The organism is Agrobacterium sp. LAD9, assembly GCF_003031125.1.
In the GTDB taxonomy this organism is placed as follows: Bacteria; Pseudomonadota; Alphaproteobacteria; order Rhizobiales; family Rhizobiaceae; genus Agrobacterium; species Agrobacterium radiobacter.
Map to the genome: position 1 here is coordinate 1 of NZ_PHGS01000029.1, position 230,686 is coordinate 230,686.

General features: G+C 60.1%; 205 protein-coding genes, 2 tRNA genes and 2 pseudogenes (1 of these 209 cut by a window edge). 114 read left to right on the forward strand and 95 right to left on the reverse strand.

All coding sequences use genetic code 11. The features are described 5' to 3' along the window. Positions 1-185 precede the first annotated feature (185 nt). A complete protein-coding gene (locus tag DA915_RS29055; protein WP_162692208.1) occupies positions 186-401 on the reverse strand; it encodes a hypothetical protein in 216 nt (71 codons plus the stop codon). Positions 402-535: 134 nt separating this feature from the next. Between DA915_RS29055 and DA915_RS25810 the strand changes: the two genes are divergently transcribed. Beyond that, complete coding sequence (locus DA915_RS25810; protein ID WP_107677717.1) at positions 536-2,482, forward strand: M23 family metallopeptidase; 1,947 nt, start codon at positions 536-538, stop codon at positions 2,480-2,482. A gap of 68 nt (positions 2,483-2,550) precedes the next feature. On the opposite strand, the gene clpB is transcribed toward DA915_RS25810, so the two are convergent. The 6 genes from clpB to DA915_RS25845 all read right to left on the reverse strand — a co-directional run bounded on the left by clpB (position 2,551) and on the right by DA915_RS25845 (position 12,425). Then, a complete protein-coding gene (gene clpB / locus DA915_RS25815) occupies positions 2,551-5,175 on the reverse strand; it encodes an ATP-dependent chaperone ClpB (protein WP_107677718.1) in 2,625 nt (874 codons plus the stop codon). A 367-nt stretch (positions 5,176-5,542) separates the two neighbouring features. Continuing rightward, positions 5,543-6,334: a DUF4167 domain-containing protein gene (locus tag DA915_RS25825; protein ID WP_031234089.1), complete on the reverse strand. Its 792-nt coding sequence runs from the start codon at positions 6,332-6,334 to the stop codon at positions 5,543-5,545. Positions 6,335-6,729: 395 nt separating this feature from the next. After that, positions 6,730-7,599: a peptide chain release factor N(5)-glutamine methyltransferase gene (gene prmC, locus DA915_RS25830; RefSeq protein ID WP_107677719.1), complete on the reverse strand. Its 870-nt coding sequence runs from the start codon at positions 7,597-7,599 to the stop codon at positions 6,730-6,732. Next, complete coding sequence (gene prfA / locus DA915_RS25835; RefSeq protein ID WP_107677720.1) at positions 7,596-8,675, reverse strand: peptide chain release factor 1; 1,080 nt, start codon at positions 8,673-8,675, stop codon at positions 7,596-7,598. Before prfA ends, prmC begins: the two co-directional genes overlap by 4 nt. Before the next feature lie 29 nt (positions 8,676-8,704). After that, complete coding sequence (gene ptsP, locus DA915_RS25840; RefSeq protein ID WP_003508762.1) at positions 8,705-10,972, reverse strand: phosphoenolpyruvate--protein phosphotransferase; 2,268 nt, start codon at positions 10,970-10,972, stop codon at positions 8,705-8,707. A gap of 175 nt (positions 10,973-11,147) precedes the next feature. Beyond that, positions 11,148-12,425 (reverse strand): aspartate kinase, encoded by a 1,278-nt coding sequence (locus DA915_RS25845; RefSeq protein WP_003508761.1) that lies wholly within the window; start codon positions 12,423-12,425, stop codon positions 11,148-11,150. A gap of 390 nt (positions 12,426-12,815) precedes the next feature. Here DA915_RS25845 and DA915_RS25855 point away from each other — a divergent pair, with 390 nt between their 5' ends. After that, positions 12,816-14,663 carry a DEAD/DEAH box helicase gene (locus DA915_RS25855; RefSeq protein ID WP_107677721.1) on the forward strand — a complete coding sequence of 616 codons (1,848 nt, stop codon included), beginning with the start codon at positions 12,816-12,818 and terminating at the stop codon, positions 14,661-14,663. Positions 14,664-14,949: 286 nt separating this feature from the next. Here the strand turns inward: DA915_RS25855 and DA915_RS25860 are convergent, their stop codons facing one another. After that, the gene (locus tag DA915_RS25860) at positions 14,950-16,188 is read right to left on the reverse strand and encodes a saccharopine dehydrogenase family protein (RefSeq protein ID WP_003508758.1); all 1,239 of its coding nucleotides are present in this window, start codon (positions 16,186-16,188) and stop codon (positions 14,950-14,952) included. 59 nt (positions 16,189-16,247) lie between these two features. Beyond that, positions 16,248-17,345, reverse strand: a complete 1,098-nt coding sequence (nspC, locus tag DA915_RS25865; RefSeq protein WP_060723391.1) for a carboxynorspermidine decarboxylase — start codon at positions 17,343-17,345, stop codon at positions 16,248-16,250. Positions 17,346-17,627: 282 nt separating this feature from the next. On the opposite strand from nspC, the gene DA915_RS25870 reads away from it, so the two are divergent. The 3 genes from DA915_RS25870 (at position 17,628) to galE (ending at position 19,575) form a co-directional block, all read left to right on the forward strand. Then, entirely contained in the window at positions 17,628-17,972 is a 345-nt protein-coding gene (locus tag DA915_RS25870) for a YqjD family protein (RefSeq protein ID WP_003508755.1), read from the forward strand. A 10-nt stretch (positions 17,973-17,982) separates the two neighbouring features. Continuing rightward, complete coding sequence (locus tag DA915_RS25875; RefSeq protein ID WP_003508754.1) at positions 17,983-18,420, forward strand: hypothetical protein; 438 nt, start codon at positions 17,983-17,985, stop codon at positions 18,418-18,420. A 171-nt stretch (positions 18,421-18,591) separates the two neighbouring features. Next, positions 18,592-19,575 carry a UDP-glucose 4-epimerase GalE gene (gene galE / locus DA915_RS25880; RefSeq protein WP_107677722.1) on the forward strand — a complete coding sequence of 328 codons (984 nt, stop codon included), beginning with the start codon at positions 18,592-18,594 and terminating at the stop codon, positions 19,573-19,575. 104 nt (positions 19,576-19,679) lie between these two features. Here the strand turns inward: galE and DA915_RS25885 are convergent, their stop codons facing one another. Continuing rightward, complete coding sequence (locus DA915_RS25885; protein WP_107677823.1) at positions 19,680-20,252, reverse strand: PRC-barrel domain-containing protein; 573 nt, start codon at positions 20,250-20,252, stop codon at positions 19,680-19,682. Between the two features lie 238 nt (positions 20,253-20,490). Between DA915_RS25885 and DA915_RS25890 the strand changes: the two genes are divergently transcribed. Further along, positions 20,491-22,215 (forward strand): sensor histidine kinase, encoded by a 1,725-nt coding sequence (locus DA915_RS25890; protein ID WP_192886666.1) that lies wholly within the window; start codon positions 20,491-20,493, stop codon positions 22,213-22,215. 297 nt (positions 22,216-22,512) lie between these two features. On the opposite strand, the gene DA915_RS25895 is transcribed toward DA915_RS25890, so the two are convergent. Together DA915_RS25895 and DA915_RS25900 are read right to left on the reverse strand one after the other, a co-directional pair. Continuing rightward, on the reverse strand, positions 22,513-23,502 hold the full coding sequence (locus DA915_RS25895) for a sensor histidine kinase (RefSeq protein ID WP_035213313.1): 990 nt from the start codon (positions 23,500-23,502) through the stop codon (positions 22,513-22,515). A gap of 95 nt (positions 23,503-23,597) precedes the next feature. Next, the gene (locus DA915_RS25900; RefSeq protein ID WP_003508747.1) at positions 23,598-24,392 is read right to left on the reverse strand and encodes a response regulator; all 795 of its coding nucleotides are present in this window, start codon (positions 24,390-24,392) and stop codon (positions 23,598-23,600) included. 138 nt (positions 24,393-24,530) lie between these two features. On the opposite strand from DA915_RS25900, the gene DA915_RS25905 reads away from it, so the two are divergent. After that, positions 24,531-24,737, forward strand: a complete 207-nt coding sequence (locus tag DA915_RS25905; protein ID WP_003508746.1) for a NepR family anti-sigma factor — start codon at positions 24,531-24,533, stop codon at positions 24,735-24,737. Continuing rightward, positions 24,737-25,303 (forward strand): RNA polymerase sigma factor, encoded by a 567-nt coding sequence (locus DA915_RS25910; RefSeq protein ID WP_003508744.1) that lies wholly within the window; start codon positions 24,737-24,739, stop codon positions 25,301-25,303. The genes DA915_RS25905 and DA915_RS25910 overlap by 1 nt, the downstream gene beginning before the upstream one ends. Before the next feature lie 59 nt (positions 25,304-25,362). Here DA915_RS25910 and DA915_RS25915 read toward each other — a convergent pair whose 3' ends face one another. Then, positions 25,363-25,833 (reverse strand): Lrp/AsnC ligand binding domain-containing protein, encoded by a 471-nt coding sequence (locus DA915_RS25915; protein ID WP_107677723.1) that lies wholly within the window; start codon positions 25,831-25,833, stop codon positions 25,363-25,365. Positions 25,834-26,008: 175 nt separating this feature from the next. On the opposite strand from DA915_RS25915, the gene putA reads away from it, so the two are divergent. Then, positions 26,009-29,683 carry a trifunctional transcriptional regulator/proline dehydrogenase/L-glutamate gamma-semialdehyde dehydrogenase gene (gene putA, locus DA915_RS25925; protein ID WP_107677724.1) on the forward strand — a complete coding sequence of 1,225 codons (3,675 nt, stop codon included), beginning with the start codon at positions 26,009-26,011 and terminating at the stop codon, positions 29,681-29,683. Between the two features lie 45 nt (positions 29,684-29,728). On the opposite strand, the gene DA915_RS25930 is transcribed toward putA, so the two are convergent. The 4 genes from DA915_RS25930 to DA915_RS25945 form a co-directional block, all read right to left on the reverse strand. Beyond that, entirely contained in the window at positions 29,729-30,553 is an 825-nt protein-coding gene (locus DA915_RS25930) for an ABC transporter ATP-binding protein (RefSeq protein WP_020009952.1), read from the reverse strand. Between the two features lie 8 nt (positions 30,554-30,561). Further along, positions 30,562-31,341, reverse strand: a complete 780-nt coding sequence (locus tag DA915_RS25935) for an ABC transporter permease subunit (RefSeq protein ID WP_003508735.1) — start codon at positions 31,339-31,341, stop codon at positions 30,562-30,564. Positions 31,342-31,356: 15 nt separating this feature from the next. Then, positions 31,357-32,310, reverse strand: a complete 954-nt coding sequence (locus tag DA915_RS25940; protein WP_080867112.1) for a sulfonate ABC transporter substrate-binding protein — start codon at positions 32,308-32,310, stop codon at positions 31,357-31,359. A gap of 242 nt (positions 32,311-32,552) precedes the next feature. Then, positions 32,553-34,082, reverse strand: coding sequence for an aldehyde dehydrogenase family protein (locus DA915_RS25945; protein ID WP_003508731.1), 1,530 nt, complete (start codon positions 34,080-34,082; stop codon positions 32,553-32,555). Between the two features lie 201 nt (positions 34,083-34,283). On the opposite strand from DA915_RS25945, the gene DA915_RS25950 reads away from it, so the two are divergent. After that, positions 34,284-35,186, forward strand: a complete 903-nt coding sequence (locus DA915_RS25950; protein ID WP_107677725.1) for a LysR family transcriptional regulator — start codon at positions 34,284-34,286, stop codon at positions 35,184-35,186. A 17-nt stretch (positions 35,187-35,203) separates the two neighbouring features. Here DA915_RS25950 and DA915_RS25955 read toward each other — a convergent pair whose 3' ends face one another. From DA915_RS25955 to DA915_RS29060, 3 genes are all read right to left on the reverse strand, one after another. Continuing rightward, positions 35,204-36,172, reverse strand: coding sequence for a glutathione S-transferase family protein (locus DA915_RS25955; RefSeq protein ID WP_107677726.1), 969 nt, complete (start codon positions 36,170-36,172; stop codon positions 35,204-35,206). 105 nt (positions 36,173-36,277) lie between these two features. Further along, entirely contained in the window at positions 36,278-37,165 is an 888-nt protein-coding gene (locus DA915_RS25960; RefSeq protein ID WP_107677727.1) for a DMT family transporter, read from the reverse strand. A 167-nt stretch (positions 37,166-37,332) separates the two neighbouring features. After that, positions 37,333-37,482 carry a hypothetical protein gene (locus tag DA915_RS29060; RefSeq protein ID WP_003508724.1) on the reverse strand — a complete coding sequence of 50 codons (150 nt, stop codon included), beginning with the start codon at positions 37,480-37,482 and terminating at the stop codon, positions 37,333-37,335. 63 nt (positions 37,483-37,545) lie between these two features. On the opposite strand from DA915_RS29060, the gene DA915_RS25965 reads away from it, so the two are divergent. Then, entirely contained in the window at positions 37,546-38,862 is a 1,317-nt protein-coding gene (locus tag DA915_RS25965) for a UDP-glucose/GDP-mannose dehydrogenase family protein (protein ID WP_003508722.1), read from the forward strand. Between the two features lie 86 nt (positions 38,863-38,948). Further along, entirely contained in the window at positions 38,949-39,971 is a 1,023-nt protein-coding gene (locus DA915_RS25970) for an NAD-dependent epimerase (protein WP_107677728.1), read from the forward strand. Positions 39,972-39,973: 2 nt separating this feature from the next. Here the strand turns inward: DA915_RS25970 and DA915_RS25975 are convergent, their stop codons facing one another. From DA915_RS25975 to DA915_RS25985, 3 genes are read right to left on the reverse strand one after another with little or no spacing between them, the layout of a single operon-like run. Continuing rightward, positions 39,974-41,020 (reverse strand): glutathione synthase, encoded by a 1,047-nt coding sequence (locus DA915_RS25975; protein WP_107677729.1) that lies wholly within the window; start codon positions 41,018-41,020, stop codon positions 39,974-39,976. A 10-nt stretch (positions 41,021-41,030) separates the two neighbouring features. Continuing rightward, entirely contained in the window at positions 41,031-42,908 is a 1,878-nt protein-coding gene (locus DA915_RS25980; protein ID WP_107677825.1) for a flavohemoglobin expression-modulating QEGLA motif protein, read from the reverse strand. Next, positions 42,905-43,735, reverse strand: a complete 831-nt coding sequence (locus DA915_RS25985; RefSeq protein WP_107677730.1) for an N-formylglutamate amidohydrolase — start codon at positions 43,733-43,735, stop codon at positions 42,905-42,907. Before DA915_RS25985 ends, DA915_RS25980 begins: the two co-directional genes overlap by 4 nt. A 291-nt stretch (positions 43,736-44,026) precedes the next feature. Here DA915_RS25985 and DA915_RS25995 point away from each other — a divergent pair, with 291 nt between their 5' ends. The 6 genes from DA915_RS25995 (at position 44,027) to DA915_RS26020 (ending at position 47,907) form a co-directional block, all read left to right on the forward strand. Further along, positions 44,027-44,248 (forward strand): hypothetical protein, encoded by a 222-nt coding sequence (locus DA915_RS25995; RefSeq protein ID WP_020009963.1) that lies wholly within the window; start codon positions 44,027-44,029, stop codon positions 44,246-44,248. Positions 44,249-44,266: 18 nt separating this feature from the next. Next, a complete protein-coding gene (locus DA915_RS26000; RefSeq protein WP_060727503.1) occupies positions 44,267-44,827 on the forward strand; it encodes a type 1 glutamine amidotransferase domain-containing protein in 561 nt (186 codons plus the stop codon). A gap of 61 nt (positions 44,828-44,888) precedes the next feature. Further along, the gene (locus tag DA915_RS26005; protein ID WP_020009965.1) at positions 44,889-45,329 is read left to right on the forward strand and encodes a PPC domain-containing DNA-binding protein; all 441 of its coding nucleotides are present in this window, start codon (positions 44,889-44,891) and stop codon (positions 45,327-45,329) included. A gap of 54 nt (positions 45,330-45,383) precedes the next feature. Beyond that, the gene (locus tag DA915_RS26010; protein ID WP_020009966.1) at positions 45,384-46,244 is read left to right on the forward strand and encodes a TIGR02587 family membrane protein; all 861 of its coding nucleotides are present in this window, start codon (positions 45,384-45,386) and stop codon (positions 46,242-46,244) included. A gap of 7 nt (positions 46,245-46,251) precedes the next feature. Continuing rightward, positions 46,252-46,662: a TIGR02588 family protein gene (locus DA915_RS26015; RefSeq protein ID WP_107677731.1), complete on the forward strand. Its 411-nt coding sequence runs from the start codon at positions 46,252-46,254 to the stop codon at positions 46,660-46,662. Positions 46,663-46,680: 18 nt separating this feature from the next. Further along, a complete protein-coding gene (locus DA915_RS26020; protein WP_107677732.1) occupies positions 46,681-47,907 on the forward strand; it encodes an FAD-binding oxidoreductase in 1,227 nt (408 codons plus the stop codon). Positions 47,908-47,913: 6 nt separating this feature from the next. On the opposite strand, the gene DA915_RS26025 is transcribed toward DA915_RS26020, so the two are convergent. Further along, positions 47,914-48,399, reverse strand: coding sequence for an MgtC/SapB family protein (locus DA915_RS26025; RefSeq protein ID WP_003508703.1), 486 nt, complete (start codon positions 48,397-48,399; stop codon positions 47,914-47,916). Between the two features lie 172 nt (positions 48,400-48,571). Here DA915_RS26025 and DA915_RS26030 point away from each other — a divergent pair, with 172 nt between their 5' ends. Then, a complete protein-coding gene (locus tag DA915_RS26030) occupies positions 48,572-49,072 on the forward strand; it encodes a ferritin-like domain-containing protein (RefSeq protein WP_020009970.1) in 501 nt (166 codons plus the stop codon). A gap of 70 nt (positions 49,073-49,142) precedes the next feature. On the opposite strand, the gene DA915_RS26035 is transcribed toward DA915_RS26030, so the two are convergent. From DA915_RS26035 to DA915_RS26095, 12 genes are all read right to left on the reverse strand, one after another. Continuing rightward, positions 49,143-51,479 (reverse strand): glucose/quinate/shikimate family membrane-bound PQQ-dependent dehydrogenase, encoded by a 2,337-nt coding sequence (locus DA915_RS26035; protein ID WP_107677733.1) that lies wholly within the window; start codon positions 51,477-51,479, stop codon positions 49,143-49,145. Between the two features lie 103 nt (positions 51,480-51,582). Beyond that, the gene (locus DA915_RS26040) at positions 51,583-51,924 is read right to left on the reverse strand and encodes a hypothetical protein (protein ID WP_107677734.1); all 342 of its coding nucleotides are present in this window, start codon (positions 51,922-51,924) and stop codon (positions 51,583-51,585) included. 494 nt (positions 51,925-52,418) lie between these two features. After that, the gene (locus DA915_RS26050; protein WP_060727509.1) at positions 52,419-53,462 is read right to left on the reverse strand and encodes a helix-turn-helix domain-containing protein; all 1,044 of its coding nucleotides are present in this window, start codon (positions 53,460-53,462) and stop codon (positions 52,419-52,421) included. Between the two features lie 118 nt (positions 53,463-53,580). Continuing rightward, complete coding sequence (locus DA915_RS26055) at positions 53,581-54,366, reverse strand: 3-hydroxybutyrate dehydrogenase (RefSeq protein ID WP_107677735.1); 786 nt, start codon at positions 54,364-54,366, stop codon at positions 53,581-53,583. A 4-nt stretch (positions 54,367-54,370) separates the two neighbouring features. Next, a complete protein-coding gene (locus DA915_RS26060; protein WP_107677736.1) occupies positions 54,371-56,326 on the reverse strand; it encodes an acetoacetate--CoA ligase in 1,956 nt (651 codons plus the stop codon). Continuing rightward, on the reverse strand, positions 56,323-57,207 hold the full coding sequence (gene mmsB / locus DA915_RS26065) for a 3-hydroxyisobutyrate dehydrogenase (RefSeq protein WP_107677737.1): 885 nt from the start codon (positions 57,205-57,207) through the stop codon (positions 56,323-56,325). Before mmsB ends, DA915_RS26060 begins: the two co-directional genes overlap by 4 nt. 13 nt (positions 57,208-57,220) lie before the next feature. Beyond that, entirely contained in the window at positions 57,221-58,816 is a 1,596-nt protein-coding gene (locus tag DA915_RS26070) for a GMC family oxidoreductase (RefSeq protein ID WP_080867100.1), read from the reverse strand. A 74-nt stretch (positions 58,817-58,890) separates the two neighbouring features. Beyond that, positions 58,891-59,898, reverse strand: coding sequence for a branched-chain amino acid ABC transporter permease (locus DA915_RS26075; protein WP_003508689.1), 1,008 nt, complete (start codon positions 59,896-59,898; stop codon positions 58,891-58,893). A 1-nt stretch (position 59,899) separates the two neighbouring features. After that, positions 59,900-60,787: a branched-chain amino acid ABC transporter permease gene (locus tag DA915_RS26080; protein WP_026363562.1), complete on the reverse strand. Its 888-nt coding sequence runs from the start codon at positions 60,785-60,787 to the stop codon at positions 59,900-59,902. Positions 60,788-60,789: 2 nt separating this feature from the next. Beyond that, the gene (locus DA915_RS26085; protein ID WP_020009981.1) at positions 60,790-61,491 is read right to left on the reverse strand and encodes an ABC transporter ATP-binding protein; all 702 of its coding nucleotides are present in this window, start codon (positions 61,489-61,491) and stop codon (positions 60,790-60,792) included. A gap of 1 nt (position 61,492) precedes the next feature. Next, complete coding sequence (locus DA915_RS26090; RefSeq protein ID WP_003508686.1) at positions 61,493-62,278, reverse strand: ABC transporter ATP-binding protein; 786 nt, start codon at positions 62,276-62,278, stop codon at positions 61,493-61,495. A gap of 29 nt (positions 62,279-62,307) precedes the next feature. Beyond that, entirely contained in the window at positions 62,308-63,516 is a 1,209-nt protein-coding gene (locus tag DA915_RS26095) for an ABC transporter substrate-binding protein (RefSeq protein WP_107677738.1), read from the reverse strand. A 232-nt stretch (positions 63,517-63,748) separates the two neighbouring features. Here DA915_RS26095 and DA915_RS26100 point away from each other — a divergent pair, with 232 nt between their 5' ends. Beyond that, a complete protein-coding gene (locus DA915_RS26100; protein ID WP_031234580.1) occupies positions 63,749-64,666 on the forward strand; it encodes a LysR family transcriptional regulator in 918 nt (305 codons plus the stop codon). A gap of 136 nt (positions 64,667-64,802) precedes the next feature. Continuing rightward, positions 64,803-65,825, forward strand: a complete 1,023-nt coding sequence (locus tag DA915_RS26105) for an LLM class flavin-dependent oxidoreductase (protein WP_107677739.1) — start codon at positions 64,803-64,805, stop codon at positions 65,823-65,825. 187 nt (positions 65,826-66,012) lie between these two features. Here DA915_RS26105 and DA915_RS26110 read toward each other — a convergent pair whose 3' ends face one another. Continuing rightward, positions 66,013-67,131, reverse strand: coding sequence for a mandelate racemase/muconate lactonizing enzyme family protein (locus DA915_RS26110; RefSeq protein WP_107677740.1), 1,119 nt, complete (start codon positions 67,129-67,131; stop codon positions 66,013-66,015). 229 nt (positions 67,132-67,360) lie between these two features. Between DA915_RS26110 and DA915_RS26115 the strand changes: the two genes are divergently transcribed. Both DA915_RS26115 and DA915_RS26120 read left to right on the forward strand, forming a co-directional pair. Then, positions 67,361-68,035 (forward strand): GntR family transcriptional regulator, encoded by a 675-nt coding sequence (locus DA915_RS26115; RefSeq protein WP_107677741.1) that lies wholly within the window; start codon positions 67,361-67,363, stop codon positions 68,033-68,035. 107 nt (positions 68,036-68,142) lie between these two features. After that, positions 68,143-69,612: a mannitol dehydrogenase family protein gene (locus DA915_RS26120; RefSeq protein ID WP_107677742.1), complete on the forward strand. Its 1,470-nt coding sequence runs from the start codon at positions 68,143-68,145 to the stop codon at positions 69,610-69,612. A gap of 51 nt (positions 69,613-69,663) precedes the next feature. Here the strand turns inward: DA915_RS26120 and DA915_RS26125 are convergent, their stop codons facing one another. The 8 genes and pseudogenes from DA915_RS26125 to DA915_RS26165 all read right to left on the reverse strand — a co-directional run bounded on the left by DA915_RS26125 (position 69,664) and on the right by DA915_RS26165 (position 78,150). Further along, complete coding sequence (locus tag DA915_RS26125; RefSeq protein WP_107677743.1) at positions 69,664-70,509, reverse strand: ATP-binding cassette domain-containing protein; 846 nt, start codon at positions 70,507-70,509, stop codon at positions 69,664-69,666. Further along, complete coding sequence (locus DA915_RS26130; RefSeq protein WP_020813549.1) at positions 70,506-71,345, reverse strand: ABC transporter ATP-binding protein; 840 nt, start codon at positions 71,343-71,345, stop codon at positions 70,506-70,508. The genes DA915_RS26125 and DA915_RS26130 overlap by 4 nt, the downstream gene beginning before the upstream one ends. A gap of 3 nt (positions 71,346-71,348) precedes the next feature. Next, positions 71,349-72,263, reverse strand: coding sequence for an ABC transporter permease subunit (locus DA915_RS26135; protein ID WP_003508674.1), 915 nt, complete (start codon positions 72,261-72,263; stop codon positions 71,349-71,351). Continuing rightward, a complete protein-coding gene (locus DA915_RS26140; protein ID WP_107677744.1) occupies positions 72,260-73,267 on the reverse strand; it encodes an ABC transporter permease subunit in 1,008 nt (335 codons plus the stop codon). Before DA915_RS26140 ends, DA915_RS26135 begins: the two co-directional genes overlap by 4 nt. Before the next feature lie 61 nt (positions 73,268-73,328). Next, positions 73,329-74,890: pseudogene (locus DA915_RS26145) on the reverse strand (ABC transporter substrate-binding protein). A gap of 160 nt (positions 74,891-75,050) precedes the next feature. Continuing rightward, complete coding sequence (locus DA915_RS26150; RefSeq protein ID WP_107677745.1) at positions 75,051-76,238, reverse strand: Xaa-Pro peptidase family protein; 1,188 nt, start codon at positions 76,236-76,238, stop codon at positions 75,051-75,053. Between the two features lie 551 nt (positions 76,239-76,789). Then, complete coding sequence (locus DA915_RS26160; protein WP_003508670.1) at positions 76,790-77,539, reverse strand: SDR family oxidoreductase; 750 nt, start codon at positions 77,537-77,539, stop codon at positions 76,790-76,792. Next, positions 77,536-78,150 (reverse strand): nucleoside 2-deoxyribosyltransferase, encoded by a 615-nt coding sequence (locus tag DA915_RS26165; protein ID WP_162687296.1) that lies wholly within the window; start codon positions 78,148-78,150, stop codon positions 77,536-77,538. The genes DA915_RS26160 and DA915_RS26165 overlap by 4 nt, the downstream gene beginning before the upstream one ends. Before the next feature lie 163 nt (positions 78,151-78,313). Here DA915_RS26165 and DA915_RS26170 point away from each other — a divergent pair, with 163 nt between their 5' ends. The 4 genes from DA915_RS26170 to DA915_RS26185 all read left to right on the forward strand — a co-directional run bounded on the left by DA915_RS26170 (position 78,314) and on the right by DA915_RS26185 (position 82,422). Further along, a complete protein-coding gene (locus tag DA915_RS26170) occupies positions 78,314-78,940 on the forward strand; it encodes a ribonuclease D (protein ID WP_107677747.1) in 627 nt (208 codons plus the stop codon). Between the two features lie 83 nt (positions 78,941-79,023). Beyond that, positions 79,024-80,253, forward strand: coding sequence for a hypothetical protein (locus DA915_RS26175; RefSeq protein WP_107677748.1), 1,230 nt, complete (start codon positions 79,024-79,026; stop codon positions 80,251-80,253). 48 nt (positions 80,254-80,301) lie between these two features. Beyond that, a complete protein-coding gene (locus DA915_RS26180) occupies positions 80,302-80,610 on the forward strand; it encodes a hypothetical protein (RefSeq protein WP_003508655.1) in 309 nt (102 codons plus the stop codon). Positions 80,611-80,871: 261 nt separating this feature from the next. Then, complete coding sequence (locus DA915_RS26185) at positions 80,872-82,422, forward strand: hypothetical protein (RefSeq protein ID WP_107677749.1); 1,551 nt, start codon at positions 80,872-80,874, stop codon at positions 82,420-82,422. 96 nt (positions 82,423-82,518) lie between these two features. Here the strand turns inward: DA915_RS26185 and rpsA are convergent, their stop codons facing one another. Both rpsA and cmk read right to left on the reverse strand, forming a co-directional pair. Beyond that, positions 82,519-84,219 carry a 30S ribosomal protein S1 gene (gene rpsA / locus DA915_RS26190; protein ID WP_020009998.1) on the reverse strand — a complete coding sequence of 567 codons (1,701 nt, stop codon included), beginning with the start codon at positions 84,217-84,219 and terminating at the stop codon, positions 82,519-82,521. Between the two features lie 151 nt (positions 84,220-84,370). Beyond that, positions 84,371-85,051 (reverse strand): (d)CMP kinase, encoded by a 681-nt coding sequence (gene cmk, locus DA915_RS26195; RefSeq protein WP_003508652.1) that lies wholly within the window; start codon positions 85,049-85,051, stop codon positions 84,371-84,373. A 199-nt stretch (positions 85,052-85,250) separates the two neighbouring features. Between cmk and DA915_RS26200 the strand changes: the two genes are divergently transcribed. From DA915_RS26200 to DA915_RS26215, 4 genes are all read left to right on the forward strand, one after another. Continuing rightward, positions 85,251-85,637: a TIGR02300 family protein gene (locus tag DA915_RS26200; RefSeq protein WP_003508651.1), complete on the forward strand. Its 387-nt coding sequence runs from the start codon at positions 85,251-85,253 to the stop codon at positions 85,635-85,637. Between the two features lie 152 nt (positions 85,638-85,789). Then, positions 85,790-85,865, forward strand: a tRNA-Ala gene (locus DA915_RS26205). A gap of 194 nt (positions 85,866-86,059) precedes the next feature. After that, the gene (locus tag DA915_RS26210; protein WP_080867092.1) at positions 86,060-86,608 is read left to right on the forward strand and encodes a Panacea domain-containing protein; all 549 of its coding nucleotides are present in this window, start codon (positions 86,060-86,062) and stop codon (positions 86,606-86,608) included. Then, entirely contained in the window at positions 86,586-87,299 is a 714-nt protein-coding gene (locus DA915_RS26215) for a hypothetical protein (protein ID WP_080867091.1), read from the forward strand. Before DA915_RS26210 ends, DA915_RS26215 begins: the two co-directional genes overlap by 23 nt. A gap of 239 nt (positions 87,300-87,538) precedes the next feature. On the opposite strand, the gene DA915_RS26220 is transcribed toward DA915_RS26215, so the two are convergent. Beyond that, the gene (locus tag DA915_RS26220) at positions 87,539-88,039 is read right to left on the reverse strand and encodes a hypothetical protein (protein WP_107677750.1); all 501 of its coding nucleotides are present in this window, start codon (positions 88,037-88,039) and stop codon (positions 87,539-87,541) included. A 72-nt stretch (positions 88,040-88,111) separates the two neighbouring features. After that, positions 88,112-88,486, reverse strand: a complete 375-nt coding sequence (locus tag DA915_RS26225; RefSeq protein ID WP_003508649.1) for a PAS domain-containing protein — start codon at positions 88,484-88,486, stop codon at positions 88,112-88,114. 207 nt (positions 88,487-88,693) lie between these two features. Between DA915_RS26225 and DA915_RS26230 the strand changes: the two genes are divergently transcribed. The 7 genes from DA915_RS26230 (at position 88,694) to DA915_RS26260 (ending at position 94,100) form a co-directional block, all read left to right on the forward strand. After that, on the forward strand, positions 88,694-89,596 hold the full coding sequence (locus tag DA915_RS26230) for a hypothetical protein (RefSeq protein ID WP_087746389.1): 903 nt from the start codon (positions 88,694-88,696) through the stop codon (positions 89,594-89,596). A gap of 69 nt (positions 89,597-89,665) precedes the next feature. Beyond that, the gene (gene nadA / locus DA915_RS26235; RefSeq protein WP_003508608.1) at positions 89,666-90,637 is read left to right on the forward strand and encodes a quinolinate synthase NadA; all 972 of its coding nucleotides are present in this window, start codon (positions 89,666-89,668) and stop codon (positions 90,635-90,637) included. Continuing rightward, entirely contained in the window at positions 90,634-92,205 is a 1,572-nt protein-coding gene (locus DA915_RS26240; RefSeq protein ID WP_107677751.1) for an L-aspartate oxidase, read from the forward strand. The genes nadA and DA915_RS26240 overlap by 4 nt, the downstream gene beginning before the upstream one ends. Position 92,206: 1 nt before the next feature. After that, positions 92,207-93,064: a carboxylating nicotinate-nucleotide diphosphorylase gene (nadC, locus tag DA915_RS26245; RefSeq protein WP_107677752.1), complete on the forward strand. Its 858-nt coding sequence runs from the start codon at positions 92,207-92,209 to the stop codon at positions 93,062-93,064. Between the two features lie 144 nt (positions 93,065-93,208). After that, positions 93,209-93,460, forward strand: a complete 252-nt coding sequence (locus tag DA915_RS26250; protein WP_003508605.1) for a GlsB/YeaQ/YmgE family stress response membrane protein — start codon at positions 93,209-93,211, stop codon at positions 93,458-93,460. 12 nt (positions 93,461-93,472) lie between these two features. Beyond that, positions 93,473-93,889 carry a DUF3597 domain-containing protein gene (locus DA915_RS26255; protein ID WP_060723431.1) on the forward strand — a complete coding sequence of 139 codons (417 nt, stop codon included), beginning with the start codon at positions 93,473-93,475 and terminating at the stop codon, positions 93,887-93,889. 22 nt (positions 93,890-93,911) lie between these two features. After that, positions 93,912-94,100, forward strand: a complete 189-nt coding sequence (locus DA915_RS26260) for a hypothetical protein (RefSeq protein ID WP_003508603.1) — start codon at positions 93,912-93,914, stop codon at positions 94,098-94,100. 233 nt (positions 94,101-94,333) lie between these two features. Here DA915_RS26260 and cydX read toward each other — a convergent pair whose 3' ends face one another. From cydX to DA915_RS26295, 7 genes are all read right to left on the reverse strand, one after another. Next, entirely contained in the window at positions 94,334-94,456 is a 123-nt protein-coding gene (gene cydX, locus DA915_RS26265) for a cytochrome bd-I oxidase subunit CydX (protein WP_107677753.1), read from the reverse strand. Positions 94,457-94,478: 22 nt separating this feature from the next. Further along, positions 94,479-95,636 carry a cytochrome d ubiquinol oxidase subunit II gene (gene cydB / locus DA915_RS26270; RefSeq protein WP_060723432.1) on the reverse strand — a complete coding sequence of 386 codons (1,158 nt, stop codon included), beginning with the start codon at positions 95,634-95,636 and terminating at the stop codon, positions 94,479-94,481. A gap of 6 nt (positions 95,637-95,642) precedes the next feature. Beyond that, positions 95,643-97,220: a cytochrome ubiquinol oxidase subunit I gene (locus DA915_RS26275; protein WP_003508599.1), complete on the reverse strand. Its 1,578-nt coding sequence runs from the start codon at positions 97,218-97,220 to the stop codon at positions 95,643-95,645. 67 nt (positions 97,221-97,287) lie between these two features. Then, positions 97,288-98,979: a thiol reductant ABC exporter subunit CydC gene (gene cydC / locus DA915_RS26280; protein ID WP_107677754.1), complete on the reverse strand. Its 1,692-nt coding sequence runs from the start codon at positions 98,977-98,979 to the stop codon at positions 97,288-97,290. Next, positions 98,976-100,763, reverse strand: coding sequence for a thiol reductant ABC exporter subunit CydD (gene cydD, locus DA915_RS26285; protein WP_107677755.1), 1,788 nt, complete (start codon positions 100,761-100,763; stop codon positions 98,976-98,978). The genes cydC and cydD overlap by 4 nt, the downstream gene beginning before the upstream one ends. Before the next feature lie 17 nt (positions 100,764-100,780). Then, positions 100,781-101,359 (reverse strand): GbsR/MarR family transcriptional regulator, encoded by a 579-nt coding sequence (locus DA915_RS26290; RefSeq protein ID WP_003508593.1) that lies wholly within the window; start codon positions 101,357-101,359, stop codon positions 100,781-100,783. A 380-nt stretch (positions 101,360-101,739) separates the two neighbouring features. After that, positions 101,740-102,771, reverse strand: coding sequence for an L-idonate 5-dehydrogenase (locus DA915_RS26295; RefSeq protein WP_003508592.1), 1,032 nt, complete (start codon positions 102,769-102,771; stop codon positions 101,740-101,742). A 219-nt stretch (positions 102,772-102,990) separates the two neighbouring features. On the opposite strand from DA915_RS26295, the gene DA915_RS26300 reads away from it, so the two are divergent. From DA915_RS26300 to DA915_RS26310, 3 genes are all read left to right on the forward strand, one after another. Then, positions 102,991-103,746 carry an SDR family oxidoreductase gene (locus DA915_RS26300; RefSeq protein WP_107677826.1) on the forward strand — a complete coding sequence of 252 codons (756 nt, stop codon included), beginning with the start codon at positions 102,991-102,993 and terminating at the stop codon, positions 103,744-103,746. A gap of 88 nt (positions 103,747-103,834) precedes the next feature. Beyond that, positions 103,835-104,728 carry an NAD(P)-dependent oxidoreductase gene (locus DA915_RS26305; protein ID WP_035213322.1) on the forward strand — a complete coding sequence of 298 codons (894 nt, stop codon included), beginning with the start codon at positions 103,835-103,837 and terminating at the stop codon, positions 104,726-104,728. Positions 104,729-104,877: 149 nt separating this feature from the next. Next, on the forward strand, positions 104,878-105,861 hold the full coding sequence (locus DA915_RS26310; RefSeq protein ID WP_035213320.1) for an aldose 1-epimerase: 984 nt from the start codon (positions 104,878-104,880) through the stop codon (positions 105,859-105,861). A 17-nt stretch (positions 105,862-105,878) separates the two neighbouring features. Here DA915_RS26310 and DA915_RS26315 read toward each other — a convergent pair whose 3' ends face one another. Then, on the reverse strand, positions 105,879-106,340 hold the full coding sequence (locus tag DA915_RS26315) for an Lrp/AsnC family transcriptional regulator (protein ID WP_003508584.1): 462 nt from the start codon (positions 106,338-106,340) through the stop codon (positions 105,879-105,881). A 167-nt stretch (positions 106,341-106,507) separates the two neighbouring features. Here DA915_RS26315 and DA915_RS26320 point away from each other — a divergent pair, with 167 nt between their 5' ends. Further along, on the forward strand, positions 106,508-107,221 hold the full coding sequence (locus tag DA915_RS26320; RefSeq protein ID WP_003508582.1) for an aspartate/glutamate racemase family protein: 714 nt from the start codon (positions 106,508-106,510) through the stop codon (positions 107,219-107,221). Next, positions 107,222-107,992 (forward strand): class II glutamine amidotransferase, encoded by a 771-nt coding sequence (locus DA915_RS26325; RefSeq protein WP_107677756.1) that lies wholly within the window; start codon positions 107,222-107,224, stop codon positions 107,990-107,992. A 123-nt stretch (positions 107,993-108,115) separates the two neighbouring features. Here the strand turns inward: DA915_RS26325 and DA915_RS26330 are convergent, their stop codons facing one another. Then, positions 108,116-108,448 (reverse strand): hypothetical protein, encoded by a 333-nt coding sequence (locus tag DA915_RS26330; RefSeq protein WP_244600790.1) that lies wholly within the window; start codon positions 108,446-108,448, stop codon positions 108,116-108,118. 36 nt (positions 108,449-108,484) lie between these two features. Here DA915_RS26330 and DA915_RS26335 point away from each other — a divergent pair, with 36 nt between their 5' ends. The 10 genes from DA915_RS26335 to DA915_RS26375 all read left to right on the forward strand — a co-directional run bounded on the left by DA915_RS26335 (position 108,485) and on the right by DA915_RS26375 (position 122,583). Continuing rightward, positions 108,485-110,947: a glycogen/starch/alpha-glucan phosphorylase gene (locus DA915_RS26335; RefSeq protein WP_003508578.1), complete on the forward strand. Its 2,463-nt coding sequence runs from the start codon at positions 108,485-108,487 to the stop codon at positions 110,945-110,947. Further along, positions 110,947-113,154, forward strand: coding sequence for a 1,4-alpha-glucan branching protein GlgB (gene glgB, locus DA915_RS26340; RefSeq protein WP_003508576.1), 2,208 nt, complete (start codon positions 110,947-110,949; stop codon positions 113,152-113,154). The genes DA915_RS26335 and glgB overlap by 1 nt, the downstream gene beginning before the upstream one ends. A 21-nt stretch (positions 113,155-113,175) precedes the next feature. Continuing rightward, positions 113,176-114,438 (forward strand): glucose-1-phosphate adenylyltransferase, encoded by a 1,263-nt coding sequence (gene glgC, locus DA915_RS26345; protein ID WP_003508574.1) that lies wholly within the window; start codon positions 113,176-113,178, stop codon positions 114,436-114,438. A 5-nt stretch (positions 114,439-114,443) separates the two neighbouring features. Continuing rightward, complete coding sequence (glgA, locus tag DA915_RS26350; protein ID WP_080867082.1) at positions 114,444-115,886, forward strand: glycogen synthase GlgA; 1,443 nt, start codon at positions 114,444-114,446, stop codon at positions 115,884-115,886. A gap of 4 nt (positions 115,887-115,890) precedes the next feature. Further along, positions 115,891-117,519: an alpha-D-glucose phosphate-specific phosphoglucomutase gene (locus DA915_RS26355; protein ID WP_003508565.1), complete on the forward strand. Its 1,629-nt coding sequence runs from the start codon at positions 115,891-115,893 to the stop codon at positions 117,517-117,519. Positions 117,520-117,625: 106 nt separating this feature from the next. Beyond that, positions 117,626-119,581, forward strand: coding sequence for a glycogen debranching protein GlgX (gene glgX / locus DA915_RS26360; protein WP_107677757.1), 1,956 nt, complete (start codon positions 117,626-117,628; stop codon positions 119,579-119,581). A 54-nt stretch (positions 119,582-119,635) separates the two neighbouring features. After that, positions 119,636-120,124: a MaoC family dehydratase gene (locus DA915_RS26365; RefSeq protein ID WP_020010027.1), complete on the forward strand. Its 489-nt coding sequence runs from the start codon at positions 119,636-119,638 to the stop codon at positions 120,122-120,124. A gap of 23 nt (positions 120,125-120,147) precedes the next feature. Further along, the gene (locus tag DA915_RS26370) at positions 120,148-121,185 is read left to right on the forward strand and encodes a DUF2332 domain-containing protein (RefSeq protein WP_107677758.1); all 1,038 of its coding nucleotides are present in this window, start codon (positions 120,148-120,150) and stop codon (positions 121,183-121,185) included. 107 nt (positions 121,186-121,292) lie between these two features. Further along, on the forward strand, positions 121,293-121,832 hold the full coding sequence (locus DA915_RS29065; RefSeq protein WP_162690784.1) for a hypothetical protein: 540 nt from the start codon (positions 121,293-121,295) through the stop codon (positions 121,830-121,832). Between the two features lie 142 nt (positions 121,833-121,974). Beyond that, positions 121,975-122,583 carry a hypothetical protein gene (locus tag DA915_RS26375; RefSeq protein ID WP_003508557.1) on the forward strand — a complete coding sequence of 203 codons (609 nt, stop codon included), beginning with the start codon at positions 121,975-121,977 and terminating at the stop codon, positions 122,581-122,583. A gap of 87 nt (positions 122,584-122,670) precedes the next feature. Here DA915_RS26375 and DA915_RS26380 read toward each other — a convergent pair whose 3' ends face one another. Genes DA915_RS26380 through DA915_RS26400 form a run of 5 tightly spaced genes read right to left on the reverse strand, consistent with a single transcriptional unit; the run spans position 122,671 to position 128,167 of the window. Continuing rightward, complete coding sequence (locus DA915_RS26380) at positions 122,671-123,225, reverse strand: sarcosine oxidase subunit gamma (protein WP_107677759.1); 555 nt, start codon at positions 123,223-123,225, stop codon at positions 122,671-122,673. After that, on the reverse strand, positions 123,218-126,178 hold the full coding sequence (locus DA915_RS26385) for a sarcosine oxidase subunit alpha (protein WP_107677760.1): 2,961 nt from the start codon (positions 126,176-126,178) through the stop codon (positions 123,218-123,220). The genes DA915_RS26380 and DA915_RS26385 overlap by 8 nt, the downstream gene beginning before the upstream one ends. Further along, positions 126,175-126,489 (reverse strand): sarcosine oxidase subunit delta, encoded by a 315-nt coding sequence (locus DA915_RS26390; RefSeq protein ID WP_020809520.1) that lies wholly within the window; start codon positions 126,487-126,489, stop codon positions 126,175-126,177. Before DA915_RS26390 ends, DA915_RS26385 begins: the two co-directional genes overlap by 4 nt. An 11-nt stretch (positions 126,490-126,500) precedes the next feature. Further along, positions 126,501-126,911: a hypothetical protein gene (locus DA915_RS26395; RefSeq protein WP_035213317.1), complete on the reverse strand. Its 411-nt coding sequence runs from the start codon at positions 126,909-126,911 to the stop codon at positions 126,501-126,503. Between the two features lie 2 nt (positions 126,912-126,913). Beyond that, positions 126,914-128,167, reverse strand: coding sequence for a sarcosine oxidase subunit beta family protein (locus tag DA915_RS26400; protein WP_003508543.1), 1,254 nt, complete (start codon positions 128,165-128,167; stop codon positions 126,914-126,916). 317 nt (positions 128,168-128,484) lie between these two features. On the opposite strand from DA915_RS26400, the gene rpsU reads away from it, so the two are divergent. Together rpsU and DA915_RS26415 are read left to right on the forward strand one after the other, a co-directional pair. Continuing rightward, complete coding sequence (gene rpsU, locus DA915_RS26410; protein ID WP_003508541.1) at positions 128,485-128,712, forward strand: 30S ribosomal protein S21; 228 nt, start codon at positions 128,485-128,487, stop codon at positions 128,710-128,712. 133 nt (positions 128,713-128,845) lie between these two features. Further along, complete coding sequence (locus tag DA915_RS26415) at positions 128,846-129,742, forward strand: tetratricopeptide repeat protein (protein WP_020010033.1); 897 nt, start codon at positions 128,846-128,848, stop codon at positions 129,740-129,742. A 72-nt stretch (positions 129,743-129,814) separates the two neighbouring features. Here DA915_RS26415 and DA915_RS26420 read toward each other — a convergent pair whose 3' ends face one another. Next, entirely contained in the window at positions 129,815-130,081 is a 267-nt protein-coding gene (locus tag DA915_RS26420; RefSeq protein WP_020812422.1) for a DUF6074 family protein, read from the reverse strand. Between the two features lie 340 nt (positions 130,082-130,421). Between DA915_RS26420 and DA915_RS26425 the strand changes: the two genes are divergently transcribed. Further along, positions 130,422-130,700, forward strand: coding sequence for an exopolysaccharide production repressor protein (locus tag DA915_RS26425; protein WP_107677761.1), 279 nt, complete (start codon positions 130,422-130,424; stop codon positions 130,698-130,700). A 110-nt stretch (positions 130,701-130,810) separates the two neighbouring features. Continuing rightward, positions 130,811-131,800 (forward strand): glycosyltransferase family 2 protein, encoded by a 990-nt coding sequence (locus DA915_RS26430; RefSeq protein ID WP_107677762.1) that lies wholly within the window; start codon positions 130,811-130,813, stop codon positions 131,798-131,800. 256 nt (positions 131,801-132,056) lie between these two features. Here DA915_RS26430 and DA915_RS26435 read toward each other — a convergent pair whose 3' ends face one another. Together DA915_RS26435 and DA915_RS26440 are read right to left on the reverse strand one after the other, a co-directional pair. Further along, a complete protein-coding gene (locus DA915_RS26435) occupies positions 132,057-133,025 on the reverse strand; it encodes a polysaccharide pyruvyl transferase family protein (protein ID WP_099086343.1) in 969 nt (322 codons plus the stop codon). A gap of 52 nt (positions 133,026-133,077) precedes the next feature. Continuing rightward, positions 133,078-134,043, reverse strand: a complete 966-nt coding sequence (locus DA915_RS26440; RefSeq protein ID WP_107677763.1) for a glycosyltransferase family A protein — start codon at positions 134,041-134,043, stop codon at positions 133,078-133,080. Positions 134,044-134,160: 117 nt separating this feature from the next. Between DA915_RS26440 and DA915_RS26445 the strand changes: the two genes are divergently transcribed. The 10 genes from DA915_RS26445 to DA915_RS26490 all read left to right on the forward strand — a co-directional run bounded on the left by DA915_RS26445 (position 134,161) and on the right by DA915_RS26490 (position 146,675). Next, positions 134,161-135,639, forward strand: coding sequence for a lipopolysaccharide biosynthesis protein (locus tag DA915_RS26445; RefSeq protein WP_107677764.1), 1,479 nt, complete (start codon positions 134,161-134,163; stop codon positions 135,637-135,639). A 371-nt stretch (positions 135,640-136,010) separates the two neighbouring features. After that, complete coding sequence (locus DA915_RS26450; RefSeq protein ID WP_077998598.1) at positions 136,011-137,159, forward strand: acyltransferase; 1,149 nt, start codon at positions 136,011-136,013, stop codon at positions 137,157-137,159. Between the two features lie 4 nt (positions 137,160-137,163). Next, positions 137,164-137,955: a glycoside hydrolase family 16 protein gene (locus DA915_RS26455; protein WP_003508517.1), complete on the forward strand. Its 792-nt coding sequence runs from the start codon at positions 137,164-137,166 to the stop codon at positions 137,953-137,955. 83 nt (positions 137,956-138,038) lie between these two features. Then, positions 138,039-139,220 carry a glycosyl transferase family 1 gene (locus DA915_RS26460; RefSeq protein ID WP_065695332.1) on the forward strand — a complete coding sequence of 394 codons (1,182 nt, stop codon included), beginning with the start codon at positions 138,039-138,041 and terminating at the stop codon, positions 139,218-139,220. A 17-nt stretch (positions 139,221-139,237) separates the two neighbouring features. Further along, the gene (locus DA915_RS26465; RefSeq protein WP_060723808.1) at positions 139,238-140,236 is read left to right on the forward strand and encodes a glycosyltransferase family 2 protein; all 999 of its coding nucleotides are present in this window, start codon (positions 139,238-139,240) and stop codon (positions 140,234-140,236) included. Next, entirely contained in the window at positions 140,233-141,177 is a 945-nt protein-coding gene (locus DA915_RS26470) for a glycosyltransferase family 2 protein (RefSeq protein WP_060723807.1), read from the forward strand. Before DA915_RS26465 ends, DA915_RS26470 begins: the two co-directional genes overlap by 4 nt. After that, a complete protein-coding gene (locus DA915_RS26475; protein ID WP_107677765.1) occupies positions 141,177-142,172 on the forward strand; it encodes a glycosyltransferase family 2 protein in 996 nt (331 codons plus the stop codon). The genes DA915_RS26470 and DA915_RS26475 overlap by 1 nt, the downstream gene beginning before the upstream one ends. Before the next feature lie 67 nt (positions 142,173-142,239). Further along, complete coding sequence (locus DA915_RS26480; RefSeq protein ID WP_003508507.1) at positions 142,240-143,145, forward strand: UTP--glucose-1-phosphate uridylyltransferase; 906 nt, start codon at positions 142,240-142,242, stop codon at positions 143,143-143,145. A gap of 107 nt (positions 143,146-143,252) precedes the next feature. Further along, on the forward strand, positions 143,253-145,601 hold the full coding sequence (locus tag DA915_RS26485) for a polysaccharide biosynthesis tyrosine autokinase (RefSeq protein WP_003508505.1): 2,349 nt from the start codon (positions 143,253-143,255) through the stop codon (positions 145,599-145,601). A gap of 129 nt (positions 145,602-145,730) precedes the next feature. After that, positions 145,731-146,675: a glyoxylate/hydroxypyruvate reductase A gene (locus DA915_RS26490; protein ID WP_107677766.1), complete on the forward strand. Its 945-nt coding sequence runs from the start codon at positions 145,731-145,733 to the stop codon at positions 146,673-146,675. Positions 146,676-146,699: 24 nt separating this feature from the next. Here the strand turns inward: DA915_RS26490 and DA915_RS26495 are convergent, their stop codons facing one another. Continuing rightward, complete coding sequence (locus tag DA915_RS26495) at positions 146,700-149,675, reverse strand: PAS domain-containing protein (RefSeq protein WP_107677767.1); 2,976 nt, start codon at positions 149,673-149,675, stop codon at positions 146,700-146,702. Positions 149,676-149,776: 101 nt separating this feature from the next. Continuing rightward, positions 149,777-150,064 carry a hypothetical protein gene (locus DA915_RS28745; RefSeq protein ID WP_128286937.1) on the reverse strand — a complete coding sequence of 96 codons (288 nt, stop codon included), beginning with the start codon at positions 150,062-150,064 and terminating at the stop codon, positions 149,777-149,779. Here DA915_RS28745 and DA915_RS26500 point away from each other — a divergent pair. The 3 genes from DA915_RS26500 (at position 150,042) to DA915_RS26510 (ending at position 153,200) form a co-directional block, all read left to right on the forward strand. Then, positions 150,042-151,040: an ABC transporter substrate-binding protein gene (locus DA915_RS26500; RefSeq protein ID WP_060723803.1), complete on the forward strand. Its 999-nt coding sequence runs from the start codon at positions 150,042-150,044 to the stop codon at positions 151,038-151,040. The two genes, DA915_RS28745 and DA915_RS26500, sit on opposite strands and share 23 nt — an antisense overlap. A gap of 218 nt (positions 151,041-151,258) precedes the next feature. Next, positions 151,259-152,146 (forward strand): proline/glycine betaine ABC transporter permease, encoded by an 888-nt coding sequence (locus DA915_RS26505; protein WP_060723802.1) that lies wholly within the window; start codon positions 151,259-151,261, stop codon positions 152,144-152,146. After that, entirely contained in the window at positions 152,139-153,200 is a 1,062-nt protein-coding gene (locus tag DA915_RS26510; protein ID WP_003508494.1) for a glycine betaine/L-proline ABC transporter ATP-binding protein, read from the forward strand. Before DA915_RS26505 ends, DA915_RS26510 begins: the two co-directional genes overlap by 8 nt. On the opposite strand, the gene DA915_RS26515 is transcribed toward DA915_RS26510, so the two are convergent. Then, a complete protein-coding gene (locus tag DA915_RS26515) occupies positions 153,192-154,436 on the reverse strand; it encodes a TIGR03862 family flavoprotein (RefSeq protein WP_107677768.1) in 1,245 nt (414 codons plus the stop codon). The genes DA915_RS26510 and DA915_RS26515 overlap by 9 nt on opposite strands. A 53-nt stretch (positions 154,437-154,489) precedes the next feature. On the opposite strand from DA915_RS26515, the gene DA915_RS26520 reads away from it, so the two are divergent. Genes DA915_RS26520 through DA915_RS26530 form a run of 3 tightly spaced genes read left to right on the forward strand, consistent with a single transcriptional unit; the run spans position 154,490 to position 156,421 of the window. Further along, the gene (locus tag DA915_RS26520; protein WP_003508491.1) at positions 154,490-155,077 is read left to right on the forward strand and encodes a YigZ family protein; all 588 of its coding nucleotides are present in this window, start codon (positions 154,490-154,492) and stop codon (positions 155,075-155,077) included. A 40-nt stretch (positions 155,078-155,117) separates the two neighbouring features. Beyond that, the gene (locus DA915_RS26525) at positions 155,118-155,786 is read left to right on the forward strand and encodes a pseudouridine synthase (RefSeq protein ID WP_107677769.1); all 669 of its coding nucleotides are present in this window, start codon (positions 155,118-155,120) and stop codon (positions 155,784-155,786) included. Between the two features lie 8 nt (positions 155,787-155,794). Next, positions 155,795-156,421, forward strand: coding sequence for a class I SAM-dependent methyltransferase (locus DA915_RS26530; RefSeq protein WP_020812968.1), 627 nt, complete (start codon positions 155,795-155,797; stop codon positions 156,419-156,421). On the opposite strand, the gene DA915_RS26535 is transcribed toward DA915_RS26530, so the two are convergent. Next, the gene (locus tag DA915_RS26535; protein WP_003508485.1) at positions 156,422-156,607 is read right to left on the reverse strand and encodes a hypothetical protein; all 186 of its coding nucleotides are present in this window, start codon (positions 156,605-156,607) and stop codon (positions 156,422-156,424) included. A gap of 183 nt (positions 156,608-156,790) precedes the next feature. On the opposite strand from DA915_RS26535, the gene DA915_RS26540 reads away from it, so the two are divergent. Both DA915_RS26540 and DA915_RS26545 read left to right on the forward strand, forming a co-directional pair. Further along, positions 156,791-158,020 (forward strand): PQQ-dependent sugar dehydrogenase, encoded by a 1,230-nt coding sequence (locus tag DA915_RS26540; protein ID WP_107677770.1) that lies wholly within the window; start codon positions 156,791-156,793, stop codon positions 158,018-158,020. A gap of 87 nt (positions 158,021-158,107) precedes the next feature. Beyond that, entirely contained in the window at positions 158,108-159,124 is a 1,017-nt protein-coding gene (locus DA915_RS26545) for a DNA topoisomerase IB (RefSeq protein WP_107677771.1), read from the forward strand. A 4-nt stretch (positions 159,125-159,128) separates the two neighbouring features. Here the strand turns inward: DA915_RS26545 and DA915_RS26550 are convergent, their stop codons facing one another. After that, on the reverse strand, positions 159,129-159,851 hold the full coding sequence (locus DA915_RS26550; protein ID WP_003508480.1) for a response regulator transcription factor: 723 nt from the start codon (positions 159,849-159,851) through the stop codon (positions 159,129-159,131). Position 159,852: 1 nt separating this feature from the next. Beyond that, positions 159,853-161,088, reverse strand: a complete 1,236-nt coding sequence (locus DA915_RS26555; RefSeq protein WP_003508478.1) for a GAF domain-containing sensor histidine kinase — start codon at positions 161,086-161,088, stop codon at positions 159,853-159,855. Between the two features lie 304 nt (positions 161,089-161,392). Here DA915_RS26555 and DA915_RS26565 point away from each other — a divergent pair, with 304 nt between their 5' ends. The 6 genes from DA915_RS26565 (at position 161,393) to recX (ending at position 167,471) form a co-directional block, all read left to right on the forward strand. Beyond that, the gene (locus tag DA915_RS26565; protein ID WP_107677772.1) at positions 161,393-162,409 is read left to right on the forward strand and encodes an ABC transporter substrate-binding protein; all 1,017 of its coding nucleotides are present in this window, start codon (positions 161,393-161,395) and stop codon (positions 162,407-162,409) included. Positions 162,410-162,506: 97 nt separating this feature from the next. Beyond that, positions 162,507-163,970, forward strand: a complete 1,464-nt coding sequence (locus tag DA915_RS26570; RefSeq protein ID WP_107677773.1) for an ATP-binding cassette domain-containing protein — start codon at positions 162,507-162,509, stop codon at positions 163,968-163,970. Continuing rightward, entirely contained in the window at positions 163,967-164,908 is a 942-nt protein-coding gene (locus DA915_RS26575; protein ID WP_107677774.1) for an ABC transporter permease, read from the forward strand. The genes DA915_RS26570 and DA915_RS26575 overlap by 4 nt, the downstream gene beginning before the upstream one ends. Beyond that, complete coding sequence (locus tag DA915_RS26580; RefSeq protein ID WP_003508471.1) at positions 164,905-165,852, forward strand: ABC transporter permease; 948 nt, start codon at positions 164,905-164,907, stop codon at positions 165,850-165,852. The genes DA915_RS26575 and DA915_RS26580 overlap by 4 nt, the downstream gene beginning before the upstream one ends. A gap of 35 nt (positions 165,853-165,887) precedes the next feature. Beyond that, entirely contained in the window at positions 165,888-166,808 is a 921-nt protein-coding gene (locus tag DA915_RS26585; protein ID WP_107677775.1) for an SMP-30/gluconolactonase/LRE family protein, read from the forward strand. 72 nt (positions 166,809-166,880) lie between these two features. Further along, a complete protein-coding gene (gene recX, locus DA915_RS26590) occupies positions 166,881-167,471 on the forward strand; it encodes a recombination regulator RecX (protein WP_107677776.1) in 591 nt (196 codons plus the stop codon). Positions 167,472-167,474: 3 nt separating this feature from the next. Here recX and DA915_RS26595 read toward each other — a convergent pair whose 3' ends face one another. The 6 genes from DA915_RS26595 to DA915_RS26620 all read right to left on the reverse strand — a co-directional run bounded on the left by DA915_RS26595 (position 167,475) and on the right by DA915_RS26620 (position 174,643). After that, positions 167,475-167,873, reverse strand: a complete 399-nt coding sequence (locus DA915_RS26595; protein WP_003508465.1) for a cytochrome c family protein — start codon at positions 167,871-167,873, stop codon at positions 167,475-167,477. Between the two features lie 97 nt (positions 167,874-167,970). Beyond that, positions 167,971-168,498 carry a DUF992 domain-containing protein gene (locus tag DA915_RS26600; RefSeq protein ID WP_107677777.1) on the reverse strand — a complete coding sequence of 176 codons (528 nt, stop codon included), beginning with the start codon at positions 168,496-168,498 and terminating at the stop codon, positions 167,971-167,973. 247 nt (positions 168,499-168,745) lie between these two features. Then, positions 168,746-169,555, reverse strand: coding sequence for an ATP-binding cassette domain-containing protein (locus tag DA915_RS26605; RefSeq protein ID WP_099086332.1), 810 nt, complete (start codon positions 169,553-169,555; stop codon positions 168,746-168,748). A gap of 30 nt (positions 169,556-169,585) precedes the next feature. After that, the gene (gene fhuB, locus DA915_RS26610) at positions 169,586-171,553 is read right to left on the reverse strand and encodes a Fe(3+)-hydroxamate ABC transporter permease FhuB (protein WP_107677778.1); all 1,968 of its coding nucleotides are present in this window, start codon (positions 171,551-171,553) and stop codon (positions 169,586-169,588) included. Next, entirely contained in the window at positions 171,550-172,452 is a 903-nt protein-coding gene (locus DA915_RS26615) for an iron-siderophore ABC transporter substrate-binding protein (RefSeq protein ID WP_162724084.1), read from the reverse strand. Before DA915_RS26615 ends, fhuB begins: the two co-directional genes overlap by 4 nt. 28 nt (positions 172,453-172,480) lie before the next feature. Further along, a complete protein-coding gene (locus DA915_RS26620; protein ID WP_192886668.1) occupies positions 172,481-174,643 on the reverse strand; it encodes a TonB-dependent siderophore receptor in 2,163 nt (720 codons plus the stop codon). Positions 174,644-174,799: 156 nt separating this feature from the next. Between DA915_RS26620 and DA915_RS26625 the strand changes: the two genes are divergently transcribed. The 5 genes from DA915_RS26625 (at position 174,800) to DA915_RS26645 (ending at position 180,146) form a co-directional block, all read left to right on the forward strand. Further along, complete coding sequence (locus DA915_RS26625; protein WP_162722711.1) at positions 174,800-175,714, forward strand: LysR family transcriptional regulator; 915 nt, start codon at positions 174,800-174,802, stop codon at positions 175,712-175,714. Positions 175,715-175,940: 226 nt separating this feature from the next. Beyond that, the gene (locus DA915_RS26630; protein WP_107677779.1) at positions 175,941-176,204 is read left to right on the forward strand and encodes a hypothetical protein; all 264 of its coding nucleotides are present in this window, start codon (positions 175,941-175,943) and stop codon (positions 176,202-176,204) included. Between the two features lie 198 nt (positions 176,205-176,402). Further along, the gene (locus DA915_RS26635) at positions 176,403-178,070 is read left to right on the forward strand and encodes a phosphoethanolamine transferase (RefSeq protein WP_107677780.1); all 1,668 of its coding nucleotides are present in this window, start codon (positions 176,403-176,405) and stop codon (positions 178,068-178,070) included. 65 nt (positions 178,071-178,135) lie between these two features. Next, on the forward strand, positions 178,136-178,789 hold the full coding sequence (locus DA915_RS26640) for a response regulator transcription factor (protein ID WP_003508448.1): 654 nt from the start codon (positions 178,136-178,138) through the stop codon (positions 178,787-178,789). A 19-nt stretch (positions 178,790-178,808) separates the two neighbouring features. Beyond that, positions 178,809-180,146, forward strand: a complete 1,338-nt coding sequence (locus tag DA915_RS26645) for a HAMP domain-containing sensor histidine kinase (protein WP_107677781.1) — start codon at positions 178,809-178,811, stop codon at positions 180,144-180,146. A 67-nt stretch (positions 180,147-180,213) separates the two neighbouring features. Here the strand turns inward: DA915_RS26645 and DA915_RS26650 are convergent, their stop codons facing one another. Continuing rightward, a complete protein-coding gene (locus DA915_RS26650; protein WP_065695327.1) occupies positions 180,214-181,518 on the reverse strand; it encodes an MFS transporter in 1,305 nt (434 codons plus the stop codon). A gap of 292 nt (positions 181,519-181,810) precedes the next feature. Here DA915_RS26650 and DA915_RS26655 point away from each other — a divergent pair, with 292 nt between their 5' ends. From DA915_RS26655 to DA915_RS26685, 5 genes are all read left to right on the forward strand, one after another. Then, entirely contained in the window at positions 181,811-182,917 is a 1,107-nt protein-coding gene (locus tag DA915_RS26655) for an RHE_PE00001 family protein (protein WP_107677782.1), read from the forward strand. Positions 182,918-183,166: 249 nt separating this feature from the next. Beyond that, on the forward strand, positions 183,167-183,397 hold the full coding sequence (locus DA915_RS26660) for a helix-turn-helix domain-containing protein (RefSeq protein WP_020809209.1): 231 nt from the start codon (positions 183,167-183,169) through the stop codon (positions 183,395-183,397). A 230-nt stretch (positions 183,398-183,627) separates the two neighbouring features. Next, positions 183,628-184,872, forward strand: a complete 1,245-nt coding sequence (locus DA915_RS26665) for an adenylate/guanylate cyclase domain-containing protein (protein WP_107677783.1) — start codon at positions 183,628-183,630, stop codon at positions 184,870-184,872. A gap of 238 nt (positions 184,873-185,110) precedes the next feature. After that, positions 185,111-186,103, forward strand: a complete 993-nt coding sequence (iolG, locus tag DA915_RS26675; RefSeq protein WP_026363582.1) for an inositol 2-dehydrogenase — start codon at positions 185,111-185,113, stop codon at positions 186,101-186,103. Positions 186,104-186,580: 477 nt separating this feature from the next. Beyond that, entirely contained in the window at positions 186,581-187,462 is an 882-nt protein-coding gene (locus tag DA915_RS26685) for a DMT family transporter (protein ID WP_107677785.1), read from the forward strand. A gap of 22 nt (positions 187,463-187,484) precedes the next feature. Here DA915_RS26685 and DA915_RS26690 read toward each other — a convergent pair whose 3' ends face one another. After that, positions 187,485-188,540, reverse strand: a complete 1,056-nt coding sequence (locus DA915_RS26690) for an ornithine cyclodeaminase (protein ID WP_087746335.1) — start codon at positions 188,538-188,540, stop codon at positions 187,485-187,487. Positions 188,541-188,553: 13 nt separating this feature from the next. Then, a complete protein-coding gene (rocF, locus tag DA915_RS26695; protein ID WP_107677786.1) occupies positions 188,554-189,474 on the reverse strand; it encodes an arginase in 921 nt (306 codons plus the stop codon). Positions 189,475-189,603: 129 nt separating this feature from the next. Here rocF and DA915_RS26700 point away from each other — a divergent pair, with 129 nt between their 5' ends. After that, on the forward strand, positions 189,604-190,041 hold the full coding sequence (locus DA915_RS26700) for an Lrp/AsnC family transcriptional regulator (RefSeq protein WP_003508428.1): 438 nt from the start codon (positions 189,604-189,606) through the stop codon (positions 190,039-190,041). Between the two features lie 123 nt (positions 190,042-190,164). After that, positions 190,165-190,238: transfer RNA gene (locus tag DA915_RS26705), tRNA-Gln, on the forward strand. 63 nt (positions 190,239-190,301) lie between these two features. Here the strand turns inward: DA915_RS26705 and DA915_RS26710 are convergent. Genes DA915_RS26710 through bioB form a run of 5 tightly spaced genes read right to left on the reverse strand, consistent with a single transcriptional unit; the run spans position 190,302 to position 195,448 of the window. Beyond that, positions 190,302-191,288 (reverse strand): beta-ketoacyl-ACP synthase III, encoded by a 987-nt coding sequence (locus DA915_RS26710; RefSeq protein ID WP_107677787.1) that lies wholly within the window; start codon positions 191,286-191,288, stop codon positions 190,302-190,304. 56 nt (positions 191,289-191,344) lie between these two features. Further along, positions 191,345-192,640, reverse strand: coding sequence for an adenosylmethionine--8-amino-7-oxononanoate transaminase (locus DA915_RS26715; protein WP_107677788.1), 1,296 nt, complete (start codon positions 192,638-192,640; stop codon positions 191,345-191,347). Then, positions 192,637-193,275, reverse strand: a complete 639-nt coding sequence (gene bioD / locus DA915_RS26720) for a dethiobiotin synthase (protein ID WP_107677789.1) — start codon at positions 193,273-193,275, stop codon at positions 192,637-192,639. The genes DA915_RS26715 and bioD overlap by 4 nt, the downstream gene beginning before the upstream one ends. After that, positions 193,272-194,417: an 8-amino-7-oxononanoate synthase gene (locus DA915_RS26725; protein ID WP_107677830.1), complete on the reverse strand. Its 1,146-nt coding sequence runs from the start codon at positions 194,415-194,417 to the stop codon at positions 193,272-193,274. The genes bioD and DA915_RS26725 overlap by 4 nt, the downstream gene beginning before the upstream one ends. Then, on the reverse strand, positions 194,414-195,448 hold the full coding sequence (bioB, locus tag DA915_RS26730) for a biotin synthase BioB (RefSeq protein ID WP_107677790.1): 1,035 nt from the start codon (positions 195,446-195,448) through the stop codon (positions 194,414-194,416). The genes DA915_RS26725 and bioB overlap by 4 nt, the downstream gene beginning before the upstream one ends. A gap of 233 nt (positions 195,449-195,681) precedes the next feature. On the opposite strand from bioB, the gene DA915_RS26740 reads away from it, so the two are divergent. From DA915_RS26740 to DA915_RS26780, 9 genes are all read left to right on the forward strand, one after another. Continuing rightward, a complete protein-coding gene (locus DA915_RS26740; RefSeq protein ID WP_020810257.1) occupies positions 195,682-196,128 on the forward strand; it encodes an acetyltransferase in 447 nt (148 codons plus the stop codon). Positions 196,129-196,227: 99 nt separating this feature from the next. Next, a complete protein-coding gene (locus DA915_RS26745) occupies positions 196,228-197,127 on the forward strand; it encodes a helix-turn-helix transcriptional regulator (RefSeq protein ID WP_192886673.1) in 900 nt (299 codons plus the stop codon). 84 nt (positions 197,128-197,211) lie between these two features. Continuing rightward, positions 197,212-198,144 (forward strand): hypothetical protein, encoded by a 933-nt coding sequence (locus DA915_RS26750; protein WP_107677792.1) that lies wholly within the window; start codon positions 197,212-197,214, stop codon positions 198,142-198,144. 135 nt (positions 198,145-198,279) lie between these two features. After that, a complete protein-coding gene (locus DA915_RS26755; RefSeq protein ID WP_107677793.1) occupies positions 198,280-198,693 on the forward strand; it encodes a hypothetical protein in 414 nt (137 codons plus the stop codon). 87 nt (positions 198,694-198,780) lie between these two features. Further along, the gene (locus DA915_RS26760; protein WP_003508366.1) at positions 198,781-199,011 is read left to right on the forward strand and encodes a hypothetical protein; all 231 of its coding nucleotides are present in this window, start codon (positions 198,781-198,783) and stop codon (positions 199,009-199,011) included. Next, positions 199,008-200,483: a TolC family protein gene (locus DA915_RS26765; protein ID WP_107677794.1), complete on the forward strand. Its 1,476-nt coding sequence runs from the start codon at positions 199,008-199,010 to the stop codon at positions 200,481-200,483. The genes DA915_RS26760 and DA915_RS26765 overlap by 4 nt, the downstream gene beginning before the upstream one ends. Positions 200,484-200,497: 14 nt before the next feature. Then, positions 200,498-201,847, forward strand: coding sequence for a multicopper oxidase family protein (locus tag DA915_RS26770; protein WP_107677795.1), 1,350 nt, complete (start codon positions 200,498-200,500; stop codon positions 201,845-201,847). Between the two features lie 43 nt (positions 201,848-201,890). Continuing rightward, complete coding sequence (locus DA915_RS26775) at positions 201,891-202,367, forward strand: plastocyanin/azurin family copper-binding protein (protein ID WP_107677796.1); 477 nt, start codon at positions 201,891-201,893, stop codon at positions 202,365-202,367. A 23-nt stretch (positions 202,368-202,390) separates the two neighbouring features. Next, positions 202,391-202,675: a copper-binding protein gene (locus DA915_RS26780; protein ID WP_080867454.1), complete on the forward strand. Its 285-nt coding sequence runs from the start codon at positions 202,391-202,393 to the stop codon at positions 202,673-202,675. Positions 202,676-202,762: 87 nt separating this feature from the next. Here DA915_RS26780 and DA915_RS29345 read toward each other — a convergent pair whose 3' ends face one another. Then, positions 202,763-203,290: a phosphatase PAP2 family protein gene (locus DA915_RS29345; protein WP_244600792.1), complete on the reverse strand. Its 528-nt coding sequence runs from the start codon at positions 203,288-203,290 to the stop codon at positions 202,763-202,765. A 483-nt stretch (positions 203,291-203,773) separates the two neighbouring features. Between DA915_RS29345 and DA915_RS26790 the strand changes: the two genes are divergently transcribed. The 3 genes from DA915_RS26790 (at position 203,774) to DA915_RS26800 (ending at position 206,731) form a co-directional block, all read left to right on the forward strand. Then, a complete protein-coding gene (locus tag DA915_RS26790; RefSeq protein ID WP_107677798.1) occupies positions 203,774-204,472 on the forward strand; it encodes a response regulator in 699 nt (232 codons plus the stop codon). Then, positions 204,469-205,626, forward strand: coding sequence for an ATP-binding protein (locus DA915_RS26795; protein WP_107677799.1), 1,158 nt, complete (start codon positions 204,469-204,471; stop codon positions 205,624-205,626). Before DA915_RS26790 ends, DA915_RS26795 begins: the two co-directional genes overlap by 4 nt. A gap of 151 nt (positions 205,627-205,777) precedes the next feature. Beyond that, a complete protein-coding gene (locus DA915_RS26800) occupies positions 205,778-206,731 on the forward strand; it encodes a DUF535 family protein (protein WP_107677800.1) in 954 nt (317 codons plus the stop codon). Between the two features lie 30 nt (positions 206,732-206,761). Here DA915_RS26800 and DA915_RS26805 read toward each other — a convergent pair whose 3' ends face one another. Next, on the reverse strand, positions 206,762-208,279 hold the full coding sequence (locus tag DA915_RS26805) for an MFS transporter (RefSeq protein WP_080864637.1): 1,518 nt from the start codon (positions 208,277-208,279) through the stop codon (positions 206,762-206,764). Between the two features lie 130 nt (positions 208,280-208,409). Between DA915_RS26805 and DA915_RS26810 the strand changes: the two genes are divergently transcribed. Continuing rightward, positions 208,410-209,264: a LysR family transcriptional regulator gene (locus DA915_RS26810; protein WP_003522061.1), complete on the forward strand. Its 855-nt coding sequence runs from the start codon at positions 208,410-208,412 to the stop codon at positions 209,262-209,264. A gap of 20 nt (positions 209,265-209,284) precedes the next feature. Here the strand turns inward: DA915_RS26810 and DA915_RS26815 are convergent, their stop codons facing one another. Further along, positions 209,285-209,896 (reverse strand): 3'-5' exonuclease, encoded by a 612-nt coding sequence (locus tag DA915_RS26815; RefSeq protein ID WP_107677801.1) that lies wholly within the window; start codon positions 209,894-209,896, stop codon positions 209,285-209,287. Positions 209,897-210,138: 242 nt separating this feature from the next. Here DA915_RS26815 and DA915_RS26820 point away from each other — a divergent pair, with 242 nt between their 5' ends. Beyond that, positions 210,139-210,921, forward strand: coding sequence for a pyrroline-5-carboxylate reductase (locus DA915_RS26820; RefSeq protein WP_060723765.1), 783 nt, complete (start codon positions 210,139-210,141; stop codon positions 210,919-210,921). Between the two features lie 54 nt (positions 210,922-210,975). Here the strand turns inward: DA915_RS26820 and DA915_RS26825 are convergent, their stop codons facing one another. The 6 genes from DA915_RS26825 to DA915_RS26850 form a co-directional block, all read right to left on the reverse strand. Continuing rightward, positions 210,976-212,574: an MFS transporter gene (locus tag DA915_RS26825; RefSeq protein ID WP_107677802.1), complete on the reverse strand. Its 1,599-nt coding sequence runs from the start codon at positions 212,572-212,574 to the stop codon at positions 210,976-210,978. Beyond that, the gene (locus tag DA915_RS26830) at positions 212,571-213,011 is read right to left on the reverse strand and encodes a DoxX family protein (protein WP_020813628.1); all 441 of its coding nucleotides are present in this window, start codon (positions 213,009-213,011) and stop codon (positions 212,571-212,573) included. Before DA915_RS26830 ends, DA915_RS26825 begins: the two co-directional genes overlap by 4 nt. A 208-nt stretch (positions 213,012-213,219) precedes the next feature. Then, positions 213,220-215,202 (reverse strand): amidohydrolase, encoded by a 1,983-nt coding sequence (locus DA915_RS26835; RefSeq protein WP_107677803.1) that lies wholly within the window; start codon positions 215,200-215,202, stop codon positions 213,220-213,222. Continuing rightward, complete coding sequence (locus DA915_RS26840; protein WP_020813626.1) at positions 215,202-215,492, reverse strand: XapX domain-containing protein; 291 nt, start codon at positions 215,490-215,492, stop codon at positions 215,202-215,204. The genes DA915_RS26835 and DA915_RS26840 overlap by 1 nt, the downstream gene beginning before the upstream one ends. A gap of 72 nt (positions 215,493-215,564) precedes the next feature. Continuing rightward, on the reverse strand, positions 215,565-216,257 hold the full coding sequence (locus DA915_RS26845) for a hydrolase (RefSeq protein WP_107677804.1): 693 nt from the start codon (positions 216,255-216,257) through the stop codon (positions 215,565-215,567). Between the two features lie 143 nt (positions 216,258-216,400). After that, on the reverse strand, positions 216,401-217,333 hold the full coding sequence (locus tag DA915_RS26850) for a VOC family protein (protein WP_020813625.1): 933 nt from the start codon (positions 217,331-217,333) through the stop codon (positions 216,401-216,403). A gap of 119 nt (positions 217,334-217,452) precedes the next feature. On the opposite strand from DA915_RS26850, the gene DA915_RS26855 reads away from it, so the two are divergent. The 7 genes and pseudogenes from DA915_RS26855 to DA915_RS26885 form a co-directional block, all read left to right on the forward strand. Next, on the forward strand, positions 217,453-218,352 hold the full coding sequence (locus DA915_RS26855) for a LysR family transcriptional regulator (protein ID WP_107677805.1): 900 nt from the start codon (positions 217,453-217,455) through the stop codon (positions 218,350-218,352). A 29-nt stretch (positions 218,353-218,381) separates the two neighbouring features. Beyond that, a pseudogene (locus tag DA915_RS29350) lies at positions 218,382-218,486 on the forward strand (LysR family transcriptional regulator); the annotation flags it as partial. A gap of 709 nt (positions 218,487-219,195) precedes the next feature. Then, entirely contained in the window at positions 219,196-222,138 is a 2,943-nt protein-coding gene (locus DA915_RS26865) for an S-layer family protein (protein WP_107677832.1), read from the forward strand. 93 nt (positions 222,139-222,231) lie between these two features. Beyond that, a complete protein-coding gene (locus DA915_RS26870; RefSeq protein WP_107677806.1) occupies positions 222,232-223,197 on the forward strand; it encodes a glycosyltransferase family 2 protein in 966 nt (321 codons plus the stop codon). Positions 223,198-223,500: 303 nt separating this feature from the next. Continuing rightward, on the forward strand, positions 223,501-225,462 hold the full coding sequence (locus DA915_RS26875; protein ID WP_244600794.1) for a tetratricopeptide repeat protein: 1,962 nt from the start codon (positions 223,501-223,503) through the stop codon (positions 225,460-225,462). A 102-nt stretch (positions 225,463-225,564) separates the two neighbouring features. Further along, complete coding sequence (gene glf, locus DA915_RS26880; protein WP_107677808.1) at positions 225,565-226,722, forward strand: UDP-galactopyranose mutase; 1,158 nt, start codon at positions 225,565-225,567, stop codon at positions 226,720-226,722. Positions 226,723-227,034: 312 nt separating this feature from the next. Beyond that, positions 227,035-230,686, forward strand: the 5' portion of a protein-coding gene (locus DA915_RS26885) for an S-layer family protein (RefSeq protein ID WP_107677809.1). 1,541 nt of this gene lie beyond the right edge of the window; the window shows 3,652 of its 5,193 coding nt (coding positions 1-3,652); it begins with the start codon at positions 227,035-227,037; its stop codon lies beyond the right edge, outside the window.

Here is a 230,686-nt window from a genome sequence, read left to right on the forward strand (position 1 = left end):
TTCAATTGTCAAAAAACAGACCGTATCAAACAGTCACAAAATCATTCCCCCAAAGCCTAAACCCCGGGAAACAAACAAGCTATCAGCCCATCCGCTTGATTTCTTTAGAACGAAAGTCGTCGTCGCCAGCAGCGCCGCCGCCCTCGTTCAGTGAGCGGACTTATAAATCCACCCCACCAAACAAGTCAACACAGCAATATCAAAAAAATCAAGAAATGTGACAGATCGCTGATTTTAAAAGGGAATTTCGTTTTCATCAGCCGATCGGCATAAAACCACCCCGCCGTGCCTGTGGTTTTGCACAGGAGAACAGCCCAACGGGCGGCAAGGCGGGTCTCGCGCCTTCTTTTAGCCCCCTTCCTCGCTAATTGCTTTGCCAACGAAGCGTTAATACGAGACATGCCTGCGCGTGTCCTTATATGGGCTGTTGCGGCATGTCCGCCGGTGCGTCGACCGATTTGACTCACGGCTTTGAAAGTTGCACACCTTCGCCTGAAGTTTCTGGAGAGCGCATGACCGACGGGGCACAGCTGGTATGACTGCGGATCGCAATGTGATCCGGTCGCTAGGCACAGAACCGCCAATTCTGGCGGAAGGACGCCGTGCACCCGATCGCCGCGAAATTTCGCTCAGATGGCTTTCCGGCACGTTCCTTACCGGCATTACCTCTTCCATATTGATGGGCGTGGCGCTGTTTGCCGCTCTCGACGGCCGCCAGCAGCTTGCCATTCCCGCCGAAGCCTTCGCCAAGGCGGATATGGGCAACAACGCTACGGAAGCCGCCCGTCGGGGCACACGCCTCGTCGCACCGAATATCGCGGCCCGGCCATCCGACCGGTCGATCATGGAAGTCTCCACCGTTATCAATGAAGGCGACAAGGAAGTGGTCCGCAAGGTTCCCTTCTCCCACGTCAAGATCCCGCTGGCGGCAAATTACGCCAAGCAGGACGACTATCCCGCCTTCGATCCCCTGAATATTTTCGCGAGCAACGAGGACAAGGACGCATCGGCGCCCGCACCAAGCCGGACTGGAACGATCTACGGCTCCGAGGTGGAATCCGAAGTCAGCCTGAAGACCGTCGCCTTTCCCGTTCAGCACTCCAAATATCCCTTCGCCGGCTCCCTGAGTTTCGACGAGGTTGAGGAGGCGGTACGTTCGAACGGCTCGATCCTGACGGATGGCAACGAACAGCTTGCCGCGCTTTATTACATCGACCCCCGCCGTTTCGATAATGATGAAGGCGATGTCGATATCACCGCCGGCCTCGCGGCCCGCGTCGTTGAACAGAACATGTCGGTTTCGACCCCGCAGTCAGCCTCGGTGCCCGTCAAGGAATATGCCGACGACGTGATCCCTGCCCGCCAGACCGAGACCATCGAGGCCGCCCTCTTTGGCGCCGGCTATTCGAAGGCGCAGTCGTCGGAAATTGCAGGCCTGCTGTCGCCGCAACTCCAGTCGAACAATGTCGAAAGCGGCGACGTGCTGCGCGTCGGCATTATTCAGGAAGACGACAAGAGCGACATCGTGCGCGTGAGCCTTTACCGCAAGGGCCGCCACGTGGTCACCATGGCCATTGATGACCGCAAGCGTTTCATCAAGGCCAGCGAACCGCCGAAGCTCGACGCGGTGGCGACCGCCTTCGACAGCACCCCGGCACCTGCCGCCGGTCGCGATCTGCCGAGCGTTTATGACGGTGTCTACCGTGCGGCCCTGGCTTACGGCATGAACCAGAGCATGGTTTCCCAACTCATCAAGCTTCTCGCCAGCAGCGTCGATTTTCAGGCGCAGCTCAAGCCGGCGGATACGCTGGAAGCCTTCTTCTCCGTGGAAGACGCGGATGGCAAGGCGACGGACAAGTCGGAACTGCTCTACGTCAACGCCAAGTTCGGCGACAACGAGACACGTTTTTATCGCTTCCAGAATCCGGACGATAACAGCATCGATTATTTCGACGAGAACGGCAAAAGCATCCGGCAGTTCCTGTTACGCAACCCCGTTCCGAACGGTCGCATGACGTCGGGTTTCGGCATGCGCCGCCACCCGGTTTTGAAATTCAGCCGCATGCATACCGGCACCGACTGGGCCGCGGCACGCGGCACGCCGATCATCGCGACGGGCAACGGCACCGTCGAGAAGGCCGGATGGGCCTCGGGTTACGGTAACCAGACGCTGATCCGCCATGCCAATGGCTATGTCTCTTCCTATAACCACCAGAGCGCCATCGCCAAGGGTGTCACCGAAGGCTCCAAGGTCCGGCAGGGTCAGGTCATCGGTTATGTGGGATCGACCGGCCTTTCGACCGGCGCGCATCTGCATTACGAGCTGATCGTCAACGGCACCAAGGTGGACGCGATGAAGGTGCGCCTGCCGGGTGGCAAGTCGCTTTCCGGCGATGCGCTCGCGCGGTTCTCCGATGAGAGAAAACGTATCGACAATCTGCTGAATATTGACGAAAAGCCCAATCAGGTGGCGAGCCGCTAATTCGCCGGACCTTTACCGCCCGAAAAGCTGCCAAATGAAAAGGGCTCCGTTTCCGGAGCCCTTTCGTTTTATGCCGCATCGGCCGTTTCGGCTTCGGCCTCGCCCTTTGCGGGCTTGACCTTGAACAGCAGCCGGTCGGTGCCCGAGGTCACCTTGACCCGCGAACCGTCAGGAACTTCGCCGCCGAGGATCATTTCGGCAAGCCTGTCCTGAACCGCCTTCTGGATCACCCGCTTCAGCGGACGCGCGCCGTAAGCCGGATCGTAACCCTTGTTGGCAAGCCAGCTGCGGGCATCCTCATCCAGTTCGAGCGAAATCTTGCGATCGCCGAGCAGCGAGATGAGACGCTTCAGCTGGATTTCGACAATTGCACCCATCTCATCGCGCCGCAGGCGGTGGAAGAGGATGATATCGTCGATACGGTTGAGGAATTCCGGCCGGAAATGCGACCGGACCCGCTCCATCACCAGATCACGAACCGAATCCACATCGTCATTGTCGCCCATCTGCGTCATGAATTCCGAGCCGAGGTTCGAGGTCATGATGATGATGGTGTTCTTGAAATCGACGGTGCGGCCCTGGCCGTCCGTCAGACGGCCATCATCCAGCACCTGCAGCAGGACGTTAAAGACGTCAGGATGCGCTTTTTCAATCTCGTCGAACAGCACGACCTGATAGGGCCGGCGGCGAACCGCTTCCGTCAGGGCACCGCCCTCTTCGTAGCCGACATAGCCGGGAGGTGCGCCGATCAGCCGGGCAACGGAGTGTTTCTCCATATATTCCGACATGTCGAGGCGAACCATCGCGGTTTCGTCGTCGAACAGGAAGCGGGCCAAGGACTTGGTCAGCTCGGTCTTGCCCACGCCCGTCGGGCCGAGGAAGATGAACGAACCGATCGGCCGGTTGGGATCCTGCAGGCCGGCGCGCGAACGGCGCACCGCTTTCGACACCGCCTGAACGGCCTCGCCCTGCCCGACAACGGACTTGGCAAGCTCGTCTTCCATGCGCAGCAGCTTTTCGCGCTGACCTTCCAGCATCTTGTCGACCGGAATGCCCGTCCAGCGGGAAACGACATGGGCGATATTGTCGGCTGTCACCACTTCCTGCACCATCGAACCGGCACCGCTGCTGTCGCGGGCTTCCGCCGCAGCCAGTTCCTTTTCGAGGCCCGGAATGATGCCATAGGTCAGCTCGCCAGCGCGCTGGAACTGGCCGTTGCGCTGGGCAATCGCCAGTTCGTTGCGGGCTTCGTCCAGCCGCTTCTTCAAGTCTGCGGCGTGGCCGAGCTTCTGCTTTTCCGCCTGCCAGCGGGCCGTCAGCGCATCTGCCTTTTCTTCCGTATCGGCCAACTCGTCCTCGAGCTTCTTGAGGCGGTCGGCGGAGGACTGGTCCGTCTCCTGCTTCAAGGCTTCGCGTTCGATCTTCAGCTGAATGATGCGGCGGTCCAACTCGTCCAGTTCTTCCGGCTTGGAATCCACCTGCATGCGAAGACGCGAAGCGGCCTCGTCCATCAGATCGATTGCCTTATCAGGCAGGAACCGGTCGGTGATGTAGCGGTTGGAAAGCGTCGCAGCTGCAACAAGGGCGGAATCCGAGATACGAACCTTGTGGTGCTGTTCGTATTTTTCCTTCAACCCGCGCAGGATCGAGATCGTGTCCTCAACGGTCGGCTCATCCACCAGCACAGGCTGGAAACGGCGGGCAAGGGCCGGATCCTTTTCCACATGCTTGCGATATTCATCGAGCGTGGTGGCGCCGACGCAGTGCAACTCACCGCGGGCAAGGGCGGGCTTCAGGAGGTTGGACGCATCCATCGCGCCATCGGCCTTGCCGGCGCCGACCAGCGTGTGCATCTCGTCGATGAACAGGATGATGCCGCCGGTTTCGGCCTGCACCTCGTTCAGCACAGCCTTCAGACGCTCTTCAAACTCACCGCGATATTTCGCACCGGCAATCAGCGCGCCCATATCGAGCGCCATCAGCTTCTTGTCCTTCAGGCTTTCGGGCACATCACCATTGACGATGCGCAGCGCAAGACCTTCGGCAATCGCCGTTTTACCGACGCCGGGTTCACCGATCAGCACGGGATTATTCTTGGTGCGGCGCGACAGGACCTGAATAGTGCGGCGAATTTCGTCGTCGCGACCGATCACCGGATCGAGCTTGCCTTCGCGGGCTTCCTCCGTCAGATCGCGCGCGAACTTCTTCAGCGCGTCAAAGCCCTGTTCGGCGTTGGCGCTGTCAGCCGTGCGGCCCTTGCGGATGTCGTTGATGACCTGATTGAGCGCCTGCGCCGTTGCACCCGCCTTCTTCAGGGAAGCCGAGGTGGAAGCGGAGCTTTCAATGGCAAGCGCCTGCAGAAGACGCTCGACGGTGACAAAACTGTCCCCGGCCTTCTTGGCAAGATCTTCCGCGGTCGAGAACACTTTGGCGAGCGGCGCGGTGAGCGAAAGGCCACCATTTCCACCGGAAACCTTGGGCAATTTCGCAAGTGCCGCATCATTGGCAAGACGCGCTTCCTTGGCGCTGCCGCCGGCGCGCTCGATCAGCGATGCCGCCATGCCCTGCTCGTCATCGAGCAGAACCTTCAGAACGTGTTCGGGCGAAAACTGCTGATGGTTTTCGGCAAGCGCAAAGGTCTGCGCCGATTGCAGAAAACCACGAACGCGCTCGGAGTATTTTTCAATATTCATAGTCGAACCTCCATAGACCGGCCCGCCCGCTTTCGGCACGGCTCCGGGTGTTAGGGTTGAGGCTCCCTCAAAAGGCAAGCCCCGCTACGACAGCCGTGTTCAAAGGATTTCACGATCGCCGCCTCTTGAAGGTCGGTTGCCGGCGAATGCGGCTTCCGTCCTTCCTGCACGAATATGGGAGGCATTTTCATCGGTTTAAAGGGGAGAAAATCCACCATCCGGGAAATTTTCATACGAACTGACAGGCGTCAATTCGCCGCGCGAAATCCACGCTGACGGCCAGCGGAATGTTCATAGCCAATCGCAAAAAACAAAAAACTCCGGCAAGCCGGAGTTTTTCGATCGCAGAGTGGTTTGCAGAAGCTGCTTATTCGGCAGCGTTCTCAAGCGTGGCAGGTGCAGCGTCGTCACCGGCCGGCGCATCTTCGCCTTCGGCGCCTTCCGCAGCGGCGGTGCGGCGCGGGCGGCGCGGGCGCGGCCCTGTTGCACGGCGTGTCTTCGGTGCACGTTCAGCCGCCGGAGCTTCCGCCTGCTGCTGCTCTTCCTCAACGGCCACTTCCATGGGAGTGCCTTCGATGACCGGCTGCGGCGCCTGGCTGGCGTCGTAAACCGGCGGCTGCTGTTCGGCGGCCACCTGCGGCTGGCGTGGCTGACGTTCCTGCCGCTCGCGGCGGTCCGGACGCTCACGACGCTCCTGGCGCGGTTCGTTCCGCTCAGTACGCTCCTGGCGTTCGGGCTGCTGCGCGCGCTCGACCTGTTCGGCCTGCTGCTGCGGTGCAACGACGCCTTCATCGCCGTCATTCACATCCATATCGTCGCCATCGGCACCGCTATATTCGCCGCGATCGTCGCGCTGGAAGCGTTCCTGCATCTGGGCCTGAGCCGAAGCGATGATGCGGTTATAATGTTCAGCGTGCTGCAGATAGTTCTCGGCGATCACGCGGTCGCCGGAACTCTGCGCGTCGCGCGCCAGAGCCGCGTATTTTTCCGCTATGTGCTGGGCTGTGCCACGGATTTTAACATCGGGGCCGGAGCTGTCATAAGTCCTGGTGAGCGGGTTGCCGCCCTTGCGGTTGAAGTTGTTGTTGTTACCGCCACCATTGTTATTGTTGTTGCTTCCACGCCCCCGGCCGCGCTTGTTTTGCTGTCCTGGCCTCATCAATTGCTCACCTGAATTCTGTTTTGCTGACAATCTGGTTGTTTTCATGCAATTCCGGGCGGAAAACCGCTGGAAATTTTTCCTGAAATTGCTCCATCACGCGCCTTGCCGAAGATAACCCCGGGACAAGACCTCGCGTATGACGACCGGCTGCGCAAATGCTGCACCGAGCCGCCTGCGAACAAAGTTTACTGATTCACATGCCGGAAACGCCCAGCCTTTCAGGGCTCTCAAAAGAACCCGCTTCGGGACTGACCCATACCCTGACGAATCTGTGTTCGTCCTCAGCCACCCAGCATGTGGCCGCAAACTATCCCGCTTCATGCGGAAATCCAAGCCTTTTCTTTTGCTGTGCAAAATATCCTTGCAAAAATCCGCAGACATATCGCGAACAACTATCTCCGGAAGGTCAAAACTCTGTCGTTACCGCCATAATCCTTCACGGCGTCCAGAAGAGAGAAGCCGTGGGAAGCAAATATAGCGGAAACATCAAGCCTTTGATCGAAACCGATCTCCACACCGACAATCCCGTTTTCCACAAGAAAGCGGCCTGCATCGGCAGCGATGAGGCGGTACGGTGCAAGGCCGTCCTGACCTCCGTCCAGCGCCGCCATCGGATCGTGGTTACGAACCTCTTGGTCAAGCGTTGCGACGATATCAGTCCTTATATAAGGCGGATTCGACACAATTATGTCAAAGCTGCCAGAGATTTTTTCAAACCAGTCGCTGCGTATGGTCTCAAAGCGCGCGCCAAGATCATTTCGGGCCGCATTCCTGGCCGCCGTTTCCAGCGCATCGGCGGAAATATCGCTGCCGATGCCGGTGGCATCGGGGCATTCTTTCAACAGCGCCAGACCGATCGCGCCCGTGCCGGTGCCCATGTCGAGAATGCGGGCGCTGCCCTTGGTGGAGATGGCTTTTTTCAGCTCCGGCAACAGCGTGTCGACCAGAACTTCCGTATCCGGCCGGGGCTCGAGCGTCTCCTTTGACAGAAGAAGATCGAGGCCATGAAATTCCCGGTGGCCGAGAATGCGGTGAACGGGTTCGCCATTCGCCCGCCTGTCGATCATGGTGGCGATACGGGCGCTTTCTTCCGGCGTAACGACACGATCAGGCTTCATCACGAAATCGGTCAATGAAAAATCGATGACCTCCGCAATCAGGAGCCGTGCATCGAGAAGCGGATCATCGATCCCTGCCGCCTGCAGCCTTTTGCGGGCGGCGGCAAGCGCGCTCGCGACACTCGCTTCGCCCGCCGTACTCAAAGCTGCTCGCCGAGCTGGGCAAGCTGACCGGCCTGATAATCGGCGATCAGCGCATCCACGAGTTCATCGATTTCGCCCTCGATCATCCGGTCGAGCTTGTAGAGCGTGAGGTTGATGCGGTGATCGGTGACGCGGCCCTGCGGGAAATTATAGGTGCGAATGCGCTCGGAGCGGTCGCCGGAGCCCACCTGGCTCTTGCGGTCGGCCGAACGTTCGCTCTCCACTTTCTGGCGTTCGATATCGTAAAGCCGCGAGCGCAGAACCTGCATGGCCTTGGCGCGGTTCTGATGCTGCGATTTTTCCGAACTGGTGACGATCAGACCCGTCGGAAGATGGGTGATACGGACCGCCGAGTCGGTGGTGTTGACGTGCTGGCCGCCCGCACCGGAAGCACGCATCGTATCGATGCGAATGTCTTCCGGGCGAATTTCGACGTCGATGTCTTCCGCTTCCGGCAGCACGGCAACCGTGGCGGCCGAGGTGTGGATGCGGCCGCTCGCTTCCGTTTCCGGCACGCGCTGCACCCGGTGTACGCCGGATTCGAACTTCAGCTTGGAAAATACCCCTCGCCCGCTGATCGTGGCGATGATTTCTTTGTAACCGCCCGCTTCACCCTCGCTGGCGGAAAGAACTTCGACTTTCCACCCCTTGGTCGATGCAAAACGCTCATACATGCGGAAGAGATCGCCGGCAAAAAGTGCCGCCTCGGAGCCGCCGGTGCCGGCGCGGATTTCAAGGATCGCGCTTTTTTCGTCCGCCGCATCCTTCGGCAGCAACAGGACCTGCATGTCCTTTTCAAGCTCGCCGATACGGCTCTCGATTTCCGGCAGCTCCATTTCCGCCAGGTCGCGCATATCCCTGTCGGTCGTCTTGTCAGCAAGCAACGCCTCGAGATCGGCCGCTTCGGAGACCGCCTTCTCGTATTCGCGGATTTTCTTCACTACCGGCTCGAGTTCGGAATATTCCGAAGCCAGCTTCACATAAACATCCGCTGCAGGCCCGGCCGACATACGCGCTTCGATCTCGCCGAAACGTCTTTCCAACTCGCGCATTTTTTCGACGGGAAGCTTCGCCACCAGTCACTCCAATATTGAAACAGGTCTTTTTAAATGGGAATGGAATGCGTCGCCGCAAAGCGTAACAACACCTCGCGCGCGCTTTCCAGCGAATTATGGTCGTCCAGCGCCGCGTTCAGCTCATCGGCAAGGCGTGCGGCATCAAGCCCGAGCAGCATGGCCTTCACGGGGCCGATCGCTGTCGGCGACATCGAAACCGAACGAAAACCGAGGCCAATCAAAGCCATGGCCGACAGCGGCTTGCTCGCCATTTCACCGCACAGCGTCACCGAAGTGTGGTGCCTTTCGCCGGCGCGCACGATATCGCGCAGAATGCGCAGGAACGGCTTGCCCAAATTATCGAAACGATCCGAAACACGAGCATTACCGCGATCCACCGCCATCGAGAACTGGAACAGGTCATTCGAGCCGACGGAGACGAAATCCACCTCCTGCATCAGCTCATCGAGCTGCCACATCAGCGAAGGCACTTCCAGCATCGCGCCGAATTGCAGCTTTTTCGGCAGCGCGTGGCTGAATTTCGAGAGATGCTGCACTTCCTTCTGGAGAAGGTCGCGCGCGGCGCGGATTTCGGACACTTCCGTCACCATCGGCAGCATCATGCGCAATTCAGCACCGGAGGCGGCGCGCAGCAGCGCGCGCATCTGCGTGCGCATCAGGCCCGGACGGTCGAGCGACAGGCGGATCGCCCGCCAGCCAAGCGCCGGGTTTTCCTCTTCCTGGCCGCGCATATAGGACACAACCTTGTCGCCGCCGATATCCAGCGTGCGGAAGGTGACGCTTTTTCCCTTCGCCTGCCGCAGAACGGACCGGTAGAAAGCCTCCTGCTCCTCGCCCTTCGGCATGTTGGAGGCAATCATGAATTGCAGCTCGGTGCGGAAAAGGCCGATGCCGTCAGCGCCGGATTCCTCCAGCTGCGGCAGGTCCACGAGAAGGCCTGCATTCATTTTCAAGTTGACCTTCTGGCCATCCTTGGTGATCGGCTCAACATTACGAAGCGCGCGGAACTGCTCCTGCCGCTTGGCGCGCAGGCGAACTTTTTCCTCATAGGCGCGCTGCAGATCCGACATCGGACGCAGATGCACCTGACCGTCATCACCATCGATGATGATGGGATCGTTATTTTCAGCAAGTGCGACGATGCCCGTCGCCTGCCCGATGATCGGAATGCCCATGGCGCGCGCCACGATGACGACATGGCTCGTCACCGCGCCGTCCTCAAGCACAAGACCGCGCAGTTTTTCGCGCGGATAATCCAAGAGTTCGGCGGCACCCATGGCGCGAGCCAGAACGATGGCGTCGAGCGGGAAATCCTGCTCGGGACCACGCCCGCCGAAACCGATGAGCTGGCGCAGCAGCCGGTTGGCGAGATCGTCGAAATCATGCATGCGTTCGCGCAGGTAAGGATCGGTCAGGCGCATCATGCGCGCCTTGGTGTCGCTCTGCACCTTTTCGACAGCCGCTTCCGCCGTCAGGCCGTTGCGGATCGCCTCTTCCATGCGGCGTACCCAGCCCTGATCGTGGGCAAACATGCGATAGGTTTCGAGAACTTCGCGATGTTCTCCCTCTGTCGGCACGTCACGGCGCTGCAACATGTCGTCGATCGACAGGCGTAGCGACCCAATGGCATCGGCAAGACGCCGGATTTCCGTATCCGCATCTTCATTGAGGAGATTGGTGACGACAATGCGGGGATCATGCAGCACGACGTGACCAAGACCGATGCCTTCGCCATAGGCGTCGCCATCGATGGAAACGGCACGCGTCAGATCAAGCTCCACACCGGGGCGGGTGATCTTTTTCAACTCGCCGCTCGCCACTATTTCAGCGATAAGCATCGCGGTTGTCTCGAGCGCTTCAATTTCATCCTCCCGGTATGTTCGGCTGGCCTTGTTCTGGACCACAAGAACGCCAAGAGTGCGACCGGAGCGCAAAATCGGCACGCCGAGGAAGGAATGATAAATTTCCTCACCGGTTTCAGGAAGATAGCGGAAAGCCGGATGCGCCTGCGCATCGGAAAGATTGAGCGGCTGGGCCGAAGCGGCAATCGTGCCGACAAGACCCTGCCCCATTTTCAGCTGTGCGAGATGCACGGCATCCTTGTTGAGACCTTCGGTGGCGTAAAGTTCCAGCACGCTGTCGGAGCGCAGCACGTAGACCGAGCAAACCTCCGCCACCATGTTGCTGGCAATCTGACGGACGATCTGGTCCAGACGGTCCTGCGGTTCAAGGTGCTCCGCCATCATTTCGCGCAGCCGCTTGAGCAGGACGCGCGGACCTGCGGAAAGGTCTCTCATCGCGTTTGCTCCCCGACGCTTCCGATCCGAATGTCATAATATTCGAGAATCAAAACGTCATTTAAAAATTTATAGCGCGAGAAGCGCGTCCCGCAAGGGACACGCTTTCATGAAACGCCACATCGGAAGAACGCAACTCCGAAGAATCGGAGCATCGGGAACCGATGTCTCGGCTTCAAGCCTTATCGAGGCCGTAGGCGGAATGCAAAGTGCGGACCGCAAGTTCGGCATAGGCGCCGTCGATCAGGATCGAAATCTTGATCTCGGACGTGGTGATGGCCTTGATGTTGATATTCTTCTCGGCAAGCGCCTTGAACGCGCTGGCGGCAACGCCGGCGTGGCTGCGCATGCCGATGCCGATGACGGACACCTTAGCAAGGCCGGTTTCGTTCTGTGCGACGTCGAAGCCGATCTGGGCCTTGTTGTCATCCAGAACCTTCAGAGCCTTGGCAACATCGCCCGAGGGAACGGTGAAGGTCATGTCGGTGCGCGAACCATCTTCGGAGATGTTCTGCACGATCATGTCGACATTGATATGCGCTTCCGCGAGCGGCCCGAAGATCGCGGCGGAGACGCCCGGACGGTCGGCCACGCGGCGCAGCGAGATCTGTGCTTCATCCTTGGCATAGGCGATGCCGGTTACGACTTCCTGTTCCACGATTTCATCCTCGTCACAAATCAAAGTACCGGGCGGGTTGATGAGGTCGCCCATGCCCGGCGCATCGGGATCCTCGAAACTGGAGCGAACGAAGGTGCGCACCTTGTGTACCATGGCAAGCTCGACGGAGCGAACCTGCAGAACCTTCGCGCCGAGAGACGCCATTTCGAGCATTTCCTCGAAGGCGATCTTCTTCATGCGGCGAGCCTTGGGCTCGATGCGCGGATCGGTGGTGTAGACGCCATCGACGTCAGTGTAAATGTCGCAGCGATCCGCCTTGACGGCGGCAGCGATGGCGACAGCGGACGTATCCGAGCCACCGCGACCGAGCGTCGCGATGCGATTATCCGGGCCGATGCCCTGGAAACCGGCAACGACGGCTACCTGGCCTTCGCCCATGCGGTGGACGATATCCGAACCGTCGATCTCGAGAATGCGGGCGGCGCCATGCGCATTGTCGGTGCGGATCGGAATCTGCCAGCCCTGCCAGGAGCGCGCATTGATGCCCATGGATTGCAGCGTGATCGCCAGAAGACCCGATGTCACCTGTTCGCCTGATGCGACAACCGCGTCATATTCGCGCGCGTCGAAGAACGAAGCGGCGTTGGCGCCGGCAACCTTCGCGGCGTTCTGCACCCAGTCCACCAGCTCATTGGTTTTGCCGGACATGGCGGAAACGACCACGGCCACTTCATGGCCGGCATCCACTTCGCGTTTCACATGCCGTGCGACATTGTGAATGCGTTCGAGGTTCGCGACGGACGTGCCGCCGAATTTCATGACAATGCGAGCCATAGCCTTGACCAGTACCATCCCATTTTCCCGCCGGCTCCCTCTGGAAACGGACGGACAAGAACAAACCCAGTCGGCCCTTCCTGACAAAGAGCCTCAAGTTGCGGGTCTCTTAGCGAAAAGGCGGGGGGCACGCAATGCCGTTTATGAACCATGCGGTACGCCTTTTTCGGGAGCCTGAGCATGGAACAATGGCGCAATGAAGCGCCGGCGGGATAAAGCACACGCAAAAGAGCGTACCGCAGTGCACTGTACAAACGGGCCCATTCGCAGTATGAGCGCGGCAATGCAACCGGCCAGATGGCCGAAATGGCCTGTATCGGCTGCCCCGGAGACTTTAGGACCTATTGGTTTCGGGCGGATGCGGGCAGCTTCATATCCGAAAGACGGTAGATGACAGACACCCAGGGTATCGCCCCGGCGATCGCGCAGGCGTTGGAAAAACGCGGCTACAAAGATTTGACCCCCGTGCAGCAGGCCATGCTTGCGCCGGAACTCGCCGACAAGGACGCGCTGGTTTCCGCGCAGACCGGTTCCGGCAAGACGGTCGCCTTCGGCATCGCGCTTGCGACCACGCTGCTGCGCGACGACAACCGCTTCGGACAGGCTTCCGCGCCGCTGGCGCTTGCCATTGCGCCAACCCGCGAACTGGCCATGCAGGTCAAGCGCGAACTGGAATGGCTTTATGAGTTTGCCGGTGTTTCCATTGCCTCCTGCGTTGGCGGCATGGACATCCGCAATGAGCGGCGGGCGCTGGAGCGCGGCGCGCACATCGTCGTCGGCACGCCCGGTCGTCTCTGCGACCACATCAAGCGCAATGCACTTGATCTGTCCTCCATCCGTGCGGTTGTGCTTGACGAAGCCGACGAGATGCTCGACCTCGGTTTCCGCGAAGATCTGGAATTCATTCTGGAAGAATCGCCCGACGATCGCCGCACGTTGATGTTCTCGGCCACCGTGCCGCGCAGCATCGCCAAGCTTGCCGAAAGCTACCAGAAGAATGCCGTGCGCATCGCCACTGCTTCCGAACAGAAGCAGCATGTGGATATCGAATATCGCGCCATGCTGGTGTCCCCGGCAGACCGCGAAAACGCCATCATCAATGCGCTGCGCTTTTATGAAGCCCGCAACGCCATCGTTTTCTGCTCCACCCGTGCGGCCGTCAACCATCTGACAGCGCGACTGAATAATCGCGGCTTTGCCGTCGTGGCGCTGTCGGGCGAATTGACCCAGAACGAGCGCACCCATGCGCTGCAGGCCATGCGCGATGGCCGCGCCCGCGTCTGCGTTGCGACCGACGTTGCCGCGCGCGGCATCGACCTGCCGGGTCTCGAACTCGTCATACACGCCGACCTGCCGACCAATTCCGAAACGCTTCTGCACCGCTCCGGCCGTACCGGCCGCGCCGGTCAGAAGGGCGTCAGCGCCATCGTGGTGCCGGTCAACCAGCGCCGCAAGGCAGAACGCCTGCTTGAGGGCGCCAAGGTCAGCCCCGCATGGGTTCGTCCGCCTTCCGCCGAAGAGATCGTCGAGCGCGACGGCGCCCGGCTTCTGGCCGATCCGTCGCTGACCGAAGCTGTAGCCGACGACGAACGCGATTTCGTCACCAAGCTCCTGGAACAGCATGGCGCGGAAAAGGTCGCCGCCGCTTTCGTGCGTCTTTACCACGCCGGACGGTCTGCACCTGAAGACATCACGGAAGTCTCGCTGGACAACAGCCGCAAGCCGCGCCGCGACAGTTTCGAGACGGTCGAAAACGATGCCCCGCGCCGCGAACGCTCCGATTTCGCCGATAGCGCGTGGTTTTCGCTGTCCGTCGGCCGCAAGCAGAGCGCCGAGCCGCGCTGGCTCATCCCCATGCTCTGCCGCTTCGGCAAGATCACCCGCCAGGATATCGGCGCGATCCGCATGCAGCAGACGGAGACCTTCGTGGAACTGGCGGCCGATGCCGTCGACCGTTTCACCTCCGCCATCGGCAAGGACATGATGCTCGAAAAAGGCATCCGTCTGAAGGCGCTGGAAGGCAAGCCGGAAATAACCGGCGGCTTCCGCGAAGATACGCGTCCGGCCAAGGCCCAGCGCAAGTTCAGCAAATCGGACAATGCGGCCGCTCCCCGCGACGACCGCAAGACTGACGACAAGCCCTGGAAAAAGAAAAAGCCCTTCGGCGACAAGCCGAAATACGAGGGCAAGAAGGACAAGCCCTTCGAAAAGCGTGGACCGAAGCCGACAAAGGGCTGAGGTCGACCCTTCGCAAGCCTCAGAAATTTCGGATCCCGTTCATTCGGGGCCTGAGGCCGGCGGCAAGGTTTCTGCCGTCATGCCGGCCTTGAGCCGGCATCCAGCCACGGCGCGTCTGCGCCGTGAGAAGACTCTCCCGCGATCAAGGACTTGATCGCGCTGGACCCCGGACTAAATCCGGGTGACGGTGGGGTGCTACGAATTCGCCAAACTATTTGGGTCGCCTCCAACAAAAAGCCCCGCTTTCGCGGGGCTTTTTTATTTCCATCAATCAAAACGCCGGCAATCAGAACTCCAGCGCGCGGTCGCCGTTTTCGTCCTTGATGCGGTTCGGAAGACCGATCTTGTTCAGAATGTTCAGGAACGGCTTCGGCGGCAGTTCTTCAACGTTCGCCATCTGCTTCACGTCCCATTCGCCTGTCGCAATCAGCATGGCGGCGGCGACCGGGGGAACGCCGGCGGTGTAGGAAATGCCCTGCGAGCCGACTTCCTCATAGGCTTCCTTGTGGTCAGCCACGTTATAGATGAAGACTTCGCGTTCCTTGCCGTCCTTGATACCCTTGACGATATCGCCAATGCAGGTCTTGCCGACATAATCGGGCGCCAGAGAAGACGGATCGGGCAGCACGGCCTTCACCACCTTGAGCGGCACGACTTCAAGGCCTTCAGCCGTCTTGACCGGCTTCTCCGACAGGAGGCCGAGGTTCTTCAGCACGGTGAAGACATTGATGTAGTGATCGCCGAAACCCATCCAGAAGCGCACATCGGCGCCGTCCATGTTCTTGGACAGCGAATGCACTTCGTCGTGGCCCGTCATGTAGGCCTTCTGCTTGCCGACGACAGGCAGGTCGAATTCCTGGCCGACTTCGAACATCTGGTTCGTCTGCCACTCACCCTTCTGCCAGGAATAAACAACACCGGTGAATTCGCGGAAGTTGATTTCCGGATCGAAGTTGGTGGAGAACCAGCGGCCGTGGCTGCCGGCATTGATATCGACGATATCGACCGAGGTGACCTTGTCGAAATAGTCATCCTTGGCAAGACGCGCATAGGCGTTCACCACACCCGGATCGAAACCGACGCCGAGAATGGCGGTAATGCCCTTTTCCTTGCACTCTTCCGCGCGCTTCCACTCGTAGTTTCCGTACCACGGCGGCGCTTCGCAAATCTTGGTCGGATCCTCGTGGATCGCCGTATCCATATAGGCAACACCCGTGTCCATGCAGGCACGAAGAACGGACATGTTGACGAAAGCCGAACCGACATTGATGACGATTTCTACGCCGGTTTTTTTGATCAAGGCTTTCGTCGCCTCGATATCCATCGCGTCAAGCGCATGGGCCTCAAGTTTCACATCAGTCTTGAGGCTCTTCTTTTCGCGTACGGACTCGACAATCTTGCGGCACTTTCCCAAGGTCCGTGACGCAATATGAATGTCTCCCAATACATCGCTGTTCTGGGCGCACTTATGCGCCACGACCTGTGCTACGCCACCGGCGCCGATGATCAGAACGTTCTTCTTCATTTCAGGTGATGCCTCCTTTTCCCCGCAGGGATAAGCTTCGTTGGATGTTGAAACAGGGTTTAAGACAGGCTTTGCTCGAAATCGGCAAAGTCGAATTCACGAACGGCGCGCACGGTGCCGTCCAGTTCCTTGATGGCGATCGCCGGCATCTTCACGCCGTTGAACCAGTTCTTCTTGACCATGGTGTAACCGGCCGCATCCTGGAAGGAGATGCGGTCACCGACCTTCAGCTCCTTGTCGAAACGGAAGTCACCGAAAATATCGCCGGCGAGGCAGGACTTGCCGCAGACCATATAGGGATGTTCGCCCTCATTCGGCGATACCTTGGCGGTTTCGCGGTAGATCAGCAGATCGAGCATATGCGCTTCAATCGAGCTGTCGACGATGGCGAGGTTCTTGCCGTTGAACAGCGTGTCGAGAACCGTCACTTCGAGCGTCGTGCTCCTGGTGATCGAGGCTTCGCCCGGCTCCAGATAGACCTGCACGCCGTATTTTTCCGAGAAGGCGCGCAGACGGTCGCAGAACTGGTCGAGCGGATAATTGTCGCCGGTGAAATGAATGCCGCCGCCGAGGCTCACCCATTCGGCGCGCGACAGCAGCGATCCGAATTTTTCCTCGATCTGCGTCAACATGCGGTCGAACAGCGAGAAATCACCGTTTTCGCAATTATTGTGGATCATGAAGCCGGAAATGCGATCCATGACCTTGTCGACCTTGGCGACATCCCATTCGCCAAGGCGGCTGAAGGGGCGCGCGGGATCGGCAAGATCAAAGCTCGAGGAGCTGACCTGCGGATTCAGACGCAGACCGCGCGTGATGCCGGAAGCCTTGTCCGCGAAACGCTCGAGCTGACCGATCGAATTGAAGATGATCTTGTCGGCATTCGCAATCACCTCGTCGATTTCATAATCGGCATAGGCGACGGAATAGGCATGGGTCTCGCCGCCGAATTTCTCGCGGCCGAGACGCACCTCATAAAGCGATGACGAGGTGGTGCCATCCATATATTGCGACATGAAATCGAACACCGACCATGTGGCGAAGCACTTCAGCGCCAGCAGCGCCTTGGCGCCGGATTTTTCCCGCACATAGGCAATCTTCTCCATGTTGCGAAGAAGTTTTGTCTTGTCGATAAGGTAATAGGGCGTCTGGAGCATGTCGTTTCACATATTGATTGAAGTCAAGGTACGTCTCGATGATGGGCCTTATATGATGCTTGTGACAGGAAAACAAATGTCCGGCACCGAATTCCCGGAAAATAGCCCCCGAGCCGAAATGCCTGTGAAGAAAACACCTTCCCTTGCGGAACCAAGCCGGCATGGGCGCGTTTGAATGACGGACAGGCGGGTGTTTCGGCCGCCGTAACGAAGGTTCGTGAGCGGCGGCAATCTGTAACGTACCGCCATTCCCATCAACGATGTTCAGGAAGGACTTCACCTATGGCAAGCGTGCGTAGCAACGTGAATGACAAGATCCAGCAATCCCTCGAAAACGGTGATGCAGCCGATGTGGCGGCGCAGCTCGCCCAGCTTCGCGAAGATCTGGCAAATCTTGCCAAGAGCGTGAAGGCGCTCGGCGTCGGAGCATCGCACGAGCTAAAGGCGCAGGCAGCCCGTGTGGCCGATGACGCGCTGACCGCGTCCGGCGAAATGGCCGACAGCGTCCGCAGCGAAATCTCCACGCTGAATGACAATCTGACCGACCACGTCCAGAAGAACCCGCTGCAATCGCTCGGCATCGCCGTCGGCGTCGGTTTCGTGCTCGCCCTTCTGACGCGTCGATAAGGCCGCGCTCATGCTTGAGGCATTGCTGGTCTATCTGGGGGAGACCCAGCGCGAAGGGCGCGTCGTCACAAGGCGATTGCGCGCGACCATAATCCTGTCGGTTCTGACCGGGATATTCTTTCTGATCGCCTTCATCGCCGCCGTGGTGGCGGGGTCCATCTATCTTGCCCGGCATGTGGGTGCAGGCCCTGCGGCGCTGGTCGTCGCCGGCACGGCATTTCTGCTCGGCGTCATCATGCTGGTGGCGCTGGCGATCGTCAAACGCCCGAGAGTCTATGCCGCACGACCTGCTGTCGCACCTTTGACGGCAGCGCCGCTGGCCGCAGCGCCGCTGGCCCTGCAATCGCTGCTGACACTGGCGATCCAGGCGCGTCCCTATGCAACGCTCGCCGTGGCTGTCGCGGCCGGTTTTCTGGCCACCAGGGTCAATACGAAAAAGTCCAAGTAATTTCTTGGCGACACGGCAAGGCAAACCGCGCATCCAGACGATGGATGCGCGGTTTTTTTTATGTTACCCGCGAAGGATAGACTGGTTGATGGCATCCTGCGCCACGCCGCCCTTATTTGAACAAAGTGACATAGAGTCTCGGCGCGTCCGTAATTTTCTGAAAGGCAATTGATGAAGAAGAAAGTCCTTGTCGTCGGCGGTGCCGGCTATATCGGTTCGCACACCTGCCTTCTCCTGTCTGAGCGAGGATATGAACCTGTCGTTTTCGACAATCTGTCCAACGGCCATGAGGAATTCGTCCGCTGGGGACCCTTCGAACAGGGCGATATTCGCGACCGGGCGCGGCTGGACGAGGTCTTCGCCAAACACCGGCCGGAAGCCGTTCTCCACTTCGCCGCACTGATCGAAGTCGGTGAATCGGTCAAGCAACCCGTGGCTTTCTACGACAACAATGTCATCGGCTCGCTCAACCTGCTCTCCGCCGCCATCGATGCCGGCGTCACGTCATTCGTTTTCTCCTCCACCTGCGCCACGTATGGTTTGCCGGAACAGGTGCCGATCGACGAGACGCACCGGCAGGCGCCGATCAACCCCTATGGCCGCACCAAATGGGTGGTGGAGCAGGCGCTGAAGGATTACAGCACCTATAAGGGGCTTCGCTCCGTCATGCTGCGCTACTTCAATGCCGCGGGCGCGGATTTCGAAGGCCGCATCGGCGAATGGCACAAGCCGGAAACCCACGCGATCCCGCTTGCCATCGAGGCAGCGCTCGGCCGGCGTCAGGGCTTCAAGGTGTTCGGCACGGATTACGACACGCGCGACGGCACCTGCGTGCGCGACTATATCCACATTCTCGATCTCGCCGATGCGCATGTACGGGCGGTGGATTATCTGCTCGCCGGCGGAGAAATAGTCGAACTCAACCTCGGCACCGGCACCGGCACCACGGTGAAGGAACTGCTGGCGGCGATTTCGGAAGTCTCCGGCCGCCCCTTCCCCGTTGAATATACCGGACGCCGCGACGGCGATTCCACGACGCTTGTCGCCAATAATGACAAGGCGAAAGAGGTTCTGGGCTGGGAGCCGCGTTATTCCCTGGCCGACATCATCAAATCCGCCTGGGCGTGGCATTCCTCCCGCAACGCCGGGGAGTGAGTAATCAGCGACCAGATACAAAAAAGACACCGGCCTTCTGGCCGGTGCCTCCCGCGGGACGGCTGATGAAAGCCGGTCCCGCTCCTGCCTCCCAGGTATGGGAATTAGGGCTTGGTGGCGGACGTCGTCGTGCTGTCGGGAGCCGCCGGCACTGCCGCATTCTTTTCGCTGGCCTTCTGTTCCAGCGTCTTGAATTCGGGAGCGGCCTTCAGAGTTTCCGCCGTTTCCGTCGTCGTCAGGCGGATCGTGCCGTCCTGCGCATTACGTGTCATCGTTACCTTGTCCATGGGAACGGCAACATCCTTTGCACCGATCCCCAGGAAGCCGCCGACGCCAATCACAGCCGCAACGAGACCACCATCTTCTTCCATGATCAGGTTGGTGACGTTACCGATGCTTTCATCAGCCGCAGTATAGACCGACTTGCCGATATAGTCGTTGGCGCTGATCTGCGTTTCGCCCTGTTCGGTCAGATAGGCACCGCCCATCGTTGTGGCCGCGCTATCATTGGCCGCAGGAGCCGCAGGCGTCATGGGGGTGGCAGGGGTTGCCGGCTCCGTCTGCGCGCTCGGATTTGCCGGCGCAGGCTGGGTGGTGCCCTGAGCGATGGCCAGCGGCGCGAAAGCCGTCGTGCCCATCAGGGCGGCGGTGACGAGTATCGTAAGTTTCTTAGCCATTTCGTACCTTCCTTTCATCGTTCTCAACTGGCCGGCGGGGATGAATTTCATGTCCGCTTTTCGGCCGGTTCGTCTGGCAAACGGGTTGGTCGTTGAAATAGTTCCGATTTTTTCAATCACACCGACGCACAATTGCGGCCTGCCGCAACAACCGAAGGTAAAAATCAGGCATTGCTAAAGGGGGATGGCACGGTATTATCCGTGTCGTAACAATGCCATAACTGCCGGAGTTTTTTGTATGCCTCGACCCGGCGACAGACTGAAAGACATGATCTCGGCTTTGCGTCGGCGCAGTGCGAATTTTTTCCCGACCGCCTCCATCGGCACCTATCTGGTGGTGATGGCGACTGTCATCACGCTCCCGCTCATTCTTTTCGGCGGCTATCTGATGCTCCGCCTCGAGGCGGAAAAACGCGACGACCTGCAGCGGGAAACCATCGAGGATGTGCGGGTGGTCTCCCGCAACATCGACCGCCGCCTGCAGGAAATCGCCACCTCGCTCAATCTCCTGTCGCAATTTCCGGAACTCGAGAACGGCAACCTTGCTGCATTTCAGGGACGCGTCGCAGACAGCCTGAAGCGGGAGGGCCTCTACGCCATTCTCGCCACCAAGGACGGCCAGCAGCGTCTCAACACCCGGGTGCCCTATGGCCAGCCACTCGGCAAGGTGCCGGAGGAAGCCAATCTGGCCAGGGCGGTCGACTCCCGTCGCATCACCGTCTCGGACATGTTTTTCGGCACGACCAGCAAGGAATGGGTGTTCAACGTTACCATGCCACTTGGCCCGGAACTGGATTCGGCCGGGGATGCCCTGATCCTGACGCAGAATGCCAGCGACCTCAGCCGGCTGATCCCCACGGAAAACCTGCCGCGCAACTGGGCGGTCGCCATTATCGACGGGACCAATCGCGTCGTCGTTTCCAGCGCGCAGGATGAGGCGGAAGTGGGCAAACCCTTCGTCAACCCTGACGTACTCTCGGAAATGCAGGCCTTCAGCGGCAATTTTTTTGACGGCAAAGGTAATCTCTATGCCTATGCCCAATTGCCGGGCTGGCAATGGAGGACCGTGATGTGGGGGCCGCTTGCGGCGAGCCAGGCGGTGCTGGTGGATACATGGCGACAGATGATGATCGGCAGCCTTGTGCTGGTGCTGATCGCCATTGGTGGCGCCTATCTGGTCGGCCGGCAATTGCGCAGCTCCATTCGTGACCTGACCCTGATGGCCGAGCGCATCGGCGAAGGCGAAATCGTCGCCCCTGTCGATACCAAGATAAAGGAAGCGAACCAGGTCGCCATCGCACTCTCCAACGCGTCTTTCGACAGAAGCCAGTCGGAAGAGCGGCTGCAATTGCTGCTGCACGAACTGGTGCACCGCTCCAAGAACATTCTGACGCTGGTTCAGGCGATGATACGGCAATTGGGGCGCGAGAATAAAAGCATTCCGGAATTCCAGAAGGAGGTGGATCACCGCCTGCGCGGTCTTGGAATGTCGATCCGGGCATTGGCGGAGGTTCAATGGCAGGGCCTGCCTATCCGCAAGCTGATCGAGACCCACCTCGATGTTTTCGGCACCGTGGCGCAGCGCATCGTGCTGGTGGGAGATGATTTCATGCTCTCCCCGGAAGCGGCGCAGAATTTCGGCCTGGTGATCCATGAGCTGACAACGAATTCCATCAAATATGGCTCATTGTCGGTTCCATCAGGAAAAATCACGGTGCGATGGCAGTCGCTTGAAAAGGACGGGCGGCAGATGATCCATCTCGTCTGGACCGAAACGGGCGGACCACCGGCGAGAGAGCCAAGCCGCAAGGGCTTCGGCACCACGGTCATCAAAAGGCACGCGGAAGGCGCCTTCGGCGGGCAGGTGGTGACGGAATATCGCGAGTCCGGCTTCGAGTGGTCTCTGGAAGCGCCGATCCGTTATTTCACGCCAAAACGATCGGAACAGACAGGCACGCACTGAGGCTGTCCGCTGGCGGACCGTCTCCGCCATACGGATAGAAAAAAGCAGCGAAAAATGGCTGATATCTTGCGTAATGTTAAAAAAACGCATTTTTCGGGAACCGAATCCGGCCATGCGTGTTTTTACTGCAGGCCAAGCAATTCCCCCGTCCCCGCCTGAAGCTTGGCTGAAAATAAACAGGTTTCACCCCTGAAAACCTGTCATAAAAATAGCACGGCTCTTTCATGGGCCGTGCTTTTTGCTTTTTATCTTCACGAAATGGAAGTTAGACCCGGCTCTGCGAGGAATAGACGGATTTCAGGCGTCCGCGCTGTCGCCGGAGGGAAATCTCAGCCGGTAGACGATCCGTTCAGGCGTCAACTGATACTCGGCGCTTCCCCCCAACGCAGACGGAACCACCTTTTCCAGCACGACGCTGCCGAAACTGCCGCGCCGGGCCTCCGCCGGCTCTTTCGACGGCATCATCGGCTCATTCCATTCGACGACATAAAAATCACCCTCCTGGCGACATTGCAGGGTTATGGGCGGGTGGTAGGCAAGATTGCCGCTATGGCTGACGGTGTTGACAACCAGCTCATGGAAGGCAAGTCCGATATAGAGCGCACCATTCGGGTTGAGGAGAAGGTTCTCCCCTTCCATATGGATGAGGTTCGGATATTCCGGCACGTAAAGATCAAATTGCTGGCGCAGCAGCTCGAATATACGCGCACCCCGCCAGTCCGAATCCGTGATGAGATCCTGACTTTGGGCAAGAGCGTGCAGCCGCCCCCGGAACTTGCGCAGAAAATCATCCTTGGTGAGGCTGAAGCGGGCCGTCTGGCCGGCGAGGCTCTGGATGATCGCCAGCAGGTTCTTGGAGCGGTGGCTGACTTCGCGCAACAGCGAGCGCAGAAGCTGCTCGCGCCGCCTTTCCGCCGTCACTTCGCGAATGGTGGTTTTCATCACCACCTGGTCCGTTTGGTTGAAGGTGGAATGGACTTGAAACTGGAAGACGCGATCATTGCCGGCATTGACTTCCAGCATGCCGCGGCTGCCCGCCGTGTGCATGTCCTTCTTGAGTTCGGCAAGCCGCGCTGACAGATCGTTGCCAAACAGATTTTCATCTGTCGGATGGGAATCTGCCGGAAGTTTCCAGACATCCGGCAGATTGGCCACGAATATATAGTCGCGGTTCCAGTCCTGCAGCATGACTGTCTCACCCGAATCGAGCAAGGCGAGGACGAGCGAGTCGTGAAGTTCGCTTTCGTTCCTCTCCGCGTTATGCCATGCCAGCCGATGCAAATTCATCTCCTTGCAGAAAGCCGCGGGGCATCCCCACGACCGTAACCGCCAACGCCCGGGCACCAGACTGGTTCCCGGTCAGTCCGCGGTTTCGGCAAAATTCACGCCGCGACGCGTGAGCTTTCGTTGAAAAACAGGGCCTGGCTGATAAGCGCTTTCACCATGTCCGGATTAAACGGCTTCGTCACAAGGAAGGTCGGCTCCGGCCGCTCGCCCGTCAGAAGACGTTCGGGGAAAGCCGTGATGAAGATCACCGGGAGGGTGGTCATCTGCAGGATGTCCTTCATCGCATCGAGACCGGAGCTGCCATCGGCGAGCTGGATATCGGCGAGGATCATCTTCGGCTGGGTGCGATGGAAGAGCTCGAGCGCTTCGGTGTGGGTGCGGGCAATACCCGTGACACGGTGGCCGAGATCGGTGACCATCTGTTCGATATCCATGGCGATCAGAGGCTCGTCCTCGATGATCATGATATCGGTCGCCACCTGCCGGGCGATTTCAGACGCCGCCTCGTCGATCAGCTTGCCGACCTGATCTTCGGAGACCTTCAGAACCTCTGCGGTTTCCGATGGCGTGAATTCTTCGACAGTCGTCAAAAGGAAAGCCTGACGGGCCAGCGCCGGCACGGCGGAGAGGTTGGCCGAGGCGCGTTTTTCCCATCCAGACAGGTTTTCATCGGTCTTAATATTGATCGTGACGGAACTAAAGATCGATACGAACAATTGATAGAGCGAAACGCGATCGCCGCTTGTCTGCGGAAAAATGCTGATATCGGCGATCAGAGCTTCGAGTGTTGCCGCAACATAGGCATCGCCCGTGGATTGAGAGCCGCAAACGGCACGCGCGAACCTGCGCAGATATGGCAGGTGCGGTGCGATGCGTGTAGAAACTGACATGGAATTCTCCCCTTTCATGCGGTCTGCAGCGCAAACCCAAGATAGCAACGTGCGCATCGCAAAAATAGTTCCGGATCGCCGGAACTATTTTTTTCACCGCGCATTATTTGCCACGACACAAAAGGAATACCGGACGTTATGAACATATTTCAATCGGACCAAGAATCTCCGGACAATCCAGCCGCCCCCCAGGTCCCGCACTCCGGGCGGGCGGTGATTTCCCGTAAGCTCAGGGAGCTCTACGATGCCGTTCAGGAAGAGGGCATCCCTGACAAATTCCTCGATCTTCTCGAGAAACTCGATGAAGCCGAAAATAAAGCCAAAGCCAAGGCTTCGGAGGAATGATGGCGAAAGAGCCAGAGCAGACAGAATACAATTTCAAGCGGGAAATGCTGGCGGCGCTGCCAAACCTGCGGGCATTCGCGATATCGCTTATCCGCTCCAGGGATCGTGCTGACGACCTCGTGCAGGACACGATCATGAAGGCCTGGGCCAAACAGGACAGCTACCAGCCTGGCACCAACATGCGCGCATGGCTGGTGACGATCCTGCGCAACGAGTTCTATAGCCAGATCCGCAAATCCGGCCGTGAGGTGCAGGATACGGACGGGGTCTATACCTCGCGCTTGTCAGTCCCGCCCGAACAGCATGGTTCGGTGGATCTTCAGGATTTCCGGGCAGCACTCGCAAAGTTGCCGGATGACCAGCGTGAAGCCATCCTGCTGATCGGCGCCTCGGGTTTTGCCTATGAGGAAGCCGCCGAAATCTGCGGCTGCCCGGTCGGCACGATCAAGAGCCGTGTCAGCCGCGCAAGACTGCGCCTGCAGGAATTGCTGGGCATCGAAAACGAAAACGAGTTTGGTCCGGACGCGCAGATGAGCGCGGTCACCGCCGCCGCCACGGCGCGCTGAGGAAACTGAACAGCCAAAACGGGCAGGCAGTCGCCTGCCCGTTTTTTTATGTCCGCTTTTCAGATGCCGGTTTCCTTCACCGATTGCATGACCACGAATGTCGAGGTGTTGGAGACGGATGGCAGGCTGGAGATCTTCTCACCGAGTACCCTTCGGTATTTGCGGATATCGCTGGTGCGCACCTTCAGAAGATAATCGAAGGCGCCGGCGATCATGTGGCACTCCTCCACTTCCTTGATCTTGCGCACCGCCGTGTTGAACTCCTCCAGCGCCTTTTCCCGCGTATCGGAGAGTTTCACCTCAGCGAAGGCGATGTGATCGACGCCGAGCTTCTCCGGGTTGAGCATGGCGCGGAAGCCGAGAATATAGCCCTCATCCACCAGCCGCTTAAGCCGCGTCTGGCAGGGCGTCTTGGAAAGGCCGACCCTTTTCGACAATTGCAGAACGGACATGCGCCCATCCTCGCTGAGCGCTTCGAGAATCTTGAGATCGAAGTAGTCCAGACCGTCTGTTCTCTGACTGTTTGCCATGTGATTTCACGCCAAATCTGAAAAATAAAAGTTCATATTGCCTGTTTTATCCTGAAAATAGGGCCATAGCAATTTCTGCGATGATGATATTGTCTGCGACAGGATGACAAGCGGCGGGCGGAGGACACGCTGCCGCCGACGGTCTGTCTTCAACAGCTTTTTCAGGATTTTCAGAATGGCCGATGGTGCAAGCAACGCCGGTGTAATGGCGAACGGTATCTTCCAGAATTTTGCACCGCCGGTGCGCGAGCAGAGCCTGCTACGCAAGGCAATCACCGCCGCCTATCGCCGCCCCGAAGAAGAATGCCTGACGCCGCTGCTCGACGCGGCAACGGTGACGACTGAAGAGGCGAAAGCCATTCGCGACACTGCCCGAAAACTGATCGAGGCATTGCGTGCCAAGACCAAGGGCACCGGCGTCGAGGGGCTTGTGCAGGAATATTCGCTTTCCAGCCATGAGGGCGTGGCGCTGATGTGCCTTGCCGAAGCGCTGCTGCGCATTCCCGACACCGCCACCCGCGACGCGCTGATCCGCGACAAGATCGCGCGCGGTGACTGGAAATCCCATATTGGCGGCGGGCGCTCGCTCTTCGTCAATGCCGCAACCTGGGGGCTCGTCATCACCGGCAAGCTGACCTCGACGGTCAATGACAGCGGCCTTTCGGCGGCGCTCACCAAGCTGATCGCCCGGGCCGGCGAACCCGTCATCCGCCGTGGCGTCGACATGGCCATGCGCATGATGGGCGAGCAATTCGTGACCGGGGAGACGATCGGCGAAGCGATCAAGCGTTCGAAGCCGTTGGAAGAACAGGGCTTCCAATATTCCTACGACATGCTGGGCGAAGCCGCGACCACCGCGAAGGATGCGGAGCGTTATTACAAGGATTACGAAAACGCCATCCACGCCATCGGCAAGGCGTCTGCCGGCCGCGGCATCTATGGCGGGCCAGGCATTTCGATCAAGCTTTCGGCGCTGCATCCGCGTTACGCCCGCGCCCAGGCCGAGCGGGTGATGGCGGAGCTTTTGCCGCGCGTCAAATCGCTGATGCTGCTCAGCAAGAAATACGATATCGGCCTCAATATCGACGCGGAGGAAGCCGACCGGCTGGAACTGTCGCTTGACCTTCTGGAGGAACTGGCGCTCGACAAGGACCTCGCCGGCTGGAACGGCCTCGGTTTCGTCGTGCAGGCCTATGGCCGCCGCTGCCCTTTCGTTCTGGACTACATCATTGATCTCGCCCGCCGTTCGGGACGCCGCATCATGGTGCGCCTCGTCAAGGGCGCTTACTGGGACGCGGAAATCAAGCGCGCGCAGGTGGAAGGGCTGGAAGATTTCCCGGTCTTCACCCGCAAGGTCCACACTGACGTCTCCTACATCGCCTGCGCCCGCAAGCTGCTCGCCGCGCGCGATCTGGTCTTCCCGCAATTTGCGACCCATAACGCGCAGTCCATGGCGACGATCTACCATCTCGCCGGTCCTGACTTCAAACTCGGCGACTACGAGTTCCAGTGCCTGCATGGCATGGGCGAACCGCTTTACAGCGAAGTCGTCGGCAAGAAGAAGCTCGACCGGCCCTGCCGTTTTTATGCCCCCGTCGGCACCCATGAGACGCTGCTGGCCTATCTCGTCCGCCGCCTGCTGGAAAACGGCGCGAACTCTTCCTTCGTCAACCGCATTGCCGATCCCGCCGTACCGGTGGATTCCCTCCTGGAAGACCCGGTCGCGGTGGTCAAGGCCTACGCCGTTCCCGGCGCACGCCACGACCGCATCGCAGCCCCCGAAGGCCTGTTCGGCCCGGAACGCAAAAATTCCGCCGGCCTCGACCTCTCCAGTGAAACGACGCTCTCCGCACTGGACAAAATCCTGAAGGCGGGTGCTGCGACCGAATGGAAAGCCACAGCGCCGCAAGCGGGCGGCGAAACGCGCCCGGTTCTCAATCCCGGCGACCACAATGATATCGTCGGCCATGTGACAGAACCGACGCAAGCCGATGTCGAAACCGCACTGCAGCGGGCGGCAGCCTCGAACTGGCCTTCCACCCCGGTGGAAGAACGCGCCACCTGCCTGGAGCGCGCCGCCGACGCCATGCAGGCCGAAATGCCCGCCCTGCTCGGCCTCATCATGCGCGAGGCGGGAAAATCCATGCCGAACGCCATTGCCGAGGTGCGCGAGGCCATCGACTTCCTGCGTTATTATGCGGCGGAAGCCCGCAGAAACTTCAAATCAGGCGAAACGCCGCTCGGCCCGGTCGTCTGCATCAGCCCGTGGAACTTCCCGCTCGCCATCTTCATCGGCCAGGTCACGGCAGCACTGGTTGCCGGCAATCCGGTTCTGGCCAAGCCCGCCGAAGAAACGCCGCTGATCGCGGCCCAGGGCGTGCGCCTGCTGCATGAGGCCGGCGTTCCGCAGGATGCCGTGCAGCTTCTGCCGGGTGACGGCAAGACGGGGGCCGCACTCGTCGGCTCCCCGCTGACGGCGGGCGTGATGTTCACCGGCTCGACGGAAGTGGCACGGCTCATTCAGGGCCAGCTTGCCGGCCGGGTTCTGGCCAATGGCCAGCCGGTTCCGCTGATTGCCGAGACTGGCGGCCAGAACGCCATGATCGTCGATTCCTCGGCGCTTGCCGAGCAGGTCGTCGCCGATGTCATCGCGTCTGCCTTCGACAGCGCCGGCCAGCGCTGCTCGGCGCTGCGCATTCTCTGCCTGCAGGAAGATGTGGCGGATCGCACGCTGACCATGCTGAAGGGCGCGCTGCATGAGCTGCGCATCGGCCGTACCGACCGGCTTTCCGTCGATGTCGGCCCTGTCATCACCGCCGAGGCGAAGGGCATCATCGAAAAGCACATCGAGGGCATGCGCGGGCTCGGCCACCGGATCGAACAGATCGAGCTTGCTGGAGAAACCGGCAAGGGCACCTTCGTGCCGCCGACGATCATCGAGATGAAATCGCTGGCCGATCTGAAGCGCGAAGTCTTCGGGCCGGTGCTGCATGTCATCCGCTTCAAGCGCGACAATCTCGACCGGCTGATCGACCAGATCAACGCCACCGGCTATGGCCTGACCTTCGGCCTGCATACGCGTCTTGACGATACGATCCAGCACGTCCTGTCGCGTGTCGCGGCCGGCAATCTTTATGTGAACCGCAACATCATCGGCGCGGTGGTCGGCGTGCAGCCCTTTGGCGGACGCGGCCTTTCCGGTACCGGTCCCAAGGCCGGCGGCCCGCTCTATCTCGGCCGCATGACGCAGGAAGCGCCGAGGATCGACCGCGTTGCGAGCCAGCAGGATCAGGCAGCCGTAGATCTCGCACGCTGGCTGGACGAAAACGGCGAAACTGTCGCGGCCGAAGCCGCACGGCAGGCGGCAGCACTTTCCGGCCTTGGCTTCGAAACCGAGCTGGCGGGTCCTGTCGGCGAACGCAACGTCTATGCGCTGCATCCACGCGGCAAAATCCTGCTGGTGCCGGCCACTGAACAGGGGCTTTACCGCCAGCTTGCCGCGGCGCTTTCCACGGGTAACTCGGTTGTCATCGACAATGCGTCGGGACTGGAAAAATCCATTTACGGACTGCCCGCAACCGTGACCTCACGGATTGTCTGGGCGGATGACTGGGCAAAGTCCGGTCCCTTCGCCGGCGCACTGGTCGAGGGTGATGCGGCGCGTATCGTGGCAGTCAACAAAAAGATCGCCGCCCTGCCCGGCCCGCTGGTTCTCGTTCAGGCCGCGACAACGGAAGCGCTTACCAGTGAAAGCCAGCCCTATAATCTCGACTGGCTGGTCGAGGAAGTCTCCGTCAGCGTCAACACCACAGCCGCCGGCGGCAATGCCAGCCTGATGAGCATTGGCTGATGATATTGTCCGGCGGGGCCTTCGGCCCTGCCGGTTCATCCTTTATCAGCTGACATCACCACGGCCGAAGAGCTGGTTCAGAACCTGCTCTTCCAGTCTCGCAAATTCCGCCGTGCCGTGGCGGCGCGGGCGCGGCAGTTTCACATCGAGATCGAGCGCGATGCGCCCCTCATCGATGACGACGATGCGATCCGCGAGCGCGACAGCTTCCGAAACGTCATGGGTGACGAGGACGGCGGTGAATTTCTGCTTGCGCCAGATGCGCTCCAGCAGAAGCTGCATTTCGATGCGGGTAAGTGCATCGAGCGCGCCAAGCGGCTCATCCAGCGCCAGGATCTGCGGATGGGCGACAAGAGCGCGCGCCAGCGCCACGCGCTGCTTCTGGCCGCCCGAGAGCACATAGGGCCATTCGCCCGCCCGGTCCTTCAGGCCCACCTCATCGAGAATGGCAAGGGCCTGCTCCTTTGCCGCCTCTCCTTTGGCGATGCCGGTCAGCCCCACGGACACGTTATTCGCGATACGCTCCCACGGCAGAAGACGCGGCTCCTGAAACATCATACGGGTGCGGCTCGATGGGTCTTTCGAGACGGTTCCGGTCGTCGGCGTGTCGAGACCGGCCAGAATACGCAGGAGCGTGCTCTTGCCGCAGCCGCTTTTGCCGATGACGGCCAGAAACTCGCCTTCCCGCACATCGAGATCGATGCCGCGCAGAACCGGCTTGTCACCAAAGCTCTTCGTGACGTTGCGGAAGCTGAAGGCGACCTTGCCATCGGTCGATTTCGTGCGGTGTTCGGTCTTCGCCTCCGTTTCAGGCGGAATGGGTGGCCGGGCATCGGGGCGTCTCAGCGTCGTCACATTACCGGTCGACATGGGTTACCTCAGACTTTCTTGAAGGCTGGATGCCATTGCAGGAAGATGCTTTCGAGGAAGCGGGCGAAACTGTCGGCCAGCTTGCCGAGAAGCGCATAGATGAGGATCGACAGCACGACGACATCGATCAGCAGGAACTCGCGCGCCTGCATGGCCATGTAGCCGAGGCCGGAGGAGGAAGAGATGGTTTCGGCCACGATCAGCGTCAGCCACATGATGCCGAGCGCGTAACGCAGGCCGGTGAAGATGGCGGGCAGTGCGCCGGGCAGAATGACCCGGCGAAACAGCGTGAAGGGCGACATGCCATAAGTGCGGCCCATCTCCACCAGTTGCGGATCGACACCCTGAATGCCGAGCAGCGTGTTGATGTAGATCGGGAAAAACACTCCCAGCGCAACGAGAAAGAGCTTCGCCTCCTCATCGATGCCGAACCACAGGATGACGAGCGGAATGAGCGCCAGATGCGGAATGTTGCGGATCATCTGCAGCGTCGTATCGGTGAAGCTGCGGGAGAATTTGGAGAGGCCATTGGCCAGCCCGAAAATGAAGCCGATGGAACCGCCGATGGCGAAACCGGCGAGTGCGCGGGCGGAACTGACGCCGATATTGGCGACAAGCTCACCCGAGAGCAAAAGCCGCCAGAAGGCTTCCGCGACAGCGGAAGGGGCTGGAAGGACATTGGCTGAAATCAGACCGATGCGCGCTGCAACCTCCCATGCTACAAGGATGAGTGCGGGGAGCAGCCAGCCTGTGATGCCGCCAATCTCGATACGCTTTCCGGTGCTCACGGCGTTTCCTCCGGCTCAGTTCGTCGCGCCCGACCAGACGGCATCCTTGATGCTGATCTGTTTCGGGATCAGGCCGAGACGATAAAAGCGGTCGGCGGTTTCCTGCTGGCTGGCGACGATCTTGTCGTCGATCTTGGTAATGCCGAATTCCGAGCGGTTCGCGGCCAGCGTCTGCGCCTCCAGCGGAACGCCCGTCACCTCATGCAGGGCGGTAGCAACCTTGTCGCGATTGGCGGCGGACCATTTCGCCGCCTCGCCCAGCGCATCAATGGTGGTGTTGATGGTGTCCGCATGGGATTTGGCATAATCGCGATTGGCGAGGAAATAGGTGCTGACCGCAAGCACATCGCTGGTGCGGGCAAGCGTCACCGGCTTGTAGCGGGTTTCGGCGATCGCGTAGAACGGATCCCAGACGGCCCAGGCCTCAATCTTGTCGCTGGCGAAAGCGGCCGCGGCATCGGCGGGGCTGAGATAGACCACCTCGATATCGCTGAACTTCAGCCCGTTCTTCTCCAGCGCCGCGACCAGCAGATTGTGCGCGCTGGTGCCTTTGCCGACGCCGACCTTCCTGCCCTTCAAATCGGCGACCGACTTGATGCCGCTTTCGGGCTTGGTGAAGATCGCCTCGCCCTTGCCGTTAGAGGGAAGAGCCGCGACATAAACGATGGCCGAACCCGCCGCCTGCCCGAAGATCGGCGGCGCATCGCCGGTCCAGCCGACATTGATGGAGCCGACATTCAAAGCCTCCACCAGCGGCGGGCCTGCGGTGAATTCGACCCAGGAAACCTTCACGCCCTTGGCCTCGAGCGCCTTTTCAATGACGCCCTGCTGCCGGGCGATAACCGGCAGGCCGGTTTTCTGATAACCGATCTTCAGCTCTTCCGCCGCCTGCGCCTGCAGCGGCAGGACGGAGAATGCGGCGGCAACAAAAAGGCTGGCGGAAAGCGCACGGCGGGTGATGGCTGGCATTTCATCTCCTTGTCACCAGCCCCTCTGGCCGGTTCACGATATGGAGCAATGCTAGGGTTTTCCAGTAAAACGATAGAGAGACGATAATTCAATATGAGCGATATTGCGGGAATAAAATTCCGCGCAAATGCGTCTTTTCCGCAAATCGTCTCGGGCACCCTCGTCTGACCCATCAAATAGAAATGCCGGCGCGGATGACGCCGCGCCGGCACGATGGATCAATTTTTCTATCGCCGAGGCGATTATTCGATATCGAAGGAAACGCCCTGCGCCAGCGGCAGCGCCTTGGAGTAGTTGATGGTGTTGGTGGCGCGGCGCATATAGGCCTTCCACGCATCCGAACCGGATTCACGGCCGCCGCCGGTTTCCTTCTCACCGCCGAAGGCGCCGCCGATTTCCGCACCCGAGGTGCCGATATTGACGTTGGCAATGCCGCAATCGGAGCCTTCCGACGACAGGAACCGTTCCGATTCCTGCATGTCGCGGGTGAAGATCGATGAGGAAAGACCAGCAGCGACGGCGTTATGGTCGTCTATCGCCTGATCGAGATCGCTGTATTTCATGACGTAGAGGATCGGCGCGAAGGTCTCTTCCAGTACCGGTCCCGCCTGCTTCGGCATTTCGACAAGCGCCGGCTTGACGTAATAGGCATCCGGCGCACCCGTATCCACACGGCCGCCGCCATTCACCACGCCATCATGGACTTTCGCCGCTTCGAGCGCCTTCTGCATGCCGTCGAAAGCCGCCTTGTCGACCAGCGGGCCGACGAGCGCCGATGTTTCCAGCGGGTTGCCGACGGAAACGGAGGCATAGGCCTTTTTCAGGCGCGGCACGAGCTGGTCGTAAACGCTGTCATGCACGAAGAGACGGCGAAGCGTGGTGCAACGCTGGCCGGCCGTGCCCATGGCGCCGAAGGCGATGGCGCGCAGCGCCATGTCGAGATCGGCGGACGGGCAGACGATACCGGCATTGTTGCCGCCAAGCTCCAGAATGGCGCGGGCGAAGCGTTTCGCCAGACGCGGGCCGACATCGCGGCCCATGCGGGTGGAGCCGGTGGCCGAGACGAGCGGCACCTTGGGATTGTCCACCAATGCCTCACCCACGGCGCGGTCGCCGATCAGCAGCTGGGACAGGCCTTCCGGCGCATCGCCGAAACGGGCGGCGGCACGCTCGAAGATGCCCTGAACCGCCAGCGCCGTAAGCGGCGTCTTTTCCGAAGGCTTCCAGACAACCGAGTTGCCGCAGACGATGGCGAGTGCCGCATTCCACGACCACACCGCGACCGGGAAATTGAAGGCGGAGATGACGCCGACGACGCCGAGCGGATGCCAGGTCTCCATCATCCGGTGGCCGGGGCGTTCGGTGGCGATGGTGAGACCATAAAGCTGGCGGGAAAGGCCGACTGCGAAATCGCAGATATCGATCATTTCCTGCACTTCGCCGAGGCCCTCGGAGGGAACCTTGCCTGCTTCCAGCGAGACGAGACGTCCGAGATCGGCCTTGAAGGCGCGCAGCTCTTCGCCGAGCAGCCGGATCAGTTCGCCACGGCGGGGCGCCGGTACATTGCGCCATACCTTGAAGGCGGCATCGGCCCTGTCGACCACGGCGGCGACACCTTCGACCGAGATGGTCTTGAGGCTCGCGACCTGTTCACCGGTCACCGGGCTGAAGGAGGCCATATCGCCGCCGGTATAGAGATCGCGGGCAACGCCCATCCTGTCGAGCAGGGCCGCGGCTTCCTGTTTCACGTCGAGCTTCGTGGTCGCATCCATGTCCATCGTCCTTTTGGCTGAAAGGGGAGGAAAGGCCGTTTTGATACGGCGCTTTCAACTCCCGTCACTCGTCTTTCCCCGAATTTGTCATTCGTTCTTTGAAACTGGCGTTTTGCACCGTTCCATTCTTTCCCGTAATCATATATGGCCATAATGACCCTTTTCCAATGAGGAAAGCGGGTAAGTTGATGCGAGAATGGAATGGATCCGCGCAGAAGACTGGTCCCTGACATCGTTACCCTGCAAGCGTTCGAATGCGCGGCACGGCACGGCAATTTTACGCGTGCTGCGGAAGAACTCAACCTCACGCAGAGCGCGGTGAGCCGGCAGATCGGCGAACTCGAAGCGCAGACGGGAATGCAGCTGTTCGAGCGCATCCGCAGGCGGGTCGTGCTTTCAGAGGCGGGGCGCAAATTCCTGCCCGATGTGCGGCGCCTCCTGCAGCAATCCGAGCAGCTGATGGTGCACGCGGTTTCGGCAGGAACATCGCAGGCATCGCTTTCGGTCGCGACACTGCCGACATTCGGCAGCCGCTGGCTGATGCCGCGCCTCTCCCGCTTCATCGAGACCAATCCTGATATGACGATCACGATCGGCTCACGATCGCACCCCTTCGATTTCGACGAGGAAGGGTTCGATCTCGCCATTCATTATGGCCAGCCGGTCTGGGCGCATGGCACCTGCACATTTTTATGCAATGAGGTGATCGTGCCGGTTGCGAGCCCCGCCCTGCTGCACCGCGCCGGCGTGAACCGGCCGCAGGACCTGACCGGGCAACCACTCCTGCATGTGACGACGCGACCGAAACTATGGACGGAATGGCTGGAGATGAACGGGGTGACGGCTGATAATGCGTATCAGGGCAGCCGTTTCGACCAGTTCTCAATGATCATCGAGGCTGCGGCGAGCGGCATCGGTTTCGCCCTTCTGCCGAAATATCTCATCGAGGCTGAGATCGCCTCCGGCCGCCTCGAAATCGTCTTCGACATCCCCCTTCAGACCGACAAGAGCTATTACGTCGCCCTGCCCGAAGGACGGCAGGACAATGCGCTGGCCCGCGCTTTTCAGGCCTGGCTGCTCGATCAGGTCGGCAAGCCGGTCTAGTCCGTTATCCGTTCACCTCACAGGGAAACGTCATCCAACCCCGGAAGATCAGGACCGACAGGCACGATGCGGGTCGGGTTGAGCGCCTTGATGGAATAATAACCGCGCTTGATATGGTCGATATTGACCGTGTCACGCACGCCCGGAACGTTCAGCACCCGCATCATATAGGCCTGCAGGGCGGGATAATCGGCGATGCGGCGGAGATTGCATTTAAACAGGCCGTAATAGGCGGCATCGAAACGCACCAGCGTCACAAAAAGCCGGACATCCGTTTCGGTCAGGAGATCGCCGAAAAGGAAAGGCCCGCCTGAGACGAGGCGGCTTTCAAGCTCCTGAAGCGTCGCGAACACGTCGGCGAAGGCTTCTTCATAAGCGACCTGCGTGGTGGCAAAACCGGTTCTGTAAACGCCGTTGTTGAGCCGCGGATAGATGTGGTCGTTGAGAGCATCGATCTCATCGCGCAGCGCTTCCGGATACAGGTCCACGCCATTGTCGGCCAGAGCGCCGAAACCGGAATTCAGCATGCGCAGAATATCGGCGGATTCGTTGTTGACGATCGTCTTCGTCTTTTTATCCCACAGAACCGGCACAGTGGCGCGACCGGTATAGTGCGGATCCGCGCTGGTATAGACCTCATGCATATAGGTAAAGCCGTTGAGCGTATCGCGATCCGAGCCCGGATAGTCGCCGAATTTCCAGCCCTCGTCGGAAAGGGCGGGCTCGACAACGGAGACCGAAATCACCTCTTCCAGCTTCTTCAGCTTTCGGCCGATCAACGTGCGCGATGCCCATGGGCAGATCAGCGCGACGTAAAGATGATAGCGGCCGGGCTCAGCGGCAAAACCACCCTCACCCGTTGGTCCAGCCGAACCGTCAGGTGTCACCCAGTTGCGGAAGCCCGAGGTCTGGCGGACAAAGCCGCCTTTCTTGTCGGTCGCCTGCACCGGATGCCAGTCAGCGGTCCATTTTCCATCCACGAGCATTTGCGGCTCCCCGTTCATCTAAAGATGAAAGCCTTATGGGCCGGGTCACCACCGCTTCACAAGCCGCGCTTCGGTTGACGCACTGTTTCCGATCGGCGGATGGGCTCAAAGGCGATTGCGGAAAAACGGGTTCCAGCGCACGGTGCCCAGTCTCACCTTTTCGCGGATCATCGTGAGCAGCCCCGATGCGGCGATGACGCTCAATCCCAGCACCGCCATGGCGTCAGGATATTCGTGGAAGAAGGCCATGCCGATCGCCACGGCCCAGAGGATTTGCGAATAATGCGACGGCGCAATCTGGCTCGCCGGCGCGATACGGGTTGCGACCAGAAGGGTGATCTGCCCCGTTGCCGTGCAAAGCCCGATGAAGGCGAAGGCCAGAAGCTGGTGCAGATCGGGCATGACAAAATCGGGGATGGAGGCAATACCGTTGAAGGTGAGGCCATAGATCAACAGCACGCCCATGATCGAAGTCCGCTTTTCCTTGCCCGCAAGTGAGCGCAAAAGCACGATGGTCATGGCCGCCAGGAACGCGACGCCGATGGCGGCGATATGCCCAAGTTCCAGCGTCTTGAAGCCCGGCCGCACGACGAGGATGACACCGACGATGCCGGCCAGAACCGCCGCCCAGCGCCAGGGGCCGATATTCTCCTTCAGCACGACGGCGGAAAGGACGGTCACGAAGAGCGGTGACAGGAAGATCAGCGCATAGGCTTCCGCCAGCGGAATGGTGGTGAAGGCATAGATGCCTAACATACCGGCGAAGAGGCCGGAAATGGCCCGGCCATGCACGGCGAAAGGCCGGCTCATGCGCCAGAATTCACGCCATCTTTCCTCGCGCGGCTTGCTGAAGAAGATGAAGATGCCGGAAAAGAGGATGCTGAAGAAGCCGATTTCGAAAACGCTGATCTGCGATCCAAGCGACTTGATGGTGGCATCGCCCAAGGAAAAGGTCGCATAAGCGAACAGGCCGAGCAGAAAACCCTTTTGCATTTGAACGTCCCCGAACACCGACCGCAACGCAAAGCTTCCCCCGGTCGCGTGAAGCAACCCGGACGCCCCTTCAAGGGGCAGACAGTCTGGCAGATTTGATCCTCACCCTATGGCTAGACCCGGCTACCTATGAGTGCAAGCCGCAAAACAGGCAAAAATGCGCGATCTCACCGCATCGATGCAATCGGCTGCAAGGTGCGGCAAATTTGTCCCGCCACAGCCATCACATCACCGTCATGGAAAGAGGTTAGCCGGTGTTGATCGTGGCGCTTGGCGACGGGCATGAAGGCGGCTAAGTATGTCATGGTATTTTTCACCCGCCGATTTCCCCGGCCGGTGTCGCTGCGTTAACATGACCTCGCTAACCGAAAGGAAAAAGAATGCGGATTGTGATGATCGGTTCGGGTTATGTCGGCCTCGTGTCCGGCGCGTGTTTTGCAGATTTCGGCCATGACGTGGTCTGCGTCGACAAGATGCCGGAGAAGATCGAAGCCCTGAAAAACGGCCATATCCCGATCTTCGAGCCGGGTCTCGATGTCATCGTCGCCAACAACGCCAAGGCTGGCCGATTGAGCTTCACGACGGATCTTTCCGCTGCGGTCGCCAATGCCGAGGTCGTCTTCATCGCGGTCGGCACCCCCTCGCGGCGCGGCGATGGCCATGCCGATCTCGGTTATGTCTATGCGGCGGCGAAAGAGATCGCCCATGCACTCGACGGATTTACCGTCATCGTTACCAAATCCACTGTTCCCGTCGGCACCGGTGACGAGGTGGAACGCATCATCCACGAGGAAAACCCCTCGGCCGATTTCGCCGTGGTCTCCAACCCGGAATTCCTGCGCGAAGGTGCCGCCATTGAGGATTTCAAGCGGCCGGACCGCATCGTCGTCGGCCTTTCGGATGAGCGCGCCCGCCCGGTCATGACCGAGGTTTACCGCCCGCTTTATCTCAACCAGTCGCCGCTGCTCTTCACCACCAGACGTGCGTCCGAACTCATCAAATATGCCGCCAACGCCTTTCTGGCGATGAAGATCACCTTCATCAACGAGATGGCTGATCTGTGCGAAAAGGTCGGCGCCAATGTGCAGGATGTCTCGCGCGGCATCGGGCTCGATGGCCGTATCGGCCCGAAATTCCTGCATGCCGGCCCCGGTTATGGCGGCTCCTGTTTTCCCAAGGACACGCTGGCGCTCGCCAAGACCGCGCAGGACTATGACGCCCCGGTGCGGCTGATCGAGACCACCATCGCCATCAACGACAACCGCAAGCGCGCCATGGGCCGCAAGGTCATCAACGCGATGGGCGGTGATGTGCGCGGCAAAAAGATCGCCGTGCTTGGCCTCACCTTCAAGCCGAATACCGACGACATGCGCGACAGCCCGGCAATCGCCATCATCCAGACCCTGCAGGATGGCGGCGCGAAAGTGGTCGGTTACGATCCGGAAGGCATGGCGAATGCCCGCCACCTGATGGAAGACATCGACTATGCGGACGGCCCTTACGAGGCAGCGGAAGACGCCGACGCCGTGGTGATCGTGACGGAATGGAACCAGTTCCGCGCGCTCGACCTGCCGCGCCTGAAGGCGATCATGAAAAGCCCTGTTCTGGTGGACCTGCGCAATATCTACCGCACGGATGAAGTCGCCGCGCATGGCTTCATCTATGCCGCAGTCGGTCGTCCGCACGAAGGCGCGTAGAGGTTTCGTTTTTTCAATTTCATTAAAAGGTTTTCTGCGCTTCGGTCAGACCGAAAACGCACCAACGGATTCGGGATATAATCATCATGCGTTATCTGGTTACCGGTACGGCTGGCTTCATCGGCTTTTACGTTGCGAAACGGCTGCTGGACGTCGGCCATTTCGTGACCGGCTTCGACGGCATGACGAAATATTACGATGTCAGCCTCAAGGAAAAACGCCACGCCATTCTTTCCCGCTCCAACGGCTTCCGGGCCGAGATCGGCATGCTGGAAGATACGGATGCGCTGAAGCGAGCGGCAGAGGCCGCCGAGCCTGAGATCATCATCCACCTCGCAGCCCAGGCGGGTGTTCGTTACAGCCTTGAAAATCCGCGCGCCTATATCGATTCCAATCTCATCGGCTCGTTCAACATGCTGGAGCTCGCCAGAAGCCTTGATGTCAAGCACCTGATGCTGGCATCGACCTCCTCCATCTACGGCGCCAACGAGAAAATCCCCTTCGCGGAAAGCGACAAGGCCGACGAGCCGATGACGCTCTATGCGGCCACCAAAAAATCGATGGAGCTGATGGCGCACAGCTATGCCCATCTGCACAAGCTGCCCACCACCGCCTTCCGTTTCTTCACGGTCTATGGACCGTGGGGACGGCCGGACATGGCGCCGATCAAATTCGTCGACGCCGTCTCCAACGGCAGAGCGATCGATATTTACGGGCAAGGCAATATGAGCCGCGACTTTACCTATATCGACGATCTGGTCGAAGGCATCGTCCGGCTGAGCACGGTCATCCCTTCCGAGGAAAACCGGGTCACGCAGGAAGGTGTCACCGACACGCTCTCGCACCATGCGCCGTTCCGCATCGTCAATATCGGCGGCGGCCAGCCGGTGGAACTGATGCATTTCGTCGAGACGGTCGAAAAGGCGGTCGGCAGGCCGGCTATCCGCAACATGCTGCCGATGCAGCAGGGCGATGTGCCCCGCACCTTCGCCTCACCCGATCTTTTGAGAGCCCTGACCGGCTACGTGCCGCAAACCCCGGTCGAGGAGGGCATCAAGGCCCTCGTCGCCTGGTACCGCGAAATGCACCCGGCCGAATTACGGGAATAAGCTCACAGCGTCGCCAGCAGGCGGTTGGAAATGGTGCCGCCGGACGCGCTCTGCATGCTGATCTTGGTTTCCACGGCCTCGATGATCGTGTCGCTGAAATCCATCTCGGTGAGATCGCGGATATTGGAAAGGCCGCCCGGCGAAAACACGTTCACTTCCAGTATCTTGTCACCGACAATGTCGAGCCCGACGAGGAACATGCCGTCCTCCACGAGCTTCGGCCGCACCATCTCGGCAAGCGCCACGATTTCATCCGTCACCTTCACCGCCTCGGCGGTGCCTTTGGCATGGATGTTGGAGCGCAGGTCGCCCTTGGCCGGCACGCGGCGAAGGGCGGCATATTTGCCGTCACGCATCAGCGGCCGGCCATTCATCATGAAGAAGCGGATATCACCATCCTTCGCAGCCGGCAGATAGGCCTGCGCGATCAGATAACCCTCAAGGCTGACCGCTTCGAAAATCTGGTTGAGATTGGCCTCCTTGCTGGAGCCGATCTTGAAGACGTTCTTACCGCCGGAACCCTGCAGCGGCTTGACGATGACGCCCTTGGGGTGGCCATCGGCAAAGGCGCGTATTTCATCGACATTGCGCGAGATGATCGTGGTGGGGCGGACGATTTCAGGAAAGCTCTGGAAATAGAGCTTGTTCTGCGCCAGCGCCAGTCCTTCGGGATCATTCAGCACCACAACGCCGCGCTGTTCGGCAAGCCGCCCGAACAGGATACCCGCATGCACCGCCCACGGTCGCGTCGTCTGGTCGAGTGAGGGATCGTTGCGCAGCATCAGCGCATCGATTTCCTCGACATCCATGGTGCGCCGCTCCAGCGCCTTGTCCCGAAGGGCGGCATGGAAGCCTTCCGATTTCTTGTATTTTGTCTTCGGCAATACGGTGGCATGGATGGTCAGGCTGTCATCCGCGCGCAGGGTAAAATCTCCTGGTGTCAGATAGACCACCTCATGGCCGCGATTGAGCGCCGCCATGGCAAGCAGGCCGGTCGCGTAGTTCGGCTCCTCGGTTTCGATGGAATTGACGAAAAATGCGATACGCATGAAGGCCCTCCTATAAAGTCGCCAGTTCGGCAATGGATAATCCCGCCCGTATTTTTTCCAGCCGCTCATTGGCCTTGGCGGGCAGCAGAAATGCGGGTCGGACACCCGGCGGACGAAGCAGGCCGCGCAGGGCGAGCTCCTGCATGACAGGAAAATGGGCGGCGGCGATCTTGCCCATCCAGAACGGATCGAGCGCACCGCCCCTGCGCAGATGGTCCATCACCTCGGCCAACCCGCGCAGATAAATCGCATCCTTGGAAAGACCCCCGCCGCGATAGATGCGCAGCACCATGTTGAAGGCCGCGGCCTCGTCGAAACCGTGTTCGCGGGTCATGATGCGGAAAGTGTCCACGAAAGTCGCACCATCCAGCATGGCGGCGCAGCCGACGACGCGGCCGGCGATCAGCCGCAGGCGCTCGCGCGTCATGCCGCCGGCCAGATGTTCCGCCAGCACCGCCAGCCCTTCCTGCACGCCCTCATAACCGGAAAGGCCGGTGCGGAAGAGCCGCAGCCCCTGAAATGAGCCGTTGAAATAGGTAAGAAGATGCACACCGATCTCGTGCGACAGGAGCGCCTCGACACGGCGCTGTTCCATGACAGTATGGCGGGAGATCAAGAGCTTCTCACCCGTCACCATCAGGCCGGGTGGCAGGTCATCACGGATTTCGACGCGGGCCTTGAATTCCGGCTCCTCGCCCAGATAGGTCTCGACCATTTCGCGCGACTTCCTGGCGACCACGTAACAATCCACCATGGCGATTTCGCCGCTTTCTTGCCTGTGCGGGCAATCCTCAAGCACGCGAAGCGCCAGCGTCAGAAGAGCGGGTTCGACGGCACCATAGAGGGCGCGTGAAAAATCGGTGAAGGTGCGATGATGCAGGCTCGCCAGCATCGTCAGCTGCAGATCGATCTCCCGCTGTTTCTCCCGGTAGAGATGATAGAGCACCGGGTCTTCAAGATGGTCGAAGACGACGGAATAGAGCTTGCGCTTCTGCTCCTCGACATCCACGCCCAGCGGCCGGTAAAGCAGGCGCGGCGCGTACTGGAAGCTGCCATCGCGAAATTCCTCGAACGCCCGCCGCGCATTGATGGGCGTGACGGAGAGAAGAAAATCGAAGGAGGAGACAATCTCGTCGATCGACCGGTCGGCACGTTTGACCGCATCGACAAAGGCCTTGCGGCCAAGCGCCCGGTGACTGGTGACCTTTAACGCATCCATGCCGGAGGAAAAGGACGAAAAGGCCTGCAGACCGGCATCGAAGAGATCGGCAATCATCGTCTCGCGCAGACCGGGATAATCCGCACCGGATTCCGGCTGGCGATAGATCGGCGCGAAGCGCACGCTGATGCAGGGAAAATCCAGTCCGGCATTCTGAAACCGGAGGACCGGGTCGGCTTCCGGCTCCGGCCGGGTGACGCGCGGCGTGCGAAAGCGCACTTCGGCATCGCAGACCGCCTTGATGAAGACCCGACGCGCTTTCTGGGTTTCCGGTTCTGACGTCGCCGAGACCGAAACCTCATAATGCGGCAGGAAGGGAGAGTCGTCGGCGAGCAGGATGTCGTGTTCAAGCTCGCCAATATCGAGAACAATAAAGGCGCCGAAACGCTCGCGCATCACCGCGCCGACCGCCTCGATCAGCGGCGCGGCCTCCTGAATGTTCGAAGCGATGAGATAGGAGGCATGGGCGGCGGCGATGTCGCGCGCGGCGAGATTTTTCGTGCCGCCCGTCAGATGCAGGCAGAGGAACGGCAGCGGCCGGTCGATGTGCAAACGGCCGTCTTTTCCGACATCGCGGCGGATGGCCTTGCCGGCTTCCAGGCATGACACGACGTCGTCGACCAGATCGGTGATTGGGGATGGCGCGCTGCGGACGGGTGAGAGGTTCATCGCCGCGCCCTCAGACATTCTTCGAGAACCGGCTGGAGCGTTGCGATCGCTTCACGAATATCCGCCACCACGCGCTCATCCGGCTTTCCCGTCCACTCGTCCATGAAGAATTTCTTGAACTCGATTGCGATGGCGCAGCCATTTTCGGCGAAACGCTCGTGGATGAAGCGTGTCTGCTCGCCCTTGCCCTGAAACGCCACATTCTCGCGAACATCGAGACGGCGTCCGCCGATGGTCGCAGACGCGAAATGATGACCGACCGCGCTGACGACATCACCCCAGCGGCTACGATCCATGGAAAAGGTGCCGATGTTGATATCGGGTGCTTCCGCCTGCGCCGTCGCCGGTGCGTCGGCGCCCTGGCGGCGATGATTGTAACTGTGCACATCCAGCACCACGAAAGCACCATGCCGTCGCTCGACCGTTGAGAGAACGGTTTCAAGCATCGCATAATAATCAGCGTGGAAATCGAGCGATTGCCGGCTGGCCTGTTCCGGCAGCGTCTGGTTCCAGACCTCCAGCCCCCAGGATTGTTCCGGCTTCAGATAGATCGCCTCATCGGTGGCGCGATTGAGATCGACTTCAAAACGGGAATGGTGAACGACGATCCGGTTCGTCAATCCGGCGACCATCTCGCCGGTAAAGGGATCCTCCTCTCTCAGCCGCTTTTCCGGCGAAAGAGCCATCAGATCGGCTATATCCATGCGGATGAAATGACCGTCATGGATGGCCGTGCCGATAACGGGCGAATTGCCGAAATCGACCGACCAGAAGCCCCTGTTTTCGTTGTTACCCCGGTATTCGCCGTCACTCTGTGTGGCTGCCATGCTGCCTCCCTGCATCGGGGATAAAACAACACGACATGTCCGTTTGTTCCGGTAAAAAATTGCGCACTATTCATTTGTGTCTGGCAATGACGCCGCCTGAAAAAACTGCGGAACCATCCTTTAAAGCCCACGTTGTTCCAGCAGGAGGGCCGCCGTGTCAAACGGACACGATGGTGCCGAAGAACACCGGGATTTTTCCGTTTTCTCCCGGTGGCCAACGAAATGGCAGCCGAGCTTCTTACCCATCCGGCGCCCCTCCGTTCCCGTTTTCCACGCACAAGGAGCTGCGACATGGAAAAGACCGAAACGCGCAAACTTGCGGAAGAATATCTGCGGCTCGGCGGTACCCGCAAGGTCATGATCGACGACAACAAGACCTTCGTGCGCCAATGGAAAGCCGAACCGGCGGAAGCCGAGCGATTTTGGCAAACCAACATCGAAAATCTCGATGAGAAGCGCCTCAAGGACGTGGAATTCTTCCTCCCCTCCATGAATTCCGACAAGGACGACTGAACCCAGAAGGAGACAGATATGACTGCCATCAACGCCGCAAAAATCCTCATTCTCGCAACGGACGGATACGAGCGTTCCGAGCTGCGGGTGCCGTATGACCAGTTGAAGGCCAAGGGTGCGGACGTGAAGATCGCCGCCATCAAGGAGGGCGAAATCAAGAGCTGGGACAAGAAGAACTGGGGCGACAGCATCACCGTCGATCTCTCGGCCAAGACCGTAAAAACCGAAGATTTTGACGCGCTGGTTCTTCCCGGTGGCCAGATCAACCCGGATATTCTGCGCCATGACGAGGATGCGATGCGGGTGGTTCGCGATTTCGTCAAATCGGGCAAGGTGGTTGCCGCCATCTGCCATGCGCCGTGGCTGCTTGTCGAAGCGGACGCCCTGCGCGGCCGCGACGCCACTTCCTATTGGTCGATCAAGACCGACCTCAAGAATGCCGGCGCCAACTGGAAGGATGAAAAGGTGGTAACCGACAAGGGTATCATCACCTCCCGCAGCCCTGACGATCTCGATGCCTTCGTCGCCAAGATCGTGGAAGAGATTGAGGAAGGCCGTCACGAACGTCGCGCCGCTTAAGACACGAACGACATTCCCGTGCCGCCGGTTTCCGGCGGCACTTTTATTTTGGAGGAAGAATATGAAAAGCAGATTGCTGGCAAGCGGCGCGGAGCGCACCTTCATCCTCGTCATCGATCCCGAGGAAGAAGCCTTCGAGGCCATCAGGCGTTTTGCCAGGGCCGAGAACATCAACGCCGCCTCTGTCACCGCGATCGGCGCCTTCGCCACGGCAACGCTCGCCTTTTTTGATCTGTCCACGCAGGACTACAAGGAAATACCGGTCACCGAACAGAGCGAGGTCCTGAGCCTGCTTGGCGACATTACGCTTGACGAGAACGACACGCCCAATCCGCACCTGCATGTGGTTCTGGGTTTTGCCGACGGGTCCACAAAAGGCGGCCATTTTCTGAAGGGCGTGGTTCGTCCCACTCTGGAAGTCGTCATTCGCGAAACGCCCGCAGAATTGCGGCGCAGCTATAACAGGGAATTCGGCATCGCCCTTATTGACCCTGCGAAATAAACCCAACGGAACCGGAAAAACGCCATTGCGTTATCCTTCGCACGAGGGGACGGCATGGCGGCTACGGTCAATCAAAAACATGGGGAAGATGACGAGGTCAGGCAGTTCCTGATCGGCCTTGCGCGCGGCACAGCGGGTGCATTGCTGTTTGCCCTGCCCATGCTGATGACCATGGAAATGTGGTTCCTCGGTCTTTACGTCAACTCATGGCGGCTTCTGCTGCTCTGCATCCTCAACCTGCCGCTGCTTCTTCTTCTCGCCCGCCGCATCGGTTTTGAGAATATCAATTCCTGGAGCCAGGCCCTGCGAGACGCGATAACCGCCTATGGGCTGGGCATCGCTGTCAGCGCGGGCGTGCTCCTGCTGTTCGGCATTCTGAACGACCAGCTCACCGCCTCCAATATCGTCGCCAAGGTCGCGCTGCAATCCGTTCCCGCCAGCATCGGCGCGCTGCTCGGCCGCAGCCAGCTCGGCCAGCATTCCGACGCAGAGGATGAAGAGGAAGGCGAGTATTCCGGCGAGACAGGTTATCTGCACGAGCTTTTCATGATGGTGGTGGGCGCGCTCTTCCTCAACCTCAATGTCGCCCCGACGGAGGAAATGATCCTGATCGCCTACAAGGTGACGCCCTATCACGTTCTGGCCCTTTGTCTGCTGTCGATCGCCATCATGCATGGCTTTGTCTATGCGCTTCACTTCAAGGGCTCGCATCAGCTGCATGAAGGACAGCAATGGTGGCAATCCTTCATCCGCTTCACCCTGCCCGGCTACGTCATCGCCATCGCCATCAGCATCTATACGCTCTGGACCTTCGAGCGCCTCGACCACACCTCGCTGTCGCAGATCATGAATGCCGCTGTCATTCTCGGTGTTCCCGCCTCGATCGGCGCGGCGTCGGCCCGGCTGATCCTGTGAGGACAAGATGACGATATCGAAAGACGGAAAACAGACGGAAAGCGCCGATCCGCATTGGATCGAATGGGTGACGGGAACCATCTGCACCTTGCTCGTCGCCGCGATGCTCGGCTGGATCGCCTATGACATCTATCGCTATGTACCCGAGGATGCCCGCTTCGACATCGCCGTCACCAGCGTGGAGGGGCAGCCCGGGCAATATCGGGTGAAATTCGACATCCGCAACCTCTCCATGACCACCGCAGCGCAGGTGCAGGTGCGCGGCGACCTGCAGCGGAATGACGCCGCGCCGGAAAACGCCGATGTGACCTTCGATTATGTCGCCTCGGAATCGAAGGACAGCGGCACGCTTTTCTTCCGCAGCGATCCCCGCAGCGGAACGCTCACCATCAATGTCGCCGGTTATACCGAGCCTTGACCCATTCAGGACATCTTCATGACGACACCGGAACTGACGAAAGAACGCGATCTCAGGGATTCAAAACCGGTCTGGGCCGATAGCACGCGCATCGGCATCCGCAGCGGGCACACACCCGCCGTCGACCATTACGACACGATCGTGGTCGGCGCCGGCATCAGTGGCGCACTCGTAGCCCATGCCCTGCAAAGGCCGGGTCAATCCATGCTCATCATCGACCGGCGCGAACCGGTCATGGGCAGCAGCGTGGCCAGCACCGCAATGATACAGCACGAGATCGACACGCCGCTGACGGAACTCAGAAAGATGATCGGCAGGCCCGCGGCCGACAGGGCATGGCAGCGTTCCGCACGCGCCGTCCTGCGTCTGGAGGAAATCGTCTCCTCGCTTGGCATCTCCTGCAGCATGAAGCGCAAGCAGGCGCTTTATCTCGCCGGAGACGAAATGGGATCGCGCGCGTTGAAAGCCGAAGCGGCCGCGCGCAAAGAGGCTGGCATCGAAGCCCGCGTCCTCTCCGCTGCAGAACTGCGAGAGCAATATGGGCTGGACCGGACCGCCGCCATCCTCAGCGATATCTCGGCCTCCGCCAATCCCGCACAGCTGACGGCCGGCCTTTTGCGCCATACGGCCGGCGCAGGCGCCGAAATCGTTTCCCAGCTTGAGATCACCGATCTTAGAAACCTCGGCAACGAGGTTGTCCTCGCCACCGCCGGCGGCAAGATCCTTTCCGCACGCAATGTCGTTTTCTGCACCGGCTATGAATTCCTGAAAATGCTGGAGAGCCCGAAACACCAGATCATCTCCACCTGGGCGCTGGCGAGCAGAAAGCGGCTCGATCTACCCGGCTGGCTGGAGAACCATATCGTCTGGGAAGCGTCCGATCCCTATCTTTACCTGCGCACCGACCGCGAGGGGAGGATGATCGCCGGAGGCGAGGACGAGGAAAACCCCACCGCCTATCTGTCGGAGCGCAAGCTTTCCGCGAAGGCGAAGACGATCAGCCGCAAGATCGAAAGGCTTCTTGGCATCGATATGGGAGAGCCGGACTATCGCTGGGCCGCGGCCTTCGGCACAACCACCACCGGCCTGCCGCTGATCGGCGCGGTGCCGGGCATGAAAAACGTCTATGCCGTGATGGGTTTCGGCGGTAATGGCATCACCTTCAGCCAGATCGCCGCCGAAATCGTGGCGGCCGCCGTTAATGGCGGCAAGGACCCGGACGCCGATCTCTTCCGTTTCGGCTGATGCCCGTCAATCCTCCTTGATTCCGGTGGCCACCTGCAAGCGACGGAGCGTCCAAAGGACAACGATACCGGCGCCTGCGGCAACAAGGGCAAGCGGCCACATGCCGAGACCTGCCGAGAGGCCGATTGCCGCCGAAAGCCACATGCTGGCGCCCGTCGTCAGGCCTTTGACATCCCCTCTCGTATAAACGACCACACCCGCTGCGAGAAAGGCGATGCCCGCCGTCACGGCTTCCACCAGACGGATAGGATCGAGCCGCGCGGCCTCATGACCTTCCGCCATCGTCTCCATCATATGAATGGTGATGATGCAGAAGGTGACGGCAGCAAGGCCGATGAGCATGTTGGTGCGCAAACCGGCCGTGTTCTTGTGAAACTCCCGCTCCAGACCGATCAGGCCGCACAGGATGACCGCGCCGAACACGCGCACCAGCAGTACCTCGAAGGGGATGGAAATATTCATGGAAAATTCTTCTGCAAGGCTCTGGGGCACGTCATGTCTCCTCCCGACATTTATTCCCACTAAGTTCGGAAAGGCTGCGTTGGTTCCGCGCAGCAATATAAACGTTGCGCGCAACCGAGCCGGAACCATGGCAGCGGCAAAGGGTTTGTCTCCCGTGCGCATGGGCGCACATCATGCATTTTCACACATGGGAGAAGGACCAATGGCCGAGAAGAAACTCGACGACCTGTTTTACGACACGCTGAAGGACATCTACTACGCCGAAAGGCAGATCCTGAAGGCCCTGCCGAAAATGGCGCGGGCGGCAACCGACCCGAAGCTGAAACAGGCTTTTGAAAAGCACAAGGAAGAAACCCAGGGCCACGTCGAACGCCTGCAGGAAGTATTCGAGATCATTGGCAAGCGCGCACAGGGCAAGACCTGCGAAGCCATCCAGGGCATTATCGCCGAGGGCGAGGAGATCATGGAGGACTTCAAAGGCACACCCGCGCTTGATGCCGGTCTCGTTTCGTCGGCACAGGCGGTCGAACACTATGAGATCGCCCGCTACGGCACGCTTAAGGCCTGGGCGGAAAAGCTGGGCCACACCAAGGCGGTTTCGCTGCTGGATGCCACGCTCAAGGAAGAGGCAAAGACCGACGATGCGCTGACCGCGCTCGCCGAGACTTCGGTCAACGCCGCCGCCCAGAAAAAGGCCGCGTAATACCCCTCAACAACAAAAACCGGAATGGTCACCCATTCCGGTTTTTTATGTGTCTTGAAGACTGCAGAGATTACGGCAGGGTATAGGCGATCACATAATCGCCCGGCTTGGTTCCGACGGAACCGTGACCACCTGCAACCATCACCACATATTGCTTGCCGCCCTCCAGTGCATAGGTCATGGGCGTTGCCTGGCCGCCGGCCGGCAGGCGCGCTTCCCATAGCTGCTTGCCGGTGGTGAGGTCATAGGCGCGCAGATAGTTGTCGACGGCAGCACCGAGGAAGGCCACGCCACCCTTGGTGATCATCGGCCCGCCAATGCCAGGCACGCCCACCTTGAAGGGCAGTGGCAGCGGCGTCATGTCATAGACCGTGCCGTTCTTGTGCTTGTAGGCGATATCGCCGGTGCGCAGGTCGGCACCCGTGACATAACCCCATGGCGGGGCCTGGCAAGGGATTTTCAGCGGACCGAGGAACGGACCCATGAACACGCCGTAGGGTGCGCCATCATTGCGGTTCAGGCCCTGTTCGCTACCCTTCTCGTCCTGACCCTTCGGCGGAATGTCGGCGCGCGGCACGAGCTGCGAGGTGAAGGCGAGATATGTCGGCATGCCGAACATGACCTGGCGTTCGGGGTCGACCGCGACGCTGCCCCAGTTGAAGGTGCCGAAATTGCCGGGATAGATGATCGAGCCGGTCAGTGACGGCGGCGTATAGCGGCCCTTGTAGTTCAGCTGATGGAAGCGGATGCGGCAGGCGAGTTGGTCGAACATGGAGACGCCCCACATGTCCTTTTCCTGCAATGGCTCCGGCTTGAACGACAAGGCCGTCGTCGGCTGCGTCGGTGAGGTGAAGTCCTCAGGGATCGCACCGCCCGGCGCCGGCTCCTCCGTGATCGGCAGAAGCGGCTCGCCGGTGCGCCGGTCGAGAACGTAGATATCGCCCTGCTTGGTCGGACCGACGAGAGCCGGGATGGTCTGGCCGTCCTTGGTGATGTCGAGCAGCACTGGCTGGGCCGGCACGTCCATGTCCCAGAGATCGTGATGAACCGTCTGGCGCACCCAGCGATCCTTGCCGGTGTTAATATCGAGCGCGACGATGGAGGAAGAATATTTCTCCACATTCTCGCTGCGGCCCATGCCGAGCTGATCCGGCACCTGATTGCCGAGCGGGATATAAACGAGACCGAGGCCTTCATCATAACTGAAGACCGACCAGCTGTTGGGCGAATTGGTGGTGTAGGTCTCACCCGCCGCAATCGGTTCGGTTTTCGCCGGATTGCCGGAATCCCAGTTCCAGACGAGCGCACCGCTATTCACATCGAAAGCGCGGATGACACCGGACTGTTCCTGCGTGGAATAGTTGTCGTTCACCGCGCCGCCGATGATGATCTTGCCCGCCGCGATGACCGGCGGCGAGGTCGAATAATAATAGCCGGCAGGATTGTATTTCATGCCCTGCTCAAGATGCAGCACACCCTGATCGGCAAAAGACGTGCAGACCTGACCGGTGGCCGCGTCAAGCGCGATCAGCCGCGCATCCGAGGTCGGCAGGTAGACGCGTTGGGCGCAGGCCGTGCCTTCAACCGCATTGGGCTCGGCATAATAGGACACGCCGCGGCAGGTCTGGTGCTGGCGGTCCGGATTAAGACCGACATTCGGGTCATATTTCCACTTTTCCTTGCCGGTGGCGGCATCGATGGCAATCGCCCAATTATGCGGTGTGCAGATATAAAGCGTATTGCCGATCTTGAGCGGCGTCACCTGATAGGTGGTTTCTCCCACATCATCAGGCAGCTTCACATCGCCAGTCTGGTAACGCCAGGCCTCCTTGAGCTGCGAGACATTCTCGACATTGACCTGGGTCAGCGGCGAATAACGCTGTCCATAGGGCGTGCGGCCATATTGATGCCAGTCACCGTCAGGCACATTGCCGCCATAGGCCGGCGTGGCCGAGGCGGTTTCCTGCGGCAGGGAACCTGCCGTATCGTGTGGATCCTGCGCCATGGAATATCCGGCCACGACGATGGAGGCGAGCACGGAGAGCGCAAGCGGCCAGGCGTTCGGCCCGTAGCGAAGCCCGGTGGGGCTCGCAAAACCGAGCGGCTTCCGGACCCATGGAACCAGAAGCCACAGCCCGATGAGAATGACGATGCCGCCGCGCGGGCCAAGCTGCCACCAGTCGAAGCCGACTTCCCAGATGGCCCAGGCAAGCGTGGCGCCAATGAAGACGGCATAGACGTGAAGGGCTGCGCGATTGCGCTTGAACAGCAGAACGGCCGTCAACAGGAAGGCCAGTCCGGAAAGCACGTAATAAAAGCTCCCGCCCAGCATGATGAGCTGAGAGCCGAAACCGAACAGCCCAAGACCGATCAGCGTAAGAACAACTGCAGTGACGGTGACTGCCATGAATGAAACCCCCGATTCCTGTCACTTTGCGTGAAATGAAATCGGGCGCAATCTGGTTCCATGGAAATTATCATCATCGCGAAAAAACTTCACGCCAGGGTGGTCACGGGTTTTGCGGCACCCCTGTCGAATCCTGTGGCGAGGGGTTTGTCTCTGTCGATGACGGTGGTTGCGCGCGGCCATTCGCGGGATTGTTGTCGAAGCTTCCCGATCCGGACGGCTGCTGCGGCACGGGCGCAGTCTCGGTCTGTGGGTTCTGCGGCAGGTTTTGGTCGGGTTCGAAAACGGAATATTCGACGACAGCCCAGACCACCAATGCAAGAAGCACGCTGACGATCAGAATGACCAGGACGGGACGTCCGCGCGATCCCTGCCGCGCACGCGTTGCCGTTTCGCTTTTCGGAGTATCCCGACTGTCGAGATAGCTGGCATTTTCTCTGGCCATGTCTTTCACTCCCTGTAACCCTGTTGATCTAATCCTTGGGGTCAGGGTTTTGTTCCAGATCGCCGGAGAACGACGTTAACCGCACTCGGCCGGCAAACGCGCCCTGTCACAGTCTTCCGCATCCAGCGCGCTGAAGCTTTGCCCAAGCCCGAGCCAGGAAACCGGCAGGCGTGCTTCGCCGTCATCCGTTTCCGACGGATCGTCTGAGGAGCTGTCAAAATTCGCCGATGGCAGGGGCGATGGCGACCTGTGAAATGTGGCGCCGGAAAAGGAGAGGTGTTGTTTTACCGCACGGCGCCATTGGCGACACAGGTCCAGAAAAGCGAGGATTCTCAGCATCATGATTGTCAGGCAATATATTGATAAAAATAACACGCCCTGTTTGGCACGTCTGGAAGACATGCGCATCCCCATCGAGCCGCAGCCGCAACGAATGGTCGGATTGTGCCAACAAACCGTCATAAAGTGTCAGAACGGCGCGCGGCCAATCGTCATCAGCGGCCGAGCTGCACGATCCAGCGTGTCCATTCCGCGCTATCCGGCTTCAGAATATCCGACGTGAGGTCGCGGTTTTCCGAAGCGAAATGCCGCATTTGACGCGGCGAAAGGCCGAAAGTCTTCTTGAAGACGCGGCTGAAATTTTCCGGATTGGTGAAACCATAGGACGCGGCAACCTCGGCAATCGTCATATGCGCCGATTGTGGTGCCCGCAGGAAATCCATCGCGCGTTCGAGACGCCGATGGGTGATGCAGGCCGAAAACCCGCCCAGCGGCTCGAAGAGCCGGTAGACGGTGCGTCGCGACACGCCGAATTCGCCCATGACCTTTTCCACCGACAGGGCCGGATCGAGAAGGTGACTGTCGATATAACGGCGGATGGATGCCCTGAGCGCCCGCTGCACGCCCTGCGCATTGTCTTCCCGGACATGATTGTTGATGGCGGCCGCAGCCAGTTCCAGAAGCGGCGAGACCGTGGCTGCGCCCTCGCTGGCGTTCATGACGTCGAAATGGCGATAGATGCTCGTCATCGTTTCGCGCAGCAGCGATACCAGCGGCAAGCCGGCCGGCAGCACGCGTTCATGATGATTGCCGGAACCGGCAAGCCTGCCTTCCAGCAGCCGGCGCGGCACGACGAGGCTGAGATGATCGTGATCCGAGGTGGCGGTGGCCAGTGGCTGCGCCATATCGATGAGATAGAGGTCGCCCGGACCAGCGGTCTCGCCCGATCCGCGCCGCGACATGCTCTTCCCGCTGGCGTAAAATTGCAGGAGAAAACCGTCCATGCCGTCGCGGGCAAGCTTGTGGCGCGAACGGTCGAAATCCTGCGCCGAGGACTGGGTGCGGCCGAGCGCGACATTGCCGATGAAAGCGGCGTCCACGCTGGCGAAAAAACCATCATCCTGCGAGCGGCGCAGGCGAGCATCAAAAAGCACGTTGATTGAATCCCGCCACAACGCCATGGCGTCGCGTTTCGGCACCTGACGCGTATCGAAGCGCGAACGCGCCAGCGGCGCTTCAAAAGACCCTGTGTTCATCATGCCGCTTTTCCGTGAACACGGCGCTGACCCCGCCGTCCACGAAAACTATACAGGATTGAAATCGCCTAACAATACCGGAAACCGGCGCGATCGTTCGCTTCAAGCGCGTGCGCGAAATTTATTTCGCCGTCCAGCCGCCGTCGATGGAAATGGTGGTGCCGGTGATGGAGCGCGCCATATCGCCAGCGAGATAAAGCGCCATTTCCGCCACTTCTTCCGGTTGCACAAACCGTCTGGTCGGCTGCGGCGCAAGCATCACCTTCTTCACCACTTCCTCCTCGCTCATGCCGTGCACGCGCGCCTGATCGGCGACCTGGGCGGCGACAAGCGGGGTCCAGACATAACCGGGGCAGATGGCGTTGCAGGTAATGCCGAGTTCGGCGACTTCCAGCGCCACGCTTTTCGTCAGGCCCACCACCGCATGTTTGGTCGCCACATAAGGCCCCTTGAAGGGTGACGCGCGCAGACCATGGGCGGAGGCGATGTTGACGATGCGGCCCCAGCCCCTTTCCTTCATGCCGGGCAGCGCCGCATGGATGGTGTGAAACGCGCTGTCGAGCGAGATGGCGACGATGCGGGAGAAATCGGCGAAATCGAACTCGTCAATCGGTGCGACTTTCTGGATGCCGGCATTGTTGACGAGGACGTCGATATGACCAAACTCGGCGATGACGGTTTCCGGCAGATGCGCGCTTTCATCATAGTTGGCGAGATTGGCGGAAAAATAGACCGGCCTCTGCCGCGCCACCTGCGCCACCATCTCCAGGGCCTGCGCCGCCTCCTCCGTCGTCTCTATGCCATGCACCGCGACCAGATATCCCGCTTCGGCGAAACGTTTGGCGATGGCGAGCCCGATGCCGCTGGTGGAACCCGTGACGAGCACGGTTTTCGGTTGATCCTCCATCGGCCTAGTCCTTCAGCTGCGGCAGGTTGCGGAAAAGTTCGAGCGCTTCAGGATTGGCAAGCGCATCGGCATTCTTCACCGGCCGGCCATGGATGGTATCGCGAACCGCGATTTCGGAAATCTTGCCCGAACGGGTGCGGGGAATGGCGCTGACGGCAATGATTTTTGCCGGGACATGCCGCGGCGTGGCGCCCGAACGGATGCGGCTGCGGATGGTCTTTTCCAGCGCTTCCGTCAGGGCTGCGCCGTCCTTCATGCGCAGGAAGAGGATGACCCTCTGGTCACCGTCGATATCCTGCCCGACGGCAATCGCCTCCTCCACTTCAGGCACGGCTTCCACCTGCCGGTAGATTTCCGCAGTCCCGATGCGAACCCCGCCGGGATTGAGGGTCGTGTCCGAGCGTCCATGGATGACATATCCGCCCGAAGGGCGCATTTCGGCAAAATCGCCATGCGCCCAGATGCCGGGAAAGCGGTCGAAATAGGCGGCCTGATACCGCGAACCGTCCTCGTCGCCCCAGAACTTCACCGGCATGGACAGATGCGCATTGCGGCAGACGAGTTCACCGGCAACGCCGCGAACGGAACGGCCCTCATCATCCAGCGTGTCGATATCCATGCCGAGCATCGCCCCCTGCAATTCGCCGCGATGCACGGGCTGCAGCGGATTGCCGCCGAGGAAACAGGCGCAGATGTCAGTACCGCCGGAAATGGAGGCGAGATGCACGTCAGCCTTCCAGTCGCGATAGATATAATCGAAGGATTGCGGGATGAGCGGCGAGCCGGTGGAAAGGATCGTTCTGAGCGACGAAAGGTCATGGCTTTCACTCGGCTTCAACCCGGCCTTCAGGCAGGCATCGATAAACTTCGCCGATGTGCCGAAAGTGGCTATCCGTTCGGCACCGATGAGATCGATCAGCCGCGCGGATGTTGGATAACCGGGATTGCCGTCATAGGTGACAAGCGTTGCGCCGAGCGCCAGACCGGAGACCTGCCAGTTCCACATCATCCAGCCGCAGGTGGTGAAATAGAAGAAACGCTCGCCTTCCTGAATATCGCATTGCAGTTTCAGCTCCTTCATATGCTGAAGAAGCAGGCCGCCGCCGGAATGGGTGATGCATTTCGGCTTGCCTGTTGTACCCGAGGAATAAAGGATCGCCAGCGGCGCCTTGACGGGCAGACGGTTGAAGGCAATCTCGCCCGCGGCATAAGGCGCGACGAAATCCTTGAGCGTCACACAGTCGAGATCGGCGAGGCTTTCGGGAACGGCATCGCCGATCAGCACGATCTTTTCAGGAGCCGCACTTTCCGCCACCGCACGGATGGTCGGGCCGACATCGATGCGTTTGCCGGCATAACCATATTCCGACACGGCGATGAGGATTTTCGGGTCGATCTGCGACAGGCGGTCGGAAGCGCCGGCCGGGCCGAAATCCGGCGAGCAGGAAGACCAGATGGCTCCAATGGCGCTGACAGCCAGATAGCTGACGATCGCCTCGATATCATGGGTGACGATGGCGCCGACGCGGTCGCCTTCCTTCACGCCCGCATCAACGAGCGCCTGCACCATCAGGGACACTTCGTCGTAAAGCTGTCTGCGGCTGATCTCGCGGCGCGTGCCATCGTCGCGATGGGCGATGATGGCCAGCCTCTCGTCGGCATCGCGCAGCAGGTTTTCGGCGTAATTGAGCCTTGCGCCCGGATAGAACTCAGCGTCTCGTATAGTCTTGCCGGGTTTGAATGCCATCTCGCTGCGGGTTCCGATAATGCCGAGTTCGTCCCAAAGCGCATCGTAAAATTCGTTCGGCGCGTCGATCGACCAATGCAGCAGGCTGGCGTAGTCATCAGCCGCCTGCTTGTGCAGCTCTGCAGTTCTGGCCGCGAATGAAAACAGAGCCGAGTGCTTCACCCTCTTCTCCGGCGGCACCCATAAGATGTCGGATGGCGCGGCGTCCGTCATGCTTTGCCCCCGCGCAGCATTTCGACGATGGCGGAAAAATCGCGCCCGCCGCTCCCGTCATCAACGAAATTCTCATAAAGCGCCGCCGCAGCTGCGCCGAGCGGGGTGGAGGCCCCGGCACCGTTCGCCGCCTCCTGCGAAAGCTTCAGATCCTTGAGCATCAAGTCCGCCGCAAATCCGGGCTGGTAATCCTTGTTGGCTGGTGATGTCGGCACCGGTCCCGGCACCGGGCAATAGGTGGTGAGCGACCAGCATTGCCCCGAAGAGGTGGAGGCGACATCGAACAGCGCCTGATGCGAAAGGCCGAGTTTTTCGCCCAGCACGAAGGCTTCGGAAACGGCGATCATGGAAATACCGAGGATCATGTTGTTGCAGATCTTGGCAGCCTGCCCGTTGCCGCCCTTGCCGCAATGCACGATCTTCTTGCCCATCGCTTCCAGCACCGGTTTTGCCGCAGAGAAGGCCTCCGCTTCGCCGCCGCACATGAAAGTCAGGGTGCCCGCCGCAGCCCCGCCCGTTCCGCCGGAAACGGGCGCATCGACCGAGGGGCAACCGGCGGAAGCGGCCAGTTCATGCGCCTTCAGCGCGCTTTCCATATCCACCGTCGAGCAATCGATGAGCAGCGTGCCGGCAGAGATCTTTTTAACCAGATCGCCATAGGCGGAAACGACATGTTCGCCCTTCGGCAGCATGGTGATGATCACCTCAGCCGCTTCGATGGCCTCGGCGGAATCCGCGGCAACGGGAATGCCCGCCTCTTTCGCCGCCGCGCGGCAGGCGTCGGCAAGATCGTAACCCCTGACGGCATAACCCGCCTTGACGAGATTGGCGGCCATCGGCAGGCCCATATGTCCCAGCCCGAGAAAAGCGACGGTCTTCATCGGTGCGCTCCTTTCAGCGATTATCCGCAAGGATCATGTCGGCGGCCTTTTCGGCAATCATGATCGTCGGCGAATTGGTATTTCCGGATGTGATGCGCGGCATGACGGAGGCGTCGGCAACGCGCAGCCCGGCAAGCCGCCGGAACTTCAGCCGTGCATCGACAACGCTTTCCATATCCGACCCCATGCGCAGCGTGCCGACGGGGTGGAAGATAGTGGTGCCGATATCGCCCGCCGCCTTGGCGAGATCATTGTCATTTTCAAAGGAGGGGCCGGGCCGGTATTCCTCCGGCTTGAAGCGGGAAAAAGCCGGCTGGGCGACGATGCGGCGCGTCAGCCGCATGGCGTCGATCGCCACCTGCCGGTCGCCTTCGGTGGAAAGATAGTTCGGGCGGATTTCCGGCTGCATGGCGAAATCCGGTCCTTTCACATGCACTGAGCCGCGGCTTTCCGGCCGCAGATTGCAGACACTTGCGGTAATGGCCGGAAAAGTGTGAACCGGATCACCAAACTTGTCGAGCGAAACCGGCTGGACATGATATTCCAGATCGGCGGTTTCCTTTTCCGGCGAGGAGCGGGTGAAGACGCCGAGCTGGCTCGGCGCCATCGACATCGGCCCGGAGCGGGTGAGCGCATATTCGAGACCGATCCTCGCCTTGCCGAACAGGGTGGAGGCCCTTTCATTCAACGTCAGGACGCCGGAGACCTTGTAGACCATGCGCAGCTGCAGATGGTCCTGCAGGTTCTCGCCCACACCCTGGACCTCCGCCACCGTATCGATACCGGCAGCCTGCAACACATCGCCACGACCGACACCGGAAAGCTCCAGAATATGCGGCGAGCCGATCGCACCGGCGGACAGCACCGTCTCGCGCCGGGCGCGCATCTTTTTCAAGACGCCGTCATGGTGGAACTCGACGCCGGTAACCCGGCCTTCTTCGATGATGAGACGCTTGACGTGAGCCTTGGTCAAAACCGTCAGGTTCTTGCGGCCAAGCGCCGGCTTCAGGAAGGCTTTTGCCGTGTTCCAGCGCCAGCCGGCCCGCTGGTTCACATCGAAATAACCGGCGCCTTCATTGTCGCCCCGGTTGAAATCATCGGTCGCGGGAATGCCGGCTTCTCCTGCCGCCTTCTGGAAGGCGTCAAGCACATCCCAGCGCACGCGCGCCTTCTCCACGCGCCATTCACCGCCGGCAGAGTGCAGGTCGCTTTTGCCGCGATAAAAATCTTCCGATTTCAGGAAATAGGGCAGGATGTCGTTCCACCCCCAGCCCTCGCAACCGAGCTGCCGCCAGAGATCATAGTCCCGCGCCTGCCCGCGCATATAGATCATGCCGTTGATGGAGGAGCAGCCGCCCAAAACCTTGCCGCGCGGATAGATCAGCGAACGGCCGTTAAGCCCCGGCTCTTCCGCCGTCTTGAAACACCAGTCGGTGCGCGGATTGTTGATGCAATAGAGATAACCGACCGGAATATGGATCCAGTGGTAGTTGTCGTTGCCGCCAGCCTCCAGCAGCAGCACGCGGTTGTTCGGATCTTTCGAAAGGCGGTTGGCGAGGACACATCCGGCACTCCCCGCTCCGATGACGATATAGTCATATTCGCCCATGCTTTTCTCCATGCGCCGCCCTTGCCGCACCGTCCCGGACGCGGGGGAAGCCTTTCAAGTGTTTTCAAAAATCTCTAGCCGCGGTGCTGGAAGCCGAGTTTTCTCCCGAGCCACGACGCATAAAATTCGCCGATCAGACCACGCCGGAACACCAGAACGCAGGCCATGAAGACAAGCCCGGTGATGATGGTGACCGGGAAATCCGATGTCGCGAGATAGTTCTGCAGGGTGACAACGAGACCCGCGCCGAAGATAGGGCCGATCATGGTGCCGATGCCGCCGAGCAGCGTCATCAGGATCACCTCGCCCGACATCTGCCAGGTGACGTCGGTCAGCGTCGCGAACTGGAAGACCAGCGCCTTCAGACCGCCCGCAAGACCGGCCAGCGCCGCCGACATGACGAAAGCGCCAAGCTTGTAACGCTGCACGCTGTAACCCAGCGAAATGGCGCGCTGCTCGTTTTCACGGATCGACTTCAGGATCATGCCGAAGGGCGAGTTGACGAAACGCCAGATGACCAGAAGTGCCAGGACAAAGGCGGCCAGCACCGTGTAATAAATATTGAGCGGCGCATTGAGATCGAGAAGACCGAAAAGATGACCGCGCGGCACGCCCTGCAAGCCGTCCTCGCCATGGGTAAACGGCGCCTGAAGGCAGAAGAAATAAAACATCTGCGATAGCGCGAGCGTGATCATGGCGAAATAGATGCCCTGACGGCGAATGGCGAAAAAGCCGATGACGAGGCCGAGAAGGGCCGCGCCCGCCATGCCGATGACAAGGCCGATCTCCGGCGTAACGCCCCATTCCTTCACCGAATAGGCGGTGAAATAGGCCGCCCCGCCAAAAAACGCCGCATGGCCGAAGGACAACAGCCCCGTATAACCGATCAGCAGGTTGAAGGCGCAGGCGAACAGCGCAAAGCACAGAAGCTTCATCAGAAAGATCGGGTAAACGAACATCGGCGCGGCGATCAACACGGCAAGACCCGCCAGTATGAGAACGGTCTTGATGGTTCCGGCGGTCGCCGAAACTTCCGTCTGCGGCAGCGTGCCGGCAGTGGGGCTATGAGTGGCTTTGGACATATCAGGCGTCCTTTCCGAAAAGTCCGGCGGGGCGGATGAGCAGCACAAAGGCCATGATGACGAAGATGACGATATTGGAGGCTTCCGGGTAGAACACCTTGGTGAGGCCCTCTGCGACGCCCAGCATGTAACCGGTGACGATGGCGCCCATGATCGACCCCATGCCGCCGACCACGACAACCGCGAAGACGACGATGATGAGGTTCGTGCCCATCAGCGGCGAGACCTGATAGATGGGCGCGGCGAGAACCCCGGTGAACCCGGCAAGGCCGGCACCCAGCGCGTAGGTCAGCGTCAGGAGAACAGGCACATTGATGCCGAAAGCCTGCACCAGCGTCGGGTTTTCGGTGGCAGCGCGCAGATAGGAGCCAAGACGCGTCTTTTCGATCAAAGCCCAGGTGGCAATGCAGACGATGAGCGAAATCACGACGACGAAAGCGCGGTAATTCGGCAGGAACATGAAGCCGAGATTGGTGCCGCCGGCAAGCTCGCGCGGAACCGAATAGGGTTGGCCCGCCGCGCCATAAAGCCAGCGGAACGTGCCTTCCACCACCAGCGCCAGGCCGAAGGTGAAAAGCAGCCCGTAAAGCGGATCGAGATCATAAAGCCGCGACAGCAGAAAGCGTTCGATGATCGCGCCGAAAAGTGCGACGACAAGCGGCGTGACGATGAGCGCCACCCAGAAAGTGATGCCGAAATACTGAAGGCCGAGAAAGGCGACGAAAGCGCCGAGCATATATTGCGCGCCATGGGCAAAATTGATGACGCGCAGCAGGCCGAAAATGACGGCAAGGCCGAGCGACAGCAGCGCATAAAAGGACCCATTGATGAGGCCCACCAGCAATTGCCCGAGCAGTGCCTGAATTGGAACGCCGAAGATCATTGTCATGGTTAAACCCCCAGCACCTTGTTGAGCTCGCCCATGCGGCCGGACAGCTCGCCGACCGGAAAATTGCTGACCATCTGGCCGTGATCCATCAGATAGAAACGGTCAGCGATGCGGCTCGCAAAACGGAAATTCTGTTCGACCAGAACCACGGTCATGCCGCGGCTCTTCAGTTTCTGCAGCACCTCGCCGATGCGCTGCACGATGACGGGGGCAAGTCCCTCGGTCGGTTCGTCCAGCAGCAGCACCTTTACCCCGGTGCGCAGGATGCGCGCCATGGCCAGCATCTGCTGCTCGCCGCCGGAAAGCTTGGTGCCGGGGCTGGTACGGCGTTCGTAGAGATTGGGAAACAGCTCGTAGATTTCATCGAGCGTCATGCCACCGGATGCGACGACGGGCGGCAGCTTGAGGTTTTCCTCGACGCTTAGCGTCGCGAAGATGCCGCGCTCTTCCGGCACAAAACCAAGACCGTATTTCGCCGTGCGATGCAGCGGCACCGGCATCAGATCCTTGCCGCCGAGCTTGATGACGCCCTTGCGGTTGCGGATGATGCCCATGATGGTGCGCAGCGTCGTGGTCTTGCCCACGCCGTTGCGCCCGAGAATGGTGATGGTTTCGCCTTCGCCGACGGTTAGATCGACACCGTGCAGGGCCTGGCTTTCGCCGTACCAGGATTTCAGGTTGGAGACTTCGAGCATTGCCGCCATATCAAGCCTCCTCCGTGCCCATGTAAGCCGTGCGCACGCGCGGATCGGCGGAAACGGCGGCATAATCGCCTTCCGCCAGAATTTCCCCCCGCTGCAGCACCGTGACGTGATGGCAGATATCGGCCACGACCTTCAGATTGTGTTCGACCATCAGCACCGCGCGGGTTTTGGCCACCTCGCGGATGAGCTCGGCGACATGCGAGACATCTTCCCCGCCCATACCGGCCATCGGCTCATCAAGCAGCAGCACCTTCGGGTCGAGCGCCAGCGTGGTGGCGATTTCGAGAACGCGCTTACGGCCGTAAGAAAGATCGGCCGCAAGCGCATGTTTTTCCCGCGTCAGGCCAACCGTTGCGATCAGCTCCTCGGCGCGCGCATTGAGCCTGTCAAGCGACGACAGGGGTAACCAGAATTGCGTTGAAAGGTTGTTGGGCCTTTGCAACGCCACCCGTACATTCTCCAGAACCGTCAGATGCGGAAACACCGCCGATATCTGGAAGGATCTGACGAGGCCGAGACGCGCCACCTTGTCCGGCGGCGTCCTTGTTATGTCCGTTCCCATGAAGGTGATCGCCCCGCCCGTCGGCTGGAGAAACTTGGTCAACAAATTGAAGACCGTAGTCTTGCCGGCGCCGTTCGGGCCGATCAGCGCATGAACGCGGGCATGATGCACGTCGAGATCGACGTTTTTCACGGCTGCGAATGCGCCGAAGGTCTTGGTGAGACCACGCGCCGAAAGAACGACGCGAGGTTCGGCCTGCCCGGCGGGGGCGGGAGCGATCGTCATGAAACTTTCCCCTTTATTGCGTCAGTCTTTTATTGCGTTACCAGCGGGCAACCGCTTTTTGCGGGGTCCATGAAGGCTTCCTTGCCGGGAATGGTGGCGAGCACCTTGTAATAATCCCACGGCTGCTTGCTCTCGTCCGGCTTCTTCACTTCCATGAGATACATGTCGTGGATCATGCGGCCGTTGGCGGCCACATGGCCATCCTTCGAGAAGACGTCGTTGACGGGCATTTCCTTCATGGCCTTAGCGACGGCATCAGCATCGTCGGTGCCGGCCTTTTCGATGGCTTTCAGGTAATGCAGCACGGCGGAATAGGTGCCGGCATGCACCATGTTCGGCATGGCGCCGGTGCGTTCCTTGAAGCGTTCGCCGAATTTGCGCGATTCATCGTCGCGGTCCCAATAAAAGCCTTCCGTCAGCGTCAGTCCCTGGGCCGCTTCAAGACCGAGGCCGTGGACTTCGGCGAGCGTGAAGAGAAGGGCCGCAAGCCGCTGGCCGCCGGCGACGATGCCGAATTCGGCCGCCTGCTTGATGGCGTTGGAGGTATCGAGACCGGCATTGGCAAGACCTATGACCTTCGCGCCCGAGGACTGCGCCTGCAGCAGGAAGGAGGAATAATCCGTCGTGGCAAGCGGATGGCGCACGGAGCCCAGCACCTTGCCGCCATTGGCCTTGACGAAATTCGCGGTATTTTCTTCCAGCGAATAACCGAAGGCATAATCTGCGGTCAGGAAGAACCAGCTGTCGCCGCCCTGCTTCACCAGCGCGCCGCCGGTGCCGACCGCCAGCGAATAGGTGTCATAGGCCCAATGGAAACCATAGGGGCTGCACTGCTTGCCGGTCAGTTCGGTGGTTGCCGCCCCGGTGTTGACGGTGATCTTCTTCTTGTCCTTGGAGAGCGCCTGCACGGCAAGGCCGACCGACGACGAGGTCAGTTCCATGATCGAATCGACCTGTTCGGTATCGTACCATTGGCGGGCGATATTGGAGGCCACATCCGCTTTGTTCTGGTGGTCGGCGGTCACCACCTCAACCGGCGCATTCAGCGCCTTGCCGCCGAAATCCTCAACCGCCATCTTCGCGGCTTCATAAGAGTACTTGCCGCCGAAATTGGCGTAGACACCCGACTGGTCGTTCAGGATGCCGATCTTGACCTTGCCGTCTGAAATCTCGGCGGCATAAGCGGCGGTGCCCGCGGCCAGTGCCATGGCCGTGGATAAAAGGATACTCTTGCGCATGACTTCTCCTCCCAGAGATGATTGCGAGCCTCAGATGGGTCTGTGCAATGGTGAACGAAACCGCGTGATGGTTTCCATGCCATTGCACCTGAACGGTCACACCGCCCTCCTCAAAGCGATGCATCCTGAGCCTAGACTTCTCGAATTCGGTCGTTGACACAAGAGCTGGGCATCATCAAATTGCGAACAGGAACTGTTCATTTTTGAACAGAACTCTTGATGGGAGACAAATATGGCCACCCCTTTCACCTGGGACGACCTACAATATTTTCTGGCCGTGGCCCGCACCGGACAGCTCTCCTCGGCGGCCAGAAGCCTGCGCACCAGCCACGCCACCGTCTCCCGCCACATCGACCGGCTGGAATTCTCGCTTAAAACCAAGCTGTTCGAGAGAAACCCGCGTGGTTACGAGCTAACCACGGTCGGGCGGCGGCTGGTCGATACCGTCGAGCGCATCGAGGCGGAAGCGGAAAGATTGCAATCGGATATTTCCGAAAGCGGCAGCCTGCTGCGCGGCGTGGTGCGGCTCAGTGCGCCCGAGGGTTTTTCCAATTTTTTCTTTGTTGAAAGGCTCAAGGACTTCGCCATAACCCATCCTCACATCATGGTGGAGATGGTGACGATCCAGCAGATCATGGCGCTGTCGAGGAAGGAGGCGGATGTGGCGGTCACGCTCGACCCTCCGAAAGCCGGTCCCTACATCAACGAACAGATCATCGACTACACGCTGCATATCTATGCCTCGCGCTCCTATCTCGCCAGCCACCCGAAAATCACCCGACGCGAGGATTTGCCCGATCATTTCTTTATCGGCTACGTGCAGGACCTGATCTTCTCACCGGGCCTCGATTATATGCGCGACGTGATGCCCGGCCTGCGTCCGGGCTTTCAGTCCTCAAGCATTTTCGCGCAGCTGACGGCAACGCTGAGCGGCAGGGGCCTGTGCATCCTGCCGAATTTCATCGCGGCACGTTTTCCAGACCTGCAGATGGTGCTTGCCGGTGAGGTGGAACTGCGGCGCGGCTACTGGCTGACCAGCCACCACGATCTCGCCAATGTGCCGCGGGTACGCTCTCTGATGGATTTCATCCTCACGACCGCACGCGCGCATGAAAATCTCTTCATCCTGGACCGCAGAACAATCGCCTGACGCGGTCATCGTTCACATTTCGGCGACACCGTGTTTACGGGTGGCCGGTTGGAGGATGCGCACGGTTGCCTATATGACTGACAACAACGAAGCCGGTTTGTGACGACCGGCATCCTCCGACATCTGGAAGGTCATCATGAAAAAGATCGGATTTCTCTCCTTCGGCCACTGGACGCCGTCGCCCCAGTCGCAGACCCGCTCGGCTGCGGACACGCTGCTGCAATCGATCGACCTCGCCGTCGCGGCGGAAGAACTGGGAGCCGACGGCGCCTATTTCCGCGTGCATCATTTCGCCCGCCAGCTTGCCTCGCCCTTCCCGCTTCTGGCCGCCGTCGGCGCCCGCACGAAAAAGATCGAAATCGGCACCGGCGTCATCGACATGCGTTATGAAAACCCGTTCTACATGGCCGAGGATGCCGGTTCGGCCGACCTCATCGCCGGCGGCCGCCTGCAGCTCGGCATCAGCCGCGGCTCGCCGGAGCAGGTGATCGATGGCTGGCGTTATTTCGGTTACCGTCCGGCCGAAGGCCAGAGCGAAGAAGACATGGCGCGTCAGCACACCGAAGTCTTCCTCGAACTTCTGAAGGGCGAAGGTTTCGCTGAGCCGAACCCGCGTCCGATGTTCCCGAACCCGCCCGGCTTGCTGCGGCTGGAACCGCATTCCGAAGGGCTGCGCGAGCGCATCTGGTGGGGTTCGAGTTCCAATGCAACGGCGGTGTGGGCGGCAAAGCTTGGCATGAACCTGCAAAGCTCCACCCTGAAGACGGACGAAACGGGCGAGCCTTTCCATGTCCAGCAGGCGCAGCAGATCCGCACCTTCCGGGAAGCCTGGAAGGAAGCCGGTCATGCCCGCGAGCCCCGTGTATCGGTCAGCCGCAGTATCTTCGCCCTCGTCAACGATCGCGACCGGTCCTATTTCGGTTACGGCAACGAAGGTGACGACAAGATCGGCTACATCGACGACAAGACGCGCGCGATCTTCGGGCGCAGCTATGCCGCCGAGCCGGAAAAACTGATCGAACAGCTGAAGGCCGACGAAGCCATCGCCGAGGCCGACACGCTGCTCCTGACCGTGCCGAACCAGCTGGGCGTCGATTACAACGCCCATGTGATCGAGACGATCCTCAAGCAGGTAGCGCCGGCGCTCGGCTGGCGCTAAATTTGGAAAAATTGCATCATCCACACTCCGTCACCCCGGACTTGATCCGGGGTCCTGCGCGATCAAGTCTTTGATCGCGAAAGACTCTTTTTACGGCGCAGACGCGCCGTAGCTGGATGCCGGATCTAGTCCGGCATGACGGAGGACGGGCTTTCCCTCCCTTAAAATCCGGGCTGTATACCGCTACTCATTTCACCGCCTTGCCATAACGGGCAAAGCTTTCGGCCAGAGGCGTGGTGCTGGCGCCGGGGTGTTCCGGACGTTTGTAAACACCGTCACGGACATGGATCGGTTCTTCGAAATGATCCTTGATCCACGGAATATATTCGAGAATGGTCGATGCCGGGTGCCAGTAGCTCAGATGCACATGCACCTGGCTCATTTCGCCGGCATGCGGCACCACCGGCAGTCGATGGGCGAGCGCGAGATCGGCGACCTGGATATATTCGGTTATGCCGCCAAGCCGGGTCACATCCGGCTGGACATAGGCCACCGCGCCGGCATCGATGAATGAGCGGAACGCATCCACCGTATAGAGCTGTTCGCCGAGCGCAATCGGAATGGACGTATTGCGGGCCAGCCGCGCGTGGCTCGTCACATCGTCATACCAGAGCGGCTCCTCGAACCAGTAGATATCCAGATCCTTCGCCGCCGCGCAGAAACGCTGGCAGGTCGGCAAATCCCATTTGCCGTTGCCGTCAATGGCGATGCGAATGGACGAACCGACACGCTTGCGGACGGCGGCGAGGCGGGCGATATCGATAGTCGGATCATCATGCCCGACCTTGATCTTCAGGCGGGTGAAGCCGTCCTCCTCCACCGCCCTCGTGCTGCCCGCCAGCAAATCCTCCAGCGTGAAGGAAAGCCAGCCTATATCGGTATTGTAAGCTTCCACCGCCGCCGTGCGCGCGCCGCCGAGATATTGCCAGAGCGGCACGCCCGCCTTTTTCGCCTTCAGGTCCCAGAGCGCCACGTCGATCGCGGCCAGCGCCAGATGGGTGATGCCGGCGCGGCCGACCCATTGCAAAGAGGGGTAACGGGCAAGTTTCGTCCACAGCCGTGAATGGTCCGACGCATCCTCTCCCACCAGCAAGGGCGCATAACAATCGCTGATGCAGGATGTGATCAGCCTGTCGGACGGCAGATGCGCATGGGTGCCGGTGAAACCATAGCCCTCAAGGCCGTCACTCGTGGTGATCTTTGCGCCGACGACGCCCCAATGGGTGATGCTGTGGGTGGAATCGGAAATGGACTCCGAGGTCAGCGGCAGGTGCAGGATGAAAGGTTCGACGGCGGTAATTTTCATGATCGGTCATTCCTCGATGCTGATTGCTTCCGGGGAGGAACAGACGCCACCGCCCCGCGATCAGAGATCGCGCGGATGGCTTTCGGGAATTTGCAGGCCACCCTCCTCCAGCAGCCCGCTTCCGCTGGCAGATAGAGCTAAAGGAAAAACGGCTCTTGTAAAATAAAAAATTTTTTATTTTTAATATTCAACCATTGTCTGTTCCGCGAAGCTGGGCGATGATGCCGCCATGAACACGCTGGTCAAAATCACGCTCGCCGAACAGGCGCATCAGGAACTGCGCGCACGCATCGTCAGCGGCAGATTGCGCGGCGGCGAACGCCTGTTACCCAATGAGCTTGCCGCCGATCTCGGCATCAGCCCCACGCCGGTGAAAGAAGCCTGCCTGAAACTCGAAGCTGACGGGCTGGTGGTCAATTCCTCCCGGCGCGGCATGGTGGTGCGCGATTTCACTGTGGAGGATGTGGAAGAGCTTTACGCCGCCAGAATGCTGCTCGAAAAAGGCGCGGTGGAAGTGGCTTTCGACGCCGGGCAACTGGATGGAGCGCTGCACGCGGAACTTCTGGAAAGCCTGGCGAAACATCGTGAATTCGCCAAGGGCTCGACGCTGGACGAATTGTCGAAAGCGCTTTTTTACGATCGCGGCTTCCATACGACTCTTGTTTCGGCGGCGCGCATTCCCGTCATTTCCGGCTCGCATGGGCGCATTCTCGACCAGACCCACACGGTTTTCGTCTCGATCCTCGGCGATTACGCCCGCTCGGTCGAGGAACACCAGAATATCGCCGACGCCATTGCCGCCGGCAGCAAGGTCCAGATCATCGATGCCCTATGGCGGCATCTCGAGCGCAGCCGGCAGAACACGCTGCGCCAGGTCCGGCTGCTCAAAGAGGCCGGCGCCTGATCCATTCAAAAGACAAGGGGAGGAACTGACATGCGCGAAAACCCGAGCGTCGCAACTCCATCGGCGCGAGCCGCGACCATTTCGCTCCGTACGGGGATTTCGCGTCGATGACAGACCGGCTTTCCGCTGCAACCCTGCCCCGCCTGCCGCAAACAGTAGCAACACCCGCCTATGACCGTCAGAAGATCACGCCCGGCATCGTGCATCTCGGCGTCGGCGCCTTTCACCGGGCGCATCAGGCGGTTTTCATCGACGATTGCCTCGACCGAGGTGAGACGCAATGGGGCATCGTCGCCGCGTCGCTGCGCAGTCCGGACACACGCGACGCCATCGAACCGCAGGACAATCTCTACACCTTTTGCCTGCGTGATGGCCAAAGCGAGCGCCTGCGTATCATCGGCTCCATTCTGGAAACCATCGTTGCCCCGGAAGACCCCGAACGGCTCCTGGAGCGGATGGCCGATCCGCGCGTTCTCATCGTCACCTTGACCGTGACGGAGAAGGGCTACCTGACCAATCTCGCCTCCCGCAGCCTGCTGCGCGAACACCCTGATATCGTCCATGATCTCGAAAACCCGGACAGGCCGCGTTCCATTTTCGGCTTCATTCTGGCGGCCACGCGGCGCAGGCGCAAAGAGGGTTCTCGGCCCCTGACGCTGCTGTCCTGCGACAACCTGCCCGCCAACGGCCATGTGTTGCAAAAGCTGCTGCTGGAATTCGCCAACCTTGCGGATAAGGAACTGGCCTCCTTCATCGAAGCCAATATTGCCTGCCCCTGCTCAATGGTGGATCGGATCGTTCCCGCCACCACGGATGCGGACCGGGATGCGATTTCGGTCGCACTCGGCTTGCGTGATGCGTGGCCGGTCGTTGCCGAACCCTATTTCCGTTTCGTCATCGAAGACCGCTTTCCGCATGGAAGGCCAGCGCTCGAGAAATCGGGCGTGGAATTTGTCGACGATGTCGAGCCCTATGAACATATGAAGCTCAGGATGCTGAACGGTTCTCACAGCGCCATTGCCGCCATCGGCCAGATTGCCGGCCTTGCGACGGTGGCCGATGCCTGGGGTGAAAAGACCGTGCGCGATTTCATCGACGCCTATTGGCGCGAAGTCGGCCGGACGCTGGACCCTGTCGTCGATGGTGCGGAATTCGCAGCCGGCCTGCGGGAACGTTTCGCCAATCCCTCGCTGCAGCACAAGACCATGCAGATCGCCTCCGACGCTTCGCAGAAAGTGCCGCTGCGTATTCTTGGACCCTTACGCGAATTGCTGGAGGAAAAGGCCGGAAGCGGCGCTGTCATTTTTGCCGTGGCCCTGTGGATCAGGTCCTGCGCGGACGGGAACGAAAAGGGAGAGCCGATCACGATTCTCGATCCGGCCTTCAAGGAGTGGGATGCGCCGGATCAGCTGGCAATGGCGCCGGACGATGTTGTCGACCGCTTTCTCGCCTTCAAACGCACATTCGGCGATGATCTGCCCCGCAATGAGACCTTCGTCTCGAACCTGAAGGCCGCCTATCGCGACGTCAGGGAGCAAGGCGCACTCGCCGCCATCGGCATGTTTTTGAAGTCCTGAAAGACGAACAGGCCGGAAATCCGGCCTGTTCTCAACTTTGGCGTCTCGCGTTTAAGCCGTCGCGGCCTGCCGTGCCGCCTTGCGGCGCTCCACGCGGGCACGGATGGCGTCGGCATCCGTGATCGGTGTCGCGGCAAAAAGCTGGCGCGTATAGGGGTGCTTCGGATCGGCGAAAAGTTCCTCGCGCGTGCCCTGCTCGACTGCCTCGCCCTTGGAAATGACCAGCACGTCATCGGCGATGTAGCGCACCACGGAAAGATCGTGGCTGACGAAAACATAGGTCAGCTCGAATTCTTCCTGAAGGTCGGCGAGAAGGTTCAACACCTGGGCCTGCACCGAAAGATCGAGCGCGGAGACCGGCTCGTCCAGCACCAGCAGCGCCGGGTTCAGCATCAGTGCGCGCGCAATGGCGATACGCTGGCGCTGGCCGCCGGAGAACATGTGCGGATAGCGGTTGAAATGCTCAGGACCGAGGCCGACCTTCACCAGCATGGCCTCAGCACGCTCGCGGCGCTCGGAAGCCGGCATTTTCGTATTGATGACCAGCGGTTCCATCAGCACGTCACCCACCTTCTGGCGCGGGTTGAGGCTGCCATAGGGGTTCTGGAACACCATCTGTACCTTGGAGCGCATTACCGTGTCAGGCCGGCGCTTGGCGATATCGACCGGTTTGCCTTCGATCTTCAGCTCGCCGCCGGATGCCGGGTCGATCAGCGCGATGATGCGGGCAAGCGTCGACTTGCCCGAACCGGACTCACCGACAATGGCGAGCGTCTTGCCACGCTCGACGACAAAATCGATGCCTTTGAGAGCCTGCACCGTCTTGGCGCCGCCAAAGATGCCGCCGGGAACGTGATAATGGCGGGTAATGCCCTTGCCTTCGACAACGATACTCATTGAACGCCCTCCTTGCCGAAGAAATCGGAAACCGTGGGCAGACGGTCGCCGGTGGCGTTTTCCGGCAGGGCCGAAAGCAGTGCCTTGGTATAGGGATGCTGCGGGGCCTCGAAGAGGCTTAAGACATCCGCCTCCTCCATCTTGCGGCCCTTATATTGCACGACGACGCGATCCGCGGTTTCCGCCACCACGCCCATGTCATGGGTGATGAGGATCAGCGCCATGCCATATTCCGTCTGCAGATTCATCAGGAGATCGAGGATCTGCTTCTGGATCGTCACATCAAGTGCGGTGGTCGGCTCGTCGGCAATCAGCAGGCGCGGTTTGGAGGCGATCGCGATGGCGATCATCACACGCTGGCACTGGCCGCCCGACATCTGGTGCGGATAAGCCTTGAGCTTGGTTTCCGGCTCGGGAATACCCACAGCCCGGAACAGCTCCAGAGCGCGGGCACGCGCGGCAGCGCCGCTCATGCCGAGGTTGAGGCGCAGAACCTCCTCGATCTGGAAACCCACCGTAAATGACGGGTTGAGCGAGGCGACCGGCTCCTGGAAGATCATGGTGATTTCCCGGCCGATCAGCTTGCGGCGCTCCTGCGGCGACATGGCGAGCAGGTTGATGCCGTCAAAGGTCATCTCATCGGCGGTGATCGTCGCCGTATCGGGCAAAAGCCCCATGACGGCGAGCATCGAAACCGACTTGCCGGAACCGGATTCGCCGACGATCGCCAGCACTTCGTGCTTGTCGACGGAGACATCGATGCCGTCGACGGCCGTGAAGGCGCCGGTGGCGGTGGCGAATTTGACGGTGAGGTTCTTGATTTTCAGCAGGCTCATCGCTCAGCTCCGCTTCAGTTTGGGATCGAGCGCATCGCGCAGGCCGTCACCCATGAGGTTGATGGCGAGCACCGAGATCAGGATCGTCAGGCCCGGAAGGGTCACAACCCACCAGGCGCGCAGGATGAATTCACGCGCTTCCGCCAGCATCGTGCCCCATTCGGAGGCAGGCGGCTGCGCGCCCATGCCGAGGAAGCCGAGAGCCGCGGCATCGAGGACCGCAGACGAGAAGGACAGCGTTGCCTGAACGATCAGCGGCGCAAGGCAGTTCGGCAGGATGGTCTTGAACATCAGCCGCAAATTGCCGGCACCGGCCACGCGGGCGGCGGTGACATATTCGCGCCGGAGCTCGCTCATCACGGCTGCACGCGTCAGACGGGCGAAATGCGGCTGATAGACGATGGCGATGGCGATCATGGCATTGGTGAGCCCCGGCCCGAGGACCGCGACCAGAACCAGCGCCAGAAGAAGTGACGGAAAGGCCAGAATGACGTCCATGACGCGCATGATGACGGTATCGACCCAGCCGCCGAAAAAGCCGGCGACGAGACCGATGACGATGCCGCCGACAAGCGCGATGGAGACGACAACGACGCCGATGAACAGCGAATATTGTGCGCCATAGATCAGGCGGGACAGCATGTCGCGGCCCACGGCATCGGTGCCGAAGAAGAAGCCGGCACGGCCGCCTTCCTGCCAGACCGGCGGGACGAGCAGCGCATCGCGATATTGCTGGGTCGGATCATGCGGCGCGATCAGGGGTGCAAAGACCGCGATGAGGACGAGGAGAATGAAGACGGCAAGGCCGATGACGGCACCGCGGTTCTGACGGAAGTAGAACCAGAAATCGGCGATCATCCGGCGGCGGATGGCGGCGTCCGAAAGGCGGACGCCGGGGGTGGTGATCACATCGGTCATTTGTGACGGATCCTCGGATTGATGAGGCCATAGGTCAGATCGACAAGCAGGTTGACGATCATCACCAGACCCGCGATCAGGAGCAGGCCGCTCTGCACGACCGGATAGTCGCGGCGCGAGATGGAATCGATCATCCACTTGCCGATACCCGGCCAGGAAAAGATGGTTTCGGTCAGGATGGCGCCAGCCATCAGTACGCCGATCTGCAGGCCGATGGTGGTGATGACCGGGATCATGGCGTTGCGAAGCGCATGGATGCCGACAACGCGGGCGGACGACATGCCCTTGGCGCGCGCGGTGCGCACATAGTCCTCACCCATGACTTCCAGCATGGCGGAGCGCGTCTGGCGGGCAATCACCGCCAGCGGAATGGTGGCAAGCACGACCGACGGCAGGATGAGATGCGAAAAGGCCGACACGAAGGCGCCCTTCTGCCCCGAAATCAGGCTGTCGATCAGCATGAAACCGGTGACGGAGGGGAAGAAATACATCAGCGAAATGCGGCCCGACACCGGTGTCCACTGCAGGATGCCGGAGAACATGATGATCAGCAGCAGGCCCCACCAGAAGATCGGCATGGAGAAGCCGACGAGCGCGGTCGTCATGGAAATCTGGTCGAACCAGGAACCACGACGGATGGCGGCAATGACGCCGACTGGCACGCCGATCAATGTTGCGATGATGATGGCGACGAGACCAAGCTCGACTGTCGCGGGGAAAAGCGACAGGAACTCGGTGAGAACCGGCTTCTTGGTGACCAGCGAATTGCCGAGATCGCCCTGAAGCAGCCGTCCGAGGAAATGAAGATATTGCTGCCAGACGGGCTGGCTGAAGCCGAGCTGTTCGGCAAGCTGCGCATGCCGCTCAGGTGAAATGCCACGCTCGCCCGCCATCAACAGCACGGGATCGCCCGGCAGGACGCGCACGAAGGCAAAGGCGACGAAGGTAATCCCGAGAAATGTCGGAACGAGGTAGAGGAGTTTGCCGAGAATGAACCGGATCATGGTTTTTTCCTGAAAAGACGCGCGGAAGAACAGGGTCCTTCCGCGCGTCCGTTGTTTGGGATTATTCCGCGACGTCGACGTTTTCGAAGGTGAAGTCACCAAGCGGGCTCATGGTGAATCCGGAAACCTTGGCGGACATCGGAACGAACTGCGTGGAGTGCGCAAGCGTCGCCCACGGAGCCTGTTCCTTGAAGATCACCTGCGCCTGCTCATAAAGCTTGGTGCGCTCGGCAACGTCAGTGGTCTGCTTTGCCTTGGAGAGCAGTTCGGAGAACTCCTTGTTGCACCACTGAGCACGGTTTGCACCGCCTTCGCCGGTTGCGGCGCAGGAGAGCAGAACGCCCATGAAGTTGTCAGGGTCACCGTTGTCGCCGGTCCAGCCGAGGATGACGGAACCGTCGCGGTTCACTTCGGTCGACTTCTTGAGGTATTCACCCCATTCGAAGGAGACGATCTCGGCCTTGACGCCAACTTTCGCGAAATCCGACTGGATCAGTTCGGCGGTACGGCGGGCATTCGGCATGTAAGGACGCTGAACCGGCATCGCCCAGATCTTCATCGTCAGATCCTTGACGCCAGCGGCTTCGAGAGCCTTCTTGGCTGCTTCCGGATCGTAAGGATCGTCCTTGATGCTGTCGTTGTAGGACCACATTGTCGGCGGGATCGGGTTCTTGGCAACCGTGCCGGCGCCCTGGAAGACGGCGTCGATAATCGCCTGCTTGTTCATCGCCATGTTCAGCGCCTTGCGGACTTCCGGCTTGTCGAAAGGTGCAACGGTCGTGTTATAGGCGAAGTAGGCAACGTTCAGACCAGGCTGCTCGTCGAGCTTGAGGTTCTTGTCGGCGCGGATGGTGGCCAGATCAGCCGGAGCCGGATAAGGCATCAGGTGGCATTCGCCGGCCTTCAGCTTCTGCAGGCGCACGGCGGCATCAGGCGTGATCGCGAAGATCAGATCATCGATCTTCGGAGCTTCGCCCCAGTAGTCGGCGTTTTTCTGGTAGCGGATGACCGCGTCCTTCTGATAGGCGACGAACTTGAACGGACCGGTGCCGATCGGCAGGTTGTTGAAGTCTTCCTTGGTGCCGGCCTTATCAAGCGTATCGGCATATTCCTTCGACACGATCGAAGCGAAAGGCATCGCGATATTGGCGAGGAAAGGCGCTTCCGGACGGGTCAGCACGAACTTGACGGTGTAATCGTCAACCTTGACGATTTCCTTGATCAGCGACGGCATTTCCATGGAGTTGTAATATTCGTAGGTGATGCCTGCGATATACTGGTTCCACGGGTTCTTCGCGTCGCCCTGGCGGTTGTAGCTGAAGATCACGTCATCGGCGTTGAAATCGCGGCTCGGGGTGAACTTCTCGTTGGAGTGCCACTTCACACCCTTGCGCAGGTGGAACGTGTATTCGAGGCCATCGCTCGAAACATCCCATTTTTCAGCGAGACCGGGCTCGACTTCGGTCGTGCCCTTCTTGAACTCGGTCAGACGGTTGTAGACCGGATGCGCGGAAGCGTCGAAGGTGCCGCCTGCGGTGTAGGGCGACGGATCGAAGCCTTCCGGCGATGCCTCGGAGCAATAAACGAAGGTCTTCGCCATTTGGCTGGCATGGCGGAAGCCATCGCAAGCGCAGAGGCGATAAGCAAACTGCGGGTCAGCGTTTTCATCTGGTGGTCCTTTCCCTCTTTTTCTGAGTTCCTGCGGCCCCTGGGGGCCTACCTCTTCTGGTCAGCGGCGACGCGGAGACCCGTGTCGCCGTTCGGTCTTTTGCCTCCCGACCAATTACCCGGCGACCGGCTGAAACAGCCGGTCGAGGTTCGTCTCCGGTGGACAGAACCAGCGCGGCCCCGCCTCCGTCATATAAGCAATATCCTCGAGACGGACGCCGCATTCGCCATAAACGCACAGCATCGGCTCGATGGAAAAACACATGCCCGGCTCAAGCGCCGTGGCATTTCCTGCAACGATATAGGGTTCTTCGTGAATATCCAGCCCAAGCCCGTGACCGGTGCGGTGCGGCAGGCCGGGAACCTGATAGTCCGGGCCAAAACCAGCCGCTATCAGGCTGTCGCGCGCCGCCTTGTCCACATCCGAGCAGACAGCGCCGAGGCTCGCAGCCGCAAAGGCGGCAGCCTGGGCATCGCGCTCGGCGTTCCAGAGAAAACGCTGCCGTTCCGTCGGCTTGCCGAAGACATAGGTGCGGGTGATATCGGAACGATAGCCATGAAGAATGCCGCCGAGATCGACCAGCACCATGTCACCCTCGTTCAGCGTCTGCGCATAGGGCACGCCATGCGGATAGGCCGTCGCCTCGCCGAACTGCACCGCCACGAAAAGCGGCTTCAGGCCCAGCGCAATATGGGCGGCGTTGACGAAATCGGCCACTTCGGTGGTGGAAATGCCGGGACGCAGGCCTTCGAACACGGCTTTCTGCACGCCGTAGCTGGCGTCCATCGCGGTCTGGATGAGGGCGATTTCGGTCGCGGATTTGACCTGCCGCTGGGCAACGATCATCGGCTGGGCGGAAATGATCCGCCCTTCGAGACGCTGCATCAGGGCCGATGCGAAAACAAAGGGTGTTGTGGGATCGATGGCGACAAAATGACCGGGACAGGAAAGTGCGCCGATACGTCTTGCCATCAGGTCGAAGGGACTTTCATCCTCTTCCCAGACGGCGACCTCACCCGGAATGCGGATGAGCGTCTGAAGCTTCGGCTCCTCGAAGGTCGGGCTGACATAGACCGGTGCGCCCTCGGCAGGAACGAGAGCGCCGTGAATGCGCTCGGAAAGGCCAAGCGACAGACCGGTATAATAGGTCAGCGACGACGATGCATCGAGCCAGACCGCCTTCACATTTTGCTGGATCATCCGCGCCTGCAGGCCACGTAGCCGCAATCTGAACTCGTCTTCAGCGATCGATGAAACCGCGATCGGCTGAAACCGCTTCAGCGCCTCTTGAAAGTCTGCCATTCTCTCCCCGCCGCTTTCGGGCCACAGACACAGGCGTGCCGGCAACCTCCCAAGCGTTCTTTTGCCCATGCTTAAACACAGGCCGAGGGCTAGGCAATGGCCCGGCGGGGCACGCCACCACAAAACTGTGCAAATTCATCTAGACATAACGAAAATGTGATCGACACGCGCCCGATTTAAGCCCTCATTGCCTTGACGCAAAAAATCAAAATCCCCCGGAAATTCAAGGGGAGTTTGCGGCCAGCCTTCAACGCAGAGCGGGCACACCAGAGGACGACAGCGAGAGGCGCTCAAGAAAAGACGCCCAGAAAAGGAAAAAGCCTGCCGCGGGAGGAGGTGCGGCAGGCTTCAAACTTGATCGGTGATTGGGAGGAGGAGTACCACCGATCCACATCGAGCGACACTGGGAGGAGGAGTGCGTCGCTTCGATGATTTGAATATAGCGGTATCGGCGATTTTTAACAGAGCAAGTCTCGCAATGCAGCATTGCATTTCTGCATAGCTCAAGAATTCCTGCCCGGTTTTTCAGCACTCCCCAAAATCGTGAGAAATCAGCTTTCCCGATAGACCTGGAAACCGGCAAAGGACTGGTTGACCGGCATCAGTTCGAGGCTGTTGATGTTGATATGTTTGGGCTGCGAGGCGACCCAGTGGATGGTGTTGGCAATATCGTCTGCCGTGATCGGATTGACGCCCTTATAGAGATTATCCGAGGCTTCCTGATTGCCGCCGGTGCGCACCAGCGTGAATTCCGTTTCGCACATGCCCGGTTCGATCGAGGTTACCCTGACGCCCTTGCCATGCAGGTCGGAACGCAGGCCGAGCGAGAATTGCCGCAGGAACGCTTTGGTGCCGCCATACACATTGCCGCCCAGATAGGGGTAGTGCGCAGCAACAGACGAAAGGTTGATAACAATACCCTTGCGCTCGATCAGCGTCGGCAGCAGATGGTGGGTGACGTTCAGGAGACCGGTGATGTTGGTGTCCACCATGGTCTGCCAGTCTTTCAAGGGTACCTGCGGCGCAGAAGCCGTGCCGAGTGCAAGACCGGCATTATTGACGAGAATGTCGATATCCCTGAATCCATCAGGTAAGCCGGCCAGCGCCTTTTTCGTCGCCTCTTCGTCGGTGATATCGAAGGCGACGCCATGAAAGGCGGAGCCGAGTTCAGCGGAAAGCGCCTCCAGCCGTTCCGCCCGCCGGCCCGTGCCGATGACCTTCCAGCCTTCCTTGACGAAGCGCTGCGCCGTGGCCTGTCCGAAACCGGATGTCGCGCCGGTGATGAGGATGGTTCCGCTCATGATGATGCCTCCACTGTATCAGTTCGTTCGGGGTCAATCGGTGTCAATAATTTTTCGGCCGCAGCTGCGAGACAGCGTCTATAGGCGTCCAGATCCGTATACAGAGCCGCTTCGGGCGCGTCGCCGACGATGATGATACCGCCGCGCCGCAAAATCCCGCCATGCAGCATGAGATTGTCGACCATGTCGAAATTCTCGATCGACAGCCCGTCAGGTCCGCGATAGCGGCCCGTTTCATCCAGGGTGGCAACGCCGCCATAATGCGCCTTGATACGGGCAAAGTGATTGGCGGCGATATTGGTATAGGCGAAAACCGGCTTGCCAAGCGCGCACATGAAGCCCAACTCGTAGCTCGTTCCCGTATCGGCGGCGATGCCGCGGAACGGCGTGAGATTAGCAATGATCGCATCGGCTTCCAGCATCATCTGTTCATCGACGGCATTGATGTTGCAGCCGTGGCCGATCCTGGTGTCCGCCGGCGGAATCTGCAGATCACCCGGCGAAAGCGGTATGAAACCGGCTTCCCGCGCCAGCGAGGCCTTGAGGTCGAGCATTTCACGCGCATTCGGGAGGAAGACTTCCGGGCCGGCGAGATAGATTTTCTTTGTCATCGGGAATTCATGCGATCTGTCAGGAAAGGATGTTCCGAACCTAACCCGGGCTGTTTCGCAAAGGCAAGCCGAAGGAGGACGGAAACGACCCATAAAACGGTATCGTCCAGACGCTCTTTCCGTTATAGCCGGTGCCATAAACAGGAAATTTCCGGAGCAAGACATGGCAGCCACCATCCGCTATCACGAAGGCGATATTTCCGCCGAAGATGCAGCCCGCTACACCGGTGCTATCGCCATCGACACGGAAACGCTGGGGCTGGTGCCGCGCCGCGACCGTCTCTGCGTCGTCCAGCTTTCGCCGGGCGACGGCACGGCTGACGTCATCCGCATCGCCGCCGGCCAGAGGCAAGCGCCGAACCTCGTCCGCATGCTGGCCGATCCCGCCCACCAGAAGATTTTTCACTATGGCCGTTTCGATATCGCCGTTCTGTTCCATACCTTCGGCGTGACGACCACAGCGGTCTTCTGCACCAAGATCGCCTCGCGGCTGACCCGCACCTACACGGACCGGCATGGTCTCAAGGACAATCTCAAGGAAATGCTGGAAGTCGACATCTCCAAGGCGCAGCAATCCTCCGACTGGGCGGCCCAGCCGCTGTCGCCCGCCCAGCTCGAATATGCCGCCTCCGACGTGCTCTATCTGCACGCACTGCGCGACAAGCTGACGGCGCGCCTCATCCGCGACGGCCGCCTCGACCATGCCGACGCCTGTTTCGCCTTCCTGCCGACCCGCGCGAAACTCGATCTCCTCGGCTGGGAAGAAACGGATATTTTCGCCCATAGCTGAGCCTTCAGCCGCTTCGTTTAAGCACTGATTTACCAGAATTGCCTATTCTCGGCCGCAACTTTGGGCGGCCGGGGACTTTGAAGATGATCACTCCGCTACAGCAGACGGCGGGCATTGCAGTCAGCGACCTCATGCGCTCGATGGTGGAAACCATCGAGGACCGCCAGCGTGAAGAGCAGGAAAAGGCGAACGGCACCCAAAAGGACGATGCGGTCAAGACCAACCCGCAGCCGGACGAAAGCCATCGCGCCGCCAATGAAAAGATAAGCGCCTATCTCTTCGGCATCATGAAACCGGACGCCGATGCTTTCGCCTCACTTGTTTCCCGCTTTTCCTCCGCCCTCGGCATCACACAGGAAGCCGACGAGTCGAGCTTTTCCTTCGCCAAAAGACTTCAGGATGCCCTGACGCTGACGGACAGTTTCGAAAAAACCGATGCGCAGGGAAAAGCCACGACAATTTCCCTGACCTCTTTCGGTGTTTCGGAGGGACAGGTCGTCGAGGTGCTGAATAATGGCGCCACCACCAAGACCGATCCCATGGCCGCCCTCGCCGCCCGCATCGCCAAGGGCGCCGGCCTGACGGGCAACGAAGATAATTTCGGCGATGAGATGTCGAAAGCCATCATGGCGATGCGCGCGACTTTGCCGAAAAATGTCAGTGAACTGGAAGAAACCACCGGCCTCAAGCAACTCGGAATCTCCGCCAGACAGATGATCGCCGCCATCGCCAACCCCTATGGCGACGAGGCGCGCGCCGTGAAAGGTGCGCTGGACACGCAGGCGCAGGGCACACGCTTCATGACGCGGGAGACCCTGAAAGTCATTCAGCGCCTCGAAGATGTCGCCGATCCCAAAACCAAGGAAGAGTTGCAGGCCGAACGCGGTAAGGAGCGCATTGGCGAAATCAACGATGCCGAAGTGAAGGCCGAGCGGGAAGAGGATATCCAGGCCCTCGATGCGCAGGGCAAGCTTGAAGACGTGCAGGAACTCCAGGACGTCGTGAAGGAGCATATCGATGCTTCCGGCGAGGAAAAGACGGTAGACGCCGATCCGCAGGCGTCAGCCGACATATCATCGGAAACCGCCCTGATCTCCGTGCTTGCGGCTGCGCCTGCTGATGAAGCCGAGCCGGCGAAGAACGAAGATGAACCTGCCGAGACAGACGCAGCCACCAATCCGGCCGATGCGGAAGACGACGCCGAAAAACTGCTCGATGCGCAGACACTTGTCGAAGAGACCCGCAATGCCATTCTGCCGGTCTCGATCGACGACAATGGCCTTTATGAACTGCTGAAGAAAAAGGCGGCATGATTGCCGCTTCCGAAAGTCACTTGAGCGAAACATGATGTGAGTTCAGACATGACCGATATTTCCGGCCTATCCGGCAGCGTCGTTTACGACAATGAGCCCAATGCGGCGCAGGCCCTGCTGTCCATGGCCGCCCCGCCGCTTGTTCCCGATGACGGGGCCTTCACCGCAGCCGGCGAAGAGGACAATCCCATCGCCCCCATTGAAATGCAGCCGGAGCGAAGCCTTCCCAAGGCAAGCTGGCTGGATGCGATGCCACCGGAGGCTTTTGAGGCCGCAACCAGCGACCCCGATCATATTTCCTCTGTCAATTCCGACGATAACGGCCTTTACCGCATGTTCATCGGCGTCTCACCCTGATTGCGCCCGCACAGGCAATTCTTTGGTTAGCCAAATCTTAATATCTGCAAGCCAAGATTGAACCAGATGATTCTGTATGCGCTGCAACCGACATTTGCGGCCAGAGGCGTATACGGCGCTCCCGCATGAGCGGGCGAGATGACACCTGTCCATCACCGGCGCGGCGATTTTTCAACATTTAAGCCAGATGCGGACCAGAGAGCCAATGGGGATTGGCCCTTTCGCAGCCAGCGGCGGTCACCGATAGAAACGGAGCGCAGCATGTTACCGCCTGTACCGAAAATTGCGGCAACCGATGCCGCCTATGGAACCACGGTCCCGCTGATACCGCGCGGGCAGGTGAAAGAGACCACACCGCCGCAACCGAGCAATCCCGTCCCTGAAAATAGCGGCAGTCTTTTTGCCCGGGCGGCAATCGCCTCCCTCACCAGCGAATTTCAGCTCTCCCGCAGCACCGCCGTTCTGGCGGAAGCGCTCGGCAAGCTGATGAACCTGCCGCGGCGGGATGGCGAAGCGATCCAGACCTATGTGACGCGACTGACAGAAGCGCTCCGCACCCTGCCGGCGCCACAACGTCTGGCGCTTGAACAGCAGGTCGGCAAAGCCCTGCAGGGCCTGACGCTTTCAATGCTCGCCGAAATCCTGAAACAGCCGACCGGGCCGGACGCTGCCCGCCTCGCGCTGCTGATCGAGCTCTCCCGTTACAAGGGAGCGGATCTGGCAGCAAAGGCGGTGGTCTCTTCCTATCAGCAAAACAATTCCTCCAATCCCACCCCCCTGCAATCGGCCCCGCCGAAACAACAGAACGCGCCGAGCCAGAATGCCGAAGGTCGCCCCTCTCCGGCCGTGACCGCACAGGCGGCAAATTCCTCGACCGCCAGCCGGCTTCTGCCTCTGCTCATCGGCCCGCTCGCCCTCAGTGGCGCAGCGGTGAAAGCCACGGTGGCGGCGCTAACCGCGCAGCTGGACCCTCGGCCCACGCTTTCCGCCCCGCCTGCCGATACACATGATACGCCGAGCAATGCCGTAAAGCCGGATGGAAGAGCCGAAAACACGGCACGTCCGCTTCCGCCTCAGACCGGCAACGTGACAAAGGAAGTGTCGGACGAAATCCGCCCGGCAAACCCGCCTCGCGCCGAAACCGGTGAAACGCGCCCTGCCCTGCCGCATCGAGAGATAACGAAGGCGGAGCAGAAAGAGCCCCGCACGGGCTTTAACCCACCGTCCGGTCCGCTCGCGGACGACGCCGAGACCATGAACACCCTGCTGCTTGCCGCCACGGCTGGCAAACTTCCTGCCAAGGCAGCCGGCACACAGCAGCCTCTGCCCGCGCCGCAAAGTGGCGCGCAGCAGCCCTCCGACGATCAGGCCGTGGAAAAACCCGCCCTCGCAACGGCCGCCGCCCGCCCCTCCGGCGAAGAAACGGAAACGGCGACCCATCGTCCCGAAACCCAGCTGCAGCCGCGGGCCACGCTGGACCCGGAAGCAAGAATGGCGATGCTGGAGCAATCGGCTTCGCAATCATTGATCGCCGCCGCCCTGGTAAAAGACGGCACGCCGCTGCCGCTCGTCGCCTATCCGCCGGCGGATGAGGACTATGAATCGGAAACCCCGCCGCGGGGAGGCGGTCCCTTTTCCGAGGATGAGGCGGAAGGTGAGGCCGAGACCGGGGCTGAAAATTCCGATGGTCAGGACGATACGGAAGAACGCATTGCTGCCAATGACACGACCGACGAGCGGGAAAGCACGCCTGCGGCGGCTTCCGACGACAGCGCGGAAAATTATTATCTCAAGATGAGCGGCATGCTCTGAGAAGAGCGCCGCTGCCCGCCCGCCGGCGCAACCTGAAAGCAACAAAAAACCCGCCGGAAAATTCCGGCGGGTTCTTCATTTCAAAGATCTTGGCGATTATTCGCCGCGGTTCTTCAGAGCCGCGCCGAGGATGTCGCCGAGCGAAGCGCCCGAGTCGGAAGAACCGAACTGTGCGACGGCTTCCTTCTCTTCAGCAATTTCCAGAGCCTTGATCGAAAGCATGACCTTGCGGTCCTTCTTCGAGAAGTTGACGACGCGGGCGTCGACAACCTGGCCAACGGAGAAGCGCTCAGGGCGCTGCTCGTCACGGTCACGGGAAAGGTCAGCGCGACGGATGAACGAGGTGAGGTCTTCGTGGTTGACGAGCTTCACTTCGATGCCGCCATCGTTGACGCCGATGACTTCAGCGGAAACGACTGCGTTCTTGCGCAGGTCGCCGGAAGAAGCGGCTTCGCCGACAGCATCCTTGCCGAGCTGCTTGATGCCGAGCGAGATGCGTTCCTTCTCGACGTCAACATCGAGAACGACGGCCTTGACCACGTCACCCTTGTTGAACTCTTCGATGACCTGCTCGCCCGGACGGTTCCAGTCGAGATCCGACAGGTGAACCATGCCGTCAACATCGCCTTCGAGGCCAATGAACAGGCCGAATTCGGTCTTGTTCTTGACTTCGCCTTCAACTTCAGTGCCGGCCGGATGGCTGTAGGCAAATGCCTGCCACGGGTTTTCCAGCGTCTGCTTGAGGCCGAGCGAGATACGGCGCTTGGACGGATCGACTTCGAGAACGACAACGTCGACTTCCTGGCTCGTGGACAGGATCTTGCCGGGATGTACGTTCTTCTTGGTCCAGGACATTTCGGAAATGTGGATCAGGCCTTCGATGCCCGGCTCCAGTTCAACGAATGCACCGTAGTCGGTGATGTTCGTGACCGTACCGGAGATCTTCTTGCCAACCGGGTACTTGGCGGAGATGCCATCCCACGGATCGGACTCGAGCTGCTTCATGCCGAGCGAGATACGGTGGGTTTCCTGGTTGATGCGGATGATCTGAACCTTGACCTGCTGGCCAATGTTGAGGATTTCCGAAGGATGGTTGACGCGGCGCCATGCCATGTCGGTAACGTGCAGCAGGCCGTCGATGCCGCCGAGGTCAACGAACGCACCGTAATCGGTGATGTTCTTGACGACGCCGTCAACAACCTGGCCTTCTTCGAGGTTCTGAACGATTTCAGAACGCTGCTCGGCGCGGGACTCTTCGAGAACCGTACGGCGCGAAACAACGATGTTGCCGCGACGCTTGTCCATCTTGAGGATTTCGAAGGGCTGCGGGTTGTGCATCAGCGGGGTAACGTCGCGGATCGGACGGATGTCGACCTGCGAACGCGGAAGGAAGGCAACAGCGCCGTCCAGATCGACGGTGAAACCACCCTTGACCTGGTTGAAGATAACGCCTTCGACGCGTTCGCCAGCTTCGAACTTGGCTTCGAGCTTGACCCAGCTTTCTTCGCGGCGAGCCTTCTCGCGCGACAGAACGGCTTCGCCGAGAGCGTTTTCGATGCGCTCGACGTAAACTTCGACTTCGTCGCCGACCTTCAGCGTGCCGTCCTTGGACTTCGCGCCGAATTCCTTCAACGGTACGCGGCCTTCAACCTTGAGGCCGACGTCGACGATGGCAACGTCCTTCTCGATTGCCGTTACGATACCCTTGGCAACATAGCCTTCGGCAAGATCGTTAGAGGCAAAGGATTCTTCGAGAAGCGCTGCGAAATCTTCGCGCGTGGGTGTAGATACTGACATGAAATCTCCTGATTGCATCCGCTTTAAGAGCGAATACAAAAGCGCCGGTGGGCTAGCGTTGTTGATACCCGAACCCATGCCCGCCTTTTCAAAAGGCTTTCCGGCGCAAGGACATGTCTTCAGGCAATTCCTGACTAAACGCGGACCGAATTCAAGCGGTTCCGCGAGAAACCTGTTTCTCCAGGGCGGCGTCGATGATCGTCCGCGCGGCCTGAAACGCCGCCTCTATACTCATTTCCGACGTATCTAGCAAGTGCGCGTCTTCAGCCGGCTTCAACGGGCTGTCGGCGCGGCCCATGTCGCGCTCGTCGCGTTTTTTCACCTCAGTGAAGATGGCATCATAATCGCCGCTGCCGCCATTGGCCAGAATTTCGTCGTAACGGCGTCGCGCCCGCACGTCGGCAGAGGCCGTGACGTAAAGTTTCACCGGCGCCTGCGGGCACACCACCGTGCCGATGTCGCGTCCGTCAAGCACCGTGCCCGGCTCCTTCAAGGCAAAACGCTGCTGCGCCTTGACGAGCGCGCGTCTCACCGGCGTCATCACCGCTATTTTGGACGCCGCCTCACCAATATCGTGCCGGGAAAGAACGGCGCGATCGAGCCCCGCAAGATCGACTTCCAGCGCCATCTTCTCGGCCACGGCCTCGTCATCGAGCGGCAGGCCGGCATCGAGAAGCGCCTTGGCGGTCGCCCTGTAGGTCAGCCCGGTATCGAGATGGTGGAAACCATAGGTCTCGGCGATCCTGCGTGATAGGGTTCCTTTGCCCGCCGCGGCCGGCCCGTCTATGGCGATCGTGAAGGTCATGAAGCTTTCCGCCTGTGCATCCGTCATTGATATAATAGAGTGTGTCATGCCTCCCTATTTATATCAGCATCCCCGCATAGGGGTTGCGCCGAGGCAGGCGGCACCCGAAGTTTGTCTTTGACACGAAAGAGCGCAACGATTAAGGGGACCGGCTATAAATTTTACCGTCTATGCCGGTTTTACGGCGTACACACCGAAACTCATCCGACAATTTGAGGCTTAGACAGTGGCAAAAGCGGAACTTGGTACCAAGCGCACAGACCCCGATACCGGCAAGAAGTTCTACGATCTGAACCGCGACCCGGTCGTTTCTCCCTACACCGGCAAGTCCTGGCCGCTCTCCTTCTTCGAGGAAAGCACCGCCCAGGCCAAGATGGAGCAGGCTGAAGAAGAGGAAGTGGCGGAAGTCGATACCGAAAACACGGAAGTCGAACTCGTCTCACTGGAAGATGCCGACGGCGACAACAGCGGCGACGAAATCCCTGATCTGGGTGACGACGATGACGTCGAAATCGACGACGATGACGACACCTTCCTCGAAACCGACGACGAAGATGACGACGACGACATGTCCGGCATCATCGGCGTATCGGGCGACGACGAAGAAGCTTGATTTTACTCGATAATTCGGCCCGACGACAAAAAAATGACGCCGGGCCGTTTTTTATGCTTGCACTCGTCGGAAAGCCGCAGTAGTAAGCCGCCACCGAACGGAACAACAACCGCTTCGGTTCCCGGAACCGGAAGAAATGCCGGAACCCTTATGGGGCTATAGCTCAGCTGGGAGAGCGCTTGCATGGCATGCAAGAGGTCAGCGGTTCGATCCCGCTTAGCTCCACCAATCACTTTCACGTACTAGAACCATCAAGGGTTTCAAAGCCGTAAGGTCGTGAGCACTTTAGGTGCGTCCCAGATTAGTACCCAAACTGCGTACCCAATTTTGTTGTCCTTCACTGTATCTTTTTGCTCCTTGATGGGCGAGAATCCTTCCGGTACCCAGCACGCACTTGATGACGGAGATTCGAGCGTAATGCCATGAGCGCGGGATACGATCCTAGAGCAGTAGCAAACTTGATGCTGGACGAGGCCGACAGGCTCAGCGTGAAGATAACCAATCTCGCGCTTCAAAAGCTGCTCTACTTTGCGCATGGCATCCACCTTGTTCAAACCAAGGAGCCGTTAGTCTCCGGCTACTTCGAAGCGTGGCAATATGGCCCCGTACATCCTTCAGCCTACAAAGCTTTCAAGAGGGCTGGCTCCGAGGCCATCACTTTTAGGGCCGAAGGACAGGACCCATTGACGGGCGCACCCCGCGATATTGAGACACCATCGGACCCAAGATTGATCTCTCTGATGTCGCAGGTAATCAACTCCTACGGCAAGATGTCTCCGGGGCGGCTGGTTGATCTGTCCCACGCAAAGGACTCGCCTTGGTCGTACGTGGTGGACAAAGCGCGAACAGAAGTTGCGTTCGGCCTTAGAATCTCCGATACTGTGATCTTAGAGCGATTCCGGCACCACAAGGTATCGGTTGGACTCAGGCCCGCATCTGGAGAACCGAGTGACGACACCCCTTTTGCATGACACCGACTTAGCGCGGATAGCGCCGCTCCCCGATGACATGAAGCGGTCGCAGTTAATGCAGATGAAGGGCGGGTTCTCAACGTTCTCCTACAAGCCTGTAAGCACATGCTACCCCGATATTTTCAATGTGCAGTCTGGAATGTTTGGCGCATCTCCCGCGACTCCATGGAAGCAAGTTCAGGCACAGGTTATCCGAGCATCCCGCCTTGGCGACGAACAGCGAAACAATCTTCAGGTAGCGAAAGCTCTTTATGAGTTTGCTTCCAACGCTGGGGTCATAGCAAGGAGACACGACTTTTTCCCCATGCACATTGGCGTTGGCAAGAAGGTGAGCTTTTGGCTTCCCATGGTGCTCGCCGTTGATGGACAACCGCACGCGATCTTCATTGATCCACGCAGAAATAAAGGGCTCACAGAGCTTGGCCGCAAGTTTGCATTCTCAATGATGCATGAGCGTATCCGTGCTGCCGATGTTGACTTCGCGGACATCAAGCTGGGCATTATCAGATTCCAAGACGGCGATGACGATGAGAGGTCCGTCCGCTTTTATCGTGACGACGGCATAGGGCTTTTCTCGTTGGATCAACTTGAAAGCATGGTAGCCGCCACCTATCGCATCTGGCAGGAAGTCTACGAAGAACGTACTATCGAGACGCGGCGGAAGGCGAGCGGTACTGGCGGGCTCTTCTAAGGCCGGGCTACAGTCAAGGTAGCCACGTGCATTTGCTTCAACCCGAACCATGCAAAGGTGCCCCTAGTTGGACGCTTTTATTGCGCAGAATCTGAATTTTTCAAATGTTTTAGCGGTATTCGGCGTGGTTCTCGCCTTCTACTTCTACTTCAAATGTCTCGTGAATCAACACTCCAGAGGCAACGCGGCGGATATCAGTATGGCGGGCATGACGGATAGCCAGCGGGCTGAATTGGTGCCTATTGCAGCAGCGCCCGCACATCCTGCCCGTTGATACGGCACTCTAGGGAACCCGGCGCACTCACCTCCTCCACCACACGACATTCGAGATATCTGCCGCGCAGCCGGTTCTCCAGCGCCTTGAAGGCGTTGAGGCCGCAGGCGTAACGGCGGCCGTCGGGGCCGGTGCAGACGCGGTTGCGTTCGACCTCCTCCACGCCGGCGAGGCGGAATTCCTGGCCCTTGAAGGTAAAGCGGTTGCTGGAAATCACACGCAGGCGCTGGTCCGCATGCATTTTCAGCGGATAAAGATCTGGCGGCGTCGGAATGCGCTCGTAATTTTGGCTACGGGGATCGACCCGCACCGGCGAGGTGGTCCACAGCAGTTCCGTATTGGCGGCAAGGCCCGCCGGTGCGGAGGTCGCCTCGCCATTGACGAGCGAGGCGATGCGGATGCCGGCTATGCCGAGGCCTATGGCAAGGACGATCTGAAACAGCAAAATTGCGATCTGCCTGACCATGTCACCGCAACATCAAAACAATGAACGACATAAAATAAATCGGCTGTCTTTACGAAAGAGACCGGCCGCATATCACATCAATAAAACCTTGCACGCACTGACATCCCGCACGGTGCCCATGGCCATGATCGGGAGCTGGTCGCTATCCAGGATCACCCGTCCGGTTGTCCGCAACCAGCGGAAACCGCCGGATTTGAGCTGAATGCGATATTCCTGATCATAGAACACGCCATTTGTCAGCGAATTATAAACCGCCTTGGCGACGCGTGCGCGCGAGCCGCTTTCGATCTGCGCGATGAAATCTTCGACCGGAATGCCGCAGGCGGCTTTTTCCGGCGAGAATTCGCGCAGGCGGGCCGCCACGGCATCGAGATAGATCAGGTTCTGCCCGATGTTCCAGGTATAATAACCCACAAGTGTCTCTTCGAGCGATATGTTCTCCAACATCGGCCTTCTACCGTCTGAAATGCTTGTGCGGGTCTGTAACATACCAGACGATAGACGGCTAACCACAAGAATTCATCCTTTTGTCTGATGAGACGCGGTTTTGTGGGCGGCGGATTATCGACAGCCCATTTCGGCCGCCATGTTGGCGAACCAACCTTCCTGTGCCAAAGAAGGTTGAACCTAAAGCCAACGACCAGAGGAGCCGCCGTGACCATCGGGCTTGCCCATGCCGAACTCATCGCCGTCGTCACCGCCATCACCACGGATGAGCCGCGGGTCATGACCGTTCGGGAAGGCGCAGCACTTCCGTCGGGGCCGTTCGAATTCGGGCACAGAACGCTCCAGAGCGGGTTGCGGGAATGGATCCATGAACAGACCCACCACCCCGTCGGTTATCTCGAACAGCTCTACACCTTCGCCGATCGCGACCGCAACAACGACATTTTGGGCGGCAGAACCATCTCCATCGGTTATCTCGGGCTGGTTCGCGAGCAGGAAGCCTCAGGCGGTAAACGCGCCCTCTGGCACGGCTGGTACGAATATTTCCCCTGGGAAGACCATCGCCAGGGACGCCCTGGGGTTTTGGACAGCATCATCGACAGGCTGCGTGCCTGGGCGGATTCCGATCCCGCCTGCAAAAGCCAGCGCCATTTGCGGGCGGACTTCACCTTCGGCCTAGATGGCGGCGGCTGGAACGAGGAACTGACCCTGCAGCGCTATGAGCTGCTGTATGAAGCCGGGCTGGTCGAGGAAGCGCAGGGCGATCCGCGGGTCAATTTCGGCAGGCCGATGTTTGCCGATCACCGCCGCATTCTCGCCACCGGCATCGCGCGATTGAGGGCCAAGATCAAATACCGGCCGGTGGTGTTCGAATTGATGCCCGACGCCTTCACGCTCCTGCAGCTGCAGCGCGCTATCGAGGCGCTGGCCGGGCTGACGCTGCACAAGCAGAATTTCCGCCGGCTGATTGAACAGCAGCAGCTGGTGGAAGAAACCGGCGACATGGCGACCGAAACCGGCGGCCGCCCGGCAAAGCTTTTCCGCTTCCGCCAGACCGTTCTCGATGAACGCGCCCTCTCAGGTACAAAACTGCCCCTCTCCCGCAATTGACATATGCTCACAATGAGAATATCTCTTTGCCATAGATATACTCAAAGAGAGTATAAATGGGAGAGCACCGTGAACGAACAGATATCCGCCGCAAGCCTTTATGATCGCGTCGCCCGCGTCATTCCCAAGGCCGAATGGATGGGCTTTCAGGACGATGTGGATGCGATCCTCGAGTTGAAGCGCAAGCGAAACGCGGTCATCCTCGCCCATAATTACCAGACACCGGAAATCTTCCACGGCGTCGCCGATATCGTCGGCGACAGCCTTGCCCTTGCCCGCAAGGCGATGGAAGTGGAAGCGGATGTGATCGTTCTCGCCGGCGTGCATTTCATGGCCGAGACGGCAAAGCTGCTCAATCCGCAAAAAACCGTGCTCATTCCGGATATGGGCGCAGGCTGCTCGCTGGCGGACTCCATCACGCCCGAGGATATCGCCCTTCTGCGCAAGGCCTATCCCGGCGTTCCTGTTGTCACCTATGTGAACACGTCTGCCGCTGTGAAGGCGGCGTCCGACATCTGCTGCACGTCAGGCAATGCCCGCCAGGTGGTGGAATCGCTCGGCGTGCCGCGTGTGCTGATGCTGCCGGATGAATATCTGGCAAAGAACGTGGCGAAGGAAACCAATGTCGAACTGATCGCCTGGCGCGGCCATTGCGAGGTGCATGAACTTTTCACCGCCGATGACATCAGAGAACTCAGGGAAAGCCATCCCGGCGTCACCGTGCTGGCGCATCCGGAATGTCCGCCCGATGTCGTGGAGGCCGCGGATTTTTCCGGTTCCACCGCCGTCATGTCCGACTATGTCGGCCGTGAACGCCCCGCCCGCGTGGTGCTTCTGACGGAATGCTCGATGAGCGACAATGTCGCCGTACATCACCCGGATGTCGAATTCATCCGTCCCTGCAATCTCTGCCCGCATATGAAGCGCATCACGCTTGGCAACATCCGCACGGCCCTTGAGGAAAACCGCCACGAAGTGACGGTCGATCCGGCTATCGCCGTCGCCGCCCGCCGCGCCGTGGAAAGGATGCTGGAAGTATGAACGAACGCCTCCCGTCGCATGCGGGCTGGACGGTCATTGTCGGCAGCGGCATTGCCGGCCTGATGGCGGCGCTGACGCTTGCACCGCAGCCCGTGCTACTTATCACACGCGGCGTTCTCGGCGGCGAGACGTCCAGCGCCTGGGCGCAGGGCGGTATTGCGGCAAGCCTCGGCCCCGACGATAGTGCAGCGCTCCACCTTGCCGATACGCTCGCAGCGGGCGACGGCCTCTGCGATGCTGAAATGGCCGCAGAGATCGTTTCCGCCGCCCCCGCCGTCATCGAGGCGCTGGAGCAGGCGGGAGTGCGCTTTGACCGTGATGCCGCGGGCAGGCTCGTCTTCGGGCTGGAGGCCGCCCATGGCAGAAGGCGCATCCTGCATGCCGAAGGTGACGGTTCGGGCGCGGCCATCGTCACGGCTCTCGCCGCCAGCGTTCTTCGCACACCCTCCATCACCGTTCTGGAAGGCACGGAAGTTCGTCGCCTGCTGACGGAAAACGGCGCCATCGCCGGTCTCGCCTGCATCGGCCCAAAAGGCTGCTTCACTTTGCCGGCCACACAGGTCGTTCTCGCCACCGGCGGCCTCGGCGGGCTTTATGAGGCGACGACCAACCCATCCGGCAATTTCGGACAGGGCATCATGCTCGCCGCCCGCGCCGGCGCCATCCTCGCCGATATGGAATTCGTCCAGTTTCACCCGACGGCGCTTTCCTCGCCCAGACGGCCGCTGGCGCTGGTGAGCGAGGCCGTGCGGGGCGAAGGCGCGCTTCTACTTAATGAGAACGGCGAACGTTTCATGGCTGATGTTCCGGGTGCGGAACTTGCCTCGCGCGATATTGTCGCACGCGCCATCGACCGCGAAATGCTGCGCGGCGGCAGGGTCTTTCTCGATGCCCGCAAGGTGCTCGGCTCGGGCTTTTCCACCCGTTTCCCCTCGATCAACCTGCTCTGCCGGGAGGCAGGGATAGACCCCGCCCGCGAACTCGTGCCGGTCCGCCCGGCGGTGCATTATCATATGGGCGGCGTCGCCACCGATGGCAGAGGCCGAAGCTCGTTGCCGGGCCTTTGGGTTGCCGGCGAAACCGCCTGCACGGGGCTGCATGGCGCAAACAGGCTCGCCAGCAATTCCCTGCTAGAAGCGGCCGCCATGGGCATGCGCGCAGCGGAAGACATTGCCGGCAGGCCGACATATGCAGGACAACAGCCAGCTGATATCGCAACCCTCCCCGTGCCTGACTTCCCGGCAGTCGACCTCTCTCCCGTCCGGCCCATCGTTTCCCGCCATCTCGGTATCGTGCGACATGCGGAAGGACTGACGGGCGCGATCCGTGATCTTCTGCCATTGACTGAGCGGAACGGCCCGGCATCCGATCCCGCCCTTGTTGCGCTTGCCATCGCCGTCTTCGCGGCGCAACGCACGGAATCGCGCGGTGCGCATTTCCGCGACGATTTTCCTGAAAAGGACGCAGCGGCGACAAGGCGCAAGCTGAGCCTTAGCGACGTGATTACCATCGCCCACGAATTTTCCTCTTCCAGCCATTCTTCGGCCAGCCTTGCGCGGAGCGCCTGACATGATCCTTTCTCCCCTGCCACGCCTCATCATCGAACCGCTCGTGCGCAACGCCCTCCTGGAAGACCTCGGGCTGGCGGGCGATATCACCTCCGCCGCCGTCATTCCCGCCGATCATCGCTCGGTCGTCGTCATGGCTGCGCGCGAACCGGGCGTTATTGCCGGTCTCGATGCGGCGGACCTTGCTTTCCAGCTGGTAGACCCGGCCATCGTGATGAAACGGCATGTGCAGGATGGGGCAAGCGTGGCCCCCGGCGATATCATCGCGACGATCGAAGGCCCCTCGCGCGGCCTTCTGACGGCGGAGCGCACGGCGCTGAATTTCCTTGGCCACCTGTCGGGCATCGCCTCCGTCACCGCAAAAATCGTTGCCGCCATTGCCGGCAGCAAAGCCTCGGTCGCCTGCACCCGCAAGACGACGCCGGGGCTGAGAGCACTGGAAAAATATGCCGTGCGCGCCGGCGGCGGCATGAACCATCGTTTTGCGCTCTATGACGCTGTTCTCATCAAGGACAACCATATCGCCGTGGCCGGCAGCGTGCGCGACGCCATCCGCCGCGCCCGGCAGGGCGTGGGGCATCTCGTCAAGATCGAGGTGGAAGTCGATACGCTTGCGCAGCTGCGTGACGTCATGGACGAGGGCGTCGATGCGGTTCTCCTCGACAATATGGCCCCCGAACAGCTGCGCGAGGCCGTAGGGATCGTCGCCGGTCGCGCCATTACCGAAGCGTCCGGCCGCATCAATCCGCAAACGGCCGCGGCCATCGCCGCAACCGGCATCGACCTCATTTCCGTCGGCTGGCTGACCCATAGCGCACCGGTTCTCGATATCGGGTTGGATTTTGAGAGCCAGGGTTGAGTTTGCGATAGCGTGCACGCCGCACGGAACAAAAGTTCTGCGTCATCGTTAGTATCCCGCCTGGGGTCAATTCAAGGCGGGGGGACGTGCGCAAAAAATGCGGGTCCAGTGCCTTCTGACCTCTTTAGAAAGGAAAGGCCTGTTATGGAAGACGCACAAGTTGGCTGGATTGCAGCAATCATCATCGGTGGCGTAGCCGGATGGCTCGCGGAACAGTTCATGAAAAGCAATATGGGTGTTTTCATGAACATTATTCTCGGCATTATCGGCGCCATCGTCGCCAATTTCCTTCTGGGGCTCGTGGGCATTTCGCTCGGAGGCTGGATTGGTTATCTCATCGCCGGTTTCATCGGCGCCTGCATTCTCATCGCCATCGGGCGGGCATTTCGCCGCTAAGGGGAGGACACCATGAGCTTTTTCGACAAGATCAAGAACGCTATTTTCGGCAAGGCCGAGGCCGCGCCGCAGACTTCGGCTCCGGCCGGAACACCGTCGACCACCGCCAGCCCGACTGCAGCAAGCCCGGCCGCGCCCGCCCCGACAGCGGCGGCTCCGGCACCCGCCGGCAATGTCGACGTCGCTTCGATTCTGGATGCGGCTGTAAAGAAGAACGGCCAGAAGCTCGACTGGAAACGCTCCATCGTCGATCTTCTCAAGGCTCTCGACCTCGACAGCAGCCTGACGGCCAGAAAGGAACTCGCCGGCGAGCTCGGTTATACCGGCGACACCTCGGATTCGGCGACCATGAACATCTGGCTGCACAAGGCCGTCATCAAGAAACTGTCCGAGAACGGCGGCAAGGTTCCGGCCGACCTTCTGGATTGAACCGATAAACGGGAGAGCCGCGATGGACGACTATTCCAGCCTTCGAGAGCAGATCGGCCAGGACCTCGACACCCTGCACAGGACCGAGCATCCGAAGTCGATCTTCGAGATCGCCGACGACTATCTTCTGGGAAATCCAAATCTCAACAGAGTCATCGTCGAAGACATCATCAAGGAAGAAGCGGACAAGCGCGGCATCGCGATCCACTGAAGCCGCGCATCGCAGGCACGGCGGTTGTAGCAAAAGGGCGGCATCCTAACCGGATGCCGCCCTTGTATATTTGGCAGAGTTGCATCATCCGCATTCCGTCACCCCGGACCAGATCCGGGGTCCAGCGCGATCAAGTCCTTGATCGCAAAAAGACTCTTCTCACGGCGCAGACGCGCCGTGGCTGGATGCCGGATCTAGTCCGGCATGACGGAGGAGAGGTTTTCGCCAAAGCTTTATTTATCCAGCTTCGCTTCGACCTTTTTCGCGTTTTCTTCCATCAGCTCATACCACATCGCGTTCATGACGGCGAAGATGGCGGCGAGAGGCAGGCCGAGCAGCCAGGCGAAATACCACATGTTCGATCTCCTTCTTTCTTGATCAATAAGCGTGACCGCTGTCGTCGCGGATCGCCTTTTCGTCCACCTTGCCCCACAGCACGCGATAGACCCATGATGTATAGGCGACGATGATCGGGATGAAGATGAGGGCGACGACCAGCATGATGAACAGCGTCATATGGCTGGACGATGCATCCCATACCGTCAGGCTCGATTTCGGATCAACCGAGGACGGCAGGATGAAGGGAAACATCGCTAGCCCTACCGTTGAGATGATGCCGAAAATGGCGAGCGAGCTGGAAAGCAGCGCCAGCACCTCCTTGCGGGCCCTGAACAAGATGAAGGCCACGAGCGGGAAGACAAGACCGAGCGCCGGCGCCAGCATCATCCATGGATGCGCCGCATAATTGGAAAACCAGACACCGCTTGCGACCTCGACCGTCTTCGACAGCGGATTGGACGGACCATCGGTCACGATGTCAGAGGTGAAGCGATATCCATCGATACCGAGCCACAGAAAGACGCCGCCGAGCGCAAACAGAACTGACGTGGCAAGGGCCGCGATGCTGCCAAAAGCGCGGGCGCGGGCCGCCACCGGACCATCCGTCTTCAGCACCAGCCATGCCGCACCATGCATGATGAGCATGGCGACGGATACGAGGCCGCAGAGGATGGCGTAGGGGTTCAGAAGTTCGAACAGCGTCGTGCCGTCGTAGAAAATCCTGAGGTCGTCATTCAGGTGGAAGGGAACGCCCTGCAGCACATTGCCGATCGCCACGCCGAAGATCAGCGCGGGAACGAAGCCGCCGATAAAGAGCGCCCAGTCCCAGCCGGTGCGCCATGCGGTGCTTTCACGCTTGGAGCGATATTTGAAACCGACCGGCCGCAGGATCAGCGCAAACAGGGTGGCGAACATCGCCAGGTAAAAACCTGAAAACGACACCGCATAAAGCGGCGGCCAGGCGGCGAAGATGGCGCCGCCGCCAAGGATGAGCCAGACCTGATTGCCTTCCCAGACCGGGCCGATGGAATTGATGACGACACGCCGCTCGATATCCGTTTTCGCAACGAAGGGCAGCAGCGCGCCGGTGCCGAGATCGAAGCCACCGGTAACGGCAAAACCGATCAGCACCACGCCGAGCAGCAGCCACCAGATGACGCGGAGGATTTCGTAGTCGATGAGTTGGTGCAATATCATGATCGTTTACTCCGCAGCGACGAGTTTTTCAGGAACGAGCGGCGCTTCCGGCTCATGGTCCGGATCAGGCCCCTTGCGGATCGCCTTCAGCATCAGCCCCATCTCGATGATGAACAGCACCGTGTAGATGGCGATGAAACACAGGAGCGTGATGAGTACCGTGGAGGCGCTGAGGCTGGAGACGGCCGCCGCTGTTGGCAACACGCCCTCGATGATCCATGGCTGGCGGCCGAATTCGGCCACGACCCAGCCCATCTCCGCCGCGATCCACGGCAGCGGAATGGCGAAGACCGCCACTTTCAGCAGCAACGGATAGTGATCCAGCCGGCGGCGGGCCGAAAGATAAAAGAACGTCGCCGTCAGAAGGATGAAGAACATGCCAAGGCCGACCATGATGCGGAACGCCCAGAACAGCGTCGGCACATGCGGAATGGTATCCGCCGCAGCTTTCGCAATCTGCTCTTCGCTCGCCTGGCGCGGATCATCGACATATCGTTTCAGCAGCAGGGCATAACCAAGCTCGTGGCCGAGTTCCGCAAAGGTGCCGCGCACCTCTTCGGGCAGTTGCGCGCCTTTACCGGTGGCGCGTATCTGCATCAGCGCGTCATAGGCCTTGATGCCGTCGCGGATGCGGGTCTTGGCCTGCTCCACCAGATCGTTGATGCCCGGAATTTGCGTATCGAGCGAGCGGGTGCCGATAAGACCCATCACCCACGGGATCTTCACCGCGAAATGCGTCTCGCGCGCTTCCTGATCGGGAAAACCGATGACCGTGAAGGGTGCCGGGGCCGGCTCGGTTTCCCACATGGCCTCGATGGAGGCGAGCTTCATCTTCTGGTGTTCGGTCGAGAGATAACCGCTTTCGTCACCCAGCACGACGACCGACAGCGCCGATGCGAGACCGAAGGAAGCGGCAACCGTCATCGAGCGCTTGGCGAGATCGACATGGCGGCCTTTCAGCACATACCAGGCCGAAACGCCGAGCACGAAGATGGAGGCCGTCACGTAACCGGCGGAAACCGTGTGAACGAACTTCGCCTGCGCCACCGGGTTGAACAGGACCTCGAAGAAGTCAGTCACTTCCATGCGCATGGTCTGGGGATTGAAGGCGGAGCCCGTGGGGTTCTGCATCCAGCCATTGGCGATCAATATCCATAGCGCCGAAAAATTCGAGCCGAGCGCCACGCACCATGTCGCGACGAGATGGCCGAGTTTTGATAATTTATCCCAGCCGAAAAAGAACAGCCCGACGAAGGTGGCTTCCAGGAAGAAGGCCATCATGCCCTCGATCGCCAGCGGCGCACCGAAAATATCGCCGACATAGTGGCTGTAGTAGCTCCAGTTCATGCCGAACTGGAATTCCATGACGATGCCGGTGGAAACGCCAAGCACGAAGTTGATGCCGAACAACGTGCCCCAGAATTTCGTCATCTGCCGCCAGATCGTGCGGCCGGTCATGACATAGACCGTTTCCATGATGGCGATCACCACCGACAGTCCGATCGTCAGGGGAACGAACAGAAAGTGATACAAAGCCGTCACCGCAAATTGCAGGCGCGACAGCGCCACTATGTCGAGTTCCATAGTCTTACCCACCTTTTCCGGAAGGCCGGCCTTCCATTTCAAAGACGACGCCGGCTCTCAAAAAATCTCAGTCCGGGCGCAGTGTCTTCAGCACTACGCCGTATTCCGGGGTGCCGCTTTGACATTCATCAAATTGACGCCCCTCTTTCAGCACGATGATGCGCTCGGCAAATTCCGCCTCGCGGCGATTATGGGTGATCATCACGACAGTCTTTCCCTGCACCCTCGCAAACAGCCGGGTGAGGACGTCGCGGGCAGTCTCGCCGTCGAGCCCCTCCGTCACCTCGTCGAGAAGCCAGAGCGGCCGGTCGGCGAGCAGGAAACGGGCGAGCGCCAGCCGGCGCGACTGGCCGCCGGAAAGCCCCTGGCCCGCCTCGCCAAGCCTTGTCTCCAGCCCGGCGGCCAGGGATTTGACGTGTTCGGCAAGGCCTGCCGCCGTCAGCGCATCCCACAATTCATCCGCGGTTGCGGTGGGTTTCGCCAGCCGTAGATTGTCGGCGACGCTGTCGCGAAAAAGCTGGCTGCGTTGCGTCATGAGAGTGGACGGCAGCGCGCTGACCGTGCCCGCAGCCGGCCGCAATTCACCCGCCAGAAGCTGGATGAGGCTCGTCTTGCCCGCGCCGCTCGGGCCGACGATCGCAACCCTCTCCCCGGCAGCGATTGCGAGATTGATATTCGTCAGGACAGGATTGTCGTTCCCCTCCCGCTCCAGACGCACATCTTCGAGTTTTGCCGCCATCCCGCTGACCGGCAAGACGGGACAGCGACCCTCAACCGTTGCCGAGAGACGCGGCGCGATGCGCCGTGCGGAGAATAGCGTACGCCCAAGTTCCATCGCCCCACGACGCAGCGCCGTGAAAGGCTCCAGCGCAGCAAAACAGACGAGCAGCCCGAGCGCCGCAGCAGGCGCGCTCACCGCCCCCTGTTCCGCAAGCCAGGCCATGCCGAGAAGGGCTGCGCTCAAAAGAACGGCCGCTGCAACTCCGAAGGAAAAACCGGCATTGGTCTCTATACGGTTCAGGTTATCGTCGCAGGCAGAGAGGTAATCATCCGCCCGTTTCACCGCCGCGACCTGCGCGGAAAGGCGGCCGGTGGTCAAGAGCTCCGTCTGTCCGCTCACGAGGTCGGCCGTGCGGGCCCGAAGCGCTTCAAGCCCGATTGCCCGGCGGCGCGAGAATGTTTCCGCCCACAGGGCGGAGCGCGCCGAAATTCCAAGCCCCGCCACGATCAGGAAAGCTGCCGCCAGAATGCCGGCCATCGGATGGAGAAAAGCAAGCCCGAAGCCTGTTGCGATCGCTGCGAGGATCGCCACGGCAGCGGGAACCAGCACGCGCAGATAAAGCGAATCCAGCGCGTCTATATCCGCTGTCAGCCGGTTCAGCAGGCGGGCAGGCCTTGCCTCCAGGGATTTCGCGGCCTGCGGCGCGGCAAAACCGCGAAACAGCTTTTCCCGAAGGGCTGCAAGCACGGAAAGCGTGGCTTCATGGGTGGTCATGCGCTCGCCATAGCGGGCGGCGGTGCGCGCCAGCGCCAGAAGACGAATGGCGGCCGAAGGGGCAAAGACATCGAAGGCATAGGCCGTTGCGGGCAGAAGACCGGCAATCGCCGTTGCGGTGATAAACCAACCGGAAACGCCGAGAAGGCCAATGCCCCCCAGCACCGTCGTTACCGCCAGAACCGCGCCCGCCAGCAGCATGCCGCGCCGCGCCGACCAGAACAGGGCGATAACGGGTCTCAATATCGCAAAACGCGCGATCATGGCTGCCCCCTCGAATGGATCGCCGTCATATCCACGATCCTGTCCATGCGCGCCGCAAGCACCGGATCATGGGTCGCGACGATCAATGTCCTGCCATTTGCCAGTTGCAGCAGGTTATCCGTGACGAGAGCAGCCGTTTCCCGGTCGAGATGGGCTGTCGGCTCATCGGCCAGAACAAGCTGCGTTGCGGGGTCTGCGAAAGCACGCGCAATGGCAAGCCGCACCGCCTCCCCGCCCGAGATTCCATATCCGCCATCGCCGATCTGCAGATGCCGGCGCGCATGCGTCAGTTCATCGAGCCCGGTGCGGCGCAGCGTCTCTTCCACCATGCCATCACTGACACCGGAACGACCGAAACGAATATTCGCCTTCAGCGAACCGGCAAAAAAGAACGGCTTCTGGCTGACCCAGCCGATCGTCCTGCGCAGCCCATCGGCCGTCGCATTATCGAGCTTTACGCCGCCGATCCTGATCGAGCCCTCTCCAGCCTCGGCCAACCCGGCAATCAAGGAGAGTACAGTGGATTTGCCACAACCGGAAGGCCCGAGAATCGCAACTCGCTCACCCTGCTGAACCGTCAGGTTGAGATTTTGGATGACAGACGGGGCGTTCGGATAAGCAAAGGAAAGATTGTCGATCTCCAAGAGGCCGGGCGTCGGGGATGGGACAGACGCCACATCCGCGCCCTCGCCCGCGATGGCCGCACCACCAGCCGTCAGTTTGCCGAGCGCATCAAGCGCCGCTTCGCCGGCCGCGCGGTCGTGCCAGACGGCGGAGAGTTCCCGCAGCGGCTCGAAAAAGGCCGGTGCCAGAAGCAGGATGAAGAGACCTTCGGCTAGCGTCAGCTTGTGGCCCCAGGCGCCGAAATCCAGAAAACTGAGCAGATGAAAACCGATATAGACGGCGGTCATGGCAACGCCGAGCGCTGCGAAAAGCTCCAGCACCGCCGAGGAGAGAAAGGCGATCTTGAGGACGGCCATTGTCCGCTTCTTGAGGTTTTGCGCATCGGCGTTGAGACGCTCCGCCGTCAGATCGACGGCTTCGAGCGTGCGGATCGTTTCCAGCCCGCGCAGGCGATCAAGCAGGAAGGCATTCATATTACCCGTCTCGGCAAGCTGCTTTTCACTGGCGGCCTTCGCCTGCCAGCCGATGAGCGCCATGAAAAGCGGGATGGTTGGCATGGCGAGCAGCAGCACCAGCGCCGCGATCCAGGTAAATGGCAGGATCGCCAGCACGAAAACCAGGGGAATGATGGTGGCCTTCATCCGCGCCGGCTGGAAACGGGAAAGATAGGGCACCAGCGCTTCCGCCGCCTCGGCCACGACGCCCGCCGCCTCACCCGAGGCGGTGCGTGACAGATCGAGCGGGGAAATCTTCGCCACAGCCTGCAGCGCTTCCAGCCGCCGCTGCGACAGCACCGCGCGGGCGGCACGAAACGACAGCCGCGCCGCCATCTTTTCGAGCCACGCCTTGACGAGGCCGAGGATGAGAACCGCAGCGGCGGCCGGCACGATCGCCATCATCGGCGCGCCATCGGCAATTCTTCCGACAGAAAAGGCAAGCAAACCCGCCTGCGGCAGCCACAGTAAAGCCGCCAGCACATGCAGCAGGGCAACGGATCTCCCCACCACCGGCGCGCGTGTCATTTTCGCCCGCCCATCGGCTCTGTCGCGAGAGGTTCTGCGGTTGGCGTTACGCCGACCCATCGCATCGGGCGAGACTGCAGCCGGCGCGGGACAGACTGCGCCGTCACCGTCGGCCCCCTGGCGGATTTCCACTGACATGCTCACGGCCGCTCTCCTCACCCGTCCTTCTTCGCGCCACGGGGTCTGGCAAGGGAGACGATCTTGTCCTTGGCCTCCAGCAGCTTCGTGACCTTCGAACCGAGCGCGAGAAGCGACGCCAGCCTTTCCGTCTCCAGCCGCTTCACATCGTCATACCAGCCGGTGAGCTGCTCGATCAGCGTCTTCATCTCGTCGATGCGCTTTTGCGCATGCCGCTCATCTTCGTTTTCCGGCGTCTCCATCAGAATTTCACGCAGCACGCTGAGCGTCGGATCGATCTCGCGCTTCTTGCGCTCCTCGGCAAGGGTGCGGAGAATCTGCCAGACATCGTCAGGCGTCGTGAAAAAATCGCGCCGGTCGCCGGGAAAATGCTTGAGAATTGCAAGGTTCCACGCCTGCAGCTCCTTCAGGCTCATTGACACGTTGGAACGGGAAATGCCAAGCGCCTCCACAATATCGTCCGCACACAACGGCTGCGGCGAAATGTAAAGCAAAGCATAGACTTGGCCGACAGTGCGGTTGATGCCCCAGCGGCTACCCATCTCACCGAAATGCAGCACGAAGGACTGAACGAGCGGGGAGAGATTGGTTGGCATTTCTTTGTTTCCTGAATTTTCAGTAATTTCTGAAATTTCGATAACGCAAAAAAAGACAGGCGGCAAATCACCTTTTTGACCTGCGTCAAAATGTGCAAATGGGCAGAGACGACATCGGTGAAGATGTTCGTGGGCGCGCCCGGGGCAAAATATGCGGCAGTCGTGTTGGGGCTTTATGACAGACTGGGCGTTTGCTCGGGTTCGTCACCCTCTCTCCGTCATTCCGGCCTTGAGCTGGAATAACGCACTCCAAAGCAGCCGATGATATCGATAACATAGCTGCAGGCCGCCGCGGGCAAAAATCCACCCATAAAAAATCGGCGGCGGAAAGATCCGCCGCCGATCGAAACGTCCGCACATTCCCCGTGCGGCAAAAGCGCTTACGAAAAAGCGATCTGCACCTTCATGGCGCGACTGCGGTCGGAGGCGAATTCGAAGGCCGAGATAGCGTCGTCGAGATCGACGGTCTGGGTGATGAACGGCTTGACGTCAATCAGGCCCTTGCGCATCAATTCCACACCAGTGGCGAATTCCTCATGGAAGCGGAAAGAACCGCGCAAATCCAGTTCCTTGGCGGTGATCGCCATCATCGGCAGGTTCATATCGCCGCCAAGACCGAGCTGGACGATGATGCCGCGCGGACGAAGCGCCGTAATACCACCGGCAAGCGCCACGGCGGCACCCGAGCATTCATAGAGAACATCGAAAGTTCCCTTGTTTGCCCCATAGGCGGCAAGCGCGTCGGGCTCATCCTTGCTGTTGATGACACGGTCCGCACCCGCCTCACGCGCCTTGGCGAGCGTGAAATCGGAAAGATCGGTGGCGACGATTTCAGCCGCGCCGGCACGGCGCGCGGCCAGAATGGAGAGGATTCCGATCGGGCCACAACCCGTGACAAGCACACGTTTTCCCAGCAAATCACCGGCGCGGCGGGTGGCATGCAGCGTCACCGCGAGCGGCTCGGCCATGGCGGCCTCGCCGGCGCTCAGGCCATCGGCCGGCACGCATTGCAGGGCGTCCGCCACCAGAACCTCACGGAACGCACCCTGAATATGCGGAAAAGGCATGGCGCTGCCATAAAAGCGCATGTTGAGGCACTGGTTGTGCAGGCCTTCCTGGCAGAAGCGGCAGGTTCTGCAGGGACGGGACGGCGAAACGGCGACCAGACCGCCGACCTTCAACCCTTCGACGCCCTCGCCCAGTTCTTCGATGACGGCCGAGACCTCATGGCCCAGCACCATCGGCTCACGAAGCCGCACCGCGCCGAAGCCTCCGTGATTGTAATAATGCAGATCGCTGCCGCAAATTCCGCCCCGGACCAGACGAAGCCGCACCTCTCCCGCTCCCGGCGCTTCCTCGGGCCGTTCCTCGATGCGCACATCCTTGGCCCCATGGGCAACAATCGCTCTCATAAATATCTCCCGTTCGACATCGCGCCTGAGCAGCACGACAAATAATCCGCATCCCTATCACCGCCGCCTGCCGTGCATTTGCACGCCGTGCAGCCTCCCCGCCCGCCCGATCCGTACCGAAACCGGGCGTTTAAGCCTTGACATCCACGTCTGAAAGGGATGAATGTTATCGATAACATAAACCGGTATGAATGCAATGTCGAGAGACTGGAGGAAACAGTGGGCCTTAATTTGTTCGATCTTTCCGGCCGCCGCGCCCTGATCACGGGTTCGTCCCAGGGCATCGGCTTCGCGCTGGCGCAGGGGCTGGCGGAAGCCGGAGCGGAAGTGGTGCTGAACGGGCGCGATGAAGCGAAGCTGAAGGCCGCCGCCGCTGGCATCAAGGGTGCGAAAACACTTGCCTTCGACGCCACCGATCATGGCGCGGTGCGCGAGGCCATCGACCGTTTCGAAGCGGAGGTCGGCCCCATCGATATTCTGGTCAACAATGCCGGCATGCAGCACCGCACCCCGCTCGAGGATTTTCCGGCGGATGCCTTCGAGCGCCTGCTGCAGACCAACATCGCCTCGGTGTTCCACGCCGGACAGGCTGCCGCGCGCCACATGATCAGCCGTGGCCGTGGCAAGATCATCAACATCGCCAGCGTTCAGACCGCCCTTGCCCGCCCCGGCATCGCGCCCTACACCGCCACCAAGGGCGCCGTCGGCAATCTGACGAAAGGCATGGCGACGGACTGGGCCAAATACGGCCTGCAATGCAACGCCATTGCGCCCGGCTATTTCGATACGCCGCTCAATGCGGCTCTGGTTGCCGATCCCACCTTTTCGGCATGGCTTGAAAAGCGCACGCCGGCCGGTCGCTGGGGCAAGGTCGAAGAGCTTGTCGGCGCCTGCATCTTCCTGTCGTCCGATGCCTCGTCCTTCGTGAACGGACATATTCTCTACGTCGACGGCGGCATCACCGCTTCGCTTTAAAGACGCTAAAACCGGATGGCCGGCTGCTGCCGCCACCCGGTTTTGAACCGATGACACCACGACACTTTGGGAGGAGGCCGTGAACACCATGACCGAGAAGAACAAAGTCGCGCTGATCGGCGCCGGCGCCATGGGCGGCGCGATCGGCACACGGCTCATCGAGACCGGCAATCAGCTGACGGTTTTCGATCTGGATGCGGAAAAGGTGGCGGCGCTGACGAGCCTCGGCGCGCAGAGCGCCGGCACGGCGGCGGAAGCGGCTTCGGTTTCCGACGTGGTCATCCTCAGCCTCAATTCGCCGAAAATCGTTCGCATCGCCGTCTTCGGCAAGGATGGCGTGGCGGCGGGGGCGAAGCCCGGCACGCTCATTATCGACATGTCCTCCATCGATCCGGAGGCGACCAAGGAACTGGCGGCCGATGCTGCGGAAAAGGGCCTGCGCTGGGTGGACAGCCCGCTTTCGGGCGGTGCGCCCAAGGCGCTTGTCGGCCAGTTGACGCTGATGGCCGGCGGCAGCGAAAAGGATGTCGCCGATGCGCATCGCGTGCTGCGGCATGTGGCCAGCAACTATACCCACATGGGACCCTGCGGCGCGGGACAGACGACGAAACTCATCAATCAGGTTCTCTGCGGGCTGAATTTCCTTGCGGTGGCGGAAGCAACACAGCTTGCGCTGGATGCCGGCGTCAATGCCGCCAAAATCCCGCAGGCGCTGAAGGGCGGCCGCGCCGATAGCGCCATCCTGCAGGAATATATGCCGCGTTACGTGGCAAAGGATTACCGCCGCACCGGCCGTATCGACAATATGGTGAAAGACCTCAACGGCGCGCAGGATCTCGCCCGGCGCACCAACACGGCCATGCCGCTGACGGCACTTTGCGCCGAAGTGCACCGCATGCTGACGGCGGCAGGGCTGGGCGGAGAGGATCAGGCCGCACTGATGGAGTTTTTCAGCGGCGCGAAACGCACCTTTCCGGACTGATTGCCCGATGGGCATGAAATGGCAGGAGCCTGTTGATACAGCCCCCACGAGCCATTGCGAAATTGTCCTTCAGCGAAGATGATCGGGCGAATCGGCACGGCAGTTGCCCCGATCATCGCAGATGCATCCATGCAAAGGACAATTTCCCGATGACTACTTCCACGACAGGCACGGGGATTGCCGGTCTGACCGTTTCCGGAAACGGTTTCATTGCCGAAATCGCTTTTGAGGGCGCGACGCTTCTGAGCTGGCGGCCGATCTCTGCCGATGGCGGAGAAGGCGAAGATCTTGTCGACGGATATTCGACGCCTGCCGAACTGCAATCGCAAAACGGCGTGAGAAACGGCATTCTCGCACCCTTCACCAATCGCATTCCGGATGGCCAATTCAGTTTTGGCGGGCAGGCGCACCGCATTGAACCGGTGCTTGCCCATGAAACTCTCGTCTTCCACGGATTTGCCAGAGCCCTGCCCTTCGCCCTCGCGCAATCTCTTGAGGAAAACGGCGCTCGCATCCTCATCTTCCGCACTGAAATATCGCCTGCGGATTTCAAGGGTTATCCCTACCGTCTCGCCATCGAGGTGGAATATCGCTTCGCCGGCCATGAGGTCACCATCGACATACGCGGCATCAATCGCGACGACCGGCCCCTGCCTTTCGCCGCCGGCTGGCATCCCTATTTCCGCCTGCCCGGCACGACGTCTATCGACGACCTTCTTCTCACGCTGCCCTCGCGAACGGCGATCGAAACAGACAACGATCTGATCCCACTTCGGGACGCACAGGGCGGGATAGTCAAACGGGACGACACCCGCTTTCTCTATGCGCCGCTGGCCGGCCATGTGCTTGATGTCTGCTTCACCGATCTGGTCGCATCCGAAAACGGGCTTTACGAGACGAGGCTCGAAAACCGGCACGATGGTTCGAGCCTGACGGTATGGCAGGAGCGTGGGCACATGCATGTCTTCACCGGCGATACGCTCGCCCGCGACAGGCGGCACTCCATCGCGCTTGAACCCGTGGAAACACCAACCAACGCCTTCAACCACCAGGAACTCGCGGATGCGATTACCCTGCAACCCGGCGAGACTAGAGGCTTCCGCTTTGGCGTCCGTTTCAAGGCGGCGCGCTGATAAGGCTCGATAAGCCCTCAGATATGCGTCGTCGGCAGCGAAGACGACAGCTTAACCGTCTCCATGGAGATATAGGCGGACATGTCGTAAAGCTGCACGCGGCGCAGGATCTGTTTATAGACCGTGTCGTAATATTCGACATTCGGCAGCACCAGCTTCAGAATATAGTCGAAATTGCCGGTCAGCCGGTGAACCTCGACGATCTCAGGTATGGTGCTGACGGCGGCATGGAACCGGTCCAGCCAGTCCTCCGCATGCAGGCCCGTTCTCACCAGCAGAAAAACCGTGGTCGGCAGGTTGATCTTCCGTCGGTCCAGCAGCGCCATCGTGCCCGTCACATAACCTTCCGTTCGCAGCCGCGTGATGCGGCGCGAACAGGCCGATAGCGACAGGGAAACCTCCTCTGCGATATCCGCGAGTGGGGTCTCGGCATTCTCCTGGAGAATCGCAAGGATTCGGCGGTCACGGTCGTCAATCATCCGTTAAGAATGCACCGGTTAACGCAACGGCGCAAGAAATTTGCGATATTATCTAATATGGCGCGTTACATTTGCATACTTGCCGCGCAATCCTCTAAAAAACGCATGCCGTTTTCGTTTCGGTGATGGCATTCTTGTCTTCAATCAAACTTGATAAGGGAACTCTTATGAAACGGATCGGCCTGATCGGCGGCATGAGCTGGGAATCTACCGCAACCTATTACCGCATGATCAATGAGGCCGTGCGCGACAGCCGCGGCGGCCTGGTCTCGGCCGATATCGTCATGCATTCGCTCGATTTTTCCGAGGTCGTCGCCCTCCAGAAGGCCGATCGCTGGGATGAGGCAGGCGCCCTTCTGGGCGCTGCCGGTGCGCGCCTTGCCAATGCGGGCGCCGATTGCGTGCTGATCTGCACCAACACCATGCATCTTGTCGCTGACACCGTAGCGAAAATGTCCGGCGTGGCGCTGATCGACATCATCGATGAAACCGCAGCAGCCCTGAAGGCGGATGGACGCCGCAAGCCGCTTCTGCTCGCCACCCGCTACACGATGGAGCACGGCTTCTACACCGACCGCATGCGCCGCCACGGCGTCGACGTGGTCGTGCCCGATGCGGAAGACCGGGCTGCGATCCACGACATCATCTTCGGCGAACTCTGCCAGGGCGAGATCAAGTCCTGCTCGCGTGAACGCTATCTCGCGGTCATCGACAAGGCTCGCGCACTCGGCGTCGATTCCGTCATTCTCGGCTGCACCGAAATTTCGCTGCTGATCGACCCCGACGCCCTGCCGCTGCCCGGTTACGATTCGACCGCCATTCACGCGAAGGCCGCCGTCGGCTTCGCGCTCGGAAACAAGGCTTTCGACAGAGCCGCATGAATGTGCCGCCTCTTTGCCTATTCCGGTAAACCCGTCTGGCTCGACAGCCTGCTGATCGAGCCGGAAGCATCACTGGTCAGCCAGTCCATGGCCGCAAGGGAAGCGAAAACCGTCGTCAATGGCGATGGTTGCGGCCTTGGCTGGTATGGTGACCGAGGAACGCCCGGCGTCTTTCGTGATACCAGGCCCGCCTGGTCAGATGCCAACCTCGCGGCACTCTGCCACCAGCTTCGCTCGGGCATGTTCATGGCCCATGTCCGCTCCGCCACCTCAGGCGAAGTATCCCGCGCCAATTGCCACCCCTTTGCCCATGGCCAATATCTCTTCATGCATAACGGCCAGATCGGCGGCTACGAGCAGATCAGGCGCGACATCGACTCCCTTATCCCCGATGATATCTATGCATCCCGACGCGGCACCGGCGACAGCGAAGCAATATTCCTCATCGCCGCCGGCCTTGGCCTTGATGCCGATCCCGTGCGCGCAATTTCCACCGCCCTTCGTCTCTGTCAGGAAAAGATGGTCGCGGCGGGCGTTTCCTCTGCCCTGCGCTTCAGCGCCGTGCTGATGGACGGCGATTGCGTGCACGCCTTCCGCTGGTCGAGCGATGACAAGCCGCCGACGCTCTACTGGCGCGGTCTGGAAGAAGGCATCGCGTTGAGTTCGGAGCCCTTTTCCTTCGATTGCACTCCCTGGTGCGCCGTTCCGCCGAATACCCGCGTGACGATCCGCGCCGGGGAAATGACGACAGAGCCTTTTTTTCTGCCGTAAACATCGTCTTCGACGACGGTGTTGCCCCGTTTTCACACCGCCGCCACGCGAGACAAACATGGCTGTGGCGGCGACCCATTTATTTTCATTGAATTTTTGCGGCCGCGAAGGCTAGTGTGTGATTTAGAGCATCGGACCGAAACATATGCGCGGTTTTCGGTCTGGTGTGTAAAGATAATAGAGCGAAACAGATTTCAGGACCGGTGAACCATTTAAAAGTGTTGCAGCCTCTCTCCCTTTTTTGAACGATGCCCGGCATCGCGACCACCACGCAAACCTCTTCAGGAACGGCGGATAAAGGGCCGGCAATGCCTTCGGCGATCCTTGGGACGCGGAAGAAAAATTCTTATTTTTCATAAACCTAAGCCGTTCAACTTTCCGCAAAAAATGCTGTTGCCACACCTCCATATCGATGCATAAACTGGCATCAGCAAAGGCAACACGGATCAACCTCATCAGACCCTCTCCTCCCACCAAGGTGCTGACCGACCAATGATCAATAATCTAAACGCCGCCGATCTTCCCCGCCCCGCCCCGCGCAGTTCCAACCCGGAAATCATGGCGTCGGAAATCATCGAACGCCTCACCTACCGCATCGGCAAGGACGTCAAGGTTGCCAAGCCGCACGACTGGCTGACCGCAACCATCCTCGTCGTGCGCGACCGCATCATCGACAAATGGATGGAATCCACCCGCAAGGCCTATCACAACAATTCCAAGCGCGTTTATTACCTGTCGCTCGAATTCCTGATCGGTCGCCTGATGCGCGACGCCATCTCCAATATCGGCCTGATGCACGAAATCCGCGATGCGCTGTCCTCGCTCGGCGTCGATCTTGACGTCATCGCCGGTCTGGAGCCGGATGCAGCCCTTGGCAATGGCGGCCTTGGCCGTCTCGCCGCCTGTTTCATGGAATCCATGGCGACCGTCGATATTCCCGCCTATGGCTATGGCATCCGTTACGTGCACGGCCTCTTCCGCCAGCAGATGGCGGATGGCTGGCAGGTAGAACTGCCGGAAACCTGGCTGGCGCATGGCAACCCCTGGGAATTCGAACGCCGCGAAAGCTCCTATGAAATCGGCTTCGGCGGATCGGTGGAGACGATCGGCGGTTATGAAGATCCGCAGCGCTTCGTCTGGAAACCGGCCGAACGCGTCATCGCCATGGCTTACGACACGCCGGTCGTCGGCTGGCGCGGTACCCGCGTCAACACGCTTCGCCTGTGGTCGGCGCAGCCGATAGATCCCATTCTTTTGGCCGCCTTCAATGCCGGCGACCATATCGGCGCATTGCGCGAAAGCAACAAGGCGGAAAGCCTGACGCGGGTTCTCTACCCCGCCGATGCGACGCCGGCCGGTCAGGAACTGCGCCTGCGGCAGGAGTTCTTCTTCTCCTCCGCTTCGCTGCAGGACATTCTGCGCCGCCATCTGCAGCAGTACCCGGATTTCACCTCGCTGCCCGACAAGGTTTCGATCCAGCTTAACGACACGCATCCGGCCATTTCCATCTGCGAAATGATGCGCCTGCTCTGCGATGTCCATGGCCTTGAATTCGACGAAGCCTGGAAGATTACACAGGGCACCTTCTCCTACACCAACCACACGCTTCTGCCGGAAGCGCTGGAAAGCTGGCCGGTGCCGTTGCTCGAGCGCCTTTTGCCCCGGCACATGCAGATCGTTTACGCGATCAACGCCAATACGCTGCTCTTCGCCCGCAAGGAAAAGAAGATGGCGGATCAACAGATCCGTTCCATCTCTCTCATCGATGAAGGCGGCGAGCGCCGGGTGCGCATGGGCAACCTCGCCTTCATCGGCTCGCATTCCATCAACGGCGTTTCCGCACTTCATACCGAGCTGATGAAGGAAACGGTCTTTGCCGACCTGCACAGCCTTTATCCTGATCGTATCAACAACAAGACCAACGGCATTACGCCGCGCCGCTGGCTGATGCAGTGCAACCCCGGCCTGACGGGATTGATCAGGGAAGCGATCGGCGACGATTTCCTCGATGATGCGGAAAAGCTGACGGCACTCGACCGTTTCGCCGACGATGCCGGTTTCCGCGAGAAATTTGCCGAGGTGAAGCGTCTGAACAAGGTGCGGCTTGCCAATACGGTGGCGCAGCGCATGGGCATCCGCGTCGATCCCTCGGCCATGTTCGACATCCAGATCAAGCGCATCCACGAATATAAGCGCCAGCTTCTGAACCTTGTTGAGACTGTCGCCCTTTACGACCAGATCCGCTCCCACCCGGAACTGGATTGGGTGCCGCGCGTTAAGTTCTTCGCAGGCAAGGCGGCGCCGAGTTATCACAACGCGAAGCTGATCATCAAGCTTGCCAACGATATTGCCCGGGTCATCAACAACGATCCGGCCGTGCGCGGGCTTCTCAAAGTGGTGTTTGTTCCGAACTATAACGTCTCGCTTGCCGAAATCATGGTTCCCGCCGCCGATCTTTCGGAACAGATTTCGACGGCCGGCATGGAAGCTTCCGGCACCGGCAACATGAAATTTGCGCTGAACGGTGCGCTGACCATCGGCACGCTCGATGGCGCGAATGTGGAAATGCTCGAACATGTCGGCGCTGAGAACATCGTCATCTTCGGCATGACGGCGGAAGAAGTGGCCAGAGCTCGCGCCGAGGGCCACAATCCGCGTGCCATCATCGAAGGGTCTGCGGAATTGTCGCAGGCTCTGTCGTCCATCGCGTCGGGTGTGTTTTCACCGGATGATCGTTCGCGGTTTTCTGCCCTCATCGACGGCATATACAACAGCGACTGGTTCATGGTCGCCGCCGATTTCGACGCCTATGCCGACGCACAGCGCAAGGTGGACGCGATCTGGAGCGATCAGGATAGCTGGAACACCAAAGCAGTGCGCAACACGGCGCGTATGGGCTGGTTCTCGTCCGACAGGACGATCCGCCAATATGCCACCGAGATCTGGAGAGCCTGATGAAAAAACCGCTCAATTCGGCCGAAGAGAAAAAGACTGGCGAAATCACGAAGGCTGAAATCGAGGCGATCAAGAGCGGTTTGCATTCCAATCCCTTTGCCCTTCTCGGCGTTCACGAGACGCCGGAAGGGTTTTCCGCCCGCTGTTTCATTCCGGGCGCCGAGGAGGTTTCCGTCCTCACGCTGGATGGAAATTTCGTAGGTGAATTGAAGCGGCTTGATCCTGATGGTTTTTTCGAAGGCCGGATCGATCTTTCAAAGCGCCAGCCGGTGCGGTACCGCGCCAGCCGCGACGATGCCGAATGGGCGGTGACCGACCCCTATAGCTTCGGCCCTGTTCTCGGACCCATGGACGATTATTTCGTCCGTGAAGGATCGCATCTCAGGCTCTTCGACAGGATGGGCGCGCATCCGCTGAAACTCGAAGGCGTCGAAGGTTTTCACTTCGCCGTGTGGGCGCCCAATGCGCGGCGTGTTTCCGTCGTCGGCGATTTCAACAATTGGGATGGCCGCCGGCATGTGATGCGCTTCCGCAAGGATACCGGCATCTGGGAAATCTTCGCGCCTGACGTCTATGCCGGCTGCGCCTACAAGTTCGAAGTCCTCGGCGCCAATGGCGAGCTTCTGCCCCTGAAGGCCGACCCTTATGCCCGCCGCGCCGAATTGCGGCCGAAGAACGCTTCCGTCACCGCGCCGGAACTGACGCAGAAATGGGAAGATCAGGCCCACCGGGAACATTGGGCGCAGGTGGACCAGCGCCGCCAACCGATCAGCATCTATGAGGTGCATGCCGGCTCCTGGCAGCGCCGCGAGGACGGCACCTTCCTCAGCTGGGATGAACTCGCCGCCCAGCTCATTCCCTATTGTACGGATATGGGTTTTACCCATATCGAATTTCTGCCCATCACCGAACATCCCTATGATCCCTCCTGGGGTTACCAGACGACCGGCCTTTATGCGCCATCCGCCCGTTTCGGCGATCCCGAGGGCTTTGCCCGTTTCGTCAATGGCGCGCACAAGGTCGGTATCGGCGTTCTTCTCGACTGGGTTCCGGCGCATTTTCCGACCGATGAGCACGGGTTGCGCTGGTTCGACGGCACCGCGCTTTACGAGCACGCCGATCCGCGTCAGGGTTTTCACCCCGACTGGAACACGGCGATCTACAATTTCGGCCGTATCGAGGTCATGTCCTACCTCATCAACAACGCGCTTTATTGGGCCGAGAAATTCCATCTCGACGGCCTGCGCGTCGATGCGGTCGCCTCGATGCTCTATCTCGATTATTCCCGCAAGGAAGGCGAGTGGATCCCCAATGAATATGGCGGACGCGAAAATCTCGAATCCGTCCGCTTCCTGCAGAAGATGAATTCGCTCGTCTACGGCACCCATCCCGGCGTCATGACGATCGCGGAGGAATCCACCTCCTGGCCGAAAGTATCCCAGCCCGTCCACGAGGGCGGTCTCGGTTTCGGCTTCAAATGGAACATGGGCTTCATGCACGACACGCTGAGTTATTTCGCGCGTGAGCCGGTGCATCGCAAGTTCCACCATCAGGAACTGACCTTCGGCCTGCTTTACGCCTTCACCGAGAATTTCGTGCTTCCGCTTTCCCACGACGAGGTGGTGCACGGCAAGGGATCGCTGATCGCCAAGATGTCCGGCGATGACTGGCAGAAATTCGCCAATCTCCGCTCCTATTACGGCTTCATGTGGGGTTATCCCGGCAAGAAGCTGCTGTTCATGGGGCAGGAGTTCGCACAGTGGAGCGAATGGAGCGAAAAGGGGTCGCTCGACTGGAACCTGCGCCAATATCCGATGCATGAGGGCATGCGCCGCCTCGTGCGCGATCTCAACCTCACCTATCGATCCAAAGCTGCCCTGCACGCCCGTGACTGCGAACCTGACGGCTTCCGCTGGCTTGTGGTCGATGATCACGAGAATTCCGTCTTCGCCTGGCTGCGCACGGCGCCCGGCGAAAAGCCGGTGGCGGTCATCTGCAACCTCACCCCGGTCTATCGGGAAAATTATTATGTGCCGCTGCCTCTGGCGGGGCGGTGGCGGGAGATTCTCAACACCGATGCCGAAATTTATGGCGGTAGCGGCAAGGGAAATGGCGGACGCGTTCAGGCGGTCGATGCCGGCGGCGATATCGGGGCGATGCTCGTCCTGCCGCCGCTTGCCACGATCATGCTCGAACCGGAAAACTGACAGACAGAGAGGGAGGACACCATGTCGGAAAAAAGAGTTCAGCCTTTGGCGCGTGATGCAATGGCCTATGTCCTCGCAGGCGGCAGAGGCAGCCGCCTGAAGGAGCTGACGGACCGCCGGGCAAAACCCGCCGTCTATTTCGGCGGCAAGGCGCGTATCATCGATTTTGCGCTTTCCAACGCGCTCAATTCCGGCATTCGCCGCATCGGCGTCGCCACGCAATACAAGGCGCACTCCCTCATTCGCCACCTGCAGCGTGGCTGGGACTTCTTCCGCCCTGAACGGAACGAGAGCTTCGACATTCTTCCCGCCTCCCAGCGCGTTTCCGAAACGCAATGGTATGAAGGCACCGCCGACGCGGTTTACCAGAATATCGACATCATCGAGCCCTATGCGCCGGAATATATGGTCATCCTCGCCGGCGACCATATCTATAAGATGGACTACGAATACATGCTGCAGCAGCATGTCGATTCCGGCGCTGACGTGACGATCGGCTGCCTTGAAGTGCCGCGCATGGATGCGACCGGTTTCGGCGTGATGCATGTGAATGAAAAAGACGAGATCATCGATTTCATCGAAAAGCCGGCCGATCCGCCAGGCATTCCCGGCAATGAAGGCTTCGCACTCGCCTCCATGGGCATTTATGTCTTCCACACGAAATTCCTGATGGAAGCGCTGCGCCGCGACGCCGCCGATCCGACCTCCAGCCGCGACTTCGGCAAGGATATCATTCCCTATATCGTAAAGCACGGCAAAGCCGTCGCCCACCGCTTCGCAGACTCCTGCGTCCGCTCGGATTTCGAGCATGGTCCTTACTGGCGCGACGTGGGCACCATCGATGCCTACTGGCAGGCCAATATCGATCTCACGGATGTGGTGCCTGACCTCGATATCTACGACAAGTCCTGGCCGATCTGGACCTATGCGGAAATCACCCCGCCGGCGAAATTCGTGCATGACGATGAGAACCGCCGCGGTTCGGCCGTGTCTTCGGTTGTTTCCGGGGACTGCATCATTTCCGGTGCGGCCCTCACCCGCAGCCTCCTGTTTACCGGCGTGCGCGCCAATTCATACTCCCGCCTTGAGAATGCCGTAGTACTGCCGAGTGTGAAGATCGGGCGTCATGCCCAGCTCAGCAATGTCGTCATCGACCATGGCGTGGTCATTCCGGAAGGACTGATTGTAGGAGAAGACCCAGAACTGGATGCCAAACGTTTCCGCCGCACTGAAAACGGCATCTGCCTTATCACCCAATCGATGATCGACAAGCTGGACCTGTAGAGCCCATGAATGTCCTTTCGGTTTCATCCGAAATCTATCCCCTGATCAAGACCGGAGGGCTCGCCGACGTTGCCGGCGCGCTCCCCATCGCGCTCGAGGCCCTTGGCGTCAGGACGCGGACATTGATACCCGGATATCCGGCGGTGAAAGCCGCCGTGACAGACCCCGTCAAATGTCTGGAATTTACCGATCTGCTCGGCGAAAAAGCCGATGTGCTCGAAGTGCGGCATGAGGGGCTCGATCTCCTCATTCTCGATGCGCCCGCCTATTACGAGCGCTCCGGCGGCCCTTATCTCGACCAGACCGGCAAGGATTATCCAGACAATTGGAAGCGCTTCGCGGCACTGTCGCTCGCGGCGGCCCGTATTGCCGCCGGCGCGCTTCCCGGCTGGCGGCCGGATATCGTGCACGCCCATGACTGGCAGGCCGCCATGGCGCCGGTCTATATGCGTTATGCCGAAACGCCTGAGATTCCGAGCCTGCTCACCATCCACAACATCGCCTTTCAGGGCCAGTTCGGCGCCAATATCTTCAGCAAACTGGCGCTGCCACCGCATTCCTTCGGCATGGAAGGCATCGAATATTATAATGATGTGAGCTTCCTGAAGGGCGGCCTGCAGACGGCAACGGCGCTCAGCACCGTCAGCCCGTCCTATGCCGAGGAGATCCTCACCCCGCAATTCGGCATGGGCCTGCACGGCGTCATCGGCAGCCGCGCCCATGTGCTGCACGGCATCGTCAACGGCATCGATGCCGATGTCTGGAACCCGGCAACGGACCATCTGATCCACGACAATTATTCGGCCGCCAATCTCAAGAACCGCGCGCTGAACAAGAAGGCGGTCGCCGAACATTTCCGCATCGATGATGATGACAGCCCGCTGTTCTGCGTCATCTCCCGCCTCACCTGGCAGAAGGGCATCGACCTCATGGCGGAAGCCGTGGATGAGATCGTTTCGCTCGGCGGCCGTCTCGTGGTGCTTGGCGCGGGCGATGTGGCGCTGGAAGGCGCGCTTCTGGCGGCGGCATCCCGACACCATGGCCGCGTCGGCGTTGCCATCGGTTACAACGAACCCCTGTCGCATCTCATGCAGGCGGGCTGCGACGCGATCATCATTCCCTCGCGTTTCGAACCCTGCGGCCTCACCCAGCTTTACGCGCTGCGTTATGGCTGCATTCCGGTCGTCGCCCGCACCGGCGGCCTTGCCGATACGGTGATCGACGCCAACCATGCCGCCATCGCCAATAAATCGGCGACAGGCGTGCAATTTTCACCCGTCACGCTTGATGGTCTGAAACAGGCGATCCGCCGGACCGTCCGTTATTATCACGACCCGAAACTGTGGACACAAATGCAGAAACTCGGAATGAAATCCGATGTTTCCTGGGAAAAGAGCGCCGGTCTCTACGCCGCGCTTTACAGCCAGCTTATTTCGAAAGGCCATTGAAACAATGATCAAAACCATCAAGACGACGCCCTATCAGGACCAGAAGCCGGGCACATCCGGCCTGCGTAAGAAGGTGCCGGTCTTCGCCCAGGAAAATTACGCGGAGAACTTCATCCAGTCGATCTTCGACGCACTCGAAGGCTTTGAGGGCCAGACGCTGGTGATTGGTGGCGACGGCCGTTATTACAACCGCGAAGTCATCCAGAAGGCGATCAAGATGGCCGCCGCTGCCGGTTTCGGCAAGGTTCTGGTCGGTCAGGGCGGCATTCTCTCCACACCCGCCGCCTCCAACGTCATCCGCAAATACAAGGCCTTCGGCGGCATCGTGCTTTCCGCCAGCCATAATCCCGGCGGTCCGACCGAAGATTTCGGCATCAAATACAATATCGGTAATGGTGGTCCCGCACCTGAGAAGATCACGGACGCTATCTATGCCCGCTCGAAAGTCATCGACAGCTACAAAATCTCGGATGCCGCCGATATCGATCTAGACAAGATCGGCAGCTTCAAGGTGGACGAGCTGACTGTCGAGGTGATCGATCCGGTCGCCGATTATGCCGCCCTGATGGAAGAGCTGTTCGATTTCGACGCCATCCGCACGCTTATCGCCGGCGGCTTCAAGGTCGTGGTTGATTCCATGAGTGCCGTTACTGGCCCTTATGCCGTGGAAATCATCGAAAAGCGCCTCGGCGCACCGAAGGGTTCCGTCCGCAACGCCACACCGCTGCCGGATTTCGGCGGCCATCATCCCGACCCGAACCTTGTCCACGCCAAGGAGCTTTATGACGACGTCATGAGCCCGGAAGGCCCCGATTTCGGCGCCGCTTCCGATGGCGATGGCGACCGCAACATGGTCGTCGGCAAGGGCATGTTCGTCACGCCATCAGACAGTCTGGCCATCATCGCCGCCAATGCCAAACTCGCCCCCGGTTATGCGGCCGGCATTTCCGGTATCGCCCGCTCCATGCCGACAAGTGCGGCAGCCGACCGTGTCGCCGAAAAGCTCGGCCTTGGCATGTATGAGACGCCGACCGGCTGGAAATTCTTCGGCAACCTCATGGACGCCGGCAAGGTGACGATCTGCGGCGAAGAGAGCTTCGGCACCGGCTCCAACCATGTGCGCGAAAAGGATGGCCTCTGGGCTGTGCTCTACTGGCTGAACATCGTCGCCGCGCGCAAGGAAAGCGTGAAAGACATCGTCACCAGGCACTGGGCCGAATATGGCCGCAACTATTATTCGCGCCACGACTATGAGGAAGTGGATTCAGATGCGGCGAACACGCTGGTCGCCACCCTGCGCGAAAAGCTCGCAACGCTGCCGGGCACCAGCTACGGCAATCTGAAGGTCGCGGCGGCGGATGATTTTGCCTATCACGATCCGGTCGATCAGTCCGTCAGCAAAAATCAGGGCATCCGCATCCTCTTCGAAGGCGGTTCGCGCATCGTGCTGCGCCTTTCCGGCACCGGTACTGCGGGCGCGACGCTTCGCCTTTATGTCGAGCGTTACGAGGCGGATGCGGCCCGTCATGGCATCGAAACGCAGGAAGCGCTTTCCGACCTGATTGCCGTTGCCGATACGATCGCCGGCATCAGGGCCCATACCGGCCGCAACGCCCCGAGCGTTATTACGTAAGGGCTTGTCACCCGCTCATGAGGGACGCGCTGAAAGCGTCCCTCATTCGGCCTTGCCTCCCTTTTCCGTTCTGGAAGAGAAACACCATTCCCCGGAGAGACAGACCATGCAGATACCTTCCGTTTTCCCCAAAGGTGCAATCCAGATGGAAAACGGAACGGAATTCACGGTCTATTCCAGGCATGCCTCCCAGATCGATCTCTGCCTTTTTGATAAAACCGGCGAAAAAGAAACGGCGCGCCTGCCGATGGTGCGCGGCGCAGACGATATTCACAGATTGATCGTCGCCGACGTCGGCCTCGGCACGCGATACGGCTTTCGCGCTCACGGCATTTACGCCCCTGAACACGGCCTCTGGTTCGATCCCGCAAAGCTGCTGCTCGATCCCTATGCCACGGAGATCGACCGCCCCTTCCGACACGATCCAGCGCTTTACGCCTTTGGCGCGGAGACCGGCGAGATCATGCCGAAGGCGGTCCTTTCCCAATATGAGCCGGTCAAGCGCCATCAGCCGCATTTTGCCGAAGGCGGGCTGATTTATGAGCTTGCCGTCAAATCCTTCACGCAGTTGCATCCCGAGGTGCCGAAAGACATCAGAGGCACCGTCGCAGCACTTGCCCATCCCGCCATTCTCGCACACCTGAAAAAAATCGGCGTCGATGCGGTGGAATTGATGCCGATCACCGCTTGGATCGACGAGCGCCACCTGCCGCCTCTCGGCCTTTCCAATGCCTGGGGTTATAATCCCGTCGGCTTCATGGCGCTCGATCCGCGCCTCTGCCCCGGCGGCGTGCGGGAATTGCGAGATACGGTTGCGGCGCTGCATGCGGAAGGCATCGGCGTCATTCTCGATCTCGTCTTCAACCATACGGGTGAAAGCGATATCGAGGGCTCGATCCTGTCGTTGCGCGGGCTCGATAATCTCACCGCCTTCCGTCACCCACAGGGAAAACCGGGCGTGCTGGTCAACGATACCGGAACCGGCAACACGGTTGCCTGCGATCACCCCTGTATTCGCCAGCTCATCGTCGATTCCCTCAGGCATTTCGTTCTGAATGCCGGTGTGGACGGCTTCCGTTTCGATCTCGCGCCCGTGCTCGGAAGAACGGCCGCCGGCTTCGACATGGCGAGCGAGACGCTGGCCGCCATGCATTCGGACCCGGCGCTTTACGACCGGATCTTGATCGCCGAACCCTGGGATATCGGTCCCGGCGGATATCAGCTCGGCAATTTCCCTGAAAGCTTCCTCGAGTGGAACGATCGCGCCCGCGACGACATGCGCCGTTTCTGGCGTGGTGATGCCGGCACGACCGGGGCGCTGGCCAATGCGCTATCCGGTTCCTCGCCTGTCTTTTCCCGCCATGGCCGCTCGAAAAGCCGCAGTGTCAATTTCCTTGCCGCCCATGACGGTTTTACCCTGTTCGATCTTGTCAGCCATGAACGCAAGCACAATGAAAGGAACGGCGAGAGCAATCGCGACGGCCACAATGACAACCATTCCTGGAACAACGGTTTTGAAGGCCTGACCGATGATCCCGCCATTGTCGCCGCCCGGCTTGCGGATGTGAAAGCGCTGCTTTCCACGCTTTTCGTCAGCCGCGGCGCCTTGATGCTGACGGCGGGCGACGAGGGCGGCCGCAGCCAGCAGGGCAACAACAATGCCTATTGCCAGGACAATGAGATCAACTGGGTCGACTGGTCATCGCTTGTCCCCGAACTGATCGACCACACGGCCTTTCTTGCCGCATTGCGCAAACGTTTCGGCGTGTTTTCTGAGACGGGCTTCTTTTCCGGCAGGGACGATGTGACATGGCTTGCCCCCGCCGGAGAACCGATGACGACAGCAGATTGGGAAAGACCGGATGCGCAGGCCTTCGCCATGCTGCTTTCCACCCCGGACCGGGAGACCGGCGAGGATACCGAGCTTGCCGTTCTTATCAATCGCGGCCGCGAGATCGTTCCCTTCACCCTGCCGGGTGATGGCTGGCGCGCCATAGGTACGGATTTCGGCAATCCCGCCTTCCTGCCCGCCCGTTCGGTGGTGTTTTATCTGCGCAGTTGATCCCTTCGCGTCACGAGCCGTATAAGTCGCGGGAAACAATGCGGACGAGGTAACATGACAAAAGAAATTGCGCTGGCGGAAATGAAGGATCGCGTCGGCACGGAAATGGGCGTTTCCGACTGGATCACCGTTGACCAGACGATGATTGATGCCTTCGCAAAAGCGACGCTGGACGAACAGTTCATCCACACCGACCCGGAACGCGCCAAAGCGGAAAGCCCCTTCGGCGGCACCATCGCCCATGGCTTCCTGACGCTCTCCCTGCTTTCGGCGCTGAATTACGATGCCCTGCCCCGCATTCGCGAACAGACCATGGGCATCAATTACGGCTTCGATGCCATCCGTTTCGTCACGCCGGTCAAAAGCGGCGCGCGGGTGCGTGGCCGTTTCACGCTGGCGGAAGCGCGTTTTCGCGGGGCCGCCATGCTGATGACGACTTATGACGTGACGGTGGAAATCGAAAACGAGAAAAAACCGGCGCTTACCGCACGCTGGACCACCATCAGCCAGTTCAACCCGGAGGACAGGCCGCAAGACGCCTGAAACCACCGCAAGGGAGAGAGCGCATGCATGACGAAGCCGTAAGGAATGCGTTTCTCGTGCAGGCAAGAGCCTGCGACAGCCTTGGCTCGCCCTTTACCGCACGGCTATGCCGCGCGGTGGCAGCAAGGCTCGACCGCCAGACGGAGGTGGGCGAGCGGATTTTATCCTGGCCCGGCGATGTCGGCCCCTCAGGCGATTCCGTTCCCCTGCGGTTGGCGGGCGCCCTGCATGCGCTTGCCATCAAGGAAAAGATCGCGCCGCTTGTCGATATCCCGCCGGAAGACGAGGAGGCTCTCTGGCAGGCTTGCGCCAGCGCCCTGCGTTTTCATTCCGCCTTCATCCTTGAAAGGTTGAAATCACCACCGCAGACCAACGAGGTTCGCCGTTCCGCCGTGCTGCTGCCGGGCTTTCTTTCGATTGCGGAATTGACCGGCAAACCGCTGGTGCTTTCCGAAGTGGGAGCCAGCGCCGGCCTCAACCTGCAATTCGACCGTTACCAATATCACCTCGGCAAACTCACCTGGGGCGAACAATCCGATGTTATCCTGTCACCAGAATGGCGCGGCAATACCCCACCCCATGGGCGGATCGAGGTTATCGAGCGCGCCGGCTGCGATCTCAATCCGCTCGATCCGTCATCGGCCGAGGATCGTCTGCGCCTGATGTCCTATGTCTGGGCCGACCAGACCGACCGTCTGGAGCGCATCGCCGCCGCGTTGCGGATTGCGGTGGAGAACGGCCTGCAGGTCGAAAAGGCCGACGCCATAGACTGGCTGAAACGCCGCCTTGCCACGCAATATCCGGGTACTGCCCACGTCGTCTATCATACCGTCGCCTGGCAATATCTGCCCGATCCCTTGAAACAGGCAGGCGAGGCACTGATCGCCGAGGCCGGAACCCGTGCCACGCTGGAGGCCCTGCTTGCCCGCCTGCAAATGGAGGCGGATGCGACGTCCGGCAGTGCCGCCATTACCCTGCAAATCTGGCCGACCGGCGAGAAGCAGGAAATCGGCCGCGCCGATTTCCATGGGCGATGGGTGCAATGGCGAGGCTGGAAATAAGGGCAAAAAAATTTAGACGAAGAGATCGCCCAAAATCCAACTAGTACTTGTAAAATGAATACAACCATGCTCCTCTTCTTGAGACCTTATCTAGAGGGGGATTCTAATTGCGTATCAAAACCCCAAAAATCATAAATATTCTTATGTTTTGGACGTTAATTTCGACCCCGGTGCTCGCCCAGCAACAAATGGGATCGCAAGCCGCCATGAATGCGTGCGCAAACATTGCCACCTTACTGCAGATGGGAGGGCCACAACTGCAATCTGCATTTGGGCAGCATGCACTATTTGCAATTTTTCAACAAACTGGTGGAACAGGTCGCTATCTACCCCTAGTACAACTTGGACCTGTTCATAACGTTATGATAGGCGGGGAAAATGTACTTCCGTTGGGCAGTTTTTTGACTTGCCGGACCGTTCATCAGAATGGATATGCGGATTGGCAGCTTGCATTTTCTCAAATGACGCAGAGATTTGAGAATTTTCAGTTCAATTCGGTGCCTGGTGGAAACCCAAATCCAAACCCGACTCCGAATCCGACGCCAAATCCCAATCCCAATCCCAACCCGAATCCCACACCGAATCCGGTGCCAAAACCACCTTCGGATAATCAGGCCTGTCAAAAATTTCCCGAACTTTGCCCCTGAGGTGAACGCCATGATTACGAGACGCAGTCTTATTGTCGGATGCGGCGCAAGCCTCGCACTACCCGGGATATGCCGATGCCAGACATATAACGGATGCACGCTAACCGCCTCGGAGATTGCATCCGAAACGGATAACAAAACGATGGAGTTCTCCTACGTCGACGGCCAGGCTCCAATCGCCACGTCTGGAGATAAAGACTTTGACTACGCGCTGGCGCAGACCCTGAACTATCTCAGTAATCTTTTCGATGTCCTGCCCGGCTTCACTTATCTCGACGACGCGAAGGGGAAAAATGCCTATGCCAGTTCGGCCAACTATATGGGGCGCTCGGACGGTACGGTTCTTTTTGGCCTACGTTTTCTACAGGAATTTCTCAATCAGCCAGCCTATCCCGCCGCTTACATCGCAGCCGTATGCGCTCATGAGTTTGGGCATATCGCACAATATAAATATGGAATAGACGACCGATTGCGCGGGCAGCCGACCGTAAAAAGAATAGAGCTACATGCGGACTATCTAGCGGGATATTTTGCGGGCAACCGCAAGCTAGATAACGCAAATTTCCCGGCAGCGGTTATCGCCCAGGCACAATTCAGCGTGGGAGATCACGCAGTTGATAATCCCGGGCACCACGGCACGCCGGACGAGCGCGGAAATGCCGTAAAAGCCGGTTTTCTTGCCAGTTATCGCCAACGCCTAAAGTTCAAAGATGCACTGGAAGCCGGCGTTGCATATGTCCAAACCCTCTAAATTAAACACCCTGCCTGACTTTGGCTTTAAAAACTCCATGTCTTCAGACAGATATAAGCCGCTCTCTTTTTAAAGCGCTTGAAGAGTCTAAACCGCCACGTCCGCCGCCGCCTCCTGCAGCAGCCCGCCGACATATTCGGCAAAGGAGCGCCAGCATTCCACCCGGAACGTATCGTCCGCGGTGCGCAGCAGCACCACTTCCGCCTTGCCGAAGACGGTGCGTGAGCAAGCGCCGACAGGGAATTTTGCGTGAGAAAGGTCCTGCGGGCAGCCGGCATTGAGCGCTGCTTCCGCGCCAGCGCCGGAGACGATGACGGCCGTGTTGCGGTGGGAAACATCGGTTGCCGAAAACAGGCCCGCAACATTGGCGAGCGCTGCCATCAGGTCGCTTTCGCCCTGATCGATCACCAGCCATTCATCCGGCCCAATCCACAGGGCGGAACGCAGGCCCGACGTGACGGAGCTCTTCGGGCTGATGGGCAGCGCAAGACCGAGCGCTTCGGACAGCGCCGGTACAGCGCTTTCCCGTGCGCGTAGCGACAGCCGCGAGGCGGAAGCCGCAGGCTTCAGCGATACGAAGGGAGAGCCGCCGTGAAAATCCTCAAGCACGGATTTGCGTTTTGCGTGCAGCATGTCAGCCATTGAGACGGGCTCCTTCCTTGTCGAGGAAGACCATGTCGGTCACTTCGACGGCAATGGTTTTATCGGCAAGTGGAATATAGAGCGTTTCGCCCATGCGCGCCCTGCCATCCGCCACCAGCGCAAAAGCGATGGAGTGGCCGAGGTTTTCCGACCAGTAGGCCGAGGTGACATGGCCGAGCATGGTCATCGGTTTCGGCTGGTTCGGATCGACGACGATCTGGCCGCCCTCATCCGGAACGGTCAGCCGGTCCTTCGTCTTAAGGCCAACAAGCTGCTTGCGGCCGGAGCGCGTGAGATCGGGGCGTTTCAGCCCGCGGATACCGACGAAATCCGTCTTCTTTTTCGAAACGGCCCAGGCAAGCCCGGCATCGTCAGGTGTCACCGTTCCGTCTGTATCCTGCCCTACGATGATGTAACCCTTCTCGGCACGCAGGATATGCATGGTTTCGGTGCCATAAAGGCAGCCGCCGACGGCTTCCGCCCTGTCGCGGATCGCACTCCAGACGGCGGCGCCGTAATCGGCCGGCACATTGATTTCGAAGCCGAGTTCGCCGGTGAAGGAGACGCGGAAGAGGCGCGTTGGCACGCCGCAGAACTTGCCTTCGGCTACCGCCATATGCGGGAAGGCTTCCGGCGACAGATCGATACCCTCAACGAAGGGCGCGATGACTTCCCGCGCCTTCGGCCCCTGCACGGCAATGACAGCCCACTGTTCGGTTGCCGAGGTGAGCCAGACGTCGAGATCGGGGAATTCGGTCTGGAGATAATCTTCCATGTGCTGGAGAACGCGGGGCGCGCCGCCCGTCGTCGTCGTGACATGGAACCGGTCTTCGGCAAGACGGCCGACAACACCGTCATCGTAAACGAAACCGTCTTCACGGGTCATGATGCCATAACGGCAGCGGCCGGGTTTCAGAGTATCCCAGGCATTGGTGTAGATGAGGTTCAGGAACTTCGCCGCATCCGGGCCAACCACCTCGATCTTGCCGAGCGTGGAGGCATCGAACACGCCGACGCTCTCACGCACCGTCTTGCATTCGCGGTTGATCGCCTCATGCATGTCCTCGCCCGCCCGCGGGAAGAACCAGGCGCGTTTCCAGTTGCCGACATCCTCGAAAACCGCGCCGGCCGCAAGCTCTTCCTCGTGCATCGGCGTCTTGCGGGTGGGATCGAACAGCGCGCCGCGCGAATGGTTGATGAGCGTGCCGAAGGTGACCGGCGTATAGGGCTGGCGGAAGGTGGTGAGGCCGACCTTGGGCAAATCCCGACCAAGCGCCTCCGATGCGATGGCGAGACCATGCATGTTGGACATCTTGCCCTGATCCGACGCCATGCCGTTGGTGGTGAAGCGTTTGATATGCTCGACCGAATGCATGCCCTCGCGCACGGCAAGGCGAATATCCTTGGCGCAGACATCGTGCTGGAAATCGATGAAGGCCTTGACGCCGGTGCCCTCACCCGCGCCTTCGGCAGTACCGATCATGCCGCCCGTCCAGGCGCGCGCATTCTCGCCGGAAAACGCCACAGAACCGCCGCCGGCAGCTGTTGCCTCGGCAATGATTGCGGAAAGATCATCCGTGCCGTTGCAGGCGCCGATGGAAACGCAGTTCTGCACATGGATATCCGGCAGGAAGCGCTGGTTAGCCGCGTCAAACTTCAGCTTGCCGCGCGATTGCGAGAAGAGATGCACCGAGGGTGTCCAGCCGGCGGAAACGACAAGCGCATCGATGGCGATCTTGCGCTTGTTGGAGCCGCCATTGCGGCCAACGGTCATCGAGGAGACGCGCAGGCGGCCGGCGGTGTTGTAAACACTGTGACCCGCCAGCACTTCAATGCCGAGCGCCCGTGCTTCGTCCAGCAGGCGCTGATCCGGGTTCTCGCGGCAATCGACGATGGCGGCGATCTTCACCCCCGCCTTCTTGAGATCGAAGGCCGTCTCATAGGCCGAATCATGGGCGGTGTAGACCCCGACATTGTGGCCGACGGCCACACCATAATGGTTGAGGTAGGTGCGGGCGGCCGCAGCCAGCATGATGCCCGGGCGGTCATTGTTAGCGAAGACCATGTGGCGCTCGATTGCGCCCGCCGCGAGCACGATCTTCTTCGCACGCACTTGCCACAGCCGCTCACGCGGCTGGTGTCTGGCGGGCGTGGCGAGATGGTCGGTCACGCGCTCGGCCAGCGCCACGAAATTGTGGTTGTAATAACCAAAGGCCGTCGTGCGCGTCAGAACCCGCACATTGGGCAGGGCTTTCAGTTCGGCGAAAACCTTCTGCGCCCATTCATAACCGGGCAGACCATCGATGACTGCACCGGTATCGAAACGCAGCGCGCCGCCAACTTCGGCATTTTCATCCACCAGAATGACGCTGGCCCCGGTCTTTGCAGCAGCAAGCGCCGCCGTCAGGCCGGCAACGCCGGCGCCGGCGACGAGCACGTCGCAATGGGCATAACGGCCGGAATAGTGATCCGCATCCGGTTCGCTCGGCGCCTTGCCGAGACCGGCGGCGCGGCGGATCAGCGGTTCGTAAATCTTGTGCCAGGCGGCCTTCGGCCACATGAAGGTCTTGTAGTAGAAACCCGCGGCGAACATCGGCGACAGAAGATCGTTGATGGCGTTCAGATCGAAGGACAGCGACGGGAAACGGTTCTGCGAGGCGATGATGGCGCCGTCGAAAACCTCCTGCACCGTGGCGCGCACATTGGGCTGCTTGCGCAGGCTGTCGCGTGAGACATCGATCAGCGCATTCGGCTCTTCCGGTCCGGCGGAAAGGAAACCACGCGGCCGGTGATATTTGAACGAGCGGCCGATCAGATGCACGCCATTTGCCAGAAGCGCTGACGCGACCGTGTCGCCCTCCAGCGCCGGATAAATCTTGCCGTCGAAGGTGAAGCGTGCGGTTCTGGCGGGGGTCAGACGGCCAGCGCCCTTGATACGATAATCGCCGCTCATTTCCCGGCTCCCTTTTCTGCGGAAAGGACCGTTTCAGCATCGGGTTTCGGTTCACCCGCCTTGTAGGTCATCAGGAATTTGTCGCTCACCGAATCGCGGGCGGCGTTGAAGAAGCGGCCGCAGCCGTGAATGTGACGCCAGCGCTCGAAAACGAGGCCCTTGTCATTGTCGCGGATGAAGAAATACTCCGCGAAGGCCTCGTCGGAAATATCGGCGATGTTTTCCGGCCGGGCAATATGGGCTTCGCCCGCCCAGCGGAATTCCAGTTCGGAACGGTCTTCCCCGCAATAGGGGCAATGGATCAGAAGCATCGTCGCTCCACCTAGAGAGAATTTTCCGGAAGCGCTGTTCCGGCGGGTTGGTCACACAGCCGTCTGCCCATCGAAACGAACGGAGAAAGCCGCTTTAAAAGTTGCTCGAAATTATCGAATGGCCTCAGCGCCGAGGCCCGGCCCATATTGACGATGGCAACCGCCATCATGTCGGTGTCGATCGCGAAGGGGTAGTCCTGCTTACCGTCGTCCTGCTCGCCGACGAAATAAACCATCTTCGTCGTAAGGCTCGGCGCGCAGAGAAGCAGGCCTTTTTCCGCCACGAAGGGCCAGTCTTTCTCACCCTGCATTTTCGCAATCTTCTGGCTGCGGAAATCCTTAGCCTCGGGAATGACGCTGCCGGCGGGCACGGCTGCAGCCGCGCCAGATATATTGAGCGCAAGCATAGCCGCCGCCGCCAGCATCAATGCGCCACCGCGGCAGCGGCAGCCTCGTCGATAAGACGGCCGGTGCGGAAGCGGTCAAGCGTCAAACCGGCCGCCAGGCGATGCGGTTCGCCACGGGCGATGAGATGCGCGAAGAGATTGGCCGAACCCGGCGTCGCCTTGAAACCGCCCGTGCCCCAGCCGCAATTGACGAAGAGGTTCTGCACCGGCGTCACGCTCTGGATGGCGGAACGATCAGGCGTGTTGTCAGTGATCCCGCCCCATTGCCGCATCATCTTGACGCGGCGGAAGATCGGGAACAGCTCGCAGATGGCGTCGAGCGTGTGGGTGATGATCTGCAGGCCGCCGGTCTGCGAATAGGAATTATATTGGTCCGTGCCAGCGCCGATAACCAGCTCGCCCTTGTCGGACTGCGAAATATAGGCATGCACCGTGTTGGACATGACGACACAGGGGAAGATCGGCTTCAGCGGTTCCGACACCAGCGCCTGCAGCGGGTTGGAATGCAGAGGAACACGCACGTCCGCCATCTTCATGATGACCGAGGAATGACCGGCGGCGGAAACGCCGATTTTTTTCGCGCCAATGAAACCGCGATTGGTCTCCACGCCCGTCACCGCGCCATCAGGCCCGCGGCGAATGCCCGTGACCTCACAATTCTGGATGATGTGCACGCCACGGTCTGAAGCCGCGCGCGCATAACCCCAGGCCACCGCATCATGGCGGGCCGTGCCGCCGCGGCGCTGAAGGGCTGCACCATTGATCGGGTAACGCGCATTGCCTGATATATCGAGCGGCGGGCAATAGGCTTTCGCCTGCTCCGGCGTCAGCCACTCATTGTCGATGCCATAAAGACGGTTGGCGTTGATATGGCGGCTGAAGGACTGCCGATCATGGATATTGTGCGACAGCATCATCACGCCGCGCGCCGAATACATGACGTTGTAATTGAGATCCTGGCTCAAGCCTTCCCACAGTTTCAGGGAATGCTCGTAAATATCCATGCTCTCTTCATAGAGATAATTGGAGCGGATGATGGTGGTGTTGCGGCCGGTATTGCCGCCGCCGAGCCAGCCTTTTTCCAGAACTGCGACATTGGTAATGCCGTGTTCCTTGGCAAGGTAATAGGCCGCTCCGAGCCCATGCCCGCCGCCGCCGATGATGACGACATCATAATCCTTGCGCGGCTCGGGTGAAGCCCATTGCGCATCCCACCCTTTATGACCCCGCAACGCCTCACGCGCCACGGCAAAAACGGAATATTTGCGCATTCGCAGTCTGCTCCTCAAGAACCGGCCAGAGGCCGTAAACATAGTTCCGGCCCGTATCATACACATGGCAAATCGGGATGGGAGGCAATATTCATTTTGCGACGTCGCAATGATTTTGTTTCGACATCGCAGGCGGAATTCCGGGCAGGCCGCATTTTGCTGGTTGATTATGCGCTAGCGGCTGGACTTGCTGCAAATGATCTGTTATTGCACGTCACCAATCGCCCAGCTCGACAGCCGGACGAACCATTTTTTGTTTGCGTGTGAATGCCTTTATTCACACAGCAAGATAACCAAACTAAAGGAACGGGTTTAACGTGCAGGTACTAGTCCGCGACAATAACGTTGATCAGGCGCTCCGCGCCCTGAAGAAAAAGATGCAGCGCGAAGGCATTTTCCGTGAAATGAAAATGCGCGATTATTACGAAAAGCCCTCCCAGAAGCGCGCCCGCGAAAAGGCTGAAGCCGTTCGCCGCGTTCGCAAGCTGGCACGCAAGCGTGCACAGCGCGAAGGTCTGGTTGCAGGCCCCCGCGCAGGCCGTTAATAGGCCGTCTTTTGGACGTTTTTGAATGCTTGTTGGGCGGGGGCGATCAATTCGCCGCCGCTCTTTGTGTTTGTGGCCGGAGAATGTTCTTGAGAACGATCGTGAGACCGGCCTGCGAGGGAACCCACACCGAATGATCGCTGTCGACGCCTGTGTTGTGAAAAACTCCGATGCCTCCACGCGCCGGGTGCCATTGAAAAACAACAGAGGGTTCCGCGCTTCTCTGGTCATCTGTACCGTCCTTGCCGGTCTTTCCGGCTGCGCGACATCCAACCAGACGGAAGATGTGTTCCGGATCGACCGCGCGCAGGGTTCGCAGGAAAACATCGCCTCGCTCACCTCGGTCATCAACGCCAATCCGCAGGATCCGGAAGGCTACAATGTCCGTGGCTCGGCTTATGGCCGCGCCGGCGATTCGCGCCGCGCCATCGAAGATTTCAACAAGGCGCTGCAGCTGAACCCGCGCTTTTACCAGGCCTACGCCAACCGCGCATTGGTTTACCGCAATAGCGGACAACAGCAGCAGGCCTTGCAGGACTACAACGCCGCCCTGCAGATCAATCCGAGCTATGACGTGGCGCTGATCGGCCGTGGCAATCTTTACCGCCAGTCCGGACGCGTGAACGAAGCTTTCAACGATTTCTCCCGCGCCATCGAGCTTGAAACCACCGACGGACGCGCCTGGCACAATCGCGGCCTGATCTACCAGCTGCGCAACCAGCATGCCCAGGCCATCGAAGACTTCTCCAAGGCGATCTCGCTGTCGTCGACATCGCCGGAGCCCTATAACGGCCGCGGCCTTTCTTACGTCGCACTCAATGACGACGAAAACGCCTTCGCGGATTTCAACCACGCCATTTCGCTTGACGGTAATGTGGCAGAATCCTGGGCCAACCAGGCGCTCGTCTATGAGCGGCGCGGCGAGATGGCCAAGGCCGCCAAGTCCTATGGGCATGCGGCCCGGCTCGACCCGAAATACAAGCCTGCACTTGACGGCGTTGCCCGCACACGCGGCGCCGGCGCCTCCTGATCAAACGGACACGAACAAAAAAGCCGGCGGGTCTGTCACCCGCCGGCTTTTTTTATGGAAACCGATGAGGCCTCAATGGCTGTCGCGGCGTGCTTCCGGCGTGGCGTCACCCGCCCACAATTCCGCCTGCACCGCATTTTGAAACTCCATGACTTCACGCCGCATGGCAGCGTCCTCATAACCGAGTTCCGTCAGATAGGCGGCCAGTTCACGGCACTCCCTGCGCCAGAAATCATTCGCCTCCACACCATGCAGCCGGTCGAGCATGGTTGCACATCGTTTAACGTCGGCAATACGGTTCTTTGCCGGAAAGGCTATTACTTCTGAACTCGTTGTCACGCGGGCACCTTGCTCTTGCTGAGGAATCAATACCGACTTTTTAAAGGCGAGATGGTTAACGAAGTCTGCAGAGGATGTAAGACAGCGAGCAATGGCCGCAAGAGAAGGCTTTTATGCCTCTCAAAAGCATGGAATCGCATGGTAAGGCAGCCCCGATCGGGGGAAGTCAGCAATTACCGAGGAATTTACCAATCAAGATTACCGAAATTTCATGCCGCAACCGTTAGAAGAAGTATATGTGTGTTGAAACAGCACCGGTCTCATCGTATATTTCTTGCAAAGAAAAAAAATGCCGCAGCGCAGTCAAAAATGGAGAAATCGTTCTCGGGAGGAGAGCACCATGTATGCACCTCGTGTTTTTTTCAGCATGATCGGTGCATTGCTTGCCTTTGCGGTTGCGACATATTTCATCCACGGCTCCTTCTATACGGCATTCATCCAGACCCTCATCTGTGCGCTCATTCTGCAAGTCGGTTATTTTATTGGGATTCTCGTTCTGGTCGCCCGGGAAAAACGGCGCATGCGGGAAACCTTCGCGGGGGACCGTGGCGCCGAGGCAATACAGGCGGACGCCGTAAAAAGCCCGCCGCCGCATGGCGCCAAACTGACCGATATGTGAGTTTTTACGCAGCTTCTTTTATTGCGCCGCAAAAAAATCGCTTGCATCCACACGCCTGACACTTTCTGCTGGCCAAATCCTGACGGTTGGTCAAAGCAGAAGGACAACACATGGTGAGCGGTTCACAGCCCATTTGCGTCATCATCGCTGCGAAAAATGCATCCGAAACGATCGATATAGCCATCCGCTCCGCCCTTGTGGAGCCGGAGGTCGGGGAAGTCGTGGTTATTGACGACGGTTCCACCGATACGACGAGCGATGTGGCGCATGCGGCGGATGATGGCACGGGCCGTCTGCGGGTCGTGCGATTCGATGTCAATCGCGGCCCTTCGGCCGCGCGCAACCACGCCATCTCGATTTCATCCGCGCCGTTGATCAGCATTCTCGATGCGGACGACTTCTTTTTCCGAGGTCGTTTCGCCGCCATGCTGGCCGATGACGACTGGGATCTCGTGGCCGACAATATTGCCTTCATCCAGCAATCGGTCCCCGGCGCATCCTCCATGCAGCCGGTCCGTTTCGAACCGCAGGCCCGGTTTCTGTCGCTCACGGAATTTGTGGAAGGTAATATTTCCCGGCCCGGTGTGGAGCGCGGGGAGACCGGCTTTCTGAAACCGGTGATACGCCGCGCTTTTCTCGACAAACATGCCTTGCGTTACGATGACGGTCTGCGGCTTGGCGAGGACTACGAACTTTACGTGCGGGCGCTTGCCGCCGGTGCACGTTACAAGGTCATCCGCCATTGCGGTTACGGCGCGATCGTGCGCGGCAACTCGCTGAGCGGCCGTCACCGCACCGAAGATCTTCGCCGCCTATATGAGGCGGACAAGGCCATTCTCGCCGGGTGCCGGCTCTCGGCAGAGGAAACGGCGATCCTGCGCGAACATGAAAAACATATCCGCGCCAAATTCGAGCTCCGTCATTTTCTCGATGCGAAAAAGCAGAAGGGCATGGGCGGTGCGCTGAGCCACGCCCTGACGCGGCTGCCCGCCCTGCCCGCCATCACGCGCGGCATCTGGACCGACAAGACCGCCCGCTTCCGCAAACCGTTGCCAGTGCGGGATGTTCGTTATCTGCTGGATGGCACGCCGGTTTCGTGAGGGTAGAACCCACTGCCGCAAGAACGACGACAAGTCCGCCGTTCCCTCCTCCCTCATGCCGGACTTGATCCGGCATCCAGCCACGGCACGCCTGCTCCGTGAAAGAGTCTTTCGCGATCAATGACTTGATCGCGCTGGACCCCGGATCAAGCCCGGGGTGACGGCCTGCGGATGCTCCGCTTTGCCAAACGCATAGGTGCCGCTGCACTTTATCCGTGGCGCGAGCGGAAGCACCGCCGCCGACTATCTTAAACCCTCAGAGATAGTCCCGCTTCACCGTTTCCAGAACGGCGGCGAAACGCTCCTTGCGCTCCTCCAGCCGGCCGTCCGGGCTGAGGCGTGGCTCCGCTCGGCTTGCCTGCCAGAGCGCCAGTGTGGAAGGCGCGGCCAGCACCTGCTTGGCCAGCTTGCGCAAGGATCGGGACTGGGTCTCCTGCGGTCGCACCAGCACATCGCCCTCATGTGTCGGGTTCCCATGCATCGAAACGGAACCGGTCTCGGCAATGACCGGGCCTGGCGGCGGCGGGAAACTCATGCCCCAGAAGCGCGAGCCCTTTTTCGCCGCCTCGGCGCGGGTTGAAACCGGCACGTAGCGCGGCTGATATTCGACACCCACGCTGCCGGCCCAGTCGCTCCATTTGAAGCTGTTGATCGACGGCGACGTGCTGACCGCGACCCACGGCACGCGGAAGGCATCGGCAAGGATTGCGCCATGCATGGATTCGGCGACGATGAATTCCGACTGGGCGATGGCGCGGATGACCGCTTTCGCCTCGCCGCGCGGGTCGAGATAGGTTAGCCCCGCCGGTTCGCAGACCGTCTCCCACATGCCGAATTCCGCCGATTCCCAATGGGGAACGAAGGTCTTCTTGTAGAGCTTCGGCAGGCCTTTGAAGTCAGGCATCTCGGTGACCATGACGGCCGGGTCGACAATGCCCTTTTCAGGGGCGAGCCCGAGCTTGGCGGCGGTTTTGTCGCCGCGCACGCAGCGAATATCCCAGAACTCGGTGCTGGTATCCGGCACTGCGCCATAACCATAGCCGCTGCCGATCACCAGCTTGCGCTGCTTTGCGGGCAAAAGAACATCGTTCAGAACGGTGCCGACGCCGACCAGCATGACATCGTCATGCACATCGCGCAGGCCCGGAAGCAGAAAGTCCCACAGCCACAGGTTGAGATCGTCACCGAAATTGCCGTGATGAGATTCCCAGTGGTAAGGTTTCATGAGGTCACTCCTGGGTGAAAAAACATATAAATTCTTGCGGGCGAGAATTCGCTCATCTCGAGCGGACGATTTTTCCGGCACCGAGTTCGAAAGCAGCACGCAGCAGTGCGGGATCGCGCATCGCCCATTTCAGAAGCAGTCCGAATTCGGGCGCCTTGCGCCGTTTCAGATTGCCCGCCTGGCTCCACAGCGCCTGTTTGCGCGCCGTGTTTTTATAGGAAGCGATGGAGGCGACATCGTCCGGCCGGCGTGAAAAACGGCCCTCCAGCGTATCGAGCGCCACCCAGGTATTGAACTGCTGGCGCAGGAATTCCGGCGAAGTATTGTCGATGCTGTGGAAGATATTGACGCCCATGCCACGCATCGCGCCGGCATCGTCACAGAGAAGCGTCCGCTTCGATGCGAGGATGGAATCACAGAAAAACAGCACGTCTTCCGCCGCCAGACGCAGCGCCGGGTCGAAGCGGATCTTCTCGAAAAGAGGACGGCCGATCACCATGCAGGAGAGATGCAGGAAGCTCCAGTTGCGCAGCATGACACTTGCCAGATCCGGCAGTTCGATCACCAGCGGCTTCTCGGAAAGCCTTGCCGCACCCTCATTTTTTTCCAGCTCGGAAATGGCGAAATGATAATAAAATTCGTCACTTGCCTGCATTGAGGCCCAGTAGCACTCGCCGCCATAGGTCTGAAGCGCGAAGGCGGCATTGCGCAGATGATCGGGTGTCCAGATATCGTCGGAATCCAGAAAGGCGACATAGTCGGTGCCATCAGGGATATTGTCCAGACCGGTATTGCGGGCGCCGCCCGGTCCGCCGTTGGACTGTTTAATGACGATAATCCGGTCTTTCTGTTCCTGCGAAATTTCCGCAAGTTCCTGATCGATCGGGTATGGCGATTCGTCATCGACGATGACAAGATCGAAGTCCTGGTAAGTCTGCGCAAAAACCGATGCGAGTGCACGTCCCAAGATACCGTGCTGCTTTTGGTAGTAGGGAATGACGACAGTAAATCTTGCCATTGTTTCGCCCCTTGCGTTGATCAAGAAGTGTCGGGCCCGATCCTAAAAGCGGCCCCGATGGTATCGGCAACTCCCAACCGGCTTCCTCCCGCCGGCCTCCAGAAACAGGATGCTTGTATGCCCCCAGCGCCAAATGTAAAGACCATCACCACGAATGTCGGCTGGAGCGTTTTATCAAAAACAGGGACATTCGGGCTTAAATTTGTCACGGTCCCCATTCTTGCACGGTTGCTTTCCCCGGAGGAATTCGGGGTCGTGGCGGTAGGACTAACGGTTGTACAGTTTCTGACCATGATCGCCGGCGCGGGGCTCACCTCTGCCCTCATCGTCGAAAAGGAAGAGGATATGGAAACGATCCATACCGTCTTCTGGGCCAATCTGGCGATCTCCTGCACCATGGCTGCCGTCCTCTACATCTGGGCGGAGTTTTTCGGCGGGCTGCTGGGTGCAGTGGAAAGCGCCTATCTGCTGCGCATCATGGCCTTCCTCATTCCGCTGCAGCTTGCTGGCGATGTCGCCTATTCGCTGCTCGCCCGGCGCATGAATTTCAGCAAGGACGCGCTTTGGAGCATGGCGTCGGAAAGCATCGCCGCGGTTGTCGCCGTGGCGCTCGCCCTTCTCGGCTTCGGCGTCTGGGCGCTCATCATCCAGCTTTTCGCCGCCGCCCTCATCCGGCTTGTCGGGCTTTATGCCGTTTCCCGCTACTGCCCGCGTTTTATCATGAAACCGCGCCGTCTCGTGCCGCTTCTCGGCTTCAGTTCGGGGCTGATGGGATCGGAAATCGCCAATTTCGTCACCTTCCAGTCACCGATGGTGGTGATTGCCCGACACCTGGGTCTGGCGGATGCCGGCGCCTATTCCGCCTCCAATCGTTTCGCCAGCATTCCCAATCAGGTGGTTCTGTCCGCCGTCATGGGCGTTCTGTTTCCCGCCTTCAGCCGCATGATGGACGATCCGCAGCGCCGTCGTGATGCGCTGATGTTCAGCACCCAGGTTCTGACCGTGCTCTTGGCGCCGATGATGTTCGGCCTCTGGGCCGTGGCCGAACCCGCCATGCTTGTCATCTTCGGGCAGAACTGGGCCTATGCCTGGCCGGTTCTCGGCCTGCTGGCGCTATCGAAGGCCATTCTGACACCATGCAGCACCTTCATCCCCTACCTGAAGGGTGCAGGTTACGGCCGCGTATTGTTCTGGTCGGCGACCATCCGCGCCATCGTCACCACGGCGGCAGTGTGGCTCGCAGCACTTTACGGCACGCTGATCGACGCCATGGTCTGGCTCTGCATCGTCAATGCGGTAACGCTGGTCGCCTATTCCTGGGCGGTGTTCAAGGCGAGCGACACACCGTTCTTCCGCGGCCTTTATGTCAGCAGCAGGCCGATGATCGCGGCGTTGGTGATGGCCGTTGCGGTACGTTATCTGCTTCACGTTCTGGCTGAGCGCATTCCCAGTGCCACCCTTCAGGTTCTCATCGGCGCAGCCGTGGGCGGCGTCATCTACGGGGTGCTGATCCTGCTAACCGAACGCGCGCTGCTTGGGAAAATCTTAGGCATGGTCAAATCGCGGCGTATGCGGGATACTGCAACCCAAGGTTAGAAATATAGCGGAAAAATGCGCCTCATTTCCGCCGTTAAGCGCCCTCGCCGCGAGGTTTTCATTCACCGCGGCGAGGTCAAGTCACTCGTCTTTTTGCAGCGCAACATCACGACAAATGACAAATTCACACGCTTCAGCGATTTTTAACGATGTGTGATTTTACAAAAATTACAGTTATTTCAATAATTTGAATTCTATTCGGCAAAGAAATGGCGCTGACGCCAGACATTCACCCGCAAAATCTAATCTTGTGTTTTTCCCGCGTCGCCACATTTTATCCCAAAGTCGAAACCAGACTTTCCAGTGCGGGCTTACGTTCGCTCTGGTTGCAACGCGGCGTGGGTGGACGCCGCCCAATAGGGGTGACTGATGTGACTGTCGATCAGAACCTATCCTCCCGTATCAACTTGATGCGCATATTGCTGATATCAGGAATCGTGTTCGTCCATGTGCCGCACGATGCCGAGACCAGCCCGTTTCTTGGCCTTTACGGCTTCTTCGACTGGCTGCGGGTTTTTCTGGGCGATGCGCTGTTTCGCATCGGCGTTCCCTGTCTCAGCGCCATTTCCGGCTATCTGCTGTTTCGCCGCGGCATGAGCGGGTTCGATTATCCGGCGACGATCCGCTCCAAGTCGAAAACCGTGCTGCTGCCTTTCCTTCTGTGGAATGGCGCGCTGTTTGCGGCCGTATTGCTGATCCAGCTCTTCGATGTCGGCATCGGGTATTTCCCCGATCTGTGGAATGCCAGCCCGCGTGAAATCATCAGCCATGGAACCGCACTCGAAGAGCTGCCGGTAAATGTGCCGCTTTATTTCCTGCGCGACCTGTTCGTCTGCATCCTGCTGTCGCCGGTGCTCGCCTTTCTGATGCGCCGCTTTGCCCTGCCGACCCTCGCCATCCTGCTCTTCATCACCGCCATGCCTGACCTGACGATCTTCATCGTCCAGAAGAAATCCATTCTCTTCAGCTTCTCGCTCGGCATCGCGCTTGCCCTCCACCGTATCGACGTCAAGGCGCTCGACCCCTACGCCGTGCCGATCATGGCGCTGACCTTTGTCGCCTCGGCCATGTTGGCGACGGGACTTTATCTCACCGGGCCGGAATTCACCTTCTGGCTCAACATGTCGCGCAATCTGCTTGCCGTCTTCGGCGCGCTCGGCTTCTGGGCATCCTCCGCGCTGTTGATCCGCAGCCGGCTTGGCCAGCGGCTTGCCGAAACCGGCAGCCTGAGCTTCTGGATATTCTGCGCCCACTATCCCCTGCTCGTCATCATGTGGATGGTCTGGAACAAGGGCGGGCCGGACTTCTATCCCGCCTTCTATATCACCGCGACACTTTCCGCCTTTGTCATTCTGATCATCAGCAACGCGCAGACGCGGAAATATCTACCGGCCGTCTATTCCGTGCTCACCGGAAGCCGCAACGGCAAACGCAAGACGATGACCGATTTTGCGACCAAACGGGCCTCCATGATCGGCCCGCCCACATCCGAAACACTTTATTCGCAACGACAGAGGTGAACCAATGACAACATTTGTCACCCGCGTTCAGACACGCATTCTTCTTGCCACGGCCCTTTCGGCCGCAGCTTTTGCAACGCCGATCCACGCGCAGGAAGGCAACGGCACGTCCTTCATCGAGAACTTCGATTCCATGGACCGATCTTTCTGGTACGTTTCCGACGGCTGGAACAACGGCGCGCATCAGAACTGCACCTGGTCGAAGAAGCTGGCAACGGTGGAAAACGGCCAGCTCACGCTCGGTTTCGAGGAAGCCAAGGCCGGTGATCGCAACTTCGCCTGCGGTGAAATCCAGACCAAGGGGCGTTATCGCTACGGCACCTATGAAACACGGATGAAGGCCGCCACCGGCTCCGGCCTGAACTCCGCCTTCTTCACCTATATCGGCCCGACCGACAAGAAGCCGCACGATGAAATCGACTTCGAGGTTCTCGGCAAGAACACGGGCAAGGTGCAGCTGAACCAGTATATTTCCGCCAAGGGCGGTAATGAGAAGCTGGTGCCTGTGGAAGGCGGCGCCGATGCCGGCTTCAACGACTACGCCTTCGTCTGGGAGCCGCAGCGCCTGCGTTATTACGTCAACGGCAAGCTCGTCCATGAAGTGACGGACGAGACGAAAATCCCCCAGAACGCCCAGAAGATTTTCTTCAGCCTGTGGGGTACCGACACGCTGAAGGACTGGATGGGCCGGTTCTCCTATGCGGGACCATCACAAATGATCGTTGACCGGTTTGCCTTCACGGCGCTCGGTGACAAATGCCAGTTTCCCGAGTCCATCGCCTGCGCCCTTAACTGACCGCATTTTTGAACCGCTCCGATTTTTTGCACCAAAACCTAAGCTGCGGCGTCTCTGACGCATGAAACCAACCGGAACCCTGCATGACCCATGTTCTTTATCTCGCGCATGATCTGTCGGACCCCGCCATTCGTCGGCGGGTGCTGACCTTGCTTGCGGGCGGGGCACGGGTCACGCTGGCCGGTTTCCGGCGCGGGCAGAACCGGCTGGCGGAGATTGAAGGCGTCGTGCCCGTTGTGCTCGGGGAAACCGCCGACGGGCAGTTTCTGCAGCGTATGGCGGCGGTGGCGAAAGCCAGCCTCTCGCTGGGCAAAACCCTGAACGACATCCCCGCGCCCGATGTCATTCTTGCCAGAAACCTGGAAATGCTGGCTTTGGCAAAGCGGGCCATGTCGATCTATGCCGGGCAGCCGGCACTGGTTTATGAATGTCTCGACATTCACCGCCTGCTTCTCAACAAGGGCAAGCCCGGGCAGATGCTGAACGCCGCCCAGCGTTATTTCGCCCGCGACGCGAAACTGCTGATCACCAGTTCTCCGGCCTTTGTGGAGCATTATTTCAAGCCCGTGTCCGGCCTCGACCTTCCCGTCCTGCTGCAGGAAAACAAGGTGCTGGCGCTTGACACCGCCGTTGCCGCCGCCCCGCAACCGCGCCCGCCCGCCCCCGGCGAGCCGTGGAAAATCGGCTGGTTCGGCGCGCTTCGCTGCCGCAAATCACTTGAAATCCTTGCCGAATTTGCCGGACGCATGGAAGGCAGGGTCGAAATCATCCTGCGCGGCCGGCCGGCCTATTCGGAGTTTTCAGATTTCGACGGTTTCGTAGCCGCCGCCCCGCATGTGCATTTCCACGGGCCTTACAAGAACCCCGAGGACCTCGCCGCCATCTATAACGAGGTGCAGTTCACCTGGGCGATCGACTTTTTCGAGGAAGGCCAGAATTCGAGCTGGCTTCTGCCCAACCGGCTTTATGAGGGTTGCCTTTATGGCACCCTGCCGATTGCACTTGCCGGCACGGAAACTGCGCGTTTCATCGAAAAGCGTGGTATCGGCTTTGTCCTGCAGAATGCCGACGCTGACGATCTTGCCGCTCTGTTTGCGGAGATGACCCCGCAAATCTATGCGGACGCCTTCAACACCCTCTCGACAACAGACAGGAAACAATGGCTGACCGACCGCGACGATTGCCGTCAGCTGGTCCAGCACTTGTCCTCTCTCGCCAAATCCGCCTCCGGCCACGCCCGCGAAGCGCAGTTTTCACCCGTGTAGTGCGTAGGGGGCAAATCATGGAAGGTCTTGGTCATTCCGGCATCAGAACGCTGATCGTCATACCCTGCCTCAATGAGGCGAAGACGATCGAGGGGCTGCTTGTCAAATTTACCGATGCGATGCAGGGGCGTCTCTTCCGCATCGTGGTCGCCGATGGCGGCAGCACGGATGGAACCCGCGATATCGTTTCCGCCTTTGCCGCAAAGGACGATCGCGTCACGCTTCTCGCCAATCCGAAGCGCATCCAGAGCGCCGGCATCAATCTTGCCGTCGCCACCTTCGGCGAGGATTTTGATTACCTCATCCGCATCGACGCCCATGGCGATTATCCCGATGATTATTGCCAGCGGTTGATCGAGGACGCCGAGCGCACCGGCGCGGATTCCGTCGTCGTCGCCATGGATACGGTCGGCCACGGCCTGTTCCAGAAGGCGACGGCCATCGCCCAGAATTCCAAGCTCGGCAATGGCGGCTCCAAGCACCGCGAAGGCGCCAAAGGCCACTGGATAGACCATGGCCACCACGCGCTGATGCGGATCGCCGCTTTCGATGCGGTGGGCGGTTATGACGAGAGCTTCAGCCATAACGAGGATGCCGAACTGGATTTCCGGCTGCGCAAATCCGGTTTCCGCCTCTGGATGACCGACAAGACCCGCATGACCTATTATCCGCGCGCAAGCGTCATGCCGCTGTTCAGGCAATATCTCGCCTATGGCCGTGGCCGGGCAAAGAACCTCCTGAAACATCGCTCGATCCCGAAAATCCGCCAGATGATTCCGCTCGCCGTCCTGCCGGTTTTCATCCTCGCGCTACTGTCGCTCGTGCATTGGGCCGCACTTATTCCGCTCGGCCTCTGGATCGCCGCATGTGTGGGTTATGGCTTGTGGATGGCAATAGGTCAGCAAAACCCATACGGCCCGCTCGCCGCCTTTTCGGCGATGGTGATGCATCTGGCCTGGTCCACCGGCTTCTGGCTGGAACTCCTGAAATTCCGGGGAAGAAAGGCTGTCTCATGACCGACAACACCGTCACCGGCACGCAAAATCTCAAGACCGTCGATATCGGCATCTGCACCTACAGACGCCCGGCGCTCGTCGCCACACTTCTGTCACTCTTCGAGCTGGATGTGCCGGAAGGCGTGAAAGTTCGCCTGATTGTGGCGGATAATGATGAAGAGCCGAGCGCCAAGGCAAGCGTCGATCGCCTGCGTGAAACCGCCCCCTTCGAGATCACCTATGTTCATTGCCCGAAATCGAATATTTCGATTGCCCGCAATGCCTGCCTGTCGGAATGCAGCGCGGATTATCTGGCCTTTATCGATGATGACGAGACCGCTCCGCCGCACTGGCTGGCCGCCCTTCTGGAAAAAGCCGACGAGACCGGTGCGGAAACCGTCCTCGGCCCCGTGACGGCGGTTTACCGGGACAATGCGCCGGGCTGGATGAAACGCGGCGATTTCCACTCGACAGTTCCGGTGTGGGTCAATGGCGAGATCATCACCGGCTATACCTGCAACACGCTGCTCAAGATGGATGCGCCCTCGGTCAAGGGCCGGCGCTTCGCGCTGGCGCTCGGCCAGAGCGGCGGCGAGGACACCCATTTCTTCTCGCATCTCCACGCCGCAGGCGGCCGTATTGTCTTTGCTGAAGACGCCGTCTTGTCGGAGCCGGTTCCGGAAAATCGGGCAAGCTTCATGTGGCTGGCCAAACGCCGCTTCCGCTCCGGCCAGACCCACGGCCGCGTGCTGGCTGAAAAGAAACCCGGCGCACGCCGTGTGGTTCAGGTGCTGAAGGCAGGTTCGAAAGTGCTGTATTGTGGCGTATTCGCCGCCTTGAACGGCTTCAACGCCGTGCGCCGCAACCGTTATGCGCTGCGTGGCGCGCTGCATATGGGTTCGATGAGCGGCGCATTCGGTGTGCGCGAAATCCGCCAGTATGGCGCTGTGGAGGCGACCTGATGGAAAATCTCACCTCCCCGCCCGATATCAGCTTCGTCATCGCCGCCTATAATGCCGCCGATACGATCGAAGCCGCCGTTCAAAGCGCGCTCGACCAGCAGGGTGTGACGCTGGAGGTCATCGTCGTCGATGACCGTTCCGCCGACGATACCATCCCCTTCGTTGAGGCGATTGCCGCCATCGATCCGCGCGTCCGCCTGCTTGCGCTCGAAGAAAACCGCGGTCCGGGTGGTGCACGCAATGCCGGCATCGAGGCCGCGACGGGACGCTGGATCGCCGTGCTCGATTCCGACGACGTCATCCGCCCGGAGCGTTCCGCCTGCATGATGTGCCGGGCGGAGGTCGCCAATGCTGACATCGCTGTCGATAATCTCGATGTGGTCTATACCGACGGCAGGCCGATGGAGACGATGTTTCCGGAAGAGTTTCTGGAGGAACGATCCGCCCTCACGCTTGAGGACTTCATTTCCTCCAACATCCTGTTCCGCTCCACCTTCAATTTCGGCTACATGAAACCGATGTTCCGGCGCGATTTCCTCAATAGCGAGGCACTGCGCTTCCGCGAGGATATCCGCATCGGCGAGGATTATATCCTGCTCGCCTCGGCGCTCGCCGCCGGCGGCCTCTGCGCCATCGAACCGAAGCCGGGTTACATTTACAATATCCGCGAAGGCTCGATTTCGCGCGTGCTCGAACTTCATCACGTCGAAGCGATGATGCGGGCGGATCAGGAATTCCTGAGCCATTACACTCTGCTGCCCGCCGCCATGGATGCGCAGCAGGCGAGAGCCCGCAGCCTGCGGCTGGCGCATAATTTTTTGACATTGGTGGAAAACATCAAGAGCCGCTCGGTACTGGGCGCCTTGAAGACCACAATCCGAGATCCTGCCGTGCTGGGGCACTTAAGAATGCCGATTGCAGTGCGGCTGAGGAGGCTGCGGGACGCCATGTTTGCGCCCGGAGCGAATACAGGGGTGAAAAGACAGATTTCGTGAAATTTACGCGTAGACGAAATCTGCGCGGGGACTGGGGACAGATCAAACCTTGATGAAGGAGAACGCGATGGACCTGAACAAAACTGTCAGAAAAGCCGTCATTCCGGTAGCCGGCAACGGCACGCGGTTTTTGCCCGCCACCAAGGCGATGCCAAAGGAAATGCTGACGATCGTCGACCGTCCGGTCGTGCAATATGCTGTCGACGAAGCCATGCAGGCCGGTATCGAACACATCATTTTCGTCACGAGCCGCAACAAGACCGCCATCGAAGACTATTTCGACAGCGCGCCTGAACTCATCAATACGCTGACCCGCTCCGGCAAGACCGTGCAGGTGTTGCAGCTGGAAAAGATGCTGCCCGTCGCCGGCACCGTCAGCTATACGCGCCAGCAGGTGCCGCTTGGTCTCGGCCACGCCGTCTGGTGTGCTCGCGAACTGGTGGGCAAGGAGCCTTTCGCGCTGCTTCTGCCTGACATGGTATCCTATGGCGCACGCGGCTGCATTGCCGGGCTGATGGAGCTTTATGACGAAGTCGGCGGCAATATTCTCGGCGTCGAGGAATGCCTGCCGGAAGAAGTGTCGTCCTATGGCGTCGTCGGCGTCGGCCAGAAGGTCAATCACGGCTTTGCGGTCACCGAAATGGTCGAAAAGCCGGAACCATCCAAGGCGCCTTCGAATTATTACCTGAATGGCCGTTACATCCTGCAGCCGGAAATCTTCGATATTCTCGCCAAGCAGGAGCGCGGCGCGGGCAATGAAATCCAGTTGACCGACGGCATGAGGCGGCTTGCGGAAAAGCAGTCTTTCCATGCGCAGAAATATAGCGGTCGCACCTTCGACTGCGGCAGCAAGCAGGGCTTCATTGCCGCAAACGTCGCCTTCTCGCTGCTGCGCGCCGACATGGAAGCCCAGGTTCTCGCTTCGGTGAAGGAACTGGTGGCGAACCACGAAAGCCGCGTCCAGGCGGCCTGACTTTAATCGCGCCGCCGGGGGAGGCGGCCGGCGCACCAATAACGGGGGGCGGGAAGGCGAGTTTATTCGGCTTCCCGCGTACCATTTTTAATTCACAAGGTAGGTCCATGCACCACAAGACCTTTAAATCCAATATCGGTTTTCCGGAGTCCGGCAAGGATTCCGACACGTTCATCGACCTCGACCGCCTGTGGGCCGCCGTGGTGCGTCGTGCTAATGTCATTGCCGCCTCCGTCATTGCCGCCGTGGTTCTGGCCGGCCTTTATCTGGTGCTTGCGACCCCCGTTTACACCGCGATGACGCAGGTGCTGCTGGATGAAAGCCTTTCCCGTTATGCGGAAGAGGAATCGCCGGTGCCCGCCGCCCAGATCGTCGACAACCGCATCGCCAGCGCCGTGGAAATTCTGAAATCCAAGGAAATGGCGCTGACAGTGGTCGACAAGGCCAAGTTCGACGAGAATGACATCATCGTCAATCCGCCGATGTCGCCGGTCGAACTCGTCAAAACCTCCGTGCGTGGTATCCTTGATCTCGTCCTGCCGGGCGATCCGCCCGTCTCCGAAGCCGCAATCCGCGCCGGACGCCGCGAAAAGGCCGCCGCCGTGCTGCAGCAGTCCTTGACGGTGGAACGTGTCGGCCGCAGCTCGGTCATCGCGATTTCCACCCGCTCGACCGACCGTCAGCTGGCAGCGCAGATCGCCAAGACCTATGCACAGGCCTACCTCACCGAACAGCTGAACGCCAATTTCGACGCCAGCGAGCGCGCTTCTGTATGGTTGCAGGAACGCATGACCGACCTCAACCAGCGCGCCCAGGCAGCCGAACTTGCAGTTCAGAAATACAGGTCTGACAACAATATCGTATCCTCACGCGGTGAGCTTATGTCGGAAAGCCAGCTTGCCGATCTTAATGGCCAACTGATTTCCGCACAGGCGGATGCAGCTACTGCCTCTGCCCGCTACAGCCAGTACAAGTCGATTATCGACCGCGGGCCGGAGACAGCTGTCGACAATGCCGTCGTGTCGGCCCGTGATACCGACAACTCGGTCATTCAGGATTTGCGCAAGCGCTACATCACCATTTCCGACAGGCAGCGCGGCATCGTCCAGCAATTCGGCGCCGACCATCCGCAGGCGGCCGCGCTCGACGCCGAGAAAAAAGAGATTTCGCAGCAAATCTTCCAGGAATTGCAGCAGCTGACCGGCAGCTTCAAGAACGAGGTCGACGTTGCCAATTCGCGCGTGCAGTCGTTGCGTGACAGTATCGACAAGGTAGCTGGTCGCAATTCTCAAGCCAACATCACCATGGTGCAGCTGCGTGAACTCGAACAGCGGTCCACGGCGCTGCGCACCCTCTATCAGTCCTATCTCGGCCGCTTCGAGGAAGCCTCGCAAAAGCAGTCACTGCCGATCGCCAAGGCACGCATCATCTCCGAAGCGGGCCTGCCGACATCGCCTTCCAGTCCGAAAAAGACCATGACCATGGCGCTTTCGGTCGTTCTCGGCCTGATGCTGGGCGGGGGTATCGCGGCGCTTCTCGAGTTCCGGGACCGCTTCTTCCACACCGGCAATGACGTGCGTGACAATCTGCGCATGCGCTTTCTCGGCTACCTCCCCTTCATCGGGGAAAGAGGCGTGGAAAACGCCAAGGCCGGCACCAGCGCCGCCACCCCCGGCGGCGAACATGCCACGCTTGACGAAAGCGGGCAGGTCTCGTTCCAGAAAATGCTGCGCCTTGCCGTCGACAGCCCGCGCTCCAGTTTCGCGGAAACGTTGCGCAACGTGAAGCTGACCGCGGATGTCGTCATTCAGGAACGTCAATGCCGGGTCATCGGCGTCATTTCCTGCCTGCCGAACGAGGGCAAGTCGGTCGTGGCGCTCAATCTCGCCGGTCTGATCGCCTCCACCGGCAAGCGCACCCTCGTCGTCGATGCCGATATCCGCAATCCCGGCCTCAGCCGCATGCTGACGACGCGGCAATCCGCCGGTCTGGTGGAAGTTGTGCTCGATGAAATTCCGTGGACGCAGGCGGTAAAGGTCGATACGCGCACGAAAATGGGCATCCTGCCGGTTTCGACCAGCAACCAGTTCGCCCATTCGAGCGAGTTGTTGTCCTCCTCCGGCATGCGCAAATTCATCGACTCGGCGCGCGAGGCCTGCGATTACATCATCGTCGACCTGGCGCCTGTCGTCCCCGTCATCGATGCCAAGGCCTTTGCACCGCAGGTGGACGGTTTTGTCTTCGTCACCGAATGGGGCAAGACGCCGATCCAGATGGTGCAGAACCTGATGGCCAACGAGCCGCAGATCGCTAACAAGACGCTCGGCATCGTGCTGAACAAGACCGACATGACGGAACTGCAGCGTTATGCCGGCCCCGGCGGTTCGGAGCACTATCACGAGAAATTCTCGGCCTATTACGGCGATGCGAAGCCGCCGGTGAAGGAAGAGGCGTAATCGTGAAACGGCCCGGTGAAAACCGGGCCGTTTTATTCTGTGGAAGATTCGAACGATAAACCCATGGTATTGCCCCCCGAAATTGCGCATTGATGGCGTAAAGCTAAAATCGCAAGCAGGATCAGTCCCATGCCATCACCCATCGCCTTTGTTTCACGGATGAATGCGGAAACGGAAGCCGTCTGGAAACAGGCGCTGCGCGCCGCCATGCCGCAGGAGGACATCCTCTCCTTCTCCGAATTGACGGACGAACAGCGACAGGCAGTGGATTTTGCCATCGTCGCCAATCCCGATCCCGCCGATATCGCCGCGCTTCCGGGCCTCACATGGGTTCACAGCCTGTGGGCGGGCGTCGAGCGGCTGGTGCTGGAGCTGGGCGACAAGGCTCCCCCCATCGTCCGGCTGAAGGACCCGGAGCTTTCCCGCGTGATGGCCGAAGCCGTTCTGGCGTGGACCTATTATCTGCAGCGCGACATGCCGGCCTATCGTGAAAACCAGCAAAAGGCCCTTTGGCAGGAGCTGGACTATCGCCATCCCCGCGAGATGATCATCGGTCTCCTCGGCCTTGGAGCGCTTGGCACCGCTGCAGCTGAACGCCTCACCCATGCCGGCTTCAACGTCGCCGGCTGGAGCCGCTCGGCCAAGGTGATAGAAGGCGTGGAAACGCTGACCGGCGATGCCGGGCTGCAAGCCTTGCTGGAAAAAAGCGACATTCTCGTCTGCCTCGTCCCGCTCACCGACGCGACGCGTGGCCTTCTCGATGCCGGCCGTCTCGCCGCAATGAAACAGGGGGCGGCGCTGATCAACTTCGCCCGTGGCGCGGTCATCGTCGCCGACGACCTGATCGCGACGCTCGATGACGGCCGCCTTTCGCATGCCGTTCTCGATGTCTTCGAACAGGAGCCGCTGCCTACGGCTTCGCCATTCTGGCAGCACCCGCAAGTCACGGTCCTGCCGCATATTTCCGCCCCGACAAGCCGCGAAAGTTCGGCCCGGATCGTCGCGGGCAATGTCCGCGCATGGCGCGAGACCGGCAGGCTGCCGGAAACGGTTGACATGATCAGAGGTTACTGAGCCGGCAACAAAGCGGCGGGCGGACTATTCCGCCACCGCGCTCTTTGCCGTATGGGCCTGTTCGACCGCCGAAACGATCTGCTGTTCGTCATAGGGCTTGGTGAGCAGCACCGCGCTTTCGGGCGCCCCTTCCGGCAAATGGCTGTCGCCCGTCGCAAACACGATGGCAAGCCCCGGCTTGCGGCGCAGAGCCTCCACCGCCAGCTCGCCGCCCTTCATGTCGGGCAGACCGAGATCGGTGACGAGAACATCTATGCGGTCTGCCTCGATCACCTTCAGCGCTTGAGCCGCATTTCCGGCCTCGACGACGGCAAAGCCGCTCTCCGCCAGCATCTCCGTCGAATTCATCCGGATCAGCTCGTCATCTTCGACCAGAAGGACGCGTATGGACCGGTTTTCGTTTTCGACCGTCCTCACCGGTTCGGAAGGCTTGGAATAACCCGGCGCAGCTGCCGGCCGCGCTCTCGCCAAAGAAACCTGTTTGCGGTTGGCAATCACATGGCGGATGCGCCGTGCCAGCGCTTCGCGCGTATAGGGCTTGGAGAGAAGCTCCACCCCGGCATCCAGCTTGCCGCCATGCACGATGGAGTTTTCGGTGTAACCCGAAGTGAAGAGAACGGCGAGGTTGGGCAGCCTTTCCTGCGCGCGGCGCGCCATTTCCCGGCTTTTCAGAGGCCCGGGCATTACCACGTCGGTGAAGATGACATCGATCGGAATGCCGCTTTCCACCACCGTCAAACCGGCCTGCGCATCACGGGCGGTGAGCACCCGGTAACCGAGATCGCTCAGCGTCTCGACGACGGTGTTGCGCACTTCCTCGTCATCTTCCACCACAAGAATGGTTTCCGTTCCGCCCTCCACGGGGCCGGTCGGCATCACTACTTCCCGGTCCTCATCGGCGGCGGAGCGCGGCAGATACATCTTCACCGTCGTGCCCTGCCCCACCTCGCTATAGATGTTGACGTGGCCGCTGGACTGTTTTGCAAAACCATAGACCATCGAAAGGCCGAGACCGGTGCCTTTGCCCTCCGGTTTGGTCGAAAAGAACGGCTCGAAGACTTTTTCGAGGATCTCCGGCGACATGCCCGACCCGGTATCGGTGACGGCGAGCATGACATATTGCCCCGCCGAAACCTCCGAATGCTTGCGGGCATAATCGCGGTCGAGCACCGCATTGCCCACTTCAATGGTCAGCTTGCCGTGCCCTTCCATGGCGTCGCGCGCATTGATGGCGAGATTGAGAAGCGCGTTCTCCACCTGGTTGGGATCGGCATAGGTGTTCCAGAGACCGCCCGAGGTGATGACCTCCACCTCGATCGCCTCACCGAGCGAACGGCGAAGCAGATCGTCCATGCCGGTCACAAAACGGGAAATATTGATGACGCGCGGTTCCAGCGCCTGACGGCGGCCGAAGGCCAGCAGCTGGTTAGCCAGCTTTGCGCCGCGATGGACGCCGGCCAGCGCATTTTCCAGCCGCCTTTCGGCGCGCTCGTTGCCGATCACATCCTTGGAGAGCAATTGCAGATTGCCAGCGATCACCTGCAGAAGATTGTTGAAATCATGCGCGACGCCGCCGGTCAGCTGGCCGATGGATTCCATCTTCTGCGCCTGCTGCAGGGCCTTTTCGGTCTGGCGGCGCTCCGCCATTTCCGCCTCGACACGGGCTTCAAGGCTTTCGTTCAATTGCCGAAGCTGCTCTTCCGCCCGGATGCGGTGGCGAATTTCGCGCTCGAGATTGCTGGCATGTTCCTTGAGGGTGTCTTCGGCCCGCCGCTGCTCGGTTATGTCAGTGTGAACGCCGACCCATTCGGTAATGGCGCTGGACTTGTCGAAAATCGGCACGCCGCGGATCAAAAAAGTGCGGTAGACGCCGTCGTGACGGCGCACGCGGTGTTCCCAGACATAGGTCGACTTTTCCGCGACCGCGCTGTTCCAGCTTTCGACAGACCCCTGCCTGTCCTCCGGGTGGACGGCGTCCGCCCAGCCAAAGCCCTGATATTCTTCCGGAGTCTGGCCCGTCAGCGCCGCCCAGGCAGGCTGCTCGCCCAGCATCCTGCCATCGGCGCTGTTGGTCCACAGCACGCCGTGCACCGCATCCACCGCCGCACGGAAACGGTTGTTGCTGATGAGGATTTCCTGTTCCGAGCGCTTGCGGTCCTCGATATCGATGATCAGCACATAGATGCCATCGATGGAGCCATCCGTGATATAGCGCGGCACATAGCGGATTTCGGCGGCGCGCATGGTGCCGTCGGGCCTGCGGATCACGGTGTCGGAAACGATCTTCTCGCCGGCGAGCGCACGATCCAGATAGGCCCTGCGCGCCTCAAAAAACGCCTCGCCGACGATTTCGGGAACGCTGCGGCCGATCACCTCCTCGGCGCGGCGGCCGAACCATTCCAGATAGCCGTCATTGGCGAATTTATAAACGTAGTCACGATCGACATATCCGACCAGAATGGGCAGGGCATTGGTGAGCCGGCTTAGTTCCTTGCGGCTCTGCTCCAGCGCCTCCACGGCCTTCACCTTGTCGGTATTTTCGAGCACGGTACACAAAACGCCGTCCACCGTGCCGCCCTCATTGTAGATCGGCGTGTAGAACAGATCGAAGATCACCTCTTCCGGCAGGCCATGTCGCATCAGCGTCATCGGCTGGTCGCGATAGGCCATGACCTCACCGCGAAAACCGGCTTCCAGAATACGGCTGTTCCAGTCCCATATTTCCGGCCAGATGCCGGGCACCGTTCCGCCCAGCGCCCGCGGGTGATAATTGCCGGCGATCTCCGCATAGCCGTCATTGTAGATCATCACGTGATCCTTGCCCCACATCAGCACCTGCGGAATGGGGGAATTGACGACGGAATTAGCCTTTTGCCTCAGATTTTGCGGCCATTCGCAAATAGGACCGAGCGATGTCTTCGACCAGTCGAAGCGGCGCACAAGCTCACCCGTTTCACCACCACCGATCGGCCATACCGGGGCAGCACGAAGATTGGTCATTCAACATCACCACAAAAACCGAGAGGAAATCTCCCGTAATACAGAACAAGATAAAAGTCCAAGAAAACAGAAACTTCCGTTTATTGTTCCCCCGGGTTTCTTCAAATACTGAAAAAGTTCCATTCTTCCGAAATATTGGGATGCGCCAGCGCAGGGGCGCGGCGAATTCGGTGTCTCCACACCACGGATTTCAGGCTCGCATTCGCGGGACCGGATAATTGATTGATAATTGCCATCCTCAATACGCCAGAATCTGCCGCAAACGGAACGGCCAGAAAGCAATTATTAAGCCTCAATAAAGGCGCTGGCGGTCGCGGTGCCGTCAGCACCCGGGTCTTCGCCACACCGCGACCAGAGGGAACAAAAATGAAAATACTTTTGGGTGCCACAATTCTTTCCGCCGGCTTCGCCTTTTCAGGCGGCGCAGCCTATGCTGCCGACTGCGGAAACGTGACAATCGCCAGCATGAACTGGCAATCCGCCGAAGTTGCCGCCAACCTGGACAAGTTCATTCTTGAAAAGGGCTATGGATGCTCCGCCGAAATCGTGACCGGCGACACCGTGCCGACACTGACCTCCATGGCCGAAAAAGGCCAGCCGGATATTGCCCCCGAGGCATGGGTCAGCCTGCAGCCGGAAATCGTCAAGCAGGGTCTGGAAGGCGGCAAAGTGGTCGCGGCCGCAAAAATTCTTTCCGATGGCGCTGTTCAGGGCTGGTGGATCCCGAAATACCTCGCAGATGCCAATCCCGATCTCAAGACCATTCCGGACCTCTTCAAACATCCCGAGCTCTTCCCGTCGCCGGAAGACAAGTCGAAGGGCGCCGTGTTCAACGGCCCGCAGGGCTGGGGCGGCACTGTCGTCACCGCGCAGCTGTTCAAGGCTTTCGGCGGTGAAAAGGCCGGCTTCACCCTCGTCGACACCGGCTCCGCCGCAGGTCTCGACGGTTCCATCGCCAAGGCTTACGAAGCCAAGCAGCCATGGGTCGGCTATTATTGGGCGCCCACCTCGCTGCTCGGCAAATACGAGATGGTAAAGCTCGAATTCGGCACGGACTATGATGCGGCAGAATGGAAGCGCTGCACCTCGGTTGCCGATTGTCCGGACCCGAAGCCGAACGCATGGCAGGTGGACGACGTGCAGACGCTGGTCAGCAAGTCCTTTGCCGATCGTGCCGGCCCCGCCATGGACTATCTCAACAAGCGCGCCTGGACCAACGCGACCGTCAACAAGCTGATCGCATGGATGACGGATAACCAGGCGACCGGCGAAGATGGCGCCAAGCAGTTCCTGAAGGAAAACGAAGCTCTCTGGACGGGCTGGGTTTCTCCCGAGGTCGCGGAAAAGGTCAAGGCCGCCCTTTAAAAGCCGGTCCTTACATATCTGCCCGGCAACCGGCGTTCGCCAGCGGCGACGCCGCGCCCGCACCGGCTCCGAAATGCCCAAGGCTTTCGGTGGCGATGCGCCGGTTCAACAGAGCGTTCCGCCTTGCGTCCTGAAGGATGCGCGGCGCTCTGGCGATTTTACTCCCGGAGCGCGGAGGACATCGATCCCCGCCTCCGGTTCGTCATGGAGAACAGGATATGGAATGGCTTTTCAAATTTCCGACCATGAATGACGATGCTCTGCGCGCGCTGAAAAAAGTCATCGACGAGGGATTCCGGGCTTTTACCCGAACCTATGGCGGCGCAATCGAGGGGTTGTTTACTCCCCTTCAGAGCTTCCTCATCTGGGCGGAAAGGCTTTTGATCGGCGCACCCTGGCCGGTCGTTATTCTTATTGTCGCCGCGCTCGCCTGGTTCGGCAGCCGCAGCGCCACCATTGTTTCGCTGTGTTGCGGCATTCTCTTCGCCATCGGCTGGTTCGGCATGTGGGAAGACACGATGAAGACGGTCTCGATGATCTTCGTCTGTGCGGTGCTGTCCATCGTTGTCGGCCTGCCTATCGGCATCGCCATGGCGCGCTCCAACCGCCTGCAGAGCGTGGTCAATCCCGTTCTCGACGTGATGCAGACGATGCCGAGTTTCGTCTATCTCATTCCCGTCGTCATGCTGCTCGGCATCGGTCGCGTGCCTGGCGTCATCGCCGTCGTCATCTATGCCATTCCGCCGATGATCCGGCTCACCAATCTCGGCATCCGCATGGTCGACCACGACGTGCTGGAGGCTGCCGATGCCTTCGGCTCCTCGAAGCGCCAGAAGCTTTTCAAGGTGCAGCTGCCGCTCGCACTCCCCACCATCATGGCCGGCATCAACCAGACCATCATGATGGCGCTCGCCATGGTCGTCATTGCCTCGATGATCGGCGTGCAGGGGCTTGGCCAGCCGGTGCTGAAGGCCATCGCCAACCAGTATTTCACGCTCGGCGTGTTCAACGGGCTTGCCATCGTCGGCATCGCCATCATCTTCGACCGCATCAGCCAGGCCTATGGCCTTCGCCTGCAAAAACACCGGGAAGTGGCGCATGGCTAGTCAATCGATCGAAATTCGCAGCCTCTACAAGATTTTCGGCCCCAAGGCGGCCGACTATGTCGACCCCGTCAAGGCCGGCATGTCCAAGGCGGATCTCAATGCCAAACATGGCCACGTGCTCGGCCTGCGTGATATCAACATCACCATGCCGGGCGGGCAGATCACCGTTATCATGGGCCTTTCCGGCTCCGGCAAATCGACGCTGATCCGCCACGTCAACCGGCTGATCGACCCGACCGCCGGCGAAATCCTCTATGGTGGCACCGATGTCTGTCGCCTCAACGAAGCGGACCTGCTGGAGTTCCGCCGCCACAAGACGGCGATGGTGTTCCAGAAATTCGGCCTCTTGCCGCACCGCAACGTGCTGCAGAATGTCGTCTATGGCCTTGAAGTGCAGGGCGTCGACAAGCGCGAGCGGGAGGAAAGGGCGGAAGTCTGGATCAGGCGCGTGGGGCTGGAAGGCTTCTCCAACCATTATCCCAACCAGCTTTCCGGCGGCATGCAGCAGCGTGTGGGTCTGGCGCGGGCGCTCACCAACAATGCCGAAATCCTTTTGATGGACGAAGCCTATTCTGCGCTCGATCCGCTCATCCGCGTCGACATGCAGACAGTGCTTCTGGAACTGCAGAAGGAATTGAAAAAGACCGTGGTCTTCATCACCCACGATCTCGACGAGGCGCTGCGGCTGGGCGACAAGATCGCCATCCTGCGCGATGGCGAAATCATCCAGCAGGGCACGGCAGCCGAAATCGTCATGTCGCCGGCCGATAGTTATATCGAGGCCTTCGTCGAGGAGGTCAATCGCGGCAGGGTCATTCGCCTCGGCGCCATCGTTCAGCCGGAGTTCTCCGGCCAGTCGCGGCTTCAGCTCGATGCGGATATGACGGTTGAAGAGGGCCTGCGCGCGCTCGTCCGGGAAAATGTCAGCAGCGCCACGGTCGTTGGAGAAAATGGCAAGGCGCTCGGCGCCGTTACCACCGATGCCATCATGCGCTGCCTCGTCAGGACCGCCTCGGGTGAAGAAGCGGGCGCGGCGGAACGGCTCTCAGGCTAAGCCTTCAAGCCACCCGGCCATGCCCTTCGCGGCGGCCTTGCCGGTGGCGAAACAGGCGGTGAGCAGATAACCGCCGGTCGGCGCTTCCCAATCCAGCATTTCCCCGGCAGCGAATATGCCGGGGAGCCTTTCCAGCATGTAGCTTTCATCAAGGCCGCTCCAGGCGATACCGCCGGCGGACGAAATCGCCTCGGCAATCGGTCTTGCCCGCAAAAGCGGTATCTCCGCATGTTTTATTCTCGCGGCGACAAACTCGTCCGGCATGGCGGCGATATCGGGAAATATTTCCCGCAGAAGCCCGACCTTCACAGCCGATAAGCCAGCCGCCTTGCGCATACGGTTTGCAAAACTCTCCTTCCGGCCGAGCTTCCCCAGATCCAGACTGAGGCGTTCCACCGTACGTGCCGGTGCAAGATCAATCGCGAGCGATACTTTGCCCACCTGTTCCAGCCGGTGGCGCAGGGCGGCGGAATGGGCATAGATCACGCTGCCCTCAATGCCATGCTTTGTTATCACGAATTCGCCCTGAAAGGCTCCTGCCGGCGAAATGGTGATCGCGGATTTCACCGCTTCACCCGCAAAACGCTCGCGGAAGACATCACTCCAGTCGACGTCGAAACCGCAATTGGCCGGGCGGAACGGGGAGAACTCGACGCTTCTGGCCGCAAGCGCCGGAACCCATGCGGCATCGGAGCCGAGACGCGGCCAGCTGGCGCCGCCCAGCGCCAGCAGCACGGCATCGGCGTTGATAGTGATCTCGCCCTCCGGGGTCGAAAAAACCAGGTGCTCTCCGGAAAAACCCGTCCAGCGATGCCGCGTTCTGATGGTTACGCCCTGCGCCTCCAGCCGGGCGAGCCATGCCCGCAGCAGCGGTGAGGCCTTCATGACCGTGGGAAACACCCGGCCCGAGGTGCCGACAAAGGTCTCCTGCCCCAGCCCCAGCGCCCAGTCGCGCAACATATCGGGGGTGAAATCATCGAGGGCGGCACGCAGCCGCGGTTCCGCCTCGCCAAACCGCTGACGGAAACTGTCGTAGTCTTCGGCATGGGTGATGTTGAGGCCGGATTTTCCGGCCATCAGCAATTTGCGCGCCACGGTCGGCATCGCTTCGAACACCGTCACGGCATGGCCCGCGGCCGAAAGCACCTCGGCCGCCATCAGCCCCGCAGGCCCGCCGCCGATAACAGCAACCTGCCTCGCCTTGCTCAAAACCTTCTCCATCGCCATCTTCGCCATTCCGAGCCTTATACCGATTTCCGCATGCGAATATATGCGTTATTGAAACGCCCATGTTCACGCTCGACCGCCCCGTTTCCTTTTCGCAGGATATCAAGAAAAGCCGCTTCATCGCCTTTGCCGCGCCGGTGACGGGCGAAGAGGATGCGAAGAACTTCCTCGCGGCGCATTCCGATCCCGACGCGAACCATAATTGCTGGGCATGGCGAAGCGGCCAGACCTATCGTTTCAGCGATGACGGCGAACCCTCGGGAACGGCCGGGAAACCGATCCTTCAGGCCATCGACGGCCAGGCGCTGGACAATGTCGCGGTTCTCGTCATCCGCTGGTTCGGCGGCATTCTCCTCGGCAGCGGCGGGCTCATGCGCGCCTATGGCGGCACGGCGGCGGCCTGTCTTCGGTTAGGCGAGACGTCACCGGTCATCGCTTATGTCAGCGCCACGCTGAGCTGCCCCTTCTCCGATCTGGCGCTGGTGAAATCACGCCTGTCCGCCACGCAGAACCTGCGGATGGAAAGGGAAGATTTCACCGGCACCGGCGCGGATATGCTGCTCTCGGTTCCGGTCGAGGAAGCCGAACGGCTCACCCGGCTTCTGAGCGACCTGACCAGCGGGCGCGTCAATCTCCATATTCCCGACTAGCGCGCCTGTCCGAATGCGCAATTCGTGCTAAGGAAGCGACATGTCATCCGAGCTTTCCAACCCCGTCTATAATCCGCCACTCGACCCCTGGCTCACCATCGTGCACCGCGACGAGGACCTGCTGGTGCTGGACAAGCCGAGCGGACTTCTCTCGGTGCCGGGGCGCGATCCGGCACTTTCCGACAGCCTGATGACGCGTGTGCAGAAGCAGTTCCCGAAAGCACTGATGATCAACCGTCTGGACAAGGACACGTCAGGCATCGTGCTGATGTCCCTGAACCGCAAGGCGCATGCGGCGATTGCGTCGCAGTTTGAAAACCGCCAGACGCGCAAATCCTATGTCGCCATTGTCTGGGGAAAGGTTGCCGGAGAGGCGGGAGAAGTGGATCTGCCACTCGCCATCGATCCCGAAAACAAGCCCCGCCACCGGGTTGACCACGAAAACGGCAAGCCCGCGCAGAGCCTTTGGCGGGTGCTGGAACGATTACCGCTTCCGGCAACGCGGCTGGCGCTGACACCCCTCACCGGCCGCACCCACCAATTGCGGGTGCATATGAAGGCGCTTGGCCACCCCATTCTCGGCGATGAGTTTTATGCCGAGGGTAAGGCGCTCGCCGCCGCACCGCGCCTGATGCTGCATGCGCAAGAGGTTGGCTTCCGCCATCCGGATGGGCGTGACGTCACCTATACCGTGCCCTGCCCGTTCTGAGGTCGCAGATGAAGGAACAAAACGAAAGCTTCGTGGTGGATTTTGTCGGCGGTGCGGTCGGACACCGTTTCCGTTCCGGCGAAGGGCGCGGACAGGCCCTGCCCAAGGCCGCAGGTTTCACCAAAGGCCGCACGCCAAAGATCGTTGATGCCACTGCCGGGCTGGGGCGGGATGCCTTCCTGCTCGCATCCCTCGGGGCTGACGTCACCCTCATCGAACGCTCGCCGGAAATGCATGCCCATCTCGCCGATGGCATTCGCCGCGCCCTGGAAGCGGGCGGCGCCTATGCCGAGGCGGCAGCGCGCATGACGCTGCTCAACGGCGATTCACGCTATCTGCTGAAGGAGCTTTCGCCCGAGGTGGTGATTGTCGACCCCATGCATCCGCCACGCCACAACACGGCGCTGGTAAAAAAGGAAATGCGGGTGCTGAGAGAACTGGTTGGCGCCGACCCGGACCAGGTGGAGTTGATGGAGGCTGCACTGGAGAATGCGACAAAGCGGGTGGTCCTGAAATGGCCCCTGCGCGCCGAGCCGATGCCGGGCATTCGCAAGCCTTCGCATCAGATAATGGGCAAGAACACCCGTTATGATGTCTTCATGATCTTCGGAAAATCTCTCGACGAGGAAGAATAATCAGCGGAAGCTCGGCTTGCGCTGCGCATTCATCAAAAGCTCGTGCCGCGAGGCGAACTCGCCGAACAGCTTTCTGAGCCGGGTCTCCTCCGCCTTGTCCAGTCGGTAACGCCGGCAGAATTCCGCAACGTTCAGGATCGGTTTGGTTCTGTTGCCGTCTATGGTCTTGTTGTCGATGATCTGCATGGCGCCCTCCTCATAACAGAGGCCAAACGTCGCTCACGCCTTGCGGTTCCCTATGAATTCGCATGGATGAGAAAAGAGCGTGCAGCCTGCACACGGACTGATCAAGTTTTCTTGAAACTATCGCAGGAAACGAAATCCTCCCCAAATGGTTCTCTGCCTGATGTAACGATGGAAGGGAGACCCATGTTCCACAACAACCGATTTCTGAGTTCGACGGTCCTGTGTGCGCTGCTCGCCGTGCCCTTTGCCGGCGCTGCACACGCCCAGACCGCCCCGGCTGCCGAAACGAAACGGCCGAATGCGCCGGATCAGAAGCCGGCTTTTGAGGGCCAGACACGCGCGCCGCAGGCCGCCTCCCAGCCGAATATCGAAAAAACCATCGTCGCCGAGGGGCTGCCGCACCTGTGGTCCATGGAATTCCTGCCGGATGGCCGCATGCTTGTCGCCGCCAAGGAAGGGGCCATGCATATCGTCGCCGACGGCAAGGCCGGCCCGGCGATTGCCGGCGTACCGGAGGTGGCGTCCGACGGACAGGGCGGACTTCTCGATATAGCGCTCGCGCCCGATTTCGAAACATCGCGCACCATCTTCTTCTCCTTTTCCGAACCGCGCGATGGCGGCAACGGCACCTCCGTCGCGTCGGCCAAGCTGACCGAAGATGGCGGCGCGACGAAACTGGAAAATGTCTCGGTGATTTTCCGCCAGATGCCGACCTATGACGGCGACAAGCATTTCGGCTCGCGCCTCGTCTTCGGACCTGACAACGAGCTTTATGTCACCGTCGGCGAGCGCTCGGATTCAAAGCCGCGCGTGCAGGCGCAGGATCTGTCGAGCGGGCTTGGCAAGGTCTTCCGCATCGATGCTGAAGGCAAGGCCTTTGAAGGCAACCCCTTCGCCGGCCAGCAGAACGCCCTTCCCGAAATATGGAGCTATGGCCACCGCAACCTGCAGGCCTCGGCACTTGATGGTCAGGGCAGGCTCTGGACCGTGGAACACGGACCAAAGGGCGGCGATGAGCTGAACCTGCCAAAAGCGGGCCTGAATTACGGCTGGCCAGTCATCACCTATGGCGTCGAATATAGCGGCCGCTCGGTTGGCGAAGGCGCTACCGCCAAAGAAGGTATGGAGCAGCCGGTCTATTATTGGGACCCGGTCATCGGCCCCTCCGGCATGGCCTATTATGATGGCGACCTGATTCCCGAATGGAAGGGCGCCTTCATCGTCGGCGGTCTGGTGAGCCAGGGTCTCGTGATCCTGCACATCGACGGCGACAAGGTCGCGACCGAAAGCCGTCTGCCCCTCGAGGCGCGCATCCGCGACGTGAAGGTCGGGCCGGATGGTGCGGTTTATGCCGTGACTGAAGAGCGTGGTGGCGGTGAATCGCAGATTCTGCGGATCGCCAAGGCCGGCTGAGAAAACTAACGACCGGAACGACAGGCCGCCGGAACGAAGGCGGCCTGTTTTTCGTTTGCCGCAGCGTGAAACCTGCCGGAAAAAACAATGCCACAACCGCCCACCCGCCTTCTTGCCAAAATCGGACTTGCCTATGTCAACGATCAGGAGCCGGGTATTTCCCGCAAAAAACGCGGGCGCGGTTTCTGTTACCGCCTGCCGGGCGGCGAGCTTCTCTCCGACAGCGTCGAACTGAAACGCATCAAATCGCTCGGTGTGCCGCCCGCCTATAAGGACGTCTGGATCTGCATCGACCCATCAGGGCATCTGCAGGCAACCGGCTTTGATGCACGCGGGCGAAAACAGTATCGCTATCACCCCGACTGGCACGCGCTCAGGGGCGAAACGAAGTTCTTCCAACTCAAAAGCTTCGGCAAGGCGCTGCCCGCCATCCGCCGCCGTGCCATCGCCGATATCGAAAAACAGGATCACGGGCAGGAGATGACGCTTGCCGCGCTCACGTTGCTGCTCGATGCCGCCTATCTGCGCGTCGGCAATCGCTCCTATCTCGAAACCAACGGCACCTATGGCGCGACGACCCTGCTTAAGCGCCACGTTTCCTTCGGCGAAACAATTGAACTGCGCTTCGCCGCCAAAGGCGGGCAAAAGGTAAGACGGCAATTGCGCCACCCGCGCCTGCAGAAAATCCTCGAGGAGATCGCCGATCTGCCCGGCAAGGAACTCTTCGTCTGGCAGGATAGCGAAAACCTGGTGCATTCGGTCGATTCCAGCGATCTCAATGCCTACCTCTCGCGCATCGGCGGCACCGGCATTTCCGCCAAGACCTTCCGCACCTGGGGTGGAACGCTCGCGGCCTTCTGCAACGCAATGGAGCATGTGGCATCAGGTGAAAAACCGAGCATAAAAGGCATGTGCCAGGCGGCTGCGGCGGAGCTTTCCAATACGCCCGCCATCTGCCGCAAGAGCTATGTGCATCCCGCCGTTCTCGACATAGCGGCTGAGGAAAAAGCCCAGAAAAAACTCGGCCGCATCTTGAAGGTCGGGGCAAAGCCCGTCTCCGGCCTGAGGGCGGATGAAAGACGGCTGCTGGCCTTCCTGCCCTGAGGGGTCAGCGGCTCCCCGCCCATTCCGCCAGTTCGCGCTCGGCCCTTTCCAGCGCGCTGTAATTCAAAAGCTTGCGCAGAAAAGCGACGGTGACGGCGCGGGTTCGAAGATTATATCGCCCTTCCGCCTCGTCGTCGCCGGCTGCCTGATGCACGTTCAGTTTCTCATACAGGCTTTGCAGGCGGTTCTGCACGCTGCGCAGTGACAGATTACGACGGCGCGCAATCGCCTTGTCGGTGAGGCCAAGCGCGACATCGACAAGGATTTCATATTCGGAATCGGTAAAGCCATGCGCCTTGCCGAGGCTCTTTTCCTGCAACCCGCGCACTTCCCGGTCGATCACGCATTGCGCCTCGATGAAGATGCTGCGCAAGGCCAGTCGCAGGCGGTCATCGGAGGCCGATTTCAGCACATAACCATAGGCGGCACCCTCAGGCACGATGCGGGAGACACCACGCACATAGGCCTCGTCGGAATAGTTGGACCAGAACAGGATGCGGGTGTCCGGCCTTTCCTTCCAGATGGTGCGCGCCGCCTCGATTCCGTTGCGCTCGTTCATCTGCAAATCCATGACGATATGGGCGGCGCGATTTTCCCGCGCGAGCTTTTCGCCGGTTCTGCCGTTTGCCGCCTCCAGCACATTGTCGCATTCCGGCAGGGCGGCACGCACCGCCTCGTTCAGATAGGCGCGGTGCAGCGCATCGTCCTCGACGATCAGCACGTCCATGTCATAACTCCTCCCGCCGGTCGAAAGCGTCCGCCGGCAAGGTCACGGTGATGCGGGTTCCCGCCCCTTTGCCGTTGCCGCCAATATCGAACCTGGCTGAAATCAGCCGCGCCCGTGTCTTCATATTGCCGATGCCGAGGCCGCCGGAGGCCCCGCCTTCGCCGCCGCCGCTGCCGTCATCACTCACCGTCACCCGCAAGCCGCCATCGATGGCGACAAGCGTTACGGCAATGGTTTCCGGCTGGGCATGGCGAATGGCATTGTTCACTGCCTCCTGTACGATGCGGAACAGCGATATGGCCACCGTCTTGTCGAGCCTTTCCACCAGCCCGTCCGTCTCATCGCTCACCGACCAGTCGATTGCCGACCCGCTATCGCGCACGGAGCGGTCCACATAGGTCTCGATGGCCTCAACGACGCCAAATAATTGCAGGATGGAAGGTTTCGCCTCCTCGATGATCTCGCGCAGATCCTGCATGCAATGTTGCAGGCTACGCACCACCGGCTCGAGCATTTCGCCCGAAACGTCGGGGGTATGGCTCATGCGTTCGATGCGCCGTGCAAGCCGGGTCAGGTCCGCCAGCGTCTGGTCGTGCAGGTCCATGCCGATACGCTGCCGCTCGGCCTCCAGAGCCTCGGTCAATTGCAGCGCGCCAAGGCGCAGGCCCTCCTCGCGGGCATTGGCGCGCGCCTCCTCGATGGCAGAGCGTTTGGCCTGCTCGGCAGCGCGGATGGCGTAGAAATAGGGCGCCAGCAGATCCGCAACCGCGCGGGCGTTCGTCACATCCTCCACCGTATAGGCGTTCGACTGGTGCGACGAGCAACTGAGCGCGCCAATGATATCGCCGTGCACCTTCATCGGCACATGCAGGCGGCTATGCAGATTAAGTTCGATGATCGGGCTGGAAAACGCCCCTTCGAAGTGGAAGCGCGGATCGGAGCAGGCGTCACCGCTTAACAGGTGCTCGACCTCGCCTGACAGCAGCGAACGGATCGGGCTTCCGGTGAGAAGGGCGGGCGGCTGCCGGCTCCAGGCGCTGACGAGACCGCTCTCATAGGCGATATGATATTTGTCATCCAGCTGCTTGATGCAGACATCCATATGGTCATGCGGGATGATATGGCTGATCTCGGTGGCGACCGCCTGAATGATGGCATTAAATTCCAGCTGCCCGGCAAGCAGCCGCGAAATGCCCATATAATGGTGAAAAAGAGCGCTTTTCGGCGTATCCAGCATGTGCGGACGCCCTCCCAAGCGTCTGCCTTCGACCTCTGCGGCGAAGTTTGAACCCATTGGGTGCCGCATCACACATTCTGCGCCCGGCAGTGGCGTTTCGTCCTGCGGGTTCCCGCAAGCTTTCTGCGGAAACCCGCAGGAAGATTGCCGCGATCCGCCTATACAAGCCAAATCTTCTTGGTCATTCTCGCTTCTACTGGGGAAAGGAGCTCCAGTGCAAAGGAATTCCACCTGCCGCAGAGGAGATTTGCGGCGCGCAGGAACTCCAGGCTCGAAAAGGGCAAGCCACGAGGGAGGAAATCAAATGGCTTTCAGAAAGATGCTTTTGGCATCGGCCGCTGTCGCATGCGCAGCTCTGCCGATCACCGCTCATGCCGATACGTCGGCCAAAAAAATCGCGCTTTCAAACAATTACGCTGGCAATTCCTGGCGTCAGGCGATGCTGACCAGCTGGGACAAGATCACCAAACAGGCGGTTGCCGACAAGCAGGTTGCCGCCGCAGACGCCTTCACGACCGCCGAAAACCAGGCAACCGAACAGGCGGCGCAGATCCAGAACCTCATTCTTCAGGGTTATGACGCCATCGTCATCAACGCCGCTTCGCCTACAGCCCTCAACGGCGCGGTGAAGGAAGCCTGCGATGCCGGCATCACCGTCGTGTCCTTCGACGGCATTGTCACCGAACCATGCGCCTGGCGCATCGCTGTTGATTTCAAGGCGATGGGCGCAAGCCAGATCGACTATCTCGCCAAGGCCATGCCGAAAGGCGGAAATCTGCTCGAGATCCGCGGTCTGGCCGGCGTTTCGGTCGATGATGAAATCCATGCCGGCATCGTCGACGCCGTCGCTAAAAACCCGCAATTCAAGATCGTCGGTTCCGTCAATGGCGACTGGGCGCAGGATGTCGCACAGCGCGCCGTCGCCGGCATTCTGCCGAGCCTTCCCGAAGTTGCGGCTGTCGTGACGCAGGGCGGTGACGGTTACGGTGCGGCACAGGCTTTCGCCGCCGCCAAGCGCCCGACACCCACCATCGTCATGGGCAACCGTGAAGACGAACTGCAATGGTGGAAACAGCAGAAGGATGCGGGCGGCTACGAGACCATGTCGGTCTCCATCGCCCCCGGCGTCTCGACACTCGCTTTCTGGGTGGCGCAGCAAATCCTCGACGGCAAGGACGTGAAGAAGGACCTGACCGTTCCGTTCCTGCGCATCGACCAGGGCAATCTTGAGGAAAACCTCAAGAACACCCAGAAGGGCGGCGTGGCGAATGTGGAATATTCGCAGGAAGACGCCCAGAAGGCCATCGCATCGGCCAAGTAGGCCTCATCGGGTCACAGTATGAGTTGCGACGCTCCTCAAGCGAGCGCCGCAACGTCAATCGATAATATCCGATTTCAGATTACTGGCGTAATTGCTCATGAATGACATCATCGAGACGGAAGAAGTCGTCGCCGCGCGCGGCGTGAAGGTCGTGTTCGGCGCGGTCAAGGCGCTGGATGGCGCCGATCTTGTCATCCGCGCGGGGGAATGCCTCGGGCTCGTAGGCCATAATGGCGCCGGAAAATCCACCATCGTCAACGTCATCAATGGCGGGTTGACACCGCATGAGGGTTCCATTTCCTATCGCGGCGAGCAAGGCCGTCACGGCATCGCGGCCGCCCGCGCCAGCGGCGTTCGCTGCGTGTTTCAGGAATTGTCGCTCTGCCCCAACCTGACGATCAGCGAAAACGTCCGCATTATGCATGCAGCCATGAGCGGGCGGAACTGGCGCGGACGTGCGCTCACCATGATCCGGCATACGCTGGACGAAATTTTTCCCGGCCACGGTATCGATTGCGAGCTGACGATCGCCGAGCTTTCCATCGCCGAGCGGCAGATGGTGGAAATCGCCATCAATTTCTGCCGAACCCCGGATGCTCCGAGACTTGTCATCCTCGATGAGCCGACCTCCTCGCTTGATGCCGGTCTCGCCGAGCAATTGATGGATTATGTCCGCCGTTTTGTGCGCACGGGCGGCTCCGTTCTGCTGATTTCGCATATTCTCGGCGAGATCCTTTCGACGGCCACCCGCATCGTCGTGATGAAGGACGGCCGCGTGGTCGCCGACCGGGTGGCGGCCGAGTTCACGACACGCACGCTGGTGGAAGCCATGGGCAGCGTAGTCAAGGAACAGGACAGGCAAAAGGGCGAAAGCCGCAAGACCGGAGAAAAGGTGCTTGCCATGCCGGCGCGGCGCGGCGAAGGCCTCGCATTCGAGGCTTTCCGCGGCGAGATCATCGGCCTTGCCGGTCTCGGCGGTCATGGCCAGACCGAAGCGCTTCTCGATCTTTACCTTGCCCGCAACAGCAGCTGGCTGCCCGCACGCAAGACGGATATCGCCTTTGTCGCAGGCGATCGCAGCCTGAACGGCACCTTTCCGCTGTGGAGCATCCTCAAGAACCTTTCCATCGCCTCGCTGCGGGATATTTCATCGGCAGGCATGGTGGACAGGAGCAAGGAAACCGAACTCGGCGCGCAGTGGAAAAAGCGCATCGAAATCCGCACGCCCGACATGGGCAATAAGATCCTTTCGCTCTCCGGCGGCAACCAGCAGAAGGTGCTATTCGCCCGCGCACTCGCCACCACGGCCAGCACCGTGCTGATGGACGACCCGATGCGCGGCGTCGATATCGGCACCAAACAGGAAGTCTACGATATCTTGAGAACCGAAGCCTCCCACGGCCGCACCTTTATCTGGTACTCCACCGAAATGGACGAAATCCGTCTTTGTGACCGGGTCTATGTCTTCCGCGACGGCGCCATTCAGGCCGAACTGGTGGGCGAGGACATCACCGAGCAGAATGTGCTGGCCGCCTCCTTTTCCGGAGAAGATCACGCATGAAACTCTCCGCCAGCGCCCTTCGCCTCATCATTCCCGCCGCCTCGCTCGCCTTCCTGCTCGCCGCCGTTTTCTACATGCAGCCGCGCGCCATGAGCTATACCGGCCTCAACCTGCTGTTCAATCTGGCGGTGCCGATCGCGCTCGCCACCATTGCGCAGATGCTGATCATGTCCGTCAACGACCTCGATCTGTCGATGGGCACCTTCGTCAGCTTCTGCGCCTGCGTCACTGCCACCTTCCTGCAAACCACTCCATTGCTTGGGATCGCGATTTTCGCCGGTGCGATTGCGGTATATGCGGTACTTGGCGCCATCATCCATATCCGAGCCCTGCCATCCATTGTCGTCACGCTTGGCATGAGTTTCGTCTGGGGCGGCCTTGCCGTTCTCATCCTCCCCTCGCCCGGCGGCCAGGCACCAGCTTTCATCCGGGCGTTGATGACGGCAAAACCGCCGCTCGTACCGATTGCCATCGTCGCCAGCATCGTGATTGCGGTCGTCGCCCATTACATCGTCATGCGCTCCTCCTTCGGCGTGCTGATGCGCGGCGTCGGCGGCAATTTCCGCTCGGTCGAACGCTCCGGCTGGTCGGTCGTCGGCATCCGCGCCGCCACCTTTGCGCTGGCCGGTTTCTTCGCGGTGCTGTCGGGCATCGCACTTGTCGGGCTGACGACATCGGCTGACGCCAACATCGCGCTTCGCTACACGCTGCTGTCGATTGCGGGTGTCATTTTAGGCGGAGGCGAATTCGTCGGCGGCCGGGTTTCACCCATCGGCGCCGTCATCGGCGCGCTGACGCTGACGCTCGCCGGCTCCTTCCTGTCCTTCATGCGCATTTCGCCGGACTGGCAGATCGGCGCGCAGGGCGCGATCCTCATCATCGTGCTCGCCTTGCGCCTCCTGCTCAACCGTCTCGAAAAGCGGGAGAAAAACCAATGAACGGGCTTTCGTCCTTCTCGAAAAAACCATGGATCTGGTCCTTTGCCGCAACGGCTGCGGTGTGGATCGTGACCGTCATGTTCACCGGCGGCGCAAGCTCCTTCGGCCTGTCGCACGCAGCGCTGACATTCGCGGCCTTTTCCGTGATCGTCGGCATCGGCCAGATGTTCGTCATCACGCTCGGACCGGGCAATATCGACCTCTGCGTTCCCGCAACGATGACGCTATCAGGCACGCTGGCGCTCAAATTCATGGATGTGTCCGATGGTCTCATCCTGCCGGGATTGCTGATCGCCATCCTGATCGGCATCGCCATCGGCATCGGCAATTACACGCTGATCAAGCTCCTGCGCATCCCGCCGATCATCGCGACGCTGTCCATGAGCTTCATCGTGCAGTCCATCGCCATCTGGTCGAACCGCGGCCTGCGCATCAAACCGCCGGAAACACTGGCCACTTTCGCCACGTCCAGTTCTTTCGGCATTCCGAACGTGGCGCTCGTCGCCTTGCTGCTCTCGGTCATTGCCTGGTTGCTGCTCGACCGCACATTTTACGGACGCTGGATTTCCGCCATCGGCCAGAGCACGTTCGCAGCCCGCATGACCGGCATTCCGGTGGATGGAACCCGCTTCGTCACCTATGTGCTCTGCGCGGTTCTGGCGGCGATTGCCGGTTATCTGCTCGCCAGTTTTTCCGGCGGCGCAGCACTCAACATGGGATCGGAATACCTGCTGATGTCCATCGCCGTCGTTGTCATCGGCGGCACGGCGGTGGCGGGCGGCGATTCCAATGTTCCCGGCATCTGGGGCGCTTCGCTCTTCATGTTCCTGGTGGTATCGATGCTGAATACCTATGGTTTCGGCGCGGGTATCCGCCTCATCCTCACCGGCCTCATCATCATCTCCGTCATCCTTCTGGCAAGCGGCCCCAAGGCCACACGCTGAACCCCGAACGACAAGCCCTCAAGCGGACCACGCTCATGACCACAGACAAGACCTCCCCTTACGAAATCCAAGATGACCGCTTCCGCCATCTGATCGTCGGCAATGCGGAACTGGAAGAGCTTTATTCCGGCTGCCGCTGGGCCGAAGGCCCGGTGTGGTTTGCCGATCTCAACTGCCTGCTGTTCAGCGATATTCCCAATGAGCGCATGCTGCGCTGGGTGCCGGATGGCGGGATCTCGGTATTCCGCCAGCCTTCCAACTTCACCAATGGCAACACGCGCGACCGGCAGGGGCGACTTGTCTCCTGCGAACATGGCGGCCGTCGCGTCACCCGCACCGAAGTCGACGGCTCGATCACCGTTCTCGCCGACAGCTACGGCGGCAAGCGGCTAAACTCCCCCAATGACGTGGTGGTCAAATCCGATGGCAGTGTCTGGTTCACCGACCCCACCTACGGCATTCTTTCCGACTATGAGGGATACAAGGCAGAGCCAGAACAGAAGACGCGCAATGTCTACCGGCTCGATCCCGCAACCGGAAAGATCGACATCGCCATTGACGACTTCGTGCAACCGAACGGTCTCGCGTTTTCACCTGATGAAACGAAGCTCTATGTTGCCGACAGCTCCTACAGCCATGATGTCTCCCGCCCGCGCCATATCCGCGTTTTCGACGTGGTGGATGGCGTGAAGCTCGCCAACGGCCGGGAATTCTGCAATCTCGACAGCGGCCTGCCGGACGGCTTCCGTCTGGATACGGCTGGAAACCTCTGGACCAGCGCCGGTGATGGCGTGCACTGCTTTGCGCCCGATGGTACGCTCATCGGCAAGATCAAGGTGCCGCAGACCGTCGCGAACCTCACTTTCGGCGGCCCGAAAAAGAACCGCCTCTTCATCACCGCAACGAAATCGCTCTATTCCGTCTATGTCGCCGCAACCGGCGCGCAAACGCCTTGAGGTGGTGAAAAACCGGAGGACACGGGCCGGGAGGGAACTGGCAAGACGGCTTCACCGCGCTATAAAAGCGGAATGAACGATGATTCCAGCCCCTTCCTGACCGACGATATGGCCCTGGATGGTGAAACGCCGGCCGTTGAGCCCACCAGCCGCATGCAGTCCTGGGCGCGCAATTCCGCTCTCTACCGGCTGGAACAGCGCATGATGACGGAAAAGCAGCTGCGCGACGCCATCATGCGCAAGGCGCGGGAAAAATTCGAGGGTATCACCCCGGCGCAGGTGAAGGCGCTCGGCGAATTTGCCGTCACTTTTGCTTATGGCATCAAGGCGCTCGACGACACCGCCTATGCGGAAATTGCCGTGCGGAGCGGCCAGCGCAGCGGCAAGTCGAAACGCGGGCTCGCGCAGAAACTTCAGATCAAGGGTATCACCCGGGAAACGGCTGCAGTCGCGCTGCAGGAAACCAATGATATGGTCGCCGCCGTCATCTTTGCACGCAAGCGCGCCTTTGGGCCTTTTCGCCGGGTCGAACTGGATGAAAAACGCAAGGCCAAGGAATTCTCCGCCTTCGCCCGCAACGGCTTCAGTTTTGAAATCGGCGCAAGAGTGATGGCGATGACGGCGGAGGAGGCCGAGGAGACTATCGCCGAAGCACCGCTCTGACATCTATTGCGGCATGGGATGGGTTTTCAGATAGGCGATCAGATCGGCTATATCGGTTTCGCTCCAGAGGCCGAAAAAGCGCATGGCATTTCCCGGGATAGCCTTCTTCGGGCTGGAAAGGAATTTTTGCAGCTCCTCCTCAGACCATACCCGGTCAGCCGCACCGGCATCCTTCAGCGCCTGCGAATAATGGCCGTAATCAGCCACGGAAGCCATCGGCCTGCCCACCACGCCCATCAGATGCGGCCCCATGCGGGTGCGCGGCGTGTCAACGCTGTGGCAGGTGGAGCAGCGGCTGAAGACCTTCTCGCCATGGGCCGCATCGCCCTCGGCAAAGGCGCTCGACGCAAGCAGGAGGAAAAACGCGGTCGCCGCAGCAGCTTGTTGGGACATGAAAATCATGGTCCGGATAATACAACGCCCTCTCCGTCTGACAACGAAGAGGGCGTTTTTTGACATGCGACAGAATGCCCGGTCAAAACACCGGGCATTTCGCCGATCAGTTCGTGGCCGTCAGCGTCACGGACGTACCGGTGGCAGCGAGGTTGAGGCCAACCTGGCCGGTCACGCTGACCGTCTGCAGCTGGATGGAGCCGGAAGTGCCGCCAACGAGAACGTTGGTGCCGACGCCGAGACCGACGGTGACTTCAGCCGTAGCGCCCTGATAAAGGCCGCCCAGCGAACCGCGGTGGTAACCGGCGGTCGGGGCGAAAACGGCCCAGACCAGACGGCCCTGCGTGGTGAAACCGAGGTCAACACCCATCTTGCGGATGGCGCCGGTGTAATGGTCGGTGCGACGGGCGCCCATGGTGGACTGGAAGGTGCAATCCAGTTCCTTGGCCGAGCCGAGAACGTAACCGACGCCGCCGCCGATATCGCAGGTGAGGTAACCGATCTTGACGCCGTTGCGATCGTCCTGCTCCTGCGGAGCCGGCTCATATCTTGCAAGGTCGGCAGCGAGGGCGGATGCGGTTCCGCCGAGGCCCATCGTCAATGCGGCAAAAGTTACGGCAACAGCCTTTTTCATCTGATTTTCTCCTGTTTTATTCCTACCCGCAGCAGCCCTTCTTGCCCTCTCCGGATATTGAATTCCGCACTGTTAACGTTTGTTCCCTGAAATCGATCCAAAACAACTTAATTGGAGGCGATGAAAGCGGAACGGTTAACAGTGTCTGATGGCGGTAGGATGCCATTAAGACATTGTTAGGGCGGGAAATGCGTGCGGAATCGCCATCAACAGCCAGCGTTGCCGGCCGTTGTTTTGCTGCAACAACTCAAAGCGGCAGAGCGACGGGAAAGCCGGTGGCGGCATGGGTCATGACATCCATGCGAACGCCATAGATGCGCTGCAACGTCTCCGGCGTCATGATCTCCTGCGGGGTTCCCCGTGCGATAAGCTGGCCGGAATGAAGCGCAACGATCTCATCGCAGAAGCGTGCTGCCATGTTGACGTCATGCAGCACGACGATGACGCCAAGACCCTTTTCGCGCGACAGTCTCTGAACCAGCGAAAGCACTTCGATCTGGTGCGCCATGTCGAGTGCGGAGATAGGCTCGTCTAGAAGCAGGCTTTCGGCGTTCTGGGCCACCAGCATGGCAAGCCACACGCGCTGGCGCTCGCCGCCGGAAAGCGTATCCACCAGCCGGTCGCGGAAGGCGACGGTATCGGTAAGCTCGATCGCCTCGTCCACCTTCTCCTGATCCGCCTTGCTAAATTGCCCGAGCGCCCCGTGCCAGGGATAACGGCCGAGCGCCACCAGCTCCTTGGCCAGCATGCCGGAAGCAGCCGGCGTATATTGCGGCAGATAGGCGAGCTTTCGCGCAAATTCACGATTGCCCCAGGCGCCGAGCGATTTTCCCTCGAACGAGACCTTGCCCGCCGTCGGTTCCTGAATGCGTGCGAGAATCTTGAGCAGCGTTGATTTTCCCGAACCGTTATGACCGATCAGACCGATGGTCTTGCCGGTCGCAAAACTTGCCGTCAGCGGGTGCAGCAATGTCCTGCCCGGCACTTCCATCATGACGCCATCAAGAGAAAAAAGCGGGATATCGTCGTAATCGACGGCAAGTGCTGCCTCACCCATGGTTCTCATCTCCGTAAATGTTCAAATAAATCATTGGCGCCTGCCTGAAAGCCAGATCAGATAGGGCGCGCCGGCCAGAGCCGCAAAAAGCCCGAGCGGCAGTTCATAGGGAAAGGTCACCGTTCGCGCCCCGAGATCGGAAAGCGCCATCAGCACCGCGCCGAACAGGAAAGAAGCCAACAGATGATCGCGCGGCGTGGTGAAGCCGGCGCGAAGCGCAATATGCGGCGCCATCAGCCCGACGAAACTCAAGGGACCGACGAGCAGCGAGGCGGCCCCCGTGGCGATACCCGCCACCGCGATGACGGCGATACGCGCCAGGCCGAGCGGCAGCCCGAGCGAGAGCGGCACATCCCGGCCAAGCGGCAGGATCGTCAACCAGCGCGTCACCGACAGGGCAGTCGCCAGAAGCACGATGGAAAGAATGGCGAGAAAGATTGCCGAAGCCGGTGTCGCGGTCGAACCAGAGCCGCTGAGCCAGGCGAGAATCTGCCATGCCCGCTGGTCACCAATCGCAAGCAGCGCCGAAAGCAGCGCCGAGCAGAGCGAACTGATAGCAATGCCGGCGAGCAGGATTTTTTCTGGCGCCAGATGCCGGCGCACGGCAAAGAATAGCACAAGGATCATGACAGCCGCCGAGCCGATGCCGGCGCCGCAAAACAGCTCGAACAGACCGGCCGCCGGGAAAATCGTGATGGCGGCGGCAAAACCGAGACCCGCGCCGCCGCTGACGCCGATGACCTCCGGGCTTGCCATCGGATTGCCGGTGAGCCGCTGCAAAAGAGCACCCGCCATGGCGAGAAGACCGCCGGCGGCGATGGCCGCCATCAGCCGGGGCCAGCGGAAAGGCAGAAGGCTTTGCAGGTCACCCGCCCCCAGCATCGTCCAGCCCTGAGGCCCCCTGCCGATGGCGAGTGCTGCAAAGATCAGCGCGGCCATGACGATGAGCATCGGCAGCAGGGCCGTAAACCCGCGCCTTGTCGCGAGATCGACGCCTTCGCCGCGATGCACGTCGGTCGGCCGGATTTTCGGCAGCAGCCAGAGAAGCAGCGGGCCGCCGATCAGGGCCGTCACCGCGCCGGTCGGGAAAACTTCCGCCGTCTTGTTTGCCAGAAATTGCACGAGACCGTCGCAGAACCAGAGCAGCAGGCCGCCCAGAAGCGGGGAAACGAAGAGCACCGAAGAGGAGCGCCGCACGCCAAGCGCCCGGGTGAGCGCGGGTGCCGCAAGGCCGATGAAGCTGACGAGGCCAACCGCCGAAGCGACGAAGGCGGCCAGCATGACGGCGACGGCGGCGACGGCGAGCCTGATCGAAAACAGCGATACGCCGAGCGATCGCGCGCCGGAATCGCCGAGACCGAGAACCGTCAGCGGCCTAACCAGCAGGCCCGTCAGGACAAGCCCCACGAGAAGCTGAAAGGTGAGAGACAGGGCGTTCGACCAATCCTGCTGGCTGAGCGAGCCGCCATTCCAGACCACGAGCGACATCAGATATTCGCCCTGCGCGAGCGTCAGCGCCGCGGAAACGGATGCGGCGGTGATGCCGACCAGGAGCCCTGCCACCACCATGGTTACCGGTTCGAAGGAGCGTCGCCAGCCAAGCAGGAAGACAATACCGGCGGCAGCGGCAGCGCCGGCAAGCGCCACCAGTGCGCGGTTGCCATCCAGCACCGAGGGAAAGAACAGCGTGGCGATGACGATGGCCAGTTGCGCGCCAGCCGAGATGCCGAGCGTCGAGGGATCAGCGATCGGGTTGCGCAGCAATTGCTGAAAAAGCGCGCCCGAGAGACCCAGCATCGCGCCCGCCAGAATGGCGACCGCCACACGCGGCATCAGGCTGAAAGCGAGGATGACCTGATCCATCGACATGGCGGCGGCATCAAAAGGCAGGCCGGGCCATGCACTGAAAGGCAGCCGCAGCAGCCCGGCATGCAGGGAAAGACCGCAGGCCAGAATGAACAAAAGCCCGAAGAAAAGCGGGAGAGGCCGCACCATCACAGGGCTTCTCCCCGTGCCGAGAGCGCTTCGGTCAGAAGCCTCGCGAAACGCATGCCGGCGGTGATGCCGCCATAGGGGCCGACATTGGCAAGCGTCACCACCCGATTTTCGCGCACGGCAGGCAGCGCGCGCCAGATGGCGCTGTTGCGCAGAGTTTCCCGCGCCTCCACCGGAATATCGGAGACGATGACGATGCGCGCATCGGATGATGCGGCGAGGTTTTCAAGCGGCACCGGGGCCGCGAAGGTGAATTGCGACCGATCCACCCAGGCATTGGTCAGCCCCAGACGGCCAAGAACATCCCCGAACATGCTATCCGCACCAAAGGCACGAAAATGCCGGGCGTCGCCTATGTTGATGACATAGGTCGGCCGTGCGGAAAAACCGGCAAGACGGGTCCGCATGGCTTGCAGTGCCGCTTCCGTTTCACCCAGAACCTTGCGCGCCTCTTCGGCCCGCCCGAGCTTTTCACCAAGCGCGGTGACCGCCGCCAGCGCCTTTTCGAAAGGCGGCTCACCCTTCACGTAAAAGGGCAGCGAAAAGATGGGGGCGATCGCCTCCAGCCTGCCGGTATAACGCGTGTAGAAAGGCGAAATCAGAATGAGCTCCGGCCGGGTGAGCTGCAGAAGCTCGAAATTCGGAGCGCCGCGCAAGCCGAGATCGGCGACGGTTTCAGGGATATCAGGCTCGACCGCGCCGGCCCGGAACTGGATGAGTTCCGTCGCCGCCACCGGCATGACGCCGAGCGCCACAGATGTTTCCAGCATGGCCCAGTCGATGGCGGCGATGCGCGGCGTCACCGCTGCCCGCGCCTTGCCCGCAAGAGCCGAGGCGGCGAGCAGGCTTAAAAATTCCCGCCGCCCCCAGAGGGGGGAAATCCATCGATCCTTACGCGTCATGCCCCTGCTGCTTCACTTTAATATGGCGTTACCAACGGTAGGTCAGCTTGCCCATAACGGTTCTGCCGTCACCGTAATAGCATCCGAAAGTGGAGCAACTAGAAATATATTCTTTATCAGTCAAGTTTTGCACCAGAAGCGAGGCGCGGTAGCCGTTCTTCTCGTAATGCACGCCGAGATCGAGCAGGGCGAGGCCCTTCATTTCGAAGGCGTTGGCCGCATCGCCATAACGTTTTCCGACATAACGGACACCGCCGCCGATGCCGAAACCTTCAAGCGCCGTATCTTCCGGGAAGGTGTAGTCGAGCCAGAGGCTGGCGGCGTGCCGGGGCGTGCTATCCAGTTCCTTGCCGTGGTTCACACGGCCGGAGACCTCGCTGTCCATGTAGGTATAGGCCGCCCGCAGGTCGAGCCCATCTGCAAGGCTTGCGACGCCTTCCAGTTCGAGGCCCCTCACATGCGCCTCGTCCATCTGCTGCGTTACCCCGCCCACCGTCGTCGTGACGTTCTTCTGTTTCAGATCGTAGATCGCCGCGGAAAGGAAACCGTCAAAGCCCTCTGGCTGATATTTGATGCCCGCTTCCCATTGTTCGCCCGTGGTCGGTTTCGGCGCATCACCGACAGCCGGCTGCGGCACCGGCTCGAAGGAGGTCGCGTAGCTGACATAAGGCGCGATGCCGCCATCGAAGAGATAGCTGACGCCGACACGGCCCGTCAGCTTGTGGTCGTCCTTGTCGAGCGTGCGGTAGGTCGTTCCGTTGAACGTCGTGCCGCCGGTGCTTGCCCAATCCTGCCGCAGACCGGCGGTGACCCGCCAGTTCTCAAAGGCCATCTCGTCCTGCGCATAAAGACCGATCTGGGAAATATCCGTCTTCACATCGGCATAAAGCGTGCGCGAGGTGAGGCTGATCGGCCCGCCATAAACAGGATTGACGGGATTGAGCGGCGTTGCGGCCCAGAATTCGGTTTTGACGTTATTGTCGAAATAGCGGTAATCCAGCCCGACAAGCAGGGTGTGGGCGACTGGTCCCGTGGAGAACTCCGCCTGCAGGCTGTTATCGATGTTGAAGGTGTTCAGCAATTCATCCTGGAACGTCGCATTGCGGCGGATAAGATTGCCGATCATGCCGCCGCTGGTCGAAGACATGCCGAGCGCCCGGTAGGACCAGTCGAAATTGGAATAACGCGCATTTTGCCGGAAGGTGAAGGTCTCGTCGAAACGGTGCTCGAATTCATAGCCGATATTGGTGAACTTGCGGCTTGAGGTATCGAAAGAGGGATCGCCGACATAAAAGCTGCGATCCAGCATATTGCCTGGTCTCAGATAGGTCAGCGCCGGCGGCAGGCCAGACGGCGAACTCGGATTGTCGTGCTGATAGGAGGCGAGAACCGTCAGTTTCGTATCCTCGTCGGGCTGCCATCTCAGCGCCGGGGCGATGAAATAACGGTCATTCTGCAGATTGTCCGTCTGAAGATGGGCGTTGCGGGCAAGGCCGGTCAGGCGATAGGCAAAACTGTCGCTATCCGCGACCGGCCCGCCAATATCGAACATCGATTGGTAATAATCGAAGCTGCCGATCTGTGCTCCGACTTCGCCGAAACGCTCGAAGGTCGGCCGCTTGCTGATGAGATTGATGAGACCACCGGGATTACCCTGACCGTAAAGCACCGAGGCCGGCCCGCGAATGACTTCCACCCGCTCCAGACCGTAGACCTCATAAGACGGCGCACCGGCCGTGCGCATCAGCCGCAGACTGTTGAGGAACTGCAGCTGGTTACCCTGAAAGCCGCGAATGCGCGGCGCATCGAAACGTGGATCCGCCCCAAACGGCTGCGCGACGACGCCAGGCACATAATTCAGCGCCTCGCTGAGATTACGGACATTCTGCGCATCCATCTGATCCCTGGTGATGACGGAAACCGATTGCGGCGTCTCGATCAGGGATCGCCCCGTCTTGGTGGCGCTGGCGCTGGTTTTTGCCACATAGCCCTTCACCGGCGCCTTGGGGTCCTGATTTTTCGCGCCGTCCACGGTGATGGTCTGCAGCACCGTCGTTCCGGCTTCCTGCGCAAAGGCAACGCCGGAGGTCACGAACGCCACATAGGCGATGGCAGCGCAACCGCCCGCCAGAATGGAAATGTGTTTGGTTTTTCCCTGCACGCCAAGACCCTTCATCAACCGCGCCGCCATGAGACGGTTATTTTTCTGGAGAATTTAAGTCATCTTATTACGCAAGGAGCAGATTGTGATCCAATAAGTGAAACTGGATTTTTTCAGAACTATTGATTATGAAAATTCTCACGGATAATAGCTTGGAATTATTCAAATCCGTCAGGAAAGGCCGTGATGATGGGCAGGAAACCGGCAAACCGGGCGGACGCGTTCGAGCTGCGGCACCTGCGCTATTTCACCACGCTGGTGGATGAGCGCAATTTCGAGCGCGCCGCCGCCCGCCTCGGCATTGCCCAGCCGGGTTTGAGCCAGCAGATCATGGCGCTCGAGCAGATCGTCGGCATGCCGTTGCTTGACCGGACACGGCGATCGGTGAAGCTCACCACGCCTGGCCAGCTTCTTTATGAGGATGCCCGCAAAATTCTCGCTAATGCCGAGGCGACACTTGCGGCGCTCAAACGCGTCGATCGCGGCGAGACGGGCCGCATCTCCATCGGTTATGTCGCTTCGGCCGCCTATTCCGGCCTGATGATCCAGTCCATCGCCAGTTTCCGCGCCTCCCATCCCGATGTGGAACTGCAGCTCATCGAGATGGAAATGCGGCTGCAGCTCGCCAAGATCGCCGACGGCAACCTGGATTTCGCCTTCATCCGCCCGCCTGCGCCCGTTCCGGAAGGCGTCACAACCCATGTGGTTCTGCGCGAACCGCTGGTGGCCGCACTTCCTGAAAACCATCCGCTGGCCTTTGCGCTGCAGCTCGATCTCAAGAATCTTGCCGAAGAGACCTTCATCACACCGCGGCAACCGCCGGATGTCGGCTTTCATTACAATACGATAGAAGCCTGCAACGAGGCCGGGTTCCAGCCGACGATAAGCCCGGAAGGCCGGGATTACACCACCATTACCAGCATGGTGGCGATCGGCCTCGGCGTGGCGCTGGTGCCGCGCTCGCTCGATTGTCTGCGGTTGCCGGGCGTGCGCTACGTGCCGCTTGCAGCAAGCGCCACCACGTCCGACCTCGCCATCGCCCACCGGAAAACGGAAGCCTCCCCCGCCGTCAGGGCCTTCATTCTCCATACCCGCAATTGACGCGACAGTACCCGTGGACGAAAAAACCCGTCATCGTCCGTTTACGCAGCATCGGCGGCAACAGGCCGGGCGATGCAACTACATGAGATTACGGAAAGAATGGCGCTCTTTTCGGCAAACCGGAAGCAAGGCCTAAATCCCGTACGGACATTTTCTGTTCCCGCTTTTCCCCGCGGCCGCGGCGTACCGCATAATCGCGGCAGATTTCGATTTACGGGAGACAGCAATGGCTGAGACTTACGAACACCACGCCGCAGGCCTCGAATCCCCGGCATCCCATGCTTTCGAGGTTGTTCTTGATGATACGAACCCGCTTCCTTCCCCCACGCGGGCCATCTATGTGGGCAATGGTGGTCATCTCTGCCTGACCCTGCTTTCCGGCGCGACGGTGACCTTCCAGAACCTGCCCGCAGGCAGCCTGCTGCCGGTCAGGGCCACCCGCATATTTGCAACCCGCACCACCGCCACAGGCATTCTGGGGCTCAATTGAGCGCTCCATCGCCGGCTGATCTCCTCGATCTGAAACGCAGCCCTCGCCAGAAGCCCACCAAGGAGTGCGACACTTTCATGACAAGCTTTCAGGTTGATGTCAGCAAAATGAAGCATCCGCCATTGATCGGCCCATGCGGCAGCTTGGACAGCGGCGTTCCCGCCCCTTTTTCGTTGCCGCCGGCCTATCGGAAATCTGGTGGATCTGGCAGTGGCTCTTTTTACCGCGAAAGCGACGGGAACAATAACGTATCGTCCGGAGATCGGCAGCGTGCCGCTCAGCCTGCTGACGGCGGCCTATCTGCTGTTTTTCACGAACCGGACATTCTGGTCGAAGGTTCACACCTATCTTTCCGCCTATCCGGTTGCCATCGTCGCGCTTTACGTTGCCATGGCCGCCCTTCTCGGCGCGCTCATCATCATTTTTTCCGCCAAATATCTCATCAAGCCGTTTGTGATCTTCCTGATCTTCGCCGCGGCCGCCGCTTCCTGGTTCATGGATCGTTACGGCATCGTCATCGACAGCGACATGATCCGCAACGCCATGGAGACGACACAGGCGGAGGCAGGCAATCTCATCACGCCCGGCTTTCTCTGGCATATGGCGATTTACGGACTGGTGCCGTCCCTCGTCATCATCGCCGTCCGCATCAGACACCGGCAGATCCTCGACAAGCTTTTGTGGAACACGATCAGCATCCTGATCTGTCTCGCCATCGCCGGCATCATCAGCTTCGCCAATTCCAAGACGTTCACCACCGCCGTTCGCCAGCACAAGGATATCGTCAAGAGCGTCAATCCATTGTCGCCGATCCTGTCGGCCATCCATTACTTCACACTGGCCGGCAAGGAAGTCGATATTCAGGTCACGCCGGTCGGCAGGGATGCGAAAGTTCTCCCGGCATTGGGCGGGGTCCACAAACCCCGCATCACCGTTATCGTTGCGGGTGAGACGGCGCGCGCCGCAAACTTTTCCCTGAACGGTTATGGACGTGACACCAATCCCGAACTCGCAAAACGCGGCGTGATCTATTTTCCGAACACCACCAGTTGCGGAACCGCGACAGCAATTTCCATTCCCTGCATGTTCTCGAAATTCCCGCGTTCGCAATATAGCCACAACAAGGCGCTCGCCAATGAAAACGTCATGGATGTCCTCGTCCATGCCGGCATTGGCGCCACATGGCTGGACAACAATACCGGCAGCAAGAATGTCGCCGACCGCATTGCCTATTTCGACCTGCCCTCCACCAATGACAGCCGCTTTTGCACTGGCGGAGAATGCCGCGACGATATCTTTTTCGACAAGCTCGACGCCTGGCTCAATAACGTCACCAAGGACAGCGTCATCGTGCTGCACCAGATGGGCAGCCATGGGCCGACCTATTATCTGCGCTACACCGACGAGTTCCGCAAATTCACCCCGGATTGCCGCACGGCCGAGCTTGGCAACTGCTCCGATGCGGAGATTGTCAACTCCTACGACAACACGCTTCTTTATACCGACCACTTCCTTTCGACCGTGATCGACAAGCTGAAGGCCCGTTCCGACAGGCTGGCGACGGGCATGATCTATGCGTCCGACCACGGCGAATCGCTTGGCGAAAACGGCGTCTACCTGCATGGCGCGCCCTATCTGCTAGCGCCCGACCAGCAGACCCATGTGCCGTTTCTCGTCTGGTTCGATGACGACTTCGCCAGATCCATGGGGCTGGATAAAGCCTGCCTGGCAAAAAGCGCGGCAGAGGGCGGGCGCTCGCACGACAATTATTTCCACAGCATCCTTGGAATGATGAACGTCTCCACTTCGGTCTACGATCCCTCGCTCGATGTATTCGGCGGCTGCACCCAGCGCCAGAACAGCTGAAACACCGTGCTTGACGCTTATCCGGAGAAAGAGATACGCAGGACGAAGCGATAGAGGGAGCTGTCTTGCGGGTTCTGCTTGTTGAAGACGATCATGTGCTGGGGGAAGCGCTGCGAGACCATGTCGCGGCGGCGGGTCACGCTGTCGACTGGTTCAAGACGCTGGGCGACGCCATGGCGGCGACGCTGACCATGGCCTATGGCCTGATCTTGCTCGACATGCGCCTGCCGGATGGCGAAGGCATCACCCTTCTGCAAACCCTGCGCAGGCGCGACGACGCTACACCTGTCATCATTCTGACTGCCCATGATCAGGTCTCCGACCGGATTGCCGGGCTGAATGCCGGGGCGGACGACTATCTGGTCAAGCCCTTCGATCTCAACGAGCTTTCAGCGCGCATGCTGGCGGTCTCGCGCCGTTACGAAGGGCGCTCGGCCCCCGTCATCCGCCTGCCCGGCATCGAGATCAACCAGGTGGCGCGCAATATCACGGTCGATGGAACGGCGCAGACGCTGAGCGCCCGGGAATGGGCCGTGCTCGAAAAACTGGTCGAACATCCCGGCGCGGTCGTCTCGAAAGCGCAATTGCACGACACGCTTTACGAATTCGGCGCGGAAATAGAAAGCAACACGGTCGAGGTCTATATCAGCCGGCTGCGCAAGAAAATCGGCCATGACCGCGTCGAGACCGTGCGCGGCGTCGGCTACACCATCAGGTAAGAACGGCAGGCAGGCAGATATGGCCAGACCGACCAGCATGACCCGCAAACTCGTCACAGCGCTGACGAGCGTTGTCGCCATATCCTGGCTTCTCGCCTGCGGATTGGGCGTCATGGTGATGCAGGACGAATTCGCCGAGATTTTCGACGCCGGCGTTGAGGAAACCGCCGAAAGGCTGCTGCCCCTGCTGGTGGACGACCTCAGGGAAAACAATACCGCGCCTGCCGCGCAAAAGCTCAACCAGACGTCGGAACGGGCGGAGTATCTGACCTATCAGGTTCGCGACCGGGAAGGACAGGTGGTGCTGCATTCGCATGACAGTTCGACGGAGCCTTTCGAGGTCTCGCTCGAACCCGGTTTTTCCGAAACCGCGACCCAGCGCATCTTTACGGTTGCGACACCGGACGGCAATTATTTCCTGCAGGTCGCCGATGCCTTCGCCAATCGCCGCGAGGCGATTGAAGAGGCGGGCACCGCGCTGCTGCTTCCCGTTCTCATCCTCATTCCCGCCAGCATTTTCGCCGTCATCGTCGTGGTGCGCAGGACACTGCGACCGATACAGACCCTGCGCGACGACATCAGCAAGAAGGATGGCGGCAATCTCGCACCGCTGCCAACACAGCCCTTTCCGGCCGAACTCCATCCCATCGCCCGTTCGGTCAATCTGCTGCTCGGGCGGTTGCGATCGGCAATCGAGGCGGAACGGGAATTCACCGCCAACAGCGCCCATGAATTGCGCACGCCGATTGCCGGTGCCTTGGCGCAGGCGCAGCGGCTCCATGCCGACATCCCGCCGGAACTGGCGCCGCGCGTGGAAAATATCGAAAAATCCCTGCAGCATCTCGGCCATCTCGCCGAAAAACTGCTTCAGATGTCGCGGGCGGAAGCAAGGATCGGGGTTACCGACAAGGCGAACGATCTCATTCCCGTTCTCGAACTCGTCATCGACGATATGATGAGAACGGCAATCGGCTCATCCCGCATCCGCTTCACCAATCGCTGTGAAGGCGGCCTATCCTGCAAGATAGGCGCGGATGCCTTCGGCATCATCATCCGCAACCTCCTCGAAAACGCGCTGATCCACAGCCCGCCGGAAAGCCCCGTGCAGGTCGTCGCCGAAACAGACGGCACGATCCGCGTCGTGAATTCCGGCCCGGCAATCGACGGGGCGCTCCTACCCAAGCTGACGACGCGTTTTACCCGAGGCCAGACCGCGGCTGATGGCACCGGGCTCGGCCTTGCCATCGTCAAAAGCCTGGTGGAGCAGACCGGCGGAGAGCTGGTGCTTTCCTCTCCGGCGCCGGGCCGGCAGGACGGTTTTGAGGCCCGCATCGTTCTTCCGGTCGAAGCCGCCTGAATGCGCTGAAAACAAAAACCCCGCCGGGAAGGCGGGGCTTTTATCGGTTCGGATAGAGCGGAGGGGCTCAATCTTCGTGGATATGGCTGTGATCGCGCGTATCGCGCATCTTCACATAAACCACCAGCGACAACGCGATCATGATCGTCACATACCAGAAGAACCAGTTTTCGTGGCCGATCTGCTTGAATTTCAGGGCCACGAATTCCGCCGTTCCGCCGAATATGGTGTTTGCCAGCGCATAGGGCAGAGCCACGCCAAGCGCGCGGATATGGGCGGGGAACATTTCCGCCTTCACCACCGCATTGATGGAAGTGTAGCCGGTAACGATCAACAGACCGACCAGCACGAGGGCGAAAGCCATGATCGGATCGGTCGTCGTCGAAAGCGTGCTGAAGATTGCGTAGGTGAACAGCGTGCCAAGAATGCCGAAGCCCACCATCAGCGGCTTGCGACCGATCTTGTCCGAAAGCGCGCCGGCAATCGGCTGGCACAGCATGAAGACGAAGAGCGCAGCCGTGGTAATTTCGGTGGCGCTTTCCTTGCTGAAACCTGACGTGTTGACGAGGAACTTCTGCAGATAGGTCGTATAGGCATAAAAGGCGAGCGTGCCGCCTGATGTCAGCGCCATCACCATCAGCGCTTCCCTCGGATAGTGCTTGAACAGCGCCCATCCGCTGGATTTCGGCTTGTCGGCGGCTCCGCTCTTGGCGTTTTCGAAGGACTGCGTCTCGGCAAGGCCACGGCGGATATAGAACACCGCGATCGCCAGGATGCCGCCGATGAAGAAGGGAATGCGCCAGCCCCAGGAGCCAAGCTGTTCCGGTGTCAAGGCCCGCTGCAGCACCAGAAGCACCGCCAGCGCCAGAAGCTGACCGGAGATCAGCGTCACATACTGGAAGCTGGAGAAGAAACCGCGGCGGTTCTTTCCGGCCATTTCGCTGAGATAGGTCGCGCTCGCGCCATATTCGCCACCAACGCTGATACCCTGCAGAAGGCGGGCGAAAACCAGAATGGCCGGTGCGGCAATGCCGATCGTCTCATGGCCGGGCGTGATTGCGATCAGCAGCGAGCCGAGACACATCAGCGTGACGGACAGTGTCAGGCCGGCCTTGCGGCCCTTGCGGTCGGCATAGGTGCCCATGAACCAGGCCCCGATGGGCCGCATCAGAAATCCGACAGCGAAAACGGCGGCCGCACTCAGGAGTTCGGCGGTCTGGTTTCCGGAAGGGAAAAACACCGGCGCGAAATAAAGGGTGAAGGCCGAATAGACGTACCAGTCGTACCATTCGACGAGGTTGCCCGCCGATCCGCCGATAATGGATTTCAAACGGGTTTTCTGGTCCGGTGCCGTGGCAGGACCATTTGCCATAATATTCACGGGTAAACTCCAATTCATCTTCGTCTGGAGATGGAAGGGCGAACGGAAGGTGTGATAATTTGTCGCTCTCGGTGGGGGTATATACCCGTCATATTGCAGTGCGCAAGTTTATACCGCATCGCAATATTGCCGAGGAAACAGTCAGGGCTTCCAAGACCCTCGTGGCTCCCGACCTTTAACCACCGGTCTTCTCGTCGGATTTTGGGTAGACACCGCGAAAGTAAAAAGCGCCCCGACTGTGATCCGCCTTGTAAGCCGCCCGCGCTCAAACTAAAAAATATCAATGATTTACGATATATCGGACATCCAGATCGAAAAGCTCCTCATTGCCGCCGCCCGTGCCGGCGAGGCGCTGGCGCGGCTGGACGAGCGGATCGATCGGTCACCGATGAAACACGGCTTCATCGAAAGGCAGGATTTCACCGACGCCATTTCCTCCATGTGGGTGGATGGCGAACTCGTCCATATGGAAGATCTGGTGCTGCATGACGCGCATATGGATGTGCGCGCGCCGACCCATGAAATGACGGCGGCACACCGGATTCTCCGTTCAAGGCGGCTGATCTTTTCCAATGCCGCCGGCTGGGCCTTTACCGCACCGGGTCTTGCGAGGCTCCGTGGCAGGGCCGCGCTTGCCGAAGAGGCAACGCCCAGACAAGAGCTCGATCACTCCCTTGATGAAGAAGCCGACGTGGAGGGGGAAACATCGCTGGATGGCGCTTTTTCCGAGCTGGACGCGCTTCTGGCGCGCAGCGCCGCAACGCTCGATGCGATTACCACCGGCAACGCACTTCCGACGATGCCCCGGGAGGAAAGCCATGCGATCATAAACGAACCCGACTGGGACGAGGATGAAAGACTGAAAGAATGGTGGGAGGTGCATGCACGCACAGAGGAATTACCCGCAATTCTTCGCACCGCCATCCTGCTCGACGCCTGGAACGTGATCGAGGTGCTGCAACGCAGCCCCTGGCTCGGCCGGCTTCTGGCCTCCGCTTTTCTGCGCGACGGCGCCGTCACGCCCGATCACCTGCCGGCGCTGAGCGCCGGTCTTCGCGCGATCCCACGCGAGCGCCGGCACGCGAGACACCAGACGCAGCGCCTTATCGCCCTTCTCGACAGCTTCTACGAAGCGGCACAGGCCGGCATGAAGGAACATGACCGGCTGACCCACGCGCGCGAGCGCATGATGCGCAAGCTGGCCGGCCGGCGTTCCTCCTCGCGTTTGCCTGAACTCGTGGAGCTTGTCGTCTCCCGGCCGGTGGTCTCGGCGGCGATGATCGTCAAGGAACTCGGCACCACGCCGCAGGGCGCGATCGGGCTCGCCAACCAGCTGGAATTGCGGGAAGTGACGGGTCGTGGCCGGTTTCGCGCCTGGGGCATGCTGTAGCGAAAGCCGCCCTAACCCCGCGGAAACCCGGAAAAACGGCATTTTTTCGGCCTTTTCCCGGCAAGACGCGCCGCAAGAATGCAGCGATCACGAATCTTAACAAAATTTAACTATTGCGTAGGTGGATGAAGCCGCTATGTTCCTCGCTGCGTTGCAACACCGATTTCTTCTCCGGCAACGCGGTCGCATTCGGCCCGGCAACTTTTCTTTGCCGCCCGCATTTAAGTGTCCACCATCAGGGAGATGCAAATGACAATTTCAGTCTCACAACCCGATTCCGATCACGAAACCGATGCTCCTTTCGCCAAAAAAGTCCTCACCGCTCGCAATCTCGCCGGATATACGGTCGAACAGCTTGCCGTGACCTGCGGCCTGACCACCAGCGAAATACGCGCCCTGGAAGACGGCACAGACAGCGATCCGCTGCGCATCAGGCGCGTTGCCGCCGCACTGCATATTCCCGTCGAAACCGTTATCTGATCCCTCTAGCGATCACCAAAAATCTCAGCGCCGCCGGTGGACAATGTTCCCGGGAACATCCGGGCGGCGCACGTGGCCTGATGCCGCCAATCCCCTCCGGAACATTTTCCGCGCCCCTCTTAACATTTTCGTTATCCGGCACCACATGGGGTTCACGAGCGACCATGTTCGGCCGAGTTCGACATGTGCCCTGCCCGTGCGAGAGCAGCAACAACCTCCGGAATCCTGCCATGACACTAAGTCTCGACACCGAAGAACGCGTTTCTTCAGCACTGGATGAATTGTGGCCAGCGGAAAAGACGGAAATTCTCGACTGGCTCATCACCGGCACCAAGGACGAACGCTTTATCGACGAGATATTCGTCGAACTCTGCAGCAGGCTGCGGGCGAGCGGAATTTCCGTGGCGCGGGGCGTGCTCGCTTTCCGCATTCGCCATCCGCAATGGCTTGGCGCGCGCATCCTGTGGAAAGCCGGCCTGTCCTCCGCCGAGATCGCCACCTATGGCTATGGGTCTGAAAATACGCCCGAATATCTCAACAGCCCCATCAACGACATTCATCAGGGCGCCACCGAAGTTCGCCACCGGCTGAACGGAGAGGAGATCGATGAACCCGGCTATACGATCTACGAAGATCTGCGGGCCGAGGGGCTGACGGATTATTGCGCCTGGCCGATCGAACACACCTTCGGCAAGCGCCATGTCGCCACATTCTCCAGTGACCGGCCCGGCGGTTTTTCCGACAGTGAAATCCTCGCCTTGAAAAACCTGCTTCCGGCGCTCGCGCTGGTCAGCGAAATACGCCTGAAAAACCGCATGACGCGCACCCTGCTGGAGACCTATGTGGGGCCGCATGCGGGTGAAAAGATCCTCAATGGCGCAACGACGCGCGGCAGCGGCATGACGGTGGGCGCGGCGATCCTGATCTGCGACCTGCGCAATTTCACCCATATTTCCGACCTCTGGCCGCGCGACGATGTCATCGAGCTTCTGAACGGTTATTTCGACGCCATGTGCGATCCCATCGAGGAATTCGGCGGCGAAATCCTGAAATTCATGGGCGACGGGCTGCTGGCGATTTTCCCGCTCAGCGATCCAAAGGCCTGCGAAAACCTGCTGAAAGCCATCGCCAGCGCCCAGAAAAGCCTCGTTGCGCTCAATGAAATCAATCGCCGGAAGGGCCACGATTCCCTGGGTTACGGCATCGGCGTGCATGTCGGTGATGTCATGTACGGCAATATCGGTTCGAAAACCCGCCTCGATTTCACCGTCATCGGCCCCGCCGTCAATATTGCCTCGCGGCTGGAAACACTGACCAAGGAGACTGGGCGCAACGTGCTTTTCTCCGAAGAATTCGTCCGCATGGCAGGACATCAGGAAAAGCTCGAAAATCTCGGCCCATGGCTGCTGCGCGGACTGGAAACCCCGGTCGAGGTTTACGCGCTTCCGCCAGAGACGAACATGATCTCCGACTGAACGGGTCGCCTTCACCCACCTTGCTCCCCCGCACGGCTCCTTCTGACGGCGGCGACGCTTTGTTGCGGGCACCTTTTCGGCGATGCCGTTTCCGCTGTTCCGTCCCCTCTCAAAACGCTTGACACATCTGCGATGTCGATCTAGCAAAATAGAACATATATTCCATATCGAAACATTGCTTGCATTCATATTCTGTCTCTCCGGGAGTGAGGGACGGGTGTGAGAAACCGGAGGAAAGATGGTTACGAAATTGGCACTGCTCGGCGCTGGACGGATCGGCAAGGTCCACGCCAAGGCGATCACCACCGACAGCCGTGCGCAGCTGGTGGCCGTTGTGGACGCCATGGCCGGTGCTGCGGAAGCAATCGCCCGCGAAGCGCAGTGCAAGGTCAGCACGATCGATGAGGTTCTGGCCGACAAGACGATCGATGCCGTCATCATCTGCACGCCGACCAACACCCATGCCGACCTGATCGAGCGTTTCGCCCGGGCCGGCAAGGCGATCTTCTGCGAAAAGCCCGTCGATCTCGATGTTGCCCGCGCGGAAGCCTGCGCGAAGGTGGTTGAGGAAACCGGTGCAAAGGTGATGCTCGGTTTCAACCGCCGTTTCGACCCGCATTTCCAGGCTGTTCACAAGGCCATCGAAGATGGCCGCATCGGCAAGGTGGAAATGGTGACCATCACCAGCCGCGACCCCGGCCCGCCGCCGGCCGAATATATCAAGGTCTCCGGCGGTATCTTCCGCGACATGACCATTCATGATTTCGATATGGCCCGCTTCCTGCTCGGCGAGGAAGTGGAAAGCGTGTTCGCAACCGGTTCGGTTCTCGTCAATCCGGAGATCGGAGCGCTGGGTGATTTCGACAGCGCCAGCATCATCCTGACGACGAAAAGCGGCAGGCAGGCGGTCATTTCGAACTCTCGCCGCGCGACCTATGGTTACGACCAGCGCATCGAAGTGCACGGCTCGCTCGGTTCGGCAGCGGCCGAAAACCAGCGCCCGGTTTCCATCGAAATCGCCAATGCGGAAGGCTACACCCGCCCGCCGCTGCATGATTTCTTCATGACGCGTTATACGGCCGCCTATGCCGCGGAAATCACCGCTTTCATCGACAGCATCGAAAACAATGTCGCGCCCTCGCCTTCCATCAAGGACGGGCTGGTCGCGCTGAAGCTGGCCGACGCCGCGCTGAAATCCACCGCTTCGAAGGCGGCCGTGAAGATCGGCTGAAGCCACAACCGAGACGCTGTGCGTCTTGCTGAACCCTTTGTCCGCCGCGCAATTGTTGACGGCGGACAGCCGTGCCTGCCCCAAGGCCCTCGGCAGCAGGCCCACATCATCCAAGCTCCACGTCAACCTGCAGCGCGTCGCACCTCTCAGATCTCACAATAGGCTGGCGCACCCACCGCCCTCATTCCTGTGCTCGTCACAGGAACCAGCCGACGCGCGTCTGCGCGGCGGGAGGACCGCTTTCAGTCCAAGGACTTGGACTGGCTGGATCCCTGTGACAAGCACAGGGATGAGGGGGAGAACATCGCAAAATTACATTCCAACAATTGACCTTTGAGAAGGCAGCTTCCGGACTTGCATGGCAGCTATTCGGAAAATAAGGTTGTCTGACAAGGTACGGCCATAACATATGGCTGTTACCCACCTCATTCACCCCGAATACTCTTTTGCCGGCGGCAGTCGGATAGCGGTTTTTTCATGCCATCACCCAGGACCGGCTTTGTTTATGCGCTTGTCGCTTTCACGATCTTTGCGGCGCAGGATGGCATTTCGAAGCATCTGGGCAGCGTCTATCCGCCGGTCTTCGTGGCAATGCTGCGATACTGGGCCTTTGCCGTTTTTGTTCTGCTGATGGCTGCAAAATCCTCCGGCGGCATCAGGGGCGCCGTCATGGCCAACCGTCCCTGGCTACAAATCGGCCGCGGTGTGCTTCTTGCCGTGCAGATCGTTTTTTCCATCTTCTCCTTCGCCGTCGTCGGGCTGGCGCACAGCCATTCCATCCTCGCCTCCGCGCCGCTGATCGTTGCAGCATTGTCCACGCCGTTGCTGGGAGAACATGTGGGCTGGCGGCGCTGGTGCGCCATTTTTGTCGGCTTCATCGGCGTTCTCGTCATCCTCAAGCCGGATGGCGAAGGCTTCGACAACAAGCTGATCATCACCTTCGTGGCCGCCTTCATGCTGGCGCTCTACAGTGTCCTGACCCGCCTCGGCAGCAAGAGCGATTCAGCGATGACCAGCTTCTTCTATACCGGCGTCGCCGGTGCGGCGGCGCTGACGCTGGTCGGCCCGTTTTATTGGGTCAACCTTGCTCCGCAGGATTGGGGATGGATGCTGGCGCTCTGCATTACCGGCATGAGCGGCCATTATTGCCTTATAAAGGCGTTCGAACTGGCGGATGCCGCCTCTGTGCAGCCCTTTTCCTATTACCAGCTGGTGCTCGTCTCCATCATCGGCGTCACCATCTATGGTGAAGTGGTGACGTCCAATATGGTGATCGGTGCGGCGATCGTCATTGCCGCCGGCCTTTTCACCATCTGGCGGGAACATGTGGTTGCCAGGAGGAACCGCCGCCAAGCCTGAGCCTCACGCCCGGCGAGATCAATCAGACGAGAGCCGCCTCACAACGCAGAAGCATCCCAAACAGATCACGCGGCTCATCCGGATCGGCCAGCAGATCAAGCTCCGTATAAAGGCCCGTGGATGGCAGTTTTGAACGCACGTAACGCAAAGCCGAAAAATCTTCGGTCGCGAAACCAACGCTGTCGAACAGCGTGATCTGCCTGTCGCTTGCCCGTCCCTCCCTTGCGCCGGCAATGACCTGCCAGAGCTCGGTAACGGGATAATCCGCCGGCAATTGCTGGATTTCACCTTCAATGCGCGTCTGCGGTGGATATTCCACGAAAATATCCGATCGCAAGAGGATGTCCCGATGCAATTCCGTCTTGCCGGGGCAATCGCCGCCGACGGCGTTGATGTGAATGCCGGGCCCGACCATGTTGTCGGTCAGGATCGTCGCATATTGCTTGTCAGCGGTAACTGTCGTGATGATGTCAGCCCCTTCGACCGCTTCCTGCGCGCTCTCGCAGATCTTGATGGCAAAACCCTGCCCGGCGAGATTACGGGCGCATTTTTCACTGGCGGACCGGTCGATATCGAAAAGGCGCAACGTGTCGATGCCGAGAATCGCCTTGAAGGCGCGCGCCTGGAATTCGCTCTGCGCGCCATTGCCGATGATGGCCATGGAGCGGGAATTTTTGCGGGCGAGATATTTCGCCGCGACGGCTGATGTTGCGGCGGTGCGCAGCGCCGTCAGGATCGTCATCTCGGTCAGGAGCAGCGGATAACCATTGCCGACATCGGAAAGCACGCCGAAAGCCGTCACGGTCTGGCGGCCTTCCTTCATGTTCTTCGGATGGCCGTTGACATATTTGAAGCCGTAAAGCGTGCCATCGCTGGTCGGCATCAGTTCGATGACACCTTCCTTCGAATGCGAGGCGATGCGCGGCGTCTTGTCGAAGCTTTCCCAGCGGCGGAAATCCTCTTCCACCACATCGGCAAGCTCGCGCAGGAACGTATCGATGCCCACGCGCAGCACGAGCTTCATCATATGATCGACGCTGACGAAGGGCACGATATTGAGGTTCGGTATCACGGTCATCACATCACCCCTTTCAGCCGGCCCGTGTCGGGCGGTCCATGACCCGCTTGCCCAGCAGGCTGGCGGCAAGATCGACCATCAGGGTCGCGGTTCTGCCGCGCTCGTCGAGAAACGGGTTGAGCTCCACGAGATCAAGACTGCAGACCAGCCCGCTATCATGCAGCATTTCCATGACGAGATGCGCCTCGCGGAACGTCGCGCCACCCGGAACCGTGGTGCCGACGGCCGGCGCGATGGACGGCTCAAGAAAATCGACATCGAGACTGACATGCAAAAGCCCGTTTGCCGCCTGAACCCGCGCCAAAAATTGACGCAGGAGAACGGCAACGCCGTGTTCGTCTATAGAGCGCATGTCGTGAACGGTGATGCCGCTCTCTTCCAGTGCGGCCCTTTCGGCCGGATCAACGCTGCGGATGCCGATCATGCCGATATTGTCTTCAGGAACCGCATGGGAAAGCGGCGGGAAGTAACCCTCAAACCCGTCTCGCCCGCTGAAATAGGCAACCGGCGTGCCGTGCAGATTGCCGCTGCGCGTCGTCTCCAGCGTATGGTAATCGGTATGGGCATCAAGCCAGAGCACAAAAAACGGCCGGCCGGTCTCGGCCACCCGGCGCGCCATGCCGGCGACCGTCCCCGCAGAAATCGCATGATCGCCGCCGAGGAAGATCGGCACGGCGCCGGCGCTTTCACGATAGGCAGCCTCCGTCAGCGCCTCCGTCCAGGCCACGGTTTCAGCCAGATGATGCACCGCCGGGTTGGGATGGTGGAATTCTCGCAACGGCGCGGGCGTCACATTGCCGGTATCGACGACGCGGTGCCCCAGTTCTTCGAGAGCGTGAGCCAGTCCCGCGACGCGATAGGCGCTGGGGCCCATCTCGCATCCCAATTGCCCGGCCCCGATCTGCAGCGGCGCACCGATCAACCTGATATCCATTCCCGTCCTCGCTTTCCTGCCAACAAGCTCAGTTCAACACAGTGACCCGGCGAAATGAACATCAAATATTGGCAATATTATCGAAATAAGCTATCGATCTGCTAAAATTAATTTATCAAACTGGTCATAATGGATAATCTCGACGAACGGCTCATCACCCTTTTGCGGCACAATGGCAGGCGCAGCATTTCTGATCTCGCAATCGAGACGGAAACCTCGCGCGCGACGGTGCGCTCGCGCATCGAAAGAATGGAGAACGACGGCACCATCATCGGTTACACCGTCATTCTACGCGCCGACGCGGTGGAGGCGGCGATCCGCGGCATCATGATGATCGAGATTGAAGGCCATGTGACTGATCGTGTCATCCGCACCCTTGGCGGTTTTCCGGAAATATCCGAAATCCACAGCACCAACGGCCGCTGGGACCTGATCGTGGAACTCAACGCCGCCACACTCAGCGATTTCGACGCGGTGCTCCGCCGCATCCGCCTGGTGCCCGGCATCACCGGCAGCGAGACCAGCCTCCTGCTCTCCACCCCGCGCTCCACCCGCGCACGGCTCTGACCCCTGAGACGAAGCGCAAAACAGGGATAAAACGCATTTTTCGATTTTTTCGACTTGCGCCCCGCAATAAATCATCTATATGACGACCCACCAAAGCGAACGCGGCAACGTGCTTCAGGCTTTTGGGGAATAGTTCAATGGTAGAACGACGGACTCTGACTCCGTTAATCTTGGTTCGAATCCAGGTTCCCCAGCCAAATTTCTCCAAATAAAATCAGCTTCTTGAGTTTGGAATGGTACGCGTTATCGCGATGCCCCGTTCAAACGCGATAAACGGCCGCTCCACCAGACATGCCCGCGCCAGCCGCTGTTAAAAGCAGGGTTTCGCCTTCCGTGAAAGGCCTTTCGGCATTGGCGACGGACAGCGAAAGCGGAATGGTTGCGGCGGAGGAATTGCCGAAGCTTTCTATCGTGCGAACCGTCTTTTGCCTGTTGATACCGAGATTGCCGCAGACGGCGTCAAACATGCGGGCATTGGCCTGATGGGGTACGAAACGGTCGATGTCGGCTGCCGTCATTCCGGCCTCGTGCAGCACCCTTTTCGAGGTCTCTGTCATCAGCATCACGGCGCGGGAGAAGACCTCGCGGCCATCGCGCATTGTCATTAGCACCTCTTCGGCGGATGTATCGGCAGAGAAGGGCTGGCTACTGCCTCCCGCCGCTATCTGGATCAGATCATAACCGCCGCCATCCGCAATAAGATCGGCCGACAAAAGCCCGCGTTGCGCCTCGCGGCAGGGCTTGAGTACAACGGCGCCGGCGGCATCAGCGAACAGGACCGCACTTGCCCTTTCCGCCGGATTGATACGGCGGCTCAATATATTGGCGGCAACGACGAGCACGGCGCGGCCGTGGGTGCGGACAAAGCCATCCGCGAGGGTGAGCGCATAAAGAAAGCCGGAACAGGCGCCGGCGAGATCGATCGCGCCGGATCGGACGAGGCCCAGCCGGTGTGCGAGCAGCGGCGCCGAGGGTGGCAGAAGATGATCCGGTGTAGAAGTTGCAAGCAGCGTCAGCGCGATCTCGGCGGAGCCAATTTCCGCATCTTCCAGCGCCATGCGGCCGGCTCTTGCGGCAAGGCCGCTCAACGTGTCACCCTCTTGCGCCCAATAACGCGTGCGGATGCCGGTGCGCCGCTCGATCCAGCCGGCCTCCAGCCCGAGGCTGGCCTCTATCTCGGCATTATCGACACATCTTGACGGAACGGCATGACCAAAACCGGCCATGCGGGAAGAACGGGTCTGCATTGTCAGGGCTTTCGGAGACGGTTCTGGAACAGGCTGAACATGGCCGTACGCTGTTTTCACGCGATGCCGGCCGCACGCGATTTTAACGATGCGGTTTCGGTGACGATCCCGGCCACCTCGTCGATGGCGTCAAAGGCGCTGGTCAGATCTTCCCCCGTCGAACAATAGGGCGGCATCAGATAAAGCACATTGCCGAGCGGGCGGATGACGAACCCGCGCTCGCGGAACAATTGCCGCATGCGCGGGCCCGCCTCGGCGAGATAACCACCGGCAGGCACCACGAGGTCGAGCGCCGCGATGGTCCCCATTTGCCGGATGCCGGTGAAACGCCGGTCATCCGCAAATCGCCGGAGATTGTCGCGCAGCATCTGTTGCAATTGCCCGATGCGCTGAAGCACGGGCTCATCCCGCCAGACCTGAAGATTGGCGACAGCGGCAGCACAGGCAATCGGATTGGCCGTATAGGAACTGGAATGGAAAAAGGTCTTGCGGCGATCCGTCGAAAAATGCGCATCGAAGATTTCCGCGCTGCACAGCGTTGCCGCGAGCGGCAGCGAGCCGCCCGTAAGCCCTTTGGATGTGCACAGAATATCCGGCGAAATACCTGCCTGTTCGCAGGCGAACAGGGTTCCCGTTCTGCCCCAGCCCGTCATCACTTCGTCTGCGATGACGAGACAGCCATGGCGCTCGGCGATCTGTTTCAGCCCGGCCAGTATATCCGCACCGTACATCTTCATTCCGCCGGCCCCAAGCACCAGCGGTTCGATCAGCAGGGCGGCGATACGGCCCGAACGGCAGAAACTCTCGAACATGTCCAATGTCTGCTGTTCACCGCCCGCTTGCGGAAAAGCCAGCCGGTCGACACCGAAGAGCAACGGCTCGTAAGCGGCATTGAACACGCCGCGCTCACCTGTCGACATGGTGCCGATGGTATCGCCGTGATAACCATGCTCCATCACCACGATACGGTCGCGCTTTTCCCCGCGATTGTGGAAATAGCCGAGCGCCATTTTCAGCGCCACCTCAACCGCAGTCGAGCCGCTATCGGAATAAAACACGTGGCTTAGCCCGCTGGGTGCAAGTTCGATCAGCCCGCGCGCCAGCGTTTCGGCGGGTTCATGGGAGAACTCGGCGAAAATGACCTGGTCGAAGGCTTCTGTCGCGGCGCGGATGGCCGCCATGATCGCGGGATGCCGGTGCCCGTGGGTGATGACCCACCAGGAGGAAATACCGTCGAACAGGCGATTGCCGTCCTCATCGACGAGAAATGCGCCTTCCGCTGATACGACGCGTTTCATCGGCGGTTCCAGCCCATGCTGGGTGAAAGGATGCCAGACAGGGGAACGGCTCATGCCGGCGCCTCCAGAAAATCAGCGAGATTGAAGTGTCGGACAAATGCCTGATGCAGCGCCTCTGATGTCATCTCCGGCAGGCGCGGCAGACGACCAAGCGGGCGGACGGCGCCGATATTGGCGATAGCACGCTGGTTTTCCCGGTTCTCGTCGCCGATGAAGACCACGCCCTGCACCGGAATGGCGCGGCGTCGCAACGCCTCGAGCGAGAGCAGCGTGTGGTTGATGGTGCCGAGCGAGGTCCTTGCGCACAGCACAAGCGGAATTTGCCAGCGGGCGAAAATATCGGCGAATAGCAATGTGTCTGTCAGCGGCACCAGAAGCCCGCCCGCCCCCTCGATGACAAGAGGTCCATCCGTTTGCGGCGGCAGCAGCCGCGAGGGATCGATCGTAGCATTCTCGAGGCGGGCCGACAGATGTGGCGAGGCCGGCATTTTCAGGCGATAGCCCTCGGGCAGGATACGCGCCTGCGGCACGCCACCCAGTCGTTCCACCGTCTCGCTGTCTGTTTCTTCCTCCAGCCCGGATTGCACGGGCTTCCAGTAATATGCCTGCAGGGCGTGGGTCAGCGCCGCGGAAAAAACCGTCTTGCCGATGCCCGTATCGGTGCCTGAAATGACGAAACGAAGGCTCATCTCCGCTCCTCCGCCTGCGAAACGGCAAGCAGCCCAATCATATCGGCGATCTGGCTTTCATCCACGTTGAGCGTGATGGCGATGCGCAGGCGCGCCGTGCCTTCCGGCACCGTCGGCGGGCGGATCGCCCGCACATCGAAACCGCCTTCCCGCAGATGCGCGGCGATACGAAGCGAGCGGGCATTGTCACCGATCATCACCGGTAATATCTGCGAGCCGCTGGGCGCAACACCGAGCCGGGAGCGAAGCTCTTCGCCGGCAAAGTTTACCAGCTCCGCCAGCCGCAAACGCCGCCACGGCTCATCGACGATGATACGCAGGGCTTCCCGCACCGCCGCCGCCATCAGCGGCGAAGGCGCGGTCGAATAGATGAAACCGCGGGCGCGGTTGACGAGATAATCGGCAAGAACCGCCGGCAGGCTCAAAAGCGCGCCGGAAAGGCCGAGCGCCTTGCCGCAGGTGTGCAACGCCACCACATTGCCGTGGCCTTCCAGCTCCGCGGCAAGGCCGCGCCCGCCGGGGCCGAACACGCCGGTCGCATGCGCCTCATCGACGACAAGGAAGCCCTCATGTTTCCCGGCAAGATCAGCCAGGGCCGCAAGCGGGGCACGGTCCCCATCCATGGAATAAAGGCTTTCGACAGCGATCCACGGGCGGCCCCGGCCACCCTCCTGCCGCCAGCGGATTATTTCCCGTTCGAATGCCTCGACCTGATTATGCGGCACGGCGATCACGTTCGCCTTGCCGGCGGCAATACCATCATGGACGCTGGCATGGATCAGGGCGTCGTGAAGGACGAGGTCTTCCCGCAGCGGCAATGTGGAGAACAGCGCGACATTGGCGGCAAAACCGCTGCCGAAATAGATCGCTTTTTCGGCCCCGAAAAACGCCGCCGCTTCCGCCTCCAGCGCCTCATGTTCGCGGTGGTTGCCGCGCAGCAGCCGCGAGCCGCCGGCCCCTGCCGGCACGCCCCTTCCGATGGCATCGGCAAATGCCGCCTTCAGCCGCGGTGAATCGGCAAGGCCAAGATAGTCGTTGGAGGTGAAATCGATCCCCTCCTGGGGAGCGAGCACGCGCAGCCGCGACTTGCGCTGCAGACCGGCGAGCTTTGCCTCATAGGGGGAGAGCGCCGTGAGATTCACCGGCACCCTCCCGTCTCCCCAGACTGCAATTCCGTGCGCTGCAGTTCCATCGGCTTCAGGCCCAGACGGCGGAAAAGCGCCGTATCGTGGTCCTCACCCGGATTATCCGCCGTCAGCAGTGTCTCACCGATGAAGATGGAATTGGCACCGGCCAGGAAACAGAGCGCCTGTGTCTCATCGCTCATCTCCGTACGCCCGGCCGAAAGCCGCACATGCGAACGCGGCATCAGGATACGCGCCAGCGCGATGGTGCGGATGAAATCGATGGGATCAACGGGATCGGCATTGGCGAGCTTCGAGCCGGGGATCGGGATCAGCATGTTTATCGGCACGCTTTCCGGCGGAACCGGCAGGTTGGCGAGCGTCACCAGCATCGAAATCCGGTCTTCCACCGTTTCCCCCATGCCGAGAATACCGCCGGCGCAGACCTTGATGCCGGCATCGCGGACATTGGCAAGCGTTTCCAGCCGGTCCTCGAAGGTACGGGTGGTAATGATCTGCGAATAAAACCGCTCGGACGTGTCGACGTTGTGATTGTAGTAGTCGAGACCGGCATCGGCCAGCCGTTCGGATTGTTCCGGGGTCAGCATGCCGAGCGTCATGCAGGTTTCCATGCCGAGCGCCTTCACGCCTTCGACCATGGCCACCACCGCCTCCATGTCGCGCTCCTTGGGATTACGCCAGGCAGCCCCCATGCAATAGCGCGTCGCCCCGCCTTCCTTCGCCTTGCGCGCCTCAGTCAGCACCCGCTCCACTTCCATCAGCTTGGAGGCCTTGAGGCCGGTGGGGTTGCGGGCGGACTGGCTGCAATAACCACAATCCTCCGGGCAGCCGCCGGTCTTGATCGATAAAAGCCGGCTCATCTGGATGGCATTGGGATCGAAATGACAGCGATGCACCTGCTGGGCGCGGAACAGGAGATCGTTAAACGGCAAATTATAGATAATTTTTGCTTCTTCGAGTGACAAGCTGCTGCCAATACCTGGAATTGGAGCTGGGTTTCTGTCGATTTGCGTGACGACCTGGTCCATCTGTCGATCTTTCCCTCAAAATAAATAGATAGAAGTTCTTTTTATCTATTTTTTTCGGGCTGCTTTTTGCAAGCACTTTTTTCGAGAAAAATTTCCGAGAGGAGAGATGGGCGGCACATGCGGGATCAGAATCGCCGGGTTTCAATGCTGAAATTCATTGAATACGCACGCACTCACGGAAAAGATCGGATCGGCCAATGGCGTGAAAACTCCGCACTTGCTAAGGGTGAGACATGATCGCACTTCGTCCCTCCGAGAGCCGCGACGCTGCCCGCATCCTCGACATATGGAGCAAAGCAGTCGACGCCACCCACCAGTTCCTCCTGCCGGCGGATCGCGCCGCGATCGGGAAGGAAGTCGAATCTTTCCTGCCACAGGCGCCGCTGACGCTGGCCGTCGATGCTTCTGACCATGTCCTCGGTTTCATGTTTCTGCATGAAGGGCATATGGAGGCGCTTTTCATCGATCCGGACCATCATGGCCAAGGCATCGGCAAGGCACTGGTGCAGAGGGCGCTTGCGCTTCATCCCGCGCTGACCACTGACGTCAACGAACAGAACGGCGAGGCCATGGGTTTTTATCGTCGGCTGGGATTCGAACCGACCGGACGCTCCGATCTGGACGGACAGGGGCGACCCTATCCACTCGTTCATCTTCGATTTCGCGCAACGGAAAAATAGGCCGCCGAGATCGTCGGGGAGGATCAAGCCACGAACACCATAGTCCGCTTCGCAACCGACGATTTTTTGCCCGAACACCGCTTCGACCAATGGCGCGAAGTGCGCGGCAAAAGCCTGTTTGGCGTGACGATCGAGCTTGCACGGGATCTTCGCCACAGTTTCAAGGGTTCGTTTCAGGCGCGCGCCGTCGCCGGCGCCGTGGCAACAGAAATGCGCGCTTCCTCTTACCGGGTAAACCGCACGGAAGCCGATATTGCCCGCATTGCCGGCAACAGCCTCTGCATCGGCCTGCAGGTCAAGGGTTCGGGGTTTCTGCATGCCGGCAGGGATCAGGTTCACGCCGTCGGCGGCGGCGATATCACCATCAACTATTCCGACTTGCCCTATGATGCGATACCGGGAAACGAGGCCGATTTTCACTATAAGATGCTGAAAATCCCCGTGGACTACGAGGTCATGCTCGGTCAGGCCACCGATGACCTGTTTGCGACGCGTTATTCGGAAAACAATAGTTTCTCCCTGCCCTTCCGGGCCCTTTTCAACGCGCTGAATGCTGACCACGGCAGGCTCATCGATCCCGCCCGCGATGTCACGCATATCGCCCGGCTTGCCATGACGGCGCGCGGGCGGCTTTCACCCGCCATGCCGGAGGTGCGCGCCGCGCTCAGGACCGGGCTCTGTTATGCGGCCCAGGACATCATGATGCGCAAAAAATCCCGGCAGAACCTCACCCCTGCCGCGGTCGCGAAGGAACTGGGCATTTCGCTGCGGCAATTGCATGTGGTTTTCGAGGGTGCGGAACTGTCGTTTTCCCGCACGCTCTCCTCCATGCGGATCGAGGAAGTGAAGCGGTTGCTGCTGGCATTCCCCGCTCTGCCGGTCACGCAGATCGCCTATGGCTGCGGCTTCGACAGCCTTGCAACATTTTACCGCGTGTTCGCCGGCACCTATGGCATGACGCCCGGTGACGCCCGCGCTGCGGATATGCCGCCGGCTTAAAATTTCACCTCTGCGCGCAATGAGAAGACGCGCCATTTCAGCTCCTGTAAGGCCGCTAGACCATCCCATTCCGGAGCGCGGCCCATGACCAATTTTTTCGACTTTGCGATTTCCCGACTGCCGGCCGACACCGCCGATGGCCGCGGTCCGGCACCCTGCGAAATAGAGACGATGCTGCAGAAAGAGCCCTTCGCGGCCGCGCTGCGGCTTCTACCGGGTAGCTTTATCGCCCTCTACGAAGGCTCGCCCGAGATGACCGCGCTCTTCGCAACACGCCAGAACCGGCTTCTTTGCCATGCGCTTCTGGCGCTCTATTTTCAGAAATGCGGGGACTGTGAAACGGCAACGGGAGAAGCAGCCCTGACGCGGGAAGATTTCGGCCATCTGGCGCTCCGGCACGGGCTCGCCAGCCACAGCGTTGCCTATGCCTTCTTCAAAGAGGCGCTGAAACGCGGAATGACACGCCCAGTCGACCAATCCGGCAACGGGCCGGGCACTGGGGTGGTGCCTTCAGCCCCTGCCCTGGCGATGCTCGCGCAATGGTACGACGTGCATTTTCAGGCGCTGGACCTGCTCGATGAGGGCTTCAGGGCATCGCGCTTCATCAGGCGATCGGAGGCCCTGCTTCCCCATATCCACCCCCGTGTATCACAGGCGTTTCTGTCACATCCGGAGGTGCGCTGCCCCGGCCCGCTTTCCATCATTTTCAACTGGTTCGATGCGGGCGGCCTGCTGATGGACCGCCTTATCGCCGGGATCGACTGGGAAAGACCGCCCGAACAGGGCAGACGTGTGACCGATGTGGAAACCGTGACACAGCTGGCGACCTCCCTCTCCGTGTCACGCATCCATGTCGGCCGCAAGCTTGCAGCGGCCGAACTGATCGGCGGCATAGGCTGGAGCGGACGGCGCGGCCGTTCCGCGCTCTGGATCTCGCAGGGCTTTTACGAGGAATATGCCCGCACACAGGCCCGCAAGCTTCTCATTCTCGATGATGCCTTCATCGACTTCGTGTGAGCTGCGGACAAACTGCACGCCCTGCCATTCGACTGGAAGGTTTGGCTCCGCATCAAGCGCGACATAGAGGCTTTCGTCGATGGTTATGAGGGATATCCATTGACAAATCACAGGACTACAGCTTTTCTATCCAACATGCGTGAGATGTTGCGAGCATCGAAATTGCTGGCCCTGTTGTTTAGACTGGTGATGATCCTGTCACTGGCGGGCTATAGCGTTTCCACTGTCAATGCCGCAATGCACCCTGCCGAAACCGGGGGAATGCAGCACGATCAATCCGCCATGATGGATCACGGCGCGATGATGGACCATGGCGGTTCGGCCATGATGTCAGACAGTCATGATCACAGCGATATGGCCGCCGAGCATGACAGCGGCGTCAAAAAAACCGCAAAGCCCCAATGCTGCGGCGATTTCTGTCTCGGCATGGCGGTCCTGATCAGCCACGACACCACTGGCAGACCCGTCGTCAACAGCATCCGTTCCTTCCTTGACGACAGCAAGGCGCTGGGCCAGACCCCGCTGCTTCACCGCCCCCCGAATATCTGAACAGGCAAAGCCCGCCTTTGGGCAATGACCGTGCGTGAGCGGCTTTAGCGCCGTCGCGCCGTTGCATCTCCTGTTCGGAAAATATCCATGAACCCGATTTATATTGTGGTTGCAGCGCCCCTGCTTCTGGGCGGCTGCACAGCCACATCCCTGATGAACGACGCCGCCTCCTATGACGATGCGGCAAACCCGACGCTTGGCGCGGGGCCCATCCGCTATCAAACCCCGGTTGCGGGTTACACGCACCGCGCGCCGGTGGACCCGAAGCCCTGGCGTAACCAGAACGATGCGCAGGCTCCGAAAGGAGACGCATCATGACATCACGCACATTCAAGCTCGGGGCTAAACTCGCGGCCACCCTTTGCCTGCCGTTTCTTCTCGGCGGCTGCGTCACAGCCGCCCAATATGCGTCGCGCGACGCCGGTTTCACCAATGTTTCGGCCCGAACATCCGAGGTGACGGGAAAGCAGGCGGTCTGGGTGCAGAACCGGGCCGAGGCGCAGGCGACGCAGGCCCGCGTCAACTCGCTGATGGCTGCCAGCAAGACCCTTGATGTCGAGACGGCGGTGCAGGTTGCGCTCCTGAACAACAAGGGCCTTCAGGCGGCCTATGCCGATCTGGGCGAATCCGCCGCCACCGCATGGCAATCCACCATGCTGGTCAATCCGCGGGTCGGCATTGGGCTGACGGGGATCGGCACCCCGGGGCTCAGGGCCTACAAGGCGATCGAAGGTGTCGTCGTCACCAATATTCTGGCGCTCGCTACCCTCAAGAAAAATGTCGAGATCGCCGATACCGGTTTCCGCAAGGCGCAGCTCGCGGCCGCGCTGAAGACGCTGCAACTGGCGTCGGATACCCGCCGCGCCTGGATCACCGCAGTGGCAGCATGGGAAAATGTCGGCCAGCTGGCGCAGGCACAGACCGCGGCGGATGCCGCCTCGGAACTTGCCGTCAAGCTTGGAGAAGCCGGTTCGCTGAACAAGGAAGGTCAGGCTCGCGAGCAGGTCTTTTATGCCGAACTGACCGGTCAGATCGCCAAGGCGCGGCTTGAGGCCCGTCTTGCCAAGGAGGAATTGACACGGCTGATGGGACTGTGGGGAGCGGATATCGAATATACCATTCCCAACCGCCTGCCCCCGCTTCCGAAGGCGCTTACCAAACGGGACATGATCGAGGCCGAGGCGCTGCAGCGCCGTGTGGACCTGCAGATGGCCAGGCTCGATCTGGAGGCCACCGCACGATCGTTCAAGCTCACCGAGGCCACCCGATACGTGACTGATCTCGAAATCCGCTCGGGTTTCGAGACCGAACGCGAGCTGGAAGACGGCGAAAAACACAAACAGACGACCGGCAATGCCGAGCTGGAATTCGTCATTCCGATCTTCGATTCCGGTCAGGCGCGCATGCGGGAATCCGAACTTGCCTATATGCGCGCGGCAAACCTGCTGGCGGAAAAGGCGGTCAATGTCCGCTCGGAAGCCCGCTCGGCCTATCAGGCCTATCGCTCGAATTACGACATCGCCCGGCACTATCGCAACAGCGTGGTGCCGCTGCGCACCAAGATCGAGGAGCAGTCGCTGCTGACCTATAACGGCATGATCACCAACACCTTCGAACTGCTCGCCGACAGCCGGGAAAAGGTCAATTCAAGCCTGCTGGCCATCAATGCCAAACGCGACTTCTGGCTCGCGGAGGCCGGCCTCGCTCCCGCCATCTACGGCGGAGGTACAGGTGCTGCGGCAGGTGCGGAGACCGAGGTTGCCGCCGCTGGCGGCGGTGGCGGACATTGAGAAAGGAAATCACCATGTTCAATAGAAGAAACTTTCTGGGTGTCGGCGCCGCTATGGTCTCCACGGCGGCCTGGGCGAAAACATCGAATAGCAGCCTGCCGGAAGCAGCCGTGATGGAAACGGCCGCGACCCAGGCTCCGGTCAAGCCCACCACCGGCCCCGATTACAACCCGGTCGTTACCCTCAACGGCTGGACCCTGCCCTTCCGGATGAACAATGGCGTCAAGGAATTCCACCTTGTCGCCGAGCCGGTGGAGCGCGAGATGGCGGAGGGCATGACCGCCCGGCTGTGGGGTTATAACGGCCAGTCGCCCGGCCCGACCATCGAGGCAGTCGAAGGCGATCGGGTGCGTATTTTCGTCACCAACAAGCTGCCGGAACATACAACGATCCACTGGCACGGCATGATCCTGCCGTCAGGCATGGATGGTGTGGGCGGCCTGTCGCAGCCGCATATCCCCGTTGGCAAGACCTTCGTCTACGAGTTCGATCTCGTGAAGTCGGGCACCTTCATGTACCACCCGCATTCGGACGAGATGGTGCAGATGGCGATGGGCATGATGGGCTTTTTCGTGATCCACCCGAAGGACCCGACATTCATGCCCGTGGATCGCGACTTCGTGTTCCTCATCAATGCCTTCGACATCGATCCCGGCTCCTATGTGCCGAAGATCATGACCATGACCGACTTCAATCTGTGGTCATGGAACAGCCGGGTGTTTCCCGGCATCGATCCACTGGTGGTTTCCAAGGACGACCGGGTGCGCGTGCGCGTCGGCAACCTGACCATGACCAACCACCCGATCCACATGCACGGTTACGATTTCGAAGTGACCTGCACGGATGGCGGCTGGGTGCGGCCCGAGGCGCGATGGCCGGAGGTCAGCATCGACATCCCCGTCGGGGCGATGCGCGCCTATGAATTCGACGCCAAATATGTCGGTGACTGGGCGATCCATTGCCACAAGTCGCACCATACGATGAACGCGATGGGACATGACGTCCCGACCTTCATCGGCGTCGACAAGAAGACCGTCACCGAAAAGATTCGCAAGGTCCGGCCGGAATATATGCCGATGGGCACCGCCGGCATGGCCGATATGGGCGCGATGGAAATGGAGATCCCTGAGAACACCGTTCCGATGATGACGGGATGGGGTCCGCACGGCCCCATCGAAATGGGCGGCATGTTCTCCGTGGTGAAGGTTCGTGAAGGCATCTCCGCGGGCGATTACGCCGATCCCGGCTGGTACGAAAACCCGCCCGAAACCCAGGCCTGGGAATGGACCGGCGAGTTGCCGGATACACAGAAAAACACCGACCCCAAAACGCAGATCACGCCGCAACCGATGAAACACGGCTGATTGCGCAGACCAACGACCCCATCAAAATCAAGGAACATACAGAATGACCAAATTGAAACTTGCACTGCTTCTCACCGCTCTCGCCACGCCTGCCCTGGCATCGGGCACCCACGGCGGCGGCCATGCAGCGATGGCGATCGGTGAACCCGGCGACAAGGCCAAGGTGACCCAGACCATTCAGGTGACGATGAAGGAAACGTCCGACGGCAAGATGCTGTTCACGCCCGCCAAGTTCGAATTCAAGAAGGGTAAGACAGTTCGCTTTGTCGTGAAGAATGTCGGCGAACTGGACCATGAATTCATTCTCGATGAACAGAAGGCCAATCTGGAGCACAAGGCCGCCATGGCGAAGGCGCCGGAGATGGAGCACGACAATCCGAACGCCATCAGCCTCGCGCCGGGCGAAAGCGGCGAAATCGTCTGGAAATTCACCAATGACGGCATGTTCGAATTCGCCTGCCTGAAACCCGGACATTACGAGGCGGGCATGCGCGGCGATCTCAAAGTTTCTGCAAAATAATCCAGCAACAAAGGAATATGACCATGAAGACCATCGTTAAAATCACCGTCGCAGCAGCACTCCTGCTCACCGCTCCCCTCAGTGCATTCGCAGAGGAATTCACCAAGGGAACGGTCAAGAAGGTTGATGCTGCGGCCAAGAAAGTCACCATCATCCATGAAGAACTGAAGAACCTCGACATGCCGGCCATGACGATGGTGTTCCGCGTCAAGGACGATGCGATCCTCGCCAGGCTCAAGGAAGGCGCCAATATCGAGTTCATTGCAGAACGCGCCGAAGGTAAGCTTGTCGTCGCACAGGTGAAATAAGGCCTCAGCAACCGGTCCAAAAGAAACAGAAAGGGCAGCGGTTTTCCGCTGCCCTTTCTGTATTGGTGTCAGGACGTCCTGCGAACTCTAGTGTTCGGCAAATGGCCTTGGTCCTGCGGCGGGCCGCGATCCGTCGACCTTGGGCGCGAAGGCCGCGTCTATCGCCTGCCGATTATTCATGAACGGCCGCTGGAGCAGAAGGAACACCACGAGCATCAAGGGCCATGCAATCAGGACATCGGAGAGGAAGTGAGCCCCCATCGCCACCCTGTTCAGGGAGACAATCACGATAAACGGCGCCAGTATTGCGGTGCCTATCAGGCGAAATTTCTCTGGCAGGAGGATGATGAAGGCCAGGAGGGCGACTGCGGAAGCACTTTCACCGGAAGGAAAAGAGCAGTTTCGGGCGCAGCTGCCATTGAGGGAAAGAACCGGCGTAAAAAACAGCTCTCCCCCGAACTCTGCGAGATGCCGCGGCCTTGCCCTGCCGAACAGGTTTTTCAGGGCATGCACCGTGGCGCCTGGTCCAAGAGCAAAAAAGACCATAATAAACAGCAGCTTATGTGGCGGGAAAAGCCGTAGCAGGCCGCGCGAAAATGGCATGGCGAAAAGCATGCCCGCAAGTCCTGATAACAAGACCGCCGGAAGCATGCGGTTCAGATCACGGACGGCAATCAGGAACTCGTCCTCACCGAGGGTGAAACCGTCCGCCCAGAATTGCCGGCTCACTTCAAGATCGATATCCGGCCTGATCGTAAAGACGATCATCATCGCAAAGGCGACCAGAAGAGCCTGCAGAGAGGGGCTGCCGGAAGCACTCGCAAATGCCTGACGGACGACAAAGACGGCGTTTGCGCGAAATTTCGACCGCCGGGTCCAATTCCGCTTCTTTTGGTGGGTTTTACTGGCGAGAGACTGGTGCATGACCAGTTCTCTTCCGCAGAAATGTCAAGGCATTGCGGAGAAAGACACAAGACTGCAAGGAAAGCGGTGCGCATTGGCTTTATTAGAGGATAGAGGCTCTTGCCCGACGTTTCGCATCCGCTTAGCGTCCCGCCACCACCACAGCCTATATATGAATAAATTTGCGGGTTCAGCATGGACAAAGGGCTTATTCTGATCGTCGAAGACGACCCTGATATCATTCAGATTCTGGACGCCTATCTCATTCGCGAAGGATACAGAACCGTCAGAGCCAGCGATGGAGAAACGGCGCTGACCCATTTCTCCATGTTGAGGCCGGATCTGGTTCTCCTCGACATCCGCCTGCCGAAATTCGATGGCATCGAGGTGTTGAACCGCATCCGGCGGGAACGGGAAACGCCCGTCATCATGGTCACCTCTCTTGCGGAGGATATGGACAAGCTGACCGGCCTTCGCCTCGGCGCTGACGATTACATCGTCAAACCTTTCAACCCGCATGAGTTGATCGCCCGGGTGAATGCCGTGCTGAAACGCACGCGACAGCCAGGCTCCGGCGGGGTTTTGCGCTTCGGGTCCATAGAAGTGGACACCGAAGCTTATGTCGCGGCCGTCTGCCATGGTGGAGAGCGGGCCGTTCTGCCCCTGACGCTGAGCGAGTTCCGGATCCTCGCCCATATGACGCGCCGTCCCACTCACGCCTTTCAGCGCGCCGACATTCTCGACGCCTGCCTGCCGGAAAGCGATGCGCTGGCGCGCACCATCGACACACATATCGCCAATCTGCGCAAGAAACTGACGGATCATGGCGCCTGCGGTTATCTGGTCTCGGTGCGCAGCGTCGGTTATCGGCTGGCCGGGGAGCAAAAACCATGAAGCCCTGGCGACTCCGCCTGCGCACGATGACGGCGATCACCATCACCACGATGCTCATCTTTGCCGTTGCTTTGGTCTATTTCGGCGTTTCCTGGTATGCGGACAACATTGAGGAGCGCATCATCGCCCAGCTGTCGCCCGATGCCGCCAAGGCCTTTTCGGATATCGACCTGGGCATGATGCCGGATCAACGCCAACTTCAAGCCCTTGTCGAGGTTTTGCCGGGCCTGGAGGATCAGGCAGATAACGAGCTTATCAAATCGGTGTTCGTCTTCGGATTGCTCGGTGTCTTCCTGTGCAGCTTGCTTGGTTATTTCATATCTCGGCGCATTGCCGCACCTCTCGGCGAACTTGCTGATGCCGCGCGGCGCATGGCGACCGGCAACTTCAGCGGCGGCGCAAAGATCAAGGCGAGCCCCATCGCCGAAGTCGCATTTCTGGTTGACAGTTTCGAGACTCTGACGCGGGAACTTCAGATGATGGAACGCCGGCTGAAGTTCAACACGATGGCGGTGGCCCACGAGCTGCGCACCCCACTCACGATCCTGCGGGGCCGTTTGCACGGCATCGCGGATGATGTCTTTCCCCTCGACAAGCAAGCCATTCGCCACCTCATCGTCCATGTTGAGGGACTGGCGCGTCTTGTTGACGATTTGCGCACGCTTTCGCTGGCGGAAACCAACAGTCTCGTCAAAGACACCGAACCGCTTGATCTCGCCGCCGAATGCGCGGCGGTGGCTGAAGCGGCCCGGCCACTGATGGATGAGGTCGGCATTGATCTCGATATGTCGCTGGAGCCCGCACCCGTTTGCGGCGATCGACAACGCCTTCGGCAGCTTCTGCTGATTCTGATGGATAATGTGCGCCGCTACGCGGCGAGCGGCGGGTTTCTGCGTTGTTCGACCGGGCTTCAGGACGGGCGCGCCTTTGTCGCGATCGAGGATAAAGGGCCGGGCTTTCCCGCTGGCGTCGAGGCGCACGGCATCGAACTCTTCTGGCGGACGGAACCGTCGCGCGCGCGCAAAACCGGTGGCACCGGTCTCGGCCTGTCGATTGCCCGCGCAATCGCACGGGCGCATGACAGCGATCTGCAGATAAAGGCGCGGCCGGATGGCGGAACTATCGTGACGATTGTATTCGGGGAAGCCTCCTAAAATCTCCCGGCCAACCGTCTCTTTGCGGTTGCTTGTTTTTGCGCTGAGGCGACGAACCGGTCTTCACATGGGACAGGCCGTTTCTCGACAGAATCTTGACAATTCCAGCGCATGCCCCGGCTGAACGCAATGTTCTGCCGGAAGCCCATTTATGTCGCGCATTCAAGATGCTGCCGTTCTGGCAGAGAAACTCCCGGTCACGGATGATGTGGCCGAGACAGTTTCGGAAACACCCCGTTTTTTGTTGTTCTGGAGAATTATGACCTTTGCCCGACGCGCCTACTGGAAGCGGACGGTCCTTTTCTGGCTGCGTTTTGCGATCAATCCATTGGTCACCTTTCGGTGGTGGCGGTTTCTGGCGGATTTTTCAACAGAGCGAAAATTACCGCTCCCGCATGACGACCTTCTCCAGAAACCCCTGTCGAAACTCCTCATCAATAAAGTTTCCCAGACGAGACGGCTGGCTCTTCTCATGGATAATTTCGCAATTGCGGACCGGCATTTTTCCAGGAGCGTGATGGCCGGGCTGTGGGCGGGAAAAACCATTGATATGGGCACCGTTTGCGGCCGGAACGATGAATATCGATGCATACTGGCCTTGGCGGATTGTTGCGGCGGCCGACACGAGGGTGCGTTTTCCATCAGACTCATGGATAGCCATGACAACACCGTTCTGTGGACGGCAACGTTCACTTTCGTTGAAGGGCGCGAGACACAGAACCACACGATTGTCGTTGGCGGCATGCAGGGCCCACGCGCCGCGAAGGAACAAATGGTGTCGATGACGCGCGATCTCTCGGGACTTCGTCCCAAGGAGGCTGCATTGATGGTTCTGCAAGGTCTCGCTGGTGAGGGTGCACATGACTATTTCGCTGTCGCCCACTCCAGACACCCCATCCGCTACCGGCGCGCCCGACGGCAAAAAATGATGGTTTCGGACATCGATGCATTCTGGCGGGAACGCTCTGGCGAGCCGGATGAAATATTCGGTTTCAAAGTGCCCTTCTCCAGCCTTGAGGGTGGAGACAAACGCAGCCAAATGAAGTCCTCTTTTTTCAGCCTCGGCAAACGTCTCGCCGAGGCCGGAGTAAACGAAAGCGCCTGAGGCTCGTCCCAGGTTGCCTGGGACTTCGCGCTAACCATGGGCAGGTTTTCGCGCCGGACCGAAGATCATGAAACTGATGGCGGCAAGGAACCAGACGCTGGTGCCGGCATAAAGCATGACCAGACCAAAACCGTCCGCAAGCGCCTGATGGACGAGCTCTTCCGAAACACCCTGCGCCGCGCCGGCGGTGCCCGCCGCGATCTTTTCCGCAAGCGACTGCAACGCATTGATGTCAGCACCTGATGGCAGGTTTGCCAGAAGCGAAGCCCGGACGCCCTCGACCAGAATAAAGCCCATGATCGGGATGTTGATGGCGAGCGAGATCATGCGCGCGCTCATGTCGATACCCGAAGCCATGCCGGAACGAGCGGGGGAAACCGCCCCCGTGGTGGTGTTGGTAACAGGCGTATTGGTCAGTCCGAGCCCGATACCGGCAAGGATGCAGCCGGGCAGCATGGTGAGCCAGCTCGCACTTTCGATGCCGCTTCCCAATTTCATCAACATGAAACCGAGGCCGATGGTGAACAGCCCGGCCGGTATGACGAGGCGCGGCTGGTAGCGCAACGACAGGCGCTCCGCCAAAGGCGGCACCACCAGCGCCGGCAACGTATAGGCAAGCAGGCCGAGGCCGGCGGTGACGCTGTCATAACCGAGGCCTGCCTGAAACCAGATCGGCAGATAGATCATGAACGGCCAGAAGCTGATGTTCATCGCCGCCGAACCGATGATCGCCCCGGAAAAAGGCCGGATGCGGAAGACGGAGAAGTCGAACATCGGTCGCGTGTTGAGCTTTTCAGCGAACACGAAGGCGATGAAGCTCGCAACCGAGACGCCAAGGATCAGAAGCGCCGCCGGGCCCACAAAACCGAGTTCGGGTCCCTGCGTGATGAAAAAGGCAAGGCAAAAAACGGCAACCGAGAGCGTGACCATGCCGGCAATATCGAGACGCGCCGCTTCCGGATCTCGCGATTCTCCCACACCACCGGCGGCGAGCAGCCATGTTCCCACGCCAAGGGCGACGTGAACGAGGAACACCCATTCCCAGCTCCACAGCGCGACGATGGCGCCGCCGATGATCGGGCCGAAACCCAGCCCCACGCCCGAGACGATGCCCCACCAGCCGAACGCCATGCCGCGTTCACGGGCCGTGCGGAACTGATGCGACAGGATGGCGATCTGGCACACCAGCATCGCCCCGCCGCTCAGTCCCTGCAGGAAACGCGCGCCGATCAGCACCGAGACGTTTTCCGTCATTCCGCAGGCGAGAGAGGACAGCGAGAAAGCGGCGATGCTGGCGATGAAGACACGTTTGCGGCCGAAGCGATCGGCCAGCGCGCCCGTCGCCATCAGCACCATCGTCACGCCGATCGTATAGGCATTCATGATCCACTGAAGCTGCCGGAAATCCGCGTGCAGCACCTGTTCGAGGGTTGGCAGGATCGCCGGAACGCTGGAAATTTCCAGTCCGAACATCAGGGCGGAGAGACAGACGGCAGCGAGCGCCATGGCGCTTCTGCTGCCCGCTGGTGCGGTAACGGCAAGGGTCATTCTTCAGCCTTTCATGGATCGGCGCGCAATGGCGAAAACCGATCTGTGGAGGAGGCAGGCTAGACAAAGCTTGACCATAACTGAATTGGATGATTGGCTATTTCAGAGACAACAAATCGGAATAATCGACATGAGCACGCTGGATGTTGAGGCCGTCGAGGCCTTCGTCACCATCGCCGATATGCAGAGCTTCACCCGCGCTGCCGAAGCGCTCGGCACCACCCAGGGCGCCATCAGCGTCAAGCTCAAACGGCTGGAGGACAGGCTCGGCCAGCGGCTGCTCGAACGCACACCCCGCTCCGTGCGGCTATCCGCACAGGGTGCGGTATTTCTGGCACCCGCCCGCGAGTTTCTCGCCGCGCATGATCGGGCTCTTGCAGGGCTTTCCTCGCCGCGCCGCCGTTTCGGCCTTGGTATTGCCGCCCATGTGGCGGGACCGGAGGTTCCGACCCTTCTTGCACGTCTCAACGACCACGACCCCGGGCTTACGATTGAAGTGCGCATGGATCATTCCCGATCCCTGCTAGATGCCTTCGACCGCGGGGAGATCGATGCGGCGATCATCCGCCGCGAAGACGACAGGCGCGACGGCGAGGTGCTCGGGCCGGAACATTTCGGCTGGTATGCAACCCCGCAATTCGAACACCGTCAGGGTGAACCGCTGCGGCTGGCGGCGCTCTCACCCGCCTGTGGTGTGCGTGACATCGCCACCCGCGCCCTGGATGCGGCGGCGATTGCGTGGACGGAGGTGTTTCTTGGCGGCACATCGTCGATGGTAACCGCAGCCGTCTCGGCCGGGCTTGCGGTTTCCGCCTTCTCCTCCCGTCTTGCACCACCCGGCACGGTGGAGGTCAGCCAGCGTTTTGGCCTGCCGCCCCTGCCCTCTACCGAAATCATCATGTTCTCGACCCTGACGGACAGCAGATCCCGGGAAGCGTTACGCACGCTCGCCGCCGCCTTTCGCGAGCATCGGCCGGGATCGTGACGCAAGCCGCCTGACATCGGTTAGGCGCCGAACACTTCCGGCGGCAGCTTTCCGCCCTTCAGGAGATGTTGCAGTGTATAGGAAACCGAAAGCGCGTCATCGAGCGCATCGTGTCCCTGCAATGGCGGATGCTCGACGCCGTAATAATCGGCCAGCCTGTTGCTTGGCGTTTTTGCCAGATCCTCCACCGGCATTCCCGCTGCAAGCAGAAGTTTGACGGCGTTGTCGAAACGGCCGGCGGGCATGGGCGGCTGGATGCCGGCGACATAACAGCTGATCGCCACCATGTTCAGCTCGTCCTTGCCCCATGACCAGCATCGGGCGCCTTGCGTGAAACTGTCGAAGCTTGAAAGGGCCTCCTGCAAGGGAACGCCTTCCGCTTCGATGATCTCCTCGGTGATACCCGTCAGCCGGGTGAAGAAAGGATCGATCGCGTATCTTCCGCCATGGCGGTCGATCGGAGATATATAGGCTTTATAGGTCCCCAGAAGCGGAAAATCGCCCTCCAGCCCGAGCTTGACGGCGCCGATCTGCGCGATGACCGGATCCGGGTCATGGGCCGCGCACCAGAACCTGCGCTGCGACCCCTCAAGGCAGAGGAACTCGCAGTCGAATATGATCGCCTTTTTCATCGTCAGCACTCCCGTCCACATGTTAACCGCGGCAAGGTCGCTCGGCCCAACGTCGCGACCACGCGCAAACCATAGCATTCTTAACGGGGCGCGCCATCATGTGCGGGTGTGCCGGGAAGGCGCCGCCTCGCTTGCAAATTAATGCCGCCTGCTTGTCGACAATTCCCGGCGGAAAATTTAGCATCGAACGAAAATGACACGGCCGATGTCTCTCTCGGTCCAATCGCCGCAGCGGAGACCTCATGTCCCTTCCCCAGAAAATCGGCTTTATCGGAACCGGCGCCATTACCGATGCAATGGTACGGGGCCTGCTCGCCAGGCCTACCGCCTTGCCGCATGTCATGGTGTCCCAGCGCAGCGCGGATATCTCGGCCAGGCTTGCAGTCGATTTTCCGCAGGTGATCATCTCCGGCGACAATCAGGCGATCGTCGATGGCTGCGATACCGTCATGCTCGCGATCCGTCCGCAGATCGCCGAAGAGGTCATCCGGCCTCTCCGGTTCCGCGACGGGCAGAAGGTCATCAGCGTCGTGGCGGCAACCAGCCGCGAGTCGCTTCTGGACTGGATCGGCGCGGATGTGCGTCTCACCCAGGCAATCCCGCTACCCTTCGTCGCCCGGCGCAAGGGCGTCACCGCCATCTATCCCGCTGATACGGATACTGCCGCAATCTTCAACGTGCTCGGCAATGCGGTGGAATGCGAGACCAAGGCGGAATACGACCTTCTGGCCGCGGCCAGCGCTCTGATGGCCACCTATTTCGGAATTATGCAAACCACGACGGAATGGCTGGCCGAGAACGGTCTGCCGGAAGAAAAGGCGCGCGCTTATCTTGCCCCCCTCTTCGCCGGCCTCTCCGAGGTGGCGGTGCTTGCTGGAAGCAAGGCGGATTTCAACGAGATCAGCCGTGAGTTCGCGACAAAAGGCGGCCTCAACGAGCAGGTGCTGCTGGACTTCGACGGCAAGGGCGGCTCAGGGGCGCTGAAAGACGCATTGAGCCGCGTGCTGGAGCGGATTACGCAATAGCCGGACAGGTGCAACGGCAACAACAAAAAAGGGGCCTTTCGGCCCCTTTCTGTCTTATGCCTTCCCCGGACGGTTGATTGTTAGGAAGTGCCGCACGACAGGCTTTTCCAGTCCGGAATGGTAAGCCAGCACCTTGCCCTGCAAATCCGCGTCGGCATGGGAAACCCGCTTGTGCTGGCGCAGATGTTCAGCCCAGGATTCCACCATGAACCATTCGACAATCTTCTGCGGATCGGCGGAGTCTTCCGTCACGCCCCAGCCATAGGCGCCATCGCGGCGACGTTCCTGGGAGAGTTCGTCCAGCGCATGCAGGAAATCGGAACGGTGATGCTTTTCGACATTATATTCGATCAGGATCAGAACCGGGCCGCGATCATGAGCTACCGGCTCGGCAACGAGCGGTTCGGGCCAATGGTTGGACGGCACCATATCCGCATCGCCCGCAGGCAGTTTCAGACGGTGCATGACGAGGCCCGCAACCAGCAATCCCGCAGCGCCGATCAGCAACGCACCCGGCACGCCTGTGGCTTCACCAACAGCACCCCAGCCAAGGCTGCCGGCCGTCATCGCGCCATTGAAGACGGTGAGATAGACGGCAAGGCCACGGCCACGCACCCAGTTCGGCAGAACTGCCTGGGCTGCGCCATTCAGCGTCGTCAGCGCCGTGATCCATGCGCCACCGAGGAACAGCAGGATGATGATGGCAAGCCACTTTGGCGGTGCGAAGGACAGTCCAGCCATGACGAGCGCAGTCGTGAGAGCCGCACCCAGCAACAGGGCATCGGCATCGAAACGTTCGCGCAGCTTCGGCATGACCAGCGCGCCGCAGATGGCGCCGGCACCGACGGCACCGAGCAGGATACCGTAGAAGCTCGCATCTCCACCGAGCAGTTGCCGGGCGACCAGAGGGAGCAGCGCCCAGACAGCACTGGCGAATGCAAAGAAGATCGCTGCCCGCAGCAGGACGACATGCAGCGGCTTGCTGGCGCGGGTATAACGAAGGCCCGCCCGGAATGCGCCGAAGAAACCTTCCGCCAGTGCATCATTGGCGTTCTTTGCCCGTGGCCACCACAGAAGGGCGGCGATAACCACGAAATAGCTGGCGACATCAGCGCCATAGGTAAAGGCCGCCCCGAAGGCCGCGAGCAGGATGCCGCCGGCGGCCGGGCCGATGGAACGGGCGATGTTGATGCCGAGCGAGTTCAGCGCCACGGCGCTCTTGATATCCTCACGTTTCACCAGCTCCGGCACGATGGCCTGCCAGGTCGGGCCCATCAGCGCGGCGCCGGTGCCGCCGAGGAAGGTGAGACCGATCAGCGCGCTGACGGACAACAGGCCGGTTTGGGCCAGAACCATGAGGGTGACGCTGACGGAGGCCAGCAACAGCTGCACGGCGATCAGGAATTTGCGGCGGTCGAGAATATCGGTCAGCACGCCGGCCGGAATTGCCAGAAGAAAGATCGGCAGCGTCCCTGCCGCCTGAACCATGGCGACGGCCGCCGGCGAGGCCGAAAGATCGGTCATCAGCCATGAACTGGCGACATCGCGCATGAAACTGCCGGTATTGCCGAGCACCGTCGCGGCCCAGAGGACGGCGAAAACTGGTTGCGCAAGAGGAGCAAAGCTGCTCGCCGAGGATTTTGCGGCACTCATTTGCCTGTTCCTTTCGTGAGATCGATTGCGGCGACGATGATGAAGGCGCCGGCAAGGCCAAGATGCTCGAAGAAGGCGTTGGTGGCCATCATGCGGTCCATGCCGGGCGCCATTTCCCAGAAGCGAAGAGCGATGAAGGTGGCCAGAAGCGTGAAGCCCGCAAGTGCCAGAGCACCTGCCCAACGCAGGAAGCCCGACACCACCAATGCGGAGGCGGTGAGTTCGAACAGGATGACGACGACGGCGAATGCGGCCGCCGGCTGAAGGCCAAAATGGTTCATCTCGGCGATCGCGCCGGGGAAGTCGAAGATCTTGGTCAGCGGCCCCTGAATATAGGCCGAGCAAAGCGCCAGAAGCGCAAGGGTCTTTGTGGCGGGGGCGGCAACGACATTTGCGAGGAAGCCGCGAAGGCGAAGGGTTGAAGATGGCTCGGTCATTTTTTGCTCCTGCGATCTGGCCGGTCGGTTCGAGCGGCGCTGCGTTCATGTGATGGAGCGATATTGGCGCAAAGGATTACCGCCAACAATTGCATCAATAGTTTCTATATAATTGCGAATTTTGTAATATTCTTTTTATCGCCGGATCTTTCGCAGACAACGGGCAGCGGCAATCCACTGCCCGTTGGATTTCTCTTGCCAATCAGCCTCAGACCGCCCAGCAGGAGCAGCCGAGAGCGCCGAAAAAGCCCTTCAGATCGGCAATCGGCAGTTTCGACGTCCAGGCGCCGGCATGGTCGTGACCATGCACACCGCAATCACTGGCACAGCCGCAAGACGAGATCGCCGCCCGTCTGAGCGAGTTCTTTCCGGCACCCTGCGGCTCACCCCAGGCGGCATAACCACCGAAGGTTCGCACAGGCGACCAGTCGGGCATCGCCGGCGGAATATTGCTTTCATCAAGCGTCCTGAAGTCGCCGGCGCCATAGACGATCTTGCCGCCGACCATGGTCAGTTCGGATGTAAGGAAGGAGATTTCATCCTCCGCGCAGGAGAAATAATCCTTGTCCGGCACCACGAGATCGGCGAACTGGCCTTTTTCGATGCGGCCCTTCTTGCCTTCCTCGTTGGAGAACCAGGTGACTTTTTCGGTCCACATGCGCAGCGCCGTCTCGCGGTCGAGGCAGTTGGCGCGCGGATAAAGCTGCATGCCGCCCACCGTCTTGCCCGTCACCATCCAGAACAGCGACACCCACGGATTATAGGAGGCGACGCGCGTTGCATCCGTACCGGCCGAAACGTTCACGCCCTTTTCCAGCATCCGCGCAATCGGCGGTGTGGCCTCCGCCACGCCCTGACCATACCGTTCAACGAAATATTCGCCCTGATAGGCCATGCGGTGCTGGGTTGCGATGCCGCCGCCAAGCGCGGCGATGCGGTCGATCGAGCGGTCGGAGATGGTTTCGGCATGATCAAAAAACCAGTTCAACCCTTCGAGCGGGATATCCCGGTTGACCTTTTCGAAGACATCCAGCGCCCGCGAAATGGTCTCGTCATAGGTGGCGTGCAGACGCCAGGGCCAGCGGTTTTCCGCCAGAATCCGGACAACGTCTTCAAGCTCGCCTTCCATTTCCGGCGGCATGTCCGGCCGTGGCTGGCGGAAATCCTCGAAATCGGCAGCGGAAAAGACCAGCATTTCGCCTGCACCATTGTGCCGGAAGTAGTCGTTACCCTGCTTGTATTTGACCGATGACGTCCAGTTGAGGAAGTCCTCCTTCTCCTGCTTCGGCTTCTGGGTGAAGAGGTTGTAGGCCAGCCGAACCGTCATCTGGTTCTCATCCGACAGCTTCTGGATCACTTCGTAATCATCAGGGTAATTCTGGAAGCCGCCGCCCGCGTCGATCACGCCGGTCACACCCAGCCTGTTCAGCTCGCGCATGAAGTGGCGCGTGGAATTGACCTGATAATCGAGAGGCAGCTTCGGCCCCTTGGCGAGCGTCGAATAGAGGATGCCGGCATTCGGCTTGGCGAGCAGCAGGCCGGTCGGATTGCCATTCGCATCGCGGGTGATCTCGCCACCAGGCGGGTTCGGCGTATCCTTGGTGTAACCGACGGCGCGAAGTGCTGCGCCGTTCAGCAGCGCCCGGTCATAAAGATGCAACAGGAAGACCGGCGTATCCGGCGCCACCGCATTGATTTCCTCGATGGTCGGCAGGCGCTTTTCAACGAATTGATGCTCGGTGAAACCGCCCACGACCCGCACCCATTGCGGGGCCGGGGTAATAGCCACCTGACGCTTCAGCATGTCCATGGCATCTGCAAGCGAGCGCACGCCATCCCAGCGCAGTTCCATGTTGAAGTTCAGGCCGCCGCGCACGACGTGGGTGTGGTTGTCGATCAGGCCGGGCAGAACCCGCTTGCCCTTCAGGTCGATGATCTTCGTATCCGGCCCGGCAAGGGCCATAACCTCGGCATCGCTTCCCACTTCCAGAAACAGGCCATCCTTGATGGCCACTGCCGTTGCATTCGGATTGCCGCGGTCGAGCGTCGTGACGCGGCCGTTGTGAAGGATCGTATCTGGGTGCATGGAAGAACCTCCGGTCTTGATGAGATCAGCGGCCTTAGCCGGTGAAAACAGATTCGGAAAGGCAAGGCTCGAAGCCGCGCCAAGAAAGGTGCGTCGTGTCGGCATCAGCTTCTCTCCCGGTTGATAGGCTGTTTGACCTCGGCAAGGCCAGTTGTTTCAGCGCCACCCTTCGGCATATGGCCGAACATATGCGGCTTGATCTGGTTGATCCACGAAACCACGGCCGGCTCCTTGCCGACGATGGTCTTCGCGAGGGGGATGATCTGCTCTCCAACCAATATGCCGAGCAGACCGACGAGAGCAATGACGGGCGGTGCAGGAGAACGCACATTAAGCAGGCTGTAAACGATGCCGACCAGCAGACCGGCGCCAAGGGACAGAAGATAGACTTTCATCGAAACCTCCTCGCTGGGTGAAAGCCGCACCGGACTGGATGGCGATCCTGCCGGTGCGGCGTGGTTGAAAGCTTATTTCTTGGCCGGGTTGGGGCCGATGCGCTTGCCGTGCTTCACGCGTTCTTCACCGCCATGGACATGGGTGACGGCATAATCGATGCCCATGCCGTAAGCGCCGGAATGTTCCTTCACCAGCGTGGTGACGGCGTCATAGGTTTCCTTGCGTGCCCAGTCGCGCTGCCATTCGAGCAGCACCTGCTGCCAGGTCACGGGAATGATACCGGCCTGCACCATGCGGTCCATCGCATATTTATGCGCGTCGAGAGAAGTACCACCGGAGGCGTCCGCCACCATGTAGATCTCGTAGTCCGCGACATCATGGAGAGCCGAGAGTGCGAAGGTGGTGTTGCAGACTTCCGTCCACAGGCCGGAGACGACAATCTTCTTGCGGCCACCGGCGGCGTTCTTGGCCAGCGCATCGCGAACATTCTGGTCGTCCCAGGAATTCATCGAGGTACGCTCGAGAATGTCGTTTTCCGGGAAGACCGCGAGCAGCTCCGGAAAGGTGTTACCGGAGAAGCTTTCCGTTTCGACCGTGGTGATGGTCGTCGGGATGTTGAAGATCTTTGCCGCCTTGGCGAGGCCGACGACATTGTTCTTCAGGGTCTGGCGATCGATCGACTGCACACCGAAAGCCATCTGCGGCTGCTGGTCGATGAAGATGAGCTGGCTGTTGGCGGGGGTAAGGACTTCGAGCTTGGACATTTTCAGTTCTCCGTTCAGGTGGTGATTGCCGATCTACGGCGGTGGAAACTAGGAAGGCTTCGCCGGTCGGCTGCCCGGCAGGGGCAGCCGTCTTGAAAAGTATAAATCTGTTTTGGTCAGTGGATGCGGATCAGAGACCCGCTTTATGCCGCAAGGGGAGCGAGGTTGGCCTCGATCTGGTTGCGGAAAGGCTCGTAGCGGCTCGGCAGCTTGAGCGCTTCGCCCAGATGCGCGGTATCCTCGTCACGGTCGAAACCGGGTTCATTGGTGGCGACTTCGAACAGAATGCCGCCCGGCGTGCGGAAATAGATCGCCCAGAAATAATCGCGGTCGATGACGGGGGTGACCTGATAGCCCGTATCCATCAGCGCCTTGCGCACTTCCAGCTGCTTTTCGCGGTTTTCGACTGCGAAAGCGATATGGTGGACCGAACCTGCCCCCGGACGGGCAAAGGGCGTCTTCGGCAGGGCCGCAAGATCGATCGTGTCGGCCCCGTTGCCGCCGGGAATGATGAAGCGCGTCACATTGCCTTCAGCATCAGCCCGTTCATAGCCCATGAAACGAAGGAGTTCCTCAGTCGCGGCCGTGTCGTTCAGATTGAAGCGCGCGCCGGTGAAGCCGCGTATGGCGCTGTCTTCGGAAATACCCTCGGCCAGCCAGGGGGCACGGGCATCATTGTCCGTTTCGATCAGCGCAAGGCCATCGCCATCGGGACCGGTGAAGCGCAGGCGCTCGGCGCCGAAGACCGTGTCGGCCTGAAGGCCGGCGGCACCTTTGGCAAGCAGACGCTCTTTCCAGAAGCCCAGCGAACCCTTGGGGATGGAAAACTGCGTCTCGCCCACCTCGCCGACGCCGGGACGGCCGGCCATCATGTTGGCGAAGGGAAAATAGGTCATGACCGTGCCGGGCGTTCCATTTTCGTCTCCGTAATAAAGGTGATAGACGCTGGGTTCGTCAAAGTTGACGGTTTTTTTGACCCGGCGCAGGCCGAGCGTATCGGTGAAGAAACTGTTGTTCTGCCGCGCATCCGACGCCATTGAGGTGACGTGGTGCAGGCCCTTGATATCCTTGATCATCGGCGGCGCCTTTCGTTGTTGGTGTGTCCGTTTCGATGGACAGAGATGTAACCCGCTTGATTGCATCGCGGAATTGCAATATTTCTCTCGAATGAATTGCGATTTTTGAAATAATAGAGATGAACGATCATAAAGCTCTGAAAACCTTTCTGATGGCGGCCGAAAAGCGCAACTTCGCGCAGGTCGCCCGTGAACTGGGCATGACGGCGGCCGCCGTCACCCGTGCGATTGCCGCGCTTGAAGATGATCTCGGTGTGCAATTATTTGTCCGAACCACCCGACAGGTTTCCTTGACGACGGACGGAGCCATCTTCGCCGCACAGATCCAGCCGGCGGTCGAGGCGCTGGAGAATGCCCGGCGCGATGTCCGCAACGCCCATAAGGCTGATGAGGGGCGGCTGAGGATCAGCGCGCCGACATGGCTCGGCAAGACGGTGCTGCCGCCGATCCTGTCGGGTTTCCGGGAACTCTATCCAAAAATGTGCTTCGAGATTTCCCTGTCGGACGGCCTGGTCAATATCGTGGATGACGATTACGATCTGGCGATCCGCATCTCGTCCGCCCCATCAGACAAATTCACCATCTGGCGCAAGATCAGGGCTGTGCCGAGAATATTGGTGGCGGCCCCGGGCAGCCGGTTCACGCAGATGGAACATCCAAGCGAACTGACCCCTGACGATTGCCTTGCCTATAGCGGCGAAAGCCGGCGGGAGAACTGGGTCCTGTCAGATGGCGGATCAAGCATCGCCATCTCGGCTGGCCGTGCATTCAGCGCCAATAGCGGCGAGGTTCTGGCCGACATGGCGGCGGAAGGCGCCGGCGTGGCCATGCTGCCGGGATTTAACATCGCCGAACATCTCCATAGCGGCCGGCTCGTTCATGTCCTGCCCGGCTGGGCGCCGCCCGAACTCTGGCTGACGCTTTATTATCCGCCCTATCAGGCACTGCCGCCCCGGATCGCAACCTTCTCGAAATTCTTCGAAGAGCAATTGCCGGCGCATATGGTGATGCTGGACTAGAGCCGGCAACCTTAACCCCGCCGACACGCAATTGGAGCGAGCCCTTCACCGGCTATCACCTCTATTATCCGAGCAGGCGTCAGATGTCTCCGGCGATGAAGGTGATCATCGACGCCCTGCGCCATCATGCCTGATACGGAGGGTTGACCTCCTATCGGAACAACCGCCCTGAACCCAAACCGGCCGGCATTCGTGGCGGATCATCGCGGCCCGCGTCTGTCCGTCTAAAGCATTGCCATATCCACGAAACGGGAAATCACAGCTTCCTCTCCCTAAAAACAAACTTCACGGCACCCGATATAAAGGAGACAAAGCAAATTATTGACTGCGGCTGACGCCCGTTACATCAGCGAATCAGCTTGCGACAAGAATTGTTGTTCCGTTTTGACCGACAATAAACATTAAACCCTTGCGCTCCCGCCTGCTCAAACGGGCGCTACTTATACGAGCGCGGACATATCTGGTTTCCCGCAGTGAAAACCGACCGACTGGGTAATTGGATTCGCAATTTTATACTCTATAAAGCTCTAAGATACGCAAACATCAAGAATAAACGCGCCCCCTCCAAATATTAACTAGGCTTTAAATGTTCGCCTGATATGACACGCACGTCGCGAAGATGTTAAGCGGCGGAAATTATTAAGCGGCATTCGCACAAGCTAGCGTGGAAAATCCGGGCCCCCTTCTCCGGCTCGAATTGCATGATGCCTTTCCAGCGCAGGTTCACATGAGCCATGTTCTCCACAATTTCGCTTTATTTGCGGATGTCGGACCGCTGTCATCATGGGCAGTGTCTGGCGGCAGATAGGCGTGACCAGTCGCCATTCGGTAAAGGACACGTTCATGACTTCGATTCTTTCCTCACTGTCTGCTGTGCAGATTTCCAAGCTTTCCACGTCCACCATTGCCAGCCTAACCTCTGAAGACGTGAATGCCCTTGACAGCACCAAGATCAAGGCCCTCTCGTCGTCTCAGATCGCCTCTTTGAGCACAGATAACCTTGCGCTTTTCAGCTCTGAAGACCTCCGGGCCATTTCCGTAAGCGCCTTTAAGGGACTGACCCTGACCCAGATCGCAAAACTGAGCTCCGCTCAGATCAGCGGCCTGTCGGCGTCTCAGGTTACGGCACTCTACACCAGCCAGATCGACGCCCTCTCAACCGACCAGATCAAGGCTCTTAACTCGGCTCAGGTCGCCGGTCTCAGCTCCGCACAGGTTGCAACCCTGAACAGCAGCGAACTGGCTCTGTTCTCGACCGACGAAATCAAGGCCATTAGCGCCAATGCAATTGCCGGCCTTTCTGCGGCTGCACTTGCTGCCCTCAGCACCGAAAACGCCGCCGCTCTGACAAAGTCTCAGATCGCCGCCCTGTCTTCGACGCAGCTGAACGCCCTGTCCTCCGACAGCCTTGCCACCTTCTCCGCCGATGAAGTCAAGGCCATCAGCACCAAGCTCCTCGCCGGCCTCGACGTCACCAAGCTTAGCACTGGCAACATCGCCGCCCTGAGCAGAACGCAGATTTCGGCACTGTCCTCGGCACAGTTCGCAGCCCTGTCGACCGATCAGATCAAGGCCCTCAACTCCGATCAGATCGCCGGTCTCAGCTCCGCACAGGTCGCCACCCTGAACAGCAGCGAACTGGCTCTGTTCTCGACCGACGAGATCAAGGCCATCAGCGCCAATGCCATCGCCGGTCTTACCCTGGCGGGTCTCGGCACCGAAAACGCCGCCGCTCTGACAAAGACGCAGATCGCCGGCCTGTCTTCGACACAGCTGAACGCCCTGTCCTCCGACAGCCTTGCCACCTTCTCCGCCGATGAAGTCAAGGCCATCAGCACCAAGGCACTCGCTGGCATCGACGTCACCAAGCTGAGCACTGGCAACATCGCCGCCCTGAGCAGAACGCAGGCAGCGGCGCTTTCCTCGGCGCAGTTCGCAGCCCTGTCGACCGATCAGATCAAGGCACTCACCTCCGATCAGGTCGCCGGTCTCAGCTCCGCACAGGTCGCCACCCTGAACAGCAGCGAACTGGCATTGTTCTCCTCTGACGAGATCAAGGCTATCAGCGCCAATGCCATCGCCGGTCTTTCCGCCGCTGCACTTGCTGGCCTCGGTACAGAAAACGCCGCCGCACTGACAAAGACGCAGATCGCTGGCCTGTCTTCGGCACAGCTCAACGCCCTGTCCTCCGACAACCTTGCCACCTTCTCTGCCGACGAGGTCAAGGCCATCAGCACCAGAGCCCTCGCCGGTCTTGATGCCAGCAAGCTGAGCACTGGCAACATTGCGGCCCTGAGCAGAACGCAGATTTCGGCACTGTCCTCGACACAGTTCGCAGCTCTCTCGACCGATCAGATCAAGGCCCTCAACTCCGATCAGGTTGCCGGTCTCAGCTCCGCCCAGGTTGCGACCCTGAACAGCAGCGAACTGGCACTCTTCTCGACCGACGAGATCAAGGCCATCAGCGCCAATGCCATTGCCGGTCTTACCCTAACCGGTCTTGGCACCGAAAACGCTGCCGCTCTGACAAAGACGCAGATCGCTGGCCTGTCTTCGACACAGCTGAACGCCCTGTCTTCCGACAGCCTTGCCACCTTCTCCGCCGATGAAGTCAAGGCCATCAGCACGAAGGCTCTCGCAGGCATCGACGTCACCAAGCTGAGCACTGGCAACATCGCCGCTCTGAGCAGAACGCAGGCCGCGGCACTGTCCTCGGCGCAGTTTGCAGCTCTCTCGACCGATCAGATCAAGGCCCTTAACTCTGATCAGGTTGCCGGCCTCAGCTCCGCACAGGTCGCCACCCTGAGCAGCAGCGAACTGGCGCTGTTCTCGACCGACGAGATCAAGGCTCTCAGCGCCAATGCCATCGCCGGTCTTACCCTGACCGGTCTCGGCACCGAAAACGCTGCCGCTCTAACAAAGACGCAGATCGCTGGCCTGTCTTCGACGCAGCTCAACGCCCTGTCTTCCGACAGCCTTGCCACCTTCTCCGCCGATGAAGTCAAAGCCATCAGCACCAAGGCACTCGCAGGCCTCGACGTCAGCAAGCTGAGCACCGGTAACATCGCCGCCCTGAGCAGAACACAGGCCGCAGCACTTTCCACGGCACAGTTCGCAGCTCTCTCGACCGATCAGATCACGGCCCTTGGCTCCGATCAGGTCGCCGGTCTCAGCTCCGCCCAGGTTGCGACCCTGAGCAGCAGCGAACTGGCACTGTTCTCGACCGATGAGATCAAAGCGATCAGCGCAAATGCCATCGCCGGTCTTTCCGCGGCGGCGCTCGCGGGCCTCGGCACCGCAAACGCCGCGGCACTGACAAAGACGCAGATCGCTGGCCTGTCTTCGGCACAGCTTGGCGCCCTGTCCTCTGATAGCCTTGCCACCTTCTCGACCGACGAGGTCAAGGCCATCAGCACCAAGGCACTCGCAGGCCTCGATGCCAGCAAGCTGAGCACCGATAACGTCGCCGCCCTGAGCAAAGCACAGGCCTCAGCGCTCTCTTCGGCACAGTTCGCGGCCCTGTCGACCGACCAGATCAAGGCCCTCAACTCCGATCAGGTTTCCGGCCTCAGCTCCGCACAGATCGCGACCCTGAACAGCAGCGAACTGGCACTCTTCTCGACCGATGAGATCAAAGCGATCAGCGCAAATGCCGTCGCCGGTCTCTCCACAGCTGCCATTGGTGGTCTGAACAGCGCCCAGGCCGGCGCTCTCTCGCCCCAGCAGCTCAAGGTCATGAACGATGCACAGGTCGAGGCGGTCATCAAAGCCTACAAGGCAGTATAAGACTTAAACGACCAGAAAACCTACGACGCGGCTCAGGGCCGCGTCGTACCATTTTAATTGCAGAATGCCCCAGAAGGACATTCAGTCTCTGTCATGGCAAAAATATCCATCATCATTCCGGCCTTCAACATGGCCAGTCTTATCGCCGAGACACTCGACAGTGTTCTGCGTAATGAAACCGAAATGGATATCGTCGTTGTCGACGATGCCTCCACCGACAATACCTGCGACATCGTTGCGCAATACATGGCGCGGCACGCCAATATAAGGCTGATGCGCAGCGAGACGAACACCGGCCCGGGCGTTGCCCGCAACAGGGCGCTGGCGACCATCGACAGCGAATATTGCCTGTTTCACGATGCTGACGACCTCCTGCATGGGGGAGCCGTCGATACCGTTCTGCCCTTGATGGATGATACGAATATCGATGTCGCGGCATTCAGATATAGCGTGCTGAGAACGGCCGGTGGCGCTCCTGGCGAAATGGCGCCTATCGACAAGAATATCTGGGATAGCGTCCTCGGTAGTCGCGACAGCGCCATGATCGATCTCGACTCGACCGCGCAATTCCTGGTGACGATCAACTACCCGTGGAACAAGATACTGCGGACATCTTTCATTCACCAGACGAAATGGCGCTTCTCCACGGCGCGGATCAACGAAGACATCCTGCCGCATTGGGCAGCCTATATGAATGCCGGGCGCTTTCTGGCCATTAACAGCAGCCTGACAACACATCGCCTCATCCCGGGACGGGAGCAGCATACGAGCACTTTCGACGAGCGCCGACTTGAAATGTTCGCGGCGCTGAAAGACACCGAAAAGCTTTTCCTGGAAAATCCGATCTTCAGGGCAAAATATTACCCGATCTTCATCGTCTTCAAGGCAGGTCTGCTGGAATGGGCGGCCAAGCAGATGCGGGAGGACCTGCACGGTCTTTTCCGGGAATATGTCGCACATTCATACCAATACTTCACAGACGAAGACTTCGACAGTGTCTATAGGATAAACCCGTCAATCGCTCTGGCGAGCTACAGGATGAAACATTCCCGTCGCTAGACATGTGAGTGATCCTTATTGCGGCACGACAGCATCAACGCCTCAGAAGCCGGCGCCTGACTGGGAGAAACCTTCGCCCCGCCGGGCCGCCGGCTGATCTGGACACGCAACCCCGCCTCAAACACATCCAGCCACAGGCAAGTTACCTGCGATAGCTAAATACGGCCCATCAACAGGCCGTTTTATCTTCGACCCTTTGTCGCCTTGCCGCAGGATGTCATGACCGCCAACCACGTCTCTCCTTCAAATGACGACACCGCTCCCAGCGCACTTGATCTTGCGCGGAACCAACGGTTAAGTCTCATGGATCTGCTGAGCGTGACCGAGGCGCTCAATGCCGCCGGCCAACGAGCCGCTGCTGTGGAACTCTACAAGACCTGGGTCGCATTCAACGACAACAATCCCGTCATTCATCTTGCCTATTTCAACTATGCCGTCGCGCTCAGCCAGCTCGGCGACCGCGCGGGCGCCGTACAGGCATTCCGCGCCTGTTTGAAGGCCAATCCGCAATTCGCTCCCGGCCACATCAATCTCGGCCGTGTCCTTGAAGATAGCGGATTGATCGGCCAGGCTGTGGAACAGTGGTCGCATTATGCCGAGACGACGAAACATCTCGACGCCGAAGCGGTGGGCCATCGGCATATGGCCCTGCAGAACATCGGCCGGGTCCTCGAAGGCGCTGGAAAGCTTGATGACGCTGAGACCGCCTTGCTGCAGGCGTTCGAGCTGCGGCCGGAATTGCCGGAAGCAGGCCAGCACTGGGTGTCATTGCGGCAGCGGCAGTGCAAATGGCCGGTGCTTGCGCCCTCGAACCACGTCCCTGCCCGCAAGATGCTCGACGCCATGTCGTCGCTGACGCTGAGCTGTTACGCCGACGATCCGATGTTCCAGCTGGCCAAGGCATATCGCTATAGCAAAACGGTGGTCGGCACGCGCCCGGACCTCAGTCGTTTTCCGCGCAGATCACCGAAGCAGAAGTCGGGGACCGGTGAGCGGCTGCGCGTCGGCTACCTCTCGTCGGATCTTCGCGATCATGCCGTCGGCTTCGCTCTTTGCGAGGTTCTGGAGTTGCATGACAAGAACAGCCTTGAGGTCTTCGCCTATTATTGCGGTAACGTCCGCAACACTGACAGCACGCAGGAGCGGATCAAGGCAGCGGTTCATTGCTGGCGGGATATCCATGGCCTCGACGATGCCGCAGCGGCCTCGCAGATCATCTCCGACGACATCGATATCCTGATCGACGTGAATGGCTACACCAAGGACGCGCGCACGAAGATTTTCGCCTATCGTCCCGCGCCTGTTATCGTCAGTTTCTGCGGCTACCCCGGATCGATGGGAAGCCCCTTCCATCATTACCTGATCTCTGACGGCTACATGATCCCGCCGGAGAACGACATCTATTACTCCGAAAAAGTCCTGCGCATCGCCTGTGACCAGCCGCTTGACCGCAAGCGGCCCATCGCCGCCCGGCCAAGCCGGGCCGAGGTCGGGCTGCCGGAGGATGCATTCGTTTATGCCAGCTTCAACGGCATGCAGAAGATCACCGAAAGCTGCTTTGCGCGATGGATGACGATCCTGTCTGAAACGCCCGGCAGCCTGTTGTGGCTGCTGGCGGGCGACGAAGATGTCAATCAACGCCTGCAAGGCATCGCAGAAAAAAGCGGCGTCGCACCGGAACGGCTCGTATTTGCGCCGAAGGTCCCGAACCCGCAACATATTGCCCGTATCGGCGTCGCCGATCTGTTTCTGGATACGTTCCCTTATGGCGCTCACTCCACGGCCGCGGATGCGATAACATCCGGCCTGCCCGTCCTCACCATGCCCGGCAAGACATTTGCGGCGCGCTTCTGCGGCAGCATCGTCACGGCAGCGGGTGTTCCGGAAATGATTTGTTCTTCGCCGGAAGATTATGTCGCCCGCGCCATCGGTTTCGAACACGACCGGAAGAGCCTTCTGGAGGTTAGAGAATCGATCGCCCGGCAGCGCGACACCAGCGTGTTGCGCGATATTCCCGCTCTGGCGCAACGTCTGGAAGAGCTGTTCTGGCAGATGCAGGGCGAATGTGAGCGCGGCGAGACACCGGTGCCGGATCTCAGCAATCTCGATCTCTATTACGAACTGGGCGCGGAAGCCGTATTCGAGAACATAGAGTTTGAAGACGAGCAGAGCTACCGCAACCGCTACCTCAAGAAGCTCACCCAGTGGCACGACTATGCGCCAATCCCCTATGACCGTCGCCTCTGGCAAAAACCGGACAACTGAGCGCGGACTATTCTCGACCGGCCGGGGCACGCGCTGCACGGCAGCTCTTCGATGCAAATCTTGACCGCCCGCCGGGCGACGTATGAACAGGACTGATTATCAATGTTCGCGGACGAAAGAATTGTCATTGTGGGCGCCGGGCTTTCCGGCGCAGTCATTGGCCGGGAGCTTGCACTGGCAGGCCATGTGGTCGACATCGTCGACGCCCGCGACCACATTGCCGGCAATTGCCACACCGAACGCGACAGTGAGACTGGCGTCATGGTGCATGTTTACGGTCCGCATATCTTCCATACCGACGACAAGGAAGTCTGGGACTATGTGAACGGCTTCCAGACGTTCATGCCCTACAAGAACCGCGTCAAGACGACGAGCGGCGAGCGCGTCTATTCACTGCCGGTCAATCTGCATACGATCAACCAGTTTTTCGGCAAGAATTTCCGGCCCGATGAAGCCCGGGCCTTCATCGAGGAAAAGGCCGACAAGTCGATTACCGACCCACAGACCTTTGAGGAGCAGGCGCTACGCTTCGTCGGCCGCGATCTCTATGAGGCCTTCTTCAAGGGATATACCGAGAAGCAATGGGGCTGCTCGCCGACAGAGCTGCCGGCCTCGATCCTGAAGCGCCTGCCGGTGCGCTTCAACTATGACGACAACTATTTCTTCCACAAATATCAGGGCATGCCGGAAACCGGCTATACGGACATGATCGAGCGCATCCTCGATCATCCGAACATCACCGTCAGGCTTGGCACACATTTCCAGCGCACCGAGGCGCCCGCCTCCGGTCACGTTTTCTATTCCGGTCCGCTTGACGGTTATTTCGACTTCGAATTCGGTCGCCTGGCATACCGGACGCTGAACTTCGAACGCTTCACCTATGACGGCGACTACCAGGGCTGCGCGGTGATGAACTATGGCGATGTTGCGGTACCCTTTACCCGCATCACCGAACACAAGCACTTTTCTCCCTGGGAGGAACATGTAGGCTCGGTCTGCTACAGGGAGTTCTCCCATGAATGCGGCCCACAGGACATTCCCTATTATCCCATCCGGCTGGTCGAAGACAAAGAACAGCTTGCCGAATATGTAGCGCGTGCCGAACGGGAAGTGTCGGTAACCTTTGTCGGACGGCTGGGGACCTATCGTTACCTCGACATGGACGCGACCATTCGAGAGGCGCTCGATACCGCCCGGCTCTATCTCGCCAGGCAATCGGAGGGTGCTCCCATGCCGGCATTTCTGCATTCGCCCGTCTGAGACGGATCTGTCGCGTTCTTCTCCATAAATGCAGGCATTTGACACTCCGGCTTGGCCGGAGTTCATCAACATTTTTCCCGCATGACATGACGTCCCTCGCCTCTGACAGCAGGCCAGCGCCTGTCGCATTTGTGGCGTTGAAGACAGTATCGCAAAGGGAGATCGGCTGAAGCGCAGCAACTTCAGGTTCAGGCAAGCCCGATTGCGTAATCAACATCTGAAAAATGGTGGACCCGAATAACCGATGCCCCTTTGGGGGGGGCTTGGGCGGAAAATCCACCTGTTAAGCTTGGACTTTAGGATTTTTCAGACATGACGTCGATCATTTCTTCCCTGAATGTCAATCAGATCAGATATCTTTCGACAGAGGCGGTCGCAGCCTGGACAACCGACGACGTGGCGTCGCTTTCCACAACGCAGATCAAAGCGCTCTCGTCGGCTCAGATCGCGGCATTGGATGTAGAGGATGTCAAAGTCCTCAACTCGCAACAGTTGAGCGCCATTTCGCAGGTCGCCATCGTTGGCCTGACGCTGGATCAACTCAATATTCTCGATCAATACGCCATTAAAAGTCTGAATTCGAGCCAGGTTTCTGCGCTCACCACCACCCAGCTTCAGGCCCTGACGACCGATCAGGCGGAGGCTTTGACCTCATCTCAGGTGCGCGCCCTCAGTGCGACGCAAATTGCCGCCCTGAGCGCGGAAGATATCGCAACATTCTCAACCGCTGATATGGCCGCGATCACGAACAGAGCCGTGCCGGGCCTAAGCACGGAAGTGATTGCAGGTCTGACCCCGGATCAAATCGCGGCCCTGAGCACAAGCGCCGTTGCAAGCCTGACAACCGACCAGATCGCGGTCCTGAGCCCGGATCAGGCCGAAGCTCTTACGCCGGCACAGGTCAGGGTGTTGAGCTCGATGCAACTCGCGGCCCTCGGCACAGATGACATAGCGACATTCTCCACCGCCGACATCGCGGCGATTACCGTCAAAGCCATGCCGGGCCTCAGCACCGAAGCAATCGCAGAGTTTACCCCTGATCGGATCGCCGCCCTCAATGCAAGTGCGATTGCGGGTCTGACAATCGACCAGATCGAAAGCCTGAGCACCGCCCAGATCGCCGCATTGACGACGGCTCAGATTGCCGCGCTCAAAACAACGCACATCGCCGCCTTAAGCACGAGCCAGGTCGAAGCCCTGTCACCGGCACAGGTGAGATCGTTGAGTGCAGCACAATTCGTGGCCCTGAGTGCGGAGGATATAGCGACATTCTCAACCGCCGATATCGCGGAGATCACCGCCAAAGCCATGCCACGTCTGGGCACGGAGACGATCGGCGCGCTTACCAGAGATCAGGTCGCCGCATTGACGACGGCCCAGATGAACGCGCTTGGCGTCGCGCAATTCCAGGCCCTGAGCGCTGCTCAGATCGAGGCCCTGTCAACCGCTCAGATTGCCGCCCTCAACACAGGGGTGATCGCAAACCTGATCGCCGATCAGATCGAAGTCTTTAGTACCCAGCAGGTCGAAGCCCTGTCCTCGGCACAGGTGAAGCTGCTGAACTCGGTACAACTTGCGGCTCTGAGCGCGGAGGACATAGCGACATTTTCGACCGCCGATATTGCGGCGATCACGAGCAAGGCCATGGCCGGCCTCAGCACGGACGCAATCGCGGCGCTGACCACCGCCCAGATCGCAGCCCTGACCACCAGCGCCATCGCCGGCCTGACGGCCGATCAGGTCGAAGCATTGAGCACCGGCCAGGTCGAGGCCCTGTCGCCGACACAGGTGAAGTCACTGAGTTCAACGCAAATTGCGGCCCTGAGCATTGAAGATCTGGCGACATTCTCGACCGCCGATATCGCAGCCATCACCAACAGAGCCATGCCGGGCCTGAACACGGATGTTATCGCAGCCCTCACCACGGCTCAGATCGGTGCCCTGAGCACCAGTGCTATTACCGGCCTGACCTCCGACCAGATCGAAGCCCTGAGCGGCAATCAGGTCAGCCTTCTATCCGCCGCGCAGATCAAGGCATTGAGCGCAGCACAGGTCGCCGCCCTGGGCAACGATGTGACCGCCTTGTCCACCAACCAAACAGCCATGTTGAGTGCTGCGGGCGTCAAGGGTCTGACCACGGATCAGATTGCAGCCCTCAGCATCGATCAGTTCTCGGCCTTGACCACCGTCCAGATCGGAGCTCTCAGCTCGGGACAGATTGCAGCGTTGAGCACGGACAATATCGCATCGCTTTCCGTGGCCCAGCTCGCGGCAATGAGCACCTCTGGCATCGTCGGACTTTCGAGCAGCCAGATCGCCGCCCTCAGCACCGATCAGGTTTCCAGACTGTCGACCAAGCAGATGGGGCGGCTGAGCGCGGCACAGGTCGCCACCCTTGGTACAGACGACATAGCCGCTCTTTCAACCGCCCAGATTGCCTCCCTGAGCGCTGCGGGCATTGCGGGACTCAGCTCGCAGCAACTGGCGACCCTCAGCACCAGCCAGGCTGAAGCCCTGACGAGTGCGCAGATCGTCAATCTCGGTTCCACACAGATTGCGCAGCTGGGAACGGACGATCTGGCGAAATTCACGACCAAGGACATCGCCGCGATCAGTTCGAGTGCGATCTCAGGATTGTCGGCGGAGACCATCGCCTCCCTGACGACAGCCCAGATTGCCGCCCTGAATATGCAAAGCATCGCTGCGTTGAGCACCGTGCAGATCGCCGCCCTGAGCATCGCCCAGGTCGAGGCCTTGACCACCGCCCAGGTCAGCGCTCTCAGCTCCAAACAGATAGCGGCCTTGAGCGCGGACGACATTGCGACATTCTCGACCAAGGACATCGCCGCGATCAGTCCGAATGCGGTCGCGGGTTTATCAACGGAAACCATGGCGTCGCTGACGACAGCCCAGATTGCGGCGCTGAGCACGGCGGGCATTGGCGCACTGAGCACCGGGCAGGTCGCCGCCTTGAGTACCGCTCAGGTCGAGGCCTTGACCAGCGCCCAGGTCGGCGCACTCAGCTCGACGCAGGTAGCGGCCCTGGGCGCAGACGATATCGCAACGTTCTCGACCAGAGACATTGCCGCGCTCAGTTCGAATGCGGTCCCGGGCCTGTCAACGCAAACCATAGCGTCGCTGACAACAGCGCAGATCGCCGCGCTGAGTACGGCCGGCATCGGCGCGCTGAGCACGGGACAGGTCGCCGCCTTGACTGGTGATCAGGTGGACGTTCTGACCAATACCCAGATTGCTGCGCTCACCTCCAAACAGGTTGCGGCTCTCAGCGTGGCTGACATTGCCTCGCTTTCGGCGGCCCAGATCGCCGCCCTCAGCACCGGCGGTATAACGGGCCTGACCACTGATCAGATCGCGGCCCTCGACACCACGCAGGTCGAGGCCCTGACCGATATCCAGGTCGGTGCTCTCAGCTCGAAACAGATTGCAGTCTTGAGTACGGATGACATAGCAACGTTCTCGACCAAGGACATCGCGGCGATCAGTTCGAATGCCGTCCCAGGTCTGTCAGCGGAAACCGTGGCGTCGATGACCACGGCTCAGATCGCAGCGTTGAGCACGGCCGGCATTGGTGGACTGAACACCGGACAGGTCGCCGTCCTGACCAGTGATCAGGTGGACGCCCTGATGAGTACCCAGGTGGGTGCCCTCACCTCCAAACAGGTTGCGGCTCTCAGCGTGGCCAGCATCGCCTCGCTTTCGGCAACCCAGATAGCCGCGCTCAGCACCGCGGGTATAGCCGGCCTGACCACTGACCAGATCGCGGCCCTCAACACCGCTCAGGTCGAGGCCCTCACCAGTGCTCAGATCGGTGCTCTCAGCGCAAAACAGATTGCGGCGCTTAGCGCCGATGATCTTGATACATTCACCGCCGCCGAACTGGCTGCCATCAGCTCGAGTGCAATCTCGGGCCTGTCGACGGCTGCAATCGCTTCGCTGACGACAG

Excerpts from the sequence above, each read along its gene's own strand:
- DA915_RS29055 (WP_162692208.1), bottom strand. The coding sequence starts at position 401 with ATGTCTCGTATTAACGCTTCGTTGGCAAAGCAATTAGCGAGGAAGGGG.
- DA915_RS25810 (WP_107677717.1), top strand. The coding sequence starts at position 536 with ATGACTGCGGATCGCAATGTGATCCGGTCGCTAGGCACAGAACCGCCA.
- clpB (WP_107677718.1), bottom strand. The coding sequence starts at position 5,175 with ATGAATATTGAAAAATACTCCGAGCGCGTTCGTGGTTTTCTGCAATCG.
- DA915_RS25825 (WP_031234089.1), bottom strand. The coding sequence starts at position 6,334 with ATGAGGCCAGGACAGCAAAACAAGCGCGGCCGGGGGCGTGGAAGCAAC.
- ptsP (WP_003508762.1), bottom strand. The coding sequence starts at position 10,972 with ATGAGAGACCTTTCCGCAGGTCCGCGCGTCCTGCTCAAGCGGCTGCGC.
- DA915_RS25845 (WP_003508761.1), bottom strand. The coding sequence starts at position 12,425 with ATGGCTCGCATTGTCATGAAATTCGGCGGCACGTCCGTCGCGAACCTC.
- DA915_RS25855 (WP_107677721.1), top strand. The coding sequence starts at position 12,816 with ATGACAGACACCCAGGGTATCGCCCCGGCGATCGCGCAGGCGTTGGAA.
- DA915_RS25860 (WP_003508758.1), bottom strand. The coding sequence starts at position 16,188 with ATGAAGAAGAACGTTCTGATCATCGGCGCCGGTGGCGTAGCACAGGTC.
- nspC (WP_060723391.1), bottom strand. The coding sequence starts at position 17,345 with ATGCTCCAGACGCCCTATTACCTTATCGACAAGACAAAACTTCTTCGC.
- DA915_RS25870 (WP_003508755.1), top strand. The coding sequence starts at position 17,628 with ATGGCAAGCGTGCGTAGCAACGTGAATGACAAGATCCAGCAATCCCTC.
- DA915_RS25875 (WP_003508754.1), top strand. The coding sequence starts at position 17,983 with ATGCTTGAGGCATTGCTGGTCTATCTGGGGGAGACCCAGCGCGAAGGG.
- galE (WP_107677722.1), top strand. The coding sequence starts at position 18,592 with ATGAAGAAGAAAGTCCTTGTCGTCGGCGGTGCCGGCTATATCGGTTCG.
- DA915_RS25885 (WP_107677823.1), bottom strand. The coding sequence starts at position 20,252 with ATGGCTAAGAAACTTACGATACTCGTCACCGCCGCCCTGATGGGCACG.
- DA915_RS25890 (WP_192886666.1), top strand. The coding sequence starts at position 20,491 with ATGCCTCGACCCGGCGACAGACTGAAAGACATGATCTCGGCTTTGCGT.
- DA915_RS25895 (WP_035213313.1), bottom strand. The coding sequence starts at position 23,502 with ATGAATTTGCATCGGCTGGCATGGCATAACGCGGAGAGGAACGAAAGC.
- DA915_RS25900 (WP_003508747.1), bottom strand. The coding sequence starts at position 24,392 with ATGTCAGTTTCTACACGCATCGCACCGCACCTGCCATATCTGCGCAGG.
- DA915_RS25905 (WP_003508746.1), top strand. The coding sequence starts at position 24,531 with ATGAACATATTTCAATCGGACCAAGAATCTCCGGACAATCCAGCCGCC.
- DA915_RS25910 (WP_003508744.1), top strand. The coding sequence starts at position 24,737 with ATGGCGAAAGAGCCAGAGCAGACAGAATACAATTTCAAGCGGGAAATG.
- DA915_RS25915 (WP_107677723.1), bottom strand. The coding sequence starts at position 25,833 with ATGGCAAACAGTCAGAGAACAGACGGTCTGGACTACTTCGATCTCAAG.
- putA (WP_107677724.1), top strand. The coding sequence starts at position 26,009 with ATGGCCGATGGTGCAAGCAACGCCGGTGTAATGGCGAACGGTATCTTC.
- DA915_RS25930 (WP_020009952.1), bottom strand. The coding sequence starts at position 30,553 with ATGTCGACCGGTAATGTGACGACGCTGAGACGCCCCGATGCCCGGCCA.
- DA915_RS25940 (WP_080867112.1), bottom strand. The coding sequence starts at position 32,310 with ATGCCAGCCATCACCCGCCGTGCGCTTTCCGCCAGCCTTTTTGTTGCC.
- DA915_RS25945 (WP_003508731.1), bottom strand. The coding sequence starts at position 34,082 with ATGGATGCGACCACGAAGCTCGACGTGAAACAGGAAGCCGCGGCCCTG.
- DA915_RS25950 (WP_107677725.1), top strand. The coding sequence starts at position 34,284 with ATGGATCCGCGCAGAAGACTGGTCCCTGACATCGTTACCCTGCAAGCG.
- DA915_RS25955 (WP_107677726.1), bottom strand. The coding sequence starts at position 36,172 with ATGCTCGTGGATGGAAAATGGACCGCTGACTGGCATCCGGTGCAGGCG.
- DA915_RS25960 (WP_107677727.1), bottom strand. The coding sequence starts at position 37,165 with ATGCAAAAGGGTTTTCTGCTCGGCCTGTTCGCTTATGCGACCTTTTCC.
- DA915_RS25965 (WP_003508722.1), top strand. The coding sequence starts at position 37,546 with ATGCGGATTGTGATGATCGGTTCGGGTTATGTCGGCCTCGTGTCCGGC.
- DA915_RS25970 (WP_107677728.1), top strand. The coding sequence starts at position 38,949 with ATGCGTTATCTGGTTACCGGTACGGCTGGCTTCATCGGCTTTTACGTT.
- DA915_RS25975 (WP_107677729.1), bottom strand. The coding sequence starts at position 41,020 with ATGCGTATCGCATTTTTCGTCAATTCCATCGAAACCGAGGAGCCGAAC.
- DA915_RS25980 (WP_107677825.1), bottom strand. The coding sequence starts at position 42,908 with ATGAACCTCTCACCCGTCCGCAGCGCGCCATCCCCAATCACCGATCTG.
- DA915_RS25985 (WP_107677730.1), bottom strand. The coding sequence starts at position 43,735 with ATGGCAGCCACACAGAGTGACGGCGAATACCGGGGTAACAACGAAAAC.
- DA915_RS25995 (WP_020009963.1), top strand. The coding sequence starts at position 44,027 with ATGGAAAAGACCGAAACGCGCAAACTTGCGGAAGAATATCTGCGGCTC.
- DA915_RS26000 (WP_060727503.1), top strand. The coding sequence starts at position 44,267 with ATGACTGCCATCAACGCCGCAAAAATCCTCATTCTCGCAACGGACGGA.
- DA915_RS26005 (WP_020009965.1), top strand. The coding sequence starts at position 44,889 with ATGAAAAGCAGATTGCTGGCAAGCGGCGCGGAGCGCACCTTCATCCTC.
- DA915_RS26010 (WP_020009966.1), top strand. The coding sequence starts at position 45,384 with ATGGCGGCTACGGTCAATCAAAAACATGGGGAAGATGACGAGGTCAGG.
- DA915_RS26015 (WP_107677731.1), top strand. The coding sequence starts at position 46,252 with ATGACGATATCGAAAGACGGAAAACAGACGGAAAGCGCCGATCCGCAT.
- DA915_RS26020 (WP_107677732.1), top strand. The coding sequence starts at position 46,681 with ATGACGACACCGGAACTGACGAAAGAACGCGATCTCAGGGATTCAAAA.
- DA915_RS26030 (WP_020009970.1), top strand. The coding sequence starts at position 48,572 with ATGGCCGAGAAGAAACTCGACGACCTGTTTTACGACACGCTGAAGGAC.
- DA915_RS26035 (WP_107677733.1), bottom strand. The coding sequence starts at position 51,479 with ATGGCAGTCACCGTCACTGCAGTTGTTCTTACGCTGATCGGTCTTGGG.
- DA915_RS26040 (WP_107677734.1), bottom strand. The coding sequence starts at position 51,924 with ATGGCCAGAGAAAATGCCAGCTATCTCGACAGTCGGGATACTCCGAAA.
- DA915_RS26050 (WP_060727509.1), bottom strand. The coding sequence starts at position 53,462 with ATGATGAACACAGGGTCTTTTGAAGCGCCGCTGGCGCGTTCGCGCTTC.
- DA915_RS26055 (WP_107677735.1), bottom strand. The coding sequence starts at position 54,366 with ATGGAGGATCAACCGAAAACCGTGCTCGTCACGGGTTCCACCAGCGGC.
- DA915_RS26060 (WP_107677736.1), bottom strand. The coding sequence starts at position 56,326 with ATGACGGACGCCGCGCCATCCGACATCTTATGGGTGCCGCCGGAGAAG.
- mmsB (WP_107677737.1), bottom strand. The coding sequence starts at position 57,207 with ATGAAGACCGTCGCTTTTCTCGGGCTGGGACATATGGGCCTGCCGATG.
- DA915_RS26070 (WP_080867100.1), bottom strand. The coding sequence starts at position 58,816 with ATGGGCGAATATGACTATATCGTCATCGGAGCGGGGAGTGCCGGATGT.
- DA915_RS26075 (WP_003508689.1), bottom strand. The coding sequence starts at position 59,898 with ATGTCCAAAGCCACTCATAGCCCCACTGCCGGCACGCTGCCGCAGACG.
- DA915_RS26080 (WP_026363562.1), bottom strand. The coding sequence starts at position 60,787 with ATGACAATGATCTTCGGCGTTCCAATTCAGGCACTGCTCGGGCAATTG.
- DA915_RS26085 (WP_020009981.1), bottom strand. The coding sequence starts at position 61,491 with ATGGCGGCAATGCTCGAAGTCTCCAACCTGAAATCCTGGTACGGCGAA.
- DA915_RS26090 (WP_003508686.1), bottom strand. The coding sequence starts at position 62,278 with ATGACGATCGCTCCCGCCCCCGCCGGGCAGGCCGAACCTCGCGTCGTT.
- DA915_RS26095 (WP_107677738.1), bottom strand. The coding sequence starts at position 63,516 with ATGCGCAAGAGTATCCTTTTATCCACGGCCATGGCACTGGCCGCGGGC.
- DA915_RS26100 (WP_031234580.1), top strand. The coding sequence starts at position 63,749 with ATGGCCACCCCTTTCACCTGGGACGACCTACAATATTTTCTGGCCGTG.
- DA915_RS26105 (WP_107677739.1), top strand. The coding sequence starts at position 64,803 with ATGAAAAAGATCGGATTTCTCTCCTTCGGCCACTGGACGCCGTCGCCC.
- DA915_RS26110 (WP_107677740.1), bottom strand. The coding sequence starts at position 67,131 with ATGAAAATTACCGCCGTCGAACCTTTCATCCTGCACCTGCCGCTGACC.
- DA915_RS26115 (WP_107677741.1), top strand. The coding sequence starts at position 67,361 with ATGAACACGCTGGTCAAAATCACGCTCGCCGAACAGGCGCATCAGGAA.
- DA915_RS26120 (WP_107677742.1), top strand. The coding sequence starts at position 68,143 with ATGACAGACCGGCTTTCCGCTGCAACCCTGCCCCGCCTGCCGCAAACA.
- DA915_RS26125 (WP_107677743.1), bottom strand. The coding sequence starts at position 70,509 with ATGAGTATCGTTGTCGAAGGCAAGGGCATTACCCGCCATTATCACGTT.
- DA915_RS26130 (WP_020813549.1), bottom strand. The coding sequence starts at position 71,345 with ATGAGCCTGCTGAAAATCAAGAACCTCACCGTCAAATTCGCCACCGCC.
- DA915_RS26135 (WP_003508674.1), bottom strand. The coding sequence starts at position 72,263 with ATGACCGATGTGATCACCACCCCCGGCGTCCGCCTTTCGGACGCCGCC.
- DA915_RS26140 (WP_107677744.1), bottom strand. The coding sequence starts at position 73,267 with ATGATCCGGTTCATTCTCGGCAAACTCCTCTACCTCGTTCCGACATTT.
- DA915_RS26150 (WP_107677745.1), bottom strand. The coding sequence starts at position 76,238 with ATGGCAGACTTTCAAGAGGCGCTGAAGCGGTTTCAGCCGATCGCGGTT.
- DA915_RS26160 (WP_003508670.1), bottom strand. The coding sequence starts at position 77,539 with ATGAGCGGAACCATCCTCATCACCGGCGCGACATCCGGTTTCGGACAG.
- DA915_RS26165 (WP_162687296.1), bottom strand. The coding sequence starts at position 78,150 with ATGACAAAGAAAATCTATCTCGCCGGCCCGGAAGTCTTCCTCCCGAAT.
- DA915_RS26170 (WP_107677747.1), top strand. The coding sequence starts at position 78,314 with ATGGCAGCCACCATCCGCTATCACGAAGGCGATATTTCCGCCGAAGAT.
- DA915_RS26175 (WP_107677748.1), top strand. The coding sequence starts at position 79,024 with ATGATCACTCCGCTACAGCAGACGGCGGGCATTGCAGTCAGCGACCTC.
- DA915_RS26180 (WP_003508655.1), top strand. The coding sequence starts at position 80,302 with ATGACCGATATTTCCGGCCTATCCGGCAGCGTCGTTTACGACAATGAG.
- DA915_RS26185 (WP_107677749.1), top strand. The coding sequence starts at position 80,872 with ATGTTACCGCCTGTACCGAAAATTGCGGCAACCGATGCCGCCTATGGA.
- rpsA (WP_020009998.1), bottom strand. The coding sequence starts at position 84,219 with ATGTCAGTATCTACACCCACGCGCGAAGATTTCGCAGCGCTTCTCGAA.
- cmk (WP_003508652.1), bottom strand. The coding sequence starts at position 85,051 with ATGACGGATGCACAGGCGGAAAGCTTCATGACCTTCACGATCGCCATA.
- DA915_RS26210 (WP_080867092.1), top strand. The coding sequence starts at position 86,060 with ATGAGCGCGGGATACGATCCTAGAGCAGTAGCAAACTTGATGCTGGAC.
- DA915_RS26220 (WP_107677750.1), bottom strand. The coding sequence starts at position 88,039 with ATGGTCAGGCAGATCGCAATTTTGCTGTTTCAGATCGTCCTTGCCATA.
- DA915_RS26225 (WP_003508649.1), bottom strand. The coding sequence starts at position 88,486 with ATGTTGGAGAACATATCGCTCGAAGAGACACTTGTGGGTTATTATACC.
- DA915_RS26240 (WP_107677751.1), top strand. The coding sequence starts at position 90,634 with ATGAACGAACGCCTCCCGTCGCATGCGGGCTGGACGGTCATTGTCGGC.
- nadC (WP_107677752.1), top strand. The coding sequence starts at position 92,207 with ATGATCCTTTCTCCCCTGCCACGCCTCATCATCGAACCGCTCGTGCGC.
- DA915_RS26250 (WP_003508605.1), top strand. The coding sequence starts at position 93,209 with ATGGAAGACGCACAAGTTGGCTGGATTGCAGCAATCATCATCGGTGGC.
- DA915_RS26255 (WP_060723431.1), top strand. The coding sequence starts at position 93,473 with ATGAGCTTTTTCGACAAGATCAAGAACGCTATTTTCGGCAAGGCCGAG.
- DA915_RS26260 (WP_003508603.1), top strand. The coding sequence starts at position 93,912 with ATGGACGACTATTCCAGCCTTCGAGAGCAGATCGGCCAGGACCTCGAC.
- cydX (WP_107677753.1), bottom strand. The coding sequence starts at position 94,456 with ATGTGGTATTTCGCCTGGCTGCTCGGCCTGCCTCTCGCCGCCATCTTC.
- cydB (WP_060723432.1), bottom strand. The coding sequence starts at position 95,636 with ATGATATTGCACCAACTCATCGACTACGAAATCCTCCGCGTCATCTGG.
- DA915_RS26275 (WP_003508599.1), bottom strand. The coding sequence starts at position 97,220 with ATGGAACTCGACATAGTGGCGCTGTCGCGCCTGCAATTTGCGGTGACG.
- cydC (WP_107677754.1), bottom strand. The coding sequence starts at position 98,979 with ATGATCGCGCGTTTTGCGATATTGAGACCCGTTATCGCCCTGTTCTGG.
- cydD (WP_107677755.1), bottom strand. The coding sequence starts at position 100,763 with ATGTCAGTGGAAATCCGCCAGGGGGCCGACGGTGACGGCGCAGTCTGT.
- DA915_RS26290 (WP_003508593.1), bottom strand. The coding sequence starts at position 101,359 with ATGCCAACCAATCTCTCCCCGCTCGTTCAGTCCTTCGTGCTGCATTTC.
- DA915_RS26295 (WP_003508592.1), bottom strand. The coding sequence starts at position 102,771 with ATGAGAGCGATTGTTGCCCATGGGGCCAAGGATGTGCGCATCGAGGAA.
- DA915_RS26305 (WP_035213322.1), top strand. The coding sequence starts at position 103,835 with ATGACCGAGAAGAACAAAGTCGCGCTGATCGGCGCCGGCGCCATGGGC.
- DA915_RS26310 (WP_035213320.1), top strand. The coding sequence starts at position 104,878 with ATGACTACTTCCACGACAGGCACGGGGATTGCCGGTCTGACCGTTTCC.
- DA915_RS26315 (WP_003508584.1), bottom strand. The coding sequence starts at position 106,340 with ATGATTGACGACCGTGACCGCCGAATCCTTGCGATTCTCCAGGAGAAT.
- DA915_RS26320 (WP_003508582.1), top strand. The coding sequence starts at position 106,508 with ATGAAACGGATCGGCCTGATCGGCGGCATGAGCTGGGAATCTACCGCA.
- DA915_RS26325 (WP_107677756.1), top strand. The coding sequence starts at position 107,222 with ATGTGCCGCCTCTTTGCCTATTCCGGTAAACCCGTCTGGCTCGACAGC.
- DA915_RS26330 (WP_244600790.1), bottom strand. The coding sequence starts at position 108,448 with ATGAGGTTGATCCGTGTTGCCTTTGCTGATGCCAGTTTATGCATCGAT.
- DA915_RS26335 (WP_003508578.1), top strand. The coding sequence starts at position 108,485 with ATGATCAATAATCTAAACGCCGCCGATCTTCCCCGCCCCGCCCCGCGC.
- glgB (WP_003508576.1), top strand. The coding sequence starts at position 110,947 with ATGAAAAAACCGCTCAATTCGGCCGAAGAGAAAAAGACTGGCGAAATC.
- glgC (WP_003508574.1), top strand. The coding sequence starts at position 113,176 with ATGTCGGAAAAAAGAGTTCAGCCTTTGGCGCGTGATGCAATGGCCTAT.
- glgA (WP_080867082.1), top strand. The coding sequence starts at position 114,444 with ATGAATGTCCTTTCGGTTTCATCCGAAATCTATCCCCTGATCAAGACC.
- DA915_RS26355 (WP_003508565.1), top strand. The coding sequence starts at position 115,891 with ATGATCAAAACCATCAAGACGACGCCCTATCAGGACCAGAAGCCGGGC.
- glgX (WP_107677757.1), top strand. The coding sequence starts at position 117,626 with ATGCAGATACCTTCCGTTTTCCCCAAAGGTGCAATCCAGATGGAAAAC.
- DA915_RS26365 (WP_020010027.1), top strand. The coding sequence starts at position 119,636 with ATGACAAAAGAAATTGCGCTGGCGGAAATGAAGGATCGCGTCGGCACG.
- DA915_RS26370 (WP_107677758.1), top strand. The coding sequence starts at position 120,148 with ATGCATGACGAAGCCGTAAGGAATGCGTTTCTCGTGCAGGCAAGAGCC.
- DA915_RS26375 (WP_003508557.1), top strand. The coding sequence starts at position 121,975 with ATGGAGTTCTCCTACGTCGACGGCCAGGCTCCAATCGCCACGTCTGGA.
- DA915_RS26380 (WP_107677759.1), bottom strand. The coding sequence starts at position 123,225 with ATGGCTGACATGCTGCACGCAAAACGCAAATCCGTGCTTGAGGATTTT.
- DA915_RS26385 (WP_107677760.1), bottom strand. The coding sequence starts at position 126,178 with ATGAGCGGCGATTATCGTATCAAGGGCGCTGGCCGTCTGACCCCCGCC.
- DA915_RS26390 (WP_020809520.1), bottom strand. The coding sequence starts at position 126,489 with ATGCTTCTGATCCATTGCCCCTATTGCGGGGAAGACCGTTCCGAACTG.
- DA915_RS26400 (WP_003508543.1), bottom strand. The coding sequence starts at position 128,167 with ATGCGCAAATATTCCGTTTTTGCCGTGGCGCGTGAGGCGTTGCGGGGT.
- DA915_RS26415 (WP_020010033.1), top strand. The coding sequence starts at position 128,846 with ATGATCGCTGTCGACGCCTGTGTTGTGAAAAACTCCGATGCCTCCACG.
- DA915_RS26425 (WP_107677761.1), top strand. The coding sequence starts at position 130,422 with ATGTATGCACCTCGTGTTTTTTTCAGCATGATCGGTGCATTGCTTGCC.
- DA915_RS26430 (WP_107677762.1), top strand. The coding sequence starts at position 130,811 with ATGGTGAGCGGTTCACAGCCCATTTGCGTCATCATCGCTGCGAAAAAT.
- DA915_RS26435 (WP_099086343.1), bottom strand. The coding sequence starts at position 133,025 with ATGAAACCTTACCACTGGGAATCTCATCACGGCAATTTCGGTGACGAT.
- DA915_RS26440 (WP_107677763.1), bottom strand. The coding sequence starts at position 134,043 with ATGGCAAGATTTACTGTCGTCATTCCCTACTACCAAAAGCAGCACGGT.
- DA915_RS26445 (WP_107677764.1), top strand. The coding sequence starts at position 134,161 with ATGCCCCCAGCGCCAAATGTAAAGACCATCACCACGAATGTCGGCTGG.
- DA915_RS26455 (WP_003508517.1), top strand. The coding sequence starts at position 137,164 with ATGACAACATTTGTCACCCGCGTTCAGACACGCATTCTTCTTGCCACG.
- DA915_RS26460 (WP_065695332.1), top strand. The coding sequence starts at position 138,039 with ATGACCCATGTTCTTTATCTCGCGCATGATCTGTCGGACCCCGCCATT.
- DA915_RS26465 (WP_060723808.1), top strand. The coding sequence starts at position 139,238 with ATGGAAGGTCTTGGTCATTCCGGCATCAGAACGCTGATCGTCATACCC.
- DA915_RS26470 (WP_060723807.1), top strand. The coding sequence starts at position 140,233 with ATGACCGACAACACCGTCACCGGCACGCAAAATCTCAAGACCGTCGAT.
- DA915_RS26475 (WP_107677765.1), top strand. The coding sequence starts at position 141,177 with ATGGAAAATCTCACCTCCCCGCCCGATATCAGCTTCGTCATCGCCGCC.
- DA915_RS26480 (WP_003508507.1), top strand. The coding sequence starts at position 142,240 with ATGGACCTGAACAAAACTGTCAGAAAAGCCGTCATTCCGGTAGCCGGC.
- DA915_RS26485 (WP_003508505.1), top strand. The coding sequence starts at position 143,253 with ATGCACCACAAGACCTTTAAATCCAATATCGGTTTTCCGGAGTCCGGC.
- DA915_RS26490 (WP_107677766.1), top strand. The coding sequence starts at position 145,731 with ATGCCATCACCCATCGCCTTTGTTTCACGGATGAATGCGGAAACGGAA.
- DA915_RS26495 (WP_107677767.1), bottom strand. The coding sequence starts at position 149,675 with ATGACCAATCTTCGTGCTGCCCCGGTATGGCCGATCGGTGGTGGTGAA.
- DA915_RS26500 (WP_060723803.1), top strand. The coding sequence starts at position 150,042 with ATGAAAATACTTTTGGGTGCCACAATTCTTTCCGCCGGCTTCGCCTTT.
- DA915_RS26505 (WP_060723802.1), top strand. The coding sequence starts at position 151,259 with ATGGAATGGCTTTTCAAATTTCCGACCATGAATGACGATGCTCTGCGC.
- DA915_RS26510 (WP_003508494.1), top strand. The coding sequence starts at position 152,139 with ATGGCTAGTCAATCGATCGAAATTCGCAGCCTCTACAAGATTTTCGGC.
- DA915_RS26515 (WP_107677768.1), bottom strand. The coding sequence starts at position 154,436 with ATGGCGAAGATGGCGATGGAGAAGGTTTTGAGCAAGGCGAGGCAGGTT.
- DA915_RS26520 (WP_003508491.1), top strand. The coding sequence starts at position 154,490 with ATGTTCACGCTCGACCGCCCCGTTTCCTTTTCGCAGGATATCAAGAAA.
- DA915_RS26525 (WP_107677769.1), top strand. The coding sequence starts at position 155,118 with ATGTCATCCGAGCTTTCCAACCCCGTCTATAATCCGCCACTCGACCCC.
- DA915_RS26530 (WP_020812968.1), top strand. The coding sequence starts at position 155,795 with ATGAAGGAACAAAACGAAAGCTTCGTGGTGGATTTTGTCGGCGGTGCG.
- DA915_RS26535 (WP_003508485.1), bottom strand. The coding sequence starts at position 156,607 with ATGCAGATCATCGACAACAAGACCATAGACGGCAACAGAACCAAACCG.
- DA915_RS26540 (WP_107677770.1), top strand. The coding sequence starts at position 156,791 with ATGTTCCACAACAACCGATTTCTGAGTTCGACGGTCCTGTGTGCGCTG.
- DA915_RS26545 (WP_107677771.1), top strand. The coding sequence starts at position 158,108 with ATGCCACAACCGCCCACCCGCCTTCTTGCCAAAATCGGACTTGCCTAT.
- DA915_RS26550 (WP_003508480.1), bottom strand. The coding sequence starts at position 159,851 with ATGGACGTGCTGATCGTCGAGGACGATGCGCTGCACCGCGCCTATCTG.
- DA915_RS26555 (WP_003508478.1), bottom strand. The coding sequence starts at position 161,088 with ATGCTGGATACGCCGAAAAGCGCTCTTTTTCACCATTATATGGGCATT.
- DA915_RS26565 (WP_107677772.1), top strand. The coding sequence starts at position 161,393 with ATGGCTTTCAGAAAGATGCTTTTGGCATCGGCCGCTGTCGCATGCGCA.
- DA915_RS26570 (WP_107677773.1), top strand. The coding sequence starts at position 162,507 with ATGAATGACATCATCGAGACGGAAGAAGTCGTCGCCGCGCGCGGCGTG.
- DA915_RS26575 (WP_107677774.1), top strand. The coding sequence starts at position 163,967 with ATGAAACTCTCCGCCAGCGCCCTTCGCCTCATCATTCCCGCCGCCTCG.
- DA915_RS26580 (WP_003508471.1), top strand. The coding sequence starts at position 164,905 with ATGAACGGGCTTTCGTCCTTCTCGAAAAAACCATGGATCTGGTCCTTT.
- DA915_RS26585 (WP_107677775.1), top strand. The coding sequence starts at position 165,888 with ATGACCACAGACAAGACCTCCCCTTACGAAATCCAAGATGACCGCTTC.
- recX (WP_107677776.1), top strand. The coding sequence starts at position 166,881 with ATGAACGATGATTCCAGCCCCTTCCTGACCGACGATATGGCCCTGGAT.
- DA915_RS26595 (WP_003508465.1), bottom strand. The coding sequence starts at position 167,873 with ATGATTTTCATGTCCCAACAAGCTGCTGCGGCGACCGCGTTTTTCCTC.
- DA915_RS26600 (WP_107677777.1), bottom strand. The coding sequence starts at position 168,498 with ATGAAAAAGGCTGTTGCCGTAACTTTTGCCGCATTGACGATGGGCCTC.
- DA915_RS26605 (WP_099086332.1), bottom strand. The coding sequence starts at position 169,555 with ATGGGTGAGGCAGCACTTGCCGTCGATTACGACGATATCCCGCTTTTT.
- DA915_RS26615 (WP_162724084.1), bottom strand. The coding sequence starts at position 172,452 with ATGACGCGTAAGGATCGATGGATTTCCCCCCTCTGGGGGCGGCGGGAA.
- DA915_RS26620 (WP_192886668.1), bottom strand. The coding sequence starts at position 174,643 with ATGGCGGCGCGGTTGATGAAGGGTCTTGGCGTGCAGGGAAAAACCAAA.
- DA915_RS26625 (WP_162722711.1), top strand. The coding sequence starts at position 174,800 with ATGATGGGCAGGAAACCGGCAAACCGGGCGGACGCGTTCGAGCTGCGG.
- DA915_RS26630 (WP_107677779.1), top strand. The coding sequence starts at position 175,941 with ATGGCTGAGACTTACGAACACCACGCCGCAGGCCTCGAATCCCCGGCA.
- DA915_RS26645 (WP_107677781.1), top strand. The coding sequence starts at position 178,809 with ATGGCCAGACCGACCAGCATGACCCGCAAACTCGTCACAGCGCTGACG.
- DA915_RS26650 (WP_065695327.1), bottom strand. The coding sequence starts at position 181,518 with ATGGCAAATGGTCCTGCCACGGCACCGGACCAGAAAACCCGTTTGAAA.
- DA915_RS26655 (WP_107677782.1), top strand. The coding sequence starts at position 181,811 with ATGATTTACGATATATCGGACATCCAGATCGAAAAGCTCCTCATTGCC.
- DA915_RS26660 (WP_020809209.1), top strand. The coding sequence starts at position 183,167 with ATGACAATTTCAGTCTCACAACCCGATTCCGATCACGAAACCGATGCT.
- DA915_RS26665 (WP_107677783.1), top strand. The coding sequence starts at position 183,628 with ATGACACTAAGTCTCGACACCGAAGAACGCGTTTCTTCAGCACTGGAT.
- iolG (WP_026363582.1), top strand. The coding sequence starts at position 185,111 with ATGGTTACGAAATTGGCACTGCTCGGCGCTGGACGGATCGGCAAGGTC.
- DA915_RS26685 (WP_107677785.1), top strand. The coding sequence starts at position 186,581 with ATGCCATCACCCAGGACCGGCTTTGTTTATGCGCTTGTCGCTTTCACG.
- DA915_RS26690 (WP_087746335.1), bottom strand. The coding sequence starts at position 188,540 with ATGACCGTGATACCGAACCTCAATATCGTGCCCTTCGTCAGCGTCGAT.
- rocF (WP_107677786.1), bottom strand. The coding sequence starts at position 189,474 with ATGGATATCAGGTTGATCGGTGCGCCGCTGCAGATCGGGGCCGGGCAA.
- DA915_RS26700 (WP_003508428.1), top strand. The coding sequence starts at position 189,604 with ATGGATAATCTCGACGAACGGCTCATCACCCTTTTGCGGCACAATGGC.
- DA915_RS26710 (WP_107677787.1), bottom strand. The coding sequence starts at position 191,288 with ATGCAGACCCGTTCTTCCCGCATGGCCGGTTTTGGTCATGCCGTTCCG.
- DA915_RS26715 (WP_107677788.1), bottom strand. The coding sequence starts at position 192,640 with ATGAGCCGTTCCCCTGTCTGGCATCCTTTCACCCAGCATGGGCTGGAA.
- bioD (WP_107677789.1), bottom strand. The coding sequence starts at position 193,275 with ATGAGCCTTCGTTTCGTCATTTCAGGCACCGATACGGGCATCGGCAAG.
- bioB (WP_107677790.1), bottom strand. The coding sequence starts at position 195,448 with ATGGACCAGGTCGTCACGCAAATCGACAGAAACCCAGCTCCAATTCCA.
- DA915_RS26740 (WP_020810257.1), top strand. The coding sequence starts at position 195,682 with ATGATCGCACTTCGTCCCTCCGAGAGCCGCGACGCTGCCCGCATCCTC.
- DA915_RS26750 (WP_107677792.1), top strand. The coding sequence starts at position 197,212 with ATGACCAATTTTTTCGACTTTGCGATTTCCCGACTGCCGGCCGACACC.
- DA915_RS26755 (WP_107677793.1), top strand. The coding sequence starts at position 198,280 with ATGCGTGAGATGTTGCGAGCATCGAAATTGCTGGCCCTGTTGTTTAGA.
- DA915_RS26760 (WP_003508366.1), top strand. The coding sequence starts at position 198,781 with ATGAACCCGATTTATATTGTGGTTGCAGCGCCCCTGCTTCTGGGCGGC.
- DA915_RS26765 (WP_107677794.1), top strand. The coding sequence starts at position 199,008 with ATGACATCACGCACATTCAAGCTCGGGGCTAAACTCGCGGCCACCCTT.
- DA915_RS26770 (WP_107677795.1), top strand. The coding sequence starts at position 200,498 with ATGTTCAATAGAAGAAACTTTCTGGGTGTCGGCGCCGCTATGGTCTCC.
- DA915_RS26775 (WP_107677796.1), top strand. The coding sequence starts at position 201,891 with ATGACCAAATTGAAACTTGCACTGCTTCTCACCGCTCTCGCCACGCCT.
- DA915_RS26780 (WP_080867454.1), top strand. The coding sequence starts at position 202,391 with ATGAAGACCATCGTTAAAATCACCGTCGCAGCAGCACTCCTGCTCACC.
- DA915_RS29345 (WP_244600792.1), bottom strand. The coding sequence starts at position 203,290 with ATGCTTTTCGCCATGCCATTTTCGCGCGGCCTGCTACGGCTTTTCCCG.
- DA915_RS26790 (WP_107677798.1), top strand. The coding sequence starts at position 203,774 with ATGGACAAAGGGCTTATTCTGATCGTCGAAGACGACCCTGATATCATT.
- DA915_RS26795 (WP_107677799.1), top strand. The coding sequence starts at position 204,469 with ATGAAGCCCTGGCGACTCCGCCTGCGCACGATGACGGCGATCACCATC.
- DA915_RS26800 (WP_107677800.1), top strand. The coding sequence starts at position 205,778 with ATGTCGCGCATTCAAGATGCTGCCGTTCTGGCAGAGAAACTCCCGGTC.
- DA915_RS26805 (WP_080864637.1), bottom strand. The coding sequence starts at position 208,279 with ATGACCCTTGCCGTTACCGCACCAGCGGGCAGCAGAAGCGCCATGGCG.
- DA915_RS26810 (WP_003522061.1), top strand. The coding sequence starts at position 208,410 with ATGAGCACGCTGGATGTTGAGGCCGTCGAGGCCTTCGTCACCATCGCC.
- DA915_RS26815 (WP_107677801.1), bottom strand. The coding sequence starts at position 209,896 with ATGAAAAAGGCGATCATATTCGACTGCGAGTTCCTCTGCCTTGAGGGG.
- DA915_RS26820 (WP_060723765.1), top strand. The coding sequence starts at position 210,139 with ATGTCCCTTCCCCAGAAAATCGGCTTTATCGGAACCGGCGCCATTACC.
- DA915_RS26825 (WP_107677802.1), bottom strand. The coding sequence starts at position 212,574 with ATGAGTGCCGCAAAATCCTCGGCGAGCAGCTTTGCTCCTCTTGCGCAA.
- DA915_RS26830 (WP_020813628.1), bottom strand. The coding sequence starts at position 213,011 with ATGACCGAGCCATCTTCAACCCTTCGCCTTCGCGGCTTCCTCGCAAAT.
- DA915_RS26835 (WP_107677803.1), bottom strand. The coding sequence starts at position 215,202 with ATGCCGACACGACGCACCTTTCTTGGCGCGGCTTCGAGCCTTGCCTTT.
- DA915_RS26840 (WP_020813626.1), bottom strand. The coding sequence starts at position 215,492 with ATGAAAGTCTATCTTCTGTCCCTTGGCGCCGGTCTGCTGGTCGGCATC.
- DA915_RS26845 (WP_107677804.1), bottom strand. The coding sequence starts at position 216,257 with ATGTCCAAGCTCGAAGTCCTTACCCCCGCCAACAGCCAGCTCATCTTC.
- DA915_RS26850 (WP_020813625.1), bottom strand. The coding sequence starts at position 217,333 with ATGATCAAGGATATCAAGGGCCTGCACCACGTCACCTCAATGGCGTCG.
- DA915_RS26855 (WP_107677805.1), top strand. The coding sequence starts at position 217,453 with ATGAACGATCATAAAGCTCTGAAAACCTTTCTGATGGCGGCCGAAAAG.
- DA915_RS26865 (WP_107677832.1), top strand. The coding sequence starts at position 219,196 with ATGACTTCGATTCTTTCCTCACTGTCTGCTGTGCAGATTTCCAAGCTT.
- DA915_RS26870 (WP_107677806.1), top strand. The coding sequence starts at position 222,232 with ATGGCAAAAATATCCATCATCATTCCGGCCTTCAACATGGCCAGTCTT.
- DA915_RS26875 (WP_244600794.1), top strand. The coding sequence starts at position 223,501 with ATGGATCTGCTGAGCGTGACCGAGGCGCTCAATGCCGCCGGCCAACGA.
- glf (WP_107677808.1), top strand. The coding sequence starts at position 225,565 with ATGTTCGCGGACGAAAGAATTGTCATTGTGGGCGCCGGGCTTTCCGGC.